This window comes from Microbacterium atlanticum, assembly GCF_015277815.1.
Taxonomy (GTDB): Bacteria; Actinomycetota; Actinomycetes; order Actinomycetales; family Microbacteriaceae; genus Microbacterium; species Microbacterium atlanticum.
In genome coordinates this window covers 461,374-692,059 of record NZ_CP063813.1, presented here as the reverse complement: position 1 = coordinate 692,059, position 230,686 = coordinate 461,374, and the positions used below count along the sequence as shown (strand labels likewise).

The 230,686-nt window shown below is 71.3% G+C and carries 202 protein-coding genes and 2 pseudogenes (2 of these 204 running past the window's edge); 80 read left to right on the top strand and 124 right to left on the bottom strand.

Going from position 1 to position 230,686, the window contains the following annotated elements:
* A protein-coding gene (locus tag IR212_RS03010; RefSeq protein ID WP_194397536.1) for a glycoside hydrolase family 32 protein crosses the window boundary here: on the top strand, positions 1 to 1,576 show its 3' portion. Its footprint begins 77 nt before the window's first position; the window shows 1,576 of its 1,653 coding nt (coding positions 78-1,653); its start codon lies off the left edge, out of view; it ends in the stop codon at positions 1,574 to 1,576.
* 117 nt (positions 1,577 to 1,693) lie between these two features.
* On the opposite strand, the gene IR212_RS03005 is transcribed toward IR212_RS03010, so the two are convergent.
* From IR212_RS03005 to IR212_RS02965, 9 genes are all read right to left on the bottom strand, one after another.
* The gene (locus IR212_RS03005) at positions 1,694 to 2,743 is read right to left on the bottom strand and encodes a LacI family DNA-binding transcriptional regulator (RefSeq protein ID WP_194397535.1); all 1,050 of its coding nucleotides are present in this window, start codon (positions 2,741 to 2,743) and stop codon (positions 1,694 to 1,696) included.
* Positions 2,744 to 2,823: 80 nt separating this feature from the next.
* A complete protein-coding gene (locus IR212_RS03000; RefSeq protein ID WP_194397534.1) occupies positions 2,824 to 3,663 on the bottom strand; it encodes a universal stress protein in 840 nt (279 codons plus the stop codon).
* Positions 3,664 to 4,388: 725 nt separating this feature from the next.
* Complete coding sequence (gene glmM, locus IR212_RS02995) at positions 4,389 to 5,744, bottom strand: phosphoglucosamine mutase (RefSeq protein ID WP_194397533.1); 1,356 nt, start codon at positions 5,742 to 5,744, stop codon at positions 4,389 to 4,391.
* A 16-nt stretch (positions 5,745 to 5,760) separates the two neighbouring features.
* The gene (rpsI, locus tag IR212_RS02990; protein WP_194397532.1) at positions 5,761 to 6,237 is read right to left on the bottom strand and encodes a 30S ribosomal protein S9; all 477 of its coding nucleotides are present in this window, start codon (positions 6,235 to 6,237) and stop codon (positions 5,761 to 5,763) included.
* Between the two features lie 25 nt (positions 6,238 to 6,262).
* Positions 6,263 to 6,709 (bottom strand): 50S ribosomal protein L13, encoded by a 447-nt coding sequence (gene rplM, locus IR212_RS02985; RefSeq protein WP_194397531.1) that lies wholly within the window; start codon positions 6,707 to 6,709, stop codon positions 6,263 to 6,265.
* A 192-nt stretch (positions 6,710 to 6,901) separates the two neighbouring features.
* Entirely contained in the window at positions 6,902 to 8,170 is a 1,269-nt protein-coding gene (locus tag IR212_RS02980; protein ID WP_194397530.1) for a hypothetical protein, read from the bottom strand.
* Between the two features lie 397 nt (positions 8,171 to 8,567).
* Positions 8,568 to 9,248 carry a CPBP family intramembrane glutamic endopeptidase gene (locus tag IR212_RS02975; RefSeq protein ID WP_194397529.1) on the bottom strand — a complete coding sequence of 227 codons (681 nt, stop codon included), beginning with the start codon at positions 9,246 to 9,248 and terminating at the stop codon, positions 8,568 to 8,570.
* Between the two features lie 62 nt (positions 9,249 to 9,310).
* The gene (locus IR212_RS02970; RefSeq protein WP_194397528.1) at positions 9,311 to 9,844 is read right to left on the bottom strand and encodes a sortase; all 534 of its coding nucleotides are present in this window, start codon (positions 9,842 to 9,844) and stop codon (positions 9,311 to 9,313) included.
* Positions 9,845 to 10,042: 198 nt separating this feature from the next.
* Complete coding sequence (locus IR212_RS02965) at positions 10,043 to 10,972, bottom strand: CPBP family intramembrane glutamic endopeptidase (RefSeq protein WP_194397527.1); 930 nt, start codon at positions 10,970 to 10,972, stop codon at positions 10,043 to 10,045.
* 24 nt (positions 10,973 to 10,996) lie between these two features.
* On the opposite strand from IR212_RS02965, the gene IR212_RS02960 reads away from it, so the two are divergent.
* The 4 genes from IR212_RS02960 (at position 10,997) to IR212_RS02945 (ending at position 16,178) form a co-directional block, all read left to right on the top strand.
* The gene (locus IR212_RS02960; protein WP_194397526.1) at positions 10,997 to 11,593 is read left to right on the top strand and encodes an arsenate reductase/protein-tyrosine-phosphatase family protein; all 597 of its coding nucleotides are present in this window, start codon (positions 10,997 to 10,999) and stop codon (positions 11,591 to 11,593) included.
* Positions 11,594 to 11,663: 70 nt separating this feature from the next.
* On the top strand, positions 11,664 to 13,265 hold the full coding sequence (locus tag IR212_RS02955) for a tyrosine-protein kinase domain-containing protein (RefSeq protein ID WP_194397525.1): 1,602 nt from the start codon (positions 11,664 to 11,666) through the stop codon (positions 13,263 to 13,265).
* A 6-nt stretch (positions 13,266 to 13,271) separates the two neighbouring features.
* A complete protein-coding gene (locus IR212_RS02950) occupies positions 13,272 to 14,150 on the top strand; it encodes a hypothetical protein (RefSeq protein WP_194397524.1) in 879 nt (292 codons plus the stop codon).
* A gap of 540 nt (positions 14,151 to 14,690) precedes the next feature.
* Positions 14,691 to 16,178, top strand: a complete 1,488-nt coding sequence (locus tag IR212_RS02945) for a sugar transferase (protein WP_228479455.1) — start codon at positions 14,691 to 14,693, stop codon at positions 16,176 to 16,178.
* Between the two features lie 124 nt (positions 16,179 to 16,302).
* Here the strand turns inward: IR212_RS02945 and IR212_RS17220 are convergent, their stop codons facing one another.
* The 8 genes from IR212_RS17220 to IR212_RS17320 form a co-directional block, all read right to left on the bottom strand.
* A complete protein-coding gene (locus IR212_RS17220; RefSeq protein ID WP_194397523.1) occupies positions 16,303 to 16,815 on the bottom strand; it encodes an acyltransferase in 513 nt (170 codons plus the stop codon).
* Entirely contained in the window at positions 16,766 to 17,512 is a 747-nt protein-coding gene (locus IR212_RS17335) for an O-antigen ligase family protein (protein WP_420488631.1), read from the bottom strand. Before IR212_RS17335 ends, IR212_RS17220 begins: the two co-directional genes overlap by 50 nt.
* A 698-nt stretch (positions 17,513 to 18,210) precedes the next feature.
* Complete coding sequence (locus IR212_RS17330) at positions 18,211 to 18,567, bottom strand: acyltransferase (RefSeq protein WP_420488630.1); 357 nt, start codon at positions 18,565 to 18,567, stop codon at positions 18,211 to 18,213.
* Positions 18,568 to 18,761: 194 nt separating this feature from the next.
* The gene (locus tag IR212_RS02925) at positions 18,762 to 19,586 is read right to left on the bottom strand and encodes a glycosyltransferase (RefSeq protein ID WP_194397520.1); all 825 of its coding nucleotides are present in this window, start codon (positions 19,584 to 19,586) and stop codon (positions 18,762 to 18,764) included.
* 20 nt (positions 19,587 to 19,606) lie between these two features.
* Positions 19,607 to 20,905 (bottom strand): lipopolysaccharide biosynthesis protein, encoded by a 1,299-nt coding sequence (locus IR212_RS02920; protein ID WP_228479454.1) that lies wholly within the window; start codon positions 20,903 to 20,905, stop codon positions 19,607 to 19,609.
* A 4-nt stretch (positions 20,906 to 20,909) separates the two neighbouring features.
* The gene (locus IR212_RS17325) at positions 20,910 to 22,088 is read right to left on the bottom strand and encodes a glycosyltransferase family 4 protein (RefSeq protein WP_194397518.1); all 1,179 of its coding nucleotides are present in this window, start codon (positions 22,086 to 22,088) and stop codon (positions 20,910 to 20,912) included.
* Positions 22,081 to 23,187, bottom strand: coding sequence for a glycosyltransferase family 4 protein (locus IR212_RS02910; RefSeq protein WP_228479453.1), 1,107 nt, complete (start codon positions 23,185 to 23,187; stop codon positions 22,081 to 22,083). Before IR212_RS02910 ends, IR212_RS17325 begins: the two co-directional genes overlap by 8 nt.
* Before the next feature lie 5 nt (positions 23,188 to 23,192).
* Positions 23,193 to 23,819 (bottom strand): WecB/TagA/CpsF family glycosyltransferase, encoded by a 627-nt coding sequence (locus tag IR212_RS17320; protein ID WP_420488629.1) that lies wholly within the window; start codon positions 23,817 to 23,819, stop codon positions 23,193 to 23,195.
* A gap of 334 nt (positions 23,820 to 24,153) precedes the next feature.
* Between IR212_RS17320 and gmd the strand changes: the two genes are divergently transcribed.
* Genes gmd through IR212_RS02890 form a run of 3 tightly spaced genes read left to right on the top strand, consistent with a single transcriptional unit; the run spans position 24,154 to position 26,505 of the window.
* Positions 24,154 to 25,200, top strand: a complete 1,047-nt coding sequence (gmd, locus tag IR212_RS02900; RefSeq protein WP_194397515.1) for a GDP-mannose 4,6-dehydratase — start codon at positions 24,154 to 24,156, stop codon at positions 25,198 to 25,200.
* Positions 25,197 to 26,210, top strand: a complete 1,014-nt coding sequence (locus IR212_RS02895; protein ID WP_273542109.1) for a GDP-L-fucose synthase family protein — start codon at positions 25,197 to 25,199, stop codon at positions 26,208 to 26,210. The genes gmd and IR212_RS02895 overlap by 4 nt, the downstream gene beginning before the upstream one ends.
* 19 nt (positions 26,211 to 26,229) lie before the next feature.
* Complete coding sequence (locus IR212_RS02890) at positions 26,230 to 26,505, top strand: Dabb family protein (protein ID WP_228479452.1); 276 nt, start codon at positions 26,230 to 26,232, stop codon at positions 26,503 to 26,505.
* A gap of 46 nt (positions 26,506 to 26,551) precedes the next feature.
* Here IR212_RS02890 and IR212_RS02885 read toward each other — a convergent pair whose 3' ends face one another.
* Entirely contained in the window at positions 26,552 to 27,001 is a 450-nt protein-coding gene (locus tag IR212_RS02885; protein WP_194397513.1) for a hypothetical protein, read from the bottom strand.
* Complete coding sequence (locus IR212_RS02880) at positions 26,998 to 28,920, bottom strand: hypothetical protein (protein ID WP_194397512.1); 1,923 nt, start codon at positions 28,918 to 28,920, stop codon at positions 26,998 to 27,000. Before IR212_RS02880 ends, IR212_RS02885 begins: the two co-directional genes overlap by 4 nt.
* Before the next feature lie 393 nt (positions 28,921 to 29,313).
* Here IR212_RS02880 and IR212_RS02875 point away from each other — a divergent pair, with 393 nt between their 5' ends.
* The 5 genes from IR212_RS02875 to IR212_RS17215 all read left to right on the top strand — a co-directional run bounded on the left by IR212_RS02875 (position 29,314) and on the right by IR212_RS17215 (position 35,353).
* The gene (locus tag IR212_RS02875) at positions 29,314 to 30,798 is read left to right on the top strand and encodes an HNH endonuclease signature motif containing protein (protein WP_194397511.1); all 1,485 of its coding nucleotides are present in this window, start codon (positions 29,314 to 29,316) and stop codon (positions 30,796 to 30,798) included.
* Positions 30,799 to 31,161: 363 nt separating this feature from the next.
* Positions 31,162 to 32,475, top strand: coding sequence for a UDP-glucose dehydrogenase family protein (locus IR212_RS02870; RefSeq protein ID WP_194397510.1), 1,314 nt, complete (start codon positions 31,162 to 31,164; stop codon positions 32,473 to 32,475).
* A 274-nt stretch (positions 32,476 to 32,749) separates the two neighbouring features.
* Positions 32,750 to 34,534: a DUF4012 domain-containing protein gene (locus IR212_RS02865; RefSeq protein ID WP_228479451.1), complete on the top strand. Its 1,785-nt coding sequence runs from the start codon at positions 32,750 to 32,752 to the stop codon at positions 34,532 to 34,534.
* Between the two features lie 11 nt (positions 34,535 to 34,545).
* A complete protein-coding gene (locus IR212_RS02860; protein WP_194397509.1) occupies positions 34,546 to 35,103 on the top strand; it encodes a cell wall protein in 558 nt (185 codons plus the stop codon).
* Positions 35,104 to 35,230: 127 nt separating this feature from the next.
* Positions 35,231 to 35,353 (top strand): hypothetical protein, encoded by a 123-nt coding sequence (locus IR212_RS17215; protein ID WP_273542108.1) that lies wholly within the window; start codon positions 35,231 to 35,233, stop codon positions 35,351 to 35,353.
* Positions 35,354 to 35,425: 72 nt separating this feature from the next.
* Here the strand turns inward: IR212_RS17215 and IR212_RS02855 are convergent, their stop codons facing one another.
* On the bottom strand, positions 35,426 to 37,375 hold the full coding sequence (locus IR212_RS02855) for a DUF4012 domain-containing protein (protein ID WP_194397508.1): 1,950 nt from the start codon (positions 37,373 to 37,375) through the stop codon (positions 35,426 to 35,428).
* A gap of 462 nt (positions 37,376 to 37,837) precedes the next feature.
* On the opposite strand from IR212_RS02855, the gene IR212_RS02850 reads away from it, so the two are divergent.
* Positions 37,838 to 39,175, top strand: a complete 1,338-nt coding sequence (locus tag IR212_RS02850) for an HNH endonuclease (RefSeq protein ID WP_194397507.1) — start codon at positions 37,838 to 37,840, stop codon at positions 39,173 to 39,175.
* 92 nt (positions 39,176 to 39,267) lie between these two features.
* On the opposite strand, the gene IR212_RS02845 is transcribed toward IR212_RS02850, so the two are convergent.
* A complete protein-coding gene (locus tag IR212_RS02845; RefSeq protein WP_194397506.1) occupies positions 39,268 to 39,921 on the bottom strand; it encodes a VanZ family protein in 654 nt (217 codons plus the stop codon).
* 83 nt (positions 39,922 to 40,004) lie between these two features.
* Here IR212_RS02845 and IR212_RS02840 point away from each other — a divergent pair, with 83 nt between their 5' ends.
* On the top strand, positions 40,005 to 40,856 hold the full coding sequence (locus IR212_RS02840) for a hypothetical protein (RefSeq protein WP_228479450.1): 852 nt from the start codon (positions 40,005 to 40,007) through the stop codon (positions 40,854 to 40,856).
* A gap of 9 nt (positions 40,857 to 40,865) precedes the next feature.
* Here IR212_RS02840 and IR212_RS02835 read toward each other — a convergent pair whose 3' ends face one another.
* Positions 40,866 to 41,582, bottom strand: a complete 717-nt coding sequence (locus tag IR212_RS02835) for an endonuclease/exonuclease/phosphatase family protein (protein WP_194397505.1) — start codon at positions 41,580 to 41,582, stop codon at positions 40,866 to 40,868.
* Between the two features lie 196 nt (positions 41,583 to 41,778).
* Here IR212_RS02835 and IR212_RS02830 point away from each other — a divergent pair, with 196 nt between their 5' ends.
* From IR212_RS02830 to IR212_RS02820, 3 genes are all read left to right on the top strand, one after another.
* On the top strand, positions 41,779 to 42,228 hold the full coding sequence (locus IR212_RS02830) for a hypothetical protein (protein ID WP_194397504.1): 450 nt from the start codon (positions 41,779 to 41,781) through the stop codon (positions 42,226 to 42,228).
* Between the two features lie 38 nt (positions 42,229 to 42,266).
* A complete protein-coding gene (locus IR212_RS02825; RefSeq protein WP_194397503.1) occupies positions 42,267 to 43,268 on the top strand; it encodes a glycoside hydrolase family 6 protein in 1,002 nt (333 codons plus the stop codon).
* Positions 43,269 to 43,392: 124 nt separating this feature from the next.
* Entirely contained in the window at positions 43,393 to 44,295 is a 903-nt protein-coding gene (locus IR212_RS02820; protein WP_194397502.1) for a response regulator transcription factor, read from the top strand.
* 181 nt (positions 44,296 to 44,476) lie between these two features.
* Here IR212_RS02820 and IR212_RS02815 read toward each other — a convergent pair whose 3' ends face one another.
* On the bottom strand, positions 44,477 to 45,916 hold the full coding sequence (locus IR212_RS02815) for a glycosyltransferase family 2 protein (protein WP_194398481.1): 1,440 nt from the start codon (positions 45,914 to 45,916) through the stop codon (positions 44,477 to 44,479).
* Between the two features lie 228 nt (positions 45,917 to 46,144).
* On the opposite strand from IR212_RS02815, the gene IR212_RS02810 reads away from it, so the two are divergent.
* Together IR212_RS02810 and IR212_RS02805 are read left to right on the top strand one after the other, a co-directional pair.
* Positions 46,145 to 47,815, top strand: coding sequence for a sensor histidine kinase (locus IR212_RS02810; RefSeq protein ID WP_194397501.1), 1,671 nt, complete (start codon positions 46,145 to 46,147; stop codon positions 47,813 to 47,815).
* On the top strand, positions 47,812 to 48,987 hold the full coding sequence (locus IR212_RS02805) for a hypothetical protein (RefSeq protein WP_194397500.1): 1,176 nt from the start codon (positions 47,812 to 47,814) through the stop codon (positions 48,985 to 48,987). Before IR212_RS02810 ends, IR212_RS02805 begins: the two co-directional genes overlap by 4 nt.
* Here the strand turns inward: IR212_RS02805 and IR212_RS02800 are convergent.
* Entirely contained in the window at positions 48,965 to 49,522 is a 558-nt protein-coding gene (locus tag IR212_RS02800) for a hypothetical protein (protein ID WP_228479449.1), read from the bottom strand. The genes IR212_RS02805 and IR212_RS02800 overlap by 23 nt on opposite strands.
* Positions 49,523 to 49,664: 142 nt before the next feature.
* Between IR212_RS02800 and IR212_RS02795 the strand changes: the two genes are divergently transcribed.
* Genes IR212_RS02795 through IR212_RS02785 form a run of 3 tightly spaced genes read left to right on the top strand, consistent with a single transcriptional unit; the run spans position 49,665 to position 53,226 of the window.
* Entirely contained in the window at positions 49,665 to 50,453 is a 789-nt protein-coding gene (locus IR212_RS02795) for a response regulator transcription factor (RefSeq protein ID WP_194397499.1), read from the top strand.
* Between the two features lie 14 nt (positions 50,454 to 50,467).
* A complete protein-coding gene (locus IR212_RS02790; RefSeq protein WP_194397498.1) occupies positions 50,468 to 52,114 on the top strand; it encodes an ATP-binding protein in 1,647 nt (548 codons plus the stop codon).
* Positions 52,111 to 53,226, top strand: coding sequence for a nucleotidyl cyclase domain-containing protein (locus tag IR212_RS02785; protein ID WP_194397497.1), 1,116 nt, complete (start codon positions 52,111 to 52,113; stop codon positions 53,224 to 53,226). The genes IR212_RS02790 and IR212_RS02785 overlap by 4 nt, the downstream gene beginning before the upstream one ends.
* Before the next feature lie 24 nt (positions 53,227 to 53,250).
* On the opposite strand, the gene truA is transcribed toward IR212_RS02785, so the two are convergent.
* From truA to IR212_RS02610, 35 genes are all read right to left on the bottom strand, one after another.
* On the bottom strand, positions 53,251 to 54,111 hold the full coding sequence (gene truA / locus IR212_RS02780) for a tRNA pseudouridine(38-40) synthase TruA (protein ID WP_194397496.1): 861 nt from the start codon (positions 54,109 to 54,111) through the stop codon (positions 53,251 to 53,253).
* A 361-nt stretch (positions 54,112 to 54,472) separates the two neighbouring features.
* The gene (locus IR212_RS02775; protein WP_194397495.1) at positions 54,473 to 55,906 is read right to left on the bottom strand and encodes a mechanosensitive ion channel domain-containing protein; all 1,434 of its coding nucleotides are present in this window, start codon (positions 55,904 to 55,906) and stop codon (positions 54,473 to 54,475) included.
* A gap of 7 nt (positions 55,907 to 55,913) precedes the next feature.
* The gene (locus IR212_RS02770; protein WP_194397494.1) at positions 55,914 to 58,094 is read right to left on the bottom strand and encodes an adenylate/guanylate cyclase domain-containing protein; all 2,181 of its coding nucleotides are present in this window, start codon (positions 58,092 to 58,094) and stop codon (positions 55,914 to 55,916) included.
* Positions 58,095 to 58,365: 271 nt separating this feature from the next.
* Positions 58,366 to 58,956 (bottom strand): 50S ribosomal protein L17, encoded by a 591-nt coding sequence (rplQ, locus tag IR212_RS02765; protein ID WP_194397493.1) that lies wholly within the window; start codon positions 58,954 to 58,956, stop codon positions 58,366 to 58,368.
* A 67-nt stretch (positions 58,957 to 59,023) separates the two neighbouring features.
* Entirely contained in the window at positions 59,024 to 60,013 is a 990-nt protein-coding gene (locus IR212_RS02760; protein ID WP_106816577.1) for a DNA-directed RNA polymerase subunit alpha, read from the bottom strand.
* 167 nt (positions 60,014 to 60,180) lie between these two features.
* Entirely contained in the window at positions 60,181 to 60,579 is a 399-nt protein-coding gene (gene rpsK / locus IR212_RS02755; RefSeq protein ID WP_056117708.1) for a 30S ribosomal protein S11, read from the bottom strand.
* A 32-nt stretch (positions 60,580 to 60,611) separates the two neighbouring features.
* A complete protein-coding gene (rpsM, locus tag IR212_RS02750; protein ID WP_194397492.1) occupies positions 60,612 to 60,986 on the bottom strand; it encodes a 30S ribosomal protein S13 in 375 nt (124 codons plus the stop codon).
* A gap of 145 nt (positions 60,987 to 61,131) precedes the next feature.
* A complete protein-coding gene (gene rpmJ / locus IR212_RS02745) occupies positions 61,132 to 61,248 on the bottom strand; it encodes a 50S ribosomal protein L36 (protein ID WP_005050492.1) in 117 nt (38 codons plus the stop codon).
* Between the two features lie 76 nt (positions 61,249 to 61,324).
* Positions 61,325 to 61,546 (bottom strand): translation initiation factor IF-1, encoded by a 222-nt coding sequence (infA, locus tag IR212_RS02740; RefSeq protein ID WP_018171468.1) that lies wholly within the window; start codon positions 61,544 to 61,546, stop codon positions 61,325 to 61,327.
* Positions 61,547 to 61,832: 286 nt separating this feature from the next.
* A complete protein-coding gene (locus IR212_RS02735; RefSeq protein WP_194397491.1) occupies positions 61,833 to 62,816 on the bottom strand; it encodes a type IV toxin-antitoxin system AbiEi family antitoxin domain-containing protein in 984 nt (327 codons plus the stop codon).
* Between the two features lie 293 nt (positions 62,817 to 63,109).
* Positions 63,110 to 63,811, bottom strand: coding sequence for a DsbA family protein (locus IR212_RS02730; protein ID WP_194397490.1), 702 nt, complete (start codon positions 63,809 to 63,811; stop codon positions 63,110 to 63,112).
* A gap of 14 nt (positions 63,812 to 63,825) precedes the next feature.
* Entirely contained in the window at positions 63,826 to 64,668 is an 843-nt protein-coding gene (gene map, locus IR212_RS02725; RefSeq protein ID WP_194397489.1) for a type I methionyl aminopeptidase, read from the bottom strand.
* Between the two features lie 2 nt (positions 64,669 to 64,670).
* A complete protein-coding gene (locus tag IR212_RS02720; protein ID WP_194397488.1) occupies positions 64,671 to 65,264 on the bottom strand; it encodes an adenylate kinase in 594 nt (197 codons plus the stop codon).
* Positions 65,261 to 66,583 (bottom strand): preprotein translocase subunit SecY, encoded by a 1,323-nt coding sequence (gene secY / locus IR212_RS02715; protein WP_194397487.1) that lies wholly within the window; start codon positions 66,581 to 66,583, stop codon positions 65,261 to 65,263. The genes IR212_RS02720 and secY overlap by 4 nt, the downstream gene beginning before the upstream one ends.
* 99 nt (positions 66,584 to 66,682) lie before the next feature.
* Positions 66,683 to 67,312 (bottom strand): 50S ribosomal protein L15, encoded by a 630-nt coding sequence (gene rplO / locus IR212_RS02710; protein ID WP_194397486.1) that lies wholly within the window; start codon positions 67,310 to 67,312, stop codon positions 66,683 to 66,685.
* Complete coding sequence (gene rpmD / locus IR212_RS02705; RefSeq protein ID WP_018171461.1) at positions 67,312 to 67,497, bottom strand: 50S ribosomal protein L30; 186 nt, start codon at positions 67,495 to 67,497, stop codon at positions 67,312 to 67,314. Before rpmD ends, rplO begins: the two co-directional genes overlap by 1 nt.
* Positions 67,497 to 68,186, bottom strand: coding sequence for a 30S ribosomal protein S5 (rpsE, locus tag IR212_RS02700; RefSeq protein ID WP_194397485.1), 690 nt, complete (start codon positions 68,184 to 68,186; stop codon positions 67,497 to 67,499). Before rpsE ends, rpmD begins: the two co-directional genes overlap by 1 nt.
* Positions 68,183 to 68,542, bottom strand: a complete 360-nt coding sequence (rplR, locus tag IR212_RS02695) for a 50S ribosomal protein L18 (protein ID WP_194397484.1) — start codon at positions 68,540 to 68,542, stop codon at positions 68,183 to 68,185. The genes rpsE and rplR overlap by 4 nt, the downstream gene beginning before the upstream one ends.
* 2 nt (positions 68,543 to 68,544) lie before the next feature.
* Complete coding sequence (gene rplF / locus IR212_RS02690) at positions 68,545 to 69,081, bottom strand: 50S ribosomal protein L6 (RefSeq protein ID WP_194397483.1); 537 nt, start codon at positions 69,079 to 69,081, stop codon at positions 68,545 to 68,547.
* A 6-nt stretch (positions 69,082 to 69,087) separates the two neighbouring features.
* Complete coding sequence (rpsH, locus tag IR212_RS02685; protein ID WP_194397482.1) at positions 69,088 to 69,486, bottom strand: 30S ribosomal protein S8; 399 nt, start codon at positions 69,484 to 69,486, stop codon at positions 69,088 to 69,090.
* A 134-nt stretch (positions 69,487 to 69,620) separates the two neighbouring features.
* Positions 69,621 to 70,211 carry a 50S ribosomal protein L5 gene (gene rplE, locus IR212_RS02680; protein ID WP_194397481.1) on the bottom strand — a complete coding sequence of 197 codons (591 nt, stop codon included), beginning with the start codon at positions 70,209 to 70,211 and terminating at the stop codon, positions 69,621 to 69,623.
* Positions 70,211 to 70,570 carry a 50S ribosomal protein L24 gene (gene rplX / locus IR212_RS02675; protein WP_194397480.1) on the bottom strand — a complete coding sequence of 120 codons (360 nt, stop codon included), beginning with the start codon at positions 70,568 to 70,570 and terminating at the stop codon, positions 70,211 to 70,213. Before rplX ends, rplE begins: the two co-directional genes overlap by 1 nt.
* A 4-nt stretch (positions 70,571 to 70,574) precedes the next feature.
* Positions 70,575 to 70,943, bottom strand: coding sequence for a 50S ribosomal protein L14 (gene rplN, locus IR212_RS02670; protein ID WP_127818513.1), 369 nt, complete (start codon positions 70,941 to 70,943; stop codon positions 70,575 to 70,577).
* Complete coding sequence (gene rpsQ, locus IR212_RS02665; protein ID WP_194397479.1) at positions 70,940 to 71,254, bottom strand: 30S ribosomal protein S17; 315 nt, start codon at positions 71,252 to 71,254, stop codon at positions 70,940 to 70,942. The genes rplN and rpsQ overlap by 4 nt, the downstream gene beginning before the upstream one ends.
* Complete coding sequence (gene rpmC, locus IR212_RS02660; protein ID WP_194397478.1) at positions 71,254 to 71,568, bottom strand: 50S ribosomal protein L29; 315 nt, start codon at positions 71,566 to 71,568, stop codon at positions 71,254 to 71,256. The genes rpsQ and rpmC overlap by 1 nt, the downstream gene beginning before the upstream one ends.
* Positions 71,568 to 71,987, bottom strand: coding sequence for a 50S ribosomal protein L16 (gene rplP, locus IR212_RS02655; protein WP_018171451.1), 420 nt, complete (start codon positions 71,985 to 71,987; stop codon positions 71,568 to 71,570). Before rplP ends, rpmC begins: the two co-directional genes overlap by 1 nt.
* Entirely contained in the window at positions 71,987 to 72,769 is a 783-nt protein-coding gene (gene rpsC / locus IR212_RS02650) for a 30S ribosomal protein S3 (protein ID WP_194397477.1), read from the bottom strand. Before rpsC ends, rplP begins: the two co-directional genes overlap by 1 nt.
* A complete protein-coding gene (gene rplV, locus IR212_RS02645; protein WP_109210486.1) occupies positions 72,769 to 73,167 on the bottom strand; it encodes a 50S ribosomal protein L22 in 399 nt (132 codons plus the stop codon). The genes rpsC and rplV overlap by 1 nt, the downstream gene beginning before the upstream one ends.
* A gap of 22 nt (positions 73,168 to 73,189) precedes the next feature.
* The gene (rpsS, locus tag IR212_RS02640) at positions 73,190 to 73,471 is read right to left on the bottom strand and encodes a 30S ribosomal protein S19 (RefSeq protein ID WP_018171448.1); all 282 of its coding nucleotides are present in this window, start codon (positions 73,469 to 73,471) and stop codon (positions 73,190 to 73,192) included.
* Between the two features lie 12 nt (positions 73,472 to 73,483).
* Complete coding sequence (rplB, locus tag IR212_RS02635; protein ID WP_194397476.1) at positions 73,484 to 74,323, bottom strand: 50S ribosomal protein L2; 840 nt, start codon at positions 74,321 to 74,323, stop codon at positions 73,484 to 73,486.
* Positions 74,324 to 74,349: 26 nt separating this feature from the next.
* Positions 74,350 to 74,649 carry a 50S ribosomal protein L23 gene (gene rplW, locus IR212_RS02630; RefSeq protein ID WP_045301485.1) on the bottom strand — a complete coding sequence of 100 codons (300 nt, stop codon included), beginning with the start codon at positions 74,647 to 74,649 and terminating at the stop codon, positions 74,350 to 74,352.
* On the bottom strand, positions 74,646 to 75,308 hold the full coding sequence (gene rplD, locus IR212_RS02625) for a 50S ribosomal protein L4 (RefSeq protein WP_194397475.1): 663 nt from the start codon (positions 75,306 to 75,308) through the stop codon (positions 74,646 to 74,648). Before rplD ends, rplW begins: the two co-directional genes overlap by 4 nt.
* 4 nt (positions 75,309 to 75,312) lie before the next feature.
* Positions 75,313 to 75,972 (bottom strand): 50S ribosomal protein L3, encoded by a 660-nt coding sequence (gene rplC, locus IR212_RS02620; protein WP_194397474.1) that lies wholly within the window; start codon positions 75,970 to 75,972, stop codon positions 75,313 to 75,315.
* Between the two features lie 8 nt (positions 75,973 to 75,980).
* Positions 75,981 to 76,289: a 30S ribosomal protein S10 gene (gene rpsJ, locus IR212_RS02615; RefSeq protein ID WP_194397473.1), complete on the bottom strand. Its 309-nt coding sequence runs from the start codon at positions 76,287 to 76,289 to the stop codon at positions 75,981 to 75,983.
* 454 nt (positions 76,290 to 76,743) lie between these two features.
* Positions 76,744 to 79,767 carry a prealbumin-like fold domain-containing protein gene (locus IR212_RS02610; protein ID WP_194397472.1) on the bottom strand — a complete coding sequence of 1,008 codons (3,024 nt, stop codon included), beginning with the start codon at positions 79,765 to 79,767 and terminating at the stop codon, positions 76,744 to 76,746.
* 861 nt (positions 79,768 to 80,628) lie between these two features.
* Between IR212_RS02610 and IR212_RS02605 the strand changes: the two genes are divergently transcribed.
* Together IR212_RS02605 and IR212_RS02600 are read left to right on the top strand one after the other, a co-directional pair.
* The gene (locus IR212_RS02605) at positions 80,629 to 82,071 is read left to right on the top strand and encodes a sugar transferase (protein WP_228479447.1); all 1,443 of its coding nucleotides are present in this window, start codon (positions 80,629 to 80,631) and stop codon (positions 82,069 to 82,071) included.
* Positions 82,068 to 83,204 (top strand): glycosyltransferase, encoded by a 1,137-nt coding sequence (locus tag IR212_RS02600; protein WP_194397470.1) that lies wholly within the window; start codon positions 82,068 to 82,070, stop codon positions 83,202 to 83,204. The genes IR212_RS02605 and IR212_RS02600 overlap by 4 nt, the downstream gene beginning before the upstream one ends.
* A 104-nt stretch (positions 83,205 to 83,308) precedes the next feature.
* On the opposite strand, the gene IR212_RS02595 is transcribed toward IR212_RS02600, so the two are convergent.
* Entirely contained in the window at positions 83,309 to 83,524 is a 216-nt protein-coding gene (locus IR212_RS02595) for a hypothetical protein (RefSeq protein ID WP_194397469.1), read from the bottom strand.
* A 347-nt stretch (positions 83,525 to 83,871) separates the two neighbouring features.
* On the opposite strand from IR212_RS02595, the gene IR212_RS02590 reads away from it, so the two are divergent.
* Positions 83,872 to 84,738 carry an endonuclease domain-containing protein gene (locus tag IR212_RS02590; protein ID WP_194397468.1) on the top strand — a complete coding sequence of 289 codons (867 nt, stop codon included), beginning with the start codon at positions 83,872 to 83,874 and terminating at the stop codon, positions 84,736 to 84,738.
* Between the two features lie 137 nt (positions 84,739 to 84,875).
* Here IR212_RS02590 and tuf read toward each other — a convergent pair whose 3' ends face one another.
* The 14 genes from tuf to IR212_RS02520 form a co-directional block, all read right to left on the bottom strand.
* Entirely contained in the window at positions 84,876 to 86,069 is a 1,194-nt protein-coding gene (tuf, locus tag IR212_RS02585; protein WP_127818193.1) for an elongation factor Tu, read from the bottom strand.
* Between the two features lie 175 nt (positions 86,070 to 86,244).
* Positions 86,245 to 88,359: an elongation factor G gene (fusA, locus tag IR212_RS02580; RefSeq protein ID WP_194397467.1), complete on the bottom strand. Its 2,115-nt coding sequence runs from the start codon at positions 88,357 to 88,359 to the stop codon at positions 86,245 to 86,247.
* A 71-nt stretch (positions 88,360 to 88,430) separates the two neighbouring features.
* Positions 88,431 to 88,901, bottom strand: a complete 471-nt coding sequence (gene rpsG / locus IR212_RS02575; RefSeq protein WP_106816549.1) for a 30S ribosomal protein S7 — start codon at positions 88,899 to 88,901, stop codon at positions 88,431 to 88,433.
* 5 nt (positions 88,902 to 88,906) lie between these two features.
* Positions 88,907 to 89,275 (bottom strand): 30S ribosomal protein S12, encoded by a 369-nt coding sequence (rpsL, locus tag IR212_RS02570; protein ID WP_106816548.1) that lies wholly within the window; start codon positions 89,273 to 89,275, stop codon positions 88,907 to 88,909.
* Between the two features lie 289 nt (positions 89,276 to 89,564).
* Complete coding sequence (locus tag IR212_RS02565; RefSeq protein WP_194397466.1) at positions 89,565 to 90,260, bottom strand: hypothetical protein; 696 nt, start codon at positions 90,258 to 90,260, stop codon at positions 89,565 to 89,567.
* Positions 90,257 to 91,735, bottom strand: coding sequence for a DUF5684 domain-containing protein (locus IR212_RS02560; protein ID WP_194397465.1), 1,479 nt, complete (start codon positions 91,733 to 91,735; stop codon positions 90,257 to 90,259). The genes IR212_RS02565 and IR212_RS02560 overlap by 4 nt, the downstream gene beginning before the upstream one ends.
* Complete coding sequence (locus IR212_RS02555; RefSeq protein WP_228479446.1) at positions 91,732 to 94,293, bottom strand: transglutaminase-like domain-containing protein; 2,562 nt, start codon at positions 94,291 to 94,293, stop codon at positions 91,732 to 91,734. Before IR212_RS02555 ends, IR212_RS02560 begins: the two co-directional genes overlap by 4 nt.
* Positions 94,290 to 95,699, bottom strand: a complete 1,410-nt coding sequence (locus IR212_RS02550; protein WP_194397464.1) for a DUF58 domain-containing protein — start codon at positions 95,697 to 95,699, stop codon at positions 94,290 to 94,292. The genes IR212_RS02555 and IR212_RS02550 overlap by 4 nt, the downstream gene beginning before the upstream one ends.
* The gene (locus tag IR212_RS02545) at positions 95,696 to 96,661 is read right to left on the bottom strand and encodes an AAA family ATPase (RefSeq protein ID WP_194397463.1); all 966 of its coding nucleotides are present in this window, start codon (positions 96,659 to 96,661) and stop codon (positions 95,696 to 95,698) included. Before IR212_RS02545 ends, IR212_RS02550 begins: the two co-directional genes overlap by 4 nt.
* Before the next feature lie 52 nt (positions 96,662 to 96,713).
* The gene (locus IR212_RS02540; RefSeq protein ID WP_194397462.1) at positions 96,714 to 102,674 is read right to left on the bottom strand and encodes an Ig-like domain-containing protein; all 5,961 of its coding nucleotides are present in this window, start codon (positions 102,672 to 102,674) and stop codon (positions 96,714 to 96,716) included.
* Complete coding sequence (locus IR212_RS02535; RefSeq protein WP_194397461.1) at positions 102,674 to 103,813, bottom strand: serine/threonine-protein kinase; 1,140 nt, start codon at positions 103,811 to 103,813, stop codon at positions 102,674 to 102,676. The genes IR212_RS02540 and IR212_RS02535 overlap by 1 nt, the downstream gene beginning before the upstream one ends.
* 217 nt (positions 103,814 to 104,030) lie before the next feature.
* Positions 104,031 to 104,699: a spermidine/putrescine ABC transporter substrate-binding protein gene (locus IR212_RS02530; RefSeq protein ID WP_194397460.1), complete on the bottom strand. Its 669-nt coding sequence runs from the start codon at positions 104,697 to 104,699 to the stop codon at positions 104,031 to 104,033.
* 68 nt (positions 104,700 to 104,767) lie between these two features.
* The gene (locus IR212_RS02525) at positions 104,768 to 105,268 is read right to left on the bottom strand and encodes a hypothetical protein (RefSeq protein ID WP_194397459.1); all 501 of its coding nucleotides are present in this window, start codon (positions 105,266 to 105,268) and stop codon (positions 104,768 to 104,770) included.
* Between the two features lie 182 nt (positions 105,269 to 105,450).
* Entirely contained in the window at positions 105,451 to 106,491 is a 1,041-nt protein-coding gene (locus IR212_RS02520; RefSeq protein WP_194397458.1) for an ABC transporter, read from the bottom strand.
* Between the two features lie 166 nt (positions 106,492 to 106,657).
* Between IR212_RS02520 and IR212_RS02515 the strand changes: the two genes are divergently transcribed.
* A complete protein-coding gene (locus IR212_RS02515; RefSeq protein WP_194397457.1) occupies positions 106,658 to 107,245 on the top strand; it encodes a hypothetical protein in 588 nt (195 codons plus the stop codon).
* Between the two features lie 4 nt (positions 107,246 to 107,249).
* Here the strand turns inward: IR212_RS02515 and IR212_RS02510 are convergent, their stop codons facing one another.
* Positions 107,250 to 107,861, bottom strand: coding sequence for a hypothetical protein (locus IR212_RS02510; protein WP_194397456.1), 612 nt, complete (start codon positions 107,859 to 107,861; stop codon positions 107,250 to 107,252).
* Positions 107,862 to 108,169: 308 nt separating this feature from the next.
* On the opposite strand from IR212_RS02510, the gene IR212_RS02505 reads away from it, so the two are divergent.
* The 3 genes from IR212_RS02505 to IR212_RS02495 are packed head-to-tail and all read left to right on the top strand — an operon-like array spanning position 108,170 to position 110,006.
* On the top strand, positions 108,170 to 108,952 hold the full coding sequence (locus IR212_RS02505) for a hypothetical protein (RefSeq protein ID WP_194397455.1): 783 nt from the start codon (positions 108,170 to 108,172) through the stop codon (positions 108,950 to 108,952).
* Complete coding sequence (locus IR212_RS02500; protein WP_194397454.1) at positions 108,949 to 109,368, top strand: phage holin family protein; 420 nt, start codon at positions 108,949 to 108,951, stop codon at positions 109,366 to 109,368. The genes IR212_RS02505 and IR212_RS02500 overlap by 4 nt, the downstream gene beginning before the upstream one ends.
* Complete coding sequence (locus IR212_RS02495) at positions 109,368 to 110,006, top strand: DUF3618 domain-containing protein (RefSeq protein WP_194397453.1); 639 nt, start codon at positions 109,368 to 109,370, stop codon at positions 110,004 to 110,006. Before IR212_RS02500 ends, IR212_RS02495 begins: the two co-directional genes overlap by 1 nt.
* Positions 110,007 to 110,067: 61 nt before the next feature.
* Here IR212_RS02495 and rpoC read toward each other — a convergent pair whose 3' ends face one another.
* Together rpoC and rpoB are read right to left on the bottom strand one after the other, a co-directional pair.
* Entirely contained in the window at positions 110,068 to 113,940 is a 3,873-nt protein-coding gene (gene rpoC / locus IR212_RS02490; RefSeq protein WP_194397452.1) for a DNA-directed RNA polymerase subunit beta', read from the bottom strand.
* Between the two features lie 76 nt (positions 113,941 to 114,016).
* On the bottom strand, positions 114,017 to 117,517 hold the full coding sequence (gene rpoB, locus IR212_RS02485) for a DNA-directed RNA polymerase subunit beta (RefSeq protein WP_194397451.1): 3,501 nt from the start codon (positions 117,515 to 117,517) through the stop codon (positions 114,017 to 114,019).
* Between the two features lie 373 nt (positions 117,518 to 117,890).
* Between rpoB and IR212_RS02480 the strand changes: the two genes are divergently transcribed.
* The 4 genes from IR212_RS02480 to IR212_RS02465 all read left to right on the top strand — a co-directional run bounded on the left by IR212_RS02480 (position 117,891) and on the right by IR212_RS02465 (position 127,665).
* Positions 117,891 to 120,509 carry a DUF4062 domain-containing protein gene (locus IR212_RS02480; RefSeq protein ID WP_194397450.1) on the top strand — a complete coding sequence of 873 codons (2,619 nt, stop codon included), beginning with the start codon at positions 117,891 to 117,893 and terminating at the stop codon, positions 120,507 to 120,509.
* The gene (locus tag IR212_RS02475; protein ID WP_194397449.1) at positions 120,503 to 123,139 is read left to right on the top strand and encodes a DUF4062 domain-containing protein; all 2,637 of its coding nucleotides are present in this window, start codon (positions 120,503 to 120,505) and stop codon (positions 123,137 to 123,139) included. The genes IR212_RS02480 and IR212_RS02475 overlap by 7 nt, the downstream gene beginning before the upstream one ends.
* Before the next feature lie 162 nt (positions 123,140 to 123,301).
* Positions 123,302 to 125,398 carry a CHAT domain-containing protein gene (locus IR212_RS02470; RefSeq protein ID WP_194397448.1) on the top strand — a complete coding sequence of 699 codons (2,097 nt, stop codon included), beginning with the start codon at positions 123,302 to 123,304 and terminating at the stop codon, positions 125,396 to 125,398.
* 50 nt (positions 125,399 to 125,448) lie between these two features.
* A complete protein-coding gene (locus IR212_RS02465; RefSeq protein WP_194397447.1) occupies positions 125,449 to 127,665 on the top strand; it encodes a caspase family protein in 2,217 nt (738 codons plus the stop codon).
* Positions 127,666 to 127,671: 6 nt separating this feature from the next.
* Here IR212_RS02465 and IR212_RS02460 read toward each other — a convergent pair whose 3' ends face one another.
* Both IR212_RS02460 and IR212_RS02455 read right to left on the bottom strand, forming a co-directional pair.
* Positions 127,672 to 129,273, bottom strand: coding sequence for a 5-oxoprolinase subunit B/C family protein (locus tag IR212_RS02460; protein WP_228479445.1), 1,602 nt, complete (start codon positions 129,271 to 129,273; stop codon positions 127,672 to 127,674).
* 46 nt (positions 129,274 to 129,319) lie between these two features.
* A complete protein-coding gene (locus IR212_RS02455) occupies positions 129,320 to 130,075 on the bottom strand; it encodes a 5-oxoprolinase subunit PxpA (RefSeq protein WP_194397446.1) in 756 nt (251 codons plus the stop codon).
* A gap of 247 nt (positions 130,076 to 130,322) precedes the next feature.
* Here IR212_RS02455 and IR212_RS02450 point away from each other — a divergent pair, with 247 nt between their 5' ends.
* Positions 130,323 to 132,224 carry a dipeptide ABC transporter ATP-binding protein gene (locus IR212_RS02450; protein WP_194397445.1) on the top strand — a complete coding sequence of 634 codons (1,902 nt, stop codon included), beginning with the start codon at positions 130,323 to 130,325 and terminating at the stop codon, positions 132,222 to 132,224.
* A gap of 83 nt (positions 132,225 to 132,307) precedes the next feature.
* On the opposite strand, the gene IR212_RS02445 is transcribed toward IR212_RS02450, so the two are convergent.
* From IR212_RS02445 to IR212_RS02435, 3 genes and pseudogenes are all read right to left on the bottom strand, one after another.
* Positions 132,308 to 133,273: an ABC transporter permease gene (locus tag IR212_RS02445; RefSeq protein WP_194397444.1), complete on the bottom strand. Its 966-nt coding sequence runs from the start codon at positions 133,271 to 133,273 to the stop codon at positions 132,308 to 132,310.
* A gap of 31 nt (positions 133,274 to 133,304) precedes the next feature.
* A pseudogene (locus IR212_RS02440) lies at positions 133,305 to 134,310 on the bottom strand (ABC transporter permease).
* 84 nt (positions 134,311 to 134,394) lie between these two features.
* A pseudogene (locus IR212_RS02435) lies at positions 134,395 to 136,070 on the bottom strand (ABC transporter substrate-binding protein).
* Between the two features lie 257 nt (positions 136,071 to 136,327).
* Here IR212_RS02435 and IR212_RS02430 point away from each other — a divergent pair.
* The 3 genes from IR212_RS02430 (at position 136,328) to IR212_RS02420 (ending at position 138,351) form a co-directional block, all read left to right on the top strand.
* Positions 136,328 to 137,191: a spermidine synthase gene (locus IR212_RS02430; protein WP_194397443.1), complete on the top strand. Its 864-nt coding sequence runs from the start codon at positions 136,328 to 136,330 to the stop codon at positions 137,189 to 137,191.
* Positions 137,192 to 137,279: 88 nt separating this feature from the next.
* Positions 137,280 to 137,807: a hypothetical protein gene (locus tag IR212_RS02425; RefSeq protein ID WP_194397442.1), complete on the top strand. Its 528-nt coding sequence runs from the start codon at positions 137,280 to 137,282 to the stop codon at positions 137,805 to 137,807.
* A 49-nt stretch (positions 137,808 to 137,856) separates the two neighbouring features.
* Positions 137,857 to 138,351, top strand: coding sequence for a SprT-like domain-containing protein (locus tag IR212_RS02420; protein WP_194397441.1), 495 nt, complete (start codon positions 137,857 to 137,859; stop codon positions 138,349 to 138,351).
* Here the strand turns inward: IR212_RS02420 and IR212_RS02415 are convergent.
* Complete coding sequence (locus IR212_RS02415; protein WP_194397440.1) at positions 138,345 to 139,004, bottom strand: 2-phosphosulfolactate phosphatase; 660 nt, start codon at positions 139,002 to 139,004, stop codon at positions 138,345 to 138,347. The genes IR212_RS02420 and IR212_RS02415 overlap by 7 nt on opposite strands.
* 59 nt (positions 139,005 to 139,063) lie before the next feature.
* Here IR212_RS02415 and IR212_RS02410 point away from each other — a divergent pair, with 59 nt between their 5' ends.
* Complete coding sequence (locus IR212_RS02410; RefSeq protein WP_194397439.1) at positions 139,064 to 139,633, top strand: hypothetical protein; 570 nt, start codon at positions 139,064 to 139,066, stop codon at positions 139,631 to 139,633.
* Here the strand turns inward: IR212_RS02410 and IR212_RS02405 are convergent.
* The 3 genes from IR212_RS02405 to IR212_RS02395 form a co-directional block, all read right to left on the bottom strand.
* The gene (locus IR212_RS02405; protein WP_194397438.1) at positions 139,617 to 140,210 is read right to left on the bottom strand and encodes an NADPH-dependent FMN reductase; all 594 of its coding nucleotides are present in this window, start codon (positions 140,208 to 140,210) and stop codon (positions 139,617 to 139,619) included. The genes IR212_RS02410 and IR212_RS02405 overlap by 17 nt on opposite strands.
* A 145-nt stretch (positions 140,211 to 140,355) precedes the next feature.
* Complete coding sequence (locus IR212_RS02400) at positions 140,356 to 141,738, bottom strand: ABC transporter permease (RefSeq protein ID WP_420488628.1); 1,383 nt, start codon at positions 141,736 to 141,738, stop codon at positions 140,356 to 140,358.
* Positions 141,739 to 141,845: 107 nt separating this feature from the next.
* Positions 141,846 to 142,634: an ABC transporter ATP-binding protein gene (locus IR212_RS02395; protein WP_194397437.1), complete on the bottom strand. Its 789-nt coding sequence runs from the start codon at positions 142,632 to 142,634 to the stop codon at positions 141,846 to 141,848.
* 154 nt (positions 142,635 to 142,788) lie between these two features.
* Here IR212_RS02395 and IR212_RS02390 point away from each other — a divergent pair, with 154 nt between their 5' ends.
* Complete coding sequence (locus tag IR212_RS02390; protein WP_194397436.1) at positions 142,789 to 143,478, top strand: hemerythrin domain-containing protein; 690 nt, start codon at positions 142,789 to 142,791, stop codon at positions 143,476 to 143,478.
* Here IR212_RS02390 and IR212_RS02385 read toward each other — a convergent pair.
* Positions 143,475 to 144,113 (bottom strand): response regulator, encoded by a 639-nt coding sequence (locus IR212_RS02385; protein ID WP_194397435.1) that lies wholly within the window; start codon positions 144,111 to 144,113, stop codon positions 143,475 to 143,477. The genes IR212_RS02390 and IR212_RS02385 overlap by 4 nt on opposite strands.
* Positions 144,110 to 145,291 carry a sensor histidine kinase gene (locus IR212_RS02380; RefSeq protein WP_194397434.1) on the bottom strand — a complete coding sequence of 394 codons (1,182 nt, stop codon included), beginning with the start codon at positions 145,289 to 145,291 and terminating at the stop codon, positions 144,110 to 144,112. Before IR212_RS02380 ends, IR212_RS02385 begins: the two co-directional genes overlap by 4 nt.
* A 261-nt stretch (positions 145,292 to 145,552) precedes the next feature.
* On the opposite strand from IR212_RS02380, the gene IR212_RS02375 reads away from it, so the two are divergent.
* From IR212_RS02375 to IR212_RS02335, 9 genes are all read left to right on the top strand, one after another.
* Positions 145,553 to 146,401, top strand: a complete 849-nt coding sequence (locus IR212_RS02375; RefSeq protein WP_194397433.1) for a nitrilase-related carbon-nitrogen hydrolase — start codon at positions 145,553 to 145,555, stop codon at positions 146,399 to 146,401.
* Between the two features lie 118 nt (positions 146,402 to 146,519).
* Positions 146,520 to 147,962, top strand: a complete 1,443-nt coding sequence (gene hydA / locus IR212_RS02370; RefSeq protein ID WP_194397432.1) for a dihydropyrimidinase — start codon at positions 146,520 to 146,522, stop codon at positions 147,960 to 147,962.
* A 12-nt stretch (positions 147,963 to 147,974) separates the two neighbouring features.
* Entirely contained in the window at positions 147,975 to 148,991 is a 1,017-nt protein-coding gene (locus IR212_RS02365; protein ID WP_194397431.1) for a TIGR03842 family LLM class F420-dependent oxidoreductase, read from the top strand.
* Positions 148,992 to 149,004: 13 nt separating this feature from the next.
* On the top strand, positions 149,005 to 149,934 hold the full coding sequence (locus IR212_RS02360) for an ABC transporter permease (RefSeq protein ID WP_194397430.1): 930 nt from the start codon (positions 149,005 to 149,007) through the stop codon (positions 149,932 to 149,934).
* A complete protein-coding gene (locus IR212_RS02355) occupies positions 149,931 to 150,764 on the top strand; it encodes an ABC transporter ATP-binding protein (protein WP_194397429.1) in 834 nt (277 codons plus the stop codon). The genes IR212_RS02360 and IR212_RS02355 overlap by 4 nt, the downstream gene beginning before the upstream one ends.
* On the top strand, positions 150,761 to 151,600 hold the full coding sequence (locus tag IR212_RS02350; protein WP_194397428.1) for an ABC transporter permease: 840 nt from the start codon (positions 150,761 to 150,763) through the stop codon (positions 151,598 to 151,600). The genes IR212_RS02355 and IR212_RS02350 overlap by 4 nt, the downstream gene beginning before the upstream one ends.
* A gap of 41 nt (positions 151,601 to 151,641) precedes the next feature.
* Positions 151,642 to 152,820, top strand: a complete 1,179-nt coding sequence (locus IR212_RS02345) for an ABC transporter substrate-binding protein (RefSeq protein ID WP_194397427.1) — start codon at positions 151,642 to 151,644, stop codon at positions 152,818 to 152,820.
* Positions 152,821 to 152,935: 115 nt separating this feature from the next.
* Positions 152,936 to 154,252: an aspartate aminotransferase family protein gene (locus IR212_RS02340; protein WP_194397426.1), complete on the top strand. Its 1,317-nt coding sequence runs from the start codon at positions 152,936 to 152,938 to the stop codon at positions 154,250 to 154,252.
* Between the two features lie 67 nt (positions 154,253 to 154,319).
* Positions 154,320 to 155,852, top strand: coding sequence for a CoA-acylating methylmalonate-semialdehyde dehydrogenase (locus IR212_RS02335; RefSeq protein ID WP_194397425.1), 1,533 nt, complete (start codon positions 154,320 to 154,322; stop codon positions 155,850 to 155,852).
* A 433-nt stretch (positions 155,853 to 156,285) separates the two neighbouring features.
* On the opposite strand, the gene IR212_RS02330 is transcribed toward IR212_RS02335, so the two are convergent.
* Positions 156,286 to 157,248, bottom strand: coding sequence for a diacylglycerol/lipid kinase family protein (locus IR212_RS02330; protein WP_228479444.1), 963 nt, complete (start codon positions 157,246 to 157,248; stop codon positions 156,286 to 156,288).
* A 43-nt stretch (positions 157,249 to 157,291) separates the two neighbouring features.
* A complete protein-coding gene (locus IR212_RS02325) occupies positions 157,292 to 157,738 on the bottom strand; it encodes an Lrp/AsnC family transcriptional regulator (protein ID WP_273542118.1) in 447 nt (148 codons plus the stop codon).
* A gap of 112 nt (positions 157,739 to 157,850) precedes the next feature.
* Between IR212_RS02325 and IR212_RS02320 the strand changes: the two genes are divergently transcribed.
* The 3 genes from IR212_RS02320 to IR212_RS02310 all read left to right on the top strand — a co-directional run bounded on the left by IR212_RS02320 (position 157,851) and on the right by IR212_RS02310 (position 161,215).
* The gene (locus tag IR212_RS02320; protein ID WP_194397423.1) at positions 157,851 to 159,299 is read left to right on the top strand and encodes a DUF6421 family protein; all 1,449 of its coding nucleotides are present in this window, start codon (positions 157,851 to 157,853) and stop codon (positions 159,297 to 159,299) included.
* A gap of 85 nt (positions 159,300 to 159,384) precedes the next feature.
* A complete protein-coding gene (locus IR212_RS02315) occupies positions 159,385 to 160,098 on the top strand; it encodes an SDR family NAD(P)-dependent oxidoreductase (RefSeq protein WP_194397422.1) in 714 nt (237 codons plus the stop codon).
* Between the two features lie 46 nt (positions 160,099 to 160,144).
* The gene (locus tag IR212_RS02310; protein ID WP_194397421.1) at positions 160,145 to 161,215 is read left to right on the top strand and encodes a threonine aldolase family protein; all 1,071 of its coding nucleotides are present in this window, start codon (positions 160,145 to 160,147) and stop codon (positions 161,213 to 161,215) included.
* A gap of 7 nt (positions 161,216 to 161,222) precedes the next feature.
* Here the strand turns inward: IR212_RS02310 and IR212_RS02305 are convergent, their stop codons facing one another.
* The 11 genes from IR212_RS02305 to IR212_RS02255 form a co-directional block, all read right to left on the bottom strand.
* Complete coding sequence (locus IR212_RS02305) at positions 161,223 to 161,885, bottom strand: nucleotide-binding domain containing protein (RefSeq protein WP_194397420.1); 663 nt, start codon at positions 161,883 to 161,885, stop codon at positions 161,223 to 161,225.
* 83 nt (positions 161,886 to 161,968) lie between these two features.
* Positions 161,969 to 163,345: an MFS transporter gene (locus tag IR212_RS02300; RefSeq protein WP_194397419.1), complete on the bottom strand. Its 1,377-nt coding sequence runs from the start codon at positions 163,343 to 163,345 to the stop codon at positions 161,969 to 161,971.
* 147 nt (positions 163,346 to 163,492) lie between these two features.
* Positions 163,493 to 164,263 carry an SDR family NAD(P)-dependent oxidoreductase gene (locus tag IR212_RS02295; protein ID WP_194397418.1) on the bottom strand — a complete coding sequence of 257 codons (771 nt, stop codon included), beginning with the start codon at positions 164,261 to 164,263 and terminating at the stop codon, positions 163,493 to 163,495.
* A complete protein-coding gene (locus IR212_RS02290; RefSeq protein WP_194397417.1) occupies positions 164,260 to 165,252 on the bottom strand; it encodes a 3-hydroxyacyl-CoA dehydrogenase family protein in 993 nt (330 codons plus the stop codon). Before IR212_RS02290 ends, IR212_RS02295 begins: the two co-directional genes overlap by 4 nt.
* 34 nt (positions 165,253 to 165,286) lie before the next feature.
* Entirely contained in the window at positions 165,287 to 166,237 is a 951-nt protein-coding gene (locus tag IR212_RS02285) for a sugar phosphate isomerase/epimerase family protein (protein WP_194397416.1), read from the bottom strand.
* 111 nt (positions 166,238 to 166,348) lie between these two features.
* Positions 166,349 to 167,077, bottom strand: a complete 729-nt coding sequence (locus IR212_RS02280) for a GntR family transcriptional regulator (protein WP_194397415.1) — start codon at positions 167,075 to 167,077, stop codon at positions 166,349 to 166,351.
* 23 nt (positions 167,078 to 167,100) lie between these two features.
* Entirely contained in the window at positions 167,101 to 167,841 is a 741-nt protein-coding gene (locus IR212_RS02275) for a triose-phosphate isomerase family protein (protein WP_194397414.1), read from the bottom strand.
* A gap of 10 nt (positions 167,842 to 167,851) precedes the next feature.
* Positions 167,852 to 168,307, bottom strand: a complete 456-nt coding sequence (locus IR212_RS02270) for a ribose-5-phosphate isomerase (RefSeq protein ID WP_194397413.1) — start codon at positions 168,305 to 168,307, stop codon at positions 167,852 to 167,854.
* A gap of 1 nt (position 168,308) precedes the next feature.
* On the bottom strand, positions 168,309 to 170,033 hold the full coding sequence (locus IR212_RS02265; protein ID WP_194397412.1) for a dihydroxyacetone kinase family protein: 1,725 nt from the start codon (positions 170,031 to 170,033) through the stop codon (positions 168,309 to 168,311).
* Between the two features lie 92 nt (positions 170,034 to 170,125).
* Positions 170,126 to 171,673, bottom strand: coding sequence for a coiled-coil domain-containing protein (locus tag IR212_RS02260; RefSeq protein ID WP_194397411.1), 1,548 nt, complete (start codon positions 171,671 to 171,673; stop codon positions 170,126 to 170,128).
* A gap of 299 nt (positions 171,674 to 171,972) precedes the next feature.
* Complete coding sequence (locus tag IR212_RS02255) at positions 171,973 to 172,560, bottom strand: NUDIX hydrolase family protein (RefSeq protein ID WP_194397410.1); 588 nt, start codon at positions 172,558 to 172,560, stop codon at positions 171,973 to 171,975.
* A gap of 100 nt (positions 172,561 to 172,660) precedes the next feature.
* Between IR212_RS02255 and IR212_RS02250 the strand changes: the two genes are divergently transcribed.
* From IR212_RS02250 to IR212_RS02230, 5 genes are all read left to right on the top strand, one after another.
* On the top strand, positions 172,661 to 173,089 hold the full coding sequence (locus tag IR212_RS02250) for a hypothetical protein (RefSeq protein WP_194397409.1): 429 nt from the start codon (positions 172,661 to 172,663) through the stop codon (positions 173,087 to 173,089).
* Between the two features lie 68 nt (positions 173,090 to 173,157).
* Positions 173,158 to 173,820, top strand: a complete 663-nt coding sequence (locus IR212_RS02245) for an alpha/beta hydrolase (RefSeq protein WP_194397408.1) — start codon at positions 173,158 to 173,160, stop codon at positions 173,818 to 173,820.
* A gap of 241 nt (positions 173,821 to 174,061) precedes the next feature.
* The gene (locus IR212_RS02240) at positions 174,062 to 175,726 is read left to right on the top strand and encodes an ABC-F family ATP-binding cassette domain-containing protein (protein ID WP_194397407.1); all 1,665 of its coding nucleotides are present in this window, start codon (positions 174,062 to 174,064) and stop codon (positions 175,724 to 175,726) included.
* Between the two features lie 114 nt (positions 175,727 to 175,840).
* On the top strand, positions 175,841 to 176,023 hold the full coding sequence (locus IR212_RS02235; protein WP_194397406.1) for a PspC domain-containing protein: 183 nt from the start codon (positions 175,841 to 175,843) through the stop codon (positions 176,021 to 176,023).
* Between the two features lie 48 nt (positions 176,024 to 176,071).
* Complete coding sequence (locus IR212_RS02230; RefSeq protein ID WP_194397405.1) at positions 176,072 to 176,254, top strand: PspC domain-containing protein; 183 nt, start codon at positions 176,072 to 176,074, stop codon at positions 176,252 to 176,254.
* A gap of 34 nt (positions 176,255 to 176,288) precedes the next feature.
* On the opposite strand, the gene IR212_RS02225 is transcribed toward IR212_RS02230, so the two are convergent.
* Entirely contained in the window at positions 176,289 to 177,302 is a 1,014-nt protein-coding gene (locus IR212_RS02225; RefSeq protein ID WP_194397404.1) for a hypothetical protein, read from the bottom strand.
* Positions 177,303 to 177,393: 91 nt separating this feature from the next.
* On the opposite strand from IR212_RS02225, the gene IR212_RS02220 reads away from it, so the two are divergent.
* From IR212_RS02220 to IR212_RS02175, 10 genes are all read left to right on the top strand, one after another.
* Positions 177,394 to 182,238, top strand: coding sequence for an ATP-dependent helicase (locus IR212_RS02220; RefSeq protein WP_194397403.1), 4,845 nt, complete (start codon positions 177,394 to 177,396; stop codon positions 182,236 to 182,238).
* A complete protein-coding gene (locus tag IR212_RS02215) occupies positions 182,231 to 183,019 on the top strand; it encodes an Fpg/Nei family DNA glycosylase (protein WP_194397402.1) in 789 nt (262 codons plus the stop codon). Before IR212_RS02220 ends, IR212_RS02215 begins: the two co-directional genes overlap by 8 nt.
* The gene (locus IR212_RS02210) at positions 182,998 to 183,234 is read left to right on the top strand and encodes a hypothetical protein (protein WP_194397401.1); all 237 of its coding nucleotides are present in this window, start codon (positions 182,998 to 183,000) and stop codon (positions 183,232 to 183,234) included. Before IR212_RS02215 ends, IR212_RS02210 begins: the two co-directional genes overlap by 22 nt.
* 73 nt (positions 183,235 to 183,307) lie before the next feature.
* Positions 183,308 to 184,495, top strand: coding sequence for an ABC transporter ATP-binding protein (locus tag IR212_RS02205; RefSeq protein WP_194398475.1), 1,188 nt, complete (start codon positions 183,308 to 183,310; stop codon positions 184,493 to 184,495).
* 183 nt (positions 184,496 to 184,678) lie between these two features.
* Entirely contained in the window at positions 184,679 to 185,863 is a 1,185-nt protein-coding gene (locus IR212_RS02200) for an ABC transporter substrate-binding protein (protein ID WP_194397400.1), read from the top strand.
* On the top strand, positions 185,856 to 186,803 hold the full coding sequence (locus tag IR212_RS02195) for an ABC transporter permease (RefSeq protein WP_228479443.1): 948 nt from the start codon (positions 185,856 to 185,858) through the stop codon (positions 186,801 to 186,803). The genes IR212_RS02200 and IR212_RS02195 overlap by 8 nt, the downstream gene beginning before the upstream one ends.
* The gene (locus IR212_RS02190) at positions 186,800 to 187,729 is read left to right on the top strand and encodes an ABC transporter permease (RefSeq protein ID WP_228479442.1); all 930 of its coding nucleotides are present in this window, start codon (positions 186,800 to 186,802) and stop codon (positions 187,727 to 187,729) included. The genes IR212_RS02195 and IR212_RS02190 overlap by 4 nt, the downstream gene beginning before the upstream one ends.
* A gap of 19 nt (positions 187,730 to 187,748) precedes the next feature.
* Positions 187,749 to 189,404 carry an amidohydrolase gene (locus tag IR212_RS02185; protein WP_194397399.1) on the top strand — a complete coding sequence of 552 codons (1,656 nt, stop codon included), beginning with the start codon at positions 187,749 to 187,751 and terminating at the stop codon, positions 189,402 to 189,404.
* A gap of 52 nt (positions 189,405 to 189,456) precedes the next feature.
* A complete protein-coding gene (locus IR212_RS02180) occupies positions 189,457 to 190,014 on the top strand; it encodes a cysteine hydrolase family protein (protein WP_194397398.1) in 558 nt (185 codons plus the stop codon).
* Positions 190,015 to 190,158: 144 nt separating this feature from the next.
* Positions 190,159 to 191,589 carry an NAD(P)/FAD-dependent oxidoreductase gene (locus IR212_RS02175; RefSeq protein WP_194397397.1) on the top strand — a complete coding sequence of 477 codons (1,431 nt, stop codon included), beginning with the start codon at positions 190,159 to 190,161 and terminating at the stop codon, positions 191,587 to 191,589.
* Positions 191,590 to 191,610: 21 nt separating this feature from the next.
* Here the strand turns inward: IR212_RS02175 and IR212_RS02170 are convergent, their stop codons facing one another.
* Positions 191,611 to 193,194 (bottom strand): PucR family transcriptional regulator, encoded by a 1,584-nt coding sequence (locus IR212_RS02170; RefSeq protein WP_194397396.1) that lies wholly within the window; start codon positions 193,192 to 193,194, stop codon positions 191,611 to 191,613.
* Between the two features lie 338 nt (positions 193,195 to 193,532).
* On the opposite strand from IR212_RS02170, the gene IR212_RS02165 reads away from it, so the two are divergent.
* Together IR212_RS02165 and IR212_RS02160 are read left to right on the top strand one after the other, a co-directional pair.
* Positions 193,533 to 193,940 carry an LbetaH domain-containing protein gene (locus IR212_RS02165; protein WP_194397395.1) on the top strand — a complete coding sequence of 136 codons (408 nt, stop codon included), beginning with the start codon at positions 193,533 to 193,535 and terminating at the stop codon, positions 193,938 to 193,940.
* Positions 193,941 to 193,980: 40 nt separating this feature from the next.
* Positions 193,981 to 194,544: a thermonuclease family protein gene (locus IR212_RS02160; protein WP_194397394.1), complete on the top strand. Its 564-nt coding sequence runs from the start codon at positions 193,981 to 193,983 to the stop codon at positions 194,542 to 194,544.
* Between the two features lie 27 nt (positions 194,545 to 194,571).
* Here the strand turns inward: IR212_RS02160 and IR212_RS02155 are convergent, their stop codons facing one another.
* A complete protein-coding gene (locus IR212_RS02155; RefSeq protein WP_194397393.1) occupies positions 194,572 to 194,970 on the bottom strand; it encodes a DUF1304 domain-containing protein in 399 nt (132 codons plus the stop codon).
* Between the two features lie 34 nt (positions 194,971 to 195,004).
* On the opposite strand from IR212_RS02155, the gene IR212_RS02150 reads away from it, so the two are divergent.
* Positions 195,005 to 195,742 carry a substrate-binding domain-containing protein gene (locus IR212_RS02150; protein ID WP_194397392.1) on the top strand — a complete coding sequence of 246 codons (738 nt, stop codon included), beginning with the start codon at positions 195,005 to 195,007 and terminating at the stop codon, positions 195,740 to 195,742.
* Positions 195,743 to 195,934: 192 nt separating this feature from the next.
* On the opposite strand, the gene IR212_RS02145 is transcribed toward IR212_RS02150, so the two are convergent.
* The 4 genes from IR212_RS02145 to IR212_RS02130 all read right to left on the bottom strand — a co-directional run bounded on the left by IR212_RS02145 (position 195,935) and on the right by IR212_RS02130 (position 201,483).
* Positions 195,935 to 198,439, bottom strand: coding sequence for a CHAT domain-containing protein (locus IR212_RS02145; RefSeq protein WP_194397391.1), 2,505 nt, complete (start codon positions 198,437 to 198,439; stop codon positions 195,935 to 195,937).
* Between the two features lie 76 nt (positions 198,440 to 198,515).
* Positions 198,516 to 200,339, bottom strand: coding sequence for a S8 family peptidase (locus IR212_RS02140; RefSeq protein WP_194397390.1), 1,824 nt, complete (start codon positions 200,337 to 200,339; stop codon positions 198,516 to 198,518).
* Between the two features lie 69 nt (positions 200,340 to 200,408).
* Entirely contained in the window at positions 200,409 to 200,876 is a 468-nt protein-coding gene (locus IR212_RS02135) for a hypothetical protein (protein WP_194397389.1), read from the bottom strand.
* Positions 200,866 to 201,483 (bottom strand): RNA polymerase sigma factor, encoded by a 618-nt coding sequence (locus IR212_RS02130; protein ID WP_194397388.1) that lies wholly within the window; start codon positions 201,481 to 201,483, stop codon positions 200,866 to 200,868. The genes IR212_RS02135 and IR212_RS02130 overlap by 11 nt, the downstream gene beginning before the upstream one ends.
* A gap of 126 nt (positions 201,484 to 201,609) precedes the next feature.
* Here IR212_RS02130 and IR212_RS02125 point away from each other — a divergent pair, with 126 nt between their 5' ends.
* Positions 201,610 to 202,353 (top strand): glutamine amidotransferase-related protein, encoded by a 744-nt coding sequence (locus IR212_RS02125; protein WP_194397387.1) that lies wholly within the window; start codon positions 201,610 to 201,612, stop codon positions 202,351 to 202,353.
* A 1-nt stretch (position 202,354) separates the two neighbouring features.
* Here IR212_RS02125 and IR212_RS02120 read toward each other — a convergent pair whose 3' ends face one another.
* From IR212_RS02120 to xylA, 8 genes are all read right to left on the bottom strand, one after another.
* Positions 202,355 to 203,155: a tryptophan-rich sensory protein gene (locus tag IR212_RS02120; RefSeq protein ID WP_194397386.1), complete on the bottom strand. Its 801-nt coding sequence runs from the start codon at positions 203,153 to 203,155 to the stop codon at positions 202,355 to 202,357.
* A gap of 117 nt (positions 203,156 to 203,272) precedes the next feature.
* The gene (locus tag IR212_RS02115) at positions 203,273 to 203,758 is read right to left on the bottom strand and encodes a glutaminase (RefSeq protein ID WP_194397385.1); all 486 of its coding nucleotides are present in this window, start codon (positions 203,756 to 203,758) and stop codon (positions 203,273 to 203,275) included.
* On the bottom strand, positions 203,755 to 204,957 hold the full coding sequence (locus IR212_RS02110; RefSeq protein ID WP_194397384.1) for a cation:proton antiporter: 1,203 nt from the start codon (positions 204,955 to 204,957) through the stop codon (positions 203,755 to 203,757). Before IR212_RS02110 ends, IR212_RS02115 begins: the two co-directional genes overlap by 4 nt.
* 54 nt (positions 204,958 to 205,011) lie before the next feature.
* A complete protein-coding gene (locus IR212_RS02105; RefSeq protein WP_194397383.1) occupies positions 205,012 to 205,851 on the bottom strand; it encodes a transposase in 840 nt (279 codons plus the stop codon).
* A 127-nt stretch (positions 205,852 to 205,978) separates the two neighbouring features.
* The gene (locus IR212_RS02100) at positions 205,979 to 207,064 is read right to left on the bottom strand and encodes an SAM-dependent methyltransferase (protein WP_194397382.1); all 1,086 of its coding nucleotides are present in this window, start codon (positions 207,062 to 207,064) and stop codon (positions 205,979 to 205,981) included.
* 183 nt (positions 207,065 to 207,247) lie between these two features.
* Positions 207,248 to 208,873: a LuxR C-terminal-related transcriptional regulator gene (locus tag IR212_RS17210; RefSeq protein ID WP_273542107.1), complete on the bottom strand. Its 1,626-nt coding sequence runs from the start codon at positions 208,871 to 208,873 to the stop codon at positions 207,248 to 207,250.
* Positions 208,874 to 208,966: 93 nt separating this feature from the next.
* Positions 208,967 to 210,322, bottom strand: coding sequence for a xylulokinase (locus IR212_RS02090; protein WP_194397381.1), 1,356 nt, complete (start codon positions 210,320 to 210,322; stop codon positions 208,967 to 208,969).
* 147 nt (positions 210,323 to 210,469) lie between these two features.
* Positions 210,470 to 211,660 carry a xylose isomerase gene (gene xylA / locus IR212_RS02085; RefSeq protein WP_194397380.1) on the bottom strand — a complete coding sequence of 397 codons (1,191 nt, stop codon included), beginning with the start codon at positions 211,658 to 211,660 and terminating at the stop codon, positions 210,470 to 210,472.
* 19 nt (positions 211,661 to 211,679) lie between these two features.
* Between xylA and IR212_RS02080 the strand changes: the two genes are divergently transcribed.
* From IR212_RS02080 to IR212_RS02070, 3 genes are all read left to right on the top strand, one after another.
* Positions 211,680 to 211,880 (top strand): hypothetical protein, encoded by a 201-nt coding sequence (locus IR212_RS02080; protein WP_194397379.1) that lies wholly within the window; start codon positions 211,680 to 211,682, stop codon positions 211,878 to 211,880.
* A 65-nt stretch (positions 211,881 to 211,945) separates the two neighbouring features.
* Complete coding sequence (locus tag IR212_RS02075; RefSeq protein ID WP_228479441.1) at positions 211,946 to 212,230, top strand: hypothetical protein; 285 nt, start codon at positions 211,946 to 211,948, stop codon at positions 212,228 to 212,230.
* Positions 212,231 to 212,320: 90 nt separating this feature from the next.
* A complete protein-coding gene (locus tag IR212_RS02070) occupies positions 212,321 to 213,484 on the top strand; it encodes an ROK family protein (protein WP_194397377.1) in 1,164 nt (387 codons plus the stop codon).
* Positions 213,485 to 213,495: 11 nt separating this feature from the next.
* Here IR212_RS02070 and IR212_RS02065 read toward each other — a convergent pair whose 3' ends face one another.
* Complete coding sequence (locus IR212_RS02065) at positions 213,496 to 214,491, bottom strand: LacI family DNA-binding transcriptional regulator (RefSeq protein WP_194397376.1); 996 nt, start codon at positions 214,489 to 214,491, stop codon at positions 213,496 to 213,498.
* A 171-nt stretch (positions 214,492 to 214,662) separates the two neighbouring features.
* Here IR212_RS02065 and IR212_RS02060 point away from each other — a divergent pair, with 171 nt between their 5' ends.
* The 4 genes from IR212_RS02060 to IR212_RS02045 are packed head-to-tail and all read left to right on the top strand — an operon-like array spanning position 214,663 to position 220,155.
* On the top strand, positions 214,663 to 215,952 hold the full coding sequence (locus IR212_RS02060) for an ABC transporter substrate-binding protein (protein WP_194397375.1): 1,290 nt from the start codon (positions 214,663 to 214,665) through the stop codon (positions 215,950 to 215,952).
* Between the two features lie 17 nt (positions 215,953 to 215,969).
* Positions 215,970 to 216,968, top strand: a complete 999-nt coding sequence (locus IR212_RS02055) for a carbohydrate ABC transporter permease (RefSeq protein WP_194398471.1) — start codon at positions 215,970 to 215,972, stop codon at positions 216,966 to 216,968.
* Between the two features lie 32 nt (positions 216,969 to 217,000).
* Positions 217,001 to 217,861 carry a carbohydrate ABC transporter permease gene (locus tag IR212_RS02050; RefSeq protein WP_228479589.1) on the top strand — a complete coding sequence of 287 codons (861 nt, stop codon included), beginning with the start codon at positions 217,001 to 217,003 and terminating at the stop codon, positions 217,859 to 217,861.
* Entirely contained in the window at positions 217,858 to 220,155 is a 2,298-nt protein-coding gene (locus IR212_RS02045; protein ID WP_194397374.1) for a beta-xylosidase/alpha-l-arabinosidase, read from the top strand. Before IR212_RS02050 ends, IR212_RS02045 begins: the two co-directional genes overlap by 4 nt.
* Positions 220,156 to 220,307: 152 nt before the next feature.
* On the opposite strand, the gene IR212_RS02040 is transcribed toward IR212_RS02045, so the two are convergent.
* The 3 genes from IR212_RS02040 to IR212_RS02030 are packed head-to-tail and all read right to left on the bottom strand — an operon-like array spanning position 220,308 to position 223,578.
* A complete protein-coding gene (locus tag IR212_RS02040; protein WP_194397373.1) occupies positions 220,308 to 221,813 on the bottom strand; it encodes an alpha-N-arabinofuranosidase in 1,506 nt (501 codons plus the stop codon).
* Positions 221,810 to 222,889, bottom strand: a complete 1,080-nt coding sequence (locus IR212_RS02035) for a Gfo/Idh/MocA family protein (protein ID WP_194397372.1) — start codon at positions 222,887 to 222,889, stop codon at positions 221,810 to 221,812. The genes IR212_RS02040 and IR212_RS02035 overlap by 4 nt, the downstream gene beginning before the upstream one ends.
* Positions 222,886 to 223,578 (bottom strand): ThuA domain-containing protein, encoded by a 693-nt coding sequence (locus IR212_RS02030; protein WP_194397371.1) that lies wholly within the window; start codon positions 223,576 to 223,578, stop codon positions 222,886 to 222,888. Before IR212_RS02030 ends, IR212_RS02035 begins: the two co-directional genes overlap by 4 nt.
* A 104-nt stretch (positions 223,579 to 223,682) precedes the next feature.
* On the opposite strand from IR212_RS02030, the gene IR212_RS02025 reads away from it, so the two are divergent.
* Both IR212_RS02025 and IR212_RS02020 read left to right on the top strand, forming a co-directional pair.
* Positions 223,683 to 224,681, top strand: a complete 999-nt coding sequence (locus tag IR212_RS02025; protein ID WP_194397370.1) for a LacI family DNA-binding transcriptional regulator — start codon at positions 223,683 to 223,685, stop codon at positions 224,679 to 224,681.
* 123 nt (positions 224,682 to 224,804) lie between these two features.
* Positions 224,805 to 226,220: an aspartate aminotransferase family protein gene (locus IR212_RS02020; protein WP_194397369.1), complete on the top strand. Its 1,416-nt coding sequence runs from the start codon at positions 224,805 to 224,807 to the stop codon at positions 226,218 to 226,220.
* Between the two features lie 48 nt (positions 226,221 to 226,268).
* On the opposite strand, the gene IR212_RS02015 is transcribed toward IR212_RS02020, so the two are convergent.
* The 4 genes from IR212_RS02015 to IR212_RS02000 all read right to left on the bottom strand — a co-directional run.
* Positions 226,269 to 226,586 (bottom strand): DUF7882 family protein, encoded by a 318-nt coding sequence (locus tag IR212_RS02015; protein WP_194397368.1) that lies wholly within the window; start codon positions 226,584 to 226,586, stop codon positions 226,269 to 226,271.
* An 82-nt stretch (positions 226,587 to 226,668) separates the two neighbouring features.
* Positions 226,669 to 228,228 carry an SLC13 family permease gene (locus IR212_RS02010; protein WP_194397367.1) on the bottom strand — a complete coding sequence of 520 codons (1,560 nt, stop codon included), beginning with the start codon at positions 228,226 to 228,228 and terminating at the stop codon, positions 226,669 to 226,671.
* 193 nt (positions 228,229 to 228,421) lie between these two features.
* The gene (locus IR212_RS02005; protein WP_194397366.1) at positions 228,422 to 230,470 is read right to left on the bottom strand and encodes an oxidoreductase; all 2,049 of its coding nucleotides are present in this window, start codon (positions 230,468 to 230,470) and stop codon (positions 228,422 to 228,424) included.
* A gap of 32 nt (positions 230,471 to 230,502) precedes the next feature.
* Positions 230,503 to 230,686, bottom strand: partial view of a cystathionine gamma-synthase gene (locus IR212_RS02000; protein ID WP_194397365.1) — the 3' end only. It continues 977 nt past the right edge of the window; 184 of the gene's 1,161 nt are visible here — the last part of the coding sequence; the start codon falls outside the window, past its right edge — the gene reads right to left on this strand; the stop codon is at positions 230,503 to 230,505.

Sequence of the window (230,686 nt, the reverse complement as noted above, 5' to 3'; positions counted from 1 at the left end):
CGCCGTGGTGCTCGTCACCGTGTTCGCGCTCCCCCGGCCCGCGAACGAGGGGCCCGAGGTGCGCCCGTCTCCCACCGCGCCGGCCGACGCGTTCGAGCGCCCGGACGACTGGTCGCCGCACCGCCCGGCCGTGCACATCACGCCGGAGAAGAACTGGATGAACGATCCGCAGAAGCCGTTCCTCCTCGACGGCGTCTGGCACTACTACTACCTGTACAACGCGGACTATCCCGACGGGAACGGCACCGCCTGGTACCACGCGACCTCGACCGATCTCGTGAACTGGACCGACGAGGGCGTCGCGATCGAGAAGTACGACAACGGTCTCGGCGACATCTGGACCGGAACTGCGGTCGTCGACGAGAAGGGCACGGCCGGCTTCGGCGCCGGCGCCGTGATCGCGCTGGTCACGCAGCAGGTCGACGGCGTGCAGCGCCAGTCGCTCTTCTTCTCGCGCGACGGCGGCTACTCGTTCGAGTCGTACGAGGGCAACCCGGTGATGGACAACCCGGGTGTGGCCGACTGGCGGGATCCGCGGGTGTTCTGGGACGAAACCGCGGGGCACTGGGTGATGGCGCTGGCCGAGCACGACCGGATCGGCTTCTACACCTCGCCGAACCTCAAGGACTGGACGTACACGTCCGACTTCGCGACGTCGGGGCTCGGGGTGCTCGAGTGCCCCGACCTGTTCCCCATGTCGGTGGACGGTGATCCCGACGACGTGCGCTGGGTGCTCGTGGCCGGCGCGAACGGCGCCGCCGAGGGCAAGACCACCGGCACGGCGTACTGGGTCGGCGAGTGGGACGGCGAGCGCTTCACCCCCGACGGTTCCGGGCACCAATGGCTCGACCACGGGCCCGACTACTACGCGGCCGTCACGTGGGACGACCCGCGGCTCGACGAGCAGGAGCGCCTGGCCACCCGCTACAGCATCGGCTGGATGAACAACTGGGCGTACGCGGGCAAGTTCCCCACCGAGGAGTGGCATGGCGGGTCAGACTCGCTCGTGCGCACGCTGACACTGCGGTCGGATGCCGCGGGCCCAAGGCTGCACTCGGCTCCCGCGCCGGAGCTCTCGGCGCTGGAGGGCGAGGCAGCGGCGATCGACGATGCGCGGGTCGACGGACGCGAGGGCGTGGACGTGGAGATCCCGGCCTCGGGTGCGTACCGGTTGGAGTTGGATGCCGCCAGCGAGAAGAACGGCGAGCTGCGCGTGAAGATCCTCGGCGGCGATGACACGTTCGCGACGGTCGGGTACGACTTCCGCGAGCAGGTGGCGTTCGTCGCCCGTGACGCGGACGCCGTGGCCGCCGACATGCCCGACGCGTATCGCGAGGTGCGGACCGCCCCGGTGGCCTTGCGGGACGGCCGCGTCACCTTGGACATCGTGGTGGATGCCGGTTCCGTCGAGGTGTTCGCCGGCGACGGGGAGGCTGCGCTGACGATGGCGACCTTCGGGAGCTCCGATGAGCGTGGTCTGCGGATCGAGGGTGCCCGTGGTGCGGTGTCGGTGAGCGATGCGTCGCTCACCCCGTTGCGGGTGGCGCCGATCGACCGGTTGTCCGCCCGCGAGTAGGGGCGGGCGGGGATTCCCGCGATGCTCCGGCGGTGCGGGGTTTCTCCCGCGGGGTCGGCCCAGCTCGGCCGGCACACGGCGAGAGCGACGCCGCGATCGGCGCGCGCCCGGCCCCGCTCACACCCGCGCCGGCGCCGCGACCGATCCGCGCTCCACCAGCCACCCGCGCAGCAGATGCAGGCTCTCGGCCGGTGCCGCCACCGTCCCGTCGATGCGGTCGAGCAGCCGCGTCATCCCCCACCGCCCCATCTCGTCGTGCGGCAGCGCGACGGTCGTCAGACCCGGGTCGAGCGCGTCGGCGACGGGGTGCAGATCGTCGATGCCGACGACCGAGAGACCTTCGGGAACACGGATGCCGCGCCTCGCCGCCGCCTGCATCACGCCCATGGCGATCTGGTCGTTGAAGCAGATGACCGCGGTCGGCGGCATGGGTCCGTCGAGGAGACGTCCCGCGGCGTCGCGTCCGCCGGCCGCGTCGGACGAGCAGAACTCGAGCCGGTCGTCGCCCAGGGCGATGCCCTCGTCGCCGAGCGCGGAGCGGATGCCGATGAGGCGCCCGCGGGCGGCGCGCGACTCGTCGGTCGTGCCGATGTAGGCGATGTCGCGGTGCCCGGCCCGCGTGAGCCGCTCGCAGGCGAGCGTCGCGATCTGCGCCTCGTCGGGCACGACGGCGTCGACCTCCCACCCGGGCTCGGGCGCCGCGTCGACGAGCACCACCGGAACCTCGGCGGGCACGGCCGGTCGGTCGACGCGCTGGTGGTACATGCGGGCGATGAGCAGGCCGTCGACCCGCTGTGCGAGGAATCGCGCGACGAGATCCCGCTCGACGTCGGCGTCGCCGCCGCTCTCGGCGACCATGAGCAGCACGTCGCGCTCGAGCCCGGCGCGCCGGGCGCCCTCGATGATGCGGCCGGCGAAGGGCGTCGCCGCAAGGTCGTCGCCGATGAGGCCGACGACGCCCGTGCGCCGACGGCGGAGTCCGCTCGCCACGCGATCGGGCACATATCCGAGCTCGCGGGCGACGGCGAGGATGCGCTCGCGCGTCTCGGCGTTGACGGCGCGGGCGCCGCTCAGCGCGTGCGAAACGGTCGTCGGGGATACGCCGGCGGCCGCGGCGACGTCGCTGACGCGCGCGCGTCCGCTGCCGGTTGCCGAGCCGTTCCCCACCCCTCCAGGTTAGGCCGCGCCGCACTCATCGCCGCGTCGCCGGGCCCGGGGCCGCGACAACCGCTATCGAACGACGATCCTCAGCGCACGACAGCCGTCACCGTCGCGAGACGCGCGAGCACCTCCTGGCTGATCGACCCGAGCAGGAACCGCGCGAGCGCGCCTCGCCCGTGGGACCCCACCACCGCGAGCCGCGCGGACGCGGCGAGTTCGTTGATGATCTGCGACGGATACCCCCGCTCGACCTTCCGCACGATCTCGAGGTCGGGGTACTTCGAGGCGAGACCGGCGAGCGACAGCCCGAGCGCCTCGGCGGTCAGCTTCTGCATGTTCTCGAGGTACTCCGCGGGATACACCGCCATGTTCCGCGGGACCTCCAGCGGCGTCCACACGGCGACGGCGACGAGCGGCTCGCCGAGGCGGTCGGCCTCCGCGGCGGCGAACGCGACGGCCTTCTCCGAGACCGGCGATCCGTCGACGCCGACGACCACCCCGGCGCGTCCGGCCGTGTCGACGTCGGGCACGACGACGACCGGACAGTGCGCTCCGGCCGCGATGCGCACGCCGTGCGCGCCGCGCGCGGGTCCCGATCCCGGCCCGCGGTAATCGCTCCCGATCACGAGCAGCGCCGCGTGCGACGAGGCATCCAGCAGCTTCGCCACGGGATTGCCGCGTTCCACCCGCGTGCGCACGTCCAGTCCGTCGGCGGAGATGCGGGATGCCTCGCCCTCCACGTGTCCGCGAGCGGCCTCGAGTGCCGCATCGAGGACGGCGTCCTCCCCCACGGCACCGACCGCACCGCCCACGACGGTCAGCAGCTCGAGCGGCTGCCGACGCTCCCTCGCGCGCTGCGCGGCCCAGTCGACCGCGCGACGCGAGACCGCGGCATCCGTGATCCCGACGACGATGGCTTCACCCACGATGGCTCCTCCCGGATGCCCCCAGGCTAGCCCCGGCGACCACCGCGGCGAAGCCCCGCCGACCGTGACAAATCCCCGAGCTCCGCGCCCCGCCCCGGCCCGCCCCGCGCGCCACGCGAGTCGCCAAGACACGCCGACCGCCGCAGCTGGCACCGGCGTGTCTTGGCGACTCACGAAGCCCCGGGGCGACACGTCCGCCCCGCGCGAGACCGCGCGTGACACCTCGCCGAGCTTCCCCCTCGCCGAGTCGCCAAGACACGCCGCGCGGCGCGATCGGCACCGGCGTGTTTTGGCGACTCACGAGGCACGACACCCGGGCGGCACGTCCGCCCCGCGCAAGGCCGAGCGTGAGAACTCGCCAAGCTTCCCCCTCGCCGAGTCGCCAAGACACGCCGCGCGGCGCGATCGGCACCGGCGTGTCTTGGCGACTCACGAGGCACGGCACCCGGGCGGCACGTCAGCCCTGCGCAAAGACCGAGCGTGAGAACTCGCCAAGCTTCCCCCTCGCCGAGCCCCGCCCGCCCCGGGTGACAGCTCGCCGAGCTCCCCACCACGCGAGTCGCCAAGACACGCCGCACACCGCGCCCGCAACCGGCGTGTCTTGGCGACTCACGAACGAGCCCCACTCACCAAGCACCGGACCGCCCAGGGACCTCCCCGGCACACACGAAGGCCCGGGCGTCCTCAGAACGCCCGGGCCCGAAACACCAGACCGAGAACCCGGCCTACAGCGCCAAGCGCTCCCGCACGACGTCGGCGAGGCGGTCGGCGTGGCGGCGGGCGTCGTCCTCGGACCCGGCCTCGACCATGACGCGCACGAGCGGCTCGGTGCCCGACGGACGCAGGAGCACGCGCCCTGAGAGGCCGAGCTCCGCGGTGGCGCGGGCGACGGCATCCTGAACGATCTCGTCGCCGACGCGCGTGCGGTCGACGCCCTTCACGTTCACGAGCACCTGCGGGTACACCGTCATCACCGAGGCGAGCTCGGCCAGCGAGCGCCCGGTGCGGGCCATCTCAGCCACGAGGTGCAGGCCGGTGAGCAGCCCGTCTCCGGTGGTGGCGAACTCGCTCATGATGACGTGCCCGGACTGCTCGCCGCCCAGCGAGTAGCCCTTCTGGTTCATCGCCTCGAGCACGTAGCGGTCGCCGACGGCGGTCGTCTCGACGCGGATGCCGTGGGCGTCCATCGCGCGGTGCAGGCCGAGGTTGCTCATGACGGTGGCGACGAGCGTGTCGTCCTTGAGGGCGCCCCGCTCCTTCATCGCCACCGCGAGGATCGCCATGATCTGGTCGCCGTCCACCACGCGTCCCGATGCGTCGACGGCGAGGCAGCGGTCGGCGTCGCCGTCGTGGGCGATGCCGACGTCCGCGCCGACGCGCACGACGTGCTCGGCGAGCAGGTCGAGGTGCGTGGATCCGACACCGTCGTTGATGTTGAGGCCGTCAGGGTCGGCGCCGATGACGGTGACCTTCGCGCCGGCGTCCTTGAAGGTCTCGGGAGAGACTCCGGATGCCGCGCCGTGGGCGCAGTCGAGCACCACATGCAGCCCGTCCAGGCGATGCGGCAGCGAGCCGAGCAGGTGCACGACGTAGCGGTCCTCGGCGTCGGCGAAGCGGCGGATGCGGCCGACGCCGGCCCCGGTGGGCTGCAGCTTCGGTCCCTGCATCGCGTGCTCGATGCGCTGCTCGACGATGTCGGGCAGCTTCACGCCGCCGCGGGCGAAGATCTTGATGCCGTTGTCGGGTGCGGGATTGTGCGATGCCGACACCATGACGCCGAAGTCGGCATCCATGTCGGCGATCAGGAACGCCGTGGCAGGCGTGGGGAGCACCCCGGCGTCGAGGACGTCGACGCCCGACGAGGCCAGCCCTGCCTCGACCGCGGCCGAGAGGAACTCGCCCGACACGCGGGGGTCGCGCGCGACGACGGCGGTGAGGCGCTTGCCGGCGGCGCGACGCGCCTCGGCCGTACGGCCCTGGCCCAGGACGACGGCGGTCGCCTGGGCCAGGGACAGTGCGAGATCGGCGGTGAGGGGGCCGTTGGCCAGCCCCCTCACGCCATCCGTGCCAAAGATCGGCATGCGGAGGTGAAGCCGATCAGCGCTTCGAGTACTGCGGCGCCTTGCGGGCCTTCTTGAGACCGGCCTTCTTGCGCTCGATGACGCGGGCGTCGCGCGAGAGGAAGCCGGCCTTCTTGAGGGTCGGGCGGTTGTTCTCGACGTCGATCTCGTTGAGCGCACGGGCGATGCCCAGACGCAGCGCGCCGGCCTGGCCCGAGTCGCCACCGCCCGAGATGCGGGCGATGACGTCGTAGGCGCCGGTGAGGTTGAGCACCGTGAACGGGTCGGTGATGAGCTGCTGGTGCAGCTTGTTGGGGAAGTAGTCCTCGAGGGTGCGGCCGTTCACCGTGATGGTGCCCGAACCGGGGACGACGCGCACGCGGGCGATGGCCTGCTTGCGGCGACCCACCGCGGCGCCCGAGACCGAGAGCACGGGGCGCTCGGCGGCGACGACGGTCTCATCGACCTGGGACTCGGTGGAGTAGCTCGTGGGGGTTTCTTCGATGTTCGCCATCAGTGTGTCCTGTTCTGTGCGGCGCTTACTGGGCGACCTGGTCGAAAACGTACGCGGTGGGCTTCTGCGCCGCGTGGGGGTGCTCAGCACCGCGGTAGACCTTGAGCTTCGACAGCTGGTCGCGACCGAGCGTGTTCTTGGGGAGCATGCCGCGCACGGCCTTCTCCACGGCGCGGACGGGGTTCTTCTCGAGGAGCTCCGAGTAGGTGACCGACTTCAGGCCGCCCGGGTAGCCCGAGTGGCGGTAGGCCTTCTTCTGCTCGAGCTTCTGACCGGTGAGGGCCACCTTCTCGGCGTTGATGATGATGACGAAGTCGCCCTGGTCGACGTGGGGGGCGAACGTCGGCTTGTGCTTGCCGCGGAGCAGGGCGGCGGCGTGCGAGGCGAGACGGCCGAGGACGACGTCGGTCGCGTCGATGACCAGCCACTCGCGCTGGGCTTCGCCAGCCTTGGGGGTGTAAGTGCGCGTCACAGTAGTGCTGCTTTCTTGATTCGAACGGAGAGGTTCGTGAATCCCACTCCGGGGTGGTTTCCCGATCGATGACCGGAGAAACACGCCAGTGGAGGGCTCACGTTCGTGATGCCGAGTCAGCTGAGCCGGACACCAAAGATCAATACTACGACAGACGGATGCCTCGTCCAAACCACGCGGCCGACGCCCCGGTCACGGCACGACCGGCGGCGGCGTGACGATCGGCTCGGGGGGCGGCGTCGGCTCGGGGACCGGAGCCGGCTCGGGCTGGGGCGCCGGCTGCGGCTCGACGGGGGCAGGGCCGGGCTCGGGCGCCGGAGGCGGTGGGACAGGGCGACGGGATGCCTCCTCCTCGGCGCGCAGCTGATCCTCGCGCAGCGCGGTGACGGCGGCGGCGTAGGCGAGCAGCTCGGCGTCGCCGCTGGATCCCGCGGCTTGCGCGGCACCGACCGCGGCCGCTGCGGCGAGGACGGCATCCTGAAGGCTCTGCTCCGCGAGGTCGTTCGCGGCGACGATCGTCTCGGCGGTCGCGGGAAGGGATGCACCGAGCGCGCCCTGCGCTTCGGCGAGCGCCGTGACGTGTTCGGTCACCGCCGCGGTCGCCGCGGTCACCTGCTCGGTCACGGCCTCCACCTCATCGGCGTAGGAACGCGCGTCGGCTGCCGCGTTGTCGGCGGCCGCAACGTCGTCGAGCGTCGCGACGTCGGGGGCGACATAGGCGGGTGGCGGGTCCGGCAGCGTCGTCGCGTCGAGCAGTGCAACGAGAGAGGCGGCGGCCGCGTTCGCGGCGTCGAGCGCCGCCTGGTCGCTCATCCCGACCACCGCCGCGAGCGCGGGCGTCGCGCTGTCGGCGGCCGCGCGTGCGGCCGTCGCGGTAGCGTCGTACTCGGCGTACGCCGTCTGCATCGCCGGCACCGGGTCGTCGGCCGCGTCGGCTGCCGTCTCGAACTCCGCGGCCGCGGCGGAGAGCTCGTCGTCCTGCGCCTGGACCTGCTGCCACACCCAGATGCCGGCACCCACGAGGCCGACGACGAGCGCGATCGAGACGCCGACGGCCCACCCCGCGCCCTTCCCCCACTTCCGCCGTTCGCGCGGTGGCGGAGCGAGTTCGGTAGGGACTGCCGATGCGACCGGCGCGACGTCGAGTGGGACGGTGGGCGCGAGCAGGACCGAGAGATCCGGCGAGCTGACGGGCGCGTGCAGCGGCGACGTCGCCGGCGGGACGACCGCTGCGTGCTGCTCCACGAGAGCCGGTGCGTCTTCCTTCGCGCTCGCGAAGAACGCCGCGAGCCGGTCGGCCTCACCCCCGTCGTCAGCGCGCGCGGTGTCGGGGGCGGCGACCGAAGTGCCGAAGAGCTCGGCCAGAGAGCGCGTTCGATCAGCGCCATCGTCGACGCGGACAGCCTCCGATGACGCATTCTCGTCGCGGCTGGGTTCGCCGCTTCCGGGTATGCGGACCACGGCGCGCGCCCTCCCTAAAAGTCACGGCCGATTCGCGCCAGACTACACCCGGCCCGCCCACTGCCTCCGACCGTCCCAGCCGCGACCGACACCCCGAAACACAGAAGCGGCGGAACCGTGGTTGGGCACGATTCCGCCGCCGCCCCAGGTTCACGAAGAGTGAGACGGAGCGCCTGACTGCATGCCGAAGCCCCAGAGCATGCATACGGGTCGAACGCGGCGCTTTCTTCGGGTTCTGCTCGGGCACGTTCCCCGGCGTCTGCGTCAGGGCAAACATACTGCCTGCACCCCGGCGCGACAACCAGAAGAATCCGCGAGATTTCGCGGATGAGCGGTTTCTCACCCAGCGCTCGAGTCGCTGCGCACAAAGGCCGCTCTGAGCAAGCCCACGCGCGGCTCAGCGGACCACCAGAGCGATCACGCCCCCGGCGTTGAAAGTGATGTGCGCCGCGATCGCCGGCCAGGTCGACCGCGACGCGACGGCCAGAATTCCGCACACGACACCCGTGAGGGCGACGCCGGCCACGAGGCCCCACGAGACGGTGGCGCCGGCGGGTGCCAGATGCAGCGCCGCGAAGGCTGCCGTCGTGATGAAGATCACCGCTGCAGCGGCGAGGGGCGAACGGTTCTCGGCATCCCCCGTCACCACCTGCAGCAGGCTGCGCTGCATGAGCCCGCGGAAGAACAGCTCCTCGACGACGGGCCCGACCAGCACCACGCCGATCACCGCGATGACGGCCGCAAGCAGCGCGTCGCCGCCGAAGGACCCGCCGATGCTGCCGGCCGACGGCCAGAGCAGCTCGACGATCGCCCGCATGACGAGACCCGACGCAATGCCGAGCGCTATATATATGGTGCGCGTGGCGGCGAGCCCGAGCGCGCCCGTCCGCCGACCCGGCGCGGCGGCGAGCGTCGCGCCGACGGCGATCGCGACCACCAGAGACAACAGCAGGGCGATCACGTCGATGGCGACGAGGGCGGTGTCGGGCAGCATCCACAGCTGGCGACGCCAGAGCGGGTAACCCACAGCCACGAACAGCGCGACGGCGAATCCGACCGCCGCCGCCGCGAGCGCCACGCCCGGCCGGGCAAACGACGAGGGCCGGGAGCTCGCGCTCCCGACCCTCGTGCGGATGTTGCTCAGCGGCTGCTCGCAGCGCGCTTGCGTGCGACGCCTGCCGCGACGGCGATGCCGCCGAGACCCAGCGCGCCGACGCCGACCCAGATGGCCGCGGCCGGAACCGCGCCACCCGTGGCGGGCAGCGTGCCGCTGCCGCCGGCGCCCGCGGCCGAACCGACGGTCAGCGTGATGCTGCCGAGGTTGGCGCCGCTGCCGCCGGTGACGGCGATGACATAGGTGCCCGAGGCGCTGGCCGTGAAGCTGGCCTCGGCCGTGCCGTTGACGACGGGCTTGGTGACCGACGTGCCCGCCGAGGCGAAGACGATCGAGGCGAGCGACGCGCCGGCGGGGCCGGACGTGATGCTGAACGTCGCCGAGGTCTCACCCTCGATGCCGGTCACACGCAGCACGACCGACTGGCCCGGAGCGGGCGTGGTGTCGCTGGCCGTCACGCCGCCTTCCGGCGGGTAGGGGTCAGCAACGGCGGCACCGGCGGCGCCACCGAAAACGAGTGCGCCGGCGATGGCGAGCGCAGCAAAGGACTTCTTGATCACGGACACTCCCAACAGATCCGGAAAAGGACTCCCTCGACCGCACGCCTTCGTCGATCGAGAGCAATGGACGAGCCGAAACCCATCCGCGGGGACGAGCCCGCTCCCTGAACACTAGCGGAGAATTTGCCGATGATGTGCCCGGGTTCGTAAACGATGGGTAACAACCGCCTCACGAGCGGCTCGCGAGGATTGCCCAGATCAGGCGAGAACAGCGGCAACGGCGGCAAGCGCTACCCAGGTCAGGTTGTACACCGCGTGCACCAGAATCGCCGCCCAGATGCGGCCGGTCAGGGCGACGAGCGTGCCGGTGACGAGCCCGAGAAGGGTCAGCGAGACGACGGTGTCGACGGATGCCGCGCCCGCGACCACATGCGTCACCACGAACAGTCCCGAGCTGACCAGGACGGCGGCCATACCCGCCGCTGTCTTGCCCGCCGGCCGGCGCAGCACGGTGTACAGCGCGACGAGGATCACCCCGTGGAAGAACATCTCCTCGGCCACCGGCGCGAGCACGACGGCGGGGACGGCGTCGGTGAGCCACCACGACACCGGGAGCCGCCCGTCGATGAGCACGACCGACGGGAAGACGGCGCTGCCGTGCGCTGCGGCCTCGAAGAAGCCTTGCGCCAGGCGGAGCAGCAGGCCGAGCGTCACGCCGTAGAGCAGGTCGAGTGGGCGGAAGCCCAGCAGGCCGGCGGGCCGTGAGCGCAGCAGTCCCCACACGACGGGTACGAGCATGGCCAGCCACACGAGTGCGTCGGCGACGGCATCCGCCACCGCTGAATCGGTGAGCTCGCGCACCGCAGTGGCCGCGAGCATCCCGACGCCGAGCGAGACGAAGGCGATCGCGAGCAGGCTCTCCCGCCACCGGCGCACCGTCCGGCCGCCTTCGCGCCAGTCCGTGCGGCGACCGTCGCCACCGTCGCCGTCCGAAGCAACGGATCCGGCCGAGGAGTCCGCAGAACTCGCCGTCGCGGCATCCGACTCCGCCGTCTGGTCCGCGAGCGAGGGCCACCCCTCCCCCGCGCCGAAATCCTCGTCACGAGCGCCTCGTGCGGCCTCGCGCGCGGCGCGAGCCTGCGCCCGCGACATGACCCCGGTCGGTGCGTCGCTAAGGTGATCTGGCACGCACCCACGCTACCCGGAGGCCTGGTGTTCGAGATTCTGACGGTGTGCACCGGCAACGTCTGCCGTTCGCCGCTGGCCGAGCAGCTGCTGCGCGCGCGCCTGGCCGACCTCGCGCCGCACGTCACCAGCGCCGGCATCCGCGGGCTGACGGACGTGGCGATGACTGCCGAGGCCCAGGAGATCGCCGTGGCGCTCGGGGTGCCGGCGGACGAGGCATCCGCTCATCGCTCCCGGTTCCTGCTCGAGCAGCACCTCGAGACCCCCGACCTCATCCTCACGATGGCGCGCGACCACCGGCGCGCGGTCGCCGAGCTCGCGCCGTCGCGGCTGCGGTCGACGTTCACCGTGCGCGAGTTCGCCCGTCTCGCCGGCGCGATCGATCCCGCCGAACTGCGGAAAGCAGCGGATGCCGCGGGCGAGGCGCCGTCGCTGCGGCTGCGGGCCGTGGCCGCCACCGTGGCGTCGTACCGGGGACTGGTGCCGCCTGCCGATGACCCGGACGGCGACGACGTGATCGACCCGTACCGGCGGTCGTGGCAGACGTATCTCGCGTCGACGGCGCAGCTCGAGCCGGCGGTCCGCGCGACGGCCGAGACCATCCGGCTGGCCGTTCTCCGCTGACTCACCGACCGGAGGCCGTCGGGCGCTGTGGAACAATGACCCGAAGCACACGGCACCTGCGAGAGGCGACATGGAGCTCACGGACTACATCCGGATTCTGCGCAAGAACTGGGTCATCATCGTCGTCGCGACGCTTCTGGGCGTGGGCGCGGCGGCGGCCTGGTCGTTGACGCGCACCCCCGAGTACGAGGCGCAGAGCACCGTCTTCGTGTCGACGCAGTCGGGCTCGTCGATCGTCGAGCTGCAGCAGGGGTCGAACTTCACGCAGTCCCGCGTGCAGACGTACACGAACCTCGTCGAGACGCCGATCGTGATGAATCCGGTGATCGCCGAGCTCGAGCTCGGCACCACCGCGATCGAGCTCGCCACGCAGGTCGAGTCCTCCGCCGCGCTCAACACGACGCTGATCACGATCACCGTCACCGACACCGACCCCGTCCGCGCGGCCGACATCGCCAATGCCCTCGGTGCGTCGCTCACCGCCGCCGTCGAGACGCTCGAGACACCCAACGGCACCGAGACGAGCCCCGTCCGTCTGACCCGCGTCAAGGACGCCCTTCCCCCGCTCGAACCGTCCAGCCCGAACGTGCCGCTGAACCTCGCGCTCGGCGGGCTCGTCGGTCTCGCGCTCGGCGTCGGCGCGGCCGTGCTGCGCTCGGTGCTCGACACGCGCATCCGCACGCCGCGCGATGTCGAGCAGGTCACCGACCGCCCGATCATCGGCGCGATCGCCTTCGACCCGAAGGCCAAGGAGCGCCCGCTCATCGTGCACGCCGACCCGCTCAGCCCGCGGGCCGAGTCGTTCCGCGCGATGCGCACGAACCTGCAGTTCCTCGACATGGGCGGCCGCTCTGCGTTCGTCGTGACCTCGGCGCTGCCGAGCGAGGGCAAGTCGACCACCACCATCAACCTCGCGATCGCGCTGGCCGACGCGGGCAAGCGGGTGGCGCTCATCGACACCGATCTGCGCAAGCCGAAGGTCGCCGAGTACCTCGGCATGGAGGGCGGCGCCGGCCTCACCGACGTGCTCATCGGCCGGGCGCGGCTGGGCGATGTCATGCTGCCGTGGGGCAACCGCAGCCTGTTCGTGCTGCCTGCCGGCAAGGTGCCCCCGAACCCCAGCGAGCTGCTCGGGTCGAAGAACATGCACGCGCTCCTCGATGTGCTCGAGCGCGACTTCGACGTGGTGCTGTGCGACGCCCCGCCGCTGCTGCCGGTGACGGATGCCGCGATCCTGGCGAAGGCCACGAGCGGGGCCATCGTCGTGGTCTCGGCCGGCAAGACCAACCGTCACCAGCTGGGCGGCGCGGTCGAGGCGCTCGACACCGTGGGCGCCCGCATCGCGGGTGTCGCGCTGACGATGGTGCCGACGCGCGGCCCCGACTCGTACGCCTACGCGTACGGCTACGGCTACTCGTCGTACGGCTACGCCGAGACGGCGAAGGGCAAGAAGACCAAGGCGCCCAAGCCGCCGAAGTCGCCCCAGCCCGGCAGCGGCCCGGTGCGCAGCGCCCGCCCGGCCGGTGCGCCAGAGGAGCTTCCGCGTGCGACGCGGGCGGCGGCGCAGGCGCGACCGCTCGAGCAGGCGCCGGGCGAGCTCTCGCTCGACGACATCGTGCAGCAGGCCGGCGGACCGACGCGCTCGCAGAACCGCTCCGAGCCGCAGCTCTGATCCGGCGTGGCGCGCGTGAGGGGCACCCGCCCCGCCCGTTGGCTTGCGATCGTCGCGATCGTGGCCCTCGCGCTCGGCGTGGGCGCGCTGGCCGTTCTCGCTTACGACCGCGCCACGCCCGAGGCCGCCTCCGGTTCAGCCGCGCCCGTGCCGACGTTCGAGTTCGGCGCGAAGACGCCCACCGCGACGCCGACCGCCGCCCCGGTCGCCCGTGAGGCCCAGCGCCTGCTGTCCGTCGCGAGCGAGCGCTGGTGGCGCGCGACCGTCGGCGTCTGCGGCGGTCCCGCGCCGGTGATCGAGCGATCCGACGACCAGGGCGCGACCTGGGCCGACGTGACGCCGCTATACCGCGGCATCGCGCAGGTGCAGACGCTCGACGCGTTCTCGCCGCTCGACGCCGAGCTCGTCGCCGCGGTCGACGGCTGCTCCGCCGAGGCGCTGCGCACGTACACCGGCGGCGAGTTCTGGGACCCGTACGCCGACGTGCTCGCCGCCTCGCGCTTCATCGAGCCGCTCGATGCCGGCTCGGTGCACCTCCCCGGCCGCAACGTTCCCGCGCCGTGTCCCACCGCGAGCGGACTCCACGCCGCCGGCGATGTGATCGCGCTGCTCTGCGACGACCGAGCCTGGAGCTGGTCGGGCGACGAGTGGACTCAGCTGGCGCCGACGGATGCCTCCGCCCTGGCGATCGACGACACCGACGTCATCGTGGCGCACCGCACTGACGACTGCACCGGTATCACGCTGTCTCGCGAGTCGGCCTCCACGTGCGTCGAGGACATCGATCCCTCCCAGCCCGTCGCGATCTCCGTCGCCGGCGCTGAGGTCTTCGTCTGGTCCGGAGACACGGTCACGAGGACTCCCGCCCCGCCGCCGGTCGAGTAGCGCCGAAGAGGCCGCTACCGCCGGTCGAGTAGCGAGCGAGGAACGAGCCCGCGTATCGAGACCCCGCGGAACTGACCGAACATCCCGCCTCTCCGCCGGTCGAGTAGCGAGCGAGGAACGAGCCCGCGTATCGAGACCCCGCGGAACCGACCGAACATCCCGCCTCTCCGCCGGTCGAGTAGCGGGCGAGGAACGAGCCCGCGTATCGAGACCCCTCAGGATCGCCCAAAGATTCTGGAGCTGAGGCTCGCCGCTTTCCCCTGATCACGTAGCGAACTCGTAACACCACGGTCACGTGGTCAGAACGAGATGAGGGAACGCTCATAATGGAAGTTCCGCCGGCCTTGCCCTCCGGTCCTTCCCCACCTCATTCCGAGCTTCGCTCCCGTCTGCCCCAGGACACCGATGCCGACGTCGTATCTTCCCGAGCGCCCGCCGCCTGCTACCCTGCCCGTAGCAGACGCGAGTCTGCCGACAACAAGAGAAGGCACCGTGACGTCGAATGTTGGGATCGACGCGACGATGATGACGCAGCCTGTGATGAACACAGGCACAGCCGGTGGCGCGGAGCGCTCCGGGAAGGCGGCCACCCGTCCATGGCGGCGCGCCTACTCGAGACGGCTGTGGCTGAGCGACTTCCTCGCCCTCGTATGGGTGGTCTTCGGCACCCAGCTCGTGTGGTTCGGGTTCGGCAACGTCGAGGTGTCGATCCGCGAGGACTCTCGTCTCACTGAGGTCTCCTACTGGGCCTTCTCTGCCGTGCTCGTGCTCGCTTGGATGTGGGCGCTGCACCTGGTCGACTCGCGCGACTATCGCGTAATCGGCACGGGCACCACCGAGTACACGCGCGTCGCGCAGGCGAGCTTCACGCTATTCGGGCTCATCGCGATCTTCGCCTTCTTGCTCCGCGTCGACGTGGCGCGCGGTTACCTGCTCATCGCCCTACCCGTCGGCATCGTTGTGCTGGTCTTGGAGCGCTGGCTGTGGCGCCAGTGGCTGATCGCCCACCGCTCGATGGGCGAGTACTCCGCCAAGGTGCTTCTCGTCGGCTCGATGGACTCGGTGGCCGCGATCGCACGCGAGCTCGACCGCTCCCCGAGCGCCGGCTACCGCGTGGTCGGCGCGTGCGTGCCTTCCGGCAGGATCGCCGACATGATTCCCGGCACCACCGTGCCGATCATGGGCAACGTCAACGCCGTGGATAGGGCGATCGAGGCGACGGATGCCGACACCGTCGCTGTCACAAGCACCGACGACCTGCCGCCGACTAAGGTCAAGGAGATCTCCTGGGGTCTCGAGGCCGGTCGCCAGCACCTCGTGCTCGCGCCGAGCATCATGGATGTCGCAGGCCCGCGCATTCACACGCGCCCCGTCGCCGGACTTCCCCTTATTCACGTCGAAACCCCGAAGTTCACACGCGGTCAGCGCTTCGCGAAGCGGACGGGCGACATAGTCATCTCTCTCGTCGGCGTCGTCTTCATCAGTCCGCTGCTCGCGGGTCTCGCCCTCGCCGTTCGGCTCTCCTCGGAGGGCCCGGTGCTCTTCCGTCAGACGCGCGTCGGCTACCGCGGCAAAGAGTTCACCATGCTCAAGTTCCGCTCGATGGTCATAAACGCGGAAGAGCTACTCGCGAACCTCGCCGCGCAACAGCGCGACTCCGGCAACGAGGTGCTCTTCAAGATGAAGAACGACCCTCGCGTCACACCGATCGGCCGTCTCATGCGCAAGTACAGCCTCGATGAGCTCCCCCAGCTCTTCAACGTCCTGAACGGATCTATGTCGTTGGTTGGCCCCCGCCCACCGCTGAAGAGCGAAGTCGCGCAGTACGCCGACCACGTGCATCGGCGCTTCCTTATGAAGCCGGGAATCACTGGGGCGTGGCAGGTCGGCGGACGGTCCGCCCTGTCGTGGGAAGACTCGGTTCGGCTGGACCTTGCTTACGTTGAGAACTGGTCCCTACTAGGCGATCTCGTGATCATCGCCAGGACTGCAAAGGCCGCTCTGGCACCGGGAGAAACGGCGCACTGAGGTACGTCGAAGTCCGCCTATGCATCGGTTGCAGGCGCGGTCACCCCTCGTAGACGCAGTCACTTTCTTTCGGCGCCTATCATCGTTGACCTTAGCGCCGGAACTCTTGTGAAACTCTAGGCGCCTACGGGCGGCGGGGGCCCCACTCAAACTCGGCCGATCGGCGGCGCCAATACTCGTCGGTTGTTGCGAGGATCCGAGCCGGGTTGCCTGCGGCGACCGAGTCGGCAGGGACATCGTTCGTGACTACAGCCCCGGCGCCGATGATGGCTCCGTCGCCGATGGTCACCCCGGGCAGGATCATCGCGCCCATTCCGACGAACGCTTGCCGACCAATCTTGATACCGGCTACACGCGATTTCTCCCGGTCGGACTGACCGAGTCGCCGTTCTGCGACTCGGTCCAGACTGAAATCGTGTGTAAGTAGGCGCACACCATGGCTGATGACACACCTGTCGCCGAGCGAGATGATCCCCGGACGGCTGAGGTCCCAGTAGACGCGGGAACTTACCCACAACGGCACACCCTCGAGCTTTACACCTGAAAGGCGCAGAACGGCCGCGGAAACCCGTCGATACGCCCGTTGACTAATCTTGTCGACGACCGCGAGAAGGGGAAGGACGCGCGTTAGGTTCATAGTCAGTCCTCAGCGGAAGCGCGAGCATAGTGGAGTCGTCGGCTCTAGGGAGAAGACGGGTCAATTCCCCGCGATTCCCTTCCATTACCGTGATCATGAGCCCAGCCATCGGAAGAGTAAGTGCCGCGGGAAAGGCTTCAAGGAGATTGTAGCCCGACGCTGCGACAACGTAAGCGGCGATAAGGGTGGGGCCTAGAATGGCGCCTCGTTGAAGCGCAGGTATGAGGATGCTGGCCAGCAGAAGGAGCAGCAGCAACGTACCAGGCACGCCCAGCGAAACCACGACCTGCATGGCGGAGCTTTCGAGAGGGAAGCTGGCGTAGGCACCTCCCACACGTTGGAGGGCAAGGTCAGATGAGCCGGGGCCTGTGCCCAACCCCGACGTCACGGCCAGCATCGGCTGCAGAAGATCGACATAGGCGAATCGCAACGCTGCCGATCCTTCCGCCTCAGCTTCGTTCCGTGTCGCCTGCCCAAGCACAGACGGACCAAGCGCGATAGCCGCGCAAAGAATCGTTGTAACGGCAACGATTGCTCGGGTCGCGTTTCGACGCGAGCGCCGGAATAACGTTAGCAGGAGCGCGAACGCGATACCGCTTGCTGCAGCTAAGAGAGCGCTCCTGGAGGCGGTCGCAGCTGTTCCCGCTAGACACACAAGGAGGACAGGTAGCCACCGAAGTCTGCCGCTCCTAATCATGAGTCCAAAAGCAAGTGCGGACGCCATCGCAAGAAACGTCCCTGTGAGAAGAGGGTGTCCGATCGACGTCATCGCGCGGTAGATGCCCCACTTCTGCACGAGGGGCGTGGGCGAGGCTGCGAAAAAATCGGCGAGAGGATTGGCGCGGATGTACAGCTCGATCACGGACCACACAGACCAAATCGCCCCCACTACCGCGATCGTTGACACAACTGGGGAAAGGGCTACGGGGTACGAGGCCGTCAACGGCACAATGAGCACCGCAAGGGCGAGCGCCGCTGTCCAGGCAAGACCGGTGGCAGGCGAACCTACGTCGCCGAGCAGCGAGACGAGAGCGCAGTACGCCACCAGCAAGCCGCCGAGCATCCAAGGCAGCGAACCGAGCCATCTGGTCCGCTGTGGGCCTCGCACCGCCGCGACCAGGAGCGGCAACAATAAGAACGGGCTGACGATCCGGACGAAGTCGGGAGCACTCAGATAAGAGGTTGGCAGGACGATAGAGGTGGACGCGAGCGCGAGCGGGAACGCTGCCGGCGTGAAACGGACTAGCGCGCCTACGGCTACCGCCCCGAGGATCGCTGCCGCAAGGGAGCGGGTTTCCAAGCTTGCCCACGTCACCGCGACGACCAGGAAGCTGAACAAAAGCCCCCACCCGAGGCCGCGTAGGTGAGGGTCATGATGATGAACCCGCATGTGTGTCATCCGCGAGTCATGAGCGGAGCGAAGCTCGAGTCTGCGATCGAGTCCACCATTTCTCGGTAGTCGGATCCCCGTCGTGCAGACTCTGGCATCCAATGGCTAAGAACTCGAGTACGTAATTTGGCCGTGTCTCCGATGATCCGCGCAGGATTCCCTGCAACCACTACCCCTGCTGGCACGGACCGACTGACGACAGCGCCCGCGGCCACGACACAATCGGCACCGACGTCCACGCCCGGGAGCAGGGTCGCACGTGCACCGATGAACGACCGGGAACCGATTCTGATCGGGGCATACCTATAGCGCCGCCCCTTTTCATCAGCGAAAAGCCAACCCGTTCCGTCGTGCGTGATCATAAGGACATCTGTGCTAACGGTAACGTCGTCGCCGATCTCAACCATCCAGTGCTCTGACGCGACATTACAGGAATAGATCCGGCAATTGCGGCCGACCTTCACGCCGAGCTTACGAGCGGCGGCCGAGCCGCCTAGGAATCGCGCCCATAGAAAGAACCGCCTTGTAGGCGAGATGAGTGCCATGAGACTACCAATCATTGAGAAATCTGCCGCTTGATTCGCCTGTCCAAATTCGACCGTTGGGCGCGCGGCTCTGCGCGGGCTAGTCCTCTTAGGAGATTAGCAAGTCCATCGAGCTCACTGGATCGCCCCCCATCCAGGAGGTCTTGGTACCAGGTCGCCGAAGCCCCAAGCAGACTTTCGGCGAACCTTTCGTAACTCTCGCGAAGCGCCGGTTCGGCGAGCGCCCTCTTCCGCCAGGCCTGTATCTTCGTGACCTGGCCCACGTGGTGACGGTACATCAGAGCCGGCAACGGCAACCTGCACATGCGGCTACCCGCGGCTGCGATGCGCAGCCATAGGTCGTAGTCCTCTGCAAGGACCTCCCGATAGCCGCCCACCGACTCGATGGCGCTCCTACGCGCGAGCATTGTGGGGTGGGAGAAGGGATTCTCGATAGCGAGGGTCAGATTGAAGACCCGCGGGCCGAGGTAGATCGGGTCTGTCGGCCTGGGGATCGTGGAGCCGAAATGTACGATACCCGTGAAGACAACATCCAGGTACTTGAGGGCGTACATCTGGTAACGGAAGCGCCACGGCAACGACACGTCATCAGCGTCCATGCGCCCCACAAACTCGCTGCTTGTGGACTCCAAGCCGAGCGAGAGCGCCGAGGCGACTCCACCTGACTCCTCGCGCGTAATGACGCGAAGGCGCGAGTCGTGGACACTTGACAAAGCCAACTGCGTGCCGTCCCTGCTTGCATCGTCAATCACCACTAACTCGGCATCTTGAGGAAGGGCGCGAAGCGTGGACGACGCAGCCGAGCGAACCGTGTCCTCTGCATCTCGAACGGGCATCAAGATAGAAATTCTCGGCATCATGCCCCAATCCCGAAGCGTCCCGACAAGAACGAATACCCCACACCAGCGACGATTGCACCGATGCCCGTGGCCGCTACCGACCACCATCTGAGTCGCCTGGACAACAGGTTCCCGGCCAACCATGACCTCGCTATCAGGGCGATGATGTCGCGGATCCATGCAAGGATTGCCCCAAGCACGAGGGATTGTGCGAACCCATACCCGGCGGCCAAGGACAGCCCTACACCCATAATCTGCCAAGGGACCAGCGCACGCGCGCGGGCCTCATCGATGATGGCGGCCGAAAGCGACCACGTCGCAGCGGCGGGTGCCGCCGAAGCCGCAAGAAGTGGGACAAGGGCTATGGCTGGCGCCCACGGGCCGCCGAGCAGTGGAGCCACCACGAATGCTGTGAGGACGCTGACTAGCGCCTGCAGCACGAGCGCACCCGTCAGTAGGCGGGGCAGATAACGGTCGAGGACCGCACGCTTCAGTTCCCGAGAGTCTTGTTTCGCGAGTTCTGCGCGCAACAAGTTCACATATCCAAGTAGCGCTGCGTCGATCGGAGTTCGCGCTAGGGAAGCCGCAATTGACAGCTGTCCGAGCACTGCCGCACTTCCCATGATCGCGACCACAAGTCGGTCAGCCTGTCCCTGAAGCCAGCCCATCGCCCCGTTGATCGATGTGGGGAGTAAGTAGCGGCGCCAGAGTCGCGTAGACCCGAGCGTTGGGTGAGGGAAGTTTCGCTTTCGAAGCTGGAGCGCGAACAGCCCTTCTGCCGCTAGTGACTGCAAACTTGCCGCCCCGATTCCCACGACTGGAGCAAGTGGGACGGCAACTATTATGGAAATTGAGGAGCCAATCGTTTGTGCTTTGGATACCGCGCGCCACTCGCCTGCGGCTTGCGCAGCGCATAGGCGGGGAAGAACGGCACCGCAGATGACGGGCACGCCCAGAAGCGGCACCAACTTGGCCGACTGATGCCACTCGATGGCGCCTGCGGCCGGAGCCACCACCAAGAAGACCGCCATCACAATAAAGCCACCCGCCGATGATGCCAGCGCTGCTCGACGCATGAGGGCGGCGCCACCCTCATGCCTACTAGCCCGAACTCCCACCTGTCGGGCCGCTTGCTCTCCAACGGCAAGGACGAAAGTCAGCACGAGCATCGCCATTGCATAAGCACCGGCGTCACTAGGGCTAACGAATATTGCTACGATCAGGCCGGTCGCCGCGCTTGCACCGCGACTTACTAGACGATCAAGCACGGCGTGCGTCTGATCGCTCGCTAGATACCGCTTCAGTCGTCGCCACATGCTTCTATGGGTTCGACCAGCGTCTGACCTGAGCGACAAAGTCGGCCGCGACACGCGCTGCGGAGAAATCGTCAACCTGCGCGGCAGCGTTGTGAGAGATCCGATCGGCTAGGGCCGGGTCGTTCAGTACCCTTTCCCACGCTACGGCGAGCGCGTGGGCGTCGCCCGGCGGCGACATCACGGAATCCACACCGTCCGTGCAAAAGTCGTCGAAACCGCTACCTGACGTAGCAGAGACCGGCGTCCCGCTTGCCTTCGCCTCAAGGACGACATTGCCAAACGCCTCCCACGCGGATGGGCAAGTTACGACCGACGCTTGGGCCATCGCCCGAAACAACTCGGGGCCGCGCACATCGCCAAGAAAATGGACACGGCCTTGGGTGTGAGGTCCAGCTAACGCCATCAGCTCTTCTGGACCTGCTTCTCTCCGGGTGTCCCCGCGGCCTCCCGCGAAAATGAAATGCACGTTTGGCATCCGCGCTCCGAGGTGGCCCGCCGCTAACGCTGCTACCGGTGCCCCTTTGCGAGCTTCGAGGCGTCCGACGAAAAGGACAGACGGTTCGTTGGATTCAGCGGGCCAGCCAGCCGGCAGATGACTTTCGCGCGAAAGAGCGCGCACGGTGTCGACATCAATACAATTCCGCACGACCGCGAGATCCACACCCGGGAACAAGTCGCGAGCCCAGTTGGCTATCGCTGAAGAACAGGCTATGGCGCCCTTGGATCGGCGAACTTGAAGATCTTCCAGCGCGATCTGAAGTCTATTCGTGAGGCGTCGCGCAGGGCCCATGCCTGCCGGAGACGCGGTGTGCTCGTTGATGATGCGCATACTGGTCACGAGATTCGTGACCAGTGCAGCGCGCCGCGGGGCGAGCGCCGCAACTCCCTGCCACTCGGGAGACACGACAACCGCAGGTCGAAGTTTGACAACCTCCCACCATGCGATAGCCGCTCGCACAAGTAGCCGAAGTGGGCGAGGCAGTCTCGACGGCCACGCGCGAACGATGATGCCGTTCGTAAAGTGTCCATCTCGGAGCGGGGAGTCGGGGAAGAGCAGAACCACTGGGTCTACGCCCTGCCCCCGAAGTCTGGGAAGCATGGCGGCGTAGCGCCGACCTACTCCCCCCGTCGACTCCGTGACACCAGCCAGTTCCGTCAGAATGACCAGCCATCTGTCACCCATTACGTGCTCCGACTGTTTGGTCGACCAGACGCGCCCAGTGGGCGCGGTATGCCGGAAGCGAGAAATACTCGGCGTGCACTCTTTGAATCGCCGCTCTCCTTTCTGAGCGAGGGCGTCGATCATCGAGCACCCGAGCGGTGGCCGAGGTGAGCGCCCGAAAGTCGCCCGGGTCCACCGCTTCGCCGCAGACCGCGTCGAGGAACATATCTCTGATGCCTCCAAGCGCATAGGCCACGACCGGAGTACCGGCAGCAAAGCTTTCGAGCAGCGTCAGAGGCGCAGCTTCGAACTCATATGCGGTGGGAAATACAAGAACGTCCGCTGATGCAAGCAACGCGTTCTTGCGTTCGCGATCGATGTGGCCCAGGAACTCGATTGCAGCCGGACTGTCGGAGGCCATCGCCTTCAGCTTGGCAAGCTCTCGATGGTCTTCGGTCGATCCAGCGATTAGGAACGACGTTTCGGGGGCGGTTGCTGAAAGCTCACTCGCCAACTCGATGAAGGTCTGCGCGCCTTTCTCCGGCAATAGGTTGGACATAAAGATTACCGTCTTCGCCGTGCCCGCACATTCAGTCACGGAAGGGTGGTGATCCTGGACGGCATTTGGAATCACCACAGCGCTGCGCGGCTTGACCCATGTCACGTCCGCCCTCAGCGTTTCCGTTAGGCAGACGGTCTGATTGCTACCACGGAGCAATCGCGTCACCATCCACCGCCATACTCGCCCTCTCTCCGCGATGCGGAGGAAGCCGACGGTGTGCACGTAGTCGATTCGAGGGACGCGCGCGAGGCGCAGATACTCGCCGATCAGAAGATCGACCAAGAACGAGCCCATTCGATTTGTAACGAAGAACACGACTATGGCGTGCGGCGCCTCCGCGTGCGCGCGCGCAACCCGCATCAGCAGCGACGGAACACGAAAGAACTTCGAGAACGAGAACCGACCGATATCGGCAACATTTGAGCTAAACCTCCGCGACACGACTATCACGTCGATGTCAGAGTCGCGTAACGCGCGCACCAGAGTTTCCGTCATCACGGTAGAGCCATGCACCGGCGGTGGTAACTGGCTTATGATGATGACCTTCCGCGTGGGCATACCAATCACGAGACAGACCGGCTCATACGACTCGACTGGGCCGCTATGGCAAGGAATCTAGTGTTGCCAACGAGGTAGCGCCTCCATAGCCGCCGCGGCTCGGTGAGCAACCTAAAGAACCACTCGAGGCCAAGCTTCCGTAGGGCAGGCGGCGCCTCGGGAACAGTTCCCGCCATAAAGTCAAACGCCGCCCCCACCCCCGCTGCCATCACACCGCAGCGGCGGGCGATGCGATCCGAAGCGAAATCCTGTCGTGGGGAGCCCATGCCAACCCAAACGAGGTTCGCGCCACTCGCCTCAATCCGAGCCACCGCCTCGTCTTCAATCGCGCCTGTAAGCGGGCCAAAGGGCGGCGCCCAAGTTCCCACGACCAGCGCCTGCGGGAAACGGGATTCGACAACCTCCTGAAGCTTCGTCAAAGTGTCTGGCGTCGCACCGATGAAAAAATGACGGACGTCGCGGCCCGCTGACCTTCGCAGTGCGTACTCAAAAGCACTAGGGCCCCGCACATGCGCTGACGCTTTGTCTCGGCGTCGCAATCGGATCAACGCGGCGATCGGAGTTCCGTCGGCGAACGAGATACCTCGAGTTTGAACCAGTGTCGCGTACTCCGCGTCATCGTGTGCGCTCACGACACACCACGCGTTGAGAAACCGTACTGACTCACCGCTTCCTTGCTCCGCGTGGTCAAGAATCCACTCCGTGGCGTCTTCCAAGCTCGCATCGGAAAACGGGATCGCACCGATTCGCACAGTCGCAAACGATCTCGACAATTCGCTCGCCTTCACAAGTCAGCCCTGCGCAAGCCGACCCTAACCGACGCCACGACGGGGCACCGCCACCGTGGCCGGCCGGAGCCCATGGTACCAGGGCCGAGTAAACAGCTTGTTTCTCTGCGTGCGCGCGCCGTATGCCGGAGCGGCAGTCCGTATTGTGGAGCCTACCCATTGACCTCGGAGGAACCTGTTGACTAAGCGCGCACTGATTACCGGCATCACCGGACAGGACGGCTCGTATCTCGCGGAGCTGTTGCTCGCGAAGGGTTACGAGGTGCACGGCCTCATCCGTCGAGCGTCGACCTTCAACACCCATCGCATCGACCACCTCTACGTGGACCCCCACGACCCCGACGCCAAGCTCTTCCTTCACTATGGCGACCTCTCTGACGGCGCTCGGCTCGTCACGTTGATGGCAGAGATCAACCCAGACGAGGTGTACAATCTCGCGGCTCAGTCGCACGTGCGCGTGTCGTTCGACGAGCCGGAGCACACGGCCGATACGACGGGAACCGGCACTATCCGGCTGCTCGAGGCGGTGCGTCTGTCTGGTATCAGCACGCGGTACTACCAGGCGTCGACCTCGGAGCTCTACGGGGCGACTCCTCCGCCCCAGAACGAAGAGACGCCGTTCTACCCGCGGTCTCCCTACGCTGCGGCGAAGCTCTACAGCTACTGGATCACCAAGAACTACCGCGAGGCATACGACATGTTCGCGGTCAACGGGATCCTGTTCAATCACGAGTCGCCGCGCCGCGGCGAGACCTTCGTGACACGCAAGATCACCCGTGCCGTCGCCCGCATCAAGGCAGGCCTGCAGAAGGACATCTACCTCGGCAACCTCGACTCGATCCGCGACTGGGGCTATGCCGCCGAGTACGTCGAGGGCATGTGGCGCATGCTGCAGGTCGACGAGCCCGAGGACTTCGTGCTCGCGACGGGCGTCGGCTACACCATCCGCGATTTTCTCGAGACCTCGTTTGGCCGCGTCGGGCTGGAGTGGCAGGAGTTTGTCAAGTTCGACGAACGATACCTGCGCCCCACAGAAGTGGACGCGCTGATCGGCGACCCGTCGAAGGCCGCCGACAAGCTGGGCTGGACACCCACGATCGACGGCAAGGAGCTGGCGAAGCTCATGGTGGACGCCGACATCGAGGCGCTGGAGAAGGGCCCCGAGTGGATCGACACCGTCGACCTCTCGTCGTGGACATCCGACATGGCGCTGGTCAAGCAGTGAGCGGGTCTTCAGCGATCGACGGCCCCGCGGCCACCGCGTCCGACGGCGTCAACTACACGCCCGGTGAGCTTGATCGCGACGCCACGTTCTACATCGCCGGCCACCGAGGCCTCGTCGGCTCCGCCATCAAGCGTAAGCTTGAAGCTGAGGGATTCGAGAACGTCGTCGGCAAGAGCTCGTCCGAGCTCGATCTCAAGGACCGCGATGCCGTGTTCGGCTACATGGCTGAGACCAAGCCGAAATACGTCGTGCTGGCTGCTGCCAAGGTCGGGGGCATCCTCGCGAACAGCACGTACCCCGTCGACTTCCTGAGCGACAACGTGCGTATCCAAGTCAACGTGCTCGATGCGGCACTGGCAAACGATGTGGAGCGCGTGGCATTCCTCGGCTCGTCGTGCATCTACCCCAAGTTCGCCGCGCAACCCATCCGGGAGGACTCGCTCCTCACTGGCCACCTCGAAGAGACGAACGACGCGTACGCGATCGCGAAGATCGCCGGCATCCTTCACACGCAGGCGGTGCGACGCCAATACGGACTGCCGTGGATCTCGGCGATGCCGACGAATCTGTACGGCCCGAACGACAACTTCTCGCCGAAGGGGTCGCACGTGCTGCCGGCGCTCATCCGCCGGTACGACGAAGCTGCCCGCGCCGGAGCACAAAGCGTGACCAACTGGGGCACCGGCACTCCGCGGCGCGAGTTCCTGCACGCGGACGACATGGCCGACGCGGTGCTGCACCTACTGGAGCACTACGACGGGCCGGAGCAGGTCAATGTCGGCACTGGCACCGACGTCACCATTCGTGAGATCGCGGAAACGATCGGGGGCGTGGTGGGCTTCAAGGGCGAGACCGAATGGGATACGTCGAAGCCCGATGGCACGCCGCAGAAGCTCCTCGACGTCTCGAAGCTGGCCGAAGCCGGTTGGAGGTCGAAGATCGGCCTCGAGGAGGGCCTCGAGCGGACCGTTGCCTGGTACCGCGAGCACGTCGACACGATCCGGCAGTAGACGGTTGTTCAGACACATCGTGCTCTTTCGCATCCACGACGAGGTGCCGGAGCAGGACATTGAGGGCGCGCAGCGAGCGCTGCGCGCCCTCGCCGCGTTCCCCGGAGTGGTCGAGTGGCGTGTCGAGAGGTCGCTCGACAGCCGCAAGGGCACGATCCTCATCGAGGATGCGACGTTCTCCGACAGGAAGGCCTTCGAGACGTTCCGTATCTGCCCGGAGCACGAAGCCGCGGCCTCACAGATGTCGGCGATCTCGGACTGGTGGATCGGCGACTACCACTCAGGCGGCGCCTGACTCCCGTCGTCGCCCGCTGGAGGTCAGGCCGTGCCGTTTCGCCGGTTCAGGACGACGCGAGGTGGCCGAGCAGGCGCTTCACCAGCACGGCGAGGTCTTCGTCCTCGGGCTTCTTGGCCGGCGGAGCCTCGGGCTTCTTGCTGCTCATGATCTGGGGCACGAGCACTGTGCCACGAACGGGAGTCATCTCGGGATCGACGGGGAACCACTCCCTGAGCGACTCGCTGACGGCGGCCACAGAAAGCAGCTTCGCGATCGATTCGGCCAGCGGGTCGTCTTTCACCCGATCCCGCACCGCAGCGTCGAACTCCGCGAGGGCCTTCGTCACACGATCGTGCGCGTCACGAATGTCGGTGAGACTGCTGGTCGTGAGTTCACTCGCTCGGGGGATTTCACTCGCTGCGGCGGTCACGGCCTGGGCTGCGGCATCCAATCGCGATCTTGCAGATGCTGCCTCCTGGCCGGGCTTGGGAAGACCGGCGATCTTGCGCGTCATGGAGAGCCTCCCGTCGATGTGATCTTCCACAGCTGCGCTCGGTGGCACGCCACCGAGTACGCGACGAACGGATCGTGGGCGAAGTCACCGCTCACCGCGAGCGCCGCATCCTCGCAGGCGACACGCTTGGCCACCGGATCGAGCGGGAACGGGGCGGCGGCCGCCGCACGCCACGCGTCACGTTCCCGCCCGAACGCGTCGTCGGCGAGCACCGTCGGCATCGCGAACGACGCCGCATCGTGATCGACCCGGAACTCGTCGATCAGCAGCAGCTGGCGCCGCCGCACGGCCAGCTTGGGCGGCTCGCCCTTCGACGGCGGGCCACCGAAGGTGCGCCGCCGCAGCATCCGGTACGCGGCATCCAACTCCATCTGCGCATCGGGGTCGACCGCCACCTCACCTGCCGCCTCCGCATTCACCGCCGCCACGACGCGCGTCTGAAGCAGCCGCACGAGGAGCGCATTGCGCTGCATCCGCGCCGGTCGCACACGGCCCACCGCGTGGTTTAGCTCGGCCAGCGTGCGGCCGGCAGCAGTGGGAGTCGTCGCGGTCGCTGTCGCTCCGCTCGCTTCGGTGGAGTGCGCCCGCGGCCGGGTCAAGGCGTACTCGTCGTCCCAGAAGCCGCGTGCCCGGGTGAGCTCGTCGATGATCGCCCGATCGAGGAACTCCCGGTACTGCACATGCGGGCGCCACGACTGCGGGTCGTGCACCTTCGGATCGCGGTACGCGAAGTTCGCGAGGGTGGTCCATGCCGCGCGATTCTGCGGATCGAGCTCGACCGAGCGAGCGAGGATCGGGATGCCTCGTGCTCGCGCCTCCCGCGTGGTGGTGAGTGCACTGCTGGCCACATAGTGCAGCGCGATCGACTCGCCGTCGGTCGCCCCCGACAGATGCGCGTCGAACTCCGCGCTGTACCGCGACCGCAGCGCCGCGATCAGCTCTCCGCAGATCTGAGCCGCCAGCAGCTCCGCCGAAGTGCGCTCGGTCACGGTCGCCAGCTCGTCGCCGATCTTGACCCGCTTCGCCTTCACGAGCGCTCCGTTGCGCGAGATCGTCACCGACGCGGACTTCTCGTCGGCGTTCTCGATCGTGAGGCGCCATGGCGTCGACCCGAGGATCGCGCTGACGGCGACCTGGAGCGTCGCGACGACGGTGTTCTTCGAGAGCTCGGTCACCACGCCCGCCGCATCGGTGAGATCGGTTCCCACCGGGAACTCCATGCCGCGGTTCGTCCGCCCGGCCATCCCGTCCATCGCCGCCATGACGTGTGCGGTGTCGAGGCCCTTGCCGTCCGTGGTCCCCTGCAGCTTCACCGTCACGCCCTGGCGGGTGGAGAACGCGAAGGTGAGCGTCGCCACGGTGAGCAGGGCGAGGAGGAGCAGCATCCACCATCCTCCCGAACGGAAGAACACCGCCGCGATGAACGCCTCGAACCCGAGGCCCGCGACCTCGACGCCAGTCGGGCCCTTGCGCGCGCTGATCCACATGCCGCGCAGCGCGATCAGCGCCGGAGTTACCACGGCGAGGATCAGCCCCGTGATCCATGCGAAGCGGCGCGCCCAGCGCTGCGAGCGGACGTCACGCAGCCCCGGCACGAGCGCCAGCAGCCGGGCGATCGCGAGCAGCACGAGAGCGGAGACACCGACGAAGGTCGCGATCGGCACCAGCGCGCCGACATCCTTCGTGAACGCCTCCCAGAAGGTGCCGAGGTCCACGATCGTCGGCGCCGGGGTGGGAGCCGGGGCAGGGCCCAGGCAGGCGACGATCTGCGCCGGATCCCGGTCCGCCCGGGTCAGGAGCTCGACGGCGATGGTCACGGCATCGTCAGCGCCGGATGCCGCAATCCTCGAGGCGGCGTCGCAGATCGGATCAGCAGGCTCCGCCGCCGGTGCGGAGTGCGTGAAGGCGGCGGCGATCACGGCAGCGCCCCGATGTCGACGCTGACGCCCACCTGCACCCGCTGCCTGCGTGGCATCGAGTCCCGCCGTTCGTCAGAGAACCCCCGATGGGAGGAATTCTGGCGGGCGGCGGGGCGTGGCGTCAATGGAGTCGTTCGGCGCGATTGGGGTCGGATGCGGCGGGCGTGGGTTGCGGGCGCCCGGCGTCGATGTCGGAGGCCCCTGTCATGATGGGGTCAGTTGATGAAGCGGTGATCTGAACCGATCTGAGGGTTCGGTCACTTCGTGCCGATGGCGCGTTGAGTGGGTGCTGCCCCTGGTGGGGAATGGGTCGCGCACCTCCGCGCGACCGCGACGATTCGCGCGACATGCGCGACGAGACGCGAGGCGCTGCCGGCGCCCGAAGGACACGAGATGACCGACGCAGCACGCGACAAGGCCGAGGCGCAGCGCGCGGGCGAGCTCGCTGACGAGCTGCGCCGGATCCAGGCCGAAGAGGCCGCTCTGCACGCCCGTCGCATCCACGTGCTGGCCGAGGCGTTCGCCATCACCGAGGCGCAGACTTCTCGAATCGCCTCCTCCGCCTCGAAGGAGCGCGAGATGCCGTTGCGCTCAATGGCGGCCGAGCTCGGCATGGCCGTGCGCATGAACGATCGCACGATGCAGTCGCGGATGTGGGATGCCTTCACGCTGTGCACATCCTTTCGCGTAACGACGACGGCGCTCGAAGAGGGACGCATCACCCAGGCGCATGCCAGCGCCATCCTCGACACCGGTCGGGTCATCGACGAGCCCTCCGCGCGCGCCGCGTTCGAGCAGACCGTGCTCGGCTATGCCGAGACCACCACTCCCGCGCGCACCCGCGCCTACGCCCGGTCGCAGGCCGACGTGTTCAACCCCCTCACGATGCAGGAACGGCACGATCTCGCGGTGCAGGGCCGCCGCATCTGGGTCACCGACCTCGACGACGGCATGTCACTTCTGCACCAGCTGCTTCCCACCGTGATCGCGCACGGCATCCTCGACCGCACGACGCGACAGGCCCGGCTCATCATGAGCGTCGACCGTGCCCGCCGCCGCGCGTTCGCAGATGAGGATCGCGGCGGTGTGGCCTCGGGCGGCGTGGCCTCGGGCGGGGTGGCCCCGGGCGGTGTGGCCTCGGGCGGGGTGATCGGCGTGGACAACGGCGGCTGGGCAGGCGGCCCGCGGTGCGCGGGTGACGCGTCGCTGTCGAAGGATGCCTCTCCCGCGGCGTCAACGGAGCCGGACGAACCCGTCTGGTTCGACGACCGCACCCTCGATCAGACCCGGGCCGACCTCGTCGCTGACATGCTGCTCACCGGCGCACCTTGTATCGACCCGGCCGCGGATGCGGCGCCGGGCGGACTCGGCTCGATCCGGGCGCACGTTCAGGTCACCATCCCGGTCACCACCCTCACCGGCGTCACCTCAGGTGGAGCCGAGCTTGACGGCATCGCACCGGTCGACCCCGAGACGGCCCGCCAGCTGGCGGGAAACGCGCCGGGTTGGGATCGCATCTTGACCGATCCGGTGACCGGCATCGTTCTCGCCGTCGACCGCCACGATCCACCACCTGCGATGCGCCGATTCCTGGACGCCCGCGACAGACACTGCCGCGCGCCCGGATGCCGCAGACCGGCCCGGCAATGCGATCACGACCACACCATCGACTATGCGCTCGGCGGCCGAACCGAGTACGGCAACCTCGCCAATGTGTGCAAGCGACATCACACCTTGAAGCACGCGTCGCGCTGGACGGTGCGCCAACTGGCCGGCGGAACACTGGAGTTCACGAGTCCGTCCGGCCGGGCCTACTCCGACACCCCCACGCCACGGGTCGTCTTTCTTCCCAGCGATGAGCCACCGGCACCGTTCTGATCGGCACCGGCGTGCAGTCCTCGACCAATGACAGAGCAGCGCGCCAGCTCCCGTCAGTGCAAGAGGGCGAGAGCGGCGACCGGCCGACGAGCACGGCAAGACCCGCGCGCTATCCCTCACCGCACCCGGCCGCCGAGCGGCCGTCGACATCACAGCCACCCCGGTGGACTCCGCGGAGGTCATCGACACGAGTCCCGCACGGGGATCGCGGTGCCCCGCGCGTCGCGGCCCCGCACGCCACCGCTGGGCGACGCAGACCCCGCGGGACGCGGAGCGACGTCATCGAGCGGGCCGTTGTGACATCTGCGCCACACAACTCTGCTAGGAAGGATGCCGTTGCCTGTCGCCTCGGAACGGAGAACAATGCGCCTTTCGGTCATCGGCTGCGGATACCTCGGAGCCGTGCACGCGGCTGCGATGGCATCCATCGGCCACGAAGTGGTCGGCATCGACGTCGATGAACGCAAGATCGCGTCACTGTCCCGGGGCGAGGCGCCGTTCTTCGAGCCCGGCCTGCAGGAGATCCTCACCGAGGGCATCGCCTCGGGCCGCCTCACCTTTACGACCGACATGGCGGCGGCGCGGGGCGCCAAGGTGCACTTCGTCGGCGTCGGCACCCCGCAGCAGAAGGACGGGTACGCCGCCGACCTCACCTACGTCAACGCCGCCATCGACGGGCTGCTCCCCTTCCTCTCCGCGGGCGACATCGTCGCAGGCAAGTCGACCGTCCCGGTGGGCACCGCCGCGGGCCTCGCGCCACGCGTCGAGAAGACCGGAGCGGTGCTCGTGTGGAACCCCGAATTCCTCCGCGAGGGCTGGGCGGTGCAGGACACCATCGACCCGGACCGCCTGGTCGTGGGGATCGGCGACACCGGCCGCGCGGACGTCGACCCGGCCGCAGTGCTGCGGGAGGTCTATCACCCGTCCGTTGCGAAGGGCACCCCGTTCATCGTGACGGACCTGGCCACCGCCGAACTCGTCAAGGTCGCCGCCAACGCCTTCCTCGCCACGAAGATCTCGTTCATCAACGCGATGGCGGAGATCGCCGAGGTGACCGGCGCCGACGTCACGCAGCTGGCCGACGCGATCGGGCACGACGCCCGCATCGGCCGCCGATTCCTCGGCGCCGGCATCGGCTTCGGCGGCGGCTGCCTGCCGAAGGACATCCGCGCGTTCTCCGCCCGTGCCGAAGAGCTCGGGCGCGGCGAATCCGTCGCATTCCTGCGCGAGATCGATGCCATCAACCTCCGCCGCCGCGACCGCGCCGTCGACCTCGTCGTCGACGCGTTGGGCGGGTCGGTCTTCAAGAAGAACGTCACGGTGCTGGGCGCCGCCTTCAAGCCGCACAGCGACGACATCCGAGACTCCCCCGCTCTGGACGTCGCGGTGCGCCTGCACGGCCTCGGCGCCTGGGTGACCATCACCGACCCCGCCGCGCTCGAGAACGCCCGCCGCCAGCACCCGCAGCTGAACTACGTCGAAGACCGCGACGAAGCCATCCGCGGCGCCGACGCCCTCATCCTCGTCACCGAGTGGGACGAATACCGTCGCCAGTTGTCTCCGGACCACGCATCGACCCTCACCGAGGGCCGCATCGTCGTCGACGGGCGCAACGGCCTGGACGCCGGCGCGTGGCGCGCGGCGGGGTGGACCTACTACGGGATGGGGCGCCCCTGATCCGATCTGCGCTCGCGATCCGGGCGGAGCGAGGGCCCCTCGCTCCGCGGGAAAGTTGTCCCCCTTATGGGGGACAAGCCGGAGTAGAATAGTGCTACGGACCGTCCCCCTCAGCGTCGCCCAACCGGCGCCGAGTGGGACGATCTTGTTCAGGCTACCCACCTCGGTGCGCAGCCGGTACGTCGGGATTTCGCAGATCGCGGTAGTCCCGCTCGCGAAATAGTCGGCCGTCAGCGCGTGAAATGACACCTGCGGGGTCGCTTAGGCTGACGGAGTGACTGCCTCCGCGACCGCCTCGTCTGCACGCGTCGCGGCGATCGTCTTCGCGGTCGCCCTCGGTGCGGTTCTGGTCGCCATCATCACGGTGTCGGCATGGGTCGGCATCCGGGCCGTGCTCGCCTACGCGCATCTGCGAGCCGCGCAGGAGGCGGCGACCACCGTGCGGGAGAGTCTCACCGACCCCGCCGCCGCTGTCGATGCGGTCACGGGAATCACGGCCGACACCGCGGCGGCGCATGCGCTGACGTCCGACCCGGTGTGGCTCCTCGCCGAGGGGCTTCCGTGGGCCGGGCCGCAGCTCGCCGCCGTCGCTGACGTCGCCCAGACGCTCGACGGCCTCACCGGCACCGCGCTCGAGCCGCTCGCCGACGCCGCAGCCGGGTTCGACGTTGACGGTATGCAACCCGGACGAATCGACCTGGCCCCGATCGCGGGAATGACGTCGGCCGCGACGACGGCGACGGCGGGGATCGCCGAGGCCGAGGCATCCGTCGCCGCCATCGACCGCGGACCGCTCCTTCCTCCGGTGCGCGACGCCGTCGAGGAACTCGATCGTCTGCTGGGCGAGGCGGCCGGCGCCACCGACACCGTCGCGCGGCTCACCGCTGCCCTGCCGACGATGTTCGGCTCCGAGCAGCCGCGCCACTACCTGCTGCTGTTCCAGAACAACGCCGAATGGCGCTCGCTGGGGGGCATCCCCGGCGCGATGGCGCTGCTGCGGGTGGAGAACGGATCGCTCTCCCTCGTGGGACAGGCGTCGACGAGCGACTACCGCCGATTCGACCAGACGGTGCTGCCCCTCGACCCCGAGGTTGAGCAGATCTACGGCCGACGACCGGGACTGTTCATTCAGAACGTGACGCTCGTGCCCGACTTCCCGACCTCGGCCGCGCTCGCCCGCGAGATGTGGGCGCGTGAGCACGACGGGCAGCAGGTCGACGGCGTCATGACCCTCGACCCGGTGTCGCTGTCATACCTGCTCAACGCGACGGGACCGGTGACCCTCCCCACCGGCGACGTGCTCACGTCGAAGACGGCGGTCAAGCAGCTGCTGAACGAGCCGTACCTCCGGTACGAAGACCCGCGTGAACAGGACGCCTACTTCGCCGCAGCGGCGGCAACGGTCTTCGGGAGCCTGACCGCCGGCGAGCCGAAGGCTGGACCGCTGCTCAAAGCGCTCGTGCGGGCGGCAGCGGAGCGGCGGCTGATGCTGTGGAGCGCGCACGAGGCGGAGCAGTCCCACATCGCCGGCACCCCGCTCGCGGGGACGCTGCCTGTCAGCGACGCCGACGTCGCGCGCTTCGGGGTGTTCGTCAACGACGGCACCGGATCGAAGATGGACTACTACCAGTCGCTCGCCACGACCGTCGGGTGGGACGCGTGCGTGCCCGCCGATGACGGCGCGGCCACCGGCGACGCCACCCTCACGGTCACGGTGAAGAACTCCGCTCCGGCCGACGCCGCGTCGCTTCCCGCGTACATCACGGGCGACGGCGCCTTCGGGGTGCCCGCCGGGATCACCCGCACCGTCGGCTATATCTACCTCCCCGAGGGCTTCGAGCTCGTCGGGGCCGAGATGACAGACGGGTCGGGATTCGGCGGCGGCACACACGCCGGCCGGCGTGTGCTGAGCTTCACCGTCGACCTGGCGCCTGGGGCATCCGTCACCGCCGTCGTCACCGCACGCGCAACGTCACCCGTCGCGCCCACGGTCGAGGCGCAGGCGACACCCACCATCAAGCCCCAGGCAACTTTTGCCGCGACCTGCGATTTTCCGTAGGCTCTGACGTGATGAACGCGACGTCCCCACACTCCCGCTTCATCGCGACCACCGTTGCGACCGTCGTCGCGGCCTTCCTCGCGCTGACGCCCACCGCTGCCTCCGCCTCCCCCATCTACCCGCCGTCCGACTCGTGCACCACATCTCCGGCGAGCGTGGAGGCCGGCGGCACCGTCGCGTTCGAGTGCGCCGAAGCGACCTTCTCCGGGGACGAATCCGTCACCATCACGGTCACCGGTGAGAACGGGGCGGACGCCCGCATCGGCATGGTGCGCTTCGACATCAGCACCGCGAGCGAGATCGTGACCTCGGAGGCCGACGGGTCGCTCGCCGCCATCGACATCACGCTGCCCGCGGACTCGAGCGGCACCTACAACATCGCCGCGGTGTCGGCGTCGTCGGCGGGCGGCACGGCCGCGGTCTCGGTCGTCTCGGCAAGCGGCCTGCCGGCCACGGGCCTGGACAGCCAGTCGACGATGGGCCTCTGGATCGGCGGCGGGGCACTCGTGCTCGCGGGCGTCGCACTGGCTGGCGCGGCCGTGTGGCGGCGCACGCGCGACAACATCTGACGCCACCGCACGCGCTTGTCCCCCGAAGAGGGGACACGGCGCGATTCTTCGACACGCCGCCGCCCAACCTATGCTTGACGGGCCCGGTCGTCACCGGCGCGCCCGCCCTCCCCGTCAGCGTCCCCCCGTGCTACGAAAACTGCTCTACATGCTCCTCGCCCTTGCCGCCGCGGCCGTCGTCGTCCCCGCCGCGTACTACGTGCTCGCCGTCGTCGGCTCCCACAAGGCCGCCACCCACTACTACGGCTGAGCGTCGGCGACGAGCAGTCCCGCCTCGAGCAGGTGGTGGCGGCATCCGTCACCTTCCCGGAACGGCGCGCGCTCAGTTGTCGGCCGGCGGGAAGAGCTGGTCGCACGACGCGTCGATCGTCACCGGCGTCGCCGCCGCCGTCGGCGTGTACCGCAGGTTCAGCGGCCCCAGCGCTCCCTGCGGCAGCGCGACGGTGTACGAAACGGTGCGGGTCTCACCCGGGGCGAGGAAGATCGTCTTGCTCACCGCGGTGTTGCCCTTCTCGACGCCGCTGCGCTCCCATTGCGCGACCTCGCCGGTCGCCGGGTCGGTGCTGACGATCTGCGCGCCGGGCGGGGCGAAGAACAGCACGTCGAGCATCATCGTGTTGCCGGGCAGCCCGAAGCTGCCGTTGCGCAGCCCCAGTGTGTAGTAGCCGCCGACGTCGGGCGTCACGGAGCTCTGCAGCGACATCGACGTCGTGATGGTGCGCGCCGCGGGATCGCACGTCGCGGTGAGCGAGTTGGCGAGGTAGTACTCGAGCTTGCTGACCGCGGAATCGTTGAGGTAGATGCCGAGCTGCGTCTGCGCCGACGTGTCGGGCGCGAGCGCGCCGTCGACGTCGAACTCGGTGGCCAGCGCCTGCGCCGCGGGATCGCTGAACGACAGGTAGACGCGCTGCTGCTCGGCCGACGCCTCGAGCGCGTCGAGCATCTTCATCGGATCCCACGACGAGGTGGTCAGGTGATCGAACACGCGTTTCGCGGCATCCGCGAAGAAGGCATCGGATGCCGCACCGTCCAGCGGGAACCGCTTGTACACGTCGCTCAGCAGCAGCTGGACCGCGTTGTCGGCGGTCAGCTGCTCCCCCGTGCTCAGGGTCACAGGGCCGGCGACCGCGAGCAGCTGCGACAGCACCACCGGGTCGATCGAGATGACTCCGTCGATGGTCGTGCCCGTGGTGCTCGCCCACAGCGACTGGAACAGCGCGGCGGTCGTGGGGAAGTCGGGCGTGAAGTTGAAGTCCTGCGAGTGCCGCTCGAGCGTCGGCAGGTAGATGCCCGTGGTCTCGTCGGGGAGGTCGACGTGCACGATCTCGGACTTGCCTGCCTGGATGAAGTCCTCCACCGCCGCCTGGTCGACGTACGCCACCTTGCCGTCGGTGACCGTGATCACCATGCTCGCGGCCGGATTGCCGCCGGTCGCGCGGCTCTCGGCGTTGTTCTGGAAGATGAGCATGTAGGTCTTGGTGCCGGCCGCTCCCGCCATGTCGAGGAGGGTCGGCAGGTACTTGTCGGCGGTCGCCATCGCCGGGGCTGCCTGGTCGATCACGTCGAGGATCTCGCCGAGCGGCTCGCCGACCTCGGGCAGCAGCGTGGCGGGGTCGATCGGGTCGATGATCTCCTTCGCCTCGGCGAACGCCGCAGCGATCTCGGGCACCGACCCCTGCACCTGCTTGAACGGCTCGAGGTTGATGCCGCCGCCCTCGACCGTGATCTTCGTGAAGTCGGCATTGGCCATGAACGTGAGACCCGGCGGCAGCGCTCGAGCGACGAGCACGTCGACGGCGCGCGTCACCCGCTGCACCGCATCGACGTTGTGGCCGACGAACGGCACCCGCGCGGCGACATCCCACAGCGGGCCCTCGGTGATCTCGGCGGCCTCCGCCACGTCGGCGGTGACCTGGGCGGCCGTGGCCTGCAGCTGCGCCTCGTCGGCGGTCGTCAGCTGCGCGCTCAGCGTCGTCATGCCGAACTTCGCCCGCTCCAGCGCGCTGCGGGCGACCCGCGCCTCATCCAGGAACTGCAGGCCGAAGTACACCGCGAGCGCGGCGACGCCGAGCAGGACCAGCAGGATGACGAGCATGATCCAGGGCCAGATGCGCCGCCGCTTGCGGCGCGGCTCGGTCGCGGCGTTCGGCGGGTCGGGGGCGAAGAGATCCTCGAGCGAGGGCGCGACGGCAACGCGCTCGGCCTCCCTCCCCAGGGCCGACCGGCGCGACGATTCCTCCAACCCCAGGGAGGCCGCGTCGTGCGGTTCCACGGTGCCATGCTAGTCCGCCGGGGTGCGGGCCGAGCGTGTGAGTTCGCTTTGGATGAGGTAAGGGCTTCGCGGGGTGAGGGCTGTGTCGGGGTGCGGGACGGGTTGGAGTCCGGGTTTGGGGTCCGGCTGGCCGGGGTCGAGGTGCCGGGGTCGGGCCGGGGCGCGGTCGGGGTGGTCAGGGTAATCGGGGTGGTCGAGATGGTCAGGGTCGGGGTGGTCCGGTTGGGGGCGGTACTCGAACGGCCTCCGCGACCACCTCGCGACTCGCAGTACCGAAAGCGTCGCCCGCTCGACCCGTTGGGGCGAGGCATCCGATTCCCTCTGTGTGTCAGGTCGGCCTTCTTGTCGGTGCCGGCGCGCGCCATCCGACTCGGCATTTTGCTCGATACTCGGGTCACAAAGTTATCCACAAGGCCGATGGACCATCGAAGCAATGTCGGAGGCCCGGAGTACGTTGTTCCCATGTCGGACCACCTCGCACCTCTCGCAGCGGCGGTCGACGCCGCGCGCGGGCTGTGGGGGGAGCGCGCTGTCGAGTCGCTCGCTCCGGGCGCACTCATGCAGCTCAACCAGCTGCTCGCGCAGACCCAGCGCCTGCTCGACGCGTCCAAGGCGCGGGTGGCGGCCGAGATCTCGCGTCAGTCGCGGCCCGAGCTCGGACCCGAGGGCCTCGCCAAGAGTCAGGGTTACCGCAACCCGACGGCGCTGATCGCCGCAGTCGGCGGATCGACGGCGGGCGACGCCGCCCGACTCGTCAAGGTGGGCGAGGCGACCGCGCCGCGCCTGACGCTCAGCGGCGAGACGGCGCCGGCCAAGCACCCGCACGTGGCAGAGGCGCTTGCCCGCGGCGAACTCACGGCCGGGGCAGCCGCGGCGATCATCGCCATGCTCGACAGAGTCGCGCTGCGCGCCGAGCGAGAGGCACTCGACAAGGCCGAGCGCACCCTCAGCGCGCAGGCGCGCGGGCTCTCCGCCGACCAGCTGACGCGCGTGATCACCCGGGCCGAGGCGTGGCTCGATCCCCTCGGCGTCGCGCCCCGCGAAGACGAGCAGCGCGCCGAGACCGTCCTTCACGTGCACGAGGACCGCACCGGCATGGTCGTGCTGAACGGCCGGTTCGCGCCCGATGTCGGAGCGCCGATCAAGCTCGCCGTCGAACAGTACGTCGCGGCGGTTCTCCGCGCCCAGCGTGATGATGATGTTCCGGATGCCTCCCGCCGCAGCATCCCCCAGATCCAGGCCGAGGCGCTGTCCAAGATCGCCGAGCACGGCCTCGGTTGCGCCGAGAAGGACCTTCCGCTCACCGGAGCGACCGTCGTGGTGCGCATCGACCACGCCGACCTCGTCGAGGGCACCGGCTACGCGACGATCGACGGGCTCGCCGCGCCGATCTCAGTTGCGACGGCCCGCCGGATGGCCGCAGGCGGCGGCGTCATCTCCGCGGTGTTCGGCGGCGACAGCGACGTCCTGGACTGGGGACGCCGGCGCCGATTCTTCTCCGACGCCCAGCGGCTGGCACTGGTCGAACGCGACGGCGGGTGCGCGATGTGCAGCGCTCCACCCTCCCATACCAAGGCCCACCACCTCCGCTGGTGGGCGCGAGATGCCGGGCCGACGGACCTCCGCAACGGGGTGCTGCTCTGCGAGGCCTGCCACCACCGTATCCACGACAACGGATGGGAGATCCAGGTCAACGGACCCGGAATGCGGGCGAAGGTGAAGTTCATCCCGCCCGCGCACGTCGACCCGGCTCGCACGCCACGGCTGGGTGGCCGTGCCCGCTTCGACTTCGCCGCGTAGGAGGGGTTTGCGGTGAGGCCGGTCAGCGCAACACGAGCACGACGGCATCAGTCCGCGGTGAGGCCGGTCAGCGCAACACGAGCAGGACGATGTCAGCCGCGGGTGGTGGTCGGCGCGACCGGCGAAGAGGCCGCCGACGCCGCGGGCACCGCACTCCCTCTTGACGCGGCCCGACGTCTTGACGCAGCCCGGCGCTCGACCAGGTGGACGACGAGGAGGCCGAAGGCAGCACCCAGGGTGTTGGCGACGATGTCGCGCAGGCTCGGGGTGCGCTCCGCCAGGAACAGCGCCTGGCACGACTCGATCACGAGGGTCACCACGACCGCGATCGGAACCACGAGCCCCCGCCGATGCGGGAGCGCGAACGACAGCAGCACCCCGAGCGGGACGAACAGCATGACATTCGCGGTGAACTCCACGATGTCGTACGTCAGCAGCGGCACTACCCGGGCGAGCTCGCGCAACAGGCCCGCGGCGTCCCGGTCCACCGGTGTCGGCCAGAACGCGATCAGCGCCAGTACGGCGGCATACAGCGCCAGCAGCCGCCCCGCGAGCCGCGCCGGCCCGGGGGAAGAGTCCGCAACGGCATTGGACGGTCCCGCCGAAGACGAGTGGGCCGCAGCGCCGGACGACACGCGCGCATCGGTCGTCGGCGGTCCATCGAGCACGCGCTCGGACGACCTCGGCGCACCGGCGGTCGCGCACGCAGCGGGCACCGCGTCAGACGACGTCGACGCATCGGTCATCGCAGGCTCCCCTCGAACGGGCGCCGCGACGATGCCGCGCAGTGTGCGCCGAGTCTACCGACCGCGGCGGATATCGTAAGCCCGTGACAGCCGCCGCAGACATCGCCGTCTCGACCTCGCTCGAGCGCACCTACCGGTACCTGCGGATCGGCGTCGCGGGCACCGTCGTCGCGATCTTCGTCGCCATCGCGCAGGCATCCGCCACCTACGGCTGGCTGACCACGGTCAGCGACTACTTCTACACGCCGGCGCGGAACGTCTTCGTCGGCGCGCTCATCGCCGTCTCACTCGCACTCATCGCCCTCTCCGGCCGCGGCGCCGAACGGGCCCTCCTCGACGCCGCCGCCCTGTTCGCGCCGCTCATCGCGCTCATCCCCACGACCATCCCGCCGGGAGCCGTGCCGGGCGTGGCGGTCTCGTGCGCCGAGCGCTGCTTCCCCCCGGAGTACGAGGCCGACGTCGCCAACGGCATCGCCGTCTACCTGGTCCTGGGCGTGCTGGTCCTGCTGGTCGCACTGCTGCTCGCCGCCCTCCGCCAGGTGTCGCTGCCTGCCATCTGGCCGTCGCTCCTCATCGCCGCCGTCGTGCTCGCGACGACCGGGCTCACGTGGGCCTTCGCGCACGACCTCTTCCTGCAGCAGGGCCACTTCGTCGCCACGACGCTCTTCTTCGCACTGTTCGCCGCCGTCGCGCTGCGCAGCGCCTTCCCGCGCCGGGGACCTCAGCCCGCACCCGTCTACCGCGTGCTCTACACCGCGATCGCCGTCGGGCTCGCCGTCGTGCTGGTGGCGTACGTCATCCTGCTGCCGCAGACCGGGAGCGCCGGCATCCCCATCGTCCTCATCCTCGAGGCAGCCGCCCTCGTGCTGTTCTTCGCGTTCTGGGTGGTGCAGGGCATCGAGAAGTGGTCCGATCCCGACCCCACGCTGCGCTGACCGCCGGAGCTACGCCGCGCCCGCCTGCGAGTCGATCTCTACGACCCGCCGGACGCCCGCGGCCGGATGCGCGGTCACCAGGATCGGCAGGTGGTCGCTCAGCCCCTGCGGCAGGGTCCGCACCCGGTCGATCTCGAACCCGATCGACGTTGCGAAGTCGTAGTGCCCCCGGAAGAACCGGTACCGCGTGTACGTGCGCGAGTCGCTGAGGTTCAGCTCGTACCCCTGCGCGCGCACGTGCTGGCCCAAGTGCTCCTTGAACACCGGATAGTTGTAGTCGCCGACCATCAGCGCCGGCAGCCCTTCCCCCAGCTGCTGCAGCTCCGACAGCGCCGTGCGGATCTGGTGCCGCCGCAGCGAGTTCAGCGCCGTCAGCGGCGCCGCGTGGAACGACGCCACGATCACATCGATGTTCTCGTCGATGTCGTGCAGCCGCACCCCGAGAAGGCGCTCCTCCGCGGGCTTCAGCACCCGGTCGTGCAGCGACTTCTTCAGCGCCAGCGCCCGCACCTCGACGGCCCGGTAGGTGTTCTCGCGGTAGTAGACCGCCAGTCCGAGACGATTGCGCTGCGTCGAATCGGCGAGGCGGAGACCGGAGATCTCGGCGGGGATGTCGGTGGTGTCGGCTTCCTGCAGGCACAGCACGTCGGCGCCGTGTCGCTCGACCAGATGGGCGAGCTCGCCCGCCGCCCGGTGCTTGCGCAGGTTGTACGAGATGACCTTCATGGCGACGCCCAGCCTATGCCGCCCACCCGGACGGCGGATGCCCTTGACAAGCCGGGAGGGCAACTTCCCAGCAGACGCAGCACACGCGGAAAGAATCTGCACGGACATGTACGAAAACCGGAGGACGCCCCTCTGGAGTGGTGTGCCGGTTCGCGGCATCCCGATCGCGACCCGCATCCCGACCCAGGAGGATCCCATGTCTGCCGCCACGACCGCCGGCGCCGTCCGCGCCGACCTCACCGACGCCCTCGCCGCCAGCCGCGCCACGCGCGCGGCCGCCGAGCGCGCCCTGCGCGTCAGCGTCGTCGCCCGCACCCGCGCCGGCGAGGCCCTCGAGCGCACCGCCCAGCGGCGCGGACTCGACGAGAGCGAGCGCGCGCGCCTGCGCGCCGAGTACGCCGCCGCCGACCGCATCGTCGCCGACCGGCAGGCAGCCGTCGACAAGGCGCGCGAGTTCGAGCGCGCCGCCGCCATCGTCGCCGACGCCTTCGAGACCGAGGCGGCCTCGGCCAGCCCGCTCGCCGCCGCGCTGCTCGAGCTCATCGGCTCGAAGACCGGCGCCGCACCCCGCGCCCGCAAGACCCCGGCTCCGCGCCGCACCGCGCCCGCGGTCCGGCTCGGCGGCACGCGTCCGCGCACGGCCTGAGTCACGCCACCCGCGAAGGTTCTCATAGAGTCGCCTTCGTGCCCCTCTCGCGTCGAACGATCACGCTCGTGGCCGCACTGGGCGTGATCGTCGTCGGGGGCGCGGCCGCGATCGCCGCCGTGGCCCTCAGCGGCCAGGGCGCCGCACCCCCGGGCCGGGACACCACGATCGTGGCCTCAGACCTGTCGAAGGCGACGGATGCCGCCGCCCGCGCGAGCCCCGGAACCCCGCAGCATGCCGCCGCGGCGTACCTGAGCGCGCAGCCCACGGCGGTCTGGCTCACCCCGGAGGCCGACCCGCCCGGCGAGGTGAGGCAGCGCATCGCCCACCTCGCCGCGGAGGCGCGCGAGCAGGACGCACGCGTCGCGGTCGTCGTGTACGGCCTGCCGGGCCGCGACTGCGGCGGGCTCTCGGCCGGCGGGCTCGACGAGGACGCCTACCTCGACTGGACGCGTGAGATCGGCGACGCCCTCCGCGACGCCGCCGACACCTCGCCGATCGTCGTGCTGGAGCCCGACAGCCTCGCCCTCGCCCCCGAGTGCGGCAACGTCGACGAGCGGGTGGCGCAGCTCAGCGCCGCCGTCGAGGCGATCGCCTCCGACGGCACGTGGATCTACGTCGACGGCGGCCACTCGGACTGGCTGCCGCCCGCGCAGATGGCCGAGCTCATCGAGCGGGTGGACCGGGCGTCCGCCGTCGACCCGGGGCGAGGCATCCGCGGCTTCGCCACCAACGTGTCCAACTACCGGTCCACCGCCGACGAGGTGGCGTACGCCCGCGAGGTCGCCGGGCATCTCGACGGCCTGCACGCGATCATCGACACCTCCCGCAACGGCGCGGGCTCCACCGGCGAGTGGTGCAACCCGCCCGGCCGCCTCGTCGGCGAGCCCGGCGGCACGATCGGCGACGACGTCGTCGACACGAACCTCTGGATCAAGCCCCCCGGCGAGAGCGACGGCGCCTGCAACGGCGGTCCCGCCGCCGGCGCGTGGTGGCCCGAGGCGGCGGTCGAGCTCACCCGCCGCGTCATCGGGGATTGAGTCCCGACCAGGGATTCGCGTCGTTGTGTAGCATCGGGAGTACTTCGCGAAGCTTCGGGGGCCGCTGCTGGGGTCGGTGATCGGTGCACGCTTGTCCGTCCGTCCGAGAGAGAACCGCACGCGCATGACGACCCCTCCTGACGAGCTGAAGACCGCCGTCATCATCGAGGACGACGCCGAGATCCGGCACGTCCTGGCCGAAGTCCTGGAATCCTCGGGCTTCTCCACGGTCTCGGTGGGCAACGGCATCGACGGCGTGCGTGCCGTGCTCACCTACAAGCCGGTGCTGACCACCATCGACGTCAACATGCCCGGCATCGACGGCATCGAGGCGGCCAAGCGCATCCGCGCCCAGTCCGACACGTTCATCATCATGCTGACGGGCCTCAACGACGAGGCGGACGTCATCGCCGGCCTCGGCGCCGGCGCCGACGAGTACCTCCCCAAGCCCTTCCGCCCGCGCGAGCTGCGCGCCCGGGTCGAGGCGCTGATGCGCCGATCGCGCGCCGGCGTCGAGCCGCCCGCCGCGCCCGCGCAGGGCAGCGTCGGCCCGTCGTTCCCCGGGGTCCGGCCCACCACGACCGCCGTCCCGGTCACGCCGGCCGAGCCCGCCGACCAGCCCGCGTGGGCGACGACCGTGACGGAACCCGCGGCACCCGGAGCCGCGGCATCCGTTCCCACCCTCCCGGGCGACGACGAATGGCTCGCGCACCGCGACCTGCGCCTGCACCCCGAGAACCGCATCGTGCTGCTCGGCGCCGACGAGCTCGACCTCACCCGCACCGAGTTCGACCTGCTCGCCACGCTGCTGGAGTCCAAGCGCCGCGTGCGCAGCAAGGCCGACCTCACGCTCGTCCTGCGCGGCGAGTCGTACGTCACGAGCTACTTCGTCGGCGACGCCGACAAGCGCGCCGTCGAGGCTCACATGACGAACCTCCGGCGCAAGCTCGGCGACAGCGCCGCCAACCCGCGGTACATCGAGACGGTCCGCGGCGTCGGCTACCGGCTGACCTCCGAGTCCGCCTGATCCGCAGACGCCGCGGCGGAGGCATCCGCTCACTCCCCAGTGCCCCGCCGAGGACGCCGTGGGGTTCTCGGGGAGGGTGCCCGTCTCCCCATGACGGGCACCCTCTCCGCCTCCCCCTGCGCCGGACTCCCCTTCCGGCGCATTCTCTCCCCAGTTCTGACCTGCCTTTTCGGGTTGCCGGTCAGACCTTGTATCCGTGCTGTCGACGGATGAGCTTGAAGAACATGGACAGTGTCTGCAGCACCGTCACGACCCCGACGATCGGCCACCCGATCCAGAGGATGGTGGACTGCACCATCGGGCCGAGCATCGACCAGATGACGACCATCGCGACGACGACCGCGACGAGGACGATGAGCGGCGTCCAGTGGCCGAGGCCGGCCCCCCGCTCGGCCTTGGCCTGCATCGCCCAGTTGTCGACCTTCTTGCGCGACAGGAAGCGCGTCCAGGAGCGGGCGAAGTAGCTCAGCCGCAGCCACATGTACACCTCCGCGGGCACCAGCGTGACCGCGAACAGGATGTCGCGGGCGTTGCGGTTCTGCATCGTCAGCGCCATGCGGGTGTTCAGCAGGATCGCGACCAGCGGCGGCAGCAGCCACCACGGCGAGAACACGAACGCGCCGATCGACAGCGACCCCGCCAGGAGCGCCACGAACGCCACGCGCACGAACAGGTTCGTCAGCATGCCGAAGTTCTCGAGCCAGCGCACCCGGAGGTTCGGGTGGAACGGCTGCCCCTTGGTGTCGCCGCGCTGCCCCGGCCACATCAGCTCGATCGCGCCGTAGGTCCACTTCACCTGCTGCGCGTCCAAGGCGCGCAGGGTGGTCATGCCGCCGACGTTCGCGCGGGCGAACGGGCTGATCTTGGTGAGGTAGCCGGCGCTCTTGATCTGCAGCGAGAGCAGCGAGTCCTCGACCTCGGAGTCCTTCACCCACGGCGTCGACTGGTGGTTCTCGGCCATCACATCGCGCAGCGCCTGCGTGGAGAAGATCGAGAACTGGCCGCCGAGCACCGCCATGTTGCGGCCCCGCAGCAGGTTGTGCAGGTTGAACGCCGCGAACTGCGAGCGCTGCCCGGTGATGAGGAACTTCGCGACCGCGCCCTTGATGGGCTTGTCGTCGATCGAGTAGATCGCCGAGATGCCGCCGATGCGGCTGTCGGAGGTCGCCTCGGCCTCGAGCTGCTCGACCGCCTTCGCGTCGGCGACGGTGTCGCCGTCGACGCCGAGGAGGTAGTCGTACCCCTCGACGAGCGTGTAGCCGTAGTTGAGCGCGCCGACCTTCTTGTCGGGGTTCCTGCCGATGTCGTGGACGAACACCTCGGTGAACTGCTCGCCGAGCTCGGTCACGATCTCGTGCGGCCCCGCGAACGACGAGGCGATCGCCACCGTGCGGTCGGACGTGTTGTTGACGACGACGTGGATGACGTCCGGCACGCGCGTCTGCCCGAGCAGCGACTCGATCACCTGGGCGATGGACTCCTCCTCGTTGTACGCCGGGATGACGCAGCCGATGGTCGAGCGATGCACCGAGGTGTCGTCGAGCACCGCCTCGAAATCGTCGGCGAACCCCGGCGTGCCCGAGGCGTCCTCGGCGAGGGGCGTTCCCTCGATGAGACGCATCGTCCGCGGGGTGCGGGTGAGCGGGACCAGGTCTGACACGTTCGTCGCTTTCAGGATCTTCGTGCCGGTCGCTCCGGCACGTCCCAAGCCTCGCCCACCGACCGCAACCGGCGTTCCAGAGCCCGCGAGGGTCGGCGCAAGGTTTGCGCAAGGCATCCGCAAGAGAGCGTTCTCCCCATTTCCGACGCGGCGCGAAATCGCCGGTGGCCGGGTCAATAGAATCGCCACATGGCTACCGGGGCTGCGCGACCGCTGTTCGTCGTCGGCACGCCCGATGCCCGCACCCGGTCGATCTGGCTCACGCAGCTCGTGCTCGCTGCGAGCGTGCTCATCACCGCGATCCTCGTCATGGTGCTGGAACCGGCACTCTTCGGCCGGTGGAACTTCCTCGCGGGAACGATCGCCGTCGTGGTGATCACGCTGGCCACGCTCGGAGTCCCGTGGTCGCGGCTGCCGGCGGCCGCGGTGCTCGCCGTCCCGTTCGCGGACGCCCTCGCGATCGGGCTGATGTCCAGCGGCATGGACCTGCGCCTCGGGTATTTGTGGGGCTTTCCCGTCATGTGGGTGGGCATGCACTTCCGGGCCACCGCGCTGGCGGCGATGCTGGCGCTCATCGGCCTCATCCTCCTCGTCGAGTCGGCGCTCCAGACCGGCACCATGGCGGCGCTGCGCGCGTTCGTCGTGCTGCTGTCCCTCACCTTCATCGGGATCACCGCGCACCTTGCGCTGCGGCGCACGCGCTCGCTGCGGCGGCTGCTGCGCCGCCAGGCCGGGCGCCTCACCGCGACGCTGAACCGCCACTCCGACCAGGACCGCCGCACCACCGAGATCCTCAACGGCATCGACACCGGCATCGCCCACATCTCCGACAGCGGCGCGGTGCTCGCGGTCAACGACGCGTACTCGCGGCTGTACGGGCTCGACCCGCTGAACCCCACGCTGCCCGCCCGCTCGGTCGAGTACACCGGCCTGCGCGGCATGCCGGTGCCGTTCTCGGAGCGGCCGTTCGCGCGCGCCTCGCGCGGCGAGACCTTCAGCGACGCGTCGGTGTGGCTGTTCACGGCCGGTGGCGAATGGCGCGCGCTGTCGGTCACCGCCAAGCGGCTCGCGGCCCGCGGCGACGAGGAGTCCAGCATCCTGCTCCTCGTGCACGACGTGACAGCCCTCACGTACGCGGAGCGGGAGCGCGAGCGGTTCACGGCGATGGCCTCGCACGAGCTGAAGCACCCCCTCACGGTGATGATCGGCAACGCCGAGCTCGCCCTCGAGCTGGACGACATGGCGCCGCGCACGCGCGAGCGGTTCGAGGCGATCGTCGGGGCCAGCGAGCGCATGCTCAAGATGACCGAGAGCCTCGGCTCGACCTCCCGCCGCGGCTTCTCCGGCCGGGACGAGGTGGACGACATCGACCTGCGCCACATCCTCCTCGACTCGGTCGCCTCGTTCCGGCCCACGGCCGCGGCGGGCGACATCGAGATCGACGTGCACGCGGACGAGCCGCTCTGGGTCACCGCCGACGGGTTCCGGCTGCGTCAGGTCGTCGACAACATCGTCAGCAACGCCATCAAGTACACGCCCCGCGACGGCCGGGTGCGCATCGTCGGCCTCATCGAGGACGACACCGTGGCGCTGGTCGTGTCGGACACCGGCATCGGCATCGGCGCCGACGACCTGCCGCTCATCCTCACGCCGTACTTCCGCACCGCGGAGGCGAAGAAGACGACGGGCGGGACGGGCCTCGGGCTCGGCATCAGCAACGACATCGTGCGCGCCCACGGCGGCACGCTCGGCATCGAGAGCGAGGCGGGCGTGGGCACCACCGTGACCGTGCGCCTGCCGCGGGCGGCGGATCTCGAGACCGGACGATCCGCCCCGTACCGCACGGAAGGACGCGCATGATCGACCTCATCGCCGGAGCGGGAGTGGAGTTCGGGATCGCGCAGGCCGTCATCACGACGCTGGCCACCATGCTGACGATCGGCATCGCATTCCTCGTGCGCCCCGGTCCCGCGACGCTGTACTGGAGCATCGCATTCACCCTCGCGATGCTGGCGACCTTCGGCGTGGTCGCCGGCGACATCAGCGGCGCGGAGACGCTGCGGCGCGCGTCCCTCGGGGCGCTGATGGGCGCTCCCGCCTTCCTGTGGTCGGGCTTCCGCGCGGCGTGGGGTCTACGCCCGCACGTGTGGACGGGCGCGGCGCTCTCCGCCGGATCGTCGGTGACCCTCGCCGCCGTCGACGGCATGGTGTGGTTCACCGTGGCGTACCGCATCGTCTTCTTCGCAGCATCCGTCTTCGCCGCCCTGTTCGCGATCGACTGGGCCCGCACCGCCTCCCGCCGCGGCGACAAGCTGCTGCTGCCCTTGGGGATCGTGTCGATCGCGTTCGCGGTCACGGGGGCGGCGACCCTCGTCGCCGGCTTCGTCTTCCCGCCCTCCGGAGGCGACGACTTCGCGCTCGTGCGCCTGCTGTCATCGGTCGGGATGCTCGTGTACGTGGCGTGCGCGCTCGTCGCGGTGGTGGGCACCGCGGCGCGCGACAGCGGCCTCGGGCGGGCGGCGACCGTGTCGACGGCGTGGCAGCAGTTCGAGCGCATCGCGGAGGACCGGCTGCTGCGCGCCGCGAAGACCTCCGACCCGTGGTCGCTGGTCTATCTGAGCCTCGACGACGCCGCAGACATCCGCCAGACGGCGGGCGCCGCTGCGTTCGCCGGACTCTCGGAGCGGCTCGTCCAGGAGGCGCGGGCCGTCTTCCCCGCGGAGTGCGACGTCGGCGCTCCGGCGCCGGGCGCCGTGGTGGTGCTCGTGCCTCGACCCGACGCCGTGGTCCGCGATCTGCTGCGCACCGCGCTGGACCGCGTCACCTCGCTGGACGTGCACAACGTCCTCCCGATCCGCCCGACGGCGAGCGCCGGCTGGGCGCCGGCGTCGGTGCTCGGGTACGAGCTCGACGCCCTGGTGTACACCGCGCGAGAGGCGGCGGCGCTGGCGAGCGAGAAGGGCGGCGACCGGTGGGAGCGTGTCGGCGCGACGGTCGTGGAGCGGCTGATCAGTCAGTCAGAGCGATCGTGAGGGTGTCGCTGGCGGTCTGCTTCGCGTACTCGCTGGAGGTCGGCGTCGTCTGCACCAGGAAGTCGTAGCTGAACTGCAGCGTGACCGACGTCGCGTCGGCGGGCACGGGCCCCACGTTGAACGTCTGGGAGTAGCTGTAGGGATCGAGCACCAGGTATCCCGGGCTCACCGTCGACGCGTCGACCTGGGGCGACAGCGGCTCCAGCGCGCCGGTCGGCGACGACGGCACCGCGGTCATCGACGCGCGCTGCAGGTACACCTTCTGCCCGTCGGCGGGCTGCACCGTCGTGATGAGCGAGATGCTGACCGGCTTGACCGCCTCGGGCGTCCACCGGTCCATCGACAGCGTCGACCAGTAGTCGATGGTCGCCGTCACCGGGCCCGCGGTCAGCTGCCGCTGCGTCGAACCGGTGGAGAGGTCGTTGGGGACGGGCGTCGGCACCGCGCTGGCGGTCGGCGACGGCGTCGAGGCGCCGCCCCCCTCCCACGGCGCCGGGCCGCAGCCGGCGAGCGTCGTCGCCACAGCCCCGATCACGACGATCCCCGCGACACGGTGATGAATGCGCAACGTCGACCCCCGAAAGTCCGCCCCGCCGGGCGCGTCCGGTCAGTCTAGCGAGGCAGGCGTCGGCCAGTGTGGAACAATTCCGAGCAGGTGTGGGACACGAGGAGAGTGCATGAACGCCGCCATGACGGCAGCCGCCGTGGTCATCGAGGACGACGACGTCGTGCGCGACCTGCTGGTCGACATCTTCCAGTCGGCCGGCTTCCGGGCGTACGGGGCCGCCTCCGGCGCGGAGGGCCTCGAGGCCGTCGCGGTGCACGAGCCCCTCATCACCACGGTCGACATAAACATGCCCGGCATCGACGGGCTCGAGACCACCCGCCGCATCCGGGACCGCAGCGCGACGCACATCATCGTGGTGTCGGCGCTCACCGACGAGGCAGACGCCGTGCTGGCGCTCTCATCGGGTGCCGACGACTTCGTCGCCAAGCCGTTCCGCGCCCGCGAGTTCCGCGCGCGCATCGACGCCGTGCTGCGCCGGTCCAAGACCGCGCCCGCTCCGGCGCAGCCCGTCGAGGCGGCGGCCGCCACCCTCCCCGGGTCGCCGGCGAAGCACCCCGGAGAGCGCCTGGTGCACGACGACCTCGTGGTCGACCCCGCCACGCGCATCGCCGAGCGAGGGGGCGTCGACGTCGGCCTCACCCGCACCGAGTTCGACCTCCTCGCGGCACTGCTGGCGACGGGCCGTCGCGTGCGAACGAAGGAGGAGCTCGTGCGGGTCTCCCGCGGCGAGTCGAAGAGCTCGGCGGGAGACCCGGTGACCGACGTCGAGATGCGCACGATCGAGACGCACATCGCGAAGCTGCGGCGCAAGCTCGGCGAGGACACCGCCGAGCCCCGCTACATAGAGACGGTGCGCGGCGTCGGCTACCGGCTCACTCCCGCGCCCTCGCGCGCCTAGGTCCCGTCGTGCAGGTGACGACCGGACTCATCCGGTCCGCAGAGCCCGTCTACGATCCGCGCGAGACCGACAGCCGCGTCCGCACGGTGTGGATCTGGCAGCTCTCGTTCGCGGCGGTCGTCGGGATCATCACGGTGCTCACCGCGATCATGGATCCGCTGGTGCTCAGCGTCCCGCCGCTCGCGCTCGGCGTGGCGGGTGTCGTCGGCACGACCGTCGCCGCACTGATCGCCCCCTGGCACCGCTATCGCGAGTCCGCCGCGTCGATCCTGGCCTACCTCGACATCGTCTGGGTGGGGTTGCTGACCTTCGGCACGGATCTGCGCCTGTCGCACCTGTGGGTGTTCCCGATCGCGTGGCTGGCGGCGTTGTTCAGCTTCGCCCGGCTCGTGGTGGGACTCGGCCTCGTCGCGGCGATCGGCGTGGCCGAGATCCTCATCGTCGACATGTCGCCGACCGGAGCGCTCCGCGTGCTCGTCGCCCTGCTGGCGCTGGCCTTCGTCGGCGTGACGGTGCACGCCACGGCGCGCCAGGGGCGCGCGTACCGCACACTGCTGCGGCGTCAGGCCCGACGCATCCGACACTCCCTCGACACGGTGTCCGTCGAGCGCCGGCGCGTGAGCGACACCCTCGACGGGGTGCACATCGCCATCGCGCGCATCAACCGGTCCGGCGAGCTGATGTCGCTGAACACCGCCTACCGCGACCTCTACGGCCTCGACGACGCCGACCCGGGCCGCCCGCCCCGGTCGGTCGAGTACGACAGCCTGCGCGGCACGGCACTGCGCGAGAATGCGCGGACATACGCGCGGGCGGCCCGCGGCGAGGAGCTGGAGGCCGAGCGCGTGTGGCTGTACGACGACGAGGGCCACTGGCACGCGCTGTCGGTCACGAGCAGGCGTCAGGAGCCGCGGCCCGACGAGGAGCCGAGCACCGTGCTCATCGCCGAGGACGTCACCGAGATGATCGCGGCCGACCGCCGCCGCGACGCGCTGGCCGCCGTCATCTCGCACGAGCTGCGCAACCCGCTGACCGGCATCCTCGGCCACACCGACCGCCTGCTCGAGCGCGACGACCTCGACCCCGACGCCCGCCAGCGCCTGTCGGTCATCGAGGAGTCCGGAGAGCGGATGCTGCAGCTGATCACCACGATCCTCTCCGCGCCGCCCGACGCGGCCTCGCGGGCCGACCGCGACCCGCGTGCGGTGAGCGACCTCCGGGCGATCCTGGACGCGTCGGTGGAGTCCTTCGCCGTCAGCGCCGCGGAGCACAGGGTCGCCCTCGCGCTCGCACCGGGTCCGCCGGTGCAGATCTGGGGCGATGCGTTCCGGCTCCGCCAGATGCTCGACAACCTCATCGGCAACGCCGTCAAGTACACGCCGTCCGGTGGCACGGTGAGGGTGGCGGCGCGCCGGGACGACGGCGACGTCGAGATCACGGTGGCCGACAGCGGCATCGGCATCCCGCCCGCCGACCTCCCCCGCGTGTTCGAGCACTACTTCCGGTCGCGCAACGCCGTCGACAGCGGCATCCCGGGCACGGGGATCGGTCTGCAGATCGTGCGGGACGTCGTCGACGCGCACGGCGGCACCGTCGACATCGCCAGTGAGCCGGGGACGGGAACCACCGTCACCGTGCATCTACCCGCGGAGGCCTCATGACGTATTCCAGACTCGACGACGCCGTCGTGCTGGCGGTGCTGTCGACGCTCATGTCGATGATCATGATCGGGCTGGGGTTCCTGCACCGTCCGCGGCTGGCGACGCTGCTGTGGTCGCTGATGTTCCTGACGATCACGCTGTCGGCGTACGGCACCGTCGTCGCGAACGCCGGCGATCTCCACGTTCTCGCCGACGCGTCCGCGGGCTTCGCGCTCGGGGCGCCCGTGCTGGTGTGGTCGGGGCTGCGCGCCGACCGGCAGAAGCGGTCGCTGCCCTGGCTGGGCCCGCTGCTCGGCGTCGTCGCGGCGACGACGTACGCCCTCACCGCCGGCGCCGAGGTGCACACCCTCGCGTTCTCGCTGCTCTACCTGCTGTCGGCGACGTTCGCCGCGCTGTCGGTCGTCGAGCTGCTGCGACGGGAGGAGCGCAGCGGCGGGCGCCTGCTGCCGTTGATGGTCGCCTCGGCCGCGCTCCCGCTCATCGCCGTGGCGAGCGTCATCGCCGCGGTGGTGACGCTGGAGTCGCAGAACACCACCCCGGCTCTGCCGGACCTCAAGGCGATCGGGCTGCTGGCCTACCTCACCTGTGCGATCGTCACCCTGCTGTTCCTCGCACGCTCCCCCGACGCCGGCGGAACCGACGAACCCGTCGATCCCTTCCCCGTCGTCGCCGCCGACAAGCTCGCCCGCGCGCGCGAGGCCGCAGAGGGCGGCTGGACGCTGCTGGCGGTGTCGCTGGACGACACCGAGTCGCTTCGCGTCGCCGGCGGTGAGGTCGCCTTCCGGCGCATCCTGGCGCGATTCGGCGCGAACGTGCGCTCGTCGTTCCCGGCCGACGCCGACATCGGCGCCGACGGGACGCACGGCTACCTCGTGCTCATCTCCCGCCCCGACGGGGTGATCCGGGACTGCCTGCGCGACCTCCTGGAGCGGGTGTCCACCGTGACGCCGGACCAGCCGCTGGCCGTGGAGTTCTCGACGAGCATCGGCTGGGCCCGGACCGCCGACTGCGGGTACGACATCGCGACCCTCACCGCGGCGGCCCGCCAGGCCATGGAGCGCGCGCAGCGCGCCGGCGGCCACCGCTGGGAGCGCGCGCTGCCGGTGCGGTGAGCCGGTGCGCTTCCGGCGGTGGGGTCACTCGCGGTCTCGGCGCGCCCGCGTCTGCTCGGCGCGCTGCGCGAGCAGCTCGTCGGCGGGGTAGCCGACCTCGGTGAGCGTGAGCCCGCGCGCGGCGAGCACTTTGACCTCGGGCACGCGCTCCCGGCCGTCCCGGATGTCGACGACGTCGTCGACGTCGAGCCGGCCCTCGCCGACCGCGACGCACGCTCCGACGAGGGCGCGCACCATGCTGTGGCAGAACGCGTCGGCCTTGACGTTGGCGACGAGGACGCCCACGTCGTCCCGATGCCAGTCGAACTCGAGGAGCGTGCGGATGGTGGTCGCCTCTTCGCGGGGCTTGCAGTAGGCCGCGAAGTCGTGCAATCCGACGAGGGCGCGAGCCGCGGCATCCATCGCCTCCACGTCCAGGGGTGCCCGCACCGCGGTGGTGCGATGACGCTCGAGCGGGTCGTACCCGGTGATCGCGTCGCCGATGCGGTACTCGTACCGCCGCCACACCGCGGAGAAGCGCGCGTCGAAGCCTGCGGGCGCGATCAGGGAGCGGGGCACCGCGACGTCGGAGTACGCCCCGACGACCCCGCTGATGCGTGCGGCAAGGGCCGCGGCGCGGTCGTCGGCGGTCTGCGGGCCCGCACCCGCGCGCGCGTGCCGGGCGAGCATGCGGGCCTGCTGCGCGTCGTCGAGGTCGACGTGCGCCACCTGCCCGGTGGCGTGCACCCCCGCGTCGGTGCGCCCGGCGACGACGAGCCGGGGATCGCCGCCAATCACACGGGCGAGGGCGGACTCGAGGGTCTCCTGGACCGTGCGCAGTCCTGGCTGGCGCGCCCAGCCGCGGAAGTGCGTGCCGTCGTAGGCGATGTCGAGCCGGATGCGCACGGACTCCACCCTATTCGGCGCCGGGGATCGCGCCTTGTCGAAAAGGGCGTTGAACCTTCAGCTCACACAGGTCTCGTGGGGCCCTGACGCGCCGCGGCACCTCCCGCTCACACAGCTCCGCAGAGCCACCCCGCCGGTGACGTCCCGCTCCCCCACCCGCGACACCTCCCGCTCCCCGCGGAAGCGCGAGCGATCAGATTCGAAACAGCTGTGTGAGCCGGAAGTTGAACGCCTTTTTCGAAGCCCAATGCGGCCGAGGCGCGCGCATCCCAAAGGCGCCAGCCCCCGGGGCCGGTCCGGGCCGCCCGGGCCGCATGCTTCCGTCGATTCAAGCCGCTCGGCACGGAAACCAGAAGCGACCTCAGCCGACGACGTACCGGCCACGCGGCAGCGGCTGACCCGCCGCCTGCAGCGCCGCGCCCGCCAGGCGCAGCCGGTTCTCGCTCTCACGCACGATCTCGCGCGCGACGACGGGGTGGGCGCGGACGATGTCGTCGAGCGCGGCGACCGGCACGACCACCGCGTGCACCTCCGTCACCGCCACGGCCCGCGAGATCGTCGGCGTGCGCGTGAGCGCGGTGAGGCCGACGGCGTCGCCGGGCCCGAGCGTCCCGACCTGCACGAAGCCCTCGTCGTCGGTGGGCACACCCAGCATCACCGACCCGTCGAGGATGAACCTCGTCTCCCCCGGCACCGTCCCCGGTCGCAGCAGCGACTCGCCCGCGCAGTAGCGCTCGAGGTGGGCGTGCGCGGCCAGGGCCTCGGCCTCGCCCGGGCTGAGGCTCAGCGCGGGCGCGATCTGCCGCAGCGCGTCCTGCAGCCGGGCCGGAGTGCGCCATTCGTCGGTGAGATCGCCGTCGAGGTGCAGCTCGGCGCGGCGCGCGGCGTACCAGAGCCGGGTGGCGAAGGCGTCCAGCGCGGCGGCGCGGTCACCGGGGGTGCGCAGCGGGATCGCGACCTCGTACCGCGCGCCGCCCCGCGTCGTCGCGGAGGGCTCCCGCCCCGGCGCGAGCAGCGGGATGTCGCGCGCCACCGACACCAGCAGCTCGCGCACGCGCGCCGGCGGGTCGTCGCTGCCGAACTCCACCTCCAGCGTCGCAGCGTAGGGCTCGGGGTTGCGCGAGAGGTTCACGAACGACCCTTCGGCCAGCTCCGCCGTCGGGATCACGAGCGTGCCGTTGCCGGTCTCCAGGTGCACCGCCCGCCAGTTCACCTCGACGATCTGGCCCCGGACGCCCCCCATCTCGATCCAGTCGCCCAGCTCGAACGGCGCCTCGAACACGAGGAACAGCCCCGACACGATCGACCCGACCGCGTTCTGCAGAGCGAGGCCCACGACGATGGAGGTGATGCCGAGCGCGGCGAAGACGCCCGCCACGTCGGCATCCCACACCCACCAGAAGACCGCCGCGATGCCCAGCACGATGAAGACGAAGCGGATGAGATCGCTGAAGATCGTCGGGAACCGGTCGCGCCACGACCCCTTCTCGGCGCGGTGGAAGACGAGGTGATTGGCCGCGTTGATCGTGACGACGATCACGAGCAGGCCGAAGATCGTCCACACCACCTTGGGCCACGTGCCCGACCCCTCCCACGCGCCGGGCTGGCTGAGCAGCACCAGCACGCCCGCGACGGGGACGAGGTAGTTGCGCACCAGCAGCACGATGGGCGCCGCCCGGCTGCCGCGCCGCGCCAGCGCGTTGTGGAACTCCGTCAGGCCGATGAGCGCGAGCGGCAGCCCCACCGAGACGATGACGGCGGGCCAGAACCACGGCTGCGAGACGATGCCGGTCACGGATGCCTCACCCCTCGGCCACGACGACGGTCGGCGCTTCGACCTTCCACACACGCTGCCCGCCGCTCTGCGTCTCGATCTCGCCCGCCGGGTGGACGGGGATCGAGTCGGGCAGGCGCTCGGCGACCCGCTGCGTCAGGTAGATGCCCGGGGCGTCCGAGTCGCCCTGCACGCGGAACGCGAGGTTCACGGCATCCCCCCACATGTCGTAGACCACCCGCGCCCGGCCGATCAGTCCGCTGGTCACCTTGCCCGAGTCCAGCCCCGCCCGCAGCGCCAGCGACACGCCCTGCTGCGCAGAGTAGCGCTCCAGGATCGTGTCGAGCTCGAGGGCGAACTCGACCGCGCGGCGCGCGTTGTCGACCCGGGGCGTGGCCAGGCCGCAGCTGGCCAGATAGCTCTGCCGCGTCGTACGCACCCGCTCGACGCCGTGGCGTTCGGCCGCCTCGTCGAACGCCCGGATGAGGTCGTTGAGCCGGGCGACCGCCTCGTCCGACGACATCGACGCCGCGAGCGCCTCGAAGCCGACGATGTCGGCGAACACGACCGTGACGTCGTCGCTGTCCTGCGTGATCGCCTCGTCGCCGTGCCGGTAGCGGTCGGCCATCCCCTCGGGCATGAACGAGAGGATGAGCTCCTCGTTCGCCTTCTCCTGCTGCGCGATGAGGTGCGACTTCACCTGCAGGCTGCGGCTCATGTCGTTGAAGGCGGTGGCGACGTCGGCGAGCTCATCACTGGAACCGGCCTCGACCTGCACGCCCTCGTCGCCCGCGGCGATCCGCTGCGCGGCGGTCTTCAGGCGCCGCAGCGGCCGCACGAAGACCTGCGCCAGCACGAGCGACAGCACGCACACGAAGATGATCATGGCGGCGGTCGAGAGGATGAGGTTGCGCGTGAAGTCCTCGACCGGGACCATCGCCTCCTGCTCGGTCTCCTGCGCGACGATGACCCAGTCCAGCCCGTCGACCTCGAGCGGCGCGTACGCCGTGAGGCTCGGGCGCCCGAGGTAGTCGCTCTCCAGCAGCGTGCCCGACTCGCCGGCGAGCGCGCGCATCACGGCGGTGCCGGCGATCGCCTGATGCAGCAGCGTGTTGCCGTTCTGCACGCTGAGCGCCGCCGCGCCGGGGCTGAGGCCCGCGGCGACCGCCTCCTCCTGGTACGTCGCCGGGTCGTCCAGCAGCGCCCGCGAGACGGACCGCATGGTGCCGTCGTCCCCGACGAGGTACGTCTCGCCCGTCGCCCCGAGCCCGTTGAGCTCCCACTCGCCGGCGACGGTCATGACGTCGTCGATTCGCTCGATGGGCAGCTCGATCGCGAGCGCTCCCAGCACCTCGCCGCCGTCGGCGATCGGCACCACCGCCCAGCCCGCCGGCGCGCCGAGGCTCGGCCCGTACGCGGCGAAGTCGGCGAGCACCACGTCATCGACGATGTTGCGGTCCATGGCCTGGCGGTACGCCTCGGCGAGGTTCGACAGCCGGTACGGGCCGTCGAAGAGGTTCGTGCCGAGGTCCACGCCCTTGTACGCGGTGTAGACGACGTTGCCCCGCGTGTCGAGCATGAGCACGTCCTCGTACTCCTGCAGCTCCGTCATGGTGCGGAAGTAGTCGTGATACCGGGCGTGCGCCGCCGACCACTCGCTGCCGTCGCCCGCGTCGTCGGTCTGGATCGCCGTCTCCCAGTCGTCGTGCGGGATCACGTAGTGGAACTGCAGGTAGGTCTGCGCCGCGCCGCGCGGCGCGAACGCCGACCCGTCCACGCTCTCGCCGGTCGCCGCCTCGAGGTCGGCGGCGAAGGTGTCGCGATAGTAGCGGTCGACGGCGGCGGATGACGCGGCATCCGTGTCCTGTCCCTCCAGCTGCGCGTACCCGTCGGCGAACGCCCGCACCGCGGCGGTGCTGGTGTCGTTGAGGGCAGACAGCCGCACCGAGTTCTCGATCGAGCGGAACAGCTGGGTCACCTCACGGCTGCGGTTCTCGCGGATCTCCACGAGCTTCTCGTACGCGATCGCCCGCAGCGCCTCGGTGCCGTTGACGTAGCCGATGATGCCCACCACGATGCTCGACAGCACGCTGACCGACAGCAGCATGATCAGCAGCAGCGAGTAGATCGACAGGCCGGCACGCGTGCGGGCGCGCGGGGTCCCCACCCACTGCGCGGCGGTCGCCGCGGGCATCTCCGCGTCCGACACCCTCTCTCCCCTCGCGCGCCGTCCCCTGGCGCAGGAAGCATCCCCGTCGCCTCGGCCCCCCGAGGCTGCGCCCAGAGTAGCGCTCGGCCTGCTTCCTGGCATAGAGACGGCCCGCCCGCGCGTGATACGCCCCGGGCGCCCGGCGCGACGGCTCAGGGCGCCGCGCAGACGCAGCGAGACCCGCCACCCTGACGGGTGACGGGTCTCGCGGTGCAAGGGTGGCCGGGCACGGATGCCGCGACCTGGCCGGGCGGCTGCGCCCGGCGTCCGATCACTCGGACTTCTGGTCGTCCTCGACGACGGCGTCCTCGGCGGCAGCCTCGGCGGCCTCGCCCTCCTCGGGCGACTCGGCGCCGGCAGCGGTGGCCGACTCCTCGGGGGTGGTGTCCTCGACGGGCTCGTCGCTCACGTTCGTCTCCTCGGCAGCGGTCTCATCTGCAGCGGTGGCAGCCGGAGCGGCAGCGGTGGCCGCCGACTTCTTGGCCGACTTCGGCTTCGGGCTGACCGGCTCGAGCACGAGCTCGATCACGGCCATGGGCGCGTTGTCGCCCTTGCGGTTGCCGACCTTGGTGATGCGGGTGTAGCCGCCGTCGCGGTCGGCGACCAGCGGAGCGATCTCGGTGAACAGGACGTGCACGACTTCCTTGTCACCGATGACCGACAGCACGCGGCGACGCGCGTGCAGGTCGCCGCGCTTGGCGAACGTGATCAGGCGCTCGGCGAGCGGACGCAGGCGCTTGGCCTTGGTCTCGGTCGTCTTGATCGACTTGTGCGTGAACAGCGCGGCGGCCAGGTTCGCAAGCAGCAGGCGCTCGTGGGCGGGGCCGCCTCCGAGGCGGGGACCCTTGGTGGGCTTGGGCATTCTCAGTTACTCCAGGGTGAAGAAGTCGGTCGGGAACGGATGCCGCGGCATCCGGTTACCGGCTGGCTCAGACGGTCTCGTCGTCGTAGCCGCCGTAGAAGTGCGCGCCGTCGAACCCGGGGACCGAGTCCTTCAGCGACAGGCCGAGCGAGACGAGCTTGTCGCGCACCTCGTCGACCGACTTCTGACCGAAGTTGCGGATGTTCATCAGCTGCGTCTCCGACAGGGCGACGAGCTCCGACACGGTGTTGATGCCCTCGCGCTTGAGGCAGTTGTAGGAGCGGACCGACAGGTCGAGGTCCTCGATCGGCATCGACAGCTCATTCGACAGCACCGTCTCGACCGGCGCCGGGCCGATCTCGATGCCCTCGGCCTCGACGTTGAGCTCGCGGGCCAGGCCGAACAGCTCGGTCAGCGTGCGACCGGCCGACGCGACGGCGTCGCGCGGGGCGATCGAGGGCTTGGTCTCGACGTCCAGCACGAGCTTGTCGAAGTCGGTGCGCTCGCCGGCACGCGTCGCGTCGACGCGGTACGACACCTTGAGCACCGGCGAGTAGATCGAGTCGACCGGGATCTGGCCGGCCTCGGCGTACTCGTTGCGGTTCTGGGTCGCCGACACGTAGCCGCGGCCGCGCTCGATGGTGAGCTCGAGCTCGAACTTGGCGGTGTCGTTGAGCGTCGCGATGACGAGCTCGGGGTTGTGCACCTCGACGCCGGCGGGAGCGGAGATGTCGGCGGCGGTGACCTCACCGGCGCCGGTCTTGCGCAGGTACGCGGTGATGGGCTCGTCGCGCTCGCTGGAGACGACCAGCTGCTTGATGTTGAGGATGATCTCGGTGACATCCTCCTTCACACCCGGGATGGTGCTGAACTCGTGGAGGACGCCGTCGATGCGGATCGACGTCACGGCCGCGCCGGGGATGGACGACAGGAGGCTGCGACGCAGCGCGTTGCCGATCGTGTAGCCGAAGCCGGGCTCCAGCGGCTCGATGACGAAACGGCTGCGGAACTCCCCGATCTTCTCCTCGGTCAGAGTGGGACGCTGTGCGATGAGCACTATGTGTTCCTTTCGATCACGTGCCCGCTATATGACACGTGCGGTGGGTGAGGTGTTGAGTTTTACTCGGGCGGATGCCCCGGGCCGAGGCATCCGTCAAACGTGCGGTGGCCCTTCGGCGGGCTCAGGAACCGTCACGGTCCCCGAGCCCGCCGAAGGGCGAAATGTCAGACGCGGCGGCGCTTGGGCGGACGGCAGCCGTTGTGGGCCTGCGGCGTCACGTCCTGGATGGAGCCGACCTCGAGGCCGGCGGCCTGCAGCGAGCGGATCGCGGTCTCGCGGCCCGAGCCCGGGCCCTTCACGAAGACGTCGACCTTCTTCACGCCGTGCTCCTGGGCCTGGCGCGCAGCGGACTCCGCGGCCATGCCGGCGGCGTACGGCGTCGACTTGCGCGAGCCCTTGAAGCCCACGCCACCCGAGGACGCCCAGCTGATGACGGCGCCCGACGGGTCGGTGATCGAGACGATCGTGTTGTTGAACGTCGACTTGATGTGGGCCTGGCCCAGCGCGATGTTCTTCTTCTCCTTGCGGCGCGGCTTGCGCGCGGCGGTCTTGGCCTGTGCCATGTGCGTGTTCTCCTAAACCCTGGGGCCGCGCCTTAGCGCGCCTTCTTCTTGCCGGCGACGGTGCGCTTGGGGCCCTTGCGGGTGCGAGCGTTCGTCTTGGTGCGCTGACCGCGCACCGGGAGGCCGCGGCGGTGACGCAGACCCTCGTAGGAGCCGATCTCGACCTTGCGGCGGATGTCGGCGGCCACCTCGCGGCGGAGGTCACCCTCGACCTTGTAGTTGGCCTCGATGTGGTCGCGGAGCGCGATGAGCTGGTCGTCGCTGAGGTCCTTGACGCGGACGTTCTCGTCGATGTCCGTCGCCTTGAGGATCTCGACCGAGCGGGTACGGCCAACGCCGTAGATGTAGGTAAGGGCGATCACCACGCGCTTGTCGCGCGGGATGTCGACGCCGGCAAGACGTGCCATGCGGTTCTCCTGGGAGTGAGTGGAGGTGTGGAGCAGGATCGGTGCCCGGGCCTCCGCCCGAGGTGTCCCCCGCACTGCGGGTTCTGATCCTGCCTGTGATGTATTGAGTTGTCGTCATCGGGCTGCGCCGGGGCGCAGCATCCGATCAGCCCTGGCGCTGCTTGTGACGCGGGTTCGACTTGCAGATGACCATGACGCGACCGTGGCGGCGGATGACCTTGCAGTGGTCGCAGATGGGCTTGACGGAGGGGTTGACCTTCATGATTTCTTCTCTTCGCTGTCTTCACCGGGCGCGCGCGTCCGTGCGGGCACGCGCGGGGTGTTACTTCTCGACCGGCCTAGCGGTAGCGGTAGACGATGCGACCGCGCGTCAGGTCGTAGGGCGAGAGCTCCACGACCACACGGTCCTCGGGGATGATGCGGATGTAGTTCTGCCGCATCTTGCCTGAGATCGTGGCGAGAACCTTGTGTCCGTTGCTGAGCTCGACGCGGAACATCGCGTTGGGCAGCGCCTCGGACACGACGCCCTCGATCTCGATGACACCGTCTTTCTTCGCCATACGCTCGCTATCACTTGTGCAGACCGGTCGGTCTGCGGTGGATGGGGGTTCGGTGCTTCGACACGCCAATGAAGGCGCAACGCACCAAAGATCAAGCATACGTGATATCGGATGCCCCGGCAAATGCCCGTCCGCGGCCCGTGCCCTGCGCCGCGGTGGCTCTTGCCCAAACCACCCCTTCTCGCCGAGCCCACCCGATTTCGCCCGACCGTCGTGGGTGGTTTCGGCGAGAAGGGGTGGTTTGGCCTGACGTGACAGCGGCAGGGAGCGGAGGAGGGGCGAGACACTAGCTGGGCGGGCTGATGTGGAAAGCCGCCAGCCTGCGCGCCAGGTCGGCTGCGGATCCGACGTGAGCGATGCCCCACCGCGCGAACCTGCGGTTGGACGTACCACGGATCCAGTCCTCCCGATACTTCTCCTCGAGCACCGCCTGCTCCGGCGTGCGCCCGCGGAGGAAAGCCGGATCCGTGTACTTGCCCTTGCCGTCGAACTCGCCCCAGGCGTCGGCGTCGTCCAGACCGAAGTCGACCGCCCAGTCCTCGCCGCGCGGGCCACGGAACGGCACCTGCAGGCGGGGAGGCGCAAAGCCCAGGTCGTGGAGATGGAGGCGACTGATGCTTTCACCGGGCAGTTGTGCCCTGCCGTCGGCGAACGCCACGATGAAGCGCGCCTGCCGCACTCCTCGCGACCCGGCCGCCTTCGCCAGCCGGTCCAGCAGTCCGCTCCGAAACGCCTCCGCCGCATACTCGTCATACACGCGATCACCGGCATGCCAGGCCACCGCCCGCAGCGCAGCATCAGCCGCCGCGACCGCCGTGCCGCGCGGAACCGTTCGTGCGAGGTCGAACACGGTCCGCGCAAGCGACGTGCAGGGGAGGCCATCGAGCACTACTTTGTCTCCGTCCGACAGCTGGACGGCATGGTGGGCGAGCCCGGCCCTCGGCCTCGCGACCGCGTCCGTGCGCGGTCCCGCGACATGGACGCGGTCGGGCCGAATCCCGAAGAGCGGAAGCCCGTGCGCGACGGCAGCCGAGATCGACGAGAAGACCACATCGCCGCCGCGCCGAGCGGCGTCGGCGGCGACGACATCGAGGAGGTGGCGCTCCTCGACGTGGAGCCCGGACAGGTGCGACGCCCTCGCGTAGAAGCCGCTGCGGACTCGGGTCAGCTCACCTCTGTCTACAAGCGTGCGTAGCTGTCGCTCCGTCGCCCCGCCCGCGATCACTTCGCTCCGGCGGATGACGCGGCTTCGGGCGTCGGCGATCTTCATGGACTCACGATCGCCGACGCGCGTTCGCGTCAGCACCGCGCACAGTGAAGTCGTGGACTCCTCCGCGCCGGAGCCGCATGTGGAGGAACCCTGCCACCGCCTCCCTCGGGCGCCGGGCTCGCGCCGACCAATCCACCCCTGCTCGCCGAGTCCACCCGATTCCGCCTGACAATCGGAGGTGGTTTCGGCGGGACGGGGTGGTTTGGGCACAGAATCGGGCGGCGGGAGCCACACCGGCCGACACAGCGGGAGAGCGGATGCCTCGGCGCCCGAGCATCCGCAACCCCGAGCGGTTACCCGAAGAGGGTCGCCAGCGAGCCGGGCTCGGGCAGCTGCGAGTTCGCGATGACCTCGCCGTTGACCGCGATGGTCGGCGTGGCGATGCCGGACTGGCCGGGCTGCACCGGTGTCTCGGCGGTCATCGCCGTGACGAAGCCCGCGTACGTCCCGTCGTCCACGCACGCGTCGATGCCGCTCACGCCGACACCTGCCGCGATCTCGAGGATCTCGTTGTTCGAGAGCCCGTCCGATCCCTCGGCCGGCTGGTTCTCGAACATCGCCTGCAGGAACGGCAGCGCCGCGTCCGGGTCGGCCTCGGCGACGCAGTACGCGGCGTTGGCCGATCGCGTGGAGAAGTGCGTCCCGTTCGACGCGCGGTCGAGGATGGAGATGGGGTGGATGCCGAGCGTGATGCTGCCGTCGTCGACGAGGCCCTCGATCTCGGGGCCGTAGACCTGCTCGAACTGGTTGCAGACGGGGCACATGAAGTCGATGTAGGTGTCGAGACGGTCCTCGCCCTCGCCGACGAGGATCGCGCCGGTCTCGGCATCGATGTTCGCCGCCGAGGGCGGGTTGACCTCGGTGGGCAGCGGCTTCGGGGCAGCCTGGTTGTTGAGCGTCACCACGAGCACCGCCACGAGCGCGAGTGCCACCACCACGGCGATCGTCACCCAGATCGCGAACCAGTTGCCCTTGCGTGCGCCGGCCTGTGCCATGTGTGCGAGCCTCCTCAGGCGATCCGCTGCGGCGTCACGCCGAAGGGCGCGAGGCCCGCCGCTCCGCCGTCGGGTGCGGTCAGCACCCAGATTCCGTCTTCGTGCACGGCGACGCTGTGCTCCCAGTGGGATCCGGCCGTGCCGTCGATGGTCGACACCGTCCACCCGTCGTCCTCGACGAACGTGGCCTGGTCGCCGATCACGACCATCGGCTCGATCGCGAGCACCAGACCGGGCCGCACCTCGGGGCCGGGGTCTGCCACCCGGTAGTTGAACACCGAGGGCGACTCGTGCATCTTGCGGCCGATCCCGTGCCCGACGTACTCGCGGAGGATGCCGTACGCGCCCGACTCGGGCGAGTTCGCCTCGATGTGCTCCTGGATCGCGGCGCCGACCTCGCCGAGGTGGCGGGCGGTGGCCAGCGACGCGATGCCGGCCCAGAGCGACCCCTCGGTCACCTCCGACAGGCGCTGCCGCTCGGCCACGACGTCGGGCCGGGCGTCGTCGGGCAGCACGAAGGTGAATGCGGAGTCGCCGTTCCAGCCCTTGTACTCGGCACCGGCGTCGACAGACAGGATGTCACCGGGCTCCAGCGCGCGCTCGCCCGGGATGCCGTGCACGACCTGCTCGTTCACCGAGGCGCAGATGGTGTGGCGGTACCCGCGCACCATCTGGAAGTTCGACTTCGCTCCACGTGCCGTGATGACCGCGGATGCCGCGGCATCCAGCTCTCCGGTCGTCACGCCGGGCGCGATCAGGCCGCGGACCGCGTCGAGGGCGGCGGCGGTGATGAGGCCCGGCTCCACCATCGCCCGCAGCTGGGCGGGAGACTTGTAGATGGAGCGGCGCAGCGACACGTTCAGGAGACCGGGACGCGCACCAGGCCGCGCGCCTCGAGCGCGGCGACGATGCGGTCGGTGATCTCGTCGAGGGAGCCGACGCCGTCGATGCTGTCGACGATGCCGCGAGTGCGGTACACCTCGAGGATCGGTGCGGTCTCGCGCTCGTAGATCGCCAGCCGGTTGGCGATGACCTCTTCGGTGTCGTCGGTGCGACCCTGCTCCTGGGCGCGCAGGCCGATGCGGGCGATGCTCTCCTCGCGCGGCACGGCGAGTTCGATCACCGCGTCCAGCGTCTCGTCGCGGCCCTCGAGGAACTCGTCGAGGTGCATGACCTGGGCGACGTTGCGGGGATAGCCGTCCAGCAGGAAGCCGCCGGCGGCGTCCTCCTGCGACAGCCGGTCGCGCACGACCGCGCTGGTGAGCTCGTCGGGCACGAGGTCGCCCGCCTCGATGATGGCCTTCACCTGCAGGCCCAGGTCGGTGCCGTCCGCGACCGCGCCGCGGAAGACGTCGCCGGTCGAGACGGCCGGGATGCCGAACGCCTCGGCGATGCGGACACCCTGCGTGCCCTTTCCGGAGCCCTGGGGGCCGACGATCAGAAGACGCGTCATCGGAGGAGCCCTTCGTAGTGGCGCTGCTGCAGCTGCGCGTCGATCTGCTTCACCGTCTCGAGTCCGACGCCCACGATGATCAGGATCGAGGCTCCGCCGAACGGGAAGTTCTGGTTGGCGCCGACCGTGGCGAGGGCGACGAGCGGGAGGAGCGCGATCAGACCCAGGTAGATCGAACCCGGGAGCGTGATGCGCGTGAGGACGTAGTCGAGGTACTCGGCGGTCGGCCGGCCGGCACGGATGCCGGGGATGAAGCCGCCGTACTTCTTCATGTTGTCGGCGACCTCGACGGGGTTGAACGTGATCGCGACGTAGAAGTACGTGAAGCCGACGATGAGCAGGAAGTACAGCGCCATGTACAGCGCGTTGTCGCCCGTGACGAGGTAGGCCTGGATCCACTGCACCCAGCCCGGCACCTCTTCGCCGGGCTGCGGCTGGTTGAACTGCGCGATGAGGGCGGGGATGTACAGCAGCGACGAGGCGAAGATGACGGGCACGACGCCGGCCATGTTGACCTTGATGGGGATGTACGTGTTGGTGCCGCCGTAGGTGCGGCGGCCGACCATGCGCTTGGCGTACTGCACCGGGATGCGGCGCTGCGACTGCTCGACGAAGACGACGAGCGCGACCACGACGATGCCGACGGCCAGCACGAGGAGGAAGACCTCGAAGCCGCGCGACTGCCAGATGGCCCACATGGAGGCGGGGAACGCCGCGGCGATGGACGTGAAGATGAGCAGCGACATGCCGTTGCCGATGCCACGCTCGGTCACGAGCTCGGCGAACCACATGATGAGGCCGGTGCCGGCGGTCATCGTGATGATCATGAGCAGCTGCGCCCACCACACGTCGTTGGTGAGCAGCTGCTCGCACTCGGGCACGCCGGTGACGCCGAACAGCTGACCGCTGCGGGCGACGGTGACGAGGGTGGTCGACTGGAGGAGCGCCAGCGCGATCGTCAGGTAGCGCGTGTACTGCGTGAGCTTGGCCTGACCCGACTGGCCCTCCTTGTAGAGGGTCTCGAAGTGCGGGATGACCACGCGCAGCAGCTGCACGATGATCGTCGCGGTGATGTACGGCATGACGCCGAGCGCGAAGATCGACAGCTGCAGCAGGGCGCCACCGGAGAAGAGGTTGACCAGCGACAGCAGCCCCTCGGTGCCGGCGGACTGCCGGAGGCACGACTGCACGTTCGGGAAGTCGACGAACGGAGCCGGGACGTGCGCACCGAGGCGGTACAGGGCGATGATCGCCAGGGTGAATGCGATCTTCCGCCGAAGGTCAGGAGTGCGGAAGATCCGCGCGATGGCGCTGAACAAGAGGATTCCTCCAGAGGGGGGCGGCGGCACGCAGACGTGCCGACGTCCAGGGTAACCCAGTGGGGGCCGGAGCAAGCTCCGACCCCCACTGTGCGCGTATTACTTGACGGTGCCGCCCGCGGCGACGATCTTCTGCTCGGCGGAGCCCGAGACCTTGTCGACCGCGACGTTGAGCTTGACCGAGATGTCGCCGGTGCCGAGCACCTTGACCTTCTCGTTCTTGCGCACCGCACCCTTGGCGACCAGGTCGCCCACGGTGACGTCGCCACCGGCCGGGTACAGTTCCGCGAGCTTGTCCAGGTTCACGACCTGGTACTCGACGCGGAACGGGTTCTTGAAGCCGCGGAGCTTCGGGGTGCGCATGTGCAGCGGCATCTGGCCGCCCTCGAAGCCCACCTTCACCTGGTAGCGGGCCTTCGTGCCCTTGGTGCCGCGGCCTGCCGTCTTGCCCTTCGAGCCCTCACCGCGACCCACGCGGGTCTTGGGGGTGTTGGCGCCGGGGACCGGACGCAGGTGGTGCACCTTCAGCACGCCCGGGCGCGCAGCCGGGACGTCCTTCTTCGCGGCGGACTTCTTCGGAGCGGCCTTGTCGGCCTTCTTCGCAGGAGCCTTCTCCGCCTTGTCGGCCTTGGCGGCGGCGGGCGCCTTGTCAGCAGCCTTCTTCGAGGAGGCGGCCTTCTTGGGGGCCTTCTCCTCGACGGCTTCGTTCTTCTCGGCCTTCTCAGCCATCAGTCGATCTCCTCAACCTTGACGAGGTGGGCGACGGTCCGGACGTAGCCGCGCGTCTGCGCGTCGTCGGGACGGACGACCGAGTCGCCGATCCGCTTCAGACCGAGCGAACGCAGCGTGTCGCGCTGGTTCTGCTTCTCGCTCACCTTGGACTTGACCTGCGTGACCTTCAGACGCGCAGCCATCAGACACCTGCCTTCGCAGCGGCCGCGGCCTCAGCCTCGGCACGGACGAGACGGGCGGGGGCGACCTGGTCGAAGTCGAGGCCACGGCGCGCGGCGACCGCACGGGGCTCCTCGAGCTGCTTCAGGGCCTCCACCGTCGCGTGGACGATGTTGATCGTGTTGGACGAGCCGAGCGACTTCGACAGCACGTCGTGGATGCCGGCGCACTCGAGCACGGCGCGCACCGGGCCACCGGCGATGACACCGGTACCGGCGGCGGCCGGGCGCAGCAGCACCACACCGGCGGCGGCCTCACCCTGCACCGGGTGCGGGATGGTCGAGCCGACGCGGGGCACGCGGAAGAAGTTGCGCTTGGCCTCCTCGACGCCCTTCGAGATCGCCAGCGGCACCTCGCGGGCCTTGCCGTAGCCGACGCCGACCACACCGTTGCCGTCGCCGACGACGACGAGCGCGGTGAAGCTGAACCGGCGGCCACCCTTGACGACCTTCGACACGCGGTTGATGGTGACGACGCGCTCGAGGAACTGGCTCTCGTTGCGGTCGCGGCCACCGCGGTCACCGCGGGTCTGGTTGCGCTCGCGACCGCCGCGGCGCGGCTCGCGCTCGCGCTCGGCGGGCGCCTCGGCGGCCGGGGCCTGCGCCTCGGCTGCTGCCTGGTCGGTCACGATGTTCTCCTTGTTGTCACTCACAGGTTCAGACCTCCCTCGCGGGCGCCGTCGGCGATCGCCGCGACACGGCCGGCGTAGCGGTTGCCGCCACGGTCGAACACGACGTCCGAGACGCCGGCGGCCTTGGCACGCTCGGCGAGGAGCTCGCCGACCTTGCGGGCCTTGGCGGTCTTGTCAGCGTCGGACGCGCGCAGATCGGTCTCGAGGGTCGAGGCCGAGGCCAGCGTGTGGCCCTTGCTGTCGTCGACGATCTGCACGAAGACGTGGCGCGCCGAGCGCGTGACGACCAGGCGCGGACGCTCGGAGGTGCCGACGACCTTCTTGCGAAGGCGGGCGTGACGACGCGCGCGCGCGTCGGACTTCGACTTCACAGCCATGGTTACTTACCAGCCTTTCCGGCCTTGCGCCGGACGACCTCGCCGGCGTAGCGCACACCCTTGCCCTTGTACGGCTCGGGCTTGCGAATCTTGCGGATGTTGGCCGCGGCCTCGCCGACGGCCTGCTTGTCGATGCCCGAGACGGTGAGCTTGTTGTTGCCCTCGACCGTCAGCGTGATGCCGGCGGGCGGCTCGACGAGCACCGGGTGCGAGAAGCCGAGTGCGAACTCGACCGCCGCGCCCTTCTGCGCCACGCGGTAACCCGTGCCCACGACCTCGAGGCCCTTGGTGTAGCCCTGGGTGACACCGATGATGTTGTTGTTGATGAGCGTGCGGGTCAGGCCGTGCAGCGAACGCGACGAGCGCTCGTCGTCGGGGCGGGTCACGACGACCTGGCCCTCTTCGACCTTGACCTCGATGGGACGGGCCACGGTGAGCGAGAGCTCGCCCTTGGGACCCTTGACGGCGACATCCTGGCCCTCGACCGAGACGGTCACACCGGCGGGGATGTCGATCGGAAGACGACCGATACGCGACATGTCAGATCACCACACGTAGGCGAGGACTTCCCCACCCACGCCCTTCTGCTCGGCCTGGCGGTCCGTGAGGAGGCCAGAGGAGGTGGACAGGATCGCGACGCCGAGGCCGCCGAGGACGCGGGGGATCTCGGTCGACTTCGCGTAGACGCGCAGACCGGGCTTGGAGACGCGCTTGATGCCGGCGATCGACCGCTCGCGGTTCGGGCCGTACTTGAGCGTCAGCGTGAGGGTCTGGCCGACGCGGGCGTCGCTGACCTCCCACGATGAGATGTAGCCCTCCTGCTGGAGGATCTCCGCGATGTGGGTCTTGAGCTTGGAGCTCGGCAGCGACACGGTGTCGTGGTGCGCCGAGTTCGCGTTGCGCAGACGGGTCAGCATGTCTGCGACCGGGTCTGTCATTGTCATTTCTTGATTCCTTTGTTCACGAGGTATCGGCTGCCGTTACACGACAGACGACCTTCCATGACGGCTGTGTTCAGTTGTGTGATCGGATGCCGCGACCGCCGCTGTGGCGCCGGCCGCGGCATCCGTTCGAAAGGTCACGCCTGGGCGTCGTCCGCCTTGAAGGGGAAGCCCAGGGCGCGCAGGAGCGCACGGCCCTCGTCGTCGGTCTTGGCCGACGTCACGATCGTGATGTCGAAGCCGCGGACGCGGTCGATCTTGTCCTGGTTGATCTCGTGGAACACCGACTGCTCCTGGAGACCGAAGGTGTAGTTGCCGTGGCCGTCGAACTGCTTGGGCGAGAGGCCGCGGAAGTCGCGGATGCGGGGCAGGGCGAGGTTGACCAGGCGGTCGACGAACTCCCACGCGCGGTCGCCGCGGAGGGTGACGTGCGCGCCGATGGCCTGACCCTCGCGCAGCTTGAACTGCGCGATGGACTTGCGGGCCTTGGTGACGACCGGCTTCTGGCCGGTGATCTTGGTGAGGTCGTCGACCGCGCCATCGATCACCTTGCTGTCACGGGCGGCCTCGCCGACACCGGTGTTCACGACGACCTTGACCAGGCCGGGGATCTGCATGACGTTCGCGTAGCCGAACTCGTCCTGCAGCGCCTTCTTGATCTCGCCGTTGTACTTCTGCTTCAGGCGCGGCTGGGTCTTGCCAGCCGGCGCGGCAGTTGCGGTAGCCATTAGAGGTCCTTGCCTGACTTCTTCGCGTAGCGCACGCGGACGGTGCGCTTCACGCCGTCCTTCGTCTGCTCCTCGACGCGGTGGCCGACGCGGGTCGGCTTCTTGGTCGAGGGGTCCACGAGCTGGACGTTGGAGATGTGGATCGGGGCTTCCATCGTCTCGATGCCGCCCGTCTTGGTGCCGCGCTGGGACTGGCCGACGCGGTTGTGCTTGGTGACGTAGTTCACGCCCTCGACGATGACGCGGTTCTGCTCGGCGAGGACCTCGAGGACCTTGCCCTGCTTGCCGCGGTCGCCGCCGCGCTCGGGCTTGGCGCCCGAGATGACCTGAACCAGGTCGCCCTTCTTGATCTTGGCCATGGGGTCAGATCACCTCCGGTGCGAGCGAGACGATCTTCATGAACTTCTTGTCGCGAAGCTCACGGCCGACCGGTCCGAAGATGCGGGTGCCGCGGGGCTCCCCGTCGTTCTTCAGGATGACGGCGGCGTTCTCGTCGAACTTGATGTACGAGCCGTCGGGACGACGGGTCGACTTGACGGTACGGACGACGACGGCCTTGACGACGTCGCCCTTCTTGACGTTGCCGCCGGGGATCGCGTCCTTGACGGTGGCCACGATGATGTCACCCAGGCCCGCGTAGCGGCGGTTCGAGCCACCGAGAACGCGGATGGTGAGCAGCTCCTTGGCGCCCGTGTTGTCGGCGACCTTGAGGCGGGACTCGTTCTGAATCACTTGGCCTTCTCCAGGATCTCCACCAGACGCCAGCGCTTGGTGGCGCTCAGCGGGCGGGTCTCGTTGATGAGGACGAGGTCGCCGATGCCGGCGGAGTTCGTCTCGTCGTGCGCCTTCACCTTGGAGGTGCGGCGGATGACCTTGCCGTAGAGCGGGTGCTTCACGCGGTCCTCGACCTCGACGACGATGGTCTTGTCCATCTTGTCGCTGACGACGTAGCCGCGGCGGGCCTTGCGGTAGCCGCGGGCGTCGGCGTCGCGCACGTCGTGCTCGGCGTGCTCGACCTCGGCGGCCTGCTTCTTGTCAGCCATCACTCGGCCTCTTCCTTCACGGCCTCGGAGGCGGCATCCGCCTTCTTGGCCTTGGTCTTCTTCGCCTTCGTCGCCGTCTCCAGCGGAGCGGGCGTGGCACGGATGCCGAGCTCGCGCTCGCGGATGACGGTGTAGAGCCGCGCGATGTCGCGCTTGACCGCACGGATGCGGCCGTGGCTCTCGAGCTGGCCGGTGGCCGACTGGAAGCGCAGGTTGAACAGCTCTTCCTTGGCCTTGCGCAGCTCCTCGACCAGGCGCTGGTCTTCGAACGTGTCGAGCTCGCTCGTCGCGAGCGTCTTGGTGCCGATCGCCATTACGCGTCGCCCTCCTCGCGCTTGATGATGCGTGCCTTCAGCGGCAGCTTGTGGATGGCACGGGTCAGGGCCTCACGAGCGAGTTCCTCGTTGACGCCGGCGACCTCGAACAGGACGCGACCCGGCTTGACGTTGGCGACCCACCACTCCGGCGAGCCCTTGCCGGAACCCATGCGGGTCTCGGCCGGCTTCTTGGTCAGCGGTCGGTCGGGGTAGATGTTGATCCACACCTTGCCGCCACGCTTGATGTGACGGGTCATCGCGATACGAGCGGACTCGATCTGACGGTTCGTCACGTAGGCGGGCGTGAGGGCCTGGATGCCGAACTCGCCGAACGACACCTTGGTGCCGCCGGTGGCCTGGCCCGAGCGGCCCGGGTGGTGCTGCTTGCGGTACTTGACCTTGCGGGGGATGAGCATTACGCCGACGCTCCTTCTGCCACGGGGGCCTCGTTGCGGCGCTCACCGCGGTCGCCACGGTCGCCGCGGTCGCCACGGGGGCCACGGCGGTCGCCGCGCTCGCGCGCCGGCTTCTGGTTGGCCTGCTCGCGAGCGAGCTCCTTGTTGGTCAGATCGCCCTTGTAGATCCAGACCTTCACGCCGATGCGGCCGAAGGTGGTCTTGGCCTCGTAGAAGCCGTAGTCGATGTTCGCGCGCAGCGTGTGCAGCGGCACACGACCCTCGCGGTAGAACTCCGAGCGGCTCATCTCGGCGCCGCCGAGGCGGCCGGAGACCTGGATGCGGACGCCCTTGGCGCCGGCGCGCTGAGCGCCCTGCAGGCCCTTGCGCATCGCGCGGCGGAACGCCACGCGCGCGGTGAGCTGCTCGGCGATGCCCTGCGCGACGAGCTGGGCGTCGGCCTCGGGGTTCTTGACCTCGAGGATGTTCAGCTGGATCTGCTTGCCGGTCAGCTTCTCGAGGTCGGCGCGGATGCGCTCAGCCTCGGCGCCGCGGCGGCCGATCACGATGCCCGGGCGGGCGGTGTGGATGTCGACGCGGACGCGGTCGCGCGTGCGCTCGATCTCGATGTTGCTCACGCCGGCGCGGTCAAGCGACGTCGTCAGCAGGCGACGGATCTTGATGTCCTCGGCCACGTAGTCGGCGTAGCGCTGTCCGGGCTTCGTCGAGTCCGAGAACCAACGCGACACGTGGTCCGTGGTGATGCCGAGGCGGAAGCCGTACGGGTTGACCTTCTGTCCCATTACTTGCTCGCCTTCTTGCTCTTGGCAGCCGGTGCCGTCTCGGCGACCTCGGGGGTCGAGAGCACGACGGTGATGTGGCTGGTGCGCTTCTTGATCTGGAAGGCGCGACCCTGTGCACGGGGCTGGAAACGCTTGAGCGTCGTGCCCTCGTCCACGTACGCGTTCTTCACGTACAGGTCCTGCTCGTCCAGGTACTCGCCGTCCTTGTCGGCCTTCACGCGAGCGTTCGCGATCGCCGAGGCGACGAGCTTGTAGATCGGCTCGCTCGCACCCTGCGGCGCGAACTTGAGGATGGCCAGGGCCTCCTCGGCCTGCTTGCCCTTGATGAGCGCGACGACACGACGAGCCTTCTGAGGGGTCACGCGGATGTGTCGCACGCGTGCGATGGACTCCACCATTTCTCTCTCCTCTGCCCCCGCGTCAGCGGCGGCGGCCCTTCTTGTCGTCCTTCACGTGGCCGCGGAAGGTGCGGGTGGGCGCGAACTCGCCCAGCTTGTGGCCGACCATGGTCTCGGTCACGAACACGGGGATGTGCTTGCGACCGTCGTGCACGGCGATGGTGTGACCCAGCATGGCCGGGATGATCATCGAACGGCGCGACCAGGTCTTGATGACGTTCTTGGTGCCGGCTTCGTTCTGGACGACGACCTTGCGAAGCAGGTGCTCGTCGACGAAGGGGCCCTTCTTAAGGCTGCGAGGCATCTTCCTCTACTCCTACTTCCGCTTCTTGCCGGCGTTGCGACGACGGACGATGTACTTGTCGCTTTCCTTGTTCGCGTGACGGGTGCGGCCCTCAGCCTGACCCCACGGCGAAACCGGGTGACGACCACCGGACGTCTTGCCCTCACCACCACCGTGCGGGTGGTCGACCGGGTTCATGGCGACACCGCGGACGGTCGGGCGGATGCCCTTCCAGCGGTTGCGGCCGGCCTTGCCCCAGTTGATGTTCGACTGCTCGGCGTTGCCGACCTCGCCGACGGTCGCGCGGCAGCGCGCGTCGACGTTGCGGATCTCGCCCGAGGGCAGACGCAGCTGGGCGTACGGGCCGTCCTTGGCGACCAGACGCACCGACGCACCGGCCGAACGCGCCAGCTTCGCGCCGCCGCCGGGGCGGAGCTCGATGGCGTGCACGACGGTACCGGTCGGGATGTTCTTCAGCGGCAGGTTGTTGCCGGGCTTGATGTCAGCCGACGCACCGGACTCGACGATGTCGCCCTGCGACAGCTTGTTCGGCGCGAGGATGTAGCGCTTCTCGCCGTCGAAGTAGTGCAGCAGCGCGATGCGCGCGGTGCGGTTGGGGTCGTACTCGATGTGCGCGACCTTGGCGTTGACGCCGTCCTTGTCGTTGCGACGGAAGTCGATGACGCGGTACTGGCGCTTGTGGCCACCGCCGATGTGGCGGGTGGTGATGCGGCCCTGGTTGTTGCGGCCACCGGTCTTGCTGAGCGGGCGGAGGAGCGACTTCTCCGGCGTCGATCGGGTGATCTCGGCGAAGTCGGCCACCGACGAGCCGCGGCGACCCGGGGTCGTGGGCTTGTACTTGCGAATAGCCATAGTTCTCTAGTCCTCTGTCCCGACCGTCAGCCGACTGCCGTGAAGATGTCGATGGTGCCCGACTTCAGGGTCACGATGGCGCGCTTGGTGTCCTTGCGCTTGCCGGTGCCGAAGCGGGTGCGACGGGCCTTGCCCGTGCGGTTGAGCGTGTTGACCGCTGCGACCTTCACGCCGAAGATCTTCTCGATCGCGAGCTTGATCTCGGTCTTGGAGGCGCGGGGGTCGACGAGGAAGGTGTACTTGCCCTCGTCGATGAGCCCGTAGCTCTTCTCCGAAACGACCGGCTTGAGGATGATGTCGCGCGGGTCCTTGTTCACGGCGGTCATGCCGAGGCCTCCTCGGTGGCGGCGGTCTTCGACGCGACGAACGCGTCGTAAGCGGCCTTGGTGAAGACGATGTCGTCCGAGACGAGCACGTCGTAGGCGTTGAGCTGGTCGAACGGCAGCACGTGCGCGAACGCGAGGTTGCGGACGCTCAGGACGTTGATGTCGTCCTCGCGGTCGACGACCACGAGCACGTTCTTGGTCGCGCCGAGACCGGTGAGGACCGCAGCGGCGGCCTTGGTCGAGGGCGCACCCTCGATGCCGAACGACTCCACCACGTGGAGACGCTCGCCACGGGCCCGGTCGCTGAGCGCGCCGAGGAGCGCGGCGGCGATCATCTTCTTGGGGGTGCGCTGCGAGTAGTCGCGCGGCTTCGGGCCGTGCACGATGCCACCGCCGGTCATGTGCGGCGCGCGGATCGAGCCCTGGCGGGCGTTGCCCGTGCCCTTCTGCTTGAAGGGCTTGCGGCCGGCGCCCGAGACCTCACCGCGACGCTTGGTCGAGTGGGTGCCCTGGCGGGCCGCCGCGAGCTGCGCGACGACGACCTGGTGGATGAGCGGGATGTTCGTCTTGACGTCGAAGAGCGCGGCGGGCAGCTGGACGGAACCAGCGGCCGAGCCGTCAGCCTTCACGACGTCGAGCGCGAGAGTCGAGTCAGCCATGTGATCAGGCACCCTTCACTGCGTTGCGGACGTAGACGATGCGGCCGCGCGCGCCGGGGACGGCGCCCTTGACGAGCAGCAGACCCTTCTCGGCGTCGACGGCGTGCACCGTGAGGTTGAGGACGGTCACGCGCTCGCCACCCATGCGGCCGGCCATGCGCATGCCCTTGAACACGCGGCTCGGGGTCGACGAGGCGCCGATCGAACCGGGCTTGCGGTGGTTGCGGTGCGCACCGTGCGAAGCGGAGACGCCCTTGAAGTTGTGGCGCTTCATGACGCCCGCGGTGCCCTTGCCCTTGCTGGTGCCGACGACGTCGACCAGCTGGCCGGCCTCGAACGTGCCGTCCACCGTGAGCTCCTGACCGAGTGAGTAGTCAGCGGCGTCCGCGGTGCGGATCTCGGTGAGGTGACGGCGCGGGGTGACACCGGCGGCCTCGAAGTGGGCCGTCAGGGGCTGGTTCACCTTGCGGGGGTCGATCTGCCCGTACGCGATCTGGACGGCGTTGTAGCCGTCCTTCTCCGGCGTGCGGACCTGGGTCACGACGTTCGGGGCGATCTCGATGACGGTGACGGGAACGAGCTTGCCGTTCTCGTCCCAAACCTGGGTCATGCCGAGCTTGGTGCCCAGCAGGCCCTTGGAAACCTTGGAGTTGATGTCAGCCATGTCGAACCTCAGAGCTTGATCTCGATGTTGACGTCAGCCGGGAGGTCCAGGCGCATGAGCGAGTCGACCGCCTTGGGCGTCGGGTCGACGATGTCGATCAGACGCTTGTGGGTGCGCATCTCGAAGTGCTCGCGGCTGTCCTTGTACTTGTGGGGAGAACGGATCACGGGGATGACGTTCTTCTCGGTCGGAAGGGGCACGGGGCCCACGACGGTCGCGCCCGCACGGGTCACGGTGTCGACGATCTTGCGCGCCGACGAGTCGATGACCTCGTGGTCGTACGACTTCAGGCGAATGCGGATCTTCTGTCCCGCCATTGTCTGCTCACTCTCTTTCCGCGTCGTACCTCTCGGGCATTGGACGCACATGGCGCTCGCGCGCCGGGCATATCTCGCGGGTGGCGGCCTTGCGACCTCCGAGCCCGTTCGAGGGCACCGCTGTTCTCATGTCAATCCGGATGCCGCGCCGAAGCGCCGCTCCCGGCATCCGCTCCCGCCCGCGCGAAACGGTGCTCCGCAGTGGGTGGGTTGAAGATGTGGTGGTTCTGCTGCCCGCGGCCTAGGACTCTGCGCGCCTGCGCTGCCTATGCACTGCCCTGGCAGTGATCCGGCGCACGCCAAGAGGGGCACCGGAATGTGGAACCTCACTAGTCTACGTGCAGCCCGGGCGTGTCGCAAACTCGGGCGTGTCGGGCGGCGGCTATGCTCGGCGCCTTCTCAGCATGCACGGGTCGGGGAGGACGGATGCCTCGGCTCCGCCCTCCCCCACCGCTCAGCCCTTCGGTGTCAAGATGCTGCGCCGGCGCGACGCGAAGAGCACGGCCAGGATGCCGAGCAGGACGCCCGCGATCCCCAGTGCGGCGGCTGCCGCCGGCACCGTCCCGCCCGTGGCGGGCAGCGCGCCGCCCGCAGACAGCTTCACGGTCACCGAGTCGTCGTCGCACGCCTGGTAGGGCAGGCCGTTCGCCGCGGGCCCCCAGCAGACCTCGCCGGTGTTGGTGATCGAGCTCACCCGGACGCCGTCGCTCACCGTCACGCCGAGCGTGATGGGGGGCGCCGAGGTGCCCATCGCGAGCGGGCCGAGCAGCGTGCATTCCAGCGTGCCGCCGAAGCCCGCGGCATCCGTCCCCGACACCGCGCAGTCGCGCCACCTCGGGAACGCCGTCTGGCTGGTGGTGATCGAGTCGACGCGGAGGTCGGCGGGGATCACGTCGGTGACGACGACCGGGTCGGCCACGGAGTCCACGGCGAGGTTGCTGACGGTCAGGCCGTAGCGGAACGACGCGCCGGGGGCGGTGGCCTGCACGGTCGCCGTCTTCTCGATGACGAGGTCGGCCGACCGCGGCACCTCGCAGTTCGCCGTCTGGGGCGGGTAGGACGTCTGGAACACCAGCGTCGGGTTGACCGAGATGGTGACCGTCGACGCGAGCCGCCACGGGTAGGTGGGGTACGACGTGTCCAGCACCATGCCGTTGTAGACGAGCGCGGGATCGACCAGCAGCGCGCCGGTCGCCACGTCGTAGTCGGCGATGGTGAGCGGGCGGTACCCCGGCCACTGGATGCTGACGTCGTTCGGCGCGAGCCGCCCGCCCGGCCACAGGATGGTCCCGGAGTCGCCCGAGCTCAGCGTGCGCTGCACGTTCGCGGGGTTGGGCGCCGGGTCCTGCGTCACCGGAGCCCACGTGAAGCTGATCGGCTGGCCGGCCAGGCTCGGGCTCGTGGCCACGCGGTAGTTCAGCGAGGCGATGTCGTTCAGGCAGCTGACGAAGAGCTCGGCGACCAGCTGGTCGACCGACACCGTGTCGGTGTCGCAGTCGTTCGCCGGGTTGCCGTCTCCGGGCGTGACGACGCACGCCTCGTTCACCAGGTCCCCGATGAATTCCGGCGTGAACGGCTCGGTGTCCGCCCCGGGGGGAAGCACCGGCGGCGCCGGCGGGGCGACCTCGGGCACGACCACCTCGACGCTGATGCGCTCTGTCTCGCCGACCACGAGCGCCACGTCCTGGACCAGCACCGTGTTGCCGGACGAGGCGTTCGTCCAGCCGGCCGGGACCGTCACGCTCAGCACGTCGAGCTCGGCGGGGATCTCGTCGGTGACGACGCCGTCGATGACGTCGACGGTGCCGTGGTTGGTCACGTCGAGGTAGTAGGTGAACGGCGTCCCGGGTTCGACGGCGTCGCCCTCGAGGGTGGAGTGGGACTTCACGATGCCCAGATCCACGGCCTGGATGACGTTGCACGCCTCGTCGTCGACCACGATGCCGTCGATGTCGATCGAGCCGAGGTTGGGGATCGGGTATCCGACGCCCGGGATGTCGGCGCAGTCGGCCGGCAGCGGGTCGGGCAGCGCCGGCACGTCGACGTCCACGATCACCGTCACCAGGAAGGCGTGCGTGGTTCCCGGCGCGATCGGCTCGTCCAGGGCCAGCGTCACCGGGTCGAAGTCGGCCCACGAGGTCACCAGCGGGTCCGGCGTCAGCGGGAACCCGGGGTCGGCGGCGGCCTGCGCCTCGACCAGCGTCACGCCCGCCGGCAGGGCACCCAGGGTGTCGTCGAGCGTGTACTCCGCGGCACCGGGGCCGGGATTCGCGACCGAGAGCCGGTAGCCGAGCGACCAGGTGTCGACGTCGACGGCCGTGGCCCCCAGCGCCGCCTTGTCGAAGACGGGCTGCGACGGGAGCGGCTCGCACGCGTCGGCATCGCCCGTGCCACCGTCCCATTCGAGCGTGGCGGAGTTGAAGAGGCCCTGCCCCGGAACCCCCTGGCAGTCCCCGTCACCGGGGACGACCGCGCCGGTGAGCGAGATGGTGAAGACCACCCGGTACACGTGCGAGGCGCCGGCGGCGATGTCGACGCCGGACACGATCGGCGTCGCCGGCTGCCCGTTCCACGGCACCGGCGCGTTGCCGCCTGTGACGTCCACGACCGAGACCGCATCGATGGTGACGCCCGAGGGGAAGCCCGGCACGTCGAACAGCGTGTAGGTCGCCGGGTGCGGCTGCCCCGAGTTGTCCACGGTCAGCAGGTACGCGACCTGCCAGACCGGGCCCGGCCCGACGGGAACCAGTCCGTCGCTGGTCTTGCCGATCGTCGGGGCGCTGGGCACGTCGTCGTTGGTGAACGTGCAGACGACCTTCGCACCCTTCGTGATCACGACGCGGTCACCGGACGGATGCGCCGATCCGCTGCGCTTGTCGTCGTCATCGTCGTCGTGAGACCCGGAGCCGACGCACACGACGCCCGCCGGCTCGTAGCCGGCCGGACCGCCGGTCTCGCGGATGCGGTAGGAGCCGGCGGGCAGCTCGTGGAACGTGTTCTGGGTCAAGGTCGTCCAGACACCGCCCACCTCGACCTGGAGGTCCCAGTCCGCCGGCGTCGCGATGCCGCCGTCGTCGTTGACGACGACCTTGACCAGCTTGAGCTGGCCCGGCTTCTTCCCGCCGTTGTCGCAGTCGTCGTCCTTGCCGTCGTCGTCCTTGCCGTCGTCGTCCTTGCCGTCGTCGTCCTTGCCGTCGTCGTGCTGGCCGTCGTCGTGCTGGCCGCCGGCGACGCGCTTGTCACCGTCGTCCTCGCAGTCGTCGTCCTTGCCGCCGCCGTCGCCGTCGCAGTCGTCGTCCTTGCCGCCGCCCTGACCGCCGGCGACGCGCTTGTCACCGTCGTCCTCGCAGTCGTCGTCCTTGCCGCCGCCGTCGCCGTCGCAGTCGTCGTCCTTGCCGTCGCCCTGACCGCCGGCGACGCGCTTGTCACCGTCGTCCTCGCAGTCGTCGTCCTTGCCGTCCTCGAGAACGCCCCGCATCTTTGCGTCGCCGGTCGAGCGGGCCGCTGTCTGGAGCGCGGAGGACGTCGCGGACGTCTCCGTCGCCGCAGGCGGCACCGGCGCGGGCCCGGGGGCGGGCGCCGGTGCGGGGGCAGGCTCCGCAGGAGGCTGCGGCTGCGGAGCGGGCTCCATCGCGGGCGCGGGCTCCTGCGGCGCGGGTTCCTGCGGCGCGGGCTCCTGCGGTGGTTCGGGCGCGGGCGCCTCCTGGGGCGGCGGCGCGGGCGCCTCGTCCGGCGCCGGAGCGGGCGGCTCCGGCGCAGGCACGGACGCGATGCCGGCAGTCGCCGCCGGATCCACCGGATCGACGTCGTCTGCCAGCACCGCGCCCGAAGTCCCCAGCACCAGAACGGCAGCGAGGAATCCACCGAGCAAAGACCTCTTCGCAAACATGACCCACCCATTCCCCGGAAGGTGAACACCGAGGACTGTCACGTCCCCAGCTGCGCCCCGAGCGCCCTCCTGCTTCGCCCCCGAGCGAAGTGCTTCGAACACTACTGCGTCACCTGGACTTTTCCCGCGAACCCTTGGCAAATCCTGAGGATTAGCTGAATGCGCACCGTTCTGGCGCCGGCCGGCGACGCGTCCTGCGAAACCGACCCTTCCCGCATCGCTGAGGTCATGACAGAATGACGACACGCAACCGCCGGCGAACTGGGGAGTTTGGCCGGACCGCAGACCCGAATGCTGCACGGTTGCGACGGGGAGGGAAAAGCAGTGGCGTCGCATTCTGTCGGCGCGGCTCAACAGCCGTACGCCGATGTCTTGGCAAGCAGTCGTTCGAAAATACGGAGCCGGTCTGGGGAGGCCGATACTCGGAGTGCCCGCGCACCGGCCGCATCGGTGCCGACGGATCAATGGCGCGACAGATACACGCGCCGTCTGTGGCTGAGCGACCTCGCGGTACTCGCGGCCGTCGTCTTCGGCGCGCAGATCGCGTGGTTCGGCCTCGACAGCTCCGACGTGGTCATCCGCGAGGACTCGCTCCTCATGGGGGCGTCCTACTGGGCGTTCTCGGTCGTGCTCCTCTGCGCGTGGATGTGGTCGCTGAGCCTGGCCGACTCGCGCAGCGCCCGGATCGTCGGCAGCGGCTCCGCCGAGTACGCGCGCATCATCTCGGTGAGCACGCGCCTGTTCGGGATCATCGCGATCCTCGCGTTCCTGCTGCGCGTGGACGTCGCGCGGGGGTACCTGCTGATCAGCTTCCCGCTCGGAGTGGCGTTCCTGCTCATCGAGCGGTGGGCGTGGCGCCGCTGGCTGACCGCGCAGCGCGTGCGCGGCGAATGGAGCGCCACGGTGCTCTTGGTCGGCTCGGCCGAGTCGGTCGCGCAGATCGCGGCCGCCCTGCGCCGGTCGCCGAGTGCCGGCTATCGCGTGGTGGGCGCGTGCATCCCGGACGGACTGCCCGGGCAGACGGTCCCCGGCACCGACATCCCGGTGCGCGGCGACATCCGGGGCGTCCTGGGCGCCCTCGACGCGGCCGGGGCCGACACCGTCGCGGTGACCAGCACCGACGAGCTCCCGCCGTCCGGCGTGAAGCGCATCTCGTGGGCGCTCGAAGCCGACCGCCGCCACCTCATCCTGGCGCCGAGCATCGCCGACATCGTCGGCCCGCGCATCCACACCCGCCCGGTGGCGGGACTGCCGCTCATCCACGTCGAGACGCCGAGGTACAGCAAGGGCCAGCGGATCCTGAAGCGGGGGACCGACATCCTGGTCTCCGCCGTCGCGCTGATCGTGCTCGCTCCGCTCATGGCCGTCGTCGCGGCTGTCATCTTCGGCAGCTCGCCGGGGACCGTGCTCTTCCGCCAGACCCGCGTGGGACTGGACGGGCGGAGCTTCCAGATGCTGAAGTTCCGAACGATGGTGCCGGATGCCGAGGATCGCCTGCCGGGACTCGTCTCGAGCCGCGACGTCGGCAACGAGGTGCTCTTCAAGATGCTCGACGACCCCCGGGTGACCCCGTTCGGGCGGTTCCTGCGCAAGTACAGCCTCGACGAGCTGCCGCAGCTGTGGAACGTGCTGACCGGGTCGATGTCGCTTGTCGGTCCGCGCCCGCCGCTCCCCCGCGAGGTGGCGCGGTACGCCGACCACGTGCATCGGAGGTTCATGGTCAAGCCGGGGATCACCGGCCTCTGGCAGGTGAGCGGACGCTCGTCGCTGTCGTGGGAGGAGTCGGTGCGGCTCGACCTGTCGTACGTCGACAACTGGACGCTCGCCGGCGACTTCGTGATCCTGCTCCGCACCGCCCGCGCGACGCTCCTTCCGGGGAGGACGGCAGCATGAGCGGCCTGATCGTCGCCGAATGGATCGAGGCGGTCGGTGGCGCCGAGCGCGTGGTCGACCGGTTCGCCGAGCTGTTCCCGGATGCCGACATCCTGTGCCTGTGGAACGACGCACCCGGCAGGCACCGCGGCCACGCCGTCCGCGAGACGTGGCTGGCGCGCACTCCGCTGCGCCACCATAAGGCGCTCGCGCTGCCGCTCATGCCGCTGGCGTGGCGGCGGCCTGCGACCGTGACCCCCGACTGGGCGCTGGTGAGCTCGTACGCCTTCGCGCACCACGTGCAGTTCGCTCAGCCCGGGACGCCGACGTTCGTCTACGCGCACACGCCGGCGCGGTACCTGTGGGCGCCCGAGCTCGACCACCGCGGCGACAACCTCGCGGCACGGATCGCCGCGCCGCCGCTGCGGGCCCTCGACCGGCGTACGGCGCGTCGCGCGACCGCGGTGGCGGCCAACAGCCGCTTCGTCGCCCAGCGCATCCGCAAGGCCTGGGGTGTGGAGGCCACCGTCATCCACCCGCCCGTCGACGTCGCGCGGATCTCCTCCGGCTCGTGGCGCGCGGAGCTCACCGACCGCGAGCGGCGCCGGCTCGACGCGCTCCCGCAGGACTTCGTCCTCGGGGTCTCGCGGTTCATCCCGTACAAGCGGCTGGACCTCGTGATCGCCGCCGGGGAGGCGCTCGGGATGCCCGTCGTCATCGCCGGCTCCGGGCCGCTCGAAGCAGAGCTGCGCGAGCGGGGCCGAGCGGCGCGCGTGCCCGTGCACCTGCAGGTGGCCCCGTCGGATGCGATGCTGTTCGCGCTGATGGAGCGCGCCGGGCTGTTCGTGTTCCCGCCGGTCGAGGACTTCGGCATCGTCGCCGTCGAGGCGATGGCGGCCGGTACCCCGGTGATCGCCAACCGCGTGGGTGGGGCGAGCGAGTCGATCCGGGAGGGTGTGGGCGGCGCGCTGTTCGACCCGCGCTCGCGCAGCGACCTCGTCGCCGCCGCGACGCGCGCGGTCGCGCTTCCCAGCGAGGGGATCGTGCGGCACGCCCAGCAGTTCGACGCGCCGCGGTTCGACGAGGAGCTCACCTCGTGGATGTCGCGCCACGGCGCACCCGTGACCCCGCCGGTGGTGGCACAGGCGTCCTGACCCCCCGAACAGGAGCTGAAGCCCCCGGCGGCGCGCTCGCGTGACTCCCCCGCGATGCGCGGACGAAGGGCGGTCCGTTCTCGGACCGCCCTTCGCTCCGAGTGCTACTCGTTCCCGACGGCCTTGTCGATGTGATCGCGGAAACCGTCCACGTGCTGGTCGACGCTGTCGGGCGCGACCTTCTTGACGAACTCGGCGGCGGCGTCGAGGACGTTGTCGCTGACGCCCTCGGCCTGCTCCGACGTGATGACGTCGTCGATCTTGTCCTTGTTCTGCTCGAGGAAGTCCTTGCCCTGGTTGACGATGTCGTCGATTCCCATGTCCGCTCCTTGTCGGTCGCCGTTGCGCCCATTGTGGCGTGGCGCGGTCCCGCCGCACCAGGCCGTGTCCGTGGTTCGGGCGCAGAGATGCAAGACTCGCAGCCGCCCCGACGCGAAGATGCAGAACCCCCGGCCCCCGGGCGCAGAGTCGCAGAACGGGCGGATGCCTCGGCCCACAGCATCCGCCCGAACGCAAACATGCGCCCGGCCCGCGCGCGACTGGATGCCTCGGCCCGCGGCATCCCGCATCCCCGACCCCTCCTCCCCAGCAGCGGCGGGGACTCGGCCGGTCCACAGTCCCGGCGAACCGGCCATCGCGACGGGACCGACTCGTCATGATGACGGGCATGCGCACAGCGGAGGTCACGCCGAGAGCCGCGAGGGGGCGCGCGGTCACCGCGACCCTCGCCCTGCACGACGGCGTCGCGCCCGCGGCGGTGCTGACAGACGCCGGGCACTCGCGAAGAGCGCTCGAGATCGCGCTCGCGCAGCGGGCGATCGTGCGTGTGAAGCGGGGCTGGTTCGCGCTGCCGACGGCCGACCCCATGCTCGTGGCCGCAGCTCGGCACGGCGTCGTGCTGACCTGCACGACGCAGGCGCGACGGCTCGGTCTCTTCGTGCTCCACGACGACGGGCGGCCGCACGTCGCAGCCCGGCCGGGATCGGGCCGGGCGGGGCGCGCGGAGGCGCACGTGCACTGGGCGAAGCCGCTCGTGCCGAGGCATCCGCACCGTCTCGTCGACGGCGTCGAGAACGTGCTGGCGCTCGTCGCGACGTGCCTGCCGTACGAAGAGGCGCTCGTCGTGTGGGAGTCCGCGCTGCGCGCCGGCACCGTCGACCGCGACGCGCTCGCGCGCTACCCGCTGCCGCCGGCGGCGAGGCGACTGCGCGAGGACGCGGGGATGTTCTCGGACTCGGGCCTCGAGACGCTCGTCGTGCCGCGACTGCTGTGGCTGAGGCTGCCGCTGCGTCGCCAGATCTGGATCCACGGCCATCGTGTCGACCTGCTCATCGGGGAGCGGCTCGTCCTGCAGATCGACGGCGGTCACCACACCGGCGCGCAGCGCGACGCCGACATCGCGCACGACGCCGCGTTGATGCTGATGGGCTACCACGTCATCCGCGTCGGGTACCGGCAGGTCGTGGATCACTGGGAGGAGGTGCAGGACCTCATCATGCGAGCCGTCGCGCAGGGCCTGCATCGGGCGCGGTGACACCGCGGGCAGAATCGCAGAACGGGCGGATGCCTCGGCCCGCGGCATCCGCCCGAACTGCACATCTGCGCCCGACACGACCCGGCAACGGCAGAAGCCCCCGGGATCGCTCCCGGGGGCTTCTGAAGTCCGAGGACTTACTTGAGGATCTTGGTCACCGTGCCGGCGCCGACGGTGCGGCCACCCTCACGGATCGCGAAGCCGAGGCCCTCCTCCATGGCGATCGGCTGGATCAGCTCGACCGTCATGTCGGTGGTGTCGCCGGGCATGACCATCTCGGTGCCCTCGGGCAGCGTGATGACGCCGGTGACGTCGGTGGTGCGGAAGTAGAACTGCGGACGGTAGTTCGTGAAGAACGGGTTGTGACGGCCGCCCTCCTCCTTGGACAGGATGTACGCCGTGCCCTCGAAGTTGGTGTGCGGGGTGACCGAACCGGGCTTCACGACGACCTGGCCGCGCTCGACGTCGTCACGCTTGGTGCCGCGAAGGAGCAGACCACAGTTCTCGCCGGCCCACGCCTCGTCGAGCTGCTTGTGGAACATCTCGATACCGGTGACGATCGTCTTCTGCGTCGGGCGCAGACCCACGATCTCGACCTCGGAGTTGATCGCGAGGGTACCGCGCTCGGCGCGGCCCGTGACGACCGTGCCACGGCCGGTGATGGTGAAGACATCCTCGATGGGCATGAGGAACGGCTTGTCCTTGTCACGCACCGGGTCGGGGATGGACTCGTCGACGGCGTCCATGAGCTCGACGATCTTCTCGACCCACTCGGCGTCGCCCTCGAGAGCCTTCAGGCCCGAGACGCGCACCACGGGAGCGTTGTCGCCGTCGAAGTCCTGCGACGACAGCAGCTCGCGAACCTCGAGCTCGACGAGCTCCAGGATCTCCTCGTCGTCGACCATGTCGGACTTGTTGAGCGCGACCAGCAGGTAGGGGACGCCGACCTGCTTGGCCAGCAGAACGTGCTCACGCGTCTGCGCCATCGGGCCGTCGGTGGCCGCGACAACGAGGATCGCGCCGTCCATCTGGGCGGCACCGGTGATCATGTTCTTGATGTAGTCAGCGTGACCCGGGGCGTCGACGTGAGCGTAGTGACGCTTGGGGGTCTCATACTCGACGTGCGAGATGTTGATCGTGATACCGCGCTGACGCTCCTCGGGAGCCGAGTCGATCGACGCGAAGTCGCGCTGCACGTTGGTGGCCGACGGGTACTTGTCGGCGAGCACCTTCGAGATCGCTGCGGTGAGCGTGGTCTTGCCGTGGTCGACGTGACCGATCGTTCCGATGTTCACGTGCGGCTTGGTCCGCTCGAACTTGGCCTTAGCCACTGGGTCCTCCTCAGGACGGTCATGTAGAAGTTCCGGGCACTGGTTTGCGACCGGACGTCTACGGGGATATCTCCACCTTAGTGGAGACGGTTCTGGTGATTCTGTGTGAAGTTGTGCTCCCGGATGCCCCGGCCCGACGACGATGCGGTGGGCCGAGGCATCCCGGAGTGCAGGGTTACTCGCCCTTGGTCTTCTGGATGATCTCGTCGGCCACGTTGCGAGGCACCTCGGCGTAGCTGTCGAACTCCATCGAGTACACGGCGCGGCCCGAGGTCTTCGAGCGCAGGTCGCCGATGTAGCCGAACATCTCGGAGAGCGGGACGAGCGCGCGCACGACCTTGACGCCCTGGGCGTCCTCCATCGACTGGATCTGGCCGCGGCGGGAGTTGAGGTCGCCGATGACGTCGCCCATGTACTCCTCGGGAGTACGCACCTCGACCGCCATGAGCGGCTCGAGGATGACGGGGTTCGCCTTGCGGACGGCCTCCTTGAAGCCCATGGAGCCCGCGATCTTGAACGCCATCTCGGACGAGTCGACGTCGTGCGAGGCGCCGTCGATGAGCGTCGCCTTCACGCCCACCATCGGGTACCCCGCCAGCACGCCGACGTTCATCGCGTCCTGGAAGCCCTGGTTGGTCGGCTCGATGTACTCGCGCGGGATGCGGCCACCGGTGACCTTGTTCTCGAACTCGTACGTCTTGTCGGCCGTGACCTCGAGGGGCTCGAGCGCGAACTGGATCTTCGCGAACTGGCCCGACCCACCGGTCTGCTTCTTGTGCGTGTAGTCGTGGCGCTCGACGGTCTTGCGGATCGTCTCGCGGTACGCGACCTGGGGCTTTCCGACGTTCGCCTCGACCTTGAACTCGCGCTTCATGCGGTCCACGAGGATGTCGAGGTGCAGCTCGCCCATGCCCTTGATGACCGTCTGGCCGGTCTCGGCGTTCTGCTCGACGCGGAACGTCGGGTCCTCTTCGGCGAGCTTCTGGATCGCCAGGCCCAGCTTCTCCTGGTCGGCCTTGGTCTTGGGCTCGATCGCGACCTCGATGACCGGCTCCGGGAACGTCATCGACTCCAGGACGACCTGGTTCGCCGCGTCCGACAGGGTGTCGCCGGTGGTGGTGTCCTTGAGGCCGATCACGGCGTAGATGTGGCCCGCGGTGACCGAGTCGACCGGGTTCTCCTTGTTGGCGTGCATCTGGAAGATCTTCCCGATGCGCTCCTTCTTGCCCTTCGTCGCGTTGACGACCTGGGCGCCGGAGTCGAGGTGACCCGAGTAGACGCGGATGTAGGTGAGGCGACCGAAGAACGGGTGCGACACGATCTTGAACGCGAGGGCCGCGAACGGCTCGTCACGGTCGGCGTGACGCTCGATGACGACCTCTTCGTCCTTCGGGTCGTGCGCCTCGATGGCGGGCACGTCGAGGGGCGTCGGGAGGTAGTCCACGACGGCGTCGAGCATCGGCTGCACGCCGCGGTTCTTGAACGCCGAGCCGCAGAGCACGGGGTAGAGCTCGCCCGCGATCGTCATCTTGCGGATCGCGCCCTTGATCTCCTCGGGGCTCAGCTCCTCGCCGCCGAAGTACTTCTCGAGAAGCTCCTCGTCGGACTCGGCGACCGTCTCCAGCAGCTTCGTGCGGTACTCGGCGGCCTTGTCGGCGAGGTCGGCGGGGATCTCCTGGATCTCGTACTTCGCGCCCATGGTCACGTCGCCCTTGGCGTCGCCGGGCCACACGAGTGCGCGCATGTAGACCAGGTCGACCACGCCGACGAAGTCGTTCTCGGCGCCGATCGGGATCTGCAGCACCAGCGGCTTGGCCTTCAGGCGGTTGATGATGGTGTCGACCGTGAAGTAGAAGTCGGCGCCCAGCTTGTCCATCTTGTTGACGAAGCAGATGCGGGGGACGTCGTACTTGTCGGCCTGACGCCACACCGTCTCGGACTGGGGCTCCACGCCCTCCTTGCCGTCGAAGACGGCGACCGCACCGTCGAGCACGCGCAGCGAACGCTCCACCTCGACGGTGAAGTCGACGTGGCCGGGCGTGTCGATGATGTTGATCTGGTTGCCCTCCCAGAAGCAGGTCACGGCGGCCGACGTGATCGTGATGCCGCGCTCCTGCTCCTGCTCCATCCAGTCGGTGGTGGCAGCGCCGTCGTGCGTCTCGCCGATCTTGTGGTTGACGCCCGTGTAGAAGAGGATGCGCTCGGTCGTCGTCGTCTTGCCGGCATCGATGTGCGCCATGATGCCGATGTTGCGGACCTTGTTGAGGTCGGTGAGCACTTCTTGTGCCACGGGATGTCTTCCTTACGTGTTCGGGATGCGCCGGCCGGGGAGGTCGTCCCCGGCCGGCGGCAGAGAGCTGGTTACCAGCGGTAGTGCGCGAAGGCGCGGTTCGACTCGGCCATCTTGTGGGTGTCCTCGCGGCGCTTGACCGCGGCACCGAGGCCGTTCGAGGCGTCCAGGATCTCGTTCTGGAGGCGCTCGGTCATCGTCTTCTCACGACGGCCCTTGGCGTAGCTGACGAGCCAGCGGAGGGCGAGCGTGTTGGCGCGGTGAGGCTTGACCTCGACCGGCACCTGGTAGGTCGAGCCGCCGACGCGACGCGACTTGACCTCGAGGGTCGGGCGCACGTTGTCGAGGGCCTTCTTGAGGGTGGCGACGGCGTCCTGGCCGTTCTTCGCCTCGACGCCGCGGAGGGCGCCGTAGACGATCGACTCGGCCAGCGACTTCTTGCCGTCGACGAGGATCTTGTTGACGAGCTGGGTGACGACGGGGGCGCCGTACACCGGGTCGTTGACGACGGGGCGCTTCGGGGCGGGTCCCTTACGAGGCATCTCTCTCAGCCCTTCTTCGCACCGTAGCGGCTGCGGGCCTGCTTACGGTTCTTGACGGCCTGGGTGTCCAGGGCACCGCGGATGATCTTGTAGCGCACACCGGGCAGGTCCTTCACACGGCCGCCGCGGACCAGCACGAGCGAGTGCTCCTGCAGGTTGTGGCCCTCGCCGGGGATGTAGGCGGTGACCTCGGTGCCGTTGCGCAGCTTCACACGGGCGACCTTGCGCATCGCCGAGTTCGGCTTCTTCGGGGTGGTGGTGTACACGCGGGTGCAGACACCCGCCTGCTGCGGGTTCGCCTTGAGCGCGGGCGCCTTGGTCTTCGCGACCTTGGGCGAGCGGCCCTTGCGAACCAACTGCTGAATGGTTGGCACGTTCTCTCCTTGTTGTGCTGCACGGTGACAGCGTCGTGGTCTCCCCCGAGGCATCCGGATCTTGCAGATCGTGACGCTGCGGGCTCACGTGGATCCACCGGCGCGGCATGATGGTGCCGAGCGTTTCGTGGTGGATATGCCGTGGGGGCGGCCTGTTCGCAGACCGGTCCCTGAGATGCGGCGCCCACACCGTTCGCCGCACCGAGGCACGGTTGACGGCGCGCGTGAGCGCACACCCGATCCATGATACGTGGGTTTCGGGGAGCGGGCAAACGCGCGCCCGCGTCGCTCAGCCGATCGTCAGCAGCGCGACCAGCGCGACGGCCGCCAGCAGCGCGACGACGGATGCCGCCACCACGAGCAGCACGGCGCGCCGGCGCCTCCGCATCCGCTCGCGGGCCTGGATCGCCGCGGTGTCGACGAAGGCCTGCGACGGGTGCGCGGGCGCCGCGGGACGAGCCGGGGCGGTGGGCGGCAGCGACCGTGCCGGGTAGGGCACCGCATCCTGCGGCGGCCGTGCGACGCGCCCGCCGGCGACCGGGACCACGCCGTCCGCGGCGGCGGGCGCAGCGGGGCGTGCCGGCGCCGCGGCCTCCGTGGCCGCCTCGGTGCGGCCGCGCGACCGCAGGCGCGTGGTCGTCGGCTCGTCGGCAGGCGCCGTCGCGGGCTCATCGTCGGGCACCGGGGACGGCGCGCTCGCGGGCGGGGAGGCGGGTCCCCCGCGAAGCGGTCCCGGCGGCGCCGTCGGCGCACCACGGCGCGGTGCCGTGGCCTCGTCGGCGGCGGCGACGCGTTCCCGGCGGCGCGAGAGCGCCGTGCGCTCGTCCTCGGCATCGCGGGCGGCCCGGCGGCGCGAGAGCGCCGTGCGCTCGTCCTCGGCATCGCGGGCGGCCCGGCGGCGCGAGAGCGCCGTGCGCTCATCCTCGGCGTCGCCGGCGGCCCGGCGGCGCGAGAGGGCGGTGTTCTCGTCGTCGGGGTCGATCACCCGTCGCTCCGGTGCAGGCGCACCTCGGCGTCGCCGAGGAGGAACCGGTCGCCTGCCTCGACCTCCTCACCGCGCGGCGCCTCGACCTCGGTGCCCATCACCGTGGCGAACAGCACGCCGTTCGTGGAGTCGAGGTCGGTGACGTACCAGCGGTCGTCGCGCAGGCGCAGCCGGGCGTGCGTCTTGGAGACCGTGCCGTCCGGGATGGCGACGAGCTGGGCGTGCGGATACTCGGGGTCGACCGCCGGTCGGCGTCCGAGGATCACCACGTCGCCCGACAGCGCCACCGGGTCGCCGGTGGGCGGGATCAGCATCCACGTGCTGCGCTTGCGGCGCGCGACGATCGTCTGGTCGACCGCGGCGTCCTCGTCGGGGATCTCGGGCTTGGCGTGGGCGGCCGACACCGACGAGCGCGCCGCGCGGGGGGCACCGGCGTCGGGTGCGCCGTAGACGGCCGACACGGGTCCGGATGCCTCGGGGAAGGCGCCGGCATCGTCCGCCGGCGAGCGCATCGGGGCCCAGGCGCCGTGGCCGTCGCGGGCAGCGTGGGCGCCCGGCACCCGCGTGACCGGCGGGCGCGTGGCGCCGACGTCCGCGGAATCGGACGGGCGGACGGCCGAGATCGGCGCCGGCGCTCCGGGGAAGGCACCGGTCACCTCGTCGCTGCGGTCGGCCGAATCCGACGCGAAGCCGGGCCACCGGTCTGCATCGTCGCGCCGGATCGGACCGGGCGCGGGGGCGGCGGCGACGGGTCGTCCCGGAAGCTGCGTGGGCGGTGCCCACGCGGCAGGCGTATGGTCGGTGGCGGCCGGTGGCGGCGGCGCGAAGGCGGAGGTCGCCGCGGCCGGACCGGGCGACGCGGTGGCGGGCGCCGGCGACGCGGCCGGCGCGGGTCGCGCCGGGGTGGACGCCGGCGACGCGGCCGGCGCGGGCGGCGCCGGGGTCGACGCCACCGGGGAAGAGATCGGCGTGGTCGGCGCGGGGGGTGGGGGCGGGTACTCGCCGGCGTCGCCGTGGTGCGCGGCAGTGGCGGTGAAGGGCGAGACGGCCGGGAGACCGGCGGTCTCGGACGACCGGCGCACTCCCGAGCCGCTCTGCTCCCAGCCCACCCAGCGAGCGCTTCCCCATCCCACCACGGAGGCCCAGACGGGGAAGGCCAGGACGGCCAGCACGGTCATGCCCGCGCCGAAGCCGAAGGCGACGCTGAGGCGGTAGTAAGCGAGCACGAAGACGACCACGAGCGGGATCCAGCCCAGGAACGGCACGAGAGCCAGCAGCAGGAGCCACGGCGAGAGGCCGGCCAGGCGCAGCACCACCGCGCTGTTGAGCACGGGGACCCAGGCCTTCCACGGCTCCTCGCCGGACTTCCCGAACACCGCCGAGAGCGCGAGGGCCGTCCAGACGTACAGGCCGGCGAACAGCAGCAGGCTGGTCAGCGATCCGAAGACCGCGCCAGTGGCATCGGTGGCGTTCATGGTGTGGGACGCAGGGGCTCGGCCCGGCGTCTCCCCCTCTCGGTGAATCTCGTGCCGACACCTCTGTCGGGCACCGGCGGGCGGATCAACGATCTCAACGATACGGTCGCGCGGAGCCCGCGCCAGAACCCCTGTGCGCGACGGAGGCCCCGACGCTCCGCGTCTACAGCCTCCCAGTAGCCGCGCGCTTCCTCGTCCGACACGGCGGCGCGCGAGAAGACGGCGCGATCGGCGTCGCGCGCCAGCGCGATCCCAGCCGGCGTGCCGAACGCATCCGCCAGCTCGGTGCGGGTGGCCCCGCGCGCAACGGTGCGGCCGCTGTCGCGCGCCGCGTCGACGTACTCGTCCCAGCCGCCCGCGACCCGCGATGCGGGGTCGGGGGCCCGGCGGCGGCCACGGCGACGCGCCGCCTTCGCCCCGAGCACGAACAGGAACGGGCCGAGCACCAGCAGCGCCGTGAGCAGCACGATGCCGGTCGTCCGCAGCACCGGAAGCAGCCACGCCAGGTCGAGGCCGGCCGCCTCGTCGGGCGCCCGGTCGTCCGCGGTGTCCTCCTGCGTGGGGTCGGGAGGCACCACCTCTTCGACGGTCTCCGGCCGCACCTCTGTCACGTTCTCGGGGTCGCGCTGCTCGGTGACCTCAAGGCTCGGCGGCTGAGAGTACTGCGGGGTCACGTCGACCGGCACCCACTCCCCCTCGGCCGACTGCACCTCGACCCAGGCGGAGAGGTCCTGCGCGCGGCAGCGGCCGCCCTCGCATGCGGCGAGGCCGGGGTCAGCGGCCGACAGGCGAGCACCCAGCACGACCCGTGACGGGAAGCCCAGCTCGCGCGCGATGAGCGCCGTGGCGACCGCGAACTGCTCGTCGTCGCCGACGGCGGCGACGTAGTTCCCGGATGCCGCGGCGCGCGGGTCGCCCTCACGCTCGAGCAGCCGCGCGAACATCGCGTCGACGCGTGCCAGCGAGTGCCCCGATGCGCTCGGCTGGAATCGGTAGCCGGGCAGAGCCCTCACCCAGGAAGGGGCGGCCTCGCCCTCGGTGAGCCCGTGACTGAGGTAGCCGCGCTCGCGCAGGAGGGCGACGAGGCCGGCGAGTGCGGCGCCGTCCCTGCAGTCCGCGTGCTGCTGGATCCAGGTGCGCAGGCTCTCGGGCGCCGCCACGCCGCCCTGGCTGCCCGGCGGCTGGAGCGCGGAGAGGTCAGCGCCCCGGGGTTCGACGCCGCGCACGATGTAGACGTCGCCCGCCCGCAATCCGCCGCCGCCGGTCTGCACGCCGGCCGCGGCCGCCGCGTTGTAGTAGAAGCCGTCGGCCAGCGTGGCCGCGCGGTCTCCGCCGAACTCGACGGCGGCGAGGCGTCCGACCGTCGGCATCCAGATGTCGTTCCAGCCGTCGATGCGGATGCGGGCGTCCACGGGCGATCCCGGTCCGGCATCGAGCGAGGACGGCACCCGCACGAAACGCCCCGCCTCGACGGCCCCCTCGCCACCGGAGCGGAACACCGCGCCGTCGTACGCGTCGAGGGTGGCGATGCGCACCCGCTCGGGAAGGGATCCCGACACCGGCTCGACGGTGAAGAGGACGTCGTCGGCGCGGTCGTCGGCGTACAGCGCGCGGTACTCCGACAGCGGGCTCACCTCGGCCGAGACGTCGATATCGGGGCCGACGGCAGTGCGCAGCACCTCGCGCTCCGCCCCGCGCGCCGCGAACGGCACCACGGCGACGGCGACCACCAGCGCGCCGGCGACCATGGCCGCGCCGAGCGCGGTGCGCCGCCGGTCCGCCGAGGACGGGCGGCGGGAGATGCGCACGCCGCTGGATGCCGCCGCCCGCTGCAGCGCGCGGACCCGCTCGTCGTGCGTGCGCCAGGCCAGCCACAGCAGGCAAACCAGCAGGCCCGCGACGCCGACGGCGGTCTCGAGCGGCGCGTAGAGGACGATCGGGCGCTGACCCAGCGGCGCGCTCACCTGGGTGCGCCCGAAGAACAGGCCGAACGTCACCATCCCCAGCGCCAGCGGCACCGCCGCGTACGCGACGCGGTCCTCCCGCCACGCGAGGAGGAGCACGACGCACGTCCCGACGAGGAACAACACCAGCGCGGGGACCAGGAGATTGCGGTACGCGCCGACGGGCAGCTCGACGGTGAGGAGGTCCTTCCACCCCAGCACGAGCCCGCTCGCGAGCTCGCCGAGCCCGCGGACCAGTTCGGTCGGACCGCCGAGGCGCGACGGCACGGCCAGCGGGATCCCGACGACGAGCACCGCACCGGTCAGCGCAGCCGCCACGGTCCATCCGGGCCAGCGGCGGGCGCGGGCCACCGCGGCGACCACCCCCGCGACCAGCACGCTCGTGACGACGAGGAGCGCGAAGGCGCCGGATCGGTAGATCGGCCAGGCCGCCACGGCGGCGATCGTCGCGACGAGCACGGCGAACACCGTGCCCGCCGCGATGCGGGGCCGGAACCACGGGGTGCGAAGGGCCGGCAGCTCGGCGTCGCGGCGGGGCGCGGCATCCGTCATCTCCGGCGCCCCGCCGCCGATCCCCTGCCCGCGCGCGCTCACGACGCGGCCCCCCGCAGGAGCAGGCCGGACAGGTCGTCGAGGGTGCCGACGGTGAGGACGGTCATGCCCGAGAGCTGCTGCATGCGCGGGTGCGCGCGCTCGTCGCAGATGACCCCGACGACGGCGGTGTCTGCCGGGAAGGCGAGCGCCGCCTGCTGCAGGCGCGTCAGCGACACCACCGAGCCGACGACGACGAAGGCGATCGAGAGGCGCTCCGTGGACTCCGCCGTCAGCCGGCAGACCTCGCCCACGGGCATGGTGCTGTCCAGCAGCTCGACGCCGCTGAAGCCGTCGAGCAGATGCCGCGGCGACCCCGCGGGAATGCGGGTGATCGAGCGGAGGCGGCCGCGCACGACGCGGGGGATCTCGGAGCCGGTCACGATCTCGACGTCGCGGGCGTCGTGGACCGCACGCAGTCCGAGCGACGCGGCGCACGACACGGCGAGCTCGAATTCGTCCGCGTCGGCGTACTCGTTTCCCGAGACGGCCAGCACGACCGCCATGCGCGACCGCCGGGACTCCTCGTACTGACGGACCATCAGCCGGCCCGTCTTCGCGGTCGAGCGCCAGTGGATCTGACGCCGGGAGTCGCCCGGCGCGTACTCGCGGATCGCATGGAACGACATGTCGGCGTCGACGAGTCGCCGTGTCGGGCTGCCCTCGAGGTCGCGCACCACCCCCGCGCTGGTAGACGGCAGGGACGTGGTGCGCGGATGCACGTACACGTCGTGCACGTCGTCGAACGAGTGCTCGCGGCGGAGCAGCCCGATGGGATCGCTGCGCACGGTGGTCGCCGGCCCCACGCGGATGATCCCCCGGCGGAGGCCCGGGATGTCCAACGGCTGGTCCACGGCGTGGCCGGGGCGCAGGAGCGGCACGCCGAACTCCACGAGGCCGGCGCCGACGGGGATGTCGATGCGCCCGGGCAGCGCCATGCGATGCCCGTCGTTGCGGACGACGATGCTGCCGTGCACGCCGGAGCCGGCGACGACCCGCTCGTGCGTCAGCGTGAGGTCGACGTCGTACGCGCGGGCGCCGAACAGGAACGGGACGGCCGCCAGGAGCAGGAGGACGGATGCCGCGCCCGCGACCATGAACTCCACCCAGCCGAAGGCGACGCCCAGCGCGAGCCCCAGCGTCGCGGCGACCGCGACGAGGACCCCCGCCGGCCGGACGGTGTCGCCCGCCCATTCGGCGAAGGCTCCGACAGCCGCGCCGGCGGCCCGCCACGCGCGCGCCCACCGCACCGCCAGGCGCACCAGCGCACGTCCACGGCGCGACGGGGCCACGCTCGTCGCCGTCGCGGTCGCCGTCGTGAGCGTGCGTCCGGCGGGGCCGCTGGAGTGCGCGGTGCGGGTGAGGCGCGACGTCCCGGTCGCGTCCCGCTGGCGTTCGGCGGTGCTCATACCGCCTCGCGCCTCGCCGGCGGTGCGACATCCAGCAGCACCTGCCCGACCACGGTCTCAGGCGTGACGCCGTCGAACTCGGCCTCGGGGTGCAGGATCAGGCGGTGCGACAGCACCGGCACGGCGAGCGTCTTGACGTCGTCGGGGGTGGCGTAGGTGCGGCCCTGCGCGGCCGCGCGGGTGCGCGTGGCCCGCGTGAGGGCGAGGGCGCCGCGGATGCTGACGCCGAGGCGCACCTCGTCCGCCGTGCGGGTGCCGTCGACGAGCCGGGCGATGTAGTCGAGCACGAGCGCGTCCACGTACACCTGGGCGGCCAGGTCCGCCATCCCCACGAGCGCCTGCGGAGTGATGACGGGCGCGAGAGCCGCCGTCGAGATCGCCGCGCCGTCGAGGATCCGCACGGTCGCGGCGTGATCGGGGTAGCCGAGGGAGGTGCGCATCATGAAGCGGTCCAGCTGCGCCTCGGGAAGCCGGTAGGTTCCGGCCTGCTCGACCGGGTTCTGCGTCGCGAGCACGAGGAAGGGCACGCCGACCTCGCGGGACACGCCGTCGATCGTGACCCGCCCCTCCTCCATGACCTCCAGCAGCGCGGACTGCGTCTTGGGACTCGCGCGGTTGATCTCGTCGGCGAGCACGATGTTGGCGAAGACCGGGCCGGCATGGAACTCGAACACGCCCTCCTTCTGGTCGTACACGCTGAGCCCGGTGATGTCGCTCGGAAGCAGGTCCGGCGTGAACTGGATGCGCGTGTTCGTGCCCTGCACCGACTGCGCCATGGCGCGCGCCAGCGACGTCTTGCCGGTCCCCGGGACGTCCTCCAGCAGCACGTGACCGTCGCTGAGCATCGCCGTCAGCACGAGCTCGACCACGTGGCGCTTGCCGAGCACGGCGCGCTCGACGTTGTCGGCGATCTGCCCGAACGTCTGCGCGAACCAGTCGGCCTGCTCCTGCGTGATGGTCATGTCGTGTCCTTCGTGTGGGCCCGGCGAGGGGGAGGGAAGCGGATGCCCGGGTTCAGGGCGCGGGCGGGGCGGGGAGGTTCGGCTGGCACGAGGCCGAGAAGGTCGCGCTCGCCGGCGCCAGACCCCAGCCCTGGGCGTCCCAGCCGACGGTGACGGACACGCCGTCGACGCGCACGGCGCCGAGGGGGACGTTCCAGGTGCCGGCCTCGTGGACGAGCGGAAGACCCGCAGCGTCGAAGTAGCGCAGCCCGGCGTTGCCGAACGTGAACGCCGCCGGTGAGCCGTCGGGGGCGTTGGAGGACTGCCCGCTCACGGCCAGCGGCGTCCCGCCGACGCACGAGTCGACGCGCCACGTCGCCTGCACCTGATAGGGGGCGCTCCCCGCGCGCGGGCTCACCGTCGACCACGCCGTCGCGGTGCCCCAGAACTCGTGGACGTACCGCACCTGGATGCCCGGATCCCCGCCGAACACCCCGGTGCCCGGGCCCCAGCCCTGGAACTCGACCCGGTTGCGGTTGGGAAGCCGCTCGGTCGAGGTCGGCTGCTCCCGGATCAGCCACTCCGCGCGCTGCGCCGACACCTCCGGCCGTCCGTCGACGACGAAGGTCCAGCCCTCCGGCGCGCGGCCGGACTGCTGCGCGCGGACGGTCCCGGTCGCCTCGACTCGTCCGAAGGACGCACCGTCCCACCACGACTCGGCGCACATGCGGAAGGCGTACTCCTCGCCGTCGGCCAGACCGGGGAACGTCACCGTACCGCCCTCCTCGGTCACCGTGCAGCCACGGCCCTCCGGCACGATCCCGTAGCGCAGGCGCGATCCGTCGCCGTTCACCGTCGCGCCGGCGCGGGCGGTCACCGTCGAGGTGCCGTCTCCGTTGGACACCGAGGTGAGGGTCAGCTGCGGCGACAGCGGGCTTCCCACGCCGTTCGCCGGCACGGTGACGGCCTCGCCGGCGGCGCTGCCGCCGAGGCCGGGCGGCACGTCGAAGCGCGAGAACGGCGTCACCGTCACCGGCGACGACGTGTTGCTGCCCACGCGGTACGAGGTGACCTCCACCCTCGTCTCGCCGGGTGCGACGGGCACCCGCACGACCTCGCCGGCGGGGCTGGCGATCTCGAGGCTGCCGGTCTCGGCCGCGTCGATCCCGTCGACGACCAGCCGGACGACGCCGCCGGCCCCGTCACCGGTGACGACGGGCGCGGCCGTCACGCCGGCCGGCCGCAGCGGAGCGTCGTAGGCCCATGCGACGGTGCGCACGCTCCCGCGCGATTCCCCGACCGCGTTGACGGCCCACGCGTCGTAGGTGCGCCGCTCGCCGTTGGGGGCCGCGATCGGCGGGCACACGCCGTCAGCCGAGCATCGCACCGCCTCCTGTCCGGCGGCGCGGACGACGAAGCCCGAGAGCCCCGGGTAGGCCAGTCGCGCCTCGCCGGGGTCCACGCGCAGGGTCAGCGTGCCGTCGCCGTACGCCGTCTGCACCACACTCGCCGGCGTCCTGGGGTACCCGAGCAGATCCAGGACCAGGCGGCCGTCCCGCTCAGACCTCGTGATGCGGCCCTGGGCGTCGCGCACCGAGAAGCTCGCGGTGCACGTCGCGCCCGGGGCATCCGTCGTCCACGTCGCCGCGATGGAGGTCGCCGACACCACCTGGAACCCCACGCCCGTGCAGGCGCCCGTCGCCCGCACGCCGACGAGCTCGAGCGGGGTGCGCGGCAGCGGGTTGATCTCGCCGCTCGCTCCGACCACCGTGATGGTGCACGACGCGCCCGCCGCCTGCGAGCACTGCTGCACGACCGATCCGCCCTGCGGCAGCGTGGAGGGAGCGGCACCGACGCGCAGGATGAGGCGAGCGGGGGCGACAGCCGGATGGCTGGTGACCGACACGACCACGGTCTCGTCGCTGCCGGGCACCGCGCGGTCCGCGCCGGTGACGGTGAGGACGGATCCCTCCTGCGCGACGTCGAAGGCGGTGCCGGCGTGCTGGACGGCGTACCGGATGCCCTCCCAATCCGCGCGCAGCTGCCACGTCGTCATGTTGCGGAGGTCGAACGAGACCTGCTCGCCCGGTCCGACGGTGATCGAGCCGGGGCGCAGCTCGGGCTGCGGGTCGCGCGGCACGATCGTGAGCGGCACCGACAGCAGCGTCCAGTCCTCATCGCCCGCGAGGCGGACCGGCACCTGGCACGCGTCGACCCACGGCGCGCCGGCACCGGCGTCGTAGCGCACGACGGTGCCCGCGTCGACGACGCACCGCGCCTCGGACCGCGCCCCCGAGGCACGCAGTTCGCCGCCGACCTCGAGGACGGTGCCCCGCGGACGGGCCACCAGATCGCTCATGTCGAACGTGGTCGACTCCAGCTCCGCCACCGGCGGCGGGGCGACCCCCGCCCGCAGCGTCAGCGCCACGTCGTCGTCGCCGGGCACGCGCAGGAAGCCGTAGGTCACCACCTCGCCCGAGGCGCCCTCGCCGGTCACCGCGAACGGGATGAGCCGCGTCGTCGCCGGCAGCTCGCCGCGAATCCGCGAGCCGCTGACGCTCACCCCGTTCTGCTCGCCCCACAGCGAGACCTCGAGGTCGCCGATGTCGCCCCCCGACCAGATCACCTTGCCGTCGAGCACGTCGACGCCGCGGCGGAAGTCCTCGCGCGTCTCCACGGTCAGGACGGTGTCAGCGACGATGGGATAGTCCGGCACGCTCTCGCGCACCACCCTCACCACGATGAGCCCGCGGCCGGTGTTGCCCGACGACGACTCGACGTCGTAGAGGAAGGACATGGTTCCGGGGCTCTCGCCCGCTTCGATCACGACGGTCGTGTCGTCGGTGTCGGAGATCAGCCCGTCCAGGCGGGCGAACTCCGCATTCTCGCTGCCGTCGATGAGCGTCTCGGGGACGTCGGGACGCACGTCGGCGACCCGGAGGCGGCCACCGGTGGGATCGACGTCGTTCGAGAGAGGACTCACCCGGATCGTGCTGCCCTCCCCGGCCTGCACCTGCACGTAGTCGGTGAACGTCACCGGGCTGGGGTTCGCCTCGCCGTCGAGCACTCCGACCCGGGCCGTGCCCTCTGCGGTCTCGCCGAGCGCGTCCACGACGCGGTAGCGGAAGGAGACCTGGCCGCTGTCGCCCGGCACGCTGGTGTAGAGGATCGACGCGCCGTCGGCAGTGATCGTGGCGGCGCCGCGTTCGGGCTGCGACACGATGCGATCGAGTGTGACGACGTCGCCGTCCGGGTCGGCGCCGAAGCCGTCGAACGCGATGAGCGCCGACTGACCGCTCAGCACCCGGCCTTCCAGGGTGTCGGCCGACGGCGCCCGGTTCGCGTCGTCGTCGATCACCCGCACCCGCACCGTGGCGGTGTCGGCGAGCGCCGGCGCCCCGGTGGTGAACACCGAGTACTCGACCGCGTACTCCCCCGGCTCGTCGGGCGCGAGGTAGCGCAGGAGATCGCCCGCGCCGAAGGCGAGCGCGGCATCGCTGGAGGAGCGCACCGACGCGGCGTTGAGAGTGGGGCGGCCGCCGGCCGGGGAGATGTCGTTGTCGAGCACGGGGATGTCGATCTGCGCGCCGGCGCGGACCACCACGGCGTCGTCGACCGCGATGGGCGCGAGCTCGGGGGCGGGCGGAAGGAGGTACACCGTCGCCTCCCCCTCGACGCTCGCGCCGGCATCCTCGGTGCCGTCGCTCACCACGTACGAGACCGTCCCGAGCCGCCCTGCGGCGCCGTCGGCGGTGGTGCCGGCGACGCGGAGGTGGTTCTGCCCGACGGCGTCGACGGTCAGCGTGGCGCCGGCATCCGCGCTCGGCACGACGTCGCTCAGCAGCAGCACCCGTCGAGTGGGGTTGGACACCGCGTCGAAGACGTCGAGCGTGGCGTCCTGCTGCGGATGCACGAACGCCACCACCGGTGAGGTGGCCAGCTGCGCCGGGGCGTCGGCGGGCAGCAGCGTGATGCGGACCGTGGCGGTCGCCTCCGTCGTGCCGTCGGTCACGGTGAAGTCGACGCGGAAGGTGCCGGGGTCGCGCGCGCCGAACTCGAAGGACGTCGAGCCGGCGATCACAGTGGCCGTCGCCTGGGCATCGTCGACCACCCGGACGGAGTCGAGCGAGACCAGCCCGGCCGTGCCGGTAAAGTGGTCGGCGACGTCGACGGTGAGCGCGGATGCCACGGTGTCGCTGACGGCGAAGGACTGGGCGACCAGCTGCGGCTGCGGCGACACGGTGATCGTGAGGGGCTTGACCGCCGTCCGGCCCCGGGTGTCGGCGACCGTCACCGCCAGCTCGATCAGCTGCTCGCCCCCCTCACCGGTGTCGCTGTGCTGGTAGACCACCTCGCCGCCCGGGGTGGCCGCGACCGAGCCCGGCCCCGTGCGGTTCTCGACCGACAGCAGGAGCAGCGGATCCCCTTCGGGGTCCACCCACCCGGGGAGCACCGGCACGGTGACGGTCCCACCGCGCGCGACCTCCGGGCGCGGCCACTCGATCAGACATCGCTCGACACCGCACCACTCCGGCGCGGAGTCGGCCTCGGGGCCGGCCGCCGTCAGCGTGACGGTGGTGGGCTCGGAGGCCAGTCCGTTCTCGGCCGTCCCGTCCATCACGGCGTACGAGAACGTCGCCGAGCCCGTTGCGCCGGGCTGCACGCGCACCGCGAAGCGCTGCAGATCATCGGTGACCGTCACCGACCCGAAGCCGGGGTCCAGCCCGCTCACCGACGCGCGGTCGATCGTCAGCACGTCCTCGTTGGGGTCGTGATCGTTCATGAGGACGGGCAGCGACACGAGGGTGCCGGCACGAACCCCGAACGCGTCCGGTTCGGCGATCGGCGGCTTCGGGTCGAGCACGACCTGCAGCTGCTCCTCGCTGGGAACGGCATCAGCCTCGGTGCGGTCGTCCAGGCTCCAGTCCTGGCTCGAGGGGATCAGCCTGCCGGTCGGCACGGACCACGCCCATCCCGACCGGGTCTCGTTGAGGATCACCGCCGAGCCGCTCGCGACGAAGACGGGCCGGACCTCGTCGCCCAGCTCGCGGCCGCCGTAGTCGAGCGGGATCTCGCCCTCGTCGGACCGCCACAGCCGTCCGCCGGCCTCGCCCTGCGCGAGCCACGCCGCGTACGTGACGCCGTCGTTCGTGATCGGCTGCGCGGGGGTGCCGAGCACCGCCCCGTCCCCTTCGCCGGCCTCTCGCGTCATGGCCGATCCGTCTGCCGGCACCCGCACCAGGGCGGTGTCGTCGGCGAGGTGCACCGCCGTCCCGTCGGCGTCGGGGGCGCCGACCACCACGGGGCCGGTGGTGGGAGCGGGCGCGGAGCCGTCCTGACCGCGCAGCCACACCTCGCCGTCCTCCGCGTCGACCACGACCCACGTATCGCCCGCGGCGGTGATCGCGGGCACCGCCAGGCCCTCGGCATCCACCTCGTCGCGGCCCCGCACGTCGCCGGTGCGGACGTCGTAGCGCAGCACCGAGTCGTCGTCGGACGAGTAGGCGAAGAGCATGCCGCGTGCGTCGACGGCGACGGCATCCGCGGTGTACTGCGGCGCCTCGTCGTCTCCGGCGCGGAACGGATCCACCTGCACCGTGGTGCCGCTGGAGAGGCGGCCCGCGTAGACGGCGCCGGAGTCGGTGCGGTACGCGACGTAGTCGCCCGCGGTGACCGCGTCGATGGTGCCCGGAGGCGTCTTCTGCGAGGACCGCAGCGCCTCCTCGTCGAGGTCGGCCGGAAGGGCCGCGTCGATGCGCGTCACGGTGCTGTAGCTGCCGCTGAACAGATACGCGGCGTCCCCCGTCTGCACGACCTGGTCGGGGTTGCTGATGCGGCGGACGGTGTCGAGCTCGCCGACCGAGGTGTTCACGCGCGCGTACCGCCGGCCGTCCCCGGTCTGCAGCGCCCACACGGCGGTGTCGACCTCGGGCGTCTCCTGCGCGTCGAGGCCCGGCCACACGACGCTGAGGCCGACGACCGTCGCCACCACGGCGCCCGTGGCGATGAGTCCGGCGAGCGTGCCGCGCCGCATCAGAGCACCCCCGCGAGCAGCAGGGCGACCACGACCGCTCCCGCGCCCACCGCGAGACCCGCGCCGATGCCGACGACCCACGGCAGCGCCGCACCGGCGCGGCGCCCGGCGAGAGCCGAGATGTCGGTGTCCTCGTCCCGGGCGAGGGAGGTCAGCTCGACGCCGCCGGCGGCCTTGCGCGTCACCTCCCGCTCGACGCGGGAGCGGGCCGGGCCGCGCAGGCCCGAGTCGGCGAAGTCGACGGGGACGGATGCCGGGGCCCACTCCGTCCCCGGCACCTCGAGGGGCGTCGGCGAAAGCCCGAGCTCGGCCTGCACCTCGCGCAGCGCCTCGCCGAACTCGCGGGCCGACCCATAGCGCCGCCCCGGATCCCGGCTCATCGCGCGGGCGAGCACCTTCTGCAGCGACGGGGGGACGTCGGCCCGGGGGATCTCGACGTAGCTGGCGCGCGCGATGCGCCGGCGGAGGAGGTCCTTCGTGTTCTGGCCGCGCTCCCGGCGCTCGAACGGACTGTGGCCCGCCAGCAGGGAGTACACCGTCGCGCCGAGGCTCCACACCTCGCTGGCGACCGTGCCGCTGGTGTGCTCGGCCACCACTTCCGGTGCGCTCCAGGGGATCGACATGGCCAGCACCTCGCCACCGCTCCGGCGCTGCAGCGACGCCGAGATGCCGAAGTCGGCCAGCACCGGAGTCCCGAAGGTCGTGATGAGGATGTTGCTGGGCTTGACGTCCCGGTGGATGAGTCCCGCGCGGTGGGCGGACTCCAGGGCGCTGGCCATGCGCACCCCGATCGTCAGCACCTCGTCCACGGGGATGCGCTCCACCCGGTATCGCTGCGCGAGCGAGCCGGGGCAGAACTCCATGACGATGTACGGCCGGCCGTCGGCCGAGATGCTCGCCTGATAGACCGTCACGATCGACGGGTGGGCCGACAGGTGGGCGAGCACATCGGCTTCGGCGTTGAACATGCGCCGCAGCTCGGGGTCGCGGACGTCGCTGGGCAGCACCTTCACCGCGACGTTGCGGCGGGGCATGTCCTGCTCGTACAGGAAGACGTCGGCGAAGCCGCCCGAGCCGAGCGGACGGATGTAGGCGAGTCCCGGAAGGATGGGAGGCGCCGAAGGGAGTCGCGTGGCCACCGCACCCCCTCGTCCGCACCGAGCACGACCCGTGCCGCAGACCGCGGCAACAAACCCGGCCATGCTAACAAAACCACCTGCGTCGCCCTCCGCTCCACACCCCGCCGTGTGGACAGCCACTCGGGCCGGCGCGCCCTGCGATCGGGCGCCGGGAGATGGCCGACGGGAGGCGCAGCAGTGCGGCACCGGCCGAACGTCGCCGGAAACCCCGGGCCCGTCAGTCCAGGCGCCGGCCGTCGCCCGGGTCGTGCGGGTCGAAGGGCGCGTCGAGCGACTTGGTGAGGTCGGCGAGCATCGCCTCGATCTGCGGCTCGACGTACTCGGCGATGGCGGCCTGGATCCGCAGCCGGTGGTGCAGCAGGATCGTGCACACCTCGCGGCCGACCATGTTGGCGTAGTCGTCGGCGAGGCCGACCTCCTGCCGGAGCGCGGCCTTGGCCTCCTCGCTGAGAGGCGGCAGGGCGGGCACGTCGGCGTCGGCCGCTTCGGCGAGTCCGGCGACGGTGAAGAGGAAGGGCGCGCCCGGGATCGGGTCCGGGTCCAGGGGAAGACCCTCGAACTCGGGGTCGAGGCCCTCGGCGGGCCGGTAGCTGCGGGCGCGGTTGCGCGCCGCCTGCTGGTCGAGCTCGGCCTGCAGCATGGGCAGGTTCAGCGCGGTGTACTCCGCGACCGACCGGTCCACGATCGCCTTGATGCGGGTCGACAGGCCGTGCTGCACGCCGTGCGGCACGTCTGCGCCGAGCCCGGCAGCCGACAGCACCGGCGAACCGAAGCACCGGCGGCACGGCGCCGTGCGGCCCCGGTGCGTGGCCGGCTCCCAGCGCGGCAACCACGCCAGCCAGGCGTCGACCGCCTGGCTGACCTGGGTCTCGAGGGACCGCTCCACCTGCACCACGCTAGTACGCCGCCCGCGCGCACGCCCGGATTTCCGCGGAACAAAGCCCCGACCCGGCGTCACTCGTCGTGCTCGTCCTCCCAGGGCCAGCGCGGCCGCTGCGCCCGCGTGCGCACGAGGGCGATCCCCGACCACGCGCACACGAAGGCCGCCGCCGCGACCGCCACGCCGAACCACGACGTCGCGAGGCGACCCGCCACTCCCGTCGCGACCCCGAGGTCGGCACCGGTGAAGAGGGCGCCCAGCCACACCCCGCCGATGTAGGCCAGGAAGCTCGCGGCCGTCGTCCACGCGGCGCCCCAGAACGACGGATGCCGCTCCTCGGCGCGCCCGATCGACGCCCACAGCCCCCCGGCGAAGGCGAGCAGGGCGCAGACGACACCGGCGATCCCGGGCACCTGACCGAGCCCCGGGGTGGCGATGATGTCCTCGCCGGTGACGAGGCTGGTCATGCCGAGCGCGAAGATGACGAGCGCGACGAAGGCCATGCTCGCGAACGCGAGCGCGACGGCCGGCCGCACGGATCCGTGCGGCTCTCCGCTCCCGCGATCGGCGGCCATGCGGCCAGCCTACGTCGCGGGGTCGTCCGGGTCTCGGCCGCCCGCGCGACCGCGCCGGCGCGCCTCCGCCGTCGAGACATGGGGTTACGGCCGAGACAGGGGACGTCGTCCCTTGTCTCGGCGCGGATCCCCTGTTTCGCGGTGGGAGACGGGGCTCGGCACCGGCGCGACGTGGCCGCCCGCTACGCGCGGACGAGCTGCGGACCGGCCTCGAGCGTGCGCTCGTACTCCCGCTGGGCCTCGACGTTGAGCTCGGTGACGCGCTTGCCGCGCGACGCGACCCACGCGCCGAACCAGATCGTCAGCTCACGGCCGATGACGAATGCGGCGATCGCAAGCGGGGCGAGGAGCTCCGCGGTGATGAGCTCGGATCCCTCGCGGGCGGTGAGCTCCCAGAACGGCGCCTGGAACAGTGCGCCCAGGAGGTGCCCGCCGTACGCCGCGAAGCCCACGAAGATGCCGAAGATGACCCAGGCGCCCCACCGGCCGCGGTTGATGATCGCGCCGAGCAGCCAGAACGCGATGAAGAACACCACCGTCGGCACCCACAGCGACCACGTGGCCAGGGCCGCGAGCGCCGCAGCGCCGACGTTGGCCACCGTGACGTCGCCGCGCAGTGCGCCGACGCCGAGCCAGGCGGCGAGGTACAGCACGGCGAAGGCCAGGGCGGCGAGCAGCCCGATGGCGCCCGCGGCGGCGCGGTTCCCGCGGGGTCGCGGGGCTTCCGGCGCCTGCACGAAGATCGGCTGCGGAGCCGGGGCGGTGGGGCGGTCGGCGACGGGCTCGCTGGAGGTCACGACGGGTGCGGCGACCACGGTCGGCGACTCGTCGGCGGGCGGCGCGGCGGTGTGGGAGCGGTAGTCCAGGGACGCCGCCTCGGGCGAGTCCCACGGATCGGGCTCGGCGTCCTTCGGGGCGGCGACAGGGGCGGCCGGCGCGGCGGCGGGAGCGACCCCGGCGTCGGTTGTCCGCTCGGACGAAGACGGAAGGTCGTCGCCGCCCTCGGCGGCGCGTGCGTCCGCGACGGACGCGGAGGAGTCGACGTCCGATGCGTCGGGAGTGCGGGCGTCGGCTGTGGGGGCGTCGGCGGTCCGGTCGCCGTCGACGGCTCCGCGACCGGCGGCCTCGGCTTCGGCGAGGCCCTCGTTCGCGCGACCGACGACGTCGTCGACGCTGCGAGGCTCTTCCACGGGGTCGCCGTAGGTCGACTTGGGGTCACTCATCGCAGGCACTCCTCACGCAGGGCTGATCCCTGCAGAGGCAGAGTAGCCCGGCGCGCCGCGCATCCCCGGGAGGCATGCCGCGCGTGTAGCGCGATCGCCTCGCGTGCACGCCGATGCGCGGTGGGGTGCGCGAAGCGGGGAGACGGATGCCCCTACCCTGGGCGCCATGGCACCTCGCGTGAAGCGGGTCGCCGCAGCCGCGGCATCCGCCCTCTGTCTCGCCGCTCTCGTCGCGTGCGCTCCCGACCCGGACGCCGCCGACTCGCCGGCCCCCGGCACCCCGACGGCCACCCCCACGCGGACCGCCGCACCGAGCCCGAGCCCCTCGGCGACCGGGCGTGCCGAGATCCCCGACGACTGCCGCGCGATGCTGACGCCGGGCGTGCTGTCGCAGCTCGAGGGCGTGCCGCTCAACGACCCGGCGTTCGGGGCGTCGGGCCCGCAGCCGGGCGGCGGTCTGATCTGCGTGTGGCGCGACCCCGCAGCCGACACCACGGGGCTCGTCACGACCATCTCGTACATGTCGCGCGGCCCGGCACTGGACATGCTCAACCAGCTCGTGGCCGAGGAGGGGTTCACGTGCTACACCCCGGTCGGCGGCACCCGGTGCGAGAAGACCTGGCCGAATGAGACCTATCCGGTCACCGACGGGCGCACGCTGTTCTGGCGCGACGACATCCTCATCGACACGCGGTACTCGAATCTCGCCCCGACCGGCTACACCGACGCCGTCGTCGGGGCCATCTTCCGCTGACGCGTCACCCCCACACTGTGCGATCCAGCCGCGCTCCGTAGTCCTCGGGATGCCAGCGGGTCTGGACGCTCACCAGCCACAGGCCGTCGCGGAGCGTGTGCTCTTCCAGAACGGGGCCTCGCTCGCGCGTGCAGGTCAGCTGCGCGCCGGTCCGGCACGCGTAGCCGTCCGCCGACAGCGCCACCTCGGCGAGCGTCGCCGCCTCGGGGTCGATCCTGGCGAACGTCGTGGCGATGTCGCCGCTGTCGAACCGCCAGGCGCACGTCACCAGCACCTCCGGCGACGCGGCGTCGGCGAACGCGGTCGCGGCCGTCGCCGGCGCGGCAGCGGACTGGTTCAGCAGCGACCCGGGGCGCCACATCAGCTCGTTCCACAGGTCGTCGGAGTACAGCGTGCGGCAGTCGATCGCGGCGCCGTCGGCCGCCTGCTGTGCGAGGGTCATCGCCGGCGTCGCGACCGGCTTCGGAGCCGTCGCGCTGCGCAGCGTGTCGCCCACCCAGGCGAGGGCGACGGGGATCATCGGCAGCGACAGCCACACCAGCACGCCGAGAACCGCCGCGCACACGAGCCCGGCGGGCACCGCGATCCACGAGTTGCGACCTCCGACCCGTGCCATGCGGTTTCCCTTCCGCGTCCACGGTAAGCCGGGGACGCGGATGCCACGCCGAGGCGCGCAGGGACGGCTGAAATCGCCCGGCCAGACACATAATCCACGGCGTCGCACCTCGGCGGGGGAGGACGTGTGGACACCGGCTCCGGCGGCCACTGCCCGCGTCCAAAGGCGGCACATGCTACCCGCCGGCCCCCTTCGTCACCACCCCCTCGTCTCGACCACCTCCTCCAGCGACGGTAGACACCCACGGCGGAACTTCCAGGGTCCTGCACGCAGCAGGGCCGACGCCGCACGTGAGATGGAGGAGGAGCATGTCGACTTACGACACCGATCCGTATGCGAACCAGAGCACGGGTTCGGGCCAGGGCACGGGCTCTGGTGACATGAAGGAGCGGGCGACCGAGGCGGTCGCCGAGGTGGACGCGGGCGCCATGCACGTCGCCGGCGTCGCCGGCGAAGAGGTAAAGGGCGTGGCCCACGACGCCAAGCGCGCCGCACGCGGGTTCCTCGACGAGACCCGCTACCAGCTGTCCGACCAGGCGTCGACGCAACAGCGCCGCGCGGCGGGGATGCTGCGCAGCACGAGCGATGAGCTCGAAGGACTCGCCTCGGGCAACGCCACAGGCGGCGGGGGCGCTGCGACCAGCGCGGTGCGCGCCGTCGGCGAGCAGACGCGCCGCGTGGCCGACTGGCTGGAGCAGCGCGAGCCGGCGGACGTCGTGTACGAGGTGCGGTCATTCGCACGGCGCCACACGGGTGCCTTCCTGGCCATCGCGGTCGGAGTGGGCGTCGTCGCCGGACGGCTGACGCGCGCGCTCGTCTCGGAGTCGCGCAACGGCGACCAGGGCACGAGCGGGACGGCCGTCGGACGGCAGCCCGCACTCGCCACGAGCGCGCCCACGGCCGCGGGCCTCGGCGGCGCGACCGCCGGCGCGGGCACCGTCGGCGCGACCGGCTACGAGGGCGACACGCCCATCGGGAACGCGCTCGCCGGCGACCCGCTGACCGGCGACCCGCTGACCACCGGCGCCGACCCCGGCCTCACCGCCGGCGGCGCTGACGAGTGGTCGGCGACCGGAGAGGGCCGACGATGACGGACATGCCCACGCCGTCTCAGCAGAAGGCGGCCGAGACATCGCTGGGCGAGCTGGTCGGCGAGGTCTCGCGTGACCTCTCCGTCCTCATGCGCAAAGAGCTGGAGCTGGCCAAGGCGGAGCTCTCCGAGTCGGCCAAGCGCGCCGGCAAGGGCGCGGGTCTCCTGGGTGGAGCGGGGTACGCGGGCCTCATGGCCGTGTTCTTCCTGTCCGTCGCCCTCTGGTGGGGGCTCGGCGACCTCATCGACAGCCTCGGCTGGTCGGCCGTGATCGTGGCCGTCCTGTGGGGCATCGTCGCCGCGATCCTCTACGCCGTCGGACGCAAGCGACTGAAGACCGTGCAAGGGGCCCCGAAGACGGTCGAGACCGTCAAGGAGATCCCCGACGCGCTCAAGAGAAATCAGGAGAACCGATAATGAGCAGCAACCCAGACCAGATCCGCGCCGAGATCGAGGTGACGCGCGACGAGCTCGGACGCGACGTGGACGCGCTCGCCGACAAGGTGTCGCCTCCCAAGATCATGGAGCGGCAGAAGACCCGGGTGCGCCAGGTGCTCGGCGACGTGAAGGGACGTGTCATGGGCGTGGCAGACGACGTGGGCGGTTCGGCATCGTCCGCCGGGCACGCGGTCGGCGACAAGCTCGGTGCCGCGGGCGAAGCGGTCAAGGATCTCCCCCACAAGGCCCGGCAGTCGACCCAGGGCACGCCCCTGGTCGCGGGCCTCGTGACCGCGGGGATCGGATTCCTCATCGCGAGCCTGATCCCCGCGACCGACGCCGAGCGGCGCTGGAGCACGCAGCTGCGCGACCAGGCGCAGCCGCTCGTCGACAAGGCGGTGGACAAGGCCAAGGGCGCCGCCCAGGACGTCGCGCAGAACCTCAAGGAGCCGGCGAAGGACGCCGTCCAGGAGGTCAAGGAGTCGGCCGTCTCGTCGGCCGAGACCGTCAAGGACGAGGCTCAGCACACCGCTGAGCGCGTCAAGGAGAACGTCAGCAGCGGCGGGTCGGGCGGCTCGTCGTCGACGACCCAGTACCCCGGGCAGGGCCTCGGCTGAGGCATCCGTCCCGAGAACCACGAAGGACCCCGGCCGAATGGCCGGGGTCCTTCGCCGTGTGTCAGTTGTAGTCGGTGGAGAAGCCGTCCGTCGAGAAGCTGTCGAAATCGACGTAGCTCAGGTCGGCGTCGGTGTAGGCGCCGTCCGAGGCGAAGATGCGGTTGGGGTACCGCTCGCTCTTGGCCTCCTCCGTCGCCTCGACCGCGACGTTGCGGTACTTCGCAAGTCCGGTTCCGGCGGGGATGAGCTTTCCGATGATGACGTTCTCCTTGAGGCCGACGAGCGGGTCGCTCTTGCCCTCCATGGCCGCCTGCGTGAGGACGCGGGTGGTCTCCTGGAACGACGCGGCCGACAGCCACGACTCCGTCGCGAGCGACGCCTTCGTGATACCCATCAGCTCGGGGCGACCCGACGCGGGGCGCTTGCCCTCGGCCACGGCCTCGCGGTTGATCGACTGGTAGCGCTTGAAGTCGACCAGCTCACCGGGCAGCAGCGTGGTGTCGCCGTGGTCGACCACGGTGACCTTGCGCAGCATCTGCCGGACGATGACCTCGATGTGCTTGTCGTGGATCGGCACACCCTGCGAGCGGTACACGTTCTGGACGCCGTTGACGAGGTACTTCTGCACCTCGCGGGCGCCCTGCACACGCATGACCTCCTTGGGGTCGAGCGTGCCCACCTGCAGCGGCTGGCCGACGGTGACGTGCTGACCGTCCTCCACCAGAAGCGTCGCGCGCTTGAGGACCGGGTAGACGTGCGGCTCGTCGCCGTTGTCGGGCGTGAGGATGACCTTCTTCGACTTCTCGGTCTCGTCGATCGTGATGCGACCGTCGGACTCGGCGATCGGCGACGCGCCCTTCGGGGTGCGCGCCTCGAACAGCTCCTGCACGCGAGGAAGACCCTGCGTGATGTCGTCGGCCGACGCCGAACCACCGGTGTGGAACGTGCGCATCGTCAGCTGGGTGCCGGGCTCGCCGATCGACTGGGCGGCGATGATGCCCACCGCCTCGCCGATGTCGACGATCTTTCCGGTCGCGAGCGAACGGCCGTAGCACTTCGCGCAGACACCGACGGCCGAGTCGCAGGTGAGCACCGAGCGGACCTTGATGGACTCGACGCCCGCCTCGACGAGCTTGTCGATGAGCACGTCGCCGACGTCCTCACCGGCCGAGGCGACCACGTCGCCGTTGGCACCCGTGGCGTCCGCGGCGAGCGTCCGGGCGAACACGGAGTTCTCGACGTTCGCGTCGCGCACCAGCACGCCGTCGGCGCCCGGGGCGGCGATCGTGAACTCGAGGCCCTTGGTCGTGCCGCAGTCCTCCTCGCGGATGATGACGTCCTGCGAGACGTCGACGAGTCGACGGGTCAGGTAGCCGGAGTCCGCGGTACGCAGGGCCGTGTCGGCCAGGCCCTTGCGGGCACCGTGCGTGGCGATGAAGTACTCCGCCACCGACAGCCCCTCGCGGTACGAGGAGATGATGGGACGCGGGATGATCTCGCCCTTCGGGTTGTTCACCAGGCCTCGCATACCCGCGATGTTGCGGATCTGCAGCCAGTTACCGCGAGCACCCGACGACACCATGCGGTTGATGGTGTTGTCCTGCGGGAAGTTCTCGCGCATGGCCTTCTGGACCTCGTCGGTCGCCTCGGTCCAGATCTTGATGAGCTCCTGGCGACGCTCGGCGTCGGTGGTGAGACCCTTCTCGAACTGGCCCTGCACCTTCGCGGCCTGCTTCTCGTAGCCCGCGACGATCTCGGCCTTGTTCGGCGGGGTGAGGATGTCGCTGAGCGCGACGGTCACACCCGAGCGCGTGGCCCAGTAGAAGCCGGCGTCCTTGATGCGGTCGAGGGATGCCGCGACCTCCACCTTCGGGTACTCCTCGGCCAGCTTGTTGACGATCTGCGACAGCTTGCCCTTGTCGGCCTGCTCGCGCACGAACGGGTAGCCCTTGGGGAGCGTGTCGTTGAAGATCGCCTGGCCGAGCGACGCGTCCACGAGACCGTGGCGCTCGTACCCGTCGGGCGCCTCGCCCTCGAGGAAGGTGAGCCCCGGGATGCGGATGCGGACCTTCGCCTGCAGGTCGAGGGTGCCCTCGTCCTTCGCGAGGATCGCCTCGCCGACCGAGCCGAACACTCGACCCTCGCCGGCGGCGCCCTCCTTGACCGTGGTCAGGTGGTGCAGGCCGATGATCATGTCCTGCGAGGGCAGGGTCACCGGGCGGCCGTCCGACGGCTTGAGGATGTTGTTCGACGCGAGCATCAGGATGCGCGCCTCGGCCTGGGCCTCGACCGACAGCGGCAGGTGCACGGCCATCTGGTCGCCGTCGAAGTCCGCGTTGAACGCGGCGCAGACGAGCGGGTGCAGCTGGATGGCCTTGCCCTCGACGAGCTGCGGCTCGAAGGCCTGGATGCCCAGGCGGTGCAGGGTCGGCGCGCGGTTGAGCAGCACGGGGCGCTCGCGGATGATCTCCTCGAGCACGTCCCACACCTCGGGACGGGTGCGCTCGACGGCGCGCTTGGCGGCCTTGATGTTCTGCGAGTGACCGAGGTCGATCAGGCGCTTGATCACGAACGGCTTGAACAGCTCCAGCGCCATCTGCTTGGGCAGGCCGCACTGGTGGAGCTTGAGCTGCGGGCCGACGATGATGACCGAACGGCCCGAGTAGTCCACGCGCTTGCCGAGCAGGTTCTGACGGAACCGGCCCTGCTTGCCCTTGAGCATGTCGGACAGCGACTTCAGCGCGCGGTTGCCGGTGCCCGTGACGGGGCGCCCGCGGCGGCCGTTGTCGAAGAGCGCGTCGACGGCCTCCTGCAGCATCCGCTTCTCGTTATTGACGATGATCTCGGGCGCGCCGAGGTCGATCAGACGACGGAGGCGGTTGTTGCGGTTGATCACGCGACGGTAGAGGTCGTTGAGGTCGGAGGTCGCGAAGCGGCCACCGTCCAGCTGGACCATGGGGCGCAGCTCCGGCGGGATCACCGGAACGACCTCGAGCACCATCGAGGCCGGGCTCATGCCGGTCGCGAGGAACGAGTTGACGACCTTCAGTCGCTTGATGGCGCGGATCTTGCGCTGGCCCTTGCCCTCCGAGATCTGCAGGTGGAGGCTGTCGGCCTCGGCCTGCAGATCGAACGACTCCAGGCGGCGCTTGATCGACTCGGCGCCCATGTGGGCCTCGAAGTACTGACCGAAGCGGTCCTGCAGCTCGTGGAAGATCTCGTCCTCGCCCTTGAGCTGGCCGACCTCGAGGTTGCGGAAGTCGTCCCACACCTTCTCGAGGCGGGTGACCTGGTCATCCGCGTTCTTGCGGATGGCGGCCATCTCCTTCTCGGCGGCGTCCTTGACCTTCTTCTTCTGGTCGGCCTTGGCGCCCTCCTCCTCGAGCGCGGCGAGCTCCTCCTCCAGCTTCTGGAGGCGGGCGGCCACACGCGCGTCGCGGCGGTCGGCGAGCGTCTTCAGCTCGAGGCGGATGTTGCTCTCCTGCGTCGGGAGGTCGCGGTGGCGCGCCTCCTCGTCGACAGAGATCACCATGTACGCGGCGAAGTAGATGACCTTCTCGAGGTCCTTCGGCGCCATGTCCAGCAGGTACCCGAGGCGCGAGGGCACGCCCTTGAAGTACCAGATGTGGGTGACGGGCGCGGCGAGCTCGATGTGGCCCATGCGCTCACGGCGCACCGAGGACTTGGTGACCTCGACGCCGCAGCGCTCGCAGACGATGCCCTTGAAGCGGACGCGCTTGTACTTGCCGCACGCGCACTCCCAGTCGCGAGAGGGTCCGAAGATCTGCTCGCCGAACAGGCCGTCCTTCTCGGGCTTAAGGGTGCGGTAGTTGATGGTCTCGGGCTTCTTGACCTCGCCGTAGGACCAACGACGGATGTCGTCGGCGGTGGCCAGGCCGATGCGAAGCTGATCGAAGGTGGTTGATTCGAGCACTGGTTCTCCTGTGTCGGAAATTCTTTATGAAATCGGTGATCGAGTAGCCCGCGAGGAACGAGCGGGCGTGTCGAGATCAGATCTCGTCGATCGACGACGACTCGAAGCGGCTGGAGATGTTGATGCCGAGCTCCTCGGCGGCACGGAACGCCTCATCGTCGGTGTCGCGGAGGTTGACCGACGAGCCGTCGGCCGAGAGGACCTCGACGTTCAGGCAGAGGGACTGCATCTCCTTCATGAGCACCTTGAACGACTCGGGGATGCCCGGCTCCTGGATGTTCTCGCCCTTGACGATCGCCTCGTAGACCTTGACTCGGCCGAGGATGTCGTCGGACTTGATCGTGAGGAGCTCCTGGAGCGCGTACGCGGCGCCGTAGGCCTCGAGGGCCCACACCTCCATCTCACCGAAGCGCTGACCGCCGAACTGCGCCTTACCACCGAGCGGCTGCTGGGTGATCATCGAGTACGGGCCCGTCGAGCGCGCGTGGATCTTGTCGTCCACGAGGTGGTGCAGCTTCAGGATGTACATGTAGCCGACCGAGATCGGAGCCGGGAACGGCTCGCCGGAGCGGCCGTCGAACAGCTGCGTCTTGCCGGACGAGTCGATCAGGCGCTCGCCGTCGCGCGTGAGGTTCGTCGAGTCCAGCAGACCCGCGATCTCCTCCTCGAACGCGCCGTCGAACACCGGCGTGGCGACCTTGGTGCCGGGAGCGGCCTCGCGAGCGCCCTCGGGCAGGCGCGCGGCCCACTCCGGGTTGCCCTCGACCTTCCAGCCCTGCTTGGCGACCCACCCGAGGTGGGTCTCGAGCACCTGGCCGAAGTTCATGCGACCGGGGATGCCGAGCGGGTTGAGGATGACCTGGACCGGCGTGCCGTCCGCGAGGAACGGCATGTCCTCGACGGGGAGGATCTTCGCGATGACGCCCTTGTTGCCGTGGCGGCCGGCGAGCTTGTCGCCCTCGGTGATCTTCCGCTTCTGGGCGATGTAGACCACGACGCGGCGGTTGACGCCCGAGCCGAGCTCGTCGTCGCCGTCCTCGGCGTTGAACTCCTTGACCGCGATGATCGTGCCCTGCTCACCGTGGGGGACCTTCAGCGACGTGTCGCGCACCTCGCGGCTCTTCTCGTTGAAGATCGCGCGGAGCAGGCGCTCCTCCGCCGACAGCTCGGTCTCGCCCTTGGGCGTGACCTTGCCGACGAGGATGTCGCCGGGACGCACCTCGGCGCCGATGCGGATGATGCCGCGCTCGTCGAGGTCCTTGAGCAGGTCGGGGCTCACGTTGGGGAGGTCACGGGTGATCTCCTCCTTGCCGAGCTTGGTGTCGCGGGCGTCGACCTCGTACTCCTCGATGTGGATCGACGAGAGGGTGTCGTCCTTCACCAGGTCCTGGCTGAGGATGATCGCGTCCTCGAAGTTGTGTCCCTCCCACGTCATGAACGCCACGAGGAGGTTCTTGCCGAGGGCGAGCTCGCCGTCCTCGGTCGCGGGACCGTCGGCGATGACCTCGCCGGCCTCGACGCGCTCGCCGGCCGAGACCACGACGCGCTGGTTGTACGAGGTGCCCTGGTTGGAGCGGTCGAACTTGCGCAGGAAGTAGTCCTGGGTGCCGCCTTCGTCCAGCTGCACCGTGACGACGTCGGCCGACACCTCGACGACCACGCCGGGCTTGTCGGCGATGACGACGTCACCGGCGTCGATGGCCGCGAAGCCCTCCATGCCCGTGCCGACCACCGGCGACTCCGAGCGCAGCAGCGGCACGGCCTGGCGCTGCATGTTCGCGCCCATGAGCGCGCGGTTGGCGTCGTCGTGCTCGAGGAACGGGATGAGCGAGGTCGCCACCGACACCATCTGGCGCGGCGAGACGTCCATGTAGCCGATCTCCTCGGCGTGGAACAGGTCGACCTCGCCGCCCTGGCCGCGGCGGGCCAGCACGCGGTCCTGCGCGAAGCTGCCGTCGGCCTTCAGCTCGACACCGGCCTGCGCGACGATGTAGTCGCTCTCCTCGGAGGCGGTCAGGTAGTCGATCTCGTCGGTGACCTTGCCGTCGACCACACGGCGGTACGGCGTCTCGATGAAGCCGAACGCGTTGATGCGCGCGAACGACGCGAGCGAGCCGATCAGGCCGATGTTCGGGCCTTCCGGGGTCTCGATCGGGCACATGCGGCCGTAGTGCGAGGGGTGGACGTCACGCACCTCGACGCCTGCGCGCTCACGCGACAGACCGCCGGGGCCGAGCGCCGAGAGGCGGCGCTTGTGGGTCAGACCCGCGAGCGGGTTGTTCTGGTCCATGAACTGCGACAGCTGCGACGTGCCGAAGAACTCCTTGATCGCCGCCACGACGGGGCGGACGTTGATCAGGGTCTGCGGCGTGATCGCCTCGATGTCCTGCGTGGTCATGCGCTCGCGGACAACGCGCTCCATGCGCGAGAGACCCGTGCGGACCTGGTTCTGGATGAGCTCGCCGACCGCGCGGATGCGGCGGTTGCCGAAGTTGTCGATGTCGTCGACGTCGAGGCGGATCTCGACCTGCTTGCCGCCGCGCACGCCGTCGAAGGTGACGTCGCCGCGGTGGAGGCGCACGAGGTACTTGATCGTCGCGACGATGTCGTCGACGGTGAGCACCGAGTCGGTGAGCGGCTTGTCGAGCCCCAGCTTGTGGTTGATCTTGTACCGGCCGACCTTCGCGAGGTCGTAGCGCTTGGGGTTGAAGTAGAAGTTGTCCAGCAGCGCACGGGCGGCCTCGGCGGCGACCTGCTCACCCGGACGGAGCTTGCGGTAGATGTCGCGGAGCGCGTCCTCCTTGGTGAGGATCGTGTCCTTCGAGAGCGTCTCCTCGATCGAGTCGAAGCCGGCGAACTCGCTGAGGATGTCCTCCGAGGTCAGGCCGAGGGCCTTGAGGAAGACGGTGACCGACTGCTTGCGCTTGCGGTCGATGCGGACGCCGACCTGGTCGCGCTTGTCGATCTCGAACTCGAGCCAGGCTCCGCGCGACGGGATGACGCGCGCCGACACGATGTCCTTGTCGGACGTCTTGTCGGGGGTCTTGTCGAAGTAGACGCCGGGCGAGCGGACGAGCTGCGACACCACGACGCGCTCGGTGCCGTTGATGATGAACGTGCCCTTGTCGGTCTGGAGCGGGAAGTCGCCCATGAAGACCGTCTGGGTCTTGATCTCACCGGTCTGGTGGTTCATGAACTCGGCCTCGACGTAGAGCGGGGCCGCGTACGTCTTGCCGCGCTCCTTGCACTCCTCGATGGAGTACTTCTCGGGCTCGAGGTAGGGGTTCGTGAACGAGAGCTGCATCGTCTCGCTCAGGTCTTCGATCGGGGAGATCTCCTCGAAGATCTCCTCGAGTCCCGAGACCTCGGGCACGTCGGTGCGGCCGGCGGCCTGCGCCTCGGCGACGCGCGCCTTCCAGGCTTCGTTGCCGACCAGCCAGTCGAACGACTCGGTCTGCAGCGCGAGAAGGTCGGGGACCGTCAGCGTGTCGGAGATCTTGGCGAACGAGAGGCGGGATGCTCCGCGTCCGTTCTTGGGGGTGGTGGTGGGGTTGGATGCGTTGCGCGCAGCAGCCAAGGGGATTACCTCCGTGGGCCCGTGTCGGGCTCGTTTCCTTGTCGTCAGGTGGAGTGCTCAGTCGTCCCCGAAGCCCGCGCGGCACTCCTCACGTGAACGAGAGGGGGCGCAGGCACAGCCGACCACCATATGAGGGCAGGGGGAATCCAAGAGCGCAAAGACCCATTATACATCGGATGACGCGCCGTGTCCACTCGGATTCTTGAAAAGTTCCGGATGCTGCGGTATAAGCGGCGACGGCCGCCTCCGAGCGCCCCGCCGCAGCCCTGCAGCGGGTCTCAGACGACCGCCTGCACGCGCACACCCGGAACGTTTTGCGAAGCGCGACGGCCGATCCATGGCGCATTCGCCCGGATGGGGCCAATATATGCACATGACTGGGGTGGGACACCCCGTGATCCGCACGCCCGACCAGCGGATCCGGGTGTTCGTGAGCTCGACGCTGCGCGAGCTCGCGGAAGAGCGCGAAGCAGTGCGGTCGGCGATCGAACGGCTGCGCCTGGCACCGGTGATGTTCGAACTCGGCGCACGGCCCCACCCGCCCCGCGACCTGTACCGCTCCTACCTCGCCCAGAGCGACGTGTTCGTCGGCATCTACGGCGACAGCTACGGCTGGGTCGCCCCCGACGAACAGGTCTCCGGACTCGAAGACGAATACAACCTCGCCCCCCGCGAGATGCCCAAGCTCATCTACGTCAAAGACACCGACACCCGCGACGACCGCCTCAAAGAGCTCATCTCCCGCATCCAGGCCGACGACACCGCCGCCTACCTCCACTTCCGCTCCGCCCAAGACCTCGAAGACCAAGTCGCCGGCGACCTCGCCATGCTCCTGGCCGAACGCTTCGACCAATCCCGCCGCTCCGAGCCCGTGAGCGTCTCCACCACACCGCTGACCGCGCGGGTGCCCGTTCCGTACACCGAGACCATCGGCCGTGACGGGGAGCTCGCCGAGATCCGCGCGCTGCTGGCCGGCGGGCAGCAGCGAGTGGTGAGCCTCATCGGGCCCGGCGGCATCGGAAAGAGCCGGCTGGCGATCGAGGCCGCCCACGCGAACACCGATCTCTTCCCCGACGGCGTGTACTTCGTGCCGCTGGAAGGGGTGCTCGAACCGGGGCTGCTGCTGCCGACGATCGCATACGTCCTCGGCATCCGCGACACCGGCGCCGCCGTCCTGGAGGAGCGCATCGCGCAGGCGCTGGCCGACCGGCACGTGCTGATCGTGCTCGACAACTTCGAGCAGATCGTCGACGAGGCGCCGGTCCTGGTGCGCCTCTACACGCTTGCGCCACGGGCCTTCTTCCTCGTCACCAGCAGGACGGTGCTGCGCATCCGCGGCGAGCGGGTGTTCGAGGTCGAGGCCCTCGCGACGCCGTCGGAGGAGTCGCCCGCGACACTCGGCCAGGCGCGCGCGTCCGCCGCGTGCGTGCTCTTCGCCGAGCGCGCCGCAGCTGCGATGCCCGGCTTCGCGCTGACCGCCGACAACGCGGGAGACGTCATCGAGATCTGCCGCCGCCTGGAAGGGCTGCCGCTGGCGATCGAGCTCGTGGCGGCGAAGATCCGGCTGCTGTCGCCGCATGACGTCGCCGAGCGGCTCGAGCAGAGCCTCCCCCTGCTGTCCACCTCCGTGCGGGACCTGCCCGACCGGCACCGCACGATGCGCGCGACGATCGAATGGAGCGTGGGGCTGCTGGGCGCCGAGCAGCACGCGATGCTGGAAGACCTCGGCGTCTTCGCGGCGAAGTTCACCCTCGAGGCGGTCGAGGCGGTGGGCGCCGGCCGCTCGTGGGGCGAACAGGCGATCGAGACGCTCGCCGCCCTCATCGACGCGTCGCTGGTGCAGCGCCTCGAGTCCGGCGGCCGGACGGTCTTCTCGCTGCTGGCCATCGTCCGCGAGTACGCCGTGGGGATCCTCGAATCCCAGGGTGGCGCGGAGGAGATGCGCAACGCCCACGCCGACTACTATCTGTCGCTGGTGCACCGGATCGCGCCGCGACTGCGAGGGTCCGAGCAGATCGCGGCGGTGGCGAAGCTCGGCCTGGAGGTGTCGAACCTGCGCGCGGCGGCCCGGCATCTCGTGCACGCCGACCGGCTCGACGACGCCGCCGACTTCGCGTGGACCCTCCTGCCCTACTGGTGGATCAGCGGATACTTCGCCGACGTCAGCCTGTGGATGCTCGAACTCCGCGGCAAGGGCCTGCCGCTGAGCGCCCGTACCCGGGCGATCGCCGCGTTCTTCCCGCTGTGGGCGGAGATGTGGCAGCGTCCCAGCGACCAGGTGGTCGACGGGCTGGGCGAGTCGGTGCGGCTCTTCCTCGAGTCGGACGACGAGCGGTCGGCGGCGATGGCGCTGGCGGCGCGGGCATCGACGCGGATGCAGTTCCCCGACGTCGACCCGGCGACCGTGCGCGCCGAACTCGGCGACGCCATCACGACGCTGCACGCCCTGGGGGACAGCTGGGCCGAGTCCCTCGCAGAGGTCGCGCTGGGGCAGCTCGGAGTGCTGACCCGCGACATCCCGCACGCCCTCGAGCACTTCGATCGCGCAGTCGCGATCGCCGACGAGGCGGACGACGCCTTCACCCGCGTCGTCGCCGGCAACAACCGGGCGCGGCTGCGGTTCATGCTGGGCGAGCGGGAGGCCGCCGAGCAGGAGTTCCTGCTCACGCTGACCCTGTCGGTGCGCCTGCACTTCGTGGACGGCGCGACGTACGGCATCGAGGGCATGTGCGCCCTCGCGGCGGTCCACGGCGACGGATGGCGGGCGGGCGCCCTGTCCGCCGTCGCCGCGACCATCCGCGCGACGACGGGGGTGTACGACATCGCCGGCTTCGCCGTGCACGAAGAGCCGCTCGCCGCGCTGCGCGCGGCGGAGCCCGAGAGCGTCGCGGCCGGCGAGCGCGCAGGCGCGGAGATGAGCCTCGTCGATGCCATCGGCCTCGCGCTGGCCGACGCCGACGCCGAGGTGCGCGAGAGGGTGCCCGCGTGGTGACGGGGATGCAGCACCACCCGGTGATCCGCACGCCCGACCAGCGGATCCGGGTGTTCGTGAGCTCGACGCTGCGCGAGCTCGCGGAAGAGCGCGAAGCAGTGCGGTCGGCGATCGAACGGCTGCGCCTGGCACCGGTGATGTTCGAACTCGGCGCACGGCCCCACCCGCCCCGCGACCTGTACCGCTCCTACCTCGCCCAGAGCGACGTGTTCGTCGGCATCTACGGCGACAGCTACGGCTGGGTCGCCCCCGACGAACAGGTCTCCGGACTCGAAGACGAATACAACCTCGCCCCCCGCGAGATGCCCAAGCTCATCTACGTCAAAGACACCGACACCCGCGACGACCGCCTCAAAGAGCTCATCTCCCGCATCCAGGCCGACGACACCGCCGCCTACCTCCACTTCCGCTCCGCCCAAGACCTCGAAGACCAGGTCGCCGGCGACCTCGCCATGCTCCTGGCCGAACGCTTCGACCAATCCCGCGCGCCGGTGCGAGCCGAGCCGGAGTCGGGCCCGAACCTCGTGGGCCGGGTGCCGGTGCCCTACACGACCACGATCGGCCGCGAGGACGACATCGAGGCGGTGCGCACGCTCCTGGCGCGCGGCACCGACCGCGTCGTGAGCCTCATCGGGCCCGGCGGCATCGGCAAGAGCCGGCTCGCGATCGAGGCATCCCTCGCGTGCGCCGACATGTTCCCGGACGGGGTGTACTTCGTGCTCCTGGAGGGCGTCCTGGAGTCCGGGCTGCTGCTGCCCACGATCGCCTACTACCTGGGCATCCGCGACAACGGCGAGGCGGCCCTCGAGGAGCGCATCGCCGTGGCGCTGGAGGGCCGGCGCGTGCTGATCGTGCTCGACAACTTCGAGCAGATCGTGGATGCCGCGCCCGTCCTGGTGCGCCTGTACACCGTCGCACCGGCCGCGACCTTCCTCGTCACCAGCCGCATCGTGCTGCGCATCCGCGGCGAGCGCGTGTACGAGGTGCCGCCGCTGACGACGCCCGCGGGCGACCGCCCGGCGAGCCTCGACCGCGCCACCAGGTCGGCGGCGGTGTCGCTGTTCGTCGACCGGGCGCGGGCGATCGACCCCCACTTCGACGTCACCCCCGACAATGCGCGCGACCTCGCCGACATCTGCCGGCGCCTGGAGGGGCTGCCGCTGGCGATCGAGCTCGCGGCGGCGAAGGTGCGGATCCTGAACCCCGCCGAGATCGCGGAGCGCCTGGAGCAGAGCCTGCCGCTGCTGACCGCAGCCGTCCGCGACCTCCCTGAGCGGCACCGCACGATGCGGGCGACGATCGACTGGAGCGTGAGCCTGCTCCCGGAGTCGCAGCGCGGTCTGCTGGAGGACCTCGGCGTCTTCGCGACGCGGTTCACCCTCGAGGCCGTCGAGTCGATCGGCGCAGGACGCTCGTGGGACGGGCAGGCGCTGGAGGCACTGGCCTCGCTCGTCGACGGCTCGCTGGTCAAGCAGGGTGAGATCGGCGGGCGGCGCGTCTTCTCGCTCCTGGCCATCGTGCGCGAGTACGCGATCGGACGCCTCAAGCAGCGCGGCGACGCCGACGAGGTGCGCCGCGCCCACGCCGACTACTACCGAACGATGGTCGCGCGGGTCGCGCCGGACCTCGGCGGACCGGGGCAGGCCGAAGCGGTCGCCCGGCTCGGGCTGGACCTGCCGAACCTGCGTGCCGCCGTGCGGCACCTCATCTACACCGACAGGCTCGACGACGCGGGCGATTTCGCGTGGAGCCTCCTGATCTACTGGTGGATCTCGGGCTTCTTCGCCGAGGTGCGGGTGTGGATGCTGGAGCTGCTCGAGAAGCAGCACGAGCAGCCGATCACCCCGCACACGCGCGCCGTCGCGTGGTTCTTCGCGCTGTGGGGCGAGATGTGGCAGCGCCCCAGCGAGCAGGTGGTCGCGGGCCTCGGCGAGTGCGTGCGGCTGTTCACCGAGACCGGGGACGAGGATGCCGCGGCGATGGCGCTCGCGGCACGCGCCACGGCGCGCGTGCAGTTCTCACTCCTCGACACCGACAAGGCCGAGGCCGAGCTCCACCAGGCGGTCGAGAGGCTGCGGGGGCGCGGCAACACGTGGGCCGAGGCCATCACGGATGTGTCGCTCGGGCGCCTGGCGTGGGTGAAGGGCGACACGGAGGACGCGCTGGCGCACTTCGACCATGCGACGTCGGTGGCCGAGGCCGGCGGCGACCTGTTCACGACGTCGGTCGCGGGGAACCTCCGCTCCCGTCTCAACTTCGAGCTGGGCCGCATCGAGGAGGCCGAGCGCGAGTTCGTGCACACGCTGCTGCTGTCGATCGGACTGCACTACGAGGAGGGTGTCGCCTACGGGCTGGAGGGCGTGTGCGCCGTCGCCGCCGCGCACGGCGAGGCGTGGCGGGCGGCTGCGCTCGCGGTGGCCGCCGGCGAGATCCGCCGCCGGATCGGCATCTTCGACGTGCAGGCGTTCACCGTCCACACGCCCTACCTCGAGATCCTCCGCGGCCACGATCCGCAGAGCGTGGCCGCCGGTGAAGCGGCGGGCGCCGAACTGACGGTCGCTGAGGCGGTGCAGCTGGCGCTGCCGGCGGCCGAATACGAGTCCGTCGCCGACAAGCTCCGCTCCTGGTAGCCGCGCGGTCGCGCAGGGGAGGCATCCGCTGTCCTGGCGTATCAGCCGCGGGACTTGCGGACTCTGGTGCGGCAAGGAGCGTGCTCATATGCTGTGCACCGACTGCGCTCCTCGGATCGCAGGGTGACGGCGCTCGGGGGGCGCCGGAGCGAGGGGGTCGAGATGGCTCTGGTTCCCGAGGCGCCACGGGGCATCGTCGAGGTCGCGGGCGACGCCGACGCCGTCGTGGCGGACGTGCACGCGATCACGGATGCCGTACCCGACCGGCGCGGGATCACCGCCGTGGCCGACGCGGTGGTCCGCGGACTCGCCGGCGGCACGGCGACCCTGCTCGTGCGAGCGCCCGAAGGGCTGCGGTACGCCGCGATCGTGGTGCGGGACGGGATCGCCCAGTGGGTCGTCCTGCGGCGGCGCGACGACGGATTCGCCGCCCACCTGAACGTGGCACCCGGCGAGGTGCTGCACCTGACCGTGGTGGCGGGCACGGACGAGGCCGCGATGCGCGAGCTCGAAGACGAAGTCGCGGGCGGCGGCATGGGGATGGGGGGTGGACCGGACGTCATGGCCGAGCCGCCGCTCGCAGAGTCGGCACCGCCTCCCCCGCCGGCGCCCGCGGCACCGCCCCCGCCACCGGCGATGCCCGAGCCCGCGCCGGATGCAGAGCCCAGCGGCGGCACGGCCGGCGCACTGGACGGCGCCACCCCGGTGCCGGCGTTCGTCGACGCCGAGGTGCCGTCCGCGGTCGTCGAGGGCGTGGTGTTCGAGGCCGTCGTCCGCCTGTCGGTGAGCGACCTCACGCCGACGAAGGGCACGTCGCGCAAGAAGGCGGTCGCCCGCTTCGACCCCACCCGCGAGATCGAGGTCGGCGTGCAGCTGCGAGGCTTCGCGCCGGCCGACGGCACCCCGGCGGCCGTGACCACGACGCTGCCCGCGCCCGGCGAGGAGCCGCGCCGGCTGGTCTTCCGCCTCATCGGCGAGGAGCCGGGCCGCGGCCACATCACGGTGACCTTCACGCAGCCTCCGGTGGTCACACCGCTGGCCGTCCTCGCGGTGAGCGCCGCGATCCGGCCGGCCGATGAGGAGTTGCAGCCGCAGGAGCCGGACCTGCGGCTGGTCGCGGCATCCGTCGCCGTCCCGCCCCGAGAGATCGCCGACCTGCCCACGATCGCCGTCGACGAGACCATCTCGCGCGGGAGGTCCGACCTCGTCATCACGGCGAAGATCGGGCGGACGGTGAAGCGGCACGTCGTCCGCCTCGACGACAAGGCGGCGTACGTGGAGGGCGTGTACGCGGAGCTCGCGAGGATCCGCCGGGAGTTCGTGGCCGAGGCCGAGGACGATCCCGACGAGGCCGCCGAGACGGTGCGGCGCGAGGTGCGCTCGCTCGGCGCCCGCATCGCCGGTGAGCTCCTGGGCGACGAGATCAACGAGCTGCTGTGGCGCCGTCGCCGCCGGCTCTCGCAGGTGGTGCTGCAGACCTCGGGCGAGCTCGACATCCCGTGGGAGATCGTGCACCTCGTGCCGGTCGGGAAGCAGCGACCCGACCCGGACCGGTACTTCCTCGGCGACCTGGGACTCATGCGCTGGATGTACGGGACGCCTCGGCCGACCGTCGTGCCCGTCGACGCGACGCGGGTGCTGGCGATCGCGCCCGAATACGTCAATCCGGACTACCGGCTGCCGCGGGCGGGCGAGGAGGTGGCGGCGCTGGCCACCCTGCTCGCGGCCGCGCCGCGCTCGGCGGCCGATCCGGCGCAGCTGCGGGAGCAGATCGCGAGCGGATTCGACCTGCTCCACTTCGCCGGGCACGGCCGCTGGCGGGACGCGGCGCCGCCGGGCCAGGAGATCGCGTTCGCGACCTGGTCGGAGGAGGACGACGGCTCGGCCGCCTACACCGACTCCGACGCGCGGCGCGACCTGCCGGAGCTCGAGGACGCGGCCGCCGCGGCATCCGCTCCCTTCGTCTTCCTCAGCGCGTGCGACGTGGGCCGCCTGCGCTCGGGCGCGACCGGACTCGGCGGCTTCGCCGAGGCGTTCCTGCGCGGCGGCGTCGGCGTCTTCATCGGCTGCTCGTGGGCCGTGCGCGACGACGTCACCGCGGCCTTCGTGCGCACCTTCTACGAGCAGACGCTCGGCGAGCACGCCACGCTCGGCGACGCCGTGCTCGCCGCGCGCCGCGCCGCCCGCGAGGCGGGCGACCTGACCTCGCTCGCCTTCACCGTCTTCGCCGACCCCCGCGCGAGACTCGAGCCCCGCTGACGGGCGCCGCACCACCCACCGCCACTTCGAACCAGACAGGACGTCACACCATGGCCGACACGACCACCGCCGCCCGCGGCGCGGACCTCCGCCCCGCCGACCTCGCCGCCCTGCGCAAGCACGTCGTGCACACCGCCGACGGCAAGCTGGACGCGACGTCGACCGCTCGACCGGCGAGCGTGGACGCGTTCGCGACGACCGCCGATGACGTGCGGCGGATGATCGAGCAGGACCTCGCGGCGTTCGTCGAGCAGCAGGTGAAGAAGGCGCCGGCGGGCGACGTGCCCGCTCCGGTGCCGGTGCTGATCTGGGCGCACGGCGGGCTCACCGACAAGGCGGCGGGCCTGCGGACGGCGCACCACCAGACCGCGTGGTGGAAGAAGAACGGCGTGTACCCGATCCACCTCGTGTGGGAGAGCGGGCTGATGACGACGCTCGCCGACGTGCTCTCGGGGCGGGCGACGGGGTCGCGCGGGTTCACCGATCTCACCGACCGGGCGGTGGAGGCCGCGGCACGCATCCTCGGCGGGCGGAAGTTCTGGGACGACATGAAGCTCGACTCGGCGGCGGCGTGCCTGCCCGCGCTCGCCGACGGGACGCAGGGCGGGGCCGACGTGCTCGCCGCAGCGCTGCGCGAGTACATGACGGCGAACCAGGGGGCCGTCGAGCTGCACATCGCCGGGCACAGCGCCGGGTCGATCTACCATTCGCACTTCGTGCCGCGGCTCTTCGACGGCGACGATGCGGTGGACCACGTCGCCAGCGTCACCTTCCTCGCCCCCGCGGTGCGCGTGGACACCTTCGAGGCGACGCTGCTGCCCCTGGCAGAGACCGGCCGGATCAAGGACCTCGCGATCTTCACGATGGACGAGACCCACGAGAAGCGCGACAACACCGGCGGCGTCTACCGCAAGTCGCTGCTGTACCTCGTCTCGCGCGCGTTCGAGGCGGAGCGGGACGCCAAGATCCTGGGTCTGGAGGAGCACCTGCGCCGCGCCGGTCGCACGATGGGCTACCTCGGCGACGACCCCGCCCGCCTGGTGCTCGGTCCGGTGGCGCGCGGCCGCCGCAGCCGCACGCAGGCCACCTCGCACGGCGCGTTCGACAACGACGTCGAGACGATGATGAGCCTCGCGCGGCGCGTGCTCGGCGTGCCCGACAGCGACGAGCCCGAACGGCTGACGGTCTTCCCGAGCCGGGGACGCGACGTCGCCGTCGAGCCGGTACGGCCGCCGCGCCCCGAGCCGGCCGGCGTGCGGGGCGCGACGCCGCGCAAGCTGGCGCTGTGCATCGGCATCGACGCCTACCCGAAGGACCCCCTGAACGGCTGCGTCGCCGACGCGGAGGCGTGGGGCGAGGCCTTCCGCGGCGCAGGGTTCGAGGTGGAGTCCATCCGCAACGCCGACGCGACGCGCGACGTGATCCTCCGGGCGATGCTCGACAAGGTGTCGGCGGCGCGCGACGGCGACGTCGTGGCCATCCAGTTCGCGGGCCACGGCACGTTCGTCCCCGACCTCGACGGCGACGAGACCGATGCCTTCGGCCCGAGCGACGAGGCGCTGTGCCCGGTGGACTTCCGGGACGGCAGCCTCATCGTCGACGACGACCTCGGGGCGATCTGGGACGCCATCCCGGACGGTGTCGCGGTGTCGCTGTTCTTCGACTCGTGCCACTCCGGAACCGTCAACCGCGGGCTCACGCGGTCGCAGTTCGCCCAGAAGCGGATCCCGGCGGGAGCGAAGCCCCGCATGACGGTGCTGGATGCCGCGGAGGAGGACGCCTACCGCGCCCAGCGCGCCGCCGCGCTGTCGGACCCGTTCCGGCGGGCCGCGTGGGCGCGGGTGGTCCAAGTGGAGACCGACCGGGCCGCCGAGCCACCCACGCCGCACGAGGCGAACCGGGAGGTGCTGGTCAGCGCGTGCCAGCCGGACCAGGTCGCGCTCGAGACGAACGGCCACGGCGTGTTCACCACGGCGGCGCTCACCGTCCTCGGGAAGAGCCCCGACCTCAGCTACCGCGAGTTCGTCCGGGCCGTCTCCGACATCATCGACGACGACTACGAGCAGCGGCCGCTGCTCTCCGCGGCCGAGGACCTCGGCGGCCGCGCGCTGCTGACCTCGCTGCGCGACGCCCCGACGATCGCCGGGCCCAAGGCCGCGCACACCGACGGCCGCGGCAGCGCGGCCGAGGTCCGGACAGCGGCGATCGTCGCCATCCTCCGGGCCACGGCGGACCTGCTCGAGGCGGGCGGCGCGGACGCGCCGTGAGCGTGCTCAGACGGCGGCGCGCGCGTGCCGGAACCGGATGCGGGTGCCCGGCCGCGCCTGCGCGACGAGGTCGAGCGAGGCATCCGTCACCACCGCGATGACCGGATAGCCGCCGGTCACCGGGCCGTCGGCGAGGAGGATCGTCGGCCGGCCGCTCGGCGGCACCTGCAGTGCGCCCGGCACCATGCCCTCACTGGCCAGCTCGCCCTCGCGCACCCGGGCAAGCGCGGGGCCGTCGAGACGAGCGCCGACGCGGTCGGCGTGGTTCGAGACGGTCCACACCGTGTCGAACAGGGTCTCGTGCGCCTCGGGACCGAACCAGTCGGCGCGCGGGCCGGGCGCGAGCTCCAGCTCGAGCTCGTCGTCGTGCGGCGCCCCCCACGCGGCGGGCGGCGCGACGGGGATCGGCGCCGGCGCGTCGTCGCGGACGCCGAGCGCGTCCCCCGCGTGCAGCGCGGCCGGACCGAGGCCCGCCAGGAGATCGGTCGACCGCGAGCCGAGCACGGGGCGCGCGTCGACGCCCCCGCGGACGGCGACATAGCCGCGCGCGCCGCGGGTGAACCAGTCGAGGTGCAGCTCGGCGCCCGCGGGCCAGGCGTGCGCCTCATAGGGATCGATCTCGCGCCCGTCGAGCCGGACGACACCCCACGCGCCCGTGACGGCCACCCACAGGTCGCGCTCCGCGACGGCGCGCAACCCGCCCATGGTCACCTCGAGCCCCGCCGCGCCCTCGGCGTTGCCCAGCAGCCGGTTCGCGGTGCGCAGCGCGCCGCGGTCGAGGGCGCCCGACACGGCCACCCCGACCGCGCCCGCGCCGGCGCGCCCGAGATCCTGCACCGTCGTCAGCAGCCCCGGTTCCAGGATCCGGATGCCGCGACCCGGCGTCTGCGGGTCGCCCGGCGGCTGCGGGTCGCCCGGCGTTCCGGTACCCGGCGTCTCCGGGTCGCCCGGCGCGGACGAGCCGGCGAGCGCGGACGGAGTCGAGGCGGCGACGGGGAGGAAGCGCACCCGCGCGCCGGGCACGAGGAGCGCCGGGGAGGCGGCATCCGCGTCGAACAGGGGTGCGCCCGTCGTGCCGATGAGGCGCCACCCGCCCGGGGTGTCGCGCGGGTAGGCGCCGGTGAAGACGCCGGCGAGGCCGACCGACCCCGCGGCAACCCGCGTGCGCGGGGTCTCGAGCCGGGGCAGGTCGAACGGCCAGTCGTCGCTCACGAGATAGCCGAAGCCCGGTGCGAACCCGGTGAAGGCCACCCGCCACTGGGCCGCCGCGTGGCGGCGGGTCAGCTCCTCGGCGCTCATCCCGAGCAGCGCGGCGGTCTCCGTCAGATCGGCGCCGTCGTAGGCGATCTCGAGCTCGACGACCGGCCCGGAAGCGGCAGCGCCGGGGACGGCGCCCTCCACCGCCCCGCGCGCCCACGCCCGCGCGGCCGGCAGCGCCAGCGTGCTCGGATCGACCCGGACGAGCACCGTCCGTGCCCCCGGCACGAGGTCGACCACCCCGTCGGGACGCGTCGCCGCGAGGGCCGCGTGCAGTGCGAGCGCCTCGTCGAGCGAGGCGACCTCCAGCAGGAACGCCCGCTCCCCCATGGGCCGGACCCGCGGGGTCACCGCGCCGCCCCTTCCTTCCGCCCGGAGCGCTCGGCGCGCTCGGGCATCACCACGGTGCCCTCACGACCACGCCGGCCGCGTCGAGCGCCGCCCGCACCGCCCGGGCCATGTCGACGGCCGACGGCGAATCGCCGTGCACGCACAGCGACGCCGCCGCCGCGACCACCACCGTCCCGTCGACGGCCTCGACGACGCCGTCGCGGGCGAGGCGCACGGCCCGCGCGGCGACGGCCTCCGGGTCGTCCAGCAGCGCCCCGGGATGCGACCGGGGCACGAGCGATCCGTCGGGCAGGTAGCCGCGGTCCAGGAACGCCTCGTGCACGAAGGGGAGGCCGACGGATGCCGCGGCCCGCTCGATCTCGCCCGCCAGCCCGAGCACGGGGAGAGGTCGGCCGAGCTGCGCCGCGCGGTCGGCGACGGCCCGGGCGACGGCATCCGCCTGCTCGCGGTCCCGCGTGACCGCGTGGTAGAGCGCACCGTGCGGCTTGACGTAGCGGACCTCCGCGCCCGCGGCGACGAGATCGCCGAGCTGGCCGGCGACGACGCGCATCAGGTCGGCGGGGTCGAGGGCGACCGGCACGCGGCCGAAGTTCGCGGCATCCGGATACGACGGATGCGCGCCGACGGCGACGCCGTGCCGTTGCGCGCGCGCCACCGCCGCGCGCATGGACGCCGCGTCGCCCGCGTGGCCGCCGCACGCCACGCTGGCGCTGGAGATCACGGCGAACATCGCCTCGTCATCGGCCGTCGGCACGCCGGCGACGGTCTCGCCGAGATCGGCGTTGAGGTCGATGGCCGCCATGACCTCCACGGTACTGCGGCGGTCTGCCTCGGCGGACGGGCCGGGCGGCTGCGCAGAACTCCACGGATCCGGTGCCCGGGCGCCCGGATTGCCCGTTCCCGGCACCCTTTGCGGCCGGATCCGTTGAGTTCTGCGCAACCCCTTCCGCACCCGCGCGCGCAGCCCTCACCCCCGCACGCGTCACGGATCCGTAAAGGCTGCCGCGGCATCCGTGCGGGATTCGGCCCGTCGAGGCAGGATGGAGCGCATGGCCCGAACCTCCGAACGAGCCGTCGCGGGAGCACCGCTGCTCCAGGTGCGCGACGTCGCCGTCGAATTCCAGACCATCGACGGCCCCGTGCACGCCGTCGAGGGCGTCGACCTCGACCTCGCCGCCGGCGAGACGCTGGCGATCGTGGGGGAGTCCGGGTCGGGCAAGTCCACCTCCGCGATGGCGGTCATCGGCCTGCTGCCGGGCAACGGCAAGGTCACCCAAGGCAGCATCCTGTTCGAGGGCGAGAACCTCGTCGGCGCCCCGGAGTCGGTGATGCGCAGCATCCGCGGCCGGTCGATCGGGCTGGTGCCGCAGGACCCGATGTCGAACCTCAACCCGGTGGCGAAGATCGGAACGCAGATCGCCGAGACACTGCTCGCCCACGGCCTCGCCACGCGCAAGGACGTCGACGCGAAGGTCGTCGAGACGCTCGCGGCGGCGGGCCTTCCCAACGCGGCCGAGCGCGCAAAGCAGTACCCGCACGAGTTCTCCGGCGGCATGCGCCAGCGGGCGCTCATCGCGATCGGCCTCGCCTGCGACCCGAAGCTGCTCATCGCCGACGAGCCCACCAGCGCCCTCGACGTGACGGTGCAGAAGACGATCCTCGACCAGCTCGAGCGGATGACCGCCGAGCGGGGCACCGCCGTCATGCTCATCACGCACGACCTGGGCCTGGCCGCCGAGCGCGCGTCGCGCGTCGTCGTCATGAACCGCGGACGCATCGTCGAGCAGGGGCCGGCGCGCCAGATCCTCGAGGATCCGCAGCATCCGTACACCCAGGCGCTGGTGAAGGCCGCGCCGTCGGTCGCGGCCGTCCGCCTGCGCCCCGAGGTCTTCCGCACCGCCGAGCCGGCGGCCGGCGCACCCCATTTGCCGGGACGGACGACGGATGCCTCGACTCCCGCCGTCACCGGACCCACGCCGGCCGCGCACGAGGCCGAGAGCCCCCACGCCACGGGGATCGACAGCGACGCCGCGCTGACCGGTCCGACCCCGGCCGAACACCCCGCCGAGCACCCGGCCGACGCTTCCGCGACGGTCGCGGCCCGGGCCGAGGCATCCGCTCACCGCGGCAGCGCCCCCGCGGACGCCGGTCCCGCGGGCCCCGTCGACTACATCGTCGAGGTCGAGGGCCTGACCAAGATCTACCCCGTGCGGGGGAGCAAGGAGGACTTCGCCGCCGTCAAGGACGTCTCATTCGCGATCCCCCGCGGCGAGACGGTCGCGATCGTCGGCGAGTCGGGGTCGGGCAAGACCACCACGGCGCGCATGCTGCTGAAGGTCGTCGACCCCACGTCGGGCTCCATGCGCTTCGACGGCGTCGACGTGGCGACCCTCAAGGGCCGGCAGCTGCGCGACTTCCGTCAGCGGGTGCAGCCGATCTTCCAGGATCCGTACTCGTCGCTGAACCCGATGTTCTCGATCGAGCGCATCATCTCCGAGCCGCTGGAGTTCTACAAGCGCGGCTCGTCGAAGGAGCGTGCCGCGCGCGTGCGGCAGCTGCTGGACGACGTGGCGCTGCCGCAGACGATGCTGCGGCGGTATCCGTCGGAGCTGTCGGGCGGCCAGCGCCAGCGCGTCGCCATCGCGCGGGCGCTCGCCCTCTCCCCCGACCTCATCGTGTGCGACGAGCCGGTGTCGGCGCTCGACGTGCTGGTGCAGGACCAGATCCTGCGGTTGCTGGGCGATCTGCAGCGCGAGTACGGCCTCAGCTACCTCTTCATCTCGCACGACCTCGCGGTGGTGCGCCTGATCAGCGACTACGTGTGCGTCATGAAGGACGGACAGCTGGTCGAGGCGGCATCCTCCGAGGAGATCTTCACCAACCCTCGCGACCCGTACACACGGCGCCTGCTGGCCTCGATCCCCGGCAACGAGCTCGACATCGCGGTCTGACCCGCTTCGGCAGGCGAGAGCAGGCACATCCCAGGCGACGATGACGGATGCCGCGACCGGCGGCATCCGTCCTGCGCACCGCGTCAGCGCGCGCGGGTGCGGGGGTCCATCGCCTCGCGCAGCGCCTCTCCGAGGAGGGTGAAGCCGAGCGCGGTGATCATGATGCAGAGGCCGGGGAGGAACGCGAGCCAGGGGGCGATCGCGAGCTCGGCCTGCGCGTAGGTGAGCATGCGGCCCCACTCCGCGGTCTCGGGGCGCCCGCCGCCGAGCCCGAGGAACGACAGCGCCGCGGCGTCGATGACGGCCGTCGCGAGGGTCAGCGTGCCCTGGACGATCACGGGCCCGATGCTGTTGGGCAGCACGTGGCTCATCGTGATGGTGCCGCGTCCGAGACCGAGGGTCTGCGCCGACAGGACGTAGTCGGCGTTGCGCTGCTGCAGCATGGAGGCGCGCAGGAGTCGTGCGAAGATCGGCACCTGCGAGGCTCCGATCGCGATCATGACCGAGAGCTGCGTCTGACCGAGGATCGCGGCGATCGAGACCGCGAGCAGCAGGTTGGGCACCGAGAGCAGGATGTCGACGAACCGCATGATGACGGTGTCGACCCAGCCGCCGAAGGCGCCGGCGATGAGGCCCAGGAGCATGCCGCCGATCAGGCCGAACAGTGTCGAGACGACACCGATCACGAGCGACGCGCGTGCGCCCCAGATGAGCTTCGACAGCACGTCGCCGCCGAAGCGGTCCAGGCCGAGGGGGAACTGCGGCAGCTCGCCCGGTCCGGGGATGTACGTCGGGGTGATGTACTGCGCGCCCGGCAGCGCTGTCTCGGGGTACGGCGCGAGCCACGGGGCGAAGACCGCCACCACGACGAAGAGGAAGACGATCGCGGCGCCGATCCAGGCGGTGGGATTGCGGCGCAGCCGGCGGAACACGTCACGCCAGAAGCCGCCGCCGCCGCGGGTCTTCGCCGCCAGGAGCTCGGCGTCGTCGATCGCGGTGTCGTCGACGGGGCCGCCGTCGGGCGCCGGGGGCAGGATGACGGAGCTCATGCGGCACCTCCTCGATGGGGCGGACGGGGTGTCATGAGACCCTCACTCTCGGGTCGATGAAGCTGTACGAGACGTCGACCGTCAGGTTGATGAGCGCGTAGATGATGGCGATGAAGATGATGAACCCCTGCAGCACGGGGAAGTCGCGCGCCTGGATCGCGTTGGCCATGAACGAGCCGATTCCGGGGAAGGCGAAGACCGTCTCGGTGAGGATGGCGCCGGCCAGCAGCAGGCCGACCTGGAGGCCGACGGTCGTGATGACGGGGAGCATCGCGTTGCGCAGGATGAAGCGCTGCCGCAGGGTGCCGCTGCTGATGCCCTTCGCGCGTCCCGTGCGCACGTAGTCCGAGTTCTGCACCTCCAGCACGGATGCCCGGGTGATGCGGACGATGATCGCGAGCGGGATGGTGCCGAGGGCGATGGCCGGAAGGATGAGGTGCAGGATCGCATCCCACGCGGCATCGAACTCGCCGGTCAGGATGCCGTCGAGCACGTAGAAGCCCGTGGGGTGGGTCGCATCGATGCGCGGGTCCTGGCGTCCGTCGCTGGGCAGCCACCCGAGCTGCACGGCGAAGACGTACTTGAGCAGGAAGGCCAGGAAGAACACGGGGATCGTGATGCCGATGAGGCTGAAGACGATCGCCGCGTGGTCGCTCAGCTTGCCGTGGTGTCGCGCCGCCCAGTAGCCGAGCGGGATGCCGATGCCGACCGCGATGATGAGCGCCGCGATCGACAGCTCGACCGTGGCCGGGAACCGGCGCCCAGAACTCGTCGAGCACCGCACGGGAGGTCTCGATCGAGGTTCCGAAGTCACCGGTGGCCAGACGCCCGAGCCAGACGAAGTACTGCTCGAGGATCGGACGGTTGAAGCCGTAGAGCTCGTTGATCCGCTCGACGGCCTCGGGGGTCGCACGCTCGCCGAGGAGGGCGACAGCCGGTCCGCCGGGCAGCGAGCGCACCCAGACGAAGAGCAGGATGCTGAGGCCGACGAGCGTGGGGATGAGCAGCAGGAGCCGGTTGCCGATGGTGCGCAGCACGTGGGAAGTCTCCGGGTCGGATCGACGCGCGGTGCGGAGGAGGGAAATCCCTCCTCCGCACCGCGCCGGACGGGCGCGCGGCCGTTACTCGGTGAGGACGATGTCGGTGAAGACCTCGTCGTTGACCGGGCTGGCCGGGTAGCTCTCCACACGGGGCGCGAACGCCAGCGTGGGCGCCGGGTGCGCGAGCGGCACGCCCGGGATGAACTGCGCGACCATCTCGTTGATCTCCTCGTAGAGGGCGGTTGCTCCTCGAGGTTCGGCACGCCGCGGGCCTCCTGCAGGGCCGCGAACAGCTCCGGGTTGTCGAAGCCCCACTCCGAGGACTGCCCGCCGAAGAAGACGCCCACGAAGTTGTCCGTGTCGTTGTAGTCACCGGTCCACCCGAGAAGGTGGATGCCGTGGTCCGACGATCCCGTGATCTTGTCGAGGTAGTCGGGGCTCCACGCGTCGGTGACCGGGTTGGTGACCACGCCCACCTCCGACAGCTGCGACGAGAGCACCGTGAAGATCTGCTCGGGGTCCGGCATGTACGGACGCGAGACGTTCACCGGGTAGTTGAAGTCGAGCGTGAGCGGGTTGGCCTCGTCGTAGCCCGCCTCGGCCAGCAGCGCGCGTGCCTGCTCCGGGTCGTACTCGTACGTCGTCACGTCGGCGTTCCAGCCGTTGACGGTGTCGGGCATGAACTGCGTCGCCTTCTCGGTGCCCTCCGGGAGCACCTGCGAGATGAGCGCGTCCTTGTCGATCGCGTACGAGAGCGCCTCGCGCACCTTCGGGTCCTGCAGCTCCGGGACGGCCTGGTTGAACGCGAGGTAGAGGATCGTGAACGGCGGACGCGACACCATCGTGAAGCCGTCCTCCTCCAGCGCGGCCGCATCGGCGGGTCCGACGAGGTCGTAGCCGTCGATCGAGCCGGACTCGAGCGCCTGGCGGCGCGCGGTGGGGTCGTCGATGGTGCGGAAGATGATCTCGTCGATCTGACCCGCCTCGCCCCAGTAGTCCTCGTAGGCCGTCAGGGTCACGCTCTCACCCGGGGCCCACTCCTCGAACATGTAGGGCCCGGTTCCGGTGGGGTGGCCCTGGCCGTACTCCGTGAGCTCGGGCGCCTCCTCCGTGCCGCTGACGTCGTCCGCGCCGTACTCCTCGAGCGCCGTGGGGCTCTGCATCGAGAAGGCGGGCAGCGACAGCGCCGGGATGAAGCCGGCGAAGGGCTGGTTGAGCTCGATCGTCACCGAGTAGTCGCCGTCGGGGGTGCACGACTTGTACACGGCGGTGTCGGGCGTCTCGACGTACCCGCGGAAGAGCTTGCCGTAGTAGTACGACAGCGACTCGGTCGCCGCGAGGCCGGTCCAGTTGTACCAGCGATCGAAGTTGGCGCAGACGGCCTCGGCGTTGAACGGGGTGCCGTCGTGGAAGGTGACGTCCTGCTTCAGCTCGAACGTGTGGGACATGCCGTCCTCGGACGATTCCCACGACTCGGCCAGCAGCGGCGCGGGGTCGGCCGTGCCCGGCTCGGTGCCGACGAGGCCCTCGAAGATCTGCCGGGAGACGCGGAACGTCTCGCCGTCCTGGGCGAAGGCGGGATCGAGGTTCGCCGGGTCCGACGAGGCACCGAAGACGAACGTGCCGTCGACGTCGCCGCCGCTCTCGGTCGCGTCGCCGCCGCCGCCGCGCTCGCTGGCGCAGGCGGTGAGGACGACCGCACCGACGGCGATCGCTGCGGCGCCGGTGAGCCAGCGCCTTCTGGCGGTGTGGAGCATGTGCTGTGCACCTTCCATGTCGTGTGGGCTCCGCTGCACGTCGACGTGGCGCAGAGGTGCGCGCAGCCCTCATCGGGGTGTGATGCTCCGACGCTACCCGCGCGCAAGCCGTTCGTCGGTTACGCCTGTATCTCGATTCGGTTTCGGTGCCCGACGATGCCCCGTCCTCAGCGATCTGCGAACGCCCGCGGCGTGTCCGTGGGCACAAGTGTCAAACCGGCCGGTCCGCCGCGGGCAGTGCGGCTAGCGTGGTGTCCATGGCACGCGTCAGGGACGAGCCCGCCCCGCCGACCGTCCGCCTCTCGGACGGCACGACGGCGAGGATCGTGCGCTCGGCGTTCGCGGGCGGCTGGGAGCTCGACGTCGACGGCACGCCGCAGTCCCACGTCGACCTCGACGATCCCACGCACCTGCACTTCGAGTACGTCGCGCGCATGGGCGCCGTGATCGACAGGCTCCGGATGCCGGGACAGCCGCTCACCGCGATCCACCTGGGCGCCGGCGCGCTGACAATCCCGCGGTACATCGAGGCGACGCGGCCCGGCTCCCGTCAGCAGGTCGTCGAGCTCGAACCGGCCCTGTGGGACCTGGTGCGCGAGAACCTGCCGCTCCCCCGCGGCGGATCGGTCCGGGTCCGGATCGGCGACGCGCGCCAGATCCTCGCCCGCCTGCCGTCGGGACTCGTCGGCGCGGCGGACCTGGTCGTGTCGGACGTCTACTCGGGCGCGCAGACGCCCGCCCACCTGACCACGGTCGAGTTCTTCGCCGAGGCCGCGCGGTTCCTCGCCCCCGACGGCGTGCTGCTGGTCAATGTCGCCGACGGCGCCGGCCTCGCCTTCGCCCGCCGCGAGGTCGCCACGGTGCGGGCGGTGCTGGAGCACGTCATCGTGCTCGCCGAGGTGCAGACGCTCAAGGGCCGGCGCTTCGGGAACCTCGTCATCGCCGCCTCGCGCGCGCCGCTGCCGACCCAGTGGCTCCCCCGCTTGATGGCGGCCGGACCCCACCCGGCGAAGGTGGCCGAGGGCCGTGAGCTCGACGACTTCGTGCGCGGTGCGCGGGTGGCCACCGACGCCGACGCGACGCCGTCGCCCAAGCCCTCGGCATCCGTCTTCACCCGCTGACTCCCGCGACCCGGCGTGGCACGACGGCGACCCGCGGGTCGGCGGGCACACTGGATGGAGCCATCGGCGGGGCGAAGGGAGTCAAGACGTGAGCTACATCCGCGGGTACGATCCCGACACCCTCCGCGAGCAGGTGGACGCGCGGCAGTGCAAGGAGCGCCTCGAGGAGATCGGCGAGCAGCGAAGCCTCCCGGCCCTGCTCGAGCGGGTGTGGCTGCTGAAGGTGCTGGACCGCCTCGACGACGCGCTGGTCATCTCGGAGCAGTCGGTGCGCGTGGCCCGCATGGCCGGCACCCGCAAGGACCTGCTGCGGGCTCGCATCCTGCACGCGACCGTGATGCAGGCGCGCGGGTCGTACGCCGCCGCCGACCAGGAGCTGACCACGTGCGCCGAAGAGGCGGAGGGGCAGGGCTGGGCCGGCATCGCCGCCTTCGCGCTGCAGCACCGCGGCAAGGTCAATTACGACGCGGGCGACTTCGACACCGCCCGCAAGGACTTCAAGCGCGCACTCTTCCTGCGCCAGGAGTCGGGCGCGACCGAGGATCAGCTCGAGTCGACCCTTCTCGCGATCGATGCCGCGGATCGGCGCCGGGCCGCGGCATCCGTCGCCAGCTGAGCCGGAGGCTGCGAACGTGAGTGTCGGAGATCCGTTCTAGTCTCGCGCCATGTCGGAACTGCATCGCGTGCGGCACTGGGCAGAGGCCCTGATCGCCGCCCACCTCGACCCGTCCTGGTCCTTCGCATTCGACAACGCCAAGCGCCGGGCCGGGCTCTGCGACTACTCGCGCAAGCGCATCAGCGTCTCGCGCTACCTCGCGGCGCGGTACGACGACGACACGAACCATCAGACGCTGCTGCATGAGGTCGCACACGCGCTGGCGGGCCCGCGAGCCGGGCACGGCCCGCGCTGGAGGGCGGTCGCGCGCGAGCTGGGCTACGTCGGGGGCACCACGCACGACGGCGAGACCGCGGTCGAGCTCGCGCCCTGGATCGGCGTGTGCCCCGCGGGGCACCTCGCCTACCGGCACCGCAAGGCGACGCGGCAGACGTCGTGCGCGAAGTGCGCCCGGGTGTTCGACGAGCGGTTCCTGATCACCTGGACCCGCCGCGAGATCACGCGTGCCACGCGGCTCGCCGCGATGACGCCGCGGGATCAGTAGGCGACGAAGCGGCCTTCGCGCAGAACCGGCACGACGGATGCCGCGTCCACCGCCGCTGCCGTCAGCACCTCGTCGCGCGACGCGGCCTCGTCGTGGTCCGGCCGCTGGAGCAGCTCCTGCCCCGAGGCGCTCGCGGTGAGGAGGTGGCGCAGTGCGTGCCGCAGCCCGCGGAAGGCTTCGCACGCGGCTGCCGCCTCCGGCGACGTGTGGTCGGCGCCGAGCCCGCCGAGCGCGTCGATCACGGCTCCCGCGCCCAGCTGGTCCTCGACGGCGAATCGCAGCGGGGCACCCGGCTGCCGGGCGGCGAGCTCGCCGGCGGCGATCACCGCGATGCTCGTGCGCTGCGCGCGGCGGTGCTGCAGGTCGAGCACGGCGCCGGCGACCGCCCGCGCGTTGCGCAGGCATCCGAGCAGCACCGTCGCGCCGGACGCGGCGGCCGCCGCGGCGACCGCGGCGCCGTTGAGCGACACCGCGTGCGCGGCGGCGTCGAGAGCCGGGTGTACACCGCGGGCGACGGCATCGGTCACCGTCGTGGAGTAGCGCAGCACGTCGACCACGACGACGACGTCGGCCGGGGCGAGCCGGCGGAGTCCGTCGACGCCCCAGTCGTGGCGGACCTGGTAGCGCTGCTGGTCGAAGGGGCTCTCGGGCATCCGCCCAGCCTAGGCGGCGTGCGGGCCGGCGACTCCCTGCGGGTGCGACACTGGAGCGCATGCGCATCCTGCTGAAGTTCGTGATCGACTGCGACCCCGACGCGGCATGGCGGGCGCTGCACTCGCCGCGCGCGGTGGGCGAGCTGTACGGTCCGCTGCTCGGCCTCGAGCCGCTCGTGCCGAGCGGGCTGCCGACGTCGTGGTCGCCGGGCGACGACGTGCCCGTGCAGCTGTCGGCCTTCGGAGCGGTGCCCGTGGGTCGCCAGCTGATCCACGCGAGCGAGCGGTACGTCGACGAGGAGGGCGGCGGCGTGCGGATCTTCCGCGACAGCGGCATCCCGCTGACCGGCCCGCTGGCGAGCCTGGACGTCTGGGATCACCAGATGGCCGTCGCCCCCGCGCCCGGGCAGCCGGGAAGGACGCTGTGGCGGGACCGGCTGGTGATCGGCGGGCCGACGGCGGCGCTGCTGTGGCCGGTGCTGTGGGCGACGTGGCAGTGGCGCGCAGCGCGCATCCGGGCTCTTGCCCCGACGTGGGCCCACGACCCCGAGACGGCGCGCGAGGACGTCGAGGCGGCGGGCCCGGCCGGGCCGGCGGCATCCGTCCCCGACGTCACTCCTGGGGGATGACGGTCAGCACGCGCGCGACGTACTCGAGGAACTTCCGCATGAACATGCGGAGGAACTCGTCCGTCTCGGAGTCCGTGACCCGCCCGTCATCCTCGATGAGGCCCGGCGTGACCTGGATGTAGGCCTCGGGCGACGTCATCTGCCGCGCGTTGAGGTAGCTGAGCGTGCTGCGCAGCGTCTGCTGGCCGACGGCCGTGCCGATCTTGCCGGGCGACGCGCCGATCACGCCGGTGGGCTTGTCCTCCCAGGCGTTCTGGCCGTAGGGCCGGCTGCCCCAGTCGATCGCGTTCTTGAGCGGTCCGGGGATGGAGCGGTTGTACTCGGGCGTCACGAACAGCACGGCGTCGGCGGAATCGACCGCCGCCTTGAAGTCGAGCGCCACCTGCGGATAGTCGCCGTCGAGGTCGCGGTTGTACAGCGGGAGGTCGGCGTAGCCGATCTCGAAGAACTCCAGCTCCTGCGGCGCGAGCCGCTGCAGCGCGTCGGCGAGGCGCCGGTTGACGGACTCTTGCGACAGGCTGCCGATGATGACGCCGACGCGGTAGGGCGGTTCGTGCTCAACGATGTCGATCTTCATGCCCTCAGCCTGCCTTCCCGCCGAGCCGCCCACAGCCCCCTTGACGGACCACCCCGCCGCCGTCCCCTGCCCGAGGTCGGCCGCAGGCGGCGGTCGAGGATGCCGCGGCGCGAAGCCTGCGCCGCGGCATCCGTTCCGGTGCCCTCTACTCCGCGAGCGCCTCCACGGCGGCGACCCGCGTCGCGAGCCGCGTCGGCACCACCGCGGCGACGAGGGTGAGCACGGCGGTGGCGGCCACGATGATCGCCACGGGGAGCCACGGCACGGCCGGGGCGACCAGCGTCGGCGCCGAGAACGACGGCGGCATAGGCACCGAGCCGAGCAGCGACTGCGCCCCCGCCCACCCGTAGGCGATGCCGAGCGCCAGCCCGGTCACGGTGGCCGCGACGGTGATGTGCGTGGCCTCGAGCAGGACCATCCGCCGCACCTGCCCGGCCGAGACGCCGAGCGCCCGCAGCAGCCCGAGTTCGCGGCGGCGCTGCACGACGCCGATCGTGAGCAGGTTGACCAGCCCGACCGCCGCGATCACGGCCGAGACGGCGACGAGACCCATCATGATCCCGGCGAACGTGTCGAGAAGGGTGGTGAGCTCGGTGGGCGCCTCGCCGCCCGCCGACGTCGTGAGCACGACCTTGACCGTCTCGAGGGCGACGGCGAACATCGTCACCAGCGTCACGCCCATCACCACGCCGATCGCCATGCGACTGGAGCGCTCCGGGTACCGCAGCGCGTTCTCGGCGGCGAGCCGCGCGGTCGCCGACGAGCCGAACCACCTTCCCACGAGCCGCAGCACCGGCGGCATCACCAGGGTCGCGCCCAGGGCGAGCCCGGTGAACGAGAAGATGCCGCCGAAGAACGCGACCACCACGCCCAGCGGCGTGATGAGTCCCAGCGCGATGCCGCCCGTCAGCAGCGCGGCGCCGATCGCGAACAGCGCGACGGCCGCGCCGTTGCGAGCGCCCCGGCGGACGATCGCGTCGTGGGATGCCTCGACCGAGCCGCCCAGTGCCTGCAGCGGCGTGACCGTGAGCACGCGCCGCGATCCCGCCCACGCCGCGGCCCACGTGGTGAGGGCGACGACCACCGCCGGCAGCACCAGCACCGGCTGGACGACCGCGAACTCGACGCCGCCGATGCTCAGGACAGCCACGGCGAGTGCGGTCCCCGCCCACGACACCAGCGTGCCGCCGAGGAGCCCCAGCAGCGCCCCGACGATGCCGACCACGAGCCCCTGCCGCGCCACCTCGGCGCGCTGCGAGCGGGCCGAGGCGCCGATCAGCCGCAGCAGCGCGATCCGGCGCGTGCGGCCGGCGATCACCGTGGCGAAGGTGTTCGCCGTGACGATCGCCGCGACGTACACTGCGACGCCGATGAGCAGGATGCTCATGATGGCCAGCACCACGGCCAGCGTGCCGCTGTCGCCGATGAAGGGGTCAGCGCGCAGCACCGCCGCGATGAAGCCGGTGGCGCTCAGCAGGACCGCCCCGAAGGCGCTCGAGATGGCCGCGACGAGGATGCTCGCCCCCATGCCCCGCTCGCGGAGCCACGACGACGGCCCCCCGCCGGTGCGCGTCGGTGCGGTGAAGGCGCCGGGCTGCGGCATCCGCTCTCCCGTCGTGCGCTCGGCGACGGCGCTCACGAGGCCGCCCCCGCAGCCGGCGCGGCGACGCTGAGCTCGGACGCCAGCATGTACGCCGAGATCTCCTCGGCGCTCTGACGCGGCTTGTCGGCGACGATGCGGCCGTCGCCGAGGAAGAGGACGCGGTCGGCATGCGAGGCCGCGACCGGATCGTGCGTGACCATCGCGATGGACTGGCCCTGCTCCCGGCTCGCCGCGGCGAGGAGCGCAAGCACCTCCCGGCCCGAGCGCGAATCGAGGTTGCCGGTGGGCTCGTCGGCGAAGACCAGATCGGGCGCGGTCGCCAGGGCGCGGGCGATCGCCACACGCTGCTGCTGGCCGCCCGAGAGCTGGTGCGGCCGGTGGCGCAGCCGGCTGGTGAGGCCGAGCCGCTCCACCAGCGCGTCGATGCGCGCACGCTCCAGCGCCGTCGGCCGGCGGCCGTCCAGATCGAACGGCAGCAGGATGTTGCCGAGCGCGTCGAGGGTCGGCACGAGGTTGAACGCCTGGAAGACGAAGCCGACGCGGCGGCGGCGCAGGATCGTGAGCTCGAGGTCGCTCAGGCCGGTGATGTCGGTGTCGCCGATCCACGCGCGGCCGGACGTCGGGGCGTCCAGGCCCGCCATGATGTGCATGAGCGTGGACTTGCCCGAGCCGGACGGGCCCATGATCGCGGTGAACTCGCCGCGGCGGATGCCGACGGTCACCCCGTCGAGCGCGCGGACCGTGCTCTCGCCGGCGCCGTAGGTCTTGGTCAGCTGGTGGACCCTCGCGGCGAGGCCCAGATCGGTCGAAGTCAGTTGCATGCCTTCGACGGTATGAAGCGCCGGGCGTCGCGCGCGTCGGCCGGGCGAGGCATCCGTCGTACATCCTGGGGATGATCTGGCGCTCGCCTTCGGGCAGGACTACCCTCACCACCAGCCTGGCGCCCGCTCGAAGCCCGGCCGACGAGGAGCCGACATGTCAGCCACGCCCCTGCCGCCGAGCGGCGACCTGCCCCGCGGTCCGAAGACCTGCGACGCGAGCGGCATGGTTGAGATCCACCGGATGTTCCGGCGCGGCTTCGGCGAGGCGCCCGGCCTCGTCCGGGGCGTGGCGGAGGGCGACACCGGGCACGCCGCGGCGGTCGCGACGCAGCTGGAGACGCTGTCGATCGGCCTGCACGCGCACCACGAAGGCGAGGACGAGCGGCTGTGGAGCGCCCTGGACGAGCGCGCCCCGTCGTGCGCCGCCCACGTGGAGCGCATGCGCGCTCAGCACGCCGAGATGCTCGTGCACCTGGCGGCGCTCGACCGCACCGTGCCTGCCTGGCGGCGGTCGGCAGGCTGCGCCGAGGCCGAGCCGGTGCTCGCGGCTCTGGACGGCGTCAACGCGGCGCTCGCCGTGCACCTCCCCGACGAGGAGGCGAACATCGTTCCCGTCATGGAGCACACGATCACCGAGAAGGAGGTCCAGTGGTACGCCGAGCACGGCCGCCGCTCGATCCCCAAGGGGCAGACGTGGCAGCAGCTCGGCGAGATCCTCGCGGCACAGCCCGACGGCGGCGACGAGTGGCTGCGCAAGCACATGCCCGCGCCCGGCCGGCTCGCGTGGCGGCTCATCGGCCGTCGGCGCTACGCCGCCCACCGCGCCGCGCTCGAGGGCCGCTAGACGAGGTCGTGCTCGAACGCGAACACCACCAGCTGCACGCGGTCGCGCAGGCCGAGCTTGGTGAGGATGCGGCTGATGTGGGTCTTCACCGTGGCCTCCGACAGGAACTCGCGCGCCGCGATCTCCGCGTTGGACAGCCCACGGGCGGCCAGGGCGAAGATCTCCCGCTCGCGCTCGGTGAGCTCGCCGTACGAGGGCGGGACCGGCCTCGGCGCGGCATCCGTGAATCTCTCGAAGAGCTCACGGGTCGCGGATGCCGCGATCACGTCCGATCCCGCGTGCACCGTGCGGATCGCGGCGAGCAGGAACTCGGGATCGGCGTCCTTGAGCAGGAACCCGCTGGCGCCCTGCCGGATCGCGCGGGCGGCGGCCTCGTCGAGGTCGAACGTGGTCAGCATCACGATGCGGGGCGGCTCGGGGTCGGCGAGCAGCTCGGCGGTGGCGGCGAGGCCATCCATGACGGGCATGCGGATGTCCATGAGCACGACGTCCGGCCGCGACTGGCGCACGGCCTCGACAGCCTGGCGCCCGTCGGCCGCCTCGGCCACCACCTCGAGGTCGGGCTGCGAGTCGACGAGCATCCGGATGCCGGCGCGGAACAGCGCCTGGTCATCGACGAGCGCCACGCGGATCATGCGGCCCCTCCGATCGGGATGACGGCGTGCACGACGAACGCGCCGGATTCGTCGGTCACATCCAGCCGGCCGCCGGCGAGCTGGGCGCGCTCGCGCATCCCGATGAGCCCGTGCCCGGCGCGTGAGGGCGGCCGCGCGCCCGCGGCGGTCGGATTGCGCACCTCGACCTCGACGCCGTGCGACCGCCATGCGAGCCGCACGTCGACGCCGCCCGGGGCCCCGTGGCGGAGGGCGTTGGTGAGCGCCTCCTGCAGGATGCGGTAGACGGCCAGCTGCACGGCGGCGGGCGGCTCGCCGGGAGGAGCCGGGTCGACGTCGACCCGCAGCTCGACGCCCGCGGCGCGCACCTGGGCGTAGAGTTCCTCGAGGTCCGCGATGGTCGGCTGCGGGCCGTCGCCCTGGCGATGCCGCAGCTGTCCGAGGAGCAGGCGCACGTCGGCGAGCGCCGATCGCGCGGTGTTCCCGATCGTGGCGAGCGCCTCGGTGGCCACGGCGGGGTCGGATGCCGCCGCGTAGCGTGCGCCGTCGGCCTGGGCCACCACGACCGCCAGCGAGTGCGCGACGACGTCGTGCATGTCGCGGGCGATGCGCACCCGCTCCTGCTCGGCGATGGCGTCCGCCTCGGCCCGCTGCTGCGCCGCGCGGTTCTCGCGGGCGCGCACCGCGGTGCGCACGAGGGCGCCGATCGTCCACGACAGGCCCAGCGCGAAGGCCGCCGCGACGAGCATCACGAGGGCGAGCGGAAGCGTCTGCCAGCTCAGGCTCCCGGCGTACATCGGCCCGGCCATGAGGTACACCGTGATGACGAGAGCACCTAGGAGCGCCGACCCGAAGCCCGCCCAGTACGTCAGGCGCGAACCATAGGCCGCCGTGGCGTAGAGCACGCCGAAGATCGCGAGGTCGGCGAAGCCGGGCGGCCGCGCGAGCCCCATCTGCACCAGCGCGCCCACCCATGCGATCGCGAGCGCGAGCGGCGGCGACGCCCGCCGCAGTCCCAGGGCGACACTGAAGATCGCGGCGACCACCGCACCGGCGACGGCCACGAGCGCCGGGCCGAAGCGGTTCTCCATGCCGGTCCACGTCACGAGCGAGGACTCGATCGGGAACGCGACGACGAAGAAGGCGACCGCCACGAGCACGTCGGTCGCGACCTGGTACGTCTTCAGCCGGCGGAACACCGTTTCACGTTACGGGAGAGCGGATGCCGCGGCATCCGCCGACCGCTGTATGCCGGGCACGGCGGCGTCCGTCGCGGGAGGTATCCATAAGGTCTGCCCACCCCACCATTGCGCCGCACGGGGTGAGGCTTTACTGTCGCGTCACAGGCCGAAACCGACAGGAAACGTCGGATCGACAGGATCGGGGTGCGGGGGCGCTCCGGCGATCCGACCCCCGCCGGTCCGAGCCCCAGGGACCCAGCCAAGGACGGACGGAGAACCATGACCACGGTACGTGCGGCGATATCGCAGACCACCTGGACGGGCGACAAGGAGTCGATGCTCGACAAGCACGAGGGCTTCGCCCGGGATGCCGCCGCGCAGGGCGCGCAGGTGGTGTGCTTTCAGGAGCTGTTCTACGGCCCGTACTTCGGCATCACTCAGGACAAGAAGTACTACGGCTTCGCCGAGCCCGCCGACGGGCCGATCGTGCAGCGGTTCGCCGCCCTGGCGAAGGAGCTGGGACTGGTGACCGTGCTGCCGATCTACGAAGAGGCCGAGACCGGGGTCTACTACAACACCGCCGTGCTCGTCGACGCCGACGGCACCATCCTCGGCAAGTACCGCAAGCACCACCTGCCGCACCTCGACCGGTTCTGGGAGAAGTTCTACTTCCGCCCCGGCAACCTCGGCTACCCGGTGTTCGAGACCGCGGTCGGCCGGATCGGCATGTACATCTGCTACGACCGCCACTTCCCGGAGGGGTGGCGCGAGCTCGGACTCAACGACGCCCACATCGTGTTCAACCCCAACGCCACCAAGCCCGGGCTCTCGAACCGGCTGTGGGAGGTCGAAGGCCCGGCGGCGGCCGTCGCCAACGGGTACTTCGTGCTGCAGCCCAACCGGGTCGGGCGAGAGGACAACGAGTACGGCGACCTCGCGGTCGACTTCTACGGCACCAGCCAGGTGATCGACCCGCGCGGCAACTTCGTCGGCGAGCGCGGGTCGGGCACCGAGGAGGAGCTGCTGGTGCGCGATCTCGACCTGGACATGGTGCGCGAGATGCGCGACGACTGGCAGTTCTACCGCGACCGCCGGCCCGACTCGTACACGAAGATCGCGAAGCCGTGAGGCGGGGACGGATGCCGAGCCCGGGGGTTCCGGCCGAACCCGGGGGCGACGCCATCGGTCTCGGCCGGAATCCCCTGGTTCGCGGGTCGAGGACGACCCAGATCGGAGAGAGCACGACATGACGACGACACTCATCAAGGGCGGGACGGTCGTCTCGGCGACCGGCCGTGGCGAAGCCGACGTGCTCATCGACGGCGAGACCATCGCGGCCGTGCTGGCGCCAGGCTCGCAGCTGCTGGGGACGGATGTCGCGGCATCCGTCGACACCGTCATCGACGCGACCGGCAAGTACGTGATCCCGGGCGGCATCGACGCCCACACTCACATGGAGCTGCCGTTCGGCGGCACGAGCGCGTCGGACACGTTCGAGACCGGCACCCGCGCCGCGGCGTGGGGCGGCACGACGTCGATCATCGACTTCGCCGTGCAGCGGTACGGCGAGCGCGTGCAGGACGGCCTGGCCGCGTGGCACGAGAAGGCCGCGGGCAACTGCGCGATCGACTACGGGTTCCACCAGATCATCGGCGGCGTCGACGACGACTCGCTCGCCGCGATGCGCGGCCTCGTCGACGAGGGCGTGTCGAGCTTCAAGCTCTTCATGGCCTACCCGGGCGTCTTCTACTCCGACGACGCCCAGGTGCTGAAGGCCATGCAGGTGTCGCAGGAGACGGGTCTGCTGACGATGATGCACGCCGAGAACGGACCCGCGATCGACGTGCTGGCCGCGCAGCTGGCCGACGCCGGCAAGAAGGCGCCGTACTACCACGGCATCGCCCGCGCCTGGCAGATGGAGGAGGAGGCCACGCACCGCGCGATCATGCTGGCGAACCTCACCGGCGCCCCGCTGTACGTCGTGCACGTGTCGGCGAAGCAGGCGGTCGAGCAGCTCGCGTGGGCCCGCGATCAGGGCTGGAACGTCTTCGGCGAGACCTGCCCGCAGTACCTGTACCTGTCGCTCGAGGAGCAGCTGGGCGGGTTCAGCGAGGAGTGGGGGCAGTTCGAAGGGGCCAAGTGGGTGTGCTCGACGCCGCTGCGCAGCCGCGGCGAGGGCCACCAGCACCACATGTGGCAGGCGCTGCGCACGAACGACATCCAGATGGTGTCCACCGACCACTGCCCGTTCTGCATGAAGGGGCAGAAGGAGCTGGGCCTGGACGACTTCCGGGCGATCCCCAACGGCATCGGCTCGGTCGAGCACCGCATGGACCTCATGTACCAGGGCGTCGTCACCGGCAAGATCACGCTGGAGCGATGGGTCGAGCTGACCTCAACCACGCCCGCGCGCATGTTCGGCCTGTACGGCCGCAAGGGCGTGATCCAGCCGGGCGCCGACGGCGACATCGTGGTGTACGACCCGAACGGCCACACCTCCATCGGCATCGGCGAGGGACGCACGCATCACATGAACATGGACCATTCCGCCTGGGAGGGCTATGAGATCGACGGGCACGTCGACACGGTGATCTCGCGCGGCAAGGTCGTCGTCGACGGCGGCGAGTATCTCGGCGCCAAGGGCGACGGCCGGTTCCTCAAGCGCGGTCTGTCGCAGTACCTGATCTGAGGGAGCGGGCAAATGGATTTCGGTGTCGTCCTCCAGACCAACCCGCCGGCGGCGCGCACGGTGCAGCTCGCGAAGCTCGCCGAGGCGCACGGGTTCAGCCACGTGTGGACCTTCGACTCGCATCTGCTGTGGCAGGAGCCCTACGTCATCCACTCGGCGATCCTCGCCGAGACCCGGCGGGTCACCGTCGGCCCGTTCGTGACGAACCCCGCCACCCGGGACTGGACGGTCACGGCATCCGTCTTCGCGACGCTCAACGAGATGTACGGCAACCGCACGATCTGCGGAATCGGCCGGGGCGACTCCGCGGTGCGGGTCACCAACGGCAAGCCGACGACGATGGCCGAGCTGCGCGAATCGATCCACGTCATCCGCGAGCTCGCCAACTCGCGGCCCGTCGAATACCGGGGAGCCACCCTGCAGTTCCCGTGGAGCCGGGGCTCGCAGCTGGACGTGTGGGTCGCGGCGTACGGCCCGATGGCGCTCAAGGTCGCCGGCGAGGTCGGCGACGGCTTCATCCTGCAGCTCGCGGACGTCGACATCGCCGCGTGGATGATCAGGACGGTGAAGGATGCCGCGGCCGCCGCCGGCCGCGACCCCGACGAACTCGCCTTCTGCGTCGCCGCGCCGATGTACATCGGCGACGACCGCACGCACATGCTCGATCAGTCCCGGTGGTTCGGGGGCATGGTGGGCAACCACGTCGCCGACATCGTCGCGAAGTACGGCCACCACGGGGCGATCCCCGATGCGCTCGCGGACTACATCGAGGGGCGCAAGGGGTACGACTACAACACGCACGGCAAGGCCGACAACGACCACGTCGACTTCGTGCCCGACGAGATCGTGGAGCGCTTCTGCATCCTCGGCCCGGCGTCCGAGCACATCGCCAAGCTCGAGCAGCTGCGCGCGCTCGGCGTGACCCAGTTCGCCGGCTACCTGCAGCACGACAACAAGGAGGAGACCCTCCGCGTCTACGGCGAGACGGTGATCCCGGCGCTCCAGGCCCACGTGACGGCCAAGTCGTGAAGCAGCTCCGGTCATGAGGCCCGTCGACTGGTCGCGCCGGCGGCAGGGCGAGCTCCGCGGCTGGATCGCCGCCGGCTGGGGTGCGCTGGGCGTGCTGGCGGTCGTGCTGCTGTGGGAGCTGTACAAGTTCGCAGGGCCTGCCGAAGGCGTCACCGTGGGCGCCGTCGCCGGCGAGTCCGGATCCGGCGTCATGATCCTGCCGCGCACGCACGACCGGGCGATGCCGCACGTGTGGGACATGCTGGCGCGCCTCTTCGCCCCCACGAGCGGCGGCGACACCCCGCCGCTGTGGGTGTCGGTCGCCGGCGCCGCGCTGGTGACCCTGGGCATCGCGGCGGTGGGCTGGCTGATCGGCGTCGCCGTCGGCGCCGTGCTCGGCCTGGTGATGCAGCGCTGGCGGCTGCTGGAGTGGGGGCTCCTCCCCTGGATCGTGGTGAGCCAGATCGTCCCGCTCATCGCCTTCGCCCCCGTGGTGAACGCGATCGGCAACCAGATCGACCGCGGCGGCGGCACGTGGCCGCAGTGGCTGTCGGTGGCGGTGATCGCGTCGTACCTGGCGTTCTTCCCGGTGGCCGTCGGCGTGCTGCGAGGGCTCGCCTCACCCGACCGCATCCACCTCGATCTCATGAACAGCTACGCGGCGGGCTACTGGTCGACGCTCTTCCGGCTGCGGCTGCCGGCCGCCGTCCCGCACCTCCTCCCCGCGCTGCGGCTCGCCGCCGCGAACGCCGTGCTTGGCGCCGTCGTGGCGGAGGTGTCCATCGGCATGCGCGGCGGCATCGGCCGCATGCTCATCCAGCTCGCCGGTCAGGCCTCGTCCGACCCCGCCGCGCCGTGGGGGCCGACGTTCGGGTCGATCGCCCTCGGCCTCATCGCCGCCGGCTCCGTCGCCCTCATCGGCCTGGGACTGGCGAACTACCGCAGAGGAGAGGCCACCGCATGACGCGACCGGCTGCCGCGCTCGGACACGACCTGGGATCGGACGCGACGTGGGCCGTCCACGCCGCCGGCGTCGGGAAGGTGTTCCCGACCCGAACCGGCGAGGTCGTCGCGCTGACGGACGTCGACCTCGAGGTCGCCGGGGGCGAGTTCGTGTCGCTCATCGGCCCGTCGGGCTGCGGCAAGTCGACACTGCTCCGCCTGATCGCCGACCTCGACCAGGCCACGACCGGCACGCTCGAGATCTTCGGCAAGCCCGCCAAGCGCGCTCGGATCGACCAGGACTACGGCATCGCGTTCCAGCAGGCGGGACTGCTGCCGTGGCGCACGGTCGGCGCCAACATCGGGCTGCCGCTGGAGCTCCACGGCGCCGGCAAGGCCGAACGCGGCGACCGGGTGGCCGAGCTCGCCGAGCTCGTGGGGCTGTCCGACTTCGTCGACCGCTATCCCGATCAGCTGTCCGGCGGCATGCAGCAGCGTGTGGCGATCGCCCGCGCCCTCGCCGCCCGCCCGAAGCTCCTCCTCATGGACGAGCCGTTCGGCGCGCTGGACGAGATGACGCGCGAGCGCCTGCAGTCCGAGCTGACGCGCATCGCCGCCGAGACGTCCGCCGCCGTGGTGTTCGTCACGCACTCCATCCCCGAGGCGGTGTTCCTCTCCGACCGCGTCGTCGTCATGAGCCCGCGGCCGGGGCGCATCACCGATGTCATCCCGACCTCCCTCGGCGACGTGCGCGACGAAGCCCTGCGCGAGTCGGCCGAGTTCTTCGACCGCGTGACCGCCGTGCGCGAGGCCCTCCACGGCGCGCCGGTCACCAGGGCAGGCGAATCATGACGGATGCCGCGGCCGGCACGATCCTCGAGACGCCGACGAAGCGCGGCCGCTCGTCGCGCCCCGCGCCGGGCGAGGGCGACCTGCCCGGATGGCTGCGCTGGGTCGCACCGGTCGTCGTCGGCGTCCTCATCCTCGTGGTCTGGACGCTCTGGGTCGACGTCATCGGCACCGCCCCGCGCATGCTCCCGAGCCCCGTGGCGATCGTCGAGGAGTTCGTGCGCCGCTTCCCGATCATCCTCGACGACATGAGGATCACCGCCACGAACGCCCTCATCGGCCTGGTGGTCGGCTCGCTCCTCGCGCTCCTCTTCGCGGGGCTGGCCGCCGCGGCGAAGCCGATCGACGGCATGCTCGCGCCGCTGGTGTCGGCGCTCGCGGTCATCCCGATCGTCGCGATCACGCCGATCCTGAACACCATGTTCGGTGCATCCAGCCAGTTCGGACGCCAGGCGGTGGCGACCATCGCGGCCTTCATCCCCGTCTTCGTCAACGTGCTGCGCGGCCTCCGCCAGACGCGTCCGGTTCACCGCGACCTGCTGCGCGCGTCGGCCGCATCGGGGTGGCAGACCTTCCGGGTGCTGACGCTGCCGACCGCCCTCCCCTACCTCATGACCGGCCTGCGCATCGCCAGCTCGCTGGCGGTGATCGCGGCGCTCGTGGCCGAGTACTTCGGCGGTCCCGCCGACGGCATCGGCACGGCCATCGCGACGTACGCGAAGTCCGGGCGGGCGGCGCTGGCGTGGGCCTACGTGCTCGGCGGCATCATCATCGGCCTCGTGTTCTTCCTCGTGACCTCGCTCCTGGAGCGCCTGGCGACGAGGCGGTCGCCGGGATAGCCCGCCGGCGAGCACGTGCAGCACCACACGAAAGGAACGCCATGACACACAGCATCAGACGCGGCCTGGCCGCAGCATCCGCCGTCACCGTCGCAGCGCTCGCACTCGCGGCCTGTTCCGGATCGGGCGGCACCGACGACGGCGGAGGAGGCGGAGACGAGGACTTCGAGCCGCTCACCTCGATCAAGCTGCAGCTCCAGTGGCTGCCGCAGGCCCAGTTCGCGGGCTACTACGTGGCCCAGGAGCAGGGCTACTTCGAGGAGGAGGGTTTCGACGAGGTCGAGATCATCCCCTCCGGCGGCGACATCGTGCCGCAGGACGCGCTGGTCGCGGGCGACGTCGACTTCGCGATCGCGTGGGTTCCCAAAGTGCTCGGCACGCTCGAGGCCACGGGTGTCGAGCTGACCGACATCGCCCAGGTGTTCCAGAAGTCGGGCACCCTGCAGGTGTCGTGGAAGGGCGACGGCATCACCGAGGTCGCCGACTTCGAGGGCAAGCGCATCGGCTCGTGGGGCTTCGGCAACGAGTGGGAGATCTTCGCGGCGATGGCCGCCGAGGACCTCGACTCGACGACGGTGTCGATCACGACGCAGGACTTCTCGATGAACGCGCTGCTGGACCGCGACGTCGACGCCGCGCAGGCGATGACGTACAACGAGTGGGCGCAGATCCTCGAGGTCGTGAACCCCGAGACCGGGGAGCTGTACCAGCCGGAGGACTTCGACGTCATCTCGTACGAGGAGACCGAGGGGGCCATGCTGCAGGACGCCATCTGGGCCGACACGCAGCGTCTCGAGGACGACCCGGCGTACGCCGACGCGGCGGTGCGGTTCCTCAAGGCCGTCACCAAGGGCTGGATCTTCGCCCGCGACAACCCCGAGGAGGCGGCGTCGATCGTCTACGACATCGCCTCGAACGCGGAGGCGGCGTTCCCGGTGGGTCCGGTGCACCAGCAGTGGATGATGAACGAGGTCAACAAGCTCATCTGGACCGGCGCCGACTTCGGGCTCGTCGACCAGGCGGCGTGGGACAAGACGGTGGCCGGCGCACTGTCGGCCAAGAACCAGGACGACCTCGAGCTCATCACCACCGAGCCGACCGAGTCGGCGTACTCGAACGAGTACATCGAGCAGGCGCTGGCCGAGCTCGAGGAGGAGGGCGTCGAGGTCGGCGGCGAGTACACGCCGATCGAGGTGACGCTCACCGAGGGCGGCCAGTAGCGCACCCCGCGGGCGCGCCGGGCTCGGACAACGAGTCCCGGCGCGCCCGACGTCCGCGCACTCTGTCGCACCGTGCACCCTTGACCCACCGCCGAAGACAAGGGAACGTGGCGGCATGACCGAAGACCTCGACGCCCTGGCGAAGGAGCTCGACCGCGAGCACGTGTTCCACTCCTGGTCCGCGCAGGCAGGCCTGGACCTCCCCGTCATCGCCGGCGGCGAGGGCACGGTGGTGTGGGACCACGCCGGCAATCGCATGCTCGACTTCTCGAGCCAGCTGGTCAACGTCAACATCGGCCACCAGCATCCGGCCGTCGTCGCCGCCATCCGTGAGCAGGCCGAGCGGCTCGCCACCATCGGCCCCGCCACCGCCAACCTCCAGCGCGGGCAGGCGGCGCAGCGCATCCTCGACAAGGCGCCGGAGGGTTTCGCGAAGGTCTTCTTCACCAACGGCGGCGCCGATGCGATCGAGAACGCCATCCGCATGGCCCGCCTGCACACCGGGCGCGACACGGTCCTGTCGACCTACCGCTCGTACCACGGCAACACCGGAGCGGCGATCGTCGCGACCGGCGACTGGCGACGGATGCCGAACCAGTACGCCCGCGGACACGTGCACTTCTTCGGCCCGTTCCTCTATCGCAGCGAGTTCTGGGCGACCACGCCCGAGGAGGAGTGCGAGCGCGCCCTGCATCACCTCGAGCGCGTCATCCAGTCCGAGGGGCCGTCGACGATCGCCGCCCTGCTGCTGGAGTCGGTGCCCGGCACCGCCGGCATCATGATCCCCCCACCCGGCTACCTCGCCGGCGTGCGGGAGCTGGCCGACCGGTACGGGATCGTGCTGATCCTCGACGAGGTCATGGCCGGCTTCGGCCGCACGGGGCGCTGGTTCGCCTTCCAGGGCCACGACGTCGTCCCCGACCTCATCACCTTCGCCAAGGGCGTGAACTCGGGGTACGTGCCCGTCGGCGGCGTCATCATCTCGCCCGAGATCTCGGCGACGTTCGACGAGCGGGTCTTCCCCGGCGGGCTCACCTATTCGGGGCATCCGCTGGCCGCCGCGTCCATCGTCGCCGCGATCGACGCCATGGAGTCGGAGGGCATCGTCGCCAACGCCCGCCGCGTCGGCGAGGAGGCGATCGGCCCGGGCCTGCGCGACCTCGCGGAGAGGCATCCGCTCATCGGCGAGGTCCGCGGCGAAGGCGTCTTCTGGGCGCTCGACCTCGTGGTGGACCAGGACACGCGCCAGCCGGTCGGCGCGGACGTCATCGGCAAACTCAAGAAGGAGCTGACGTCGCGGGGGCTGCTGCCCTTCGCGGCGGAGAACCGCATCCACGTCGTGCCGCCCTGCGTGGTCACCGACGCGGAGGTGCGGGAAGCCATGTCGATCTACGATGAAGCACTGACGAGCGTCGAAGGCGACCTCTTCTGACGCGTGCACTGCGCCGGGGCCGGCCGACCGGGACGGCCTGCGGCGCTTCCGAAGGAGGAACACGACAATGACGGACACGATGGAGCGCACCGACGCGGTGGGCGCCGACACGACGGTCCTCGAGCACTGGGTGAACGGCAAGCCGTGGGCGGGGGCATCCGACCGCACCGGCTCGGTGTACAACCCCGCGCTCGGCACGGTCCAGAAGCAGGTGCGGTTCGCGACGCGCGACGACGTCGGAGAAGTGGTGGATGCCGCCTCCGCAGCGTGGGCGCAGTGGCGCGACGCCTCGATCGCCAAGCGTCAGGCGGTGATGTTCGCGTTCCGCGAGCTGCTGAACGCGCGCAAGGAGGAGCTCGCGGAGATCCTCACCTCGGAGCACGGCAAGGTGCTCGCCGACGCGCGGGGCGAGATCGCCCGCGGCATGGAGGTCGTCGAGTTCGCGTGCGGCGTCGGGCACCTCACGAAGGGCGCGTACTCCGAGAACGTCTCGACCGACATCGACGTCTACACGCTCCGACAGCCGCTGGGCGTGGTGGGCATCATCAGCCCCTTCAACTTCCCGGCGATGGTGCCGCTGTGGTTCTTCTCGATCGCGCTGGCCGCGGGGAACGCCGTGGTGCTGAAGCCGTCCGAGAAGGATCCGTCGGCCGCGAACTGGCTCGCCTCGCTCCTGACCGAGGCGGGGCTGCCGGACGGCGTCTTCAACGTCGTGCACGGCGACAAGGAGGCCGTCGACGCGCTGCTCGAGCACCCCGACGTGCGGGCGATCTCATTCGTGGGCTCGACGCCGATCGCGAAGTATGTGTACGAGACGGCGACCTCGCACGGCAAGCGGGTCCAGGCGCTGGGCGGCGCGAAGAACCACATGCTGGTGCTGCCGGACGCCGACCTCGACCTCGCCGCCGACGCCGCCGTGAACGCGGGCTTCGGCTCGGCCGGCGAGCGCTGCATGGCGATCTCGGTCGTGCTGGCCGTCGACACCGTCGCCGACGAGTTCGTATCGAAGGTGGCCGAGCGCATGAAGTCGCTCAAGACCGGCGACGGCACCCGCGGCTGCGACATGGGCCCGCTCATCACCGGGCAGCACCGCGACAAGGTGACCTCGTACATCGACGTCGCCGGCAGCGACGGCGCCTCGGTCGTGGTCGACGGACGCGACGTCGAGATCGACGGAGACGAGAACGGCTTCTGGCTCGGACCGACCCTCATCGACAACGTGCCGACCTCGTCGACGGTGTACACCGACGAGATCTTCGGACCCGTGCTGTCGGTCGTGCGCGTCGAGGGCTACGAAGAGGGCCTGCAGATCATCAACGCCAGCCGCTACGGCAACGGCACGGCGATCTTCACCAACGACGGCGGTGCCGCGCGGCGCTTCCAGCGTGAGGCGACCGTCGGCATGATCGGCATCAACGTGCCGATCCCGGTGCCGGTGGCGTATCACTCCTTCGGCGGCTGGAAGGCATCGCTGTTCGGCGACGCGAAGGCGTACGGGCCGCACGGCTTCGAGTTCTTCACCGCCGAGAAGGCCGTCACCTCGCGGTGGCTCGACCCGTCGCACGGCGGGATCAACCTGGGCTTCCCGCAGCACGACTGAGCGACAGCGGATGCCGCGGCCACCATCGGCCGCGGCATCCGCAGTCTCTCCCTCCTCTCTCGTTGCGACTCGCCAAGACACGCCGCCTCGCGAATTCCGCTCCGGCGTGTTGTGGCGAGTCACGTGTCCGCGCCGGGGCAGGTCGCCCGAGCGCGCGGGTCGGGCCGGGGCGGGGCCGGGCGGGCGCGTGCGGGCCGGGGCGGGTGCCACAAGCGCGTGCGTCCGCTGAGTCGCCAAGACACGCCGCTTCGCGAATTCCGCTCCGGCGTGTCTTGGCGAGTCGCGTGTCCGCGCCGGGGCAGGTCGCCCGAGCGCGCGGGTCGGGGCGGGGCGGGTCGCCCGAGCGCGCCGGGGCGGGTACTCGGACTCGTGCGTCCGCTGAGTCGCCAAGACACGCCGCCCGGCTACTTCCGCTCCGGCGTGTTTTGGCGAGTCAGGCGGCCGGCGGCGGCGCGAACACCGTCAGCGCGCCGGGCAGCGCGACGCAGCGCAGGCGGAAGCCGCCGGCCGCGCGCTCCTCGAGTTCGCCGTCGTGGACGAAGACGGACGGATGCCCCGCCTCGGGGCGCACCCGAAGGTCCAGCTCGCGCACCACGAGGCGCTCCACGTCCTCGTCGCGGGGGAACAGGCGCACGGCGCGCAGCACCGCCGCGGTGCGCTTGCCGAAGGCCAGGGAGGCGAGCGCGCGCACCTTCGATCCGCGCGCGTGGTGGACGCGCACGTCGAGGACTCCCGTCTCGGCCTCCTGACGCTGCATCGTGGCGACGCGCTCGGGGTCGTTGCGGCCGACGCTGACGAACACCGACCACACCCGCGCGCGTCGGCCCTCGCTGACGATCGTGAGCGGCTCGGCGCGCCGGAGCGCCGCCGCCGTGGCGACGACGCCGCCGATCCACTTGCCCAGGCTCGTGCGGCGCTCCCTCTCCCCGATGAGCTCGGGGTAGGCGCCGACCGACACGACGTTGAGCACGGTCACCGGCTCGTCGTCGTCCGCCGTCGCCTCGGCGACGCCCACCGCGACGGTCGAACCCGCCTGGTACGCGTCGATGGCGGCCTCGACGCTGTCGACGCCGAGCGCGCGCACGAAGTGGTTGAACGTCCCACCGGGCATCGCGAGCAGCGGGCGTCCGTGGCGCCGGGCGAGATGCGCCATGCGCGACACCGAGCCGTCGCCGCCGTAGATCCCCAGCACGTCGGGCGCGGCATCCGACTCCATTGCGGCATCGACGACATCGGCGAGGTCCTCGCCGTCGGCGAGCTCGTGCACGACGGCCTCGGGGAGGCGCTCGGCGAACGTGCCGGCGGGGTCGGCCCGCAGGACCGCGGTTCCCGATGCGGCATTGCGCACGATGAGCACACCGCGTCCCGTGCTCGGTGGTGATGACGCGGAGTCCATGGCCCGAGGCTACCCTCCGCTTCGGCGCCCCGCGCCGGAGGGGTCACGCGGGGAGGATCGGACGGTTCTCGTAGAACGTCTGCAGCACGACCGTCGTGCGGGTGTTCACCGACGCCGCGGCGCGGATGTCGCGGATCAGCGATTCCAGGTGGCGCGGCGTCGCGACCCGCACGAGGAGGATGTAGCTGGCGTCGCCGGCGATCGAATGGCACGCCTCGATCTCGCTGAGATGCTCGAGCAGCTCCGGCGCGTTGTCGGGCTGCGCGGGGTCCAGCGGGGTGATCTCGACGAAGGCGGCGAGCGGCTTTCCGACGGCCTCGGCATCCACGAGCGCACGGTAGCCGGTGATGACGCCGCGGGTCTCGAGCTTCCGCAGCCGCGCCTGCACCGCGGACACCGAGAGCCCGACGGACGCCGACAGCTCGGCGAGCGTGGCGCGGGCGTCGTTCGAGACATCCCGCACGATCGCGGCGTCGATGGCGTCATCCAGGCTCGGCATGGCTCGAGCGTAACGCAAACCGGAAAACTTCCTGTCGAATCGTCGATCGAGGGGAACTTCTCTAGAATGGCGAGCAACCGCACGTGCAGATCGGAGGTTCACCATGCCCGCTCCCACCCGCGCCACGCAGGTCATCGTCGGCGAACCCGAGGTCGTCGAGGACACCATCGGCGCGACCGCGGGCGACGCGCTCGAGGCGTCGCCGGCGTGGCTCCGGCTGAAGGCAGCGGCGACTGCGATCCAGGCGCTGCAGGTGAAGGACGGCTCGATTCCGGATGCCGCCGCCCACGCCCGGGCGCGGGCCCTGGTAGGCGAGATCGTCGCCGGCATCCGCGCGCTCGCCCCCGCGTTCCCGCACGACGCCGAGTACCTGGCGGCCTCGGTGCGCGACTTCGAGCGCTGGATGGACGAGGGGTTCGGCATCCCGGACTTCCTCGACTCGCTCACCGCCTTCCAGCCGCAGCAGCACCGGGTCGACGGCATCCGTCACCTGGTCGTCTTCCCGATGTACACGCAGAACGGATCGTCCGACCGCCACATCGAGGCCGTGCTCGTCGAGGTGATCTGGCCCGAGTTCATCGCGCAGCTGGAGGCGGGCGACTACGGCAACAAGCTGTTCGTCTCGCTGCGGTTCCTCGACTTCACCCCCGGCTACGACACCAACAGCGCGGTGCTCTTCCCCGAGACGGTCGCGATGCGCGAGATCCCGGCGTTCACGTGGGGCGCGATCTTCCAGGACCGCGAGGCCGCCCGCTACCGCCGCGTGGTGCGCGCGGCCGCCGAGATCACCAAGCTCGAGCTTCCGGCCGACGCCGCCCGCCTGCTGGAGGACCAGGAGCTCGCCGAGAAGACGTTCGTGATGTGGGACATCATCCACGACCGCACGCACATGCGCGGCGACCTGCCGTTCGATCCGTTCATGATCAAGCAGCGGATGCCGTACTTCCTGTACTCGCTCGAGGAGCTGCGGTGCGACCTCACGGCGTTCCGCGAGTGCGTCTCGATCACCGCCCGCCTGCGCGCGAAGGTCGAGAAGGGCGAGACGCTCGAGGGCGCGGAGGCGGAGATGCTCGAGCACGCCGTGCTCGTGCAGTACGCGGTGATCTTCGACCGGATCTTCCGCTTCGCCATCACCGGCACGCGCGTGCGCAACTACGACGGCCTCGGCGGCCAGCTGCTGTTCGCCTGGCTGCACCAGCGCGGGGTGCTGCACTGGACCGACACGGCCCTCGCCTTCGACTGGAAGGACGTGCCGGCCGCCGTGGTCGCGCTCGGCGACGCGATCGATGAGCTCTACTGGCGCTCGATCGACCGCCCGAAGACTGCGCACTGGCTTGCCGCGTACGACCTCGTCCGCTCGACGCTGACGCCCCACCCGGCATCGCAATGGGCCGGCGGCCTGTCCGACGAGATCCTCGCCGGGCCGCCGAAAGGCTACACCGACGCGGTGATGGACGACGAGTTCCCGCTGTCGATGTTCTTCGAGGCGCTCGACAAGAAGATGAAGCCCGTCATCGAGTCGACCGCCGGCATCACCGGCCGCGACGGCTGAGCCGTCGCTGGACGAGCTCGCCCGTTCACGTCAAGGGGACGGCGAGCGGATGCCGGTGCGCCAGGCGGCGTGGAAGGGTAGGAGTATGAGCGTCTCAGGCAGACTCGTCGTCATCTCGGGAGCCACCAGTGCGTCCGGCCTCGCCGCCGCGCGCGAGCTCGTCGCGGCGGGCGCGCGCGTCGTCGCCGTCGGGCGCAGCGCCGACAAGCTGGAACAGCTCGCCGCTGCCGTCGAGCCGGGCGCGGGCGTGGTCGAGCTCGCCCCCGCCGGGAGCCTTCGCACCGAGGTCTGCGACCTGACGGACGAGGCCGACGTGGCCGCGCTCGCCGAGCGCATCCACGCCTCCGACGGGACGGTCGACGGCGTGCTGCACCTCGTCGGCGGGTGGCGCGGAGGCGGGGGCCTGGAGGGACAGACCGACGACGACTACCGCTTCCTGGAGCGCGCGCTCAGCGCGCTGCGCCACGTGAGCCGGGCATTCGACGCCGACCTGCGGGCGTCGGAATCGGCGCGCACGGCGATCGTCTCCTCCACCGCCGTGGAGCGTCCGCTCGCCGGCGGCGCCAACTACGCCGCGGTCAAGGCGGCGAGCGAGGCGTGGGCGCGCGCCGTCGCACAGGGGTTCGCGAAAGCGGCGAAGGACTCCGGGCGGCCGCTGGCCGCGGCATCCGTCATCTTCCGCACCAAGAGCCTCTCGGGCCTGGAGGACGCCCTGGCGCAGCGATTCGCCGACCTGTGGATGACCGACGCCACCGAGACGAACGACACCATCGTCGACCTCACCGACCCCTCGCTGTGACGCGACGGCGGCCGCGGCTGCCGTCGCGATATGAGAATGGATATCCGTGACCACCATCCACGACCCCAACCTGCGCGGATTCGCCTCCGACAACTACTCCGGCATCCATCCCGAGGTGCTCGCGGCCATCGCCGCCGCCAATGACGGGCACCAGGTCTCGTACGGCGAGGACGTCTACACCGAGCGTCTCCAGGAGGTCATGGCCCGTCACTTCGGTGAGGGCGTCGAGGCGTACCCGGTGTTCAACGGCACCGGCGCCAACGTGGTCGGACTGCAGTCCATGCTCCCCCGCTGGGGTGCCGTGATCGCCGCCGGCAGCGCCCACATCAACGTCGACGAGGGCGGCGCGCCCGAGCGCGTCGCCGGGATCAAGCTGCTCACCGTCCCGACCGGCGACGGGAAGCTCACCACCGATCTCATCGACCGCGAGGCGTGGGGCTGGGGTGACGAGCACCGGGCGCAGCCGCTGGTGGTGTCGATCACCCAGTCGACCGAGCTCGGCACCCTGTACTCGGTGGACGAGATCCGCACGATCGCCGACCACGCGCACGGCCTCGGGATGCACGTGCACATGGACGGCGCGCGGCTCTCGAACGCCGCCGCCTCACTGGGTGTGCCTTTCCGTGCCTTCACCCGCGACGCGGGCGTCGACGTGCTCAGCTTCGGCGGCACGAAGAACGGCGCGATGCTCGGCGAGGCCGTCGTGGTGCTCAACCCCGAGGCGTCGCGGGGCCTGACCTTCCTGCGGAAGCTCGACATGCAGCTTGCCTCGAAGATGCGGTTCGTCTCGGCGCAGCTGCTCGCGCTGCTGGAGGGCGACCTTTGGCTGCGCAATGCGTCGCACTCGAACGCGATGGCGCAGCGCCTCCGCGCCGGCATCGAGGCGGGGCTCGCCGACGGAACGATCCGCGGTGTGACTTTCACCCAGCCGACGCAGGCGAACGGCGTCTTCGCGACGCTGCCGCCCGGCGTCGCCGATCGCCTGCGCGGATCGTTCCGGTTCTACGACTGGGATGCGGCCAGGAACGAGGTGCGCTGGATGTGCAGCTTCGACACCTCCGAGAACGACATCGACGCGTTCCTCGCGGCGATCGCACGGGAGACCTCCGCCGCCTGACCCCCGGTCACCGGCCGAGCGCTCCGAGGACGTCGGTCAGCGTCTCAGCACCGCCGACGTTGCCGGGCACGACGACGTAGGTCATCTCGTGGCCGAGAGGCGAGGTCAGATCCCAGACCGAGACGCCGGCGAGCACCTGTCCGCGCACCCGCGCGCTCGTCGCGCCGATCGCGGTGCGGGCCAGCTCGGCCGAGGTGATGCCGCCCTTCGCGACGACGGCGCGCACGTGCGGCACGAGCTCGCGGACGGCGGCGGTGAGGGCCTGCATGACGAGCTCGCCGTGGCGCAGCGTGTCGTGCTCGCCTCGCCGCCGGCGCTCGGTGGCGACGATCGCGAGTCCGGTCGCCGCGAGCTGTTCCCGCGCGCGCTCGGCGGCAGATCGTCCGGCCGCTGCGGGATCGGCGAACACGTGCCTGCGCAGCGTGGAGTCGCCGCGGAGCACGAACTGCACGTCTTCGCCCAGGCGAGCCGCGGCCTCCCGCGCGGCGTCGCGCACCCGGCGGACGAGTGCGACCGCGTCGTGCTCGGCGATGGCCCGCGAGTTGGTCTGCACGTAGACGCTGTCGGCCTCGCACAGGGCGTCCTCGATCGCGGCGGCGTCGAAAGCCACCGTGACCCCGGACGCCGATTGGGTGCCGGTCGGGTCGTCGTCGAGGACCGCCGTCTTCATCGCTTCGCATCCCTCCGGCGGCAGATCTCCCGACCCGCAGCCCCGGCGGGCGACGGGGACGCGCGAAGCGCGCCTCCGTCGTCTCAGTCACGCGCCTGCGGGGCGTCGTCGTCGAGCAGGGCGTCGGCCTTGGCGCGGAAGAACCTCGTCGTCCACATCAGCACGGCACCCGCGAAGGCGAAGACGCCCAGCGAGACCACTCCCCACGCGCCGCTCTCGGTCGGGACCGCCTCGTTGACCGCGGTGCGCATGATGGGGGCGACGAAGCCGCCCAGGTTGCCGAGCGAGTTGATCAGGCCGATGCCGGTGGCCGCAGCCGCACCCACCAGGAACGAGGTCGGGAAGGACCACGTGATCGGTCCGGCCGACAGGAAGGAGGCCACCGCCACCGTGATGGCGACGATGCCGATCAGGCCCTGCCCCGTCGCGCCCGCCCACGCCGACACGAGGATCGCGATGCCGGTGATGAGGAAGAACAGCGACCCCCACTTGCGCCGCCGGCGCACAGTGTGGGCGTGCTTGCCCACGTAGTAGCAGGCGAACAGTCCGACCGCCCACGGGATCGCCGACACGAGCCCCACCTGCCAGCCGACTTCCTGGCCGATGAGCGTCGCGACCTGCTGCGGCAGGTAGAAGGTGGTGCCGTAGACGGCGATCTGCAGGCAGAAGTAGATCGCGGTGAAGTACCAGACTTTCCAGTTCACCAGCGCGGGGCCGATGCCGCGTGGCCCGTCCTCCTGCTTGACGGCATCCTCGTGATCCATCACCGCCTTCATCGCGGCCTTCTCGTCGTCGTTCAGGAACTTCGCCTTCTGCGGCGAGTCGACGAGGAAGAAGAACGCCGCGATGCCGGCGACGACAGCCATCATGCCCTCGACGAAGAACATCACCTGCCATCCCGCCCACGGCGTGAAGGTGTCGCCGAAGCTGATCAGGCCACCCGACAGCGGAGCGCCGAGCATCTGCGAGAACGGCTGCGCGAGGTAGAACAGCGCGAACATCTGCACGCGCCGCTTGTTGGGGAACCACTCGGCGAGGAACATGATGACGCCGGGGAAGAGCCCGGCCTCGGTCACGCCGAGCAGGAAGCGCAGCAGGATGAACATCGGCTCGCCGTTGACGAAGGCGAACAGCGACGCGACGATGCCCCAGGAGATCGCGATCCGCGCCAGCCAGAAGCGCGCGCCGAACTTGGTCAGCAGCAGGTTCGACGGGATCTCGAACAGCGCGTAGCCGATGAAGAAGATGCCCGCGCCGAGCGCGTAGGCGCCGGCCGAGATCCCCCGGTCGACCGCGAGCGCCTCTTCGGCGAAGCCGACGTTGGTGCGGTCGAGGAACGCGACGAAGTACAGGATGATCAGCATCGGCATCAGGCGGAAGGTGGCCTTCCGGATGCCGCTGGACAGGTGGGGGCTGTTCAGCAGGGTCTGCGCCGTGGCGCTCTGCGACGGGGACGACATGTGCTCTCCTTCGAGCTCTCTTCGGGGAGGTGGGGATCAGTTGCCGAGTGCGGGGATGAGGAAGATGAGGCCGACCACGACGCAGACGATGCCGACAGCGAGGTACGCGATGCGCGACTTGGACCAGGTGGATGGCATGGGGAGCTCCTAGTGCATGTAGAGGCCGCCGTCGACGTTGAGGGTCTGGCCCGTCACGAATCCGGCGTCCTCGCTGATCAGGTAGGCGACGGCCGCCGCGATGTCGCGCGGCGTGCCGATCCGGGGGAGGACGCCGTCGGCGGCCATGGCCGCCTTGCGCTCCTCGGTGAGGGTGCCGCCCATGATGTCGGTGTCGATCGGCCCGGGCGAGATCACGTTGGCGGTGACGCCGTGCGGGCCGAGCTCGCGCGCGATCGAGCGCATGAGACCGATGACGCCGGCCTTCGAGGCGGAGTACGGCGTCTTGGAGTACGTGCCGCCGCCGCGCTGCGCCGAGACCGACGAGATCCCCACGATGCGCCCGACGCCGTGGGAGACGAGGGTGCGGGCGACCCGCTGGGTGACCCAGTGCACGCCGTCGAGGTTGATCCCTTCCACGCGGTGCCACTCCTCGGGCGTGACCTCGAGGTACGGCACCGGCGACGAGACGCCGGCGAAGTTGACCACCGCGACCAGCTGCGGCAGGGCCGCCTCGAGCTCGTCGACGGCGGCGACCGCCGCTTCGCGGTTCGAGACGTCCGCGCCGGCACCCGCGGCGACGACGCCGTACGCATCGGCGACCTCGCGCGCGGCCGCTCGCGCAGCGTCCGCGTCGACGTCGATGATGCCGACGCTCCACCCGCGTTCGGCCAGGTGGTGGGCGGTCGCGCGGCCGATGCCCCGCGGGCTGGCCGCGCCGGTCAGGATGACGGCGCGCTCGGCGGGGAAGACCGCGCTCACGCGTCCCCTCCCGCCGCGGCGGGGCTCGGCGAGATCGGCGCCGGACCGAGCTCGTCCACGAGCTTCTTCATCGCGACGTACGCGCGGTTGCGGTAGGCCACCAGCTCGGGCGTGCGCTCGGACGGGACGTCGAGGAATCCGGCACCCGACTTCGTGCCGAGCTTTCCGGCCGACACGAGCTGCTCGAGGATCGGCGGTGTGGCGAAGCGCTCGGGGAACTCCGTCTGCAGCGACGCGTAGCAGAACGCGTAGACGTCGAGCCCCGCCATGTCGGCGATGGCGAACGGCCCGAAGAACGGCAGGCGGAAGCCGAACGTGGTCCGCACGATCGTGTCGATGTCTTCCGGGCTTGCCACGCCTTCCTCGACCAGCTGCGTGGCCTCGTGGAACAGGGCGTACTGCAGGCGGTTGAGCACGAAGCCGGTGGCGTCCTTGACGCGGGCGGTCTCCTTGCCGGTCGCGGCGACGATCTGCTCGACGACCGGGAGGATCGCCTCGTCGGTCGTCGCGTGCGGGATCAGCTCGACGCCCGGGATGAACGGGGCCGGGTTGGAGAAGTGCACGCCGAGGAACCGGGCGGGGTTGTCGACCGCCTCGGCGAGCCGGCCGATGAGGATGGTCGAGGTGTTGCTGCCGATGATTGCATCGGGGGCAGCGCTCTCGGAGATGCGCCGCAGAGTCGCGTGCTTGATCTCGATCTTCTCGGGCACGGCCTCCTCGATGAACGAGGCGCCGGCGACGGCCTCCTCGATGGTCGCGGCCGTCGCCCGTTCGGCGATGATTCCGGCCGCCTCGGCCGGGAACAGGCCGTCCGCCGCGAACTGTGCGGCCTCCGTGATGAGTCGCTCGCGGTTGCTGCGGGCCACCTCGAGGTCGACGTCGGCGATCCGCACGTCGGCGCCCGACATGGCGAGCACCTGCGCGATCCCGCCGCCCATGTAGCCGCTGCCCACGACCGCGTAGATCGGTCGTTCCGGTGTCTGTGTCATCTTCGTCTCCTTCGTCGAATCGGATGCCGCGGCCTCAGGCCCCGGCGGGTTCGGGCAGCAGCGACTGCAGGTAGCGGCGGTTGGTCGCGCACACGCCCAGGCTGTCGCCGCCGTACTGCTCCATCAGGAACGGGCCGCGGAAGCCGAGCTCGAGCGCTCGCGCCACCATCGCGCGGTAGTCGATGAGCCCGAGCTCGAGGCTCGTCGGCGTGGCGGTGAACCAGCTGCCGTCGCCGGCCTCGTCGCGGGCGTAGTTCTTCACGTGCCAGTAGTTCGCGTACGGCAGGGTCTTCTCGTGCATCTCACGCCAGTTCTCGATCGGGCGATGCAGCCGCACGAGGTTGCCGATGTCGGGGTTGAGCCCGACGTTGTCCAGGCCGATCTCCTCGATCAGCCGCACCGCGCTGTCGGCCGTCCCGAGGTAGGTGTCCTCGTACATCTCGAGCGACATCGGCAGCCCGACGGATGCCGCGTGCTCCCCCAGCTCGCGCAGGCGACGGACGGCGAGTGCGCGGGTGTCCGCGTCGTCGGGGTCGACGGGGCCCGGGGCGGTCCAGAACCACAGCGCCTTGCGCTGCGCCTCGGTGAACGGCTGGTGAAGGCCGGTTGAGAACACCTGCAGCCCGAGCTCGGCGGCGGCGTCGATCGTGCGATGCGCGTAGGCGAGGTTCTCCTCGCCGCGCCCGGGCTGGATGACGCTCTGGCGCTGGACGTGCACCGACACCGGTGTGACGCCGTGCGATCGGGCGATCGAGAGCAGCTCCTCCCGACGGGACGGCTCGAGGTCGGCGGGACGGATGTGGCTGTCGGCGAGCTCGATGGCGCTGAACCCGAGCGCGGCGACCTGGCGGAACACGGCATCCCAGCGGTCGGGAGCGGCGTCGTGGAGGGCCGTTCCGTCCGCCGCAACCGGAGCGAAGCCGTGCATGCACACGGCGATGGGCCACGTGTCGCGGTCGAGCGGGGCGGTGGGTGCTGCTGTCATGACGACTCCATTGGTGTCAGGTCGGTTCGCTTCCTAGATCCTATAGGAAATAGGAGCAGCGTCAAGATACGGGAAAGGCGCCGCCCGGTGGGCGGCCCGCATGCGGCGAGGTCAGCCGCGCTGCTCGATGTCGAGCGAGCGCGCGCGCACCTGCTCGATGTGCCGGCGCATCGCCGCCTCGGGCGCGGCCGGATCATCGCCCGCGAACGCGTCCACGATCGCCTCGTGCTCGGCGATGGCCTCCCGCACGTCGGTCACGCCGTGCACGACGGACTGGCGCATGCGGTGCAGCTGCGCGCCGAGCGATGCCGACATGTCGCGGATGTAGTGATTGCCGCAGTGGGCGAAGACGACGTCGTGGAAAGCCGCATCGAGGGCGAAGTACTCGGTGGTGAGGGCGACGTCCTGCGCACCCCCGCGCATCTGCTCGATCACGTCGTAGCCGGCGCGGCGGTGGCGATCCTCCGCGGCGCGGAGCTCGGCGAGCATCTCCGGTCCCGCCGGTGTCGCGAGCCGGGTCGCGGTGGTCTCGAGCATGAGCCGCGCCTCGAACAGCTCGGCCAGCTGTGCGGCATCCAGCGGCGGCGCGACCCGATACCCCTTGAGCGCCTCACGGGTCACGAGGCCGGTGCGCTCGAGCTGGACCATCGCCTCCCGCACGGGTGTGGGCGAGACCTGCAGCTGGCGGGCGATCGTGTCGATCGACAGCCGCGCGCCGGGAGGAACGTCCCCGCTCAGCAGCAGCTGGAGGATCCTCTCGTACACGTGGTCGCGCAGGCCGCGGCGTTCGATGGTCACCGGCGCACCGAACAGGCCGGCCTCGGCGGCATCCGTTGTCATGTTCCCCTCCTCCGTCCGGCCGGTCACGCCGCCACGGCGGTCGCCTCGTCCAGAATCGCACGGAAGGCGGCGGGGTCGTGCGCGAAGCGCCCGAGGAAGAGGCCGTCGACCGCTCCCGCGATCTGCGTCAGGAGGCCCGGGCCGGCGCTTCCGCCGTAGATGACCGGTGCGCCGCCGCCGGCCGATGAGGCGTCGCGCAGCGCCCCGCAGACGGCGCGGATGTGTTCCGCGTCCGCCGGTTCGGCCGCCCCGATCGCCCACACCGGCTCATACGCGACGACGATCTCGCCGCCCGTGCCCGCCGCGCGCGCCGCCGCGAGGCCGGCGGCGATCTGCCCGAGGCAGTGGTCGACAGCGGCGGCAGCGTCACCGCGCCGCTCCTCGCCGACGCATAGGATCGGGATGAGGCCGTTGCGGAGGGCCGCGTGGACCTTCGCCGCCACGACCTCGTCGGTCTCGCCGAAGATGCGCCGCCGTTCGGCATGGCCCACCTCGACGTAGCGGCAGCCGAGCTCCGCCAGCACCCCGCCGCTCACCTCGCCCGTGAGCGCGCCGACGTCGTCGGTGGAGAGGTCCTGCGCGCCGACCGCCACGCCGGCCGGTGCGCCGATCTCGACGCAAGCCGGGATCGACGGGAACTGCGGGATCGCGAACGTCATGACCCCCGGGGTGCGCTGCCCGCCCACGATGTCGGCGACGTCCCGCATCCACCGCACGGTCTGCGCGTGCGACAGGTACATCTTGTGGCTCGCGCCGATGAGCATGGTCGTCCGCTCACACGCCTTCGTAGGCGCAGATCTCGCGGACCTTGTCGGCCGAGGCGCTCGACGGGTCGAACGTGTACGTCAGCCACTCGCGCGCCAGGCGCCGGGCGAGCTCGATGCCCACGACCCGCTGCCCCATGCACAGCACCTGAGCGTCGTTGGAGAGCACCGAGCGCTCGACGCTGAAGGAGTCGTGCGCGGTGACGGCCCGGATCCCCGGCACCTTGTTCGCCGCGATCGCGACGCCGAGGCCGGTCCCGCAGATGAGGAGGGCGCGGTCCGCCTCGCCGGCGGCGACCCGCTCGGCCGCCGTCGTGGCGATCGTCGGATAGTTCGTGTGGCCCTCCGCGTCCACCCCCACGTCGACCACGCTCTCGACGAGCGGATTGTCCAGGAGGTCCTGCTTGAGGCGCTCCTTGTACTCGAAGCCCGCGTCGTCCGAGCCGATCACCAGTCGATAGGTCATGTCATCTCTCCTTCAGGATGTCCAGTGCCCGATGGGCCACCAGCGCGAACGAGACGGCGCCGGGGTCGGGGGTTCCGATGCTCTTGTCGCCGTGCGAGCGGGCGCGGCCGAGCCGGGCCGTGAGGGCGGCGGTCTTCTGCGCGGCGTCGGCGGCGACCTCCGCCGCGTGCTGCCAGGCGGCGACGAGGTCGTCCCCGGCAGCGAGGCGCTCCTGGAGGTCGTCGGCGAACGGGACGATCGCGTCGATCATGGTCTTGTCGCCCGGCTTGGCCTTGCCGAACGACATGACGGCGTCCTTCATCGCGGTCACCCCGTGGCCGACGGCCTCGGCGGTGACGGGGGCGTCGTCGCCGAGCGCGGAGCCGAGGGCGACGAGCATCTCGCCCCAGATCGCGCCGGACGTGCCGCCGCCCTTGTCGGCCCACGCGTCGCCCGCGCGGTGGAGCAGGGTGCCGGCACCGGCGCCCGCGTCCGCGGCCTCGGCGGCCGCGGTGGCCGCGGCGCGGCTGCCCCGCTGCATGCCGATGCCGTGGTCGCCGTCGCCGGCCACGCGGTCGATGCGCCCCAGTTCGTCGGCCGCGTCGTCGAGCGATCCGGCGACCGCCCGGAGCACGCCCGCGATCACCGCGGCGGCGCGCCGCGACGCGTCGGTGGCGGGAGGGATGCGCTCGGACTCCTCGGATGCCGCCAGCTGGTCGTCGGTGACCGCCACCCGCCCCTCGACCGAACCCCGGCGGAACGCGGGCGTGTCGCAGGGCGCGAGCCACAGCCGCTCCAGCTCGTCGTCGGGCCACAGCAGCGTCAGCGACACCCCGGCCATGTCGAAGCTCGTGCAGAACTCGCCCACCTCGGGCTGGACCGCGATAGCCCCGGCTTGGGCGAGCAGCCGGTCGATCGCGCCGTAGAGGAGGAAGAGCTCCTCGTACTTGACGCTCCCCAGCCCGTTGAGGATGGGCACGACCCGCGCGCCGGGCAGTTCGACGCCGTCGGGCAGCTCCTTCAGCAGCGAGCCGACCAGCAGCTCGGCGAGTCCTTCGGCGGTCGGGATCTCGACCTCGTCGATGCCGGGCTCGCCGTGGATGCCGAGGCCCACCGCCATACGCCCCTCCGGCACGGTGAACAGCGGCTCGTCGGCGCCGGGCAGCGTGCACCCGCCGAAGGCGACGCCGAGCGAGCGCGTACGGTCGTTGGCCGCACGGGCGACGCGCTCGACGCCGTCGAGGTCGTACCCCTCAGCGGCCGCACCGCCGGCGACCTTGAAGACGACCAGGTCGCCGGCGATGCCCCGGCGCTTGTCGCGCTCAGCGGTCGGCGCACTGGAGATGTCGTCGGTGACGAGGACCGTGCGGCAGTCGATGCCCGCCGCGCGCATGCGGTCCTGCGCCTGCGTGAAGTGCAGGACGTCGCCGGCGTAGTTGCCGTAGCTCAGCAGCACGCCCCTGCCCTCGTGCGCCGCCGTGGCGACGGAGTGCACCTGGTGCGCGGACGGCGAGGAGAAGACGTTTCCCATGACCGCGCCGTGGGCGAGGCCCGGCCCCACGAGCCCGGCGAAGGCGGGGTAGTGCCCGCTGCCGCCGCCGATCACCACCGCCACTGTGGGGACGGCGGCGCGCGTGGATCCCACGACGCCCCCGGTCACGGGGCGCACCCAGCGGCCCGAGGCGGCGACGAAGCCGGCGATGGAGTCGTCGACGAAGTCGTCGGGATCGTTGAACAGCCGCGTCATTGCGCCTCCTGGCGTGATCGATGTACCCGGCCAATCCTATAGGAAATGGGATCGATGTCCAGGGGGCGCCGTCCTGCCGACGCGGTGGGGGTTCAGGACTCCGCCGCGCTCCTGTCCTCGGCGTCGGGCTCGCCGGGCGCCGAGTCCGCGGAGTCGCCGCGCGCTTGCCCGTCGGGGCGCACGGCCTCCCGGTCCGCAGCGTCCTCCGGCGAGGCATCCGTCACCGTCTCCTCGCCGGGCTGCGCAGGAGAGGGAACGGATGCCGCGGCGAGAGCCGTCTCAGGCCGGATGAGCTCCTTGACCTCTGCCATGAAGCTCATGAGCTGGTGCTGCTGCCAGCGCAGCGTGCGCGTGCGGTCCTCGGCGTCGCGGAGCACGGACTGGGAGTGCGAGGTGACGAGGTCGATGATGCGCTCGGCCTTCACGTGCGCCTGCTCGAGGTGCTCGCGCGCGCGCAGCTGCGCGTCGGCCTCGATCTGCTGCGACTGCGCGCGCATCAGGCGCTCGAAGTCCTCGGCCTTCGCCGACACGCGCTGCGCGTGCTCGAGCGAGGCCGTCACCTGCTCGTTTCCGTCCTGCGTGATGCGCTCGGCGTGGGCGACCGCCTGGTTGTGCAGCACGAGGAACTCCTGGTGCGCGTCGTCCTGACGGCGGGTGAGGGATGCCTCGAACTCCAGGGCCCGCAGCCGCAGATCGCGCACCGCCTCCTCGGCCTCGGCGCGGTCGCGCGCGGTCTCGCGCGCGACGGTCGAGCGCAGCACGGCCGCGCCCTTCTCCGCCTCGGAGCGGATCGCGGCCGCCTCCCGCTCGGCCTGCGAGATCTTCTCGGCGGCGTGGGCGGCCTCCCGCTCGAGGCGCGCCTCGTGAGCGGTCAGCTCGGTGTCGATCTTGAGCCGGATCTGCTGCGCCTCGTGCTGGGCCTGGGACACGATGCCGTCCGCTTCGGCCTGCGCCGCGGTGCGCCGGTTGGCGATCTCCTCGCGCGCCGCCTCGAGCAGGCGGTCGCCCTGGATGCTGGCGTTGCGGATGAGCAGGCTCGCCTGGTCCTCGGCGACCCGCAGCACCTCCTCGAACTGCTGCCGGTTCGGCGACTCGGCCGCGGCGCCGACGAGCTCGTCGCTGAGCGCCTGCACCCGCTGCTCCGCGTCGGCGAGCTGGGCGTTGGACAGCTCGAGCTCGGCGCGCAGGCGCCCGAGGGCGTCGTCGTCCTCCTCCCGGGCGACGGATGCCTGCGCTTCGGCTCTTTCGAGATCCTTGCGGTGGTTCTCCTCGGCGGCGGCGAGCGCGGCCTGCAGGGCCTCGAGCTCCTCCTGGCGGGTCGCCGCTGCGGCCTCGACCTCGGCCTGCCGACGCTCGTCGGCCGCCCGCAGCTCGGCTTCCAGGCGCTCGGCCTTCGCACGGATCTGTGCGACGGCGGCGCCCGCGCGGCGCTGGTGCTGCTTGAGCTGGGCGACCTCGTCGGTCGCGGCGCGCACCCGCGCGTCGAGGCCGGCGATCGCGGCGTCGACCTCTTCCTTGTCGTAACCGCGGAACGTGGTGGAGAACCCCGAGACGAAAGTCGTCGAGGTCTCGCTCATGAGGTTCTCGAAGGGGTCGGTCTCGGAGTGGCCGGTGGTGCCGGCGACGGCGTTGTCGGACATCGGGTGACTGTGCTTTCTGAGGGCGAGGGCGTGCGTCGGAATCGCCGTGACGGCGACCGCCGAGGCGGCGGCGGTGCGTCCTGCCGGCCGCGCGGCGAACGGGTCGCCGGGCGCGCGGGCGACGGAGGCCGCATCGCCTCGACGACACCGGGGGGTGGAGTGTCGCAGGGCTGACTGCGCATCGGGTGACTGAACCCTACCCCGCCGCGATGTGCCCGCGAAAACGCGCCCGGCGGCGGCGTCGCGCATCGGATCCCGGCGGCCGGCAGCGCCGACCGGGGGCGGCCGTCGCGGATGGCTCAGCGAAGCGCGCCGACGCTCGCCAGCGCGAGCCGCACCAGCGTGCCGCGGCCGCCCTCCATCTCGGCGGAGAGGGCGTCGGAGGATGCTTCCTCCGGCGTGAGCCACGTCACCTCCAGCGCGTCCTGCCGCGGCTCGCAGGTCCCGGTCACCGGCACCACGAACGCCAGCGAGACGGCGTGCTGCCGGTCGTCGTGGAACGCGCTCACGCCCGGCAGCGGGAAGTACTCCGCGACGGTGAACGGCGTCGGCTGAGGCGGCAGGAGCGGGAAGGCCATCGGCCCCAGGTCGTTCTCGAGGTGGCGGAACAGCGCGTCGCGCACGGTCTCGCCGTACCGCACGCGGCCGGACACGATGGTGCGCGTGATCTCTCCGACCGGTGTCGCCCGCAGCAGGATGCCGACCGCCGTCACCTGGCCCATCCCGTCGGTGCGCACCGGCACGCCCTCGACGTAGAGCATGGGAAGGCGACGCCGCGCCTCCTCGAGCTCGATGTCGCTCAGCCAGGCGGGGTTCGAGACGTTCCCGGCGGGTGGGCCGAACGGCTCGTCGCCTGCGGGCTCGGGGTCGGGAGTGCGCACGGACATGCCTCCTGTATACCGCCTCACCTCGGATCCCGCCCCCGCTGCCGACTGCGGTTGCGAACCGTCGGTACAGTGAGCGGCACGACGGGCGAAGGGGTGGGACATGGCGGAAGAGCACGCGGAGAGCCGGCTGAGCCGGATCCAGGACGTCGTCGCGGTCTTCGTCCTCTCGATCACGGCCGTGCTCACCGCCTGGTGCGGGTTCGAGGCCTCCAAATGGGGCGGCGAGATGTCCATCGCCTTCAGCCAGGCCTCGTCCGCCCGCATCCAGGCCGCCAGCGCGAACGCCGACGCTCGCTCCGCGGAGCAGTTCGACCTCACGGTCTACGCGCAATGGGTCGTGGCTTCTGCCGAAGGCGAGACGGAGCTCGCTCAGTACATCCAGGACCGCTTCCCACCGCACTTCGCCCTCGCCTTCGACGCCTGGCAGGCGGACGGCATGGTCGAGACCGGTCCGTTCGTGCGCGAGGAGTACGTGCCGCCCGGGCAGGTGGAGGCCGACATCCTCCTCACGTTCCCGATCAAGATCTGACGTGGGTCGAGGCCGGCCTCAGCACCGGCGCTGACGCGGGGTCCACGGCAGGTGGGAGGATGGTCGTCATGCCGGAAGCGCTCGTCCTCGACGCCGATGCCGTGCTGTGGTCGGCCGATCGCCACGACCTCGCCGGCCGTCACCTGCTGCTGCTCCTCCACGGCTACGGGGCCGACGAGCACGACCTGTATCCGCTCCGGGCCTACCTGCCCGAATCGTTCGCCGTCGCGAGCCTGGCCGCTCCGCTGTCCCCGCCGTGGCCGGCGCCCGGCCGCTCCTGGTACCCGATCGACGGCCTGGACGGCCGGGACCCGTCCCATGTGACCCGCGCCGCCGAGGCCGTCATCGGCTGGGCCGACGCACACGCACCGCACGCGGCATCCGTGGGTCTCCTCGGCTTCTCGCAGGGCGCGGCGGTGTCGCTGCAGGCGCTGCGCCTCGACCCGCAGCGCTTCGCCTTCGCGGTGAACCTGTCGGGCTACGCGACGCCCGGCGCCCTGCCCCGCGACGCCGAGCTCGCCGAGCGCCGGCCCCCGGTGTTCTGGGGCCGCGGCACGAACGACGACGTCATCCCCGGCTTCCTCGTCGAGCACACGACGCAGTGGCTCCCCGAGCACGCGGAGCTGAGCGGCCGCGTCTACGCCGGCCTCACCCACAGCATCTCGGAGCAGGAGCTCGCCGACGTGCGCGTCTTCCTCGACAAGCAGCTCGAGGCGCTGGACGCCGACTGACCGCACTGGCCGCGTGCGGGTTCCTGCGCTATGGTGTCTGACGGCCTTGTCCCCTTCGTGAGGAACTCCCGTGAAGCTGACCGACGCGACCGCGCACTCATCGCGCTGATCCGTCGACCCTCGACGCACCAGCGCTTCTGATCCGCGCTGGCCCGTCGATCGGCCGCTTCTCGATCCGTCCCCGCATGCCCGGACGCATCCCGGCCCCGGTGTCAGCGCACGACTGACACCGGAGGCCTCAATGCCCGCTCACACCCTCACCCCTGCCGTCGTCCTCGATCGCGTCTCGCTCGCGTGGCCCGACGGCACCCCCGCCCTCTCGGAGCTGTCGGGATCCTTCGGATCCGGTCGCACCGGCCTCGTCGGCCGCAACGGCTCCGGCAAATCGACGCTGCTGCGGCTCGTCGCCGGGGAGCTCACGCCCACCGCCGGCCACATCGCGCGGACAGCGGATGCCGCGTACCTGCCGCAGCGCCTGACGCTCGACGTCGACCGTCCCGTCGCCGATCTCCTCGGCGTCGGCGACACGCTCCGGGCGCTCCGCGCCATCGAGTCCGGCGACTCCGACCCGCGCCACTTCGACGCGGTCGGGGCGGAGTGGGACATCGAGGCGCGGGCGCACGCCGCGCTCGCCGACGCCGGGCTCTCCCCCGACATGCTCGACCGCCGCGTCGGCCAGTTGTCCGGCGGCGAGGCGGTGCTCACCGCGATCGCCGGCATCCGCCTCCGCGGCGCGTCGATCGCGCTGCTGGACGAGCCGACGAACAACCTCGACCGCGACGCCCGCGCGCGCCTGTACGACATGGTGCGCTCGTGGCGCGGGGCGCTCGTCGTGGTGAGCCACGACGTCGCCCTGCTGGAGCTCGTCGACGACACCGCCGAGCTCTACGACAGCGAGCTGGCGGTGTTCGGCGGCCCGTACTCGCAGTGGCGGGCGTGGCTGGACGCCGAGCAGGGCGCCGCCCGCGACGCCGAGCGCGCCGCCCGGCAGGCCGTCCGCCGCGAGAAGCGCCAGCGCATCGAGGCTGAGACGACCATCGCCCGCCGTGCCGCGATGGGCCGCAAGGCCCAGCTCGAGAAGCGCGTGCCGCCGATCGTGGCCGGGGGACTCAAGCGCGCCGCCCAGGTGTCGGCCGGCAAGCTGCGCGGCGAGAAGGCCGACCGTGAGGCATCCGCCCGCGAAGCGCTCGATGCCGCCGAGCGCCGCGTCCGCGACGACGACACGGTGAGAATCGACCTCCCCGACCCCGGGGTGCCCGCCGGGCGCCGCATCGCGACCCTGGGCGACGGCGAGCGCTCGTGGATCATCCAGGGGCCGGAGCGGGTCGCCCTCACCGGTCCGAACGGCGCCGGCAAGACGACGCTGCTGGAGAGGCTGGTCGGGTCGGTGTCGCAGAACTCCACGGATCCGGACGCGCCGGCGGCCCTCGGGCCCGATTCGGGCCGTTCGGCGCCGAAACAGTGGAGTTCTGCACGCGCCGAGCTGCACACCGACCGGGTCGGGTACCTGCCGCAGCGGGTGGACGGGCTCGACGACGGGGCGTCCGTGCTCGACAACGTCGCCTCGGCGGCTCCCCACGTGACGACGGTCGAGCTGCGGAACCGGCTGGCACGGTTCCTCATCCGTGGGGCGGCGGTGCAGCGCCCGGTCGGGTCGCTGTCGGGCGGCGAGCGGTTCCGGGTCGCGCTGGCGCGGCTGATGCTCGCCGACCCGCCGCCGCAGCTCCTGGTGTTCGACGAGCCGACGAACAACCTCGACCTCGATACGGTCGACCAGCTCGTCGCCGCGATCGCCGCCTACCGTGGGGCCGTCCTCGTCGTCAGCCACGACGACGCGTTCCTCGAGCGCATCGGCGTGGACCTCGTGCTCGAGCTGGATCGGGAGGGGGCGCTCAGCGAGCGCTGACACCGGGTCGCGGCATCCGTCACCGGCGAAGGGGACGGATGCCGCGGCCGCCCCGCACCCGCCTCGGGGGCCAGCCCCCGTGCGCAGAGCCGGCGCGGCGCGGAGGATGGGGGCATGAACTCACTCGTCAGGCCGCAGCGCGGCCGCTGGATCGCCGGCGTGTGCCTGGCCGTCGCCAACCGCTTCGGCTGGAACGTCACGCTGATCCGCATCCTCACCGTGGTCGCCATGGTGTTCTTCGGACTCCCGCTGTGGATCTACATCCTGCTGTGGATCCTGGTCCCCTCCGAACGCTGAGCCGCGGCGCCTCTGGCGCCTGTCCGCCCGCCGCGCGATGATGAGCGCATGAATCGCCTGGTGCGTCCCGTACGGGGACGGATGATCGCCGGAGTGTGCCAGGGCATCGCGGACCGCTTCGGCTGCAGCGTCGTGCCGGTACGCGTGCTCTGGGTCGCCTCGACGGTGTTCTTCGGCGTCTCGATCCTCATGTATCTGCTGCTGTGGATCCTTCTGCCCGACGAGCGGTGAGCGCTGCGCGGACGGCGCGGGACGTGCCCTGGGGTCACCCCCAGTCGGAGGCGGCGCCACGCGCGAGCGCGCGGACCGCGTCCTCGGCGGACCACGGTGCCGTCGTGGACACCACGGCCGAGAGCGCGTTCACCCCGTCCGTCATGGTGTAGCCCGCCGCCGCAACGGACTGGAAGCTCGAGTCGAGCCATGCGGTGACACCCGGCACGCCGGTGTCGAACGGGGGGTCGTCCGCATTCGTCGGCAGCATCCACGCTTGGCCGGCTACCGCGTTGACCTCGAACCGGTTCCCCCCGTCGTACAGGTAGCAGCCGGAGCGGTTCGACACCGTGGCGGCCAGCAGGCCGCCCGGCGGCGGCGGGTCGTGGTAGCCGCCCGCCTCTCCGGTCATCGGCGTGCCGAGCTCGCCGGACATCGTGGCGGCCAGCGCGGTGCAGTCCAACGCCGTCCACCATCCCGATCGATCCCGCGTCCAAACCTCGCTGCCCCGTGCGCGCAGGTTCTCGAAGACCGAAGAGGTGAGGGAGGCTGTCCATTCGTCGATCTGCGCGCGGTCCGCCCCCGGGAAGGACTGGAAGGAGGCGCCGATCCAGATGTCGTCGCTCTCTGCCACGCCGGCGCAGACCCACTGCGCATCGCACTCCTCGAAGTAGTAGCCGACCTGATCAGCCGGGAACCGCGTGTCGCCCAGACCGGCGCGCGGGAGGATCTCCAGACGGACAGCCGTCCCCTCGGTCGCCTCCCAGCTACACAGCAAGCCGCCCACGTTGCCGAGGTCGCCCCTGCTCTCGGAGGCGGCCGATGCCAGTTCGACACCGGTCACCTCCCGGATGTCCGCCGGAGTCAGGGCGGCCGCACAGTCCCCGCCGAACACGACCGGCGGCTTCTCACCGGCACCGACGAGACGGACCTCGGTCGTGGCGGTGGGACTGGGTGCCGCCGTCGCGGTGGGTGTCGCCGTCGCGTCGGGCTCCGGCGGCGACGTGCAGGCGGTGAGTGCGCCCGCGACGACGAGCGCGGCGAGGGCCGGGGCGAGGTTACTGCGCAAGAGAGGTCTCCAAGGGGGGCGGTCCTGCGACTCTAACCGCCGGCGGCGCCGGAACCGGCCCGATGTCGGAGATCCCGGCGAAGATGGAGGGATGGGCGACGTCCTGGAGCGATTCGGTCCTGCCACGCGGGACTGGTTCCGCGGCGCCTTCGCCGCGCCGACCGACGCGCAGACGGGCGCGTGGGAGGCCATCTCCGCCGGAAAGCACGCACTCGTGGTCGCGCCGACCGGCTCGGGCAAGACGCTGTCGGCGTTCCTGTGGGCGATCGACCGGGTGTTCCACGACAAGGCGGCGGCGCCCGCCGGCGCAGCCGAACGAGGCGAGCCGGCATCGAGCGGCGTCCCGGCCCGCCGGAGGAGGCGAGCGGATGCCCCCGCTCCCGCGACGCGCATCCTCTACATCTCCCCCCTGAAAGCGCTGGGCGTCGACGTCGAGCGCAACCTGCGCTCCCCGCTGGTCGGCATCGGCCAGTCGGCACGGCGGCTCGGACTCCGCGTCCCCGACGTCACGGTCGGCGTGCGGTCCGGCGACACGCCGGCCTCCGACCGGCGCAAGCTCGTGCAGGCTCCGCCCGACATCCTCATCACCACGCCCGAGTCGCTGTACCTCATGCTCACCAGCCGCGCCGGCGAGACCCTGCGCGACGTCCACACGGTGATCGTCGACGAGGTGCACGCGGTCGCGGCGACCAAGCGCGGCGCGCACCTCGCCGTGAGCCTCGAGCGGCTCGACGCGCTGCGCCGGTCCTTCGCAGCCGACGCGCCGCCCGCCCAGCGCATCGGACTGTCGGCGACAGTCCGCCCGATCGACGAGGTGGCGCGGTTCCTCGGCGGGGCCGAGCCGGTCGAGATCGTCGCGCCCCGCGCCTCCAAGGCCTTCGACATGCGGGTCGTCGTCCCGATCGACGACATGCTCAACCCTCCGCCGCCGCCGAGCGCCTCCTCGTCGGATCCGGCGGCAGGGACGGGGACGGATGCCTCGGCCGGGGCATCCGCGGATCCCGAGACCGAGCCGATCGACGAGGACTGGTTCCAGGACGGCTCGTCCGGGCGGCCCCGCGCGGCGGGCGGCGGCGAGACCGAGATCACCGGCTCGGTGTGGCCACACGTGGAGGAGGCGATCGTCGACCGCATCGTGCAGCACCGGTCGACCATCGTCTTCTGCAACTCCCGGCGCCTCGCCGAGCGACTCACCGGCCGGCTGAACGAGATCTACTCGGAGCGGCTCGGACTGCAGCTGCCCGACTCGAGCGTGCCCGCCGCGATGATGGCGCAGGCCGGCGCGACGGCCGGCGCCGACCCGGTGCTCGCCAAAGCACATCACGGCTCCGTCTCGAAGGAGCAGCGGGCGCAGGTCGAGGAGGAGCTGAAGTCGGGAGTCCTCCGCTGCGTGGTGGCGACGTCGAGTCTCGAGCTCGGCATAGACATGGGCGCCGTCGACCTCGTCATCCAGGTCGAGGCGCCGCCGAGTGCGGCCTCGGGGCTGCAGCGGATCGGGCGCGCCGGCCACCAGGTGGGCGAGGTCAGCCGGGCCGCGCTCTTCCCGAAGCACCGCAGCGACGTGCTGCACACCGCGATCGTGACCGAGCGCATGCTGGCAGGCCAGATCGAGGCCATCGCCATTCCGCAGAATCCGCTCGACATCCTCGCGCAGCAGACGGTGGCCGCCGCCGCGGTCGGCCCGGTCGACGTCGAGGGGTGGTACGAGACCCTCAAGCGCAGCGCGCCGTTCCGGTCCCTCCCCCGCTCCGCCTATGAGGCGACGCTCGACCTGATCGCGGGCCGCTTCCCGTCCGACGAGTTCGCCGAGCTCCGGCCCCGCGTGATCTGGGACCGGGATCTCGGCGTCCTGACCGGGCGACCGGGCGCCCAGCACATCGCCGTCACGAGCGGCGGCACCATCCCCGATCGCGGCCTGTTCGGCGTCTTCATCGCCGGAGAGTCGCAGAACGCGCGTGTCGGCGAGCTCGACGAGGAGATGGTCTACGAGTCGCGGGTGAACGACGTGTTCACACTCGGCACGACGAGCTGGCGGATCGTCGAGATCACCCACGACCGGGTCAACGTGGTGCCCGCCTTCGGGCAGCCGGGCAAGGTCCCGTTCTGGCACGGCGACGGCATCGGGCGTCCCGCAGAGCTCGGCGAGGCGCTGGGGAGGTTCTCCCGCGAGGTGTCGACCGCGAAGCCCGACAAGGCCGAGGCGCGCCTGCGCGAGGCCGGCCTCGACGAATACGCGCAGGACAACCTGCTGGCCTACCTCGCCGAGCAGCGCGAGGCCACCGGCACGCTCCCGACCGACCGGCAGCTGACGGTCGAGCGCGGCCGCGACGAGGTCGGCGACTGGCGCGTGATCCTTCATTCCCCGTACGGCATGCAGGTGCACGCGCCCTGGGCGCTCGCCGTTAACGCCCGCATCCGCGAGCGGCTCGGCGTGGACGGCTCGGCTGTCGCGAGCGACGACGGCATCATCGCGCGGATCCCGGATGCCACGGCCGAGCCGCCCGGCGCGGACCTCTTCGTGTTCGACCCCGACGAGCTCGACCAGATCGTGACCGAGGAGGTGGGCGGCTCGGCGCTGTTCGCCTCCCGCTTCCGGGAGTGCGCCGCGCGGGCCCTCCTCATGCCGCGACGCAACCCCGGCAAGCGCACCCCGCTGTGGCAGCAGCGCCAGCGCTCCGCGCAACTGCTCGAGGTGGCACGCCGGTACCCGACGTTCCCGATCATCCTCGAGACGCTCCGCGAAGTGCTGCAGGACGTCTACGACGTGCCGGCCCTGCTGCGCCTCATGCGCGGGATCGGCGAGCGCCGCATCCGGCTGATCGAGACCGAGCCCGCCCAGCCGTCGCCGTTCGCACGCGACCTGCTGTTCGGCTACGTCGGCGCGTTCATGTACGAGGGCGACTCCCCGCTCGCCGAGCGCAGGGCCGCCGCGCTGTCGGTCGACCCGGCGCTGCTGTCGGAGCTGCTCGGCAAGGTCGAGATGAGGGAGCTGCTCGACCCCGACGTGATCGCGCAGTTCGAGCGCGAGGCCCAGCGACTCGACCCGGAGCGCCGCGCCCGCGGAGTCGAGGGCGTGGCCGACCTGCTGCGGATCCTCGGCCCGCTGGATGCGGAGGAGGTCGCGGCCCGGCTCAAGCCGGCCGCCGACGGCACGTCGGACGGGCAGGCCACCGCGTCCGAGGCATCCGCCCTGCTGGACGCCCTCGTGACCGCGCGCCGGGCGATCCCGGTCACCCTCGCGGGGATCACCCGGATCGCCGCCATCGAAGATGCCGGGCGCCTGCGCGACGCGCTCGGCGCCGCCCTGCCCGTCGGCATCCCGACCGCCTTCCTCGAGCCCGTGGCCGATCCCCTCGGCGACCTCATCGCGCGGTACGCCCGCACGCACGGACCCTTCACCGCGGATGCCGCCGCCGAGCGCCTCGGCATCGGCGTGGCGGTCGCGCGGCTGACGCTGCAGCGCCTCGAATCACAGGGGCGCGTCACCAGCGGGTTCTTCCTGCCCGACCCTCAGACGGCCTCCGGCACCGGCGACGCCACCCGGGGCGATGAGGCGGAGTGGTGCGACGCGGAGGTGCTGCGGCGGCTGCGGATGCGCTCGCTCGCGGCGATCCGCGGCAGCGTCGAACCGGTGCCGCAGCCTGCGTACGCGCGGTTCCTGCCGGTGTGGCAGCACGTCAAGCGACCGCTCGAGGGCGTCGACGGGGTCGCCGCGGTCGTCGAGCAGCTGGCCGGCGTGCCGATTCCGGCGAGCGCCTGGGAGTCGCTGGTGCTCCCGGCGCGGGTGGCGGACTACACGCCGGGGATGCTGGACGAGCTGACGGCGACGGGTGAAGTGGTCTGGTCGGGGCACGGCAGCCTGCCGGGAAGGGACGGCTGGATCGCGCTGCACCCCGCCGACGCCGTGTCGCTCACCCTCACGCTCCCCGACGAGGCGGAGGATCCCGCGCCCGGGTCGCTGGACGCCCAGCTGCTCGCGGCGCTCGCGAGCGGAGGCGCGTACTTCGCCGCGCAGCTGAAGCAGACCACGGGCGCAGACAACGAGCAGTCGGTCATCGAGGCGCTGTGGCGGCTGACGTGGTCGGGACGCGTGACGAACGACACCTTCGCCCCCGTGCGCGGGCTCGTGTCGGGCGGGTCGCAGGCGCACCGGGTCAGCAGGCGGGCGCCCCGGGCCCGCCTGTACCGGGGCGCGGCGGTGCGCACCGTCGCCTCCTCGGTGCCCGCGCGCCCGCCGGCGATCGGCGGCCGCTGGTCGCTGCTGCCCGAAGCCGAGCCCGACGCCGCGCTGCGCGCGACGGCGACCGCCGGCCTCCTACTCGACCGGTACGGCGTGGTGACGCGCGGGGCCGTGCAGTCCGAGGGCGTGCCGGGCGGCTTCGCCCAGGTCTACCGCGTGCTCGCCGGCTTCGAGGAAGCCGGGCACTGCCGCCGGGGCTACGTCGTCGAGAAGCTCGGCGCCGCCCAGTTCGCCGCATCCGCGACGGTCGACCGGCTGCGCGAGTTCGCCGGCCTGCCCGACCCGCCGCCGCTGCGGACGGTGACGCTCGCCGCCACCGACCCCGCCAACCCGTACGGCGCGGCGCTCGCCTGGCCGGCGCTCGAGGGCGTCGGCCATCGGCCCGGCCGCAAGGCCGGTGCGCTGGTCGTGCTGGTCGACGGAGAGCTCGCCCTGTACCTCGAGCGGGGCGGCAAGTCCGCCCTCGCCTTCACCGGCGATGAGGGCGTGCTGACGGCGGCCGCGAAGGATCTCGCAGCGACGGCGCGTGCCCGGCGCCTCGACACCCTCACTGTCGAGCAGGTCAACGGAGAGTTCGTCTACGGCACCGGGTCCGGCCGTGCGCTGCGCGAGGCCGGGTTCGTCGAGTCGCCGCGAGGGCTCACCCTGCGCCGGCTCACCGCCGGCGACGTGCTGCGCGAGGGCGCGCGTGCCTGAGGGCGACACCGTCTTCCGCGCCGCCCGGCGGCTGAACGCGGCTCTCGCCGGCGCGACCGTGACCCGGTTCGAGCTGCGCGTGCCGCAGGTGGCCACCGTCGACCTGCGCGGCGAGGTCGTGCACGAGGTCGTCTCGCGCGGCAAGCACCTCCTCCACCGCATCGGGACGTGGACCCTCCACACCCACCTCAAGATGGAGGGCGAATGGCACGTCTACCGACGCGGCGAGCGCTGGCACGCCGCCGCCTTCCGCGCGCGAGCCGTCATCGGGGCGACCGCCCCCGACGGGGCGGAATGGGAGACCGTGGGTTTCGACCTCGCCGACATCACGGTGGTGCCCACGGCCGACGAGGAGCAGCTGGTCGGCCACCTGGGGCCCGACCCGCTGTCGGACGCGTGGGATCCCGTCGAGGCGGCGCGGCGACTGGCGGCCGACACACGTCCCGTCCATGTCGCCATCCAGGACCAGCGCAATGTCGCCGGGTTCGGCAACGAGTACGCCAACGAGATCCTCTTCGTCCGCGGCGTCCTTCCCACCACCCCCGCCACCGAGGTGGACGCCGCCGCCGCGGTCGACCTGGGCGCGCGCATGATCCGCGCCAACCGGGATCGGTCGGGGCGCACCTTCACCGGCGACTCCCGCCCGGGCCGCTCCACGTGGGTGTACCGGCGGGAAGGCCGCCCGTGCCGTCGCTGCGGAACGCTGATCCGCGGCGGCAGTCTGGGGGCGGATCCCACGCGCGAGCGCATCGTCTTCTGGTGCCCGACCTGCCAGCGGTGACCGCCCTGCAGCACGTTTTCGTCACGATGCGCGACGGACGGATCGTCGTCGTCGCGAGCGGCTGGACGCACGACCACGACGCATCGGCCTCGAAACCCCGCGGTAGCGCGCTCGTTACACGCGTCCGGACGATCTGTCGGGCCGAAGGCATGCGCCGCCGCGGATCGTCCGGTTCGCTCTCGGGCGCGTTGCAGGGCCGCACCGCGGGCTATTGAATACCTGACACACCCGAAAGGGGTCGCGCAGCGCCGCGCGACCCGACGACCCGAAGGACCTCCCGAGGTGACGATGTCCACAGGCATGGCGACCGAAGCGAATCCGGCTGCGGAGGTTCCCACCGGCAGCGGTGACGCCCGCGGCGCCGTGATCCTCTCGGGGGTGACGAAGTACTACGGCGACCACGCCGCCGTCGACGACCTCTCGCTCACCGTGCAGCCCGGCGAGTTCATCTCGCTGCTGGGCCCGTCGGGCTGCGGCAAGACCACGACCCTGCGCATGCTCGCGGGATTCGAGCAGCCGGATGCCGGAGACATCCGCATCTCCGGACGCCCGGTGCGCGGCGTCCCGCCCTACCGGCGCGACGTGAACACGGTCTTCCAGGCGTACGCGCTGTTCCCGCACCTGTCGGTCGCCGAGAACGTCGCCTACGGCCTGCAGCAGCGCCGCACGCCGAAGGCGGAGGTGCGCGAGCGGGTGACGCAGGCCCTCGACCTGGTGCAGATGCGGCGATTCGGCGACCGCAAGCCGACGCAGCTGTCGGGCGGCCAGCAGCAGCGCATCGCGCTGGCGCGCGCACTCGTGAACCGGCCGGCGGTGCTGCTCCTCGACGAGCCGCTGGGCGCGCTGGACCGCCAGCTCCGCGAGGAGATGCAGCTGGAGCTGAAGCTCCTCCAGTCGCGCCTGGGCATCACCTTCATCTTCGTGACCCACGACCAGGGCGAGGCGCTCTCGATGAGCGACCGCATCGCGATCATGCGCTCGGGCCGCATCGAGCAGCTGGCCGACGCCGACACGGTCTACGCCCGTCCGGCGTCCGCCTACGTGGCCGCATTCGTCGGTCAGCAGAACTTCTTCCGCGGTCCGACCGCCGAGGCGGGGGCCGCCATCGCCTCCCCGCACGCCCTGGTGCGGGCCGGCGCCCCGGTGCTCACCGGCACGAACCTCGGCGAGGCCGCCGTGCGTCCCGAGTACATCCGCATCGAGCGCGACGCCGCGTACGGCGCCACCGCCGCCGAGGCGAACACGACGCGCGGCGAGCTGATCGGCGTCTCGCACCTCGGCGACACGATGCAGTACCTCGTGCGGCTCGGCCCGGACCAGAGCCTCATCGTCCGGCGCCCGACGCCCGACGCGCCGTCGCTCACGCTCGGGGATGACGTCGTCTGCACGTGGGCCGCCCACCACGTCCTCCTCTTCCCCGCGGCCGACGAGGGCGCCGCCGAGCAGGGCGGATACATCGCGCCCCCGACGGCCTGACCCGGCCTCCCACCCGGACCACGCATCCCGACGACCGAACCCGACCCCGACCCCCGAACCCGACCCACCCCCGAACCCGACCCACTCCGAACCCGACCCATCCCGCGACCGACCCCGTGCCCGACGGGCGAGCCGCCGCCGCGGCATCCGTCCCGCAGCATCCGACCCGAACCAGGAGCCCTCGTGACCCAGCCTCGGAACCCGCTTCGCATCCTCGCTCCCGAGGGATCCGCTCCGTCGATCGTGCGCGAACTGTCGCGCCGCCGCTTCCTGAGCCTGGCCGCCCTCGCCGGCGGCGCGACGGTGCTGGCCGCGTGCTCGCCGGGCGGCAGCGGATCCCCCGCGCCCCAGGCGACGGGCGGCGACCTCGAGAGCACCCTCTCGGTGTACACGTGGGGCGACTACGACTCGCCCGATGTCGTCGCTGCGTTCACGGACGAGCTCGGCCCGAAGGTGACGCTCGACTCGTACTCCTCGAACGAGGAGCTCATCGCCAAGCTCGTGGCCGCGAAGGGCACCTCGGGGTACGACATCGTCGTCCCGACCGGCGTCTTCATCCCGCAGATGATCGAGAACGGCCTGCTGACGAAGTTCAACAAGGACCTCCTGCCGAACATGGCCAACATGGACCCGGCTTTCCTCGGCCGGGCGTGGGACCCCGGCAACGACTACTCCGTCTGCAAGGCGTGGGGCACCACGGGATTCGTCTACGACAAGACGGTCATCACCCGTGAGCTGCGCACCTGGGCCGACTTCTTCGACGCCGCCCAGAACGAGGCCAGCGGCAAGACGGCGATGTCCGACGACCCGGCCGGCATCATCGGCGCCTACTTCTGGGCGAACGACACGGACTGGAACACCGACGACCCCGCCGAGCTCGAGGCGTGCCGGCAGTTCCTCGTCGAGCAGATCGCCCCGCACATCTCGGCCTTCGACTCCTACCCCGGCACGAACGCCATCCCGCAGGGGACCCAGGTGCTGATGCAGGCGTGGAACGGCGACGCCCGTCTCGGGCTGCTCGAGTCGAGCGAGCCCGACCGCTGGCAGTGGGTGCTGCCGGGCCCGCAGACCGAGCTGTGGATGGACAACTGGGCCATCGCCGCCGGCGCGCCGCACCCCGAGGCCGCCCATGCGTTCATCGACTTCTCGATGACCCCCGAGAACCTCGCGCTGAACCTCGACTACATCGGCTACAACGTCGGCGGCAAGGACATGGAGGCCGCCGCGACCGAGGCCGGCCTGGAATACGCCGACATGATCTTCTTCACGCCCGAGCAGCTCGAGACGATGCACGAGCAGGAGCTCAACGACTCGCAGACCACCCGCGTGGAGATCTACAACGAGATGAAGGCCGCTGCCGGTGCCTGAGAGCCGCCGTTCGGCGGGAGCCGCGCTCGCCGTCCCGGCGTGGGTGTGGCTGCTGCTGTTCTTCGTCGCGCCGGTCGCGATGGTGGTGTGGTTCAGCTTCGGCTACAAGCCCGGTGTCTTCGGCACCCACGCGAACGACATCCTTTCGTTCGACCGGTATCTCGAGGCGGTGTCGCCGACCTTCTTCGCGACCTTCGCGAACACCCTGTGGGTGGGCGTGATCGGAACCGTGCTGTGCTTCCTCATCGGCGCGCCCGTGGCGTACTGGATGGCGTTCAAGGTCAAGCCGCAGCGGCGCGGCCTGCTCATCGCGCTGGTGCTGGTGCCGTTCTGGACCAACTTCCTCGTGCGCACGATCGGGTGGCAGGTGATCCTCGCCCCCGAGGGGTGGCTCTCCGCGCTCCTGCAGGGAATCGGGGTGCTCGACGGCCCGCTGGAGCTGCTGTACACGCGGACGGCGGTCGTCATCGGCGTCGTCTACAACTACCTGCCGCTCATGATCCTGCCGCTGTTCGTCGCGTTCGATCGCGTGGGCCCGGCGCTGCGCGAGGCGTCGAAGGATCTCGGCGCCGGCAAGGCGACCACGTTCTTCCGCGTGACGCTTCCCCTCTCGCAGCCCGGCATCATCGCAGGCGTGCTGCTGGTGTTCATCCCGCTGATGGGCGACTACATCACCGCGACCGTGCTCGGCGGCGCGAAGGGCAACATGGTCGGGCAGCTGGTCGCCAGCCAGTTCCAGACGGCGCAGAACTGGGCGCTGGGCTCGGCCATGGCGGTGCTGCTGATGCTCGTGATCATGGTGACGATCGGCGTCGCGGCCGTGCTCATCTGGCTGATCGCACTGCCCTTCCGTCACCGGAACCGGCTCACGCTCGGTGCGGATGGCGGGACCCCGAAGACGGATGCCGCGCCCGCCGCGGCCGCGGAGGTGACGACGTGACTCCCCCCGAGACCATGACCGCGACCGAGACGATCCTGCAGGCGCAGCAGCCCGACCCCCGCACGCCGCGGGCGGCCCGCCGGCGGGCACGGCGATCGTGGTCGGACATCGCGCTGAACGTGTGGGGCGTCCTGGTGATGCTCTTCCTGTTCCTGCCGATCATCGTCATCGTGATCTACTCCTTCAACACCGGGCGCCTGCTGGTCTCGTGGGACGGCTTCGGGTTCGACGCCTTCGCCACGATCCTCGAGAAGCCCGCGATCCAGAGCGCGGTGCGGGTGTCGCTCATCACCGCGCTGATCGCCGCGGTCATCGCGACGGTCCTCGGCACGCTCGCCGGCATCGCCATGGCGCGCCACCCGGGCAGGTGGGTCTGGTGGTTCCTCGGACTGCTCCTGCTGGTGTCGGTGACCCCCGAGATCGTCGACGCCGTCGCACTCCTGCCGTGGCTGGTGTTCCTCGGCCAGGATCTCGGCCTCACCATGTTCAACGACGGCATCGTGCGCCTCTCGGTCGGCTCGTCGCTGTTCGCGACAGCCGTGGTCTCGTACATCGTGCGTGCCCGCCTGGTCGGGCAGGACGCGCACCTGGAGGAGGCATCCGCAGACCTCTACGCCAAGCCGTTCACGACCTTCCGCCGCGTGACCCTCGCCCTCGCGATGCCCGCGGTGCTCGCCGGGTTCCTCCTGGCGTTCACGCTGAGCCTCGACAACACCATCGTCGCCGCTTTCGTGCAGGTGTCGGGCACGACGCCGTGGCCGGTCTACGTGCTGAGCGCCGTCCGGTCGGGGCTGCGACCCGAGGTCGCCGCGGTGTCGACGATCATGCTGCTGCTGACCCTTGTCGCCCTCGCGCTCGTCGCGCTCGTGCTCCGGCGCGCCGGCGACTCGGCGACGCAGATCGCCCGCACCATGACGGGCGGCTGAGCCCAGGGAGGACCCCGCTGTGACCTACGCCGACCTCGTCTTCACCGGCGGCCCGGTCTTCACGGCGAACACCGTGCGGTCCCGCGCGGGCTCGGTCGCCGTCCGGGACGGCCGCATCCTGGCCGTCTCGCCGGGCGATCTCGCTGAGCTCGTCGGCCCGTCGACCGAGGTGGTCGACCTCCGCGGGCGCATGCTGATCCCCGGGTTCCAGGACGCCCACGTCCACCCGGTATGGGGCGGCCTCGACATGCTGCGCTGCGACCTCTCGGCGCTCGGCACGGCGCCGGACTACCTCGACGCGATCGCGCGATACGTCAGCGAGCACCCCGATGACGAGTGGATCCTCGGCGGCGGCTGGCAGATGTCGGCGTTCCCGGGTGGCACGCCGACGGCGACGGCCCTCGACACGGTGACCGGCGGCCGGCCGGCCTTCTTCCCCAACCGCGACGGCCACGGGGCGTGGGTGAACTCCGCCGCGCTCCGGCGCGCGGGGATCGATCGCGACACTCCCGACCCCGCCGACGGCCGCATCGAACGCCGCCCCGACGGAGCGCCCTCCGGGACCCTCCACGAGGGGGCCATGACGCTCGTCAACCGCCTGCTCCCCGAGGAGCCGATCGAGCGTCTCACCGAGGCGCTGCTCCTGGCCCAGGGCTACCTGCACTCGCTGGGCATCACCGCGTGGCAGGACGCCATCGTCGGATCGTACGGGGATGCCGGCGACCCGGGTCCCGCGTACCTGCAGGCGGCGTCCGCAGGGACGCTGACGGCGCGGGTGGTCGGCGCCATCTGGTGGGACCGCACGAAGGGGGTCGAGCAGATCCCTTCGATCCTCGAGCGCCGCAAGCGGTACCGGGGCGGCCGCTTCACCGCCACGTCGGTCAAGGTCATGCAGGACGGCGTCGCAGAGAACTTCACCGCCGCGATGCTCGAGCCGTACCACGACGGGCACGGGCACTTCACCGACAATTCCGGCATCTCGTTCGTCCCCCCGGAGATCCTCAACGAGGCCGTGCCGCTGCTGGACGCCGAGGGCATCCAGGTGCACTTCCACGCGATCGGCGACCGCGCCGTACGGCAGTGCCTCGACGCCGTCGAACACGCGATCGCGCGCAACGGCGCCCGTGACAACCGCCACCACATCGCCCACATCCAGGTCGTGCACCCGGAAGACGTGCCGCGGTTCCGCGATCTGGGCGTCGCGGCGAACATGCAGTCGCTGTGGGCGACCTACGAGCCGCAGATGGTCGAGCTGACGCTGCCCTTCCTCGGCGAGGCCCGCAGCGCGTGGCAGTACCCCTTCGGCGACCTGCTGCGCGCCGGCGCGGTCCTCGCGGCGGGAAGCGACTGGTCCGTGTCCACGCCCGACCCGATGGCGGCGATCCACACCGCGGTAAACCGCACCGCGGCGCCCGGACACGAGGAGGGCGAGTACGATCCCTTCCTTCCCGAGCAGGCGATCGACCTGGCGACGTCGCTCACCGCGTACACCGCGGGCTCGGCGTGGGTCAACCACCTCGACGACGTCACCGGCACCATCGAGGTCGGAAAGCTCGCTGACCTCGTCGTGCTCGACCGCGATCCGTTCGCCGGACCCGCCGACGCGATCGGCGCGACCCGCACGCTGCAGACCTTCGTCGAGGGCGAGCGCGTCTTCGCCGCCCCCGATGCCTGACCGCTCCCCGCTCGCCCGCTCGCTGCCCGCGGGGGGCTCCTATGCTGTTGCGGTGACCCGACTCCTGCTGCTCATCGACATCCAGCGCGACTACTTCCCCGGCGGGCGACGCCCGCTGGTGGGAGCGGATGCCGCCGCCGACGCCGCCGCAGGCCTGCTCGCCGGCTTCCGCACGACCGGCCAGCGGGTCGTGCACGTGCAGCATGTGTCGGACGACGCGGATGCCTCGTTCCTCGCGCCGGGCTCGCCGGGAGCGCAGTTCGACGCCCGCGTCGCGCCGGACGGCGAGGAGCACGTCGTGGTCAAGCACGAGCCGAACGCGTTCCTCGGCACCGGGCTGGAGGCGCTGCTGCGCGCAGCAGCGCCGGACGAGATCGTCGTGGCCGGGATGATGTCGAGCATGTGCGTGGATGCCACGGTGCGTGCGGCATCCGATCTCGGCTTCCCCCTCGCGGTGGCGGAGGACGCGTGCGCCGCGCCCGACCTCACGCTCGGCGACCGGACCGTCCCCGGCGCCCAGGTGCACGCGGCGTTCATGGCGGCGCTGGACGGCACGTACGCGCGCGTCTCCACGGCGCAGGCGCTCGCGGGCGAGCTCGCCTCCCGCTGAGGCCGGGCGCCGGGCTGCGGGCGGCTGACCCCGCGGCGCGACAACCTGTCCGACCCGCGCGGCAACTCCCGACACCGTCCGCCCCCGGCCGCGGCGTCGACCCGTCAGGATGGGATCACCCTCTTCGCATCGGAGTTGATACCCGTGGGCACGACCGTCTTCGAAAGACAGCGGCCGGCAGCATCCGTCGTCCAGCACTCCCTCGCCGACACGAAGCACGCGATCTTCTGGCGGGACGACCTTCCCGCAGCCCTCACGCCCGACCGGCCCGCGCTCAACGGGACGACGCGCGCGGACCTCGTGGTCGTCGGGGGCGGTTACACGGGCCTGTGGACGGCGCTGCTCGCCACCGAGCGCGATCCCGGTGCCAAGGTCGTCGTCCTCGAGGCGCAGCGGGTGGGGTGGGCAGCGTCCGGTCGCAACGGCGGGTTCTGCGAGGCGAGCCTCACCCACGGTCACGAGAACGGCATGGCCCGATGGCCCGACGAGATGCCGGTGCTCGAGCGCCTCGGGCGCGAGAACCTCGATGCGATCGAGGCCGCCGAGGCGCGCTACGGCATGGACTTCCAGTTCGAGCGCACCGGGCAGCTGGCCCCCGCCGTCGAACCGCATCAGGTCGACTGGCTGAAGGAATGGGCGGCCGAGGGCGAGGAGGGCGTGGTCTATCTCGATCAGGACGAGGCGCAGGCAGCCGTCCACTCCCCGACCTACCTCGCCGCGGTGTGGGAGCAGCACGCGTGCGGCATGCTCCACCCCGCCCGTCTGGCAGCCGAGCTCGCCCGGGTCTGCGAAGAGCGCGGAGTCGAGATCTTCGAGCGCTCGCGCGTCACGGGACTCGACACGAGCGGCGCCGGAGTGGACGCGCTGACCGAGCGCGGGCGGGTCGAGGCGTCACGCGCCGCGCTCGGGACCAACGTGTTCCCGTCACTCATCAAGCGCAACCGGCTGATGACGGTTCCGGTCTACGACTACGTGCTCATGACGGAGCCCCTCACCGACGACCAGCTCGCCTCGATCGGGTGGCAGGACCGCCAGGGGATCGGAGACCTCGCCAACCAGTTCCACTACTACCGGCTGAGCAGGGACAACCGGATCCTCTTCGGCGGGTACGACGCGATCTACCGCTACGGCCGCCGCCTCGACCCCGCGTACGAGCACCGGCCCGAGACGTGGCGCACCCTCGCGAGCCACTTCTTCACCACGTTCCCGCAGCTCGAGGGGCTGCGGTTCACGCACCAGTGGGCAGGCGCCATCGACACGTCGACGCAGTTCACCGCGTTCTTCGGCACCGCGCGCGCCCGCCGCATCGCCTACGCCGCCGGTTTCACGGGCCTGGGTGTGGGATCCACCCGCTTCGCCGGCGCGGTCATGCTCGACCTCCTGGACGGCGTGCAGAACGAGCGCACGGAGCTCGAGATGGTGCGCAAGCGCCCGCTGCCGTTCCCGCCGGAGCCCGCCGCGTCGATCGGCATCAACGCGACGCGGTGGTCGCTCGACCGCGCCGACCACAACCGGGGCCGGCGCAACCTGCTGCTGAAGACGCTCGACGCCCTCGGGCTGGGGTTCGACTCGTGAGGGCCGGAGTCGCGACGCGGCTCAGCGGCCCGCCGACCTCCGCACGAGGAGCGCGAGGTGCAGGGCCGTCTGCGTCTCGCCGTCGTCGAGGTCGGCGCCCAGCAGCTCCTCGATGAGCGCGAGGCGCTGGTAGAACACCGACCGGGACAGGTGGGATGCCCCGGCCGCCGCGGTGCGGTTGCCGGGGTGGGCGAGCATCGCCTCGAGCACGTCCAGCAGGTCGCCCGAGCGCGACAGATCGTGGGCGATGAGCGGTGCCAGCATGCGCTCCCCGTGCTCGAGCACCCGGTGGTCGTCGCGCAGCGCCGTGATCAGCTGGACGAGTGGGCGGTTGTCAGCCCGGCGCAGCTGCGGCCCGCGGCCCGCGCGGCGTCGGCGACCCCCGGCGAGGTCGACGGCCTCGTGCACGGAGGCGAGGGCGGCGTCGATGCCCTCGGCGGCGCGCCCGATCGACACGGTCACGCGCTCGGCCTCCGCCGGCTCGACGAGCGATCGCGCGAAGGCGAGCACGGCGGCGTCGTCGAACACGGCGTCCGCCGGAAGCGACACGAGCACGGTCGCGGCAGGCGGCACGACTCCGGCGGGCGCCGAGCCGGCCAGGGCCCGGCCGCGGAGCGCGCGGGCTGCGGCATCCGCCCGCTCCGCCGCGACGGGCGCACCCGCCACGACCAGGCCGTACAGCTTCGCGCCGCGCAGCGGCAGGCCGGCGGCCTCCAGGCGCGCCGCTGCGCCGCCGACGCCGGCGAAGCGCCCGGCCAGCAGGCCGTCGACCAGGCGGCGCCGGCCGATGCGCGCCCACTCGTCGACTTCGCCGTCGGCCAGCCGCCCCACCGCGAGCGCGATGGCGCCCTGTTCGAGCACGGCGGTGCGCCCTGCGGGATGCTCGGGCCCCGGGAGCGCGATGAGGTTCCCCCAGCGGATGCCGCGCGCCTCGACGGGCACGATGAGCCAGTCGTCCGGGCCGGCGGGCAGCCCCCGTTCACGTCGCTGCTCCGCGCGCCGGTGGGCCGACCGCGACCGCAGCTCCCACTCGGTGAAGAGCTCCTCCTCCATCGCCAGCGGCACCTCCGCGGCCACCACCTCGTAGCCGAGGTTCTCCAGCACGATCGGCGCGCCGAGCGTCTGCGCGAGCTGGTGCACGATGAAGTCCGCGGGAGACCCGCGCAGCACGAGCGCTGTGAAGCGCTCGCGCACCTCGTCGCGCGCACGCAGGGCATCGGTCTGGCCGGTGATGATGCGGCTGTGGACCGCCTCGGTGAGCGTGACGAACTTCACCTCGCGATGCAGCACGACCAGGGCGAGCCCGCGCTCGCGCGCGGCCTCGACGACCACGGGCGGCACGGCACGGTAGTGCGTGCCGAGTTCGAGCACGAGTCCGGAGAGCCCGGCGTCGGCCAGCTCGCCGACGAACCGGCGCAGTTCGGCCGGCTCGGCGGGCCATGCCGACCCGGTGGACAGCAGCAGCTCGCCGCCGTCCAGCAGCCGGGCGACGCCGGCGCTGTCCGAGACGTGCAGCCAGCGCACCCGCGCGTTCAGTGCCGCGTCGCCGACCAGCACTTCGGGGACCCCCTGCACGACAGCATCCAGCGCGATCACCTCGCGCACCGTCGGGAGGGTCTCATTCGCTGATGGGGCGGCCGGACGATCCGTGTGGATCGCCCGGGCACTGCGTCGGTCGGGCACCGTGATCGTCGCCGTTTCTTCCAGGAGGGGACGAGTCCAGCCTAGGCGATCGCCGCACGATCTGTCCGAATGGCGCTGCGCGGGGCGGCGCGCGGCACGTTCCCGCGCCAGCCGCTCCCCGCCCGGCAATCCGCTCCGTATCCCGGTTCCGAAGATTTGGCAAGCCCCGTGCATCCAAGACATCCGATGCGCGGGAATGAATCATCAAAGGTTGAGGTTATTCCTGTACTCGGCACCTTCCGGTGCCGCAGGAGGGGACAGTGGGCAAGAACTACGTCGACATCGAGAACGACCAGGGTGAGACGCTGCGCTATCGCAAGCACGCCAATGGCCGCGGACTGATCGCGCATGGAGCCAAGGTGCACCCGAGCGCCATCGTCGAAGCGGGGGCGTACGTCGAACCGGGAGTGCAGATCGCGGCGGGCGCGCACGTGGGCCGCGGCGTGTGGGTCGAAACCGGTGCCGTGATCGGACCCGATGCCCGCATCGCGCCCCACGCCCACATCGGTCCGCGCGCCGCGATCGGACCGCGCGCGAAGATCGGCGTCCGCACGCACGTCGGGCACGACGCCCGCGTCGCCGGGGGGTCGCTGATCGGCGACGATGAGACGATCGGCGACGGCGAGCGCGTCGCCACCGACAAGCGCGGACTCCGCCTGGCCGCCTGACGACCCTCCCGACGTCGCCACAGGCCCGTAGGCTCACGGGGTGCGCATACGTGTCCTCGTCGGCATCCTGCTGGTCGTCATCGCCGGCGCCGCGCTGTGGTGGTTCGCCGGCCGCGGCGAGGAAGCGACTGCGGACCGGCGGGCGACGGCGGCGGCTGTGCCGCCGATCCCGGCCGACGCCTTCGAGATGACGGTCGAGAGCGTCCATGACGGCGACACGCTCCGCGCGCGCGTCGCGACGCCCAACCCGATCGTCGGCGACCGCGGATCGACGCGGATCCGCCTGCTGGGGATCGACACCCCCGAGGTCTCGCCCGAGGTCGACTGCTGGGGCGCGGAGGCGACGGCGGTGCTGACCTCGCTCGTGCCCGCGGGGTCGACGATCTGGGCGGCCGCAGACGTGGAGTCCCACGACCGGTACGGCCGGACGCTGCTGTACGTCTGGACGCCGGACGGCCGCTTCGTCAACGGTGAGCTGGTGGCGCAGGGCGCGGCACGCGTCGAGGTGTACGCGCCCAATCGCCGCCACGAAGCGCTGCTGCGTTCGCTGCAGGACGCCGCGATGTCCGAGCCGGCCGGGCGCTGGCGCGCGTGCGGCGGGTGACCGACGTCGCTCGGACGTCGGGGGGTGTCAGGCGAAGAGGAACAGCACGAAGCCAATGAGCGGGAGCGTCCCCTGGATGAGCGCGGGCCGCAGATACTTCGTCCCGGTCGTGAGCAGGACGAGGGCGGCGGCCACCATCGATCCGAGGCCGAAGAGCACGAGCGCCAGCCCCGCTGCCCGCACCGCGCCTGAGTCGGCGCCGGCGTAGAGCAGCACGAGACCGATCACGACTCCGACGGCGAGGAAGAGGTTGTAGAAGCCCTGGTTGTACGCCATCGGCTTCGTCGCGTCGGCGGCCGCCTGGTCGGCCACGCCGAATCGGCGCCAGATCCTCGGCTGCGACCACTGCACGCTCTCCATCACGAAGATGTACACGTGCAGCAGCGCCGCCAGCGCCGCGAAGACCGTCGCCAGGATCGCCACCATGAGCGAACGATAGCGCCCGGCTACGCTGAGAGGTATGGCGAAGGGCGGGTCGCGCGGGCGAGGTCGCGGCACGCCGCCTCCGCGGGGCCGCACCGCCGGCCGCGCGCAGAAGCCCGCCGTCCGGCCCCGGCGCCCGCAGCCGTCCCCGGGCCCTTCGCCCGAGCCGCCCGCCGCACCGCCGCCGATCTTCCGGCTGGGGGCGGTTCCGGGCGCGACGCCCGGCCGGTGGATCGACACGTGGAACGAGCGGATGCCGCAGACCGCACTCGAGCTGATCAGCCTCCCCGTCGCCGGCCAGCGCCGGGCTCTCCTCGACGGCGATGTCGACGCGGCGCTGGTGAGACTCCCGCTGGAGAAGGACGGGCTCCACGTCATACCGCTCTACGAGGAGGTGCCGGTCGTGGTCTGCGCCCGGGACTCGCACCTCACCGCGGCGGACGAGCTCGCCATCGCGGACCTGGAGGGCGAGGTGCTCATCGTCCCGGACGACGACGTGCTCGGCATCCGGGTCCCGGGAGCGCTGCCCCCGGCGTTCGCGGCTCCCGCCGACACGGCCGAGGCGATCGCCACGGTGGCCGCAGGGGTCGGGATCGTCGTCGTCCCGATGTCGGTGGCGCGGCTGCACCACCGCAAGGACGCGGACCACCGCCCCCTCGCCGACGGCCCCCGCTCCACGGTCGCGCTCGCGTGGGTCGCCGAGCGGACGACGTCGGCGGTCGAGAGCTTCGTCGGGATCGTCCGCGGCCGCACCGCCAACTCATCGCGCGACTGACCACCGGCCGGACATGGGGAGGGGTGCCGCCCCAGTTCCCATGCGGCACCCCTCATGGACCGGCGTCGAGACACGCAGCCCGAACTGCGTTCCCCGAGGTCTCGCGTCGCTCCGACCCCCATCGGCATGCCGAGCCGGTCCGATGATCAGGAGCGCGCGGCATCCGCCCTGATACACGAACGGGAGAAGTTCTCAGAAACCCGCGCCGTGGACCTGGAACGGCGCCACGATGCCCGTGCGCTCCGCCGCCTCGGCGAGCGCGACCGACGGCGCCACCCCGGCCGCGAGACCCTCGTGGACCGCGCCCAGCAGCTCGCAGGCGTTGTCGTCCGCCACCACGACGGGCGCCGCGATCACGCTGCGCGTGCCGGCGTGCAGCCAGATGCGGGTCATGCCCAGTGCCTCCTCACCCCACCGCACCGACGAGCGGCCGACCTCGCAGGCCGACAGCACGACGGTCTCGGGCACGCGCGGGATCAGGTCGATGTCGTAGCCGAAGAGCGCGCCGTCGGCCAGCTCGAGGCCGGAGAACATCGGGTTGTCGGCGGCGTGCCGCCCGTGGGCGGCGATGTGCAGCACGCCCACGCGGGAAGCCAGCGCCGTCACGTCCGCAACGGTGGCGTCGTCGCCCGCACGCACGTCGGCCCGCCGCCAGGCGGCCGACCCGGCGGTCACCTCCTCCTCGCCACGGGCCACCCGGGGCCCCGCGGCGAATCCCGCTGCTTCCGGGGGCACCCACTCGCGCGCGCGCTCCCGGACCCAGGCCGACACCGACGACGCGATCGAGATCGGGCGGCGGCGGAGCGCGGGAAGCATCATCCACGGCACCCCGGACAGGACTCCGGGCGCCGTGATGAGCACCCGCTCCGCCCGATCGAGGACGCCGTCGATCGGCCCGCAGAGGATCTGCGACAGGGTCTCCAGCCGGGCGTCCAGGCCGCGGCGCACGACGGCGGCCATGGGACCGCGCACCACGGCGGCCGACATGTCGAGGTCCGCCCGCAGCCCCCTGAGCGCGGTGCGCGCGGCCGCCCAGTCCAGACCGACGAGCTGCGAGCCGTTCCTCGACACGACCAGCGCGGCCAGCTGCGTCCCGTCGAAAACGTACGCGACGAGGACTTCGCCGTCGGCCAGCTCCCCCCTCGCCTCGTCGAGCGTCGCACGTCCGGTGTGCTCGCCCGCCGCGGTGTGGCTCCACTGCCGCTCGCGTGTGCGGTCACGCAGCAGCGCGGCGCGCGGGTCCGAGAGCCAGTCCCCGTCCGGCTGCGCCGCGCGCAGCACCCGCAGCTCAGCCAGGTCCGCCGCGAGGTCCGGATCGGGCGGCGGGCGCAGGGGCAGCACGAATCCGGTGAGGGCCCGAGCCCGCTCGGACCACTCGAACACGGCGGCGTGACTGCGCGACCGCAGCGCCGACGACAGCCCGGTCGTGGCGAGCCCGGTGCCCCGCATCGCGGCCGAGACCTGCAGGTCGAGACTGCCGAAGGACCGCCGGTGCCGGTCGAGAAGGTCCAGCCCGGCCGCGGCGTGCCTGCGCGTGTCGTGCTCCCGGCCGAGCGCGGCCGCGTGCGCGGCGCGCAGCTCGTGTGCGAGCAGTCCCACCTCGAGCGGCGTCCGAGGTCCGACACGCGGCGCCGGCACGGCCTTCACTTCTCGATGATCCGTGCGGATGCGCGCCAGCGCGTCGGTGAGCCGGAGCGCCTCGGCCTCGGAGCGGAAGCCCTGCGCCTCAAGGTCGTCGGCGACGGCGGCCACCTTCGCCGGCGACGGCAGCCGGCGAGGCGTCCGCACCGGCATGCCGCTGCGATCGAGCCGGCCGACGGCGAGGCGCGCGCGAAGCCCGATCGCCTCGGCGCGGACGGCCCACCCGGGGCTGCCGATCGCGGCGAACCGGCGGGCGGATGCTGTCGCCACCGTCGCCGCGCGCTCGGGGTCGTGACTGAGCAGCGACCGCGCGAGGTGGTAGTCGGCGGTCGCGCGGTCGCGCGGAGCGCGATGCCGGCCGAACACCGCCGACACCGCCGACAGGCTTCGCTCGGCCTCCGTCACGAGCCCGGCCTCCCGGAGCACCTCCGCACGATCGAGCTCGTTCACCGCCGCCCACATTGTGGACGCGTCGTCCAGCGGCTCGCGCACCGCCTGCATCGTCTGCAGAGCCGCCACGAGGTCGCCCGCGAGCATCAGGGTGTATCCGCGGTTGTGCACCGCGAGGTCCGCCTCGGTCCCGAGCCCCGCCTCCCGGTAGGTGTGCTCGGCCGCGGCGAGGTCGGCCATCGCGGCGTCGAGCTGCCCGCGCTGCATGTCGACCAGGCTGCGGTTGATCCTCATGTTGGCCTGCCGCACCGGATCGTCACGCAGTCCGCGGATGCTCTTGTCGAGCCAGGACGCGGCGTCGTCGAGCAGCCCGCGCTCCAGGGCGAGGGCACCGAGCTGTCCGTGCAGCTGGGCGACGGTGACGGCATCCAGTCCGCCCTGGGCGAGCGCCTCGAGGCACAGCCGCTCACCCGCGTCCACGTCCCCCATGCGGGCGAGGACGTACGCGGTGGTGCCGGCGATGCGCGCCGTCAGGTTGCGGTCGCCGTCGCGCTCTGCCGCGTCGCTCGCTTCTGCGAGCATGCGCCGCGCGTCGGTGTACCGGCCGCGGTTGGCGAGCTCGACCCCGCGGGCATACCTCGCCCCCGCGTCGATCCGAGTCCCCATGGAGCAATCATGGCGCGAAGAGCGTCCGCACAGCGACGACGGGCGGCCCGCCGCCGGCAAGGGCCGCCCGGCGGCGTCAGCGGCGCGCCGCGCCCGGCGTGCGGGCGGCCGCGAGCGGGGAGCGATCGGCGGCGCGGATCGCATCGAGCGCCTTCTTCACCGCGTCCTTCCGCGGGCTCGACGCCTGCGCCTGCGCCTGGGTGGTGGAGGGCCGCATGAGGTCGCCCGCGAGCTCCGCCGCGACGGTCCCCGCCACGAAGGGCGCGGCGAACGAGGTTCCGCTCCACACGGCGAAGCCGCCCTCCTCGCCGTTGTCGAAGTCGTCCGGGTCCAGGCTCTGGCGCCGGCGGTCGGCGCGGTCGTTGCGGGACCCCGCCTGGAGTCCGCCCGCGAACGACGGGAACACGCTCATGACGGACGTGCCGGGTGCGTACAGGTTCACCCAGTCCCCGATGTTGCTGAACAGCGCGACCGATGACCGCTGCGGGTTGAGGGCCCCGACCGCGAAGTGGTCGGCGAGACCGTCAGGCTCGTCGAAGGTCAGGAGCGGATCACCCCAGCCGTACAGGGCGGCGGGGAACGACGGGCGCTCGGTCGCGTCGTTGCCGGCCGAGCAGACGATGACGCAGCCCCGCGACCGGAGGCTGCGCAGCGCCTCGAACAGGCGCAGGCTGAACCGGCCGTCCTCGGGCGTCTCGTGGTAGTACCCGAGCGAGAGGTTCAGCACGTCGAGGTGATGGGGGTCCGTCTTGGTCCCGGCATCCATCCAGTCGGCGAGCTGCTCGAGCGCGGTGATCAGCTCGCTCTCCAGGACGCTGCCGTTGCTGTCGGCGACCCGGATCGCGATGAGGTCCGCGTCCGGGCAGACCTGACGCAGCACGCCCGCCACGAACGTCCCGTGTCCGGCTGCGTCGTCCAGGAACCCGTCGAGCGGGCCGGCCTGGTCGCCGAACCGCTCCGGGTCGGTCGCCGGGTCGTTCACCCCGATCACGCCGGAGCCGTCGACCGCGTCGATCGTGCGCACGACCGACCGCCCATCGGGCGCCGTGAACCACGGGTGCGTGCCGCAGCCGGTGTCGACGAAGCCGATGACGGGGCGACGCCCGCCGTCTGCCAGCGCATGCCGGTCGGCGGGCGGAGCGCCGATGTAGGTGACGAGCTCGAGCCCGCCGGATCCGGGGTAGGCGTAGCCGTCCGTGCCGCTCGGGTTGGTGCGGCCGTGCGGATTGGTACGGCCGTGCGGATTCGTGCGCCCGTGCGGATTCGTCCGGCCGTGCGGGTTCATGTCGATGGGGTCCACGCCGAGCACGTGGTCCAGGCTCACCTGCGCGAGCACCGGATCGTCGACCGCCCGGGCCGACCGCGTGCGCGTCTCGGTCTGCGCCGCCGCTTCGGCACGGCGCGGCGGGTCGTTCGCGATCGCCGCCTCGAGCGACACGGAGCGCGTCGCCGCCGCGCGGGCCGCCGAGTCGGGAACCTCCGCGCCGGCCTCGCGCGGTGCGAGGCCGCGGGCGGCGACGCCCATGCGCTCGGCGATGAGCACGTCACGGCGCGCCTGCTGCAGCAGCCGCCACGCGTCGACCGGGGGCACCGGCTCGTCGTCGCGGCCCTCGCGCGGCGCCTGGACGATCCGCGCGCGCGAGAGCGCTGCCGTGTCCTGGCCGCTGGGCAGCTCCTCGACCTCCACATCCCAGCCGAGCTTCGCCCCCGCGCCCTTGAGCGCCGCCTCCGCCTCCGCCGGATCGCCGGAGATCACCAGGTGACCGGCGGCGTACACGGTGTCGTAGGCCTGCAGGCCGGGGACGGGCTCGCGGCGAGGGTCGAGGACGACGCCCTTCGGCTCGCCCGCCACCTCCCGCTCCCGCCAGGTGCCTCGTTGCGCGCTGTCGGCGTTCGCCATGTCTTCTCCCTCATCACATGCGGAATCCGCGGCCCCCAGGCCGCGGCATCCGTCTCTTCGAACTGATCGTCAGACTTCGAACTGCGGGGTCTGGAAGTCGCGCAGCGCCCCGTCGGCGTCGCGGACCACCAGGCGGAGGCGGGCCACCCCCGGCGTGACCTCCTCGAAGGCGAACCGTCCGTGCTCGCCCGGATCGGCCGACCACTCCCGGTCGTCCTGGACGAGCCGGATGGCCAGCGCCGTGCCGTCCACCCATCCGTCCACCCGACGCCCGCCGCCCTCGGTGGCCGTCACGTGCAGCAGCACGCTGGTCGTGCCGTCGCTGAACTGCAGCGTGGCGGTGTCGGTGTCTCCGCGCACCGCCGCGAGCGTCCCCTCGACGAGGGTGAGCAGCGCGTACTCGCGCGAGAGGTCCTCCACGGCCACCGCGGCGACCATGCGGTCGACCAGGTCGGCGGGCACCGGGTCGACGTCCTCCCACATGCGGCGCATGCGTGCGAAGAGTGCGGCATCGGCCGCGAAGTCCTCAGTTTCCATCGTCGTCCCCTTTCCATCCCTCGCCCTCCAGCACGGCGCGGAGCTTCGCGAGACAGCGCTGACGGGTCGGCCCGATGGATCCGATGGGCATCGCGAGGTCTTCGGCGATGCGGGCGTAGTCCGGACGATCCTCGAACGCGACGATCCGCAGCAGGCGCTGGCATCGGTCGTTGAGCGTCGCGACAGCTGTCCAGAGGCGACGCGTCTCGTCGTCCTGCGCTGCCGTGTGCTCGGCGGATTCGTGGACAGGAAGGTGCGGTGCGAGCGTCTCGGCCTCGGTCGCATCGGCCTTGCGATGCTGTTTGCCGACCCGCCACGCCTCACGGCGTGCGCACATGGTGAGCCATCCCGACACCGCGAGGGGGTCGTTGATGGTCTCGTGACGGCGAACGAGCGTCAGCCAGGTCGTCTGCACGACGTCCTGTGCCAGCGCATGGTCGAGTCCGTACGCCCGTACGACGTGCCACAGCGGTGGCGACATCAGGCGGACGAGCTCGTCCATCGCACGGCTGTCGCCCTCGCGCCACCGCACGAAGAGTGCGGCGGCACGCTCCCATCTCGCCGGCTCCACGGAGTCGACGGATGGCTCGGCGCCCGCGTGCGTCATAGCGCCCATTCTGTCCACACCATGCCCGAGCGCGGAAGGGGCCGTCTGATACACGAAACGACCCGACGGATTCCGCAGATCTCGGCCGCCTCGCTCGTCCGGCGGGCGCCGACCTAGACTTCGTGCATGACCACGCGGCCGCTTCTCTACGTCTGCGTACGCCCGCAGCGCAATGCGGCGGAGGCGGAGTACGAGTCGTTCCGCACGGCCATGCGCCTCGACGCCGACGCGCTGGCCCGTCATGATCTGGTGCGCGAGCCGCTGCCGGACCGCGTCTTCGACCGGTACGCCGGGTTCCTGGTCGGCGGCAGCCCGTTCAACGTCGCCGATCCCGAGTCCACGAAGACCGACGCCCAGCGTCGGCTCGAGGCCGAGCTCGCCCGGATCGCGGAGCACGCCGCGTCCAGCATGGGCGCGGCGGCGCTGTTCACCTGCTACGGCATCGGCGTGGCCACCCGCACGCTCGGCGGCCGCGTCAGCCGCGCGTTCCCCGAGGACACCGGCCCGGTGACGATCGACCTGACCGACGCCGCCGGCGCCGACCCGGTGTTCGGCGGCCTGGCCGATCGGTTCTCGGCTCTCACCGCGCACAAGGAGGGAACGGAGGAGCTCCCGCACGGGGCGGTGCTGCTGGCGTCGAACGACGCATGCCCCGTCCAGGCGTACCGCGTGGGCGACCGGCTCTACGCCACCCAGTTCCACCCCGAGCCGACGACGAAGGCGTTCACCGAGCGCATGGCGGTCTACCGCGACGACGGATACTTCGAGTCGGCGGACTACGAGGCGATCGCGGCGCGCGTGCTGGCGGCATCCGTCACCGAGCCGGCACGGCTGCTGCGCGCCTTCGCGACGCGGTTCGCCCGCGGCTGACTCACGCCCCGGCGTTGCGGAAGGACGCCGCCTCGCGGATGACCGTGCCGACGACGGCCGCCGCGAGGATCACGAAGGCCACGACGAGCGCGGTGGTCCCGATCGCGGTGCTCGGCGGCTCGCCCGTCAGCCGCCCGACGGCGAGCCAGCACAGTCCCCAGGCGAGGGCGAGCGCGGGACCCAGGCGCCAGCGGCCGGCCGCTTCGATGCCCAGGCCGATGACGGCCACGGCGAGGAGCACCACGACGCCCCAGAGATCCGCGGATGCCTCCCACTCCGGCGGCCCGATGCCGGTGAGCCACGCGGTGGTGTTCGCCACGGTGGCGAGGGTGACCCAGCCGAGGTGGAGGCCGGTCACGCCGTCGACGAGGAGGCGGTCCAGCCAGCCGTCGGCCGGGTCGATCACGGTGCGGTGGAAGGTCACGCCGAGGAGCGCGAGCAGCACGACGATGACGAGCACGGTGAGGGCGAGCGACCCGAACTGGGCCGCGACGAGCCACAGCCCGTTGACCGCCATGGTGCCCGCGATCAGCCATCCGAGGGCCCGCTGCCGCTCGTCGCCGCGGCGCGAGGGCAGCGCCTGCCAGATCGTGTAGGCGAACAGGCCCAGGTAGATGACGCTCCAGATGGCGAATGCCGGTCCGGCGGGCGCAAGGTACGAGCCGTCCTCGTCGAGCGCGCCGTCCTGCAGGTTCTCGACGGAGGTGCCGCCGAACAGGCCCGAGCCGACCATCGCGGCGATGATCATGAAGCAGAACGCGCTGATGACGACGATCTGCCGGGTGAGGTCGCGTCCCGCCATGCTCACACGGTAGGGGGCGCGCTGCGGCGGTCGCGACCCATTGACCCTGCCGAGAGGTGCTGATACGCCGCCGGCGGCGGGTCACCACGCCGCTGCGGTCGCTTCCGTGCGGCGCCGCTACGCACCGCCCGGCGGGTCGAGCAGAAGGCCGATCCGCTCGTCGAGGTACGCGGCGAGGGGGACGAGCCCGCCCGCCGCGCTCCAGCGGACGCTGGGCACGCCGTCGGCAAGCGCCAGTGGAGCGGATGCCTCGCCCCCGTCGAGCGCGTCGGGGCGCAGCATCCGCCACCCGATGTGGACCGTCTCTCCCTCGCCGAAGCCGCCGCGCCGGGCCGCTGCCGCGAGCTCCGCACGCCGGCGCTGGGACTCGGCGGTGTAGCCGCGCCGCACCTCCGCACGCGCGCGGATCACCTCGCCGGTCGCGAGCACGGCGTCGTCGGTGAGCAGCAGCACGCCGAGGTGCCACGCACTCCCACGCGGCTCGATGCGCGCGGCGCGCGCGACTCCGAGGATGCGTCGCGGCACCACGAGCTCGCCCAGCGCCTCGCGCGGCGCGGTCGCGAGGCGCGCCCGGGCGGCTTCCAGCAGGTCGACGGCGCTCACGCCATGTCGTCCTGCAGTGCGATCGGGGCCGTCGCCCGGCGACCGCGCAGCGTCACGCCCACGAGCGGGAACACGAGCACCGAGAGCATGCCGCCCGCGACGAGCACGGACTGCTGGGTCGTCGTGAGGATCCCCTCGTCCACGCCGATCGCCGTCACGGCGACGATGATCGGCAGGCCGGTGGCCCCCAGGAGGGCCATCGCGAGCCGGTCGCGCCGCGACGATCCCTCCGGCACCGCGAGGGTCGACGGCAGCCCGCGGACCACGAACAGCGCGACGAGCACCACCGGCACGAGCACCAGCAGCACCGGGTCTGCCATCAGCGCCTCGAGGTCGAAGGTGATCCCGGTGTAGATGAAGAAGATGGGCACCATGAAGCCGAAGGCCACGCCCTCGATCTTGCTCTCGACCGCGTGGCGGTCGTGCTCGGACGCGTCCCGCATGAGCAGGCGCCAGACCACGCCCGCCGTGAACGCCCCCAGCAGCATGTCGAGATCGAGCACGACGCTGAGCGCGACGAGCACCGCGAGGATCAGGAAGATGACGCGGATGGCGAACTGGCCGGAGGTGTGCAGCGTGGAGTTGATGAAGGCGTGCATCGCCCCCCGCGGGATGCGGAATGCGAGCCAGATGGCGCCCGCCGCGAACGCGGCGAACAGCACGAGCACCACCGTGGACAGGCCGGGCTCCCGCCCGCCCAGGAAGATCGAGATCGCGACGAGCGGGCCGAACTCGCCGATGGCGCCGACCGCCGCGACGGCCTTGCCGAAGGGCGTCGGCAGTTCCCCCGCGTCGCGCAGGATCGGCAGCAGCGTGCCGAGCGCGGTCGAGCAGAGGGCGATGCCGATGACGACGGCCGCCTCTCCGGGCGCGAGGATTAACCCGGCGGCGATGCCCGCGACGAGGCTGATGAGCCAGCCGAGCGAGGCCCGGCGTCCGAGCCGGCCGCGGAACGAGCCGAACTCGATCTCGGTGCCGGCGACGAAGAACAGCATGGCCAGGCCGAAGTTCGCCAACGTCTCGACGAACTCGCTGGGGCCCGTCCACCCGAGCACCGCCGGGCCGATGAGGATGCCCAGCACGAGCTCGAACACCACGACGGGCACGCGCACCCACCGGCCGATCCCGCGGGCGAGCAGCGGCGCGAGCACCGCCAGCAGCGGGATCAGCACCAGGGTCGTGGGGGTGAGGTCGTCCACTCGAACAGAGTGCCAGCGCGGGAGGTGCTCCCGCGACCCCGCGGCGGGGGGAGATCAGAGGCCGTCGAGCGCGCGCTGTGCGCGTTCGGCCTCCTTCGCCGCCGCACTCGCCTTCGCCGCGGCATCGGCCCGCTCCCGCTCGACGGCGTCCAGCTTGCCGACGGCGGCCTCCTCGTCGGCCTCGAGCCCGGCCAGATCGCGTCGGAGGTCGTCGATGCGCTCGCGCACGTGGTCGACGCGCTCCTGAGCCTTCGCCCGGCGGGCGTCGACGCGGGCGAGCTCCCGCTCCGCCTCGCCGGCCGCGCGTTCGGCCTCGCGCGCGGCCTTCTCCGCCGCGCGGCGCGCCCGGCGCTCGGCCAGGTCGTCGCGCGGCGGCGGCGCTGCCACCCCGGGAAGCGAGCCCCCCACCGCGTCGGCGAGCGTGCTGTCGTCGATGTCGCCGGCCTCGAGCGGCTTGACGAGCCGGGCGGTGAGCACCGCCGCGGCGGCGCCGGCGTCCATCACCGCCGCGTTGATCGTCTTCTCTGCCTCCTCGCGCGCGGCGGGACCGAGCGTCACGCCGGCGTCGGCGGCGAGACCCACCGCCTCCTTGGCCAGGGCGGCGACGAGCTGGCGCCGCTGCTTGCCGAGCCTCGACAGCTCGGCGGCGTCGAGGTCGTCCTGCGCCTCGCGCAGCGCGGCGGAGAGCTCGAGCGCCTCCGACAGCTGCCCCTCGCGCGCGAGGAGGTTCACGCTCCACGCCGGCACGGTCGGCTTGCGCAGGGCCTTGATCCGCTTGGCCAGCGCCGGTGCGGCGAGCCCCGCGCGCGCGTTGCGCGCGGCCGTGAACTGCGCGGGTGGCAGGGCGTACAGTTCGCGTGCGATCGCATCGAAGTCGTCGGCATCCGTCGCCATGCCCTCATTGTGGCCGCTTCCCCGGCGTTCGTCCGCCGGACGCGATGACGGCGTTCCGGCGTCCGGCGAACGAACAGGGAAGGAAGCGAGAGGGAGCGGATGCCGCCACGCGGCCGGCCCTGACGCCTCAGACGATCTCGTAGAAGCGCCACAGCCCGAACTCGGGCACGAGGACGCGGATGTCGCTCCAGCCCGCATTCCGCGCGTACCGGCGCAGCGTGTCGGGGCGCATGACCGTGCCGGTGCCCGCGCTCGGCCGGTGTGAGAGCCCGTCCGGGAGGCACACGAAGATGCTGAACCCGTACAGCAGCCGCTCGAGCTCGCTCGCGTCGGCGGCGAAGCGCTCCTCGGTGGCCTCGTCCATGATCACCACCACGCCGTCCTCGCGCACCGCGGCGCGTGCCGCGGCGAGCACCTCGACGGGGTGCGGCATGTCGTGAAGGCACTCGAACGCGAAGACGGCGTCGAACGGCCCGTGCTCGGCGGCGAGCGCCGCGTCCGCGAGAAGGAACTCGACCCGGTCGGCGACGCCGGCTTCCGCGGCGTTGCGCCGTGCCAGCTCGACCGACGCCTCGTCGATGTCGAAGCCGACGACCCGCAGCTGCGGGTACGCCTGTGCGAGCGAGATGGAGGACCAGCCGCCTCCCGACCCGAGGTCGGCGATGCGGGCGTCGGGGCGCCGCAGCGCCGCGTCGATGTGCTCGATACCGGCGAAGACCGGTCCCAGCTGCTCGAACCACGGGCGGTTCATGTCTGCCTGAGCCTCGCGCGCATGCCGGCCGAGCTGCTCCCAGCTGACGCCCCCGCCGGTGCGGTAGGCCTGCAGGAGCGCCTCGAGCTGTCCGGAGGCGGCGGCCGCCATGCGGGCGAGCGGCTCGAGGTACGACCGGCTGCCGCGGTCCAGCAGGACCTCCTCGGCACCGGGGGCGAGCGTGAAGCGCCGCTCGGCGTACGTCCGGCCCTCCTCGGCGCGGAGGAAGCCGCTGGCGGCCTGCTGCTCGAGCCACTCCTGCGCGTAGCGGGCGTGGGTGCCGGTGCGGGCGGCCAGCTCCTCCGCCGTGAGGCCGTCGGACTGCGCCAGCGCGGCGTACCAGCCGAGCTGCGAGCCGAGGTGCACGGCGGTGAGGTCGAACCAGCCCAGTGCGGCGTTCATGATCCGGTCCTCGAACGCGGCCGTGGCCGCTGCGTTCGTCTCGGTGATCGTCGTGGACATCGTCGTCTCCTTCCCTGTGTCCATTCGGGTATCCGAGTACGACGTTACGAAGGCCGCGGCGCGCCCCGCGTCGGGCGAACGGCGCAATCGCGCGCACGCCGTCTGCACCATTCGATGCAGATGACGGATGCCGCACCCCGCGCCGCGAGTCGCCTCGACGTCTCTCCTCCGGCGCCGCCGCCGTCAGCGGGTGCGGCCCGCGGCCTGCGCGTGCCACCACGCCGCCGCGGCCGTGCGGGAGCCGACGTCGAGCTTCACGTAGACGTTGGCAAGGTGCCGGCTGACCGTCTTCTCGCTGATGAACAGCTCCTCCGCGATCCGGCGGTTCGACTTGCCCTGCGCGACGAGCTCGACGATCTCGCGTTCGCGGGCCGTCAACGGGCCGTCCGACGCCGAGGGGACCGCCGCGCGCACCACCACGGGGGGTGCGCCCAAGCGCTCGAAGATGGCCGCGGCCTGCTCGCGGAGCTGCGCCGCCAGCGTGTCGTCGTCGCGCAGTTCGTGTGCGGAGGCCAGCCAGCTGAGCACGTTCGCCTGCTCCCAGGGCTGCCGCAGGCGCCGGAAGAGGTGGAGGGCGGCGTGCAGGCGGCTGATCGCACCGTCGGCATCGCCGGCGGCCACCATGACCATCCCCCGCGCGTGCGCCGCCCACGCCCGGAAGCCGTCGCTGCCGAAGTCCCCGGCGTCCGTCTCGAGCTCGTCCAGCAGCTGCTCCGCCCGCGGGGCGTGCCCGCCGGCCAGGGCGATCTGGATGCCGGGGCGCAGCAGCCGCACGCGGCCCATGCGGTCCCGCCGCTCCAGCGGGGTCGTGATCATGGCGGCAGCCAGCCGCGCATCACCCGCCTCCAGCGCGAGCAGCGCCTCACCCGGCACGGGGTCGACGCCGCAGGCGCGGGCACGGGCGTAGGCGTCGTGCGCCCCGGCGGCGTCTCCGCGCAGGCGCCGGATCTCCCCGAGCTGATACCACCCGTCGCCGGCGACCCACGGGTGGTCGGAGGCGAGGTCGTCGCACGCGCGCTGCAGCGCGGCCTCGGCGGCATCCCACTCCCCGCTCGCCGATTGCAGCTCGAGCCGGTGCACGCGGCACACGCCGGCGTACACGACGTCGGTGCCCCGTGACGCGCACCACGCCTCGGCGGCGCGGGTCCAGTCCGCCATCCGCCGGAAGTCGGCGAGCTCGTGGCACACGTGAATGGTCGTGCACAGGATGTCGCCGGCCCATTCCGCGTCGAGCTCGTCCGACACGACGCAGAGCATCGCCTCGTCGAGCTGCGCGAAGCCCTCGGCCGGCCGCCCCGCGCGGATGGCGTGCATGCCCGACACGACGGCGCAGAGTGCCGAGACCGCCGGCGCCCGCAGCGCGGCCGCGAGCTCCTGCATCCGCGACACGCTCTCGGCCGGCCACAGCGTGCCGGTGCCGTCGAGGTCCATGCTCGCCGTCAGGTAGACGTCATACGCATGCGCCGCCGAGTCCGGCAGCTCGGCGAGGGTGCGGTGAGCCCGCCGCGCCCACGCGGTGCCGACGGTCAGCTCGCCCCGCGTCAGCCGCACGAGCGCCACCACGAGCGCGGCCTCGGCGGCGGCCGCCTCGTCCCCGCCGGAGTCGAGGAGCCGGAAGGCGCTTTCGAGGATCTCGAGACACGACTCCTGCCGCCCCAGCCACCACTCGCACGACGCGAGGGCACGCAGATCACGGCCGGTGGCCGCTTCCCCGTCCCGGGCGGTTGCGAAGCCGTCCCGTGCTGTCACCCAGTCACCGGACCGATATGCCGTCCGCGCCCTCTCGAGCACGGACGCCGAGTCCGCCATGCGGGAATCGTACCGCTGGGCGGGTGCGCCGTGGAGGGGCCGGGCACCGGGTGAGCGTTCCGGGCAGGCGCCAAACCCGCCCGGGCGCCAGAATCAGGAGGAGAGGACGGATGCCGCCTGCCGCGCCGCGCCCAGCGCCACGTACTCCCCCGGCTCCGGCACCTCGACGGGCAGCCCGAGGACGAGCGGGGCGATGCGCCGGACCGCCTCGGACTGCGCGCCGCCGCCGACGAGCAGGGCGCGCTCGAGGGGCACGCCGAGGCCGCGCAGCGCCTCGAGCCCCGCCGCGAGCCCCGACAGCATGCCCTCCACTGCCGCGCGCGCCAGGTTCTCGCGCGTCGTGGAGGCCAGCGTCATGCCGCTCAGCGACGCCGTCGCATCGGGCAGGTTCGGCGTGCGCTCGCCCTCGAAGTAGGGCACGAGCGTGAGGCCGGCCGCGCCCGGCTCGGCCGCGAGCGCGAGCCGCGACAGCTCGGCGTGGTCGACGGCGAGCAGGCGCGCGATCGCGTCGAGCACGCGCGCGGCGTTCAGGGTCGCCACCAGCGGCAGGAAGCGCCCGGTGCAGTCCGCGAAGCCCGCGACCGTGCCCGTCGGGTCGATCGTGCGCTGCTCGCTGACGGCGAAGACCGTCCCGCTGGTCCCGATCGACACCACGACGTCGCCGGGTCCGGCGCCGAGGCCGAGGGCCGCCCCCGCGTTGTCGCCCGCGCCGCCGCCGACACGGCGGCCGGCGGCATCCGTCACCGCTTCCGCCGGCCCGAGCACGCGCGGCAGCACCGCGTCGTGGCCGAGCGCGGCGACCAGCAGCTCGCGGTCGTAGCCGCCGGTGGCGGGGTTCCAGTAGCCGGTGCCCGACGCGTCGGAGCGGTCGGTGACCAGCTCGTCGAGCACCGGGCCGCGGGGCGACTCGCCCTCGGGCCCGAAGCCGCGCAGCCGCCACGTCAGCCAGTCGTGCGGCAGCGCGACGGCGGCGACCCGCGCGGCGTTCTCGGGTTCGGCATCGCGCAGCCAGCGGAGCTTGGTGATGGTGAAGGATGCCACGGGCACGAGGCCCGTCCGGCGTGCGAGCTCTTCCGCGCCGAACTCGGCGGTGAGGTCGGCGGCCGCCTGCGCGGAGCGGGTGTCGTTCCACAGCAGCGCGTCGCGGATCACCCGGCCCTCGGCGTCCAGCACGACCATGCCGTGCTGCTGTCCGCCGATCGCCCAGGCCGCCACGTCGTCCAGGCCGCCGGCGTCGGCGATGGCCGCCTGCAGCGCGGTCCACCACGCCTCCGGGTCGACCGACGTGCCGTCGGGGTGCGACGCGCGCCCCTGCCGCACGACCGCGCCGGTGGCGGCCGCCGGATCGAGTGCCGAGCCCCGCGAAGCGGCGCCCGGCGTATCGAGATCATCCGTGATCACGACCTTGCACGACTGGGTCGACGAGTCGACCCCCATGACCAGCGTCATCCTCTTCCTCCTCGGAAGGCTCCCTGTGTCGATACCTCACTCGCCAAGACACGCCGACCGGCGGGCCGGTCGTCGGCGTGTCCTGGCGAGTGGGTTGGCCGGACCAGCGGCAGCGCGGGCAGCCCGCCGCGGTCGCGGTCGGATGCCTCAGCCGCGGGCGCCGAGCAGGTGCTCGGTGGCCAGCTGCTGCAGGCGGACGAACCCGAAGCCCTTGCCGCCGAGGTAGGCGTCGGCGTCGAAGTCCTCGTAGGCCGAGCGGTCGGCCAGGAAGTCGTCGTACGACTCGCCGTCGTTGAGCGTCGGCACCGAGAGCTCGTCGACCTTGGCTGCGGCGAGCGCCTCCTGCACCTCGGGGTCGGCACGGAAGGCCGCGGCGCGCTCCTTGAGGAGGAGGTACGTGCGCATGTTGGCGGATGCCGATTCCCACACGCCCGTCTCGTCCTCGGTGCGCGAGGGCTTGTAGTCGAAGTGGCGCGGGCCGTCGTAGGCGGGCACGCCGCCGGGGCCGCCGTTCTCGAGCAGGTCGACGAGGGCGAACGCGTTGTGCAGGTCGCCGTGGCCGAACACGAGGTCCTGGTCGTACTTGATGCCGCGCTGGCCGTTGAGGTCGATGTGGAAGAGCTTGCCGTGGTACAGCGCCTGCGCGATGCCGGCGGCGAAGTTCAGGCCTGCCATCTGCTCGTGGCCGACCTCGGGGTTGAGGCCGACCAGTTCGGGGCGCTCGAGCGACTCGATGAACGCGATCGCGTGGCCGAGCGTCGGCAGCAGGATGTCGCCGCGGGGCTCGTTGGGCTTGGGCTCGATCGCGAAGCGGATGTCGTAGCCCTTGTCGGTGACGTAGTCGCCGAGGAGGTTCACGGCCTCGCGGTAGCGCTCGAGCGCGGCGCGGATGTCCTTGGCCGAGTCGTACTCGGCGCCCTCGCGGCCACCCCACATGACGAAGGTCTTGGCGCCCAGCTCGGCGCCGAGGTCGAGCTGGCGGAACACCTTGCGCAGCGCGAACCGGCGCACCTGCCGGTCGTTCGAGGTGAAGCCGCCGTCCTTGAAGACCGGGGCCGAGAAGAGGTTGGTCGTGACCATCGGCACGATGAGGCCGGTGTCGGCCAGCGCGCCCTTGAGGCGGTCGATCTGGGTCTGGCGCTCGGCATCGGTCGACCCGAACGCGAACAGGTCGTCGTCGTGGAAGGTGAGTCCGTAGGCGCCGAGCTCGGCCAGCTTCTCGACCGCGTGCACGACATCGAGGGCGGGACGGGTCGGTCCGCCGAACGGGTCGGTGCCGTTGTAGCCGATCGTCCAGAGGCCGAACGAGAACTTGTCGTCGCGGGTGGGGGTGGGCATGACGCTCCTTTGCGGGTAAATGTTGCTGACGACAACCTATACCAGAACGGATGCCCCGTCCAGTGCGGGTCAGCCTCGCGAGGCGATGGCGAGGCTCGTGCCGGCGAAGACCGCCGACACGCACGCGCCGGCACCCGCCCTCCGCATAGCCTCACCGCTCACCGTCGTCAAGCCCCATGCGTCGGAAGGCCTGCGCGACCAGGATCTCCTTACGACGTGAGGAGGCGCCCCATGGTTCTCGAGAGGCCCTCCTCGCCCGCACGCCGAGGCTTCCGGTCGCGTGCGATGCCCTCCCTGCGAGAGCTGCCGTTGCGGATGCCGGAGCCGCCGCCCCCGCAGGACTCGGCCGTCCGGTGGGACCGCGTGGGCCTCGACCGCTACGAGGTGAAGGCCAGCGGCACGACTGTGGGCTTCATCGACGTGGTCGGCGCGGTGTTCGTGGTGCTGCGCGGCGCACGCTACGACCGCGCGGTCGAGGTGCTGCAGACACTCGACTTCGCCACCGCCGTGCAGTCCATCTGCCCCGCAGTCACGGAGCCGCAGGCCTCGGCCGGGCCGTCTCGCACCTGACGGGCGCCGACCGCCCCGCTCGCCACGGCGGCGACGCCCCGCCCCGTCTCACGGACGTGACCGCCGCCGCGTCGCCTCTACAGTGAGGGGATGAGCGATCCGGTCGGCAGCCGCCAGGCGAACCTCGCGCGACTGCTGCGCATCGTCCACCTGGAAGGCCCGGTCTCACGGGCCACGCTGACCGCCGCGACCGGCCTCAACCGCTCCACGATCGCCGATCTCGTCGGCGACCTGGTCGCCCTGGGCGTGGCGGAGGAGCGGGCTCCCGACCCCAGCCGGCGCGTCGGGCGGCCCTCGCCGATGGTCACCGCCCATCCGCGGGTCATCGCCATCGCGGTGAACCCGGAGGTCGACGCGCTCTCCATCGCCGCCGTGGGGCTCGACCGCCGGGTGCGCCGCCGCGAGCGCATCGAGATGACCGAGCTGCTCACGCCCGAGCGCACGGCGGCTCTCATCGCCGAGTGCATCTCGCAGTGGCGCCGGGACGATCTCGCCGGAACGGTCATCGCGGGCATCGGAATCGCCGTGCCCGGACTCGTGCGGGCGACGGACGGAATGGTCCGCGACGCCCCTCACCTCCAGTGGCGGGACGTCGCCCTGCGCGAGCTGGTCCAGGAGACCACCGGGCTTCCGGTGGCCGTGGGCAACGACGCCGCGATGGGCGTGGTCGCCGAGCACCTGTTCGGAGCCGCCGAGGGGATCGACGACGTCGTCTACCTCAACGGCGGCGCGAGCGGCATCGGAGGCGGGCTCATCGTGCAGGGCATCCCCGTCGGCGGCGCGTCGGGGTACTCGGGCGAGTTCGGCCAGAACCGCCCGGGCATCGCGTCGCCGACCGACCGCCGCGCGGCCGACGGCGTGCTGGAGGACGAGGTCAGCCGTGCCCGCCTGCTCGCCGCCCTCGGGCGCGGCAACGCCGACGAGCCGGAGCTCGCCGAGCTGCTGCGCACGTCGGACGCTCCCGGGGTGGCCGAGGAGGTCGCCCGGCAGCGCCGCATCCTCGCCACCGCACTGGCCAACGCGGTGAATGTGCTCAATCCGGCGGTCGTCGTTCTCGGCGGATTTCTGGCGATGCTCGCCGACCACGACCTGCCCGGCCTCACGCGCGCCGTCGTCGCGCAGACGATGCCCGCGAACGGCGAGGATCTCGAGATCCGGGCGGCCGCGCTCGCGGAGGACCGGCTGCTGATCGGAGCGGCCGAGGCCGCCTTCGCGGAGCTGCTGCACGACCCGTCGGCGATCGCGCTCCGCTGAGAGAGCCCGGGTCAGGCGGGAGCGGCCGTCGTCGCGCGCGGAACCAGCCGGGTCGGCAGCGTCACGTGCGTGACCTCGGGCTGCTCGCCCTGCATGAGGGCCAGCAGCAGCCTCGCCGCCTCGGCGCCGAGGGTCTGCATCGGCTGGCGCACAGTGGACAACGCCGGGGACGACTTGGATGCCTCGGGCACATCGTCGAACCCGATGATCGAGAGGTCGCGAGGGACGTCGAGGCCGAGCTCGGCGGCCACCTTGACGATCTCCATGGCCGAGATGTCGTTGGCCGCGAAGATCGCGGTCGGCCGGTCCGGCCGGCGGAGCATCTCGAGCGCCGCCATCCGGACCGCGTCCTGACGGTAGCTGCCCGAACCCACCAGCGCCGGATCCACCGGGAGTCCGGCATCCGTCAACGCCCTCCGGTAGCCGGCGTCGCGCGCGATCGAGGAGCGCAGGTCGGGGCGCCCGGCGATGAACCCGATGCGGAAGTGGCCGAGCTCGATCAGGTGCCTCGTCGCCAGGAGCGCGCCGCCGAAGCTGTCGCACTCGACCGTCGGCAGGTCGGCGGGGCCGGTGTGCGGGTCGATCGCGACGAGCGGCACCTCCGCGCTGACGTTCACGACGGTGGGCGTGACCATGATCGCGCCGTCGATCAGGGTTCCGCTGAGGCGCGACAGCGACCGGCGCTCCCAGCCGTCCGCGGCGCCGCGCGACCCCGTGTACGCCAGCAGGTCGTACCGCGAGTCGCGCAGCGCCTGGCCGACTCCCTTGAGGATCTCGGCACTGAACGGCTCGAAGTCGGCGACGAGCACGCCGATCACGCCGGTCTTGCGTGAGCGCATGCTGCTGGCGATGAGGCTGGACTCGTACCCGAGCTCGGCGACGACCGCGAGCACGCGGTCCACCGTCTCGCTCGAGACGCCGTACCGCCCGTTGACCGCCTTCGACACCGTCGCCACCGAGACGCCCGCGGCCGCGGCGACGTCGGTGATGGTGGGGCGGCGCTTCATGATCTCGAAAGCATAACGCGATGGAAACCGTTTTCGAAAACGTTTGACATTGGTTTGTTGGCATTTCAGACTTTTCAGACCCCGGGCCGAGCTCCGGGGCCGCGCGACCCCGATCGCGCAGACAAGGCACCGCGAAGCAGAGGTGCTCCTCGAAGGAGAGAACGGAATCACATGAAGCGCAACAGGATCCTCGCGGGTTCGGCTGCACTCGTCGCCGGCGTGCTCGCACTCGCCGGCTGCGGTGCGGGCGGCTCGGGCGAGAGCAGCGACGGCAGCGTCGAGATGACGCTGTGGCAGAACTCCACCACCGGCCCCGGACAGCAGTTCTGGAAGGACGCGATCGCCGCGTTCGAGGAGGAGAACCCCGGCGTCACGATCAAGATGCAGTCCGTCCAGAACGAGGACATGGACGGCAAGCTCCAGACGGCGCTCAACGCCGGTGATCCGCCCGACATCTTCCTCCAGCGCGGCGGCGGCAAGCTGGCCGCGATGGTGCAGGCCGGGCAGCTCAAAGACCTCACCGACCTCATCTCGGACGACATCAAGAGCGAGATCCCCGAGGGATCCTTCGCCGCCGAGACGTACCAGGACAAGGTGTGGGCGATGCCGCTCTCGGTGCTGCCGGGTGGCTTCTTCTACAGCCAGGACGCGTTCGACAACGCCGGCATCACCGAGAACCCCGAGACGATCGACGAGCTGAAGGACGCGGTCGGCAGCCTGAAGGAGACGGGCATCGAGCCCATCGCCCTCGGCGCCAAGGCCGCCTGGCCCGCCGCGCACTGGTACTACTTCTTCGCGCTGCGCGAGTGCAGCCCGGAGGTCATCGAGGAGACCGGCGACACCAAGGACTTCAGCGACGAGTGCTGGCTGCGCGCCGGCGAGGACCTGCAGGACTTCGCGTCGATCGACCCCTTCAACGAAGGCTTCCTGACCACCGAGCCCCAGCAGGGCGCGGGCAGCTCGGCCGGCCTCATCGCGAACCGCAAGGCGGCGATGGAGCTCATGGGCGCGTGGGACCCGGGCGTGATCGCCTCCCTGACGCCCGACCAGAAGCCGCTTCCCGACCTGGCGTGGTTCCCGTTCCCGGAGATCTCCGGTGGCGAGGGTGAGCCGGGCTCGATGATGGGCGGCCTCGACGGATACTCCTGCGCGGCAGACGCCCCGGACGAGTGCGCGGACTTCCTGAACTTCGTCGCCAGCGCCGAGCAGCAGACGGCCTACTACAAGGCCTTCAACTCGCCGCCGGTCAACACCGTGGCGCAGGAGGCCGTGACCGAGCCCTACCTGCAGCAGATCCTCGAGGCGTACAACGCCGCGCCGTTCGTCTCGCAGTGGCTCGACACGGTGCTCGGCCAGAACGTCGGGAACGCGCTCAACGTGGCCGTCGTCGACATGCTGGCGGGCAACAGCGACCCCGAGAAGCTCGTCGAAGCCGTCAACGCGGCAGGCAAGCAGGGCTGATCGTGACCACCCGCGAGATGTCTTCCGACGCTCGCGGCCTTGCAGAGCACGACGGGGGCGGCGTCACGCCGCCCCCGTCGGTGCCGCAGGGCCGCCGACGTCCCCGTGGCCTGGGGTGGGCGGGCCGCCTCGAGGTCGCGATCCTGGTGGGTCCGGCCCTGATCTTCTTCCTCGGCTTCGTGATCTTCCCGGTCATCATGGCCGCGTACTACGGGTTCTTCCGCTGGTCCGGATTCGGTCCCGCCACCGACTTCATCGGCCTGCAGAATTACGTCACGATCTTCACCGACCCGATCTTCCAGCAGGCCCTCGGGCACAACGCCTTCATCGTCGTCGCCTCGCTGGTGCTGCAGGGCCCCCTCGCGGTCCTGCTGGCGCTGCTGCTCAACCGCCGGATGCGCGGCCAGTCGATCATCCGCGTGCTGATCTTCGTCCCGTACGTCATCGCCGAGGTCATCGTCGGCACGGGCTTCAGCCTCATGCTCGCCACCACCGGAGCGGTCAACAGCTTCCTCGAGAAGGTCGGGCTCGGCGCGTTCGCGCAGGACTGGCTCGCCGACCCCAGCATCGCGATCTGGACCCTCATGGCGATCCTGACGTGGAAGTACATCGGCTTCGCCGTCATCCTCTTCCTCGCCGGCCTCCAGGGCATCCCGCAAGAGCTCTACGAGGCCGCCGCGATCGACGGCGCGTCCTACTGGCAGATCCAGCGGTCCATCACCCTGCCGCTGCTGGGCCCGACCCTGCGGATCTGGGCGTTCCTCTCCATCATCGGCGCGCTGCAGCTCTTCGACCTCGTCTACATCATCTGGGGTCAGTACGTGTCGTCCGTTGCGGGCACCAACACGATGGCGATCTACATGGTCGCGACCGGACGCAACTCCGGCAACTTCGGGTACGGCAGCGCCGTGGCCGTCGTCATCTTCGTCATCTCGCTGGTGGTCGCACTGATCTACCAGCGCACGATCCTTCGCCGTGACACGGCAGGGGCCATCACAGAGAGGGGTGTCAAGTGAGCGCCACCGACTCCATGAGCACCCGGACCATCATGATCCGCGACACCGTCCCGTCGCGGCGCCGCGACGTCAACAAGCTGCCGTGGGGCAGCCCCGCGGTGTACTTCATCGCCCTGCTGGTCATCGCGCTGATGCTCGGGCCGGTGCTGTACATCATCATCGGCGGCTTCCGCACGAACTCCGAGATCACCGTCGACCCGTCGGGCCTGCCAGTCGACTGGAACCCGCAGAACTACGTCGACGTCCTCACCAGCGGCCTGTTCTGGAACGAGGTGCTGAACTCCACGGTGGTGGGCCTCGCCACGACCGCCGGCGCGGTGGTGCTGGGCCTCATGGCCAGCTACGTCATCGCGCGGTATCAGTTCGTCGGGCGCGGGGCGCTGTACGCGCTCTTCGCCGCGGGCCTGATGTTCCCCATCACGGTCGCGATCACGCCGCTGTACATCGTGGTGCGCAACCTCGGCCTCATGAACTCGCTGCCGGGGGTCATCCTCCCGCAGATCGCGTTCGCCCTGCCGACGACCATCATCATCCTGGTGCCGTTCCTGAAGGCGATCCCGGACGAGATCCAGGAGGCCGCCTACATCGATGGCTGCGGTCGCCTGTCGTTCTTCTGGCGGATGGTGCTGCCGCTGGCAGTGCCCGGCGTGATCACCGTCGGCATCCTCGCCTTCATCGGAAGCTGGAACGGATATCTCCTGCCGCTGTTCATCCTGAACGACGAGTCCACGTTCACCCTCCCGCTCGGAGTCCAGGCGTTCTCGTCCCAGTACTCGGTCGACACGGCGAAGGTGCTCGCCTTCACGTCGCTGTCGATGCTGCCCGCGCTGGTGTTCTTCAGCCTCTTCGAGCGCCGGATCGTCGGCGGCCTGACGGGAGCGGTCAAGGGATGAGCGGTACGGAACTGCCCGCGGTGTCCGAGCGGGTGCGGTCGCTGCATGCCCGCATGAGCCTCGACGAGAAGCTCGCGCAGCTGGTCGGCTACTGGGTCGATCAGGGTGACGAGGTGGTCGCGCCGATGGCCGGCGAGATGGTCACCACCACGCGATACGAGGATGCGACCGCCCACGGGATCGGCCACCTCACGCGCGTCTACGGCACGCGCCCGGTGGAGCCGGTCGAGCGGGCCGCGTGGCTGTGGTCGGAGCAGCGACGCCTGCGCGAGCAGACGCCGCTGGGCATCCCGGCCATCGTGCACGAGGAGTGCCTCACGGGCCTTGCCGCCTGGAAGGCCGGAACCCTGCCGACCCCGCTGGCGTGGGGGGCCGCTTTCGACCCGGAGCTGACCGAGGAGCTCGGGGCGGCGATCGGCCGGTCGATGGCCGAGCTCGGCATCCACCAGGGGCTTGCTCCGGTGCTGGACGTCGTGACGGACCCGCGATGGGGCCGCGTGGACGAGTGCATCGCCGAGGACCCCTATGTGGTGGGCACGATCGGCACGGCCTACGTCCGCGGCCTGCAGTCGGCCGGGGTGCACGCGACGCTCAAGCACTTCGCGGGGTACTCCGCGTCGCAGGCCGGACGCAACCACGCCCCCGTCCACATGGGCACCCGGCGGCTGCAGGACGTCATCCTGCCGCCGTTCGAGATGGCCGTGCGGGACGGCGCCGTGCGATCGGTCATGAACTCGTACGCCGAGATCGACGGCGTGCCCGTGGCATCCGATCCGGACCTCCTCACCGGCGTCCTGCGCGAGCAGTGGGGCTTCGACGGCACGGTGGTCGCCGACTACTTCTCGGTGGCCTTCCTCCACGCCCTGCACGGGGTGGCGGCGGACCTCGGCGAAGCCGCGATCCTGGCGCTGCGTGCGGGGATCGACATCGAGCTGCCGACCGGCGACGCGTTCACCGCGCCGCTGCGCGAGCGGCTCGAGGCCCACCCCGAAGACATCGCCGTGGTCGACCGCGCCGTGCTGCGCGTGCTGTCGCAGAAGGAGGAGCTCGGCCTCCTCGACGCCGACTTCTCGACGCCGCCGAGCACGGTCGAGCTCGACGGGCCGGAGCTGCGGGCACTCGCCCGCCGGGCCGCCGAGGAGTCCCTCGTGCTGCTGAGCAACGACGGCGTGCTCCCGCTCGCCGACCCGCGCCGGATCGCCGTGCTCGGCCCCAACGCCGACGCGGCGGAAGCCCTGATGGGCTGCTACTCGTTCGCGAACCACGTGCTCGCGCATCATCCCGGCGTTGCGCTCGGCTTCGAGATCCCCACGATCGCCGAGGCGCTGCGGGCCGAGTTCCCGCGCGCCGAGCTCGTGCTCGAGCGCGGCTGCGATGTGGAGGACAGCGACCCCCGCGGCATCGCCGACGCGGTGCGCGCCGCCGCCTCCGCGGACGTGGCGGTGGTGGTGGTGGGCGACCGCGCCGGCCTCTTCGGCCGGGGAACCGTCGGCGAGGGCAACGACATCGACGACCTCGAGCTGCCGGGAGCGCAGCGCCGCCTCGTCGAGGAGGTCGTGGCCACCGGCACCCCGACGGTCGTGATCGTCGTCTCGGGACGGCCGTATGCGATCGGGTGGATGCTGGACGGGCCGTCGTCCGCCGGCGCCGTGGTGCAGGCGTTCTTCCCCGGCGAGGAGGGCGGCCCCGCGCTGGCCAGCCTCGTGTCGGGCGCCGCGGAGCCTTCGGGGCGTCTGCCGGTGTCGCTTCCCCGCTCGGCCGGGGCGCAGCCGTACACCTACCTGCACCCGGTGCTGGGAGGGCCGACCGAGATCACCAGCGCCGACAACACGCCGGCGCTGCCCTTCGGTCACGGGCTGACGTACACCCGCTTCGCGCGCGAGGACCTGGCTGCGTCCGACGCCGCCACCGGCGGTGCCCTCACGGCGACCGTGCGCGTGACGAACACGGGCGGGCGCCCGGGAACCGACGTGGTGCAGCTCTACGCCCGCGACGTGGTCGCATCCGTCACGCGGCCGGTGGCTCAGCTCCTCGCGTACCAGCGCGTGACGCTGGAGCCGGGCGAGTCGGCGACCGTCGAGTTCACGGTGCCCACGACGCGCCTGGCGTTCACCGGGCGCGACGGGCGTCGCATCGTCGAGCCCGGCGCGGTGGACCTCTGGGTCGGCCCGTCGTGCGCCGAGCGCGACACCGAGACCCGCATCGAGCTGCACGGCGACGTGCACGCGGTCACCGCGCGTGACGCCCGCATGGCGACCGCGTCGGTGTCGGCCCTGGTCCCCGAGACCCGCTGAGCCCACCGCCCCGGGCCGCCTCCGTGCGCCCGGGGCGGTGACCCAGGCGGCGCCGCGTCTCTGCAGGAGACGCAGCGGCGCCGCGCTCCTGTGGGAGCCCGGTGACCGTCGAAAGGCAGACGGGGTCTGCGAGTACCGCCGACGTGGCGACCTCAGGCCAGGTCGAGCTCCACGGTCGCGAACGAGTGCGGCGGCAGCGACACCGACAGCACGCGGCCGTCGAGCGACGTGGGGAGGGGTGTCGGGGAGACGGCGTCGGGCGCCTCAGGAGTGTTGTGGGCTGCGGCATCCGTCCCCGTCAGCACGCGCGCCCGCCGCACCGTCGCGGCGCGGCCACGCAGGTCGACGCGCACGTCGAGCGCCGCCTCGTGCGAGAGGTTCGACAGGGACACCAGCGCCGATCCGTCGGTCGTCGAGGCCGAGATCGAGAGTCCCGGGACGCCGTCGGCCACCGTCGGCGCCGACAGCACGTGGGCGGCGAGGGCGGTGGCGTCGTGGTGGCCCCGGTTCATCTCGAACACGTGGTAGGTGGGGGTCAGCACCATCGCGCCGTCGTCGTCGGTGAGGATCATCGCCTGCAGCACGTTGAGCGTCTGCGCGATGTTGGCCATCTTCAGACGCCCCGCGTGCCGGTGGAAGGCGTCGAAGTGCACGGCAGCCACGAGCGCATCGCGCACCGTGTTCTGCTGGTACAGGAAGCCGGGGTTCGTGCCCGGCTCCACGTTCCACCAGGTGCCCCACTCGTCGAGGATGAGGCCGATCGTCCGGTCCGGATCGTAGGAGTCCATCACCGCCTCGTGGCGGCGGATCACCCGCTCGACGTCCAGCGCCTTGCGCATCGTGCCGTAGTACTCGTCCTCGGTGAACGAGGTCGCCGACTCGGTGTTGATGCCCCCGCCGGCGTGCGAGTAGTAGTGGAACGACACGCCCTGGAACACCGGGGCCGGGGTCGAGCCGCAGGTGAGGCATCCGAGCGATTCCATGAGCGCCCGCGTCCAGGTGATGTCGTCGTCCGACGCGCCGGCCGCGATGCGATAGAGCTCGTTGCCGCCGTGGTTTCGGCAGAACGTGCCGTAGCGGCGCGCCTCGAGCGCGTACTGCTCCGCGGTCATGTTGCCACCGCAGCCCCAGGCCTCGTTGCCGATGCCCCAGAAGGGCACGCGCCACGGCTCGTCGCGGCCGTTCTCGCGGCGCAGGCGCGCCATCGGGCTGTCGCCGTCGCGCGTGAGGTACTCGACCCACTCGCTCATCTCGCGGACCGTGCCGCTGCCGACGTTGCCGTTGACGTACGCGTCGGCGCCGAGCATCTCGCACAGGTCCATGAACTCGTGCGTTCCGAAGTGGTTGTTCTCGACGATGTCGCCCCAGTGGGTGTTCACCATCTGCGGGCGGCTCTCGCGCGGGCCGATGCCGTCGCGCCAGTGGTATTCGTCGGCGAAGCAGCCGCCGGGCCAGCGGAGGTTCGGGATGCCGAGTGCCCGCAGCGCCTCGACGACGTCGGAGCGGATGCCGCGCACGTTCGGGATCTGCGAGTCCTCGCCGACCCAGAAGCCGCCGTAGATGCAGCGGCCGAGGTGCTCGGCGAAGTGCCCGTAGAGGTGGCGGCTGATGACGTCGCCGGGGACGTCGAGGTCGATCACGGCGCGGGCGGTGGTCACAGGTCTCTCCAGGCGGCGGCGGGCGTGAGGGGAACGAGGGCGGGGCGCTCGACGGTCGTGTGCAGCGCCTCGCGCACGCCGGAGGCGGCGGAGGCAGCGAGGGCGGTCATGATCTCGAGCACGTGGTGGGCCATCGCGCCGGAGGCGCGGCCCGGACCGACGGCGAAGTCGACCAGCCCGATGCCGCGGCCGGCGTCGGCGTATCCCGCAGACGGCGGGAGGGTCTCCCAGGCGCCGCCGCGGCGATGCAGCTGCACGTCGCCGGTGAACATGTTGGGGTCGGGCACGATGAGGGACCCGTCGACGCCGTGCACCTCGATCGGCGCCGCCGTCGAGCGGACCCCGTCGAAGCTCATGGTCACGGTCGACAGCGCGCCGGAGGCGTGGTGCAGGATGCCGGTGAGATGCGTGTCGACGTCGACGCCGATGCGCTCCCCCGCGCGCGGTCCGGATCCGATCACGCGCTCGTCGCGCGACCGCGAGGCGGCCCCCGAGACGGCGGCCACCGGACCGAGCAGCTGCACGAGGGACGTGACGTAGTACGGCCCCATGTCCAGGAGCGGTCCGCCGCCTTCGCGATAGTAGAAGTCGGGGTGCGGATGCCACGACTCGTGGCCCGCCGAGATCCACATCGCCGACGCCGACACCGGGCGGCCGATGAGTCCCTCGTCGACCGCGGCGCGGGCGGTCTGGACGCCGGTGCCGAGGACCGTGTCCGGAGCGGCGCCGATGCGCACGCCCGCGGCGGCCGCGGCATCCGTCACCCGTGCCGCGTCGTCGAGCGTGGCCGCGAGCGGCTTCTCGCCGAAGACGTCCTTGCCCTGGGCGATCGCCGCGAGCGCCACCTCGGCGTGGGCCGCGGGGATGGTGAGGTTGAGCACGGTGTCGACGTCGGGGTCGGCGACCAGCTCGGCCGTCGTGAGCGCCCGCGCGCCGGGGATCGCGTCGGCCGCGGCCTGAGCGCGCGCCGCGTCGAGGTCGGCGACCGCGACGATCTGCACACCCGACACGCCACGGAGGGTGTCGAGGTACTGGCCCGAGATGTAGCCGGTGCCGACGATGCCGACGCGGGTCACCGCGCCGCCCACAGCAGCCCCCGCTCGATGATGGTGCGGACGTTCGGATCCTGGAGCACGTCGACGCTGTGGCCGGGTGTCGCGACGAAGACGCGGCCCTTGCCCCAGTCGCGCGTCCACACCGCGGGCGAGGTGATCGGGCGGTGCCACGGGTGGTACGGCTGCACCGGGTGGGTGGTGGTGGCCAGCACGTCGTTGAGGTCGTCGTGCAGCACCCAGTACTGCTCGGTCGTGAGGGTGAAGTCGTCGAGGCCGGCGGTGATCTCGTGGGTGCGCCCGAGATCGGTCAGCTCGACCGTGTAGGGGAGGTAGTTGTCGGTCTCGTCGCCGTGCACCTCGTCGGGGTGCTTGGAGGGATGCGTGGCGAACTGTCCGCCGACGAGCTGCAGATAGTCCGAACTCGCGCGGAACGAGTCGGCGACCCCGCCGTGCCAGCCGGCGAGCCCGGCGCCGGCGGCGACGGCGTCGCGGAGCCCGGTCACGGCCTCGCGGGAGGCCTCGGACATGGTGACGCACTGGAGCACGAGGTCCACCCCCGCCATGCGCTCGGCGTCGGAATAGACCTCGGGATCGCCTTCGACCGAGACATCGAAGCCGCTGTCGCGGAGGAACGGCAGGAAGAGGTCGGTCGCCTCGACGGGATGGTGTCCGTCCCATCCGCCGCGGACGACGAGGGCGGTGCGGGTCATGCGGGATCCCTCCTTCGGGCGCGCGGGCCGGCGATGGCCCGTCCAGCCACAGACGATGCCATCCGGCGCCCCACCGGTCGAGAAACTTGCGCAAAACTGGATCCATGCCTGCCCGCGTCACCCTCGCCGCCGTCGCCGCCCACGCCGGCGTCAGCGTGGCGACGGCCTCGCGGGCGCTCTCGGGGCGCGGCGACCTCGCCGCCGCCACGCGGCGTCGCGTGCTCGCCTCCGCCCGCGCGCTCGGGTACCTCCGCGATCCCGCCGTGGGCGGCCGCCCCGCCGGGTCGGCGCGGCTGGTCGACCTGGTGCTCGGGGGGTATCACAACGCGTATTCCGACGAGGTCACCGCCGGCGCGCGCAGCGCCGCGGCGGCGGCCGGCTATGACCTGGTGCTCACCGAGGAGCGCGACACCCCGGACGACGACTGGCCGATGCGGGTGCGTCGGCGGGGCTCGGCGGGCGTCGTCCTCGGACTCATCTCACCCACCGCGTCGCAGCTCGTGGCGCTCACGGACGCCGAGATCCCGGTGGTGCTGATGGATCCGCAGGCCGAGACGTCGCGGGGTCTCACCAGCGTGCGCACGACCGATCGCGAGGGCGGCGCCGCCGCGGCTGCGCACCTCGCCGCGCGCGGCGCGACACGGTTCGCGATCGTGCTCGGCAGCCCGCCGTACCGGTACGGCCGCGCCCGCCACGACGGCTTCCGCGACGGCCTGCGCGCCGCGCGCCCCGCGGCGGAGCACGTGACCCTGCAGGCAGACTGGGGCGCGGCATCCGCCCGCGAGGCGGCGCTGCCCCTGCTGCGCGCGGTCCCCGCCGGCGAGCGCCTCGGGGTGTTCGCCTGCTCGGACGAGATGGCCGCGGGCGTGTACGCCGCGGCGGCCGCTGCGGGCCGGAGCATTCCCGACGAGGTCCTCGTCGTCGGGTTCGACGACCTGCGCGGCGCGCGGTGGCTGACACCGCCCCTCACCACGGTGCGCCAGCCGATCCGCGAGATGGCGGCCGCCGCCGTCACGGCGCTCACCGCCGCCGCCGCCGGGGCCACGCTCCCCCCGGGCCCGATCATGCTCCCCACCCGCCTCATCCCGCGCGGCTCGACCTGACGCCGCGGCGCGAGGGATCCGCACGGACAGCGTGGCCGCGGCATCCGAACCGGACGAAACGTCCCCTCCGGGCGCGCGGGGCACGCGAGTAGCGTGGGGAGGACGACCGACGGAAGGCCTCTCATGTCCACCACCGCGCAGTCCGTGACCCGACGCCCGGCCCGCAGCGACGCGGAGCTGCAGCAGATGGCGAAGGACCACCTGTGGATGCACTTCGCCCGTCAGTCGGTGATGACCGACGGCCAGGGCGTGCCCATCATCGTCAAGGGCGAGGGGCATCACATCTGGGACTCCCAGGGCAAGAAGTACATCGACGGGCTCGCCGGACTCTTCGTCGTGGCCGCCGGCCACGGCAGGCGCCGGCTCGCCGAGGTGGCCGCCAAGCAGGCCGAGCAGCTGGCGTTCTTCCCGATCTGGTCGTACGCGCACCCGGCCGCCATCGAGCTCGCCGACCGCCTCGCGGACTACGCGCCCGGCGACCTCAACAAGGTGTTCTTCTCCACCGGCGGCGGGGAGGCGGTCGAGACGGCGTTCAAGCTCGCGAAGTACTACTGGAAGATCCAGGGCCGGCCCACCAAGCACAAGGTGATCTCCCGCTCGGTGGCCTACCACGGCACGCCCCAGGGTGCGCTCGCGATCACCGGCATCCCGGCGATGAAGTCCATGTTCGAGCCGGTGACCCCCGGCGGGTTCCGCGTGCCGAACACCAACTTCTACCGGGCCGACGACATGGGCGCGCCCACCCACGACCTCGAGGCGTTCGGCGTGTGGGCGGCCGACCGCATCGAGGAGATGATCCTCTTCGAGGGTCCCGACACCGTCGCGGCCGTCTTCCTCGAGCCGGTGCAGAACTCCGGCGGATGCTTCCCGCCGCCGCCCGGGTACTTCCAGCGCGTGCGGCAGATCTGCGACGCCTACGACGTGCTGCTGGTGTCGGACGAGGTCATCTGCGCGTTCGGCCGGATCGGCCACATGTTCGGATGCGACGCCTACGGGTACGTGCCCGACATGATCACATGCGCTAAGGCCATGACCAGCGGCTACTCCCCCATCGGGGCCACGATCGTCAGCGACAGGATCTACGAGCCGTTCGCGCACGGCGACCGCGCCTTCTACCACGGCTACACGTTCGGCGGTCACCCGGTCTCGGCGGCGGTCGCGATGGAGAACCTCGACATCTTCGAGGAGGAGGGGCTGAACGAGCACGTGCGGGAGAACTCGCCGCTGTTCCGCTCCGCGCTGGAGAAGCTCACCGACCTGCCGATCGTCGGCGACGTGCGTGGCGACGGCTACTTCTTCGGCATCGAGCTGGTGAAGGACAAGGCGACCAAGGAGACCTTCGACGACGACGAGTCCGAGCGGCTGCTGCGCGGGTTCCTGTCGAAGGCGCTGTTCGACGCGGGGCTGTACTGCCGGGCCGACGACCGCGGCGACCCCGTCATCCAGCTCGCCCCGCCGCTCACCATCGGCCCGGCGGAGTTCGACGAGATCGAGCAGATCCTCCGCGGCGTGCTGACGGAGGCGTGGACGCGGCTCTGACGCGGTGTGGTGAGGGTGACTCTGCGATGAACCGCGCCGAGGCCCGCGTCAGTCGTTCTCGTCGGCGTCGGACTCTTCGGGCTCGGGGACGACGTGGAGCCCGTTCGGACCGCTCGCGGTGCGCATGAGCTCTTCGACCCAGCGCCGGTTGATGCGGGGCTGGCGTCCGCCGAAGAAGTGGAACTGCAGCGGCACCGAAGGGTGGATCCAGAAGCTGCGGCGGCCGCTCCCGTCCCCGATCTCGACGTCGAACATGAAGGGTTCGGAGCGCCGCAGCTTGTTCATCATGACGATGCGGAGGTGGGCGAGAGTGCGGTCCTCGATGTCGACCGCGTTCGCGTTCGTGTCGTAGATGAACCTGCCCATGGCAGGAGCCTAGCGGCTGGCGCCCGCGGCGCGAATGGCGCGGCGAAACGACTGGCGCGGCATCCGTCTCGGCTTCCGTGGCTCAGAACGGCCAGACGAGGGGCACGTACAGCACAGCCATCGCCAGGAAGAAGAGCACCAGCGGCAGGCCGAGCCGCCAGTAGTCGCCGAACCGGTAGCCCGCGGGCTCCATCACCATCAGGTTCGCCGGCGTCGCGATCGGCGTCAGGAAAGCCGCCGCGCCGGCGACCGCGAGCCCCATCATGAAGGGCTGCACCGATACGTCGAGCGTCTGAGCGACCGCGATCGCGATCGGGGCGACGATGAGCACCGTCGCGACGTTGCTGATCAGCTGGCCGAGCACGACCGTGAGCAGCCCGAGCGTGAGCAGCGCGACCTGAGGACCCGCGTCGCCCAGCAGTGACAGCATCCATCCGGCGACGAGGTCGGCTGTTCCGGTGCTGATGAAGGCCGTGGACAGCGGGATCATTCCCGCGATGAGCACGACCGTCGTCCACGAGATCGCGTGGGAGGCCTGCGGGACGCTCACGGTGCGGGTCAGCACCAGCGCGCACGCGGCGAGCAGCGCGGCGATCGCCGCGGGCACCACACCGGTCGCGAGCAGCACGATCATCGCCAGAAGGACGCCGATCGCCCGCTTCGCGCCGGGGCCGAGAGGCACCGACCGGCGCAGCAGGGCCGGGTCGTCCACGGCGAGCATCCCCGGTTCACGGGCGCGCCGCGAGAGGTCGTCCCATGTGCCCTGGAGCAGCAGGGCGTCGCCCGCCTGCAGGACGAACTCCGTGCCGGCGAGGTGCTCGTCGCCCCGGCGCCCGGCCAGCACGACGAGATCGCCGTCGGGCGTCGTCATGCCCGCGTAGACGCGCTGGCCGATGAGCGCCGACCGCGGCGGGACGACGACCTCCGTGACGCCGCTCGTGGGTCCGAGCAGCGTCCCGGTGTCGAGGGTGAGGGAGTACTGCTGTCGCAGCATGCGCGCGTGGCGCGCGAGGTCGACGGGCATGAGGCCGCCGGGGCGCTCGGGAAGGAGGCGTCCGCCGAGGAGCAGGATGACGACGGTCCCGAGCAGCACGGGGATGCCGACGAGCGCGAACTCGAAGAACCCGAACTCCCGCCCGCCGGCGTCGGCGGCGAGTTCGGACACGAGGATGTTCACCGGCGTGCCGGTGAGCAGCAGCAGGGAGCCTGCGGATGCCGCGAACGCGAGCGGCATGAGCAGCTTCGACGACGGCTGCCCGGCGCGCGCGGCGACGACGACCACCAGCGGCAGGAGCGCCGCGACCGCGCCGTTGATGCTGATGAGCGCCGTCACGGCAGCGACGAGCAGCGAGATCACCGCGATCAGCGACCGTCGCCCGGTGCCCGCCCGGCCGATCACCCGCTGGCCCGCCCACGCCGTCACGCCCGTGGAGTCAAGGGCCTCACTCACCACGAACAGCGCGGCGATGAACAGAACGGTCGGATCGCCGAAGCCGGCCAGCGCCTCCGGGAGCGTCAGGACGCCGGTGAAGAACAGTGCCAGCGCCACGCCGATCGCCACGACCGCGATCGGCACGCGGTTGCTCACGAAGGCGGCCACCGCGAGCCCCAGGATCGCGAGGGTCGCGGCGACGGGGTCCACGCGCCCAGCGTAGCCACCGCCGCAGCTCGGGCGCCCTCCCGACGGCTGGGGTCGGCACCGAGGAACCGGTGTCCCAGGCGGCTTCGACCGATCGACCGGGCCTCGACAGGCGCCTCTGCGAGGGAGGACTCCTGCACGACCCCGGTTGACCTGTCGGCCGGCGTGGCTGAAGCTGCTCCCCGAGCGGGGACACTCAGCCGCGGAGAGCCGCCAGGCCCGCCACGTCGTAGGCGAGCTCGACGGCCTCGAAGACCGCGGCGTCGATCGTCCGGGGCGCGAACGCGTCGCCGATGGTGACGACGCGGGGGGCGGCATCCGTCACCACACCGGCGATCCCGACCGACGCGCGAGGCTCGACCGCTACGACGGCGTCCACGCCCGCGACGGTGTCGGCGACCCCGGTCAACCCGTCGATGACCTGGATCGCCCCGCGCTCGACGACATCGACGCGGTGCGCGGTGCGCCGGCGGAACCCGCCGTGTGCGCCGAGCCGCTCCAGCAGCAGCGGCCGGTCGTACCCCGCGCCGATGTGGGGGAACACGGTCTCGAACGGCGTGACCAGCTCGAGCTCGTCGACATGAGGCAGCAGCGTGAGGACGATGCCGGCGGCGTACGCGGTCCCGTCGGCGTCGACGACGGCGAGGCGGCGTCCGAGCGGGCGCTCCCCCGCGCCGGCGGCGGCCACCGCCGCGGCTGCGGCGAAGGCGTCGACCGTGCCCGCCGCCGGGAAGCCGTCCGCGTACGCACCGCCGAGCGCGAGCGACGTCGCCGGCGGGGCGGCAGCGCCGGTCGCCACGACGATCCCGTCGGCACCCTCCGCCCGCAGCGACGCGGCGGTCGCCGCCACGCCGAGCCGGACGTCAACGCCGGCCGCCGCGAGGTCGCGCTCGAGGTCGTCGACGAGCAGGCCGACGCTCTCGCGGCCGGGCACGCGCCGGGCGAGCCGCAGCTGGCCGCCGAGCGCGTCCGCCTTCTCGAGCAGCGTCACGGCGTGCCCGTCGGTCGCGAGCTCGACTGCGGCGCGCATGCCGGCCGGTCCCCCGCCCACCACGATCCACCGCTGCGGCGTCGTGGTGCGGGGCCGTTCGCCCCGCTCGAGCTCGCGCCCCGCGAGCGGATTCACCGTGCACGACATCGCCAGGCCGCGGCTGCCACGGCCGAGGCATCCCTGGTTCAGCCGGATGCAATGACGGATGCCTCTCCGCACGCCGTCGGCCGCCTCGAGCCCGATCAGCTTGCGGCCGAGGTCGGGGTCGGCGATCTGCGCGCGGGTGAGGGCGACCATGTCAGCCGTGCCGGACGCGACGACCTCCTCGGCCTCTTCGACGCTGCGGGCCGCGCCGACGCCGAAGACCGGGACGTCGGGGTTGGCGGCCTTGACCGCGGCGACGTCGTCCCGCAGCCAGGCGTAGGGCATCGGCGACGAAGGGAAGACGTAGTGCACGTTGTGGTAGCCGCCGCCGGCGAGGTCGAGGAAGTCGATGCGCGCCTCCGCACGCAGCCGCGCGATCACCTCGCGCATCCCGGAGCCGTCGATGCCGTCGGGGTGGAACTCGTTCGCCACGATCCGGATGCCGACCGTGAAGTCGTCGCCGACCCGCGCGCGCACCGCCCGCAGCACCTCGCGGGGGAAGCGGGTGCGCCCCTCGAGGTCGCCGCCGTATTCGTCGCCGCGCGCGTTGTACAGCGGTGAGAGGAACTGGTGCAGCAGGTAGCCGTGGGCCATGTGGATCTCGACGCCGTCGAAGCCGCCGTCGCGGGCGTGCTCCGCCGACAGCGCCCAGCCGTCGACGAGAGCCGCGATGTCGTCGTGATCCATCTCGCGCGTGGCGTGCCCGGTCGACGGCGAGAGCATGCGCGACGGCGCGTACACCGCCCGCGGCCCGTCGGGGCCGTCGGGCTGCGCCTGCGCGCCGTGGTGGTTGAGCTGCACGAAGATCCGGGCGCCGGCCTCGTGGACGGCATCCGTCATCCTCCTCGACGCGGCGACGCCCTCCGGACGGTAGGCGTCCTGGAAGCCGCGGATCGACGCGGTGGGGTGCACGAAGTGATTGCCGGCGACGAAGAGACCGCAGCCTCCGCGCGCCCGTCGCACGTAGTAGGCCGCCTCGCGCCCGGACTCGACGCGATCGGAGTACTGCTTCGAGTGCGCCGTCTGCATGATGCGGTTGGGCACCGTCACCGCCCCGATCCGCAGCGGCTCGGCGAGGACGGAGGAGCGGATGCCGGGACTCGCGGTCATCCTCCGAGCCTACGTCCGCGGCATCCGCTCCATCAGAGGCGGTCGAGGGCCTGGTCGAGGTCGGCGATGAGGTCGTCGATCGACTCGATGCCGACCGAGAGCCGCACGACCTCCGGCGGGACGGCGAGCTCCGTCCCCCGCACCGAGGCGTGCGTCATCTCGTCGGGGTAGTTCATGAGCGACTCGACCCCGCCCAGCGACTCGGCCAGCTGGAAC

What these genes read in the sequence shown, in the direction of transcription:
- glmM (WP_194397533.1), bottom strand. Translation starts at nt 5,744, where the DNA reads ATGCCGATCTTTGGCACGGATGGCGTGAGGGGGCTGGCCAACGGCCCC.
- rpsI (WP_194397532.1), bottom strand. Translation starts at nt 6,237, where the DNA reads ATGGCGAACATCGAAGAAACCCCCACGAGCTACTCCACCGAGTCCCAG.
- IR212_RS02955 (WP_194397525.1), top strand. Translation starts at nt 11,664, where the DNA reads ATGGAGCTCACGGACTACATCCGGATTCTGCGCAAGAACTGGGTCATC.
- IR212_RS02945 (WP_228479455.1), top strand. Translation starts at nt 14,691, where the DNA reads ATGAACACAGGCACAGCCGGTGGCGCGGAGCGCTCCGGGAAGGCGGCC.
- IR212_RS17220 (WP_194397523.1), bottom strand. Translation starts at nt 16,815, where the DNA reads ATGAACCTAACGCGCGTCCTTCCCCTTCTCGCGGTCGTCGACAAGATT.
- IR212_RS17335 (WP_420488631.1), bottom strand. Translation starts at nt 17,512, where the DNA reads ATGATTAGGAGCGGCAGACTTCGGTGGCTACCTGTCCTCCTTGTGTGT.
- IR212_RS17330 (WP_420488630.1), bottom strand. Translation starts at nt 18,567, where the DNA reads ATGATCACGCACGACGGAACGGGTTGGCTTTTCGCTGATGAAAAGGGG.
- IR212_RS02925 (WP_194397520.1), bottom strand. Translation starts at nt 19,586, where the DNA reads ATGCCCGTTCGAGATGCAGAGGACACGGTTCGCTCGGCTGCGTCGTCC.
- IR212_RS02920 (WP_228479454.1), bottom strand. Translation starts at nt 20,905, where the DNA reads ATGTGGCGACGACTGAAGCGGTATCTAGCGAGCGATCAGACGCACGCC.
- IR212_RS17325 (WP_194397518.1), bottom strand. Translation starts at nt 22,088, where the DNA reads ATGGGTGACAGATGGCTGGTCATTCTGACGGAACTGGCTGGTGTCACG.
- IR212_RS02910 (WP_228479453.1), bottom strand. Translation starts at nt 23,187, where the DNA reads ATGCCCACGCGGAAGGTCATCATCATAAGCCAGTTACCACCGCCGGTG.
- IR212_RS02885 (WP_194397513.1), bottom strand. Translation starts at nt 27,001, where the DNA reads ATGACGCGCAAGATCGCCGGTCTTCCCAAGCCCGGCCAGGAGGCAGCA.
- IR212_RS02875 (WP_194397511.1), top strand. Translation starts at nt 29,314, where the DNA reads ATGACCGACGCAGCACGCGACAAGGCCGAGGCGCAGCGCGCGGGCGAG.
- IR212_RS02870 (WP_194397510.1), top strand. Translation starts at nt 31,162, where the DNA reads ATGCGCCTTTCGGTCATCGGCTGCGGATACCTCGGAGCCGTGCACGCG.
- IR212_RS02860 (WP_194397509.1), top strand. Translation starts at nt 34,546, where the DNA reads ATGAACGCGACGTCCCCACACTCCCGCTTCATCGCGACCACCGTTGCG.
- IR212_RS02850 (WP_194397507.1), top strand. Translation starts at nt 37,838, where the DNA reads ATGTCGGACCACCTCGCACCTCTCGCAGCGGCGGTCGACGCCGCGCGC.
- IR212_RS02845 (WP_194397506.1), bottom strand. Translation starts at nt 39,921, where the DNA reads ATGACCGATGCGTCGACGTCGTCTGACGCGGTGCCCGCTGCGTGCGCG.
- IR212_RS02835 (WP_194397505.1), bottom strand. Translation starts at nt 41,582, where the DNA reads ATGAAGGTCATCTCGTACAACCTGCGCAAGCACCGGGCGGCGGGCGAG.
- IR212_RS02830 (WP_194397504.1), top strand. Translation starts at nt 41,779, where the DNA reads ATGTCTGCCGCCACGACCGCCGGCGCCGTCCGCGCCGACCTCACCGAC.
- IR212_RS02820 (WP_194397502.1), top strand. Translation starts at nt 43,393, where the DNA reads ATGACGACCCCTCCTGACGAGCTGAAGACCGCCGTCATCATCGAGGAC.
- IR212_RS02815 (WP_194398481.1), bottom strand. Translation starts at nt 45,916, where the DNA reads ATGCGTCTCATCGAGGGAACGCCCCTCGCCGAGGACGCCTCGGGCACG.
- IR212_RS02810 (WP_194397501.1), top strand. Translation starts at nt 46,145, where the DNA reads ATGGCTACCGGGGCTGCGCGACCGCTGTTCGTCGTCGGCACGCCCGAT.
- IR212_RS02805 (WP_194397500.1), top strand. Translation starts at nt 47,812, where the DNA reads ATGATCGACCTCATCGCCGGAGCGGGAGTGGAGTTCGGGATCGCGCAG.
- IR212_RS02795 (WP_194397499.1), top strand. Translation starts at nt 49,665, where the DNA reads ATGAACGCCGCCATGACGGCAGCCGCCGTGGTCATCGAGGACGACGAC.
- IR212_RS02785 (WP_194397497.1), top strand. Translation starts at nt 52,111, where the DNA reads ATGACGTATTCCAGACTCGACGACGCCGTCGTGCTGGCGGTGCTGTCG.
- rplQ (WP_194397493.1), bottom strand. Translation starts at nt 58,956, where the DNA reads ATGCCCAAGCCCACCAAGGGTCCCCGCCTCGGAGGCGGCCCCGCCCAC.
- rpsK (WP_056117708.1), bottom strand. Translation starts at nt 60,579, where the DNA reads ATGGCACAGGCCAAGACCGCCGCGCGCAAGCCGCGCCGCAAGGAGAAG.
- rpsM (WP_194397492.1), bottom strand. Translation starts at nt 60,986, where the DNA reads ATGGCACGTCTTGCCGGCGTCGACATCCCGCGCGACAAGCGCGTGGTG.
- rpmJ (WP_005050492.1), bottom strand. Translation starts at nt 61,248, where the DNA reads ATGAAGGTCAACCCCTCCGTCAAGCCCATCTGCGACCACTGCAAGGTC.
- infA (WP_018171468.1), bottom strand. Translation starts at nt 61,546, where the DNA reads ATGGCGAAGAAAGACGGTGTCATCGAGATCGAGGGCGTCGTGTCCGAG.
- IR212_RS02735 (WP_194397491.1), bottom strand. Translation starts at nt 62,816, where the DNA reads ATGAAGATCGCCGACGCCCGAAGCCGCGTCATCCGCCGGAGCGAAGTG.
- IR212_RS02730 (WP_194397490.1), bottom strand. Translation starts at nt 63,811, where the DNA reads ATGGCACAGGCCGGCGCACGCAAGGGCAACTGGTTCGCGATCTGGGTG.
- IR212_RS02720 (WP_194397488.1), bottom strand. Translation starts at nt 65,264, where the DNA reads ATGACGCGTCTTCTGATCGTCGGCCCCCAGGGCTCCGGAAAGGGCACG.
- rplO (WP_194397486.1), bottom strand. Translation starts at nt 67,312, where the DNA reads ATGGCTGAGAAGGCCGAGAAGAACGAAGCCGTCGAGGAGAAGGCCCCC.
- rpmD (WP_018171461.1), bottom strand. Translation starts at nt 67,497, where the DNA reads ATGGCTGCGCGTCTGAAGGTCACGCAGGTCAAGTCCAAGGTGAGCGAG.
- rplR (WP_194397484.1), bottom strand. Translation starts at nt 68,542, where the DNA reads ATGGCTGTGAAGTCGAAGTCCGACGCGCGCGCGCGTCGTCACGCCCGC.
- rplF (WP_194397483.1), bottom strand. Translation starts at nt 69,081, where the DNA reads ATGTCGCGTATCGGTCGTCTTCCGATCGACATCCCCGCCGGTGTGACC.
- rpsH (WP_194397482.1), bottom strand. Translation starts at nt 69,486, where the DNA reads ATGACAATGACAGACCCGGTCGCAGACATGCTGACCCGTCTGCGCAAC.
- rplE (WP_194397481.1), bottom strand. Translation starts at nt 70,211, where the DNA reads ATGGCTACCGCAACTGCCGCGCCGGCTGGCAAGACCCAGCCGCGCCTG.
- rplX (WP_194397480.1), bottom strand. Translation starts at nt 70,570, where the DNA reads ATGGCCAAGATCAAGAAGGGCGACCTGGTTCAGGTCATCTCGGGCGCC.
- rpsQ (WP_194397479.1), bottom strand. Translation starts at nt 71,254, where the DNA reads ATGGCTGACAAGAAGCAGGCCGCCGAGGTCGAGCACGCCGAGCACGAC.
- rpmC (WP_194397478.1), bottom strand. Translation starts at nt 71,568, where the DNA reads ATGGCGATCGGCACCAAGACGCTCGCGACGAGCGAGCTCGACACGTTC.
- rplP (WP_018171451.1), bottom strand. Translation starts at nt 71,987, where the DNA reads ATGCTCATCCCCCGCAAGGTCAAGTACCGCAAGCAGCACCACCCGGGC.
- rpsC (WP_194397477.1), bottom strand. Translation starts at nt 72,769, where the DNA reads ATGGGACAGAAGGTCAACCCGTACGGCTTCCGCCTCGGCATCACCACG.
- rplV (WP_109210486.1), bottom strand. Translation starts at nt 73,167, where the DNA reads ATGGTGGAGTCCATCGCACGCGTGCGACACATCCGCGTGACCCCTCAG.
- rpsS (WP_018171448.1), bottom strand. Translation starts at nt 73,471, where the DNA reads ATGCCTCGCAGCCTTAAGAAGGGCCCCTTCGTCGACGAGCACCTGCTT.
- rplB (WP_194397476.1), bottom strand. Translation starts at nt 74,323, where the DNA reads ATGGCTATTCGCAAGTACAAGCCCACGACCCCGGGTCGCCGCGGCTCG.
- rplW (WP_045301485.1), bottom strand. Translation starts at nt 74,649, where the DNA reads ATGACCGCCGTGAACAAGGACCCGCGCGACATCATCCTCAAGCCGGTC.
- rplD (WP_194397475.1), bottom strand. Translation starts at nt 75,308, where the DNA reads ATGGCTGACTCGACTCTCGCGCTCGACGTCGTGAAGGCTGACGGCTCG.
- rplC (WP_194397474.1), bottom strand. Translation starts at nt 75,972, where the DNA reads ATGGCTGACATCAACTCCAAGGTTTCCAAGGGCCTGCTGGGCACCAAG.
- rpsJ (WP_194397473.1), bottom strand. Translation starts at nt 76,289, where the DNA reads ATGGCGGGACAGAAGATCCGCATTCGCCTGAAGTCGTACGACCACGAG.
- IR212_RS02610 (WP_194397472.1), bottom strand. Translation starts at nt 79,767, where the DNA reads ATGCGGGGCGTTCTCGAGGACGGCAAGGACGACGACTGCGAGGACGAC.
- IR212_RS02600 (WP_194397470.1), top strand. Translation starts at nt 82,068, where the DNA reads ATGAGCGGCCTGATCGTCGCCGAATGGATCGAGGCGGTCGGTGGCGCC.
- IR212_RS02595 (WP_194397469.1), bottom strand. Translation starts at nt 83,524, where the DNA reads ATGGGAATCGACGACATCGTCAACCAGGGCAAGGACTTCCTCGAGCAG.
- IR212_RS02590 (WP_194397468.1), top strand. Translation starts at nt 83,872, where the DNA reads ATGCGCACAGCGGAGGTCACGCCGAGAGCCGCGAGGGGGCGCGCGGTC.
- rpsG (WP_106816549.1), bottom strand. Translation starts at nt 88,901, where the DNA reads ATGCCTCGTAAGGGACCCGCCCCGAAGCGCCCCGTCGTCAACGACCCG.
- IR212_RS02560 (WP_194397465.1), bottom strand. Translation starts at nt 91,735, where the DNA reads ATGAACGCCACCGATGCCACTGGCGCGGTCTTCGGATCGCTGACCAGC.
- IR212_RS02550 (WP_194397464.1), bottom strand. Translation starts at nt 95,699, where the DNA reads ATGAGCACCGCCGAACGCCAGCGGGACGCGACCGGGACGTCGCGCCTC.
- IR212_RS02545 (WP_194397463.1), bottom strand. Translation starts at nt 96,661, where the DNA reads ATGACCATCACGCAGGAGCAGGCCGACTGGTTCGCGCAGACGTTCGGG.
- IR212_RS02540 (WP_194397462.1), bottom strand. Translation starts at nt 102,674, where the DNA reads ATGCGGCGCGGCACGCTCGCCGGACTCATCGCCACGGGCGCCGTGGTG.
- IR212_RS02525 (WP_194397459.1), bottom strand. Translation starts at nt 105,268, where the DNA reads ATGGCCGCCGATCGCGGGAGCGGAGAGCCGCACGGATCCGTGCGGCCG.
- IR212_RS02520 (WP_194397458.1), bottom strand. Translation starts at nt 106,491, where the DNA reads ATGAGTGACCCCAAGTCGACCTACGGCGACCCCGTGGAAGAGCCTCGC.
- IR212_RS02515 (WP_194397457.1), top strand. Translation starts at nt 106,658, where the DNA reads ATGGCACCTCGCGTGAAGCGGGTCGCCGCAGCCGCGGCATCCGCCCTC.
- IR212_RS02510 (WP_194397456.1), bottom strand. Translation starts at nt 107,861, where the DNA reads ATGGCACGGGTCGGAGGTCGCAACTCGTGGATCGCGGTGCCCGCCGGG.
- IR212_RS02505 (WP_194397455.1), top strand. Translation starts at nt 108,170, where the DNA reads ATGTCGACTTACGACACCGATCCGTATGCGAACCAGAGCACGGGTTCG.
- IR212_RS02500 (WP_194397454.1), top strand. Translation starts at nt 108,949, where the DNA reads ATGACGGACATGCCCACGCCGTCTCAGCAGAAGGCGGCCGAGACATCG.
- IR212_RS02495 (WP_194397453.1), top strand. Translation starts at nt 109,368, where the DNA reads ATGAGCAGCAACCCAGACCAGATCCGCGCCGAGATCGAGGTGACGCGC.
- IR212_RS02480 (WP_194397450.1), top strand. Translation starts at nt 117,891, where the DNA reads ATGACTGGGGTGGGACACCCCGTGATCCGCACGCCCGACCAGCGGATC.
- IR212_RS02470 (WP_194397448.1), top strand. Translation starts at nt 123,302, where the DNA reads ATGGCTCTGGTTCCCGAGGCGCCACGGGGCATCGTCGAGGTCGCGGGC.
- IR212_RS02465 (WP_194397447.1), top strand. Translation starts at nt 125,449, where the DNA reads ATGGCCGACACGACCACCGCCGCCCGCGGCGCGGACCTCCGCCCCGCC.
- IR212_RS02455 (WP_194397446.1), bottom strand. Translation starts at nt 130,075, where the DNA reads ATGGCGGCCATCGACCTCAACGCCGATCTCGGCGAGACCGTCGCCGGC.
- IR212_RS02450 (WP_194397445.1), top strand. Translation starts at nt 130,323, where the DNA reads ATGGCCCGAACCTCCGAACGAGCCGTCGCGGGAGCACCGCTGCTCCAG.
- IR212_RS02445 (WP_194397444.1), bottom strand. Translation starts at nt 133,273, where the DNA reads ATGAGCTCCGTCATCCTGCCCCCGGCGCCCGACGGCGGCCCCGTCGAC.
- IR212_RS02430 (WP_194397443.1), top strand. Translation starts at nt 136,328, where the DNA reads ATGGCACGCGTCAGGGACGAGCCCGCCCCGCCGACCGTCCGCCTCTCG.
- IR212_RS02420 (WP_194397441.1), top strand. Translation starts at nt 137,857, where the DNA reads ATGTCGGAACTGCATCGCGTGCGGCACTGGGCAGAGGCCCTGATCGCC.
- IR212_RS02415 (WP_194397440.1), bottom strand. Translation starts at nt 139,004, where the DNA reads ATGCCCGAGAGCCCCTTCGACCAGCAGCGCTACCAGGTCCGCCACGAC.
- IR212_RS02410 (WP_194397439.1), top strand. Translation starts at nt 139,064, where the DNA reads ATGCGCATCCTGCTGAAGTTCGTGATCGACTGCGACCCCGACGCGGCA.
- IR212_RS02405 (WP_194397438.1), bottom strand. Translation starts at nt 140,210, where the DNA reads ATGAAGATCGACATCGTTGAGCACGAACCGCCCTACCGCGTCGGCGTC.
- IR212_RS02400 (WP_420488628.1), bottom strand. Translation starts at nt 141,738, where the DNA reads ATGGGGGCGAGCATCCTCGTCGCGGCCATCTCGAGCGCCTTCGGGGCG.
- IR212_RS02395 (WP_194397437.1), bottom strand. Translation starts at nt 142,634, where the DNA reads ATGCAACTGACTTCGACCGATCTGGGCCTCGCCGCGAGGGTCCACCAG.
- IR212_RS02390 (WP_194397436.1), top strand. Translation starts at nt 142,789, where the DNA reads ATGTCAGCCACGCCCCTGCCGCCGAGCGGCGACCTGCCCCGCGGTCCG.
- IR212_RS02385 (WP_194397435.1), bottom strand. Translation starts at nt 144,113, where the DNA reads ATGATCCGCGTGGCGCTCGTCGATGACCAGGCGCTGTTCCGCGCCGGC.
- IR212_RS02375 (WP_194397433.1), top strand. Translation starts at nt 145,553, where the DNA reads ATGACCACGGTACGTGCGGCGATATCGCAGACCACCTGGACGGGCGAC.
- hydA (WP_194397432.1), top strand. Translation starts at nt 146,520, where the DNA reads ATGACGACGACACTCATCAAGGGCGGGACGGTCGTCTCGGCGACCGGC.
- IR212_RS02365 (WP_194397431.1), top strand. Translation starts at nt 147,975, where the DNA reads ATGGATTTCGGTGTCGTCCTCCAGACCAACCCGCCGGCGGCGCGCACG.
- IR212_RS02360 (WP_194397430.1), top strand. Translation starts at nt 149,005, where the DNA reads ATGAGGCCCGTCGACTGGTCGCGCCGGCGGCAGGGCGAGCTCCGCGGC.
- IR212_RS02355 (WP_194397429.1), top strand. Translation starts at nt 149,931, where the DNA reads ATGACGCGACCGGCTGCCGCGCTCGGACACGACCTGGGATCGGACGCG.
- IR212_RS02350 (WP_194397428.1), top strand. Translation starts at nt 150,761, where the DNA reads ATGACGGATGCCGCGGCCGGCACGATCCTCGAGACGCCGACGAAGCGC.
- IR212_RS02345 (WP_194397427.1), top strand. Translation starts at nt 151,642, where the DNA reads ATGACACACAGCATCAGACGCGGCCTGGCCGCAGCATCCGCCGTCACC.
- IR212_RS02340 (WP_194397426.1), top strand. Translation starts at nt 152,936, where the DNA reads ATGACCGAAGACCTCGACGCCCTGGCGAAGGAGCTCGACCGCGAGCAC.
- IR212_RS02335 (WP_194397425.1), top strand. Translation starts at nt 154,320, where the DNA reads ATGACGGACACGATGGAGCGCACCGACGCGGTGGGCGCCGACACGACG.
- IR212_RS02330 (WP_228479444.1), bottom strand. Translation starts at nt 157,248, where the DNA reads ATGGACTCCGCGTCATCACCACCGAGCACGGGACGCGGTGTGCTCATC.
- IR212_RS02320 (WP_194397423.1), top strand. Translation starts at nt 157,851, where the DNA reads ATGCCCGCTCCCACCCGCGCCACGCAGGTCATCGTCGGCGAACCCGAG.
- IR212_RS02315 (WP_194397422.1), top strand. Translation starts at nt 159,385, where the DNA reads ATGAGCGTCTCAGGCAGACTCGTCGTCATCTCGGGAGCCACCAGTGCG.
- IR212_RS02305 (WP_194397420.1), bottom strand. Translation starts at nt 161,885, where the DNA reads ATGAAGACGGCGGTCCTCGACGACGACCCGACCGGCACCCAATCGGCG.
- IR212_RS02300 (WP_194397419.1), bottom strand. Translation starts at nt 163,345, where the DNA reads ATGTCGTCCCCGTCGCAGAGCGCCACGGCGCAGACCCTGCTGAACAGC.
- IR212_RS02290 (WP_194397417.1), bottom strand. Translation starts at nt 165,252, where the DNA reads ATGACACAGACACCGGAACGACCGATCTACGCGGTCGTGGGCAGCGGC.
- IR212_RS02285 (WP_194397416.1), bottom strand. Translation starts at nt 166,237, where the DNA reads ATGACAGCAGCACCCACCGCCCCGCTCGACCGCGACACGTGGCCCATC.
- IR212_RS02280 (WP_194397415.1), bottom strand. Translation starts at nt 167,077, where the DNA reads ATGACAACGGATGCCGCCGAGGCCGGCCTGTTCGGTGCGCCGGTGACC.
- IR212_RS02275 (WP_194397414.1), bottom strand. Translation starts at nt 167,841, where the DNA reads ATGCTCATCGGCGCGAGCCACAAGATGTACCTGTCGCACGCGCAGACC.
- IR212_RS02270 (WP_194397413.1), bottom strand. Translation starts at nt 168,307, where the DNA reads ATGACCTATCGACTGGTGATCGGCTCGGACGACGCGGGCTTCGAGTAC.
- IR212_RS02265 (WP_194397412.1), bottom strand. Translation starts at nt 170,033, where the DNA reads ATGACGCGGCTGTTCAACGATCCCGACGACTTCGTCGACGACTCCATC.
- IR212_RS02260 (WP_194397411.1), bottom strand. Translation starts at nt 171,673, where the DNA reads ATGTCCGACAACGCCGTCGCCGGCACCACCGGCCACTCCGAGACCGAC.
- IR212_RS02255 (WP_194397410.1), bottom strand. Translation starts at nt 172,560, where the DNA reads ATGTCCGTGCGCACTCCCGACCCCGAGCCCGCAGGCGACGAGCCGTTC.
- IR212_RS02250 (WP_194397409.1), top strand. Translation starts at nt 172,661, where the DNA reads ATGGCGGAAGAGCACGCGGAGAGCCGGCTGAGCCGGATCCAGGACGTC.
- IR212_RS02245 (WP_194397408.1), top strand. Translation starts at nt 173,158, where the DNA reads ATGCCGGAAGCGCTCGTCCTCGACGCCGATGCCGTGCTGTGGTCGGCC.
- IR212_RS02240 (WP_194397407.1), top strand. Translation starts at nt 174,062, where the DNA reads ATGCCCGCTCACACCCTCACCCCTGCCGTCGTCCTCGATCGCGTCTCG.
- IR212_RS02235 (WP_194397406.1), top strand. Translation starts at nt 175,841, where the DNA reads ATGAACTCACTCGTCAGGCCGCAGCGCGGCCGCTGGATCGCCGGCGTG.
- IR212_RS02230 (WP_194397405.1), top strand. Translation starts at nt 176,072, where the DNA reads ATGAATCGCCTGGTGCGTCCCGTACGGGGACGGATGATCGCCGGAGTG.
- IR212_RS02220 (WP_194397403.1), top strand. Translation starts at nt 177,394, where the DNA reads ATGGGCGACGTCCTGGAGCGATTCGGTCCTGCCACGCGGGACTGGTTC.
- IR212_RS02205 (WP_194398475.1), top strand. Translation starts at nt 183,308, where the DNA reads ATGTCCACAGGCATGGCGACCGAAGCGAATCCGGCTGCGGAGGTTCCC.
- IR212_RS02155 (WP_194397393.1), bottom strand. Translation starts at nt 194,970, where the DNA reads ATGGTGGCGATCCTGGCGACGGTCTTCGCGGCGCTGGCGGCGCTGCTG.
- IR212_RS02150 (WP_194397392.1), top strand. Translation starts at nt 195,005, where the DNA reads ATGGCGAAGGGCGGGTCGCGCGGGCGAGGTCGCGGCACGCCGCCTCCG.
- IR212_RS02145 (WP_194397391.1), bottom strand. Translation starts at nt 198,439, where the DNA reads ATGGGGACTCGGATCGACGCGGGGGCGAGGTATGCCCGCGGGGTCGAG.
- IR212_RS02140 (WP_194397390.1), bottom strand. Translation starts at nt 200,339, where the DNA reads ATGGCGAACGCCGACAGCGCGCAACGAGGCACCTGGCGGGAGCGGGAG.
- IR212_RS02135 (WP_194397389.1), bottom strand. Translation starts at nt 200,876, where the DNA reads ATGGAAACTGAGGACTTCGCGGCCGATGCCGCACTCTTCGCACGCATG.
- IR212_RS02130 (WP_194397388.1), bottom strand. Translation starts at nt 201,483, where the DNA reads ATGACGCACGCGGGCGCCGAGCCATCCGTCGACTCCGTGGAGCCGGCG.
- IR212_RS02125 (WP_194397387.1), top strand. Translation starts at nt 201,610, where the DNA reads ATGACCACGCGGCCGCTTCTCTACGTCTGCGTACGCCCGCAGCGCAAT.
- IR212_RS02120 (WP_194397386.1), bottom strand. Translation starts at nt 203,155, where the DNA reads ATGGCGGGACGCGACCTCACCCGGCAGATCGTCGTCATCAGCGCGTTC.
- IR212_RS02105 (WP_194397383.1), bottom strand. Translation starts at nt 205,851, where the DNA reads ATGGCGACGGATGCCGACGACTTCGATGCGATCGCACGCGAACTGTAC.
- IR212_RS02100 (WP_194397382.1), bottom strand. Translation starts at nt 207,064, where the DNA reads ATGTCCACGACGATCACCGAGACGAACGCAGCGGCCACGGCCGCGTTC.
- IR212_RS17210 (WP_273542107.1), bottom strand. Translation starts at nt 208,873, where the DNA reads ATGGCGGACTCGGCGTCCGTGCTCGAGAGGGCGCGGACGGCATATCGG.
- IR212_RS02090 (WP_194397381.1), bottom strand. Translation starts at nt 210,322, where the DNA reads ATGACGCTGGTCATGGGGGTCGACTCGTCGACCCAGTCGTGCAAGGTC.
- xylA (WP_194397380.1), bottom strand. Translation starts at nt 211,660, where the DNA reads ATGCCCACCCCCACCCGCGACGACAAGTTCTCGTTCGGCCTCTGGACG.
- IR212_RS02080 (WP_194397379.1), top strand. Translation starts at nt 211,680, where the DNA reads ATGTTGCTGACGACAACCTATACCAGAACGGATGCCCCGTCCAGTGCG.
- IR212_RS02075 (WP_228479441.1), top strand. Translation starts at nt 211,946, where the DNA reads ATGCCCTCCCTGCGAGAGCTGCCGTTGCGGATGCCGGAGCCGCCGCCC.
- IR212_RS02070 (WP_194397377.1), top strand. Translation starts at nt 212,321, where the DNA reads ATGAGCGATCCGGTCGGCAGCCGCCAGGCGAACCTCGCGCGACTGCTG.
- IR212_RS02065 (WP_194397376.1), bottom strand. Translation starts at nt 214,491, where the DNA reads ATGAAGCGCCGCCCCACCATCACCGACGTCGCCGCGGCCGCGGGCGTC.
- IR212_RS02060 (WP_194397375.1), top strand. Translation starts at nt 214,663, where the DNA reads ATGAAGCGCAACAGGATCCTCGCGGGTTCGGCTGCACTCGTCGCCGGC.
- IR212_RS02055 (WP_194398471.1), top strand. Translation starts at nt 215,970, where the DNA reads ATGTCTTCCGACGCTCGCGGCCTTGCAGAGCACGACGGGGGCGGCGTC.
- IR212_RS02050 (WP_228479589.1), top strand. Translation starts at nt 217,001, where the DNA reads ATGATCCGCGACACCGTCCCGTCGCGGCGCCGCGACGTCAACAAGCTG.
- IR212_RS02045 (WP_194397374.1), top strand. Translation starts at nt 217,858, where the DNA reads ATGAGCGGTACGGAACTGCCCGCGGTGTCCGAGCGGGTGCGGTCGCTG.
- IR212_RS02030 (WP_194397371.1), bottom strand. Translation starts at nt 223,578, where the DNA reads ATGACCCGCACCGCCCTCGTCGTCCGCGGCGGATGGGACGGACACCAT.
- IR212_RS02025 (WP_194397370.1), top strand. Translation starts at nt 223,683, where the DNA reads ATGCCTGCCCGCGTCACCCTCGCCGCCGTCGCCGCCCACGCCGGCGTC.
- IR212_RS02020 (WP_194397369.1), top strand. Translation starts at nt 224,805, where the DNA reads ATGTCCACCACCGCGCAGTCCGTGACCCGACGCCCGGCCCGCAGCGAC.
- IR212_RS02015 (WP_194397368.1), bottom strand. Translation starts at nt 226,586, where the DNA reads ATGGGCAGGTTCATCTACGACACGAACGCGAACGCGGTCGACATCGAG.
- IR212_RS02005 (WP_194397366.1), bottom strand. Translation starts at nt 230,470, where the DNA reads ATGACCGCGAGTCCCGGCATCCGCTCCTCCGTCCTCGCCGAGCCGCTG.